The sequence below is a fragment of the Rhizobium sp. SG570 genome (genome assembly GCF_012275345.1).
GTDB classification, from domain to species: domain Bacteria; phylum Pseudomonadota; class Alphaproteobacteria; order Rhizobiales; family Rhizobiaceae; genus Rhizobium; species Rhizobium lusitanum.
On the sequence record NZ_JAAZQI010000004.1, the window covers coordinates 283,502 to 458,809 of the forward strand.

146 protein-coding genes and 4 pseudogenes (1 of these 150 running past the window's edge) are annotated in these 175,308 nt (G+C 60.1%); 75 read left to right on the plus strand and 75 right to left on the minus strand.

Annotated features, from left to right (window positions below; translation table 11 throughout):
• Window positions 1–461: the 3' portion of a phenylalanine 4-monooxygenase gene (locus FHT28_RS11215; RefSeq protein ID WP_047558656.1), read on the plus strand. The gene continues 331 nt to the left of window position 1, outside the view; only the last 461 of its 792 coding nucleotides appear in the window; its start codon lies off the left edge, out of view; the stop codon is at window positions 459–461.
• A 71-nt stretch (window positions 462–532) separates the two neighbouring features.
• Here FHT28_RS11215 and FHT28_RS11220 read toward each other — a convergent pair whose 3' ends face one another.
• The 9 genes from FHT28_RS11220 to FHT28_RS11260 form a co-directional block, all read right to left on the minus strand.
• The gene (locus tag FHT28_RS11220) at window positions 533–1,420 is read right to left on the minus strand and encodes an intradiol ring-cleavage dioxygenase (RefSeq protein WP_037193033.1); all 888 of its coding nucleotides are present in this window, start codon (window positions 1,418–1,420) and stop codon (window positions 533–535) included.
• Between the two features lie 6 nt (window positions 1,421–1,426).
• Window positions 1,427–3,181 carry an FAD-dependent monooxygenase gene (locus FHT28_RS11225; RefSeq protein ID WP_168596283.1) on the minus strand — a complete coding sequence of 585 codons (1,755 nt, stop codon included), beginning with the start codon at window positions 3,179–3,181 and terminating at the stop codon, window positions 1,427–1,429.
• Window positions 3,174–4,289 (minus strand): branched-chain amino acid ABC transporter permease, encoded by a 1,116-nt coding sequence (locus FHT28_RS11230; RefSeq protein WP_168596284.1) that lies wholly within the window; start codon window positions 4,287–4,289, stop codon window positions 3,174–3,176. The genes FHT28_RS11225 and FHT28_RS11230 overlap by 8 nt, the downstream gene beginning before the upstream one ends.
• 7 nt (window positions 4,290–4,296) lie before the next feature.
• Window positions 4,297–5,160, minus strand: coding sequence for a branched-chain amino acid ABC transporter permease (locus FHT28_RS11235; protein WP_037193037.1), 864 nt, complete (start codon window positions 5,158–5,160; stop codon window positions 4,297–4,299).
• On the minus strand, window positions 5,147–5,869 hold the full coding sequence (locus FHT28_RS11240) for an ABC transporter ATP-binding protein (protein WP_037193039.1): 723 nt from the start codon (window positions 5,867–5,869) through the stop codon (window positions 5,147–5,149). Before FHT28_RS11240 ends, FHT28_RS11235 begins: the two co-directional genes overlap by 14 nt.
• A complete protein-coding gene (locus tag FHT28_RS11245) occupies window positions 5,869–6,588 on the minus strand; it encodes an ABC transporter ATP-binding protein (RefSeq protein WP_092573608.1) in 720 nt (239 codons plus the stop codon). Before FHT28_RS11245 ends, FHT28_RS11240 begins: the two co-directional genes overlap by 1 nt.
• Before the next feature lie 70 nt (window positions 6,589–6,658).
• The gene (locus FHT28_RS11250; RefSeq protein WP_047558638.1) at window positions 6,659–7,939 is read right to left on the minus strand and encodes an ABC transporter substrate-binding protein; all 1,281 of its coding nucleotides are present in this window, start codon (window positions 7,937–7,939) and stop codon (window positions 6,659–6,661) included.
• 58 nt (window positions 7,940–7,997) lie between these two features.
• Entirely contained in the window at window positions 7,998–9,056 is a 1,059-nt protein-coding gene (locus tag FHT28_RS11255; RefSeq protein WP_037193047.1) for a maleylacetate reductase, read from the minus strand.
• Entirely contained in the window at window positions 9,053–9,928 is an 876-nt protein-coding gene (locus tag FHT28_RS11260) for a dioxygenase (RefSeq protein ID WP_092573609.1), read from the minus strand. Before FHT28_RS11260 ends, FHT28_RS11255 begins: the two co-directional genes overlap by 4 nt.
• Window positions 9,929–10,026: 98 nt before the next feature.
• Here FHT28_RS11260 and FHT28_RS11265 point away from each other — a divergent pair, with 98 nt between their 5' ends.
• Genes FHT28_RS11265 through FHT28_RS11315 form a run of 11 tightly spaced genes read left to right on the plus strand, consistent with a single transcriptional unit; the run spans window position 10,027 to window position 19,038 of the window.
• Window positions 10,027–10,977: a LysR family transcriptional regulator gene (locus FHT28_RS11265; RefSeq protein WP_037193051.1), complete on the plus strand. Its 951-nt coding sequence runs from the start codon at window positions 10,027–10,029 to the stop codon at window positions 10,975–10,977.
• Between the two features lie 56 nt (window positions 10,978–11,033).
• Entirely contained in the window at window positions 11,034–11,348 is a 315-nt protein-coding gene (locus FHT28_RS11270; protein WP_131512134.1) for a hypothetical protein, read from the plus strand.
• Complete coding sequence (locus FHT28_RS11275; RefSeq protein ID WP_037193052.1) at window positions 11,317–11,799, plus strand: MSMEG_0572/Sll0783 family nitrogen starvation response protein; 483 nt, start codon at window positions 11,317–11,319, stop codon at window positions 11,797–11,799. The genes FHT28_RS11270 and FHT28_RS11275 overlap by 32 nt, the downstream gene beginning before the upstream one ends.
• 56 nt (window positions 11,800–11,855) lie before the next feature.
• The gene (locus FHT28_RS11280; protein ID WP_037193372.1) at window positions 11,856–12,899 is read left to right on the plus strand and encodes a Nit6803 family nitrilase; all 1,044 of its coding nucleotides are present in this window, start codon (window positions 11,856–11,858) and stop codon (window positions 12,897–12,899) included.
• Window positions 12,826–13,944, plus strand: coding sequence for an MSMEG_0568 family radical SAM protein (locus FHT28_RS11285; protein WP_113108932.1), 1,119 nt, complete (start codon window positions 12,826–12,828; stop codon window positions 13,942–13,944). The genes FHT28_RS11280 and FHT28_RS11285 overlap by 74 nt, the downstream gene beginning before the upstream one ends.
• A complete protein-coding gene (locus tag FHT28_RS11290; RefSeq protein ID WP_113102377.1) occupies window positions 13,941–14,483 on the plus strand; it encodes an MSMEG_0567/Sll0786 family nitrogen starvation N-acetyltransferase in 543 nt (180 codons plus the stop codon). The genes FHT28_RS11285 and FHT28_RS11290 overlap by 4 nt, the downstream gene beginning before the upstream one ends.
• Window positions 14,484–14,485: 2 nt before the next feature.
• Window positions 14,486–15,460, plus strand: coding sequence for a sll0787 family AIR synthase-like protein (locus tag FHT28_RS11295; RefSeq protein WP_168596372.1), 975 nt, complete (start codon window positions 14,486–14,488; stop codon window positions 15,458–15,460).
• Entirely contained in the window at window positions 15,457–16,611 is a 1,155-nt protein-coding gene (locus FHT28_RS11300; RefSeq protein WP_168596285.1) for an MSMEG_0565 family glycosyltransferase, read from the plus strand. Before FHT28_RS11295 ends, FHT28_RS11300 begins: the two co-directional genes overlap by 4 nt.
• The gene (locus FHT28_RS11305; protein WP_047558624.1) at window positions 16,604–16,891 is read left to right on the plus strand and encodes an MSMEG_0570 family nitrogen starvation response protein; all 288 of its coding nucleotides are present in this window, start codon (window positions 16,604–16,606) and stop codon (window positions 16,889–16,891) included. Before FHT28_RS11300 ends, FHT28_RS11305 begins: the two co-directional genes overlap by 8 nt.
• A gap of 12 nt (window positions 16,892–16,903) precedes the next feature.
• Window positions 16,904–18,175: an MSMEG_0569 family flavin-dependent oxidoreductase gene (locus tag FHT28_RS11310; protein WP_168596286.1), complete on the plus strand. Its 1,272-nt coding sequence runs from the start codon at window positions 16,904–16,906 to the stop codon at window positions 18,173–18,175.
• 2 nt (window positions 18,176–18,177) lie between these two features.
• A complete protein-coding gene (locus FHT28_RS11315) occupies window positions 18,178–19,038 on the plus strand; it encodes a Pnap_2097 family protein (RefSeq protein WP_047558618.1) in 861 nt (286 codons plus the stop codon).
• Between the two features lie 6 nt (window positions 19,039–19,044).
• Here FHT28_RS11315 and FHT28_RS11320 read toward each other — a convergent pair whose 3' ends face one another.
• The 5 genes from FHT28_RS11320 to FHT28_RS11340 all read right to left on the minus strand — a co-directional run bounded on the left by FHT28_RS11320 (window position 19,045) and on the right by FHT28_RS11340 (window position 22,860).
• On the minus strand, window positions 19,045–19,824 hold the full coding sequence (locus tag FHT28_RS11320) for a class I SAM-dependent methyltransferase (protein ID WP_037193072.1): 780 nt from the start codon (window positions 19,822–19,824) through the stop codon (window positions 19,045–19,047).
• Window positions 19,825–20,190: 366 nt separating this feature from the next.
• Entirely contained in the window at window positions 20,191–21,183 is a 993-nt protein-coding gene (locus tag FHT28_RS11325) for a dienelactone hydrolase (RefSeq protein ID WP_168596287.1), read from the minus strand.
• 41 nt (window positions 21,184–21,224) lie between these two features.
• A complete protein-coding gene (locus tag FHT28_RS11330) occupies window positions 21,225–21,932 on the minus strand; it encodes a DUF2807 domain-containing protein (protein ID WP_168596288.1) in 708 nt (235 codons plus the stop codon).
• Between the two features lie 32 nt (window positions 21,933–21,964).
• A complete protein-coding gene (locus FHT28_RS11335) occupies window positions 21,965–22,537 on the minus strand; it encodes a DUF1700 domain-containing protein (protein ID WP_168596289.1) in 573 nt (190 codons plus the stop codon).
• On the minus strand, window positions 22,534–22,860 hold the full coding sequence (locus FHT28_RS11340; RefSeq protein ID WP_034479266.1) for a PadR family transcriptional regulator: 327 nt from the start codon (window positions 22,858–22,860) through the stop codon (window positions 22,534–22,536). Before FHT28_RS11340 ends, FHT28_RS11335 begins: the two co-directional genes overlap by 4 nt.
• 175 nt (window positions 22,861–23,035) lie before the next feature.
• On the opposite strand from FHT28_RS11340, the gene FHT28_RS11345 reads away from it, so the two are divergent.
• From FHT28_RS11345 to FHT28_RS11375, 7 genes are all read left to right on the plus strand, one after another.
• Entirely contained in the window at window positions 23,036–23,395 is a 360-nt protein-coding gene (locus FHT28_RS11345) for a hypothetical protein (RefSeq protein ID WP_168596290.1), read from the plus strand.
• Between the two features lie 723 nt (window positions 23,396–24,118).
• Complete coding sequence (locus tag FHT28_RS11350; RefSeq protein ID WP_168596291.1) at window positions 24,119–25,600, plus strand: M81 family metallopeptidase; 1,482 nt, start codon at window positions 24,119–24,121, stop codon at window positions 25,598–25,600.
• A gap of 80 nt (window positions 25,601–25,680) precedes the next feature.
• Window positions 25,681–27,201 (plus strand): ABC transporter substrate-binding protein, encoded by a 1,521-nt coding sequence (locus FHT28_RS11355; protein ID WP_168596292.1) that lies wholly within the window; start codon window positions 25,681–25,683, stop codon window positions 27,199–27,201.
• A 21-nt stretch (window positions 27,202–27,222) separates the two neighbouring features.
• Entirely contained in the window at window positions 27,223–28,164 is a 942-nt protein-coding gene (locus FHT28_RS11360) for an ABC transporter permease (protein ID WP_168596373.1), read from the plus strand.
• On the plus strand, window positions 28,161–29,021 hold the full coding sequence (locus FHT28_RS11365) for an ABC transporter permease (protein WP_168596293.1): 861 nt from the start codon (window positions 28,161–28,163) through the stop codon (window positions 29,019–29,021). Before FHT28_RS11360 ends, FHT28_RS11365 begins: the two co-directional genes overlap by 4 nt.
• Before the next feature lie 2 nt (window positions 29,022–29,023).
• Window positions 29,024–30,835 carry an ABC transporter ATP-binding protein gene (locus FHT28_RS11370; RefSeq protein WP_168596294.1) on the plus strand — a complete coding sequence of 604 codons (1,812 nt, stop codon included), beginning with the start codon at window positions 29,024–29,026 and terminating at the stop codon, window positions 30,833–30,835.
• 385 nt (window positions 30,836–31,220) lie between these two features.
• Window positions 31,221–32,318, plus strand: a complete 1,098-nt coding sequence (locus FHT28_RS11375; RefSeq protein ID WP_246704845.1) for a glycoside hydrolase family 5 protein — start codon at window positions 31,221–31,223, stop codon at window positions 32,316–32,318.
• A 59-nt stretch (window positions 32,319–32,377) separates the two neighbouring features.
• On the opposite strand, the pseudogene FHT28_RS36665 reads toward FHT28_RS11375, so the two are convergent.
• Window positions 32,378–32,535, minus strand: a pseudogene (locus FHT28_RS36665) (GntR family transcriptional regulator); the annotation flags it as partial.
• A 421-nt stretch (window positions 32,536–32,956) separates the two neighbouring features.
• Between FHT28_RS36665 and FHT28_RS11385 the strand changes: the two are divergent.
• Window positions 32,957–33,952, plus strand: a complete 996-nt coding sequence (locus tag FHT28_RS11385; protein ID WP_168596296.1) for a hypothetical protein — start codon at window positions 32,957–32,959, stop codon at window positions 33,950–33,952.
• 509 nt (window positions 33,953–34,461) lie between these two features.
• Here FHT28_RS11385 and repC read toward each other — a convergent pair.
• The 4 genes from repC to FHT28_RS11405 all read right to left on the minus strand — a co-directional run bounded on the left by repC (window position 34,462) and on the right by FHT28_RS11405 (window position 39,208).
• Window positions 34,462–35,763, minus strand: coding sequence for a plasmid replication protein RepC (gene repC, locus FHT28_RS11390; RefSeq protein WP_168596297.1), 1,302 nt, complete (start codon window positions 35,761–35,763; stop codon window positions 34,462–34,464).
• A gap of 155 nt (window positions 35,764–35,918) precedes the next feature.
• A complete protein-coding gene (repB, locus tag FHT28_RS11395; protein ID WP_168596298.1) occupies window positions 35,919–36,920 on the minus strand; it encodes a plasmid partitioning protein RepB in 1,002 nt (333 codons plus the stop codon).
• 4 nt (window positions 36,921–36,924) lie between these two features.
• Complete coding sequence (repA, locus tag FHT28_RS11400) at window positions 36,925–38,118, minus strand: plasmid partitioning protein RepA (protein WP_037193099.1); 1,194 nt, start codon at window positions 38,116–38,118, stop codon at window positions 36,925–36,927.
• Window positions 38,119–38,722: 604 nt separating this feature from the next.
• On the minus strand, window positions 38,723–39,208 hold the full coding sequence (locus FHT28_RS11405; RefSeq protein WP_047558589.1) for a ProQ/FINO family protein: 486 nt from the start codon (window positions 39,206–39,208) through the stop codon (window positions 38,723–38,725).
• A 669-nt stretch (window positions 39,209–39,877) separates the two neighbouring features.
• Between FHT28_RS11405 and FHT28_RS11410 the strand changes: the two genes are divergently transcribed.
• The 3 genes from FHT28_RS11410 (at window position 39,878) to FHT28_RS11420 (ending at window position 43,571) form a co-directional block, all read left to right on the plus strand.
• The gene (locus tag FHT28_RS11410; protein ID WP_246704846.1) at window positions 39,878–40,669 is read left to right on the plus strand and encodes a hypothetical protein; all 792 of its coding nucleotides are present in this window, start codon (window positions 39,878–39,880) and stop codon (window positions 40,667–40,669) included.
• A 689-nt stretch (window positions 40,670–41,358) separates the two neighbouring features.
• Window positions 41,359–42,570, plus strand: a complete 1,212-nt coding sequence (locus FHT28_RS11415) for a glycosyltransferase family 4 protein (protein ID WP_037193104.1) — start codon at window positions 41,359–41,361, stop codon at window positions 42,568–42,570.
• 11 nt (window positions 42,571–42,581) lie between these two features.
• Window positions 42,582–43,571: an NAD(P)-dependent oxidoreductase gene (locus FHT28_RS11420; protein ID WP_168596299.1), complete on the plus strand. Its 990-nt coding sequence runs from the start codon at window positions 42,582–42,584 to the stop codon at window positions 43,569–43,571.
• Between the two features lie 8 nt (window positions 43,572–43,579).
• Here the strand turns inward: FHT28_RS11420 and FHT28_RS11425 are convergent, their stop codons facing one another.
• Window positions 43,580–43,831, minus strand: coding sequence for a hypothetical protein (locus FHT28_RS11425; RefSeq protein ID WP_168596300.1), 252 nt, complete (start codon window positions 43,829–43,831; stop codon window positions 43,580–43,582).
• A 243-nt stretch (window positions 43,832–44,074) separates the two neighbouring features.
• Here FHT28_RS11425 and rpsU point away from each other — a divergent pair, with 243 nt between their 5' ends.
• Window positions 44,075–44,314 carry a 30S ribosomal protein S21 gene (rpsU, locus tag FHT28_RS11430; RefSeq protein ID WP_037193112.1) on the plus strand — a complete coding sequence of 80 codons (240 nt, stop codon included), beginning with the start codon at window positions 44,075–44,077 and terminating at the stop codon, window positions 44,312–44,314.
• Window positions 44,315–44,877: 563 nt separating this feature from the next.
• Here rpsU and FHT28_RS11435 read toward each other — a convergent pair.
• From FHT28_RS11435 to FHT28_RS11450, 4 genes are all read right to left on the minus strand, one after another.
• The gene (locus tag FHT28_RS11435; RefSeq protein WP_168596301.1) at window positions 44,878–45,579 is read right to left on the minus strand and encodes an ABC transporter ATP-binding protein; all 702 of its coding nucleotides are present in this window, start codon (window positions 45,577–45,579) and stop codon (window positions 44,878–44,880) included.
• Complete coding sequence (locus FHT28_RS11440) at window positions 45,579–46,361, minus strand: ABC transporter ATP-binding protein (RefSeq protein WP_168596302.1); 783 nt, start codon at window positions 46,359–46,361, stop codon at window positions 45,579–45,581. Before FHT28_RS11440 ends, FHT28_RS11435 begins: the two co-directional genes overlap by 1 nt.
• Complete coding sequence (locus tag FHT28_RS11445; RefSeq protein WP_246704847.1) at window positions 46,358–48,253, minus strand: ABC transporter permease; 1,896 nt, start codon at window positions 48,251–48,253, stop codon at window positions 46,358–46,360. The genes FHT28_RS11440 and FHT28_RS11445 overlap by 4 nt, the downstream gene beginning before the upstream one ends.
• Window positions 48,254–48,391: 138 nt before the next feature.
• Window positions 48,392–49,579 (minus strand): ABC transporter substrate-binding protein, encoded by a 1,188-nt coding sequence (locus FHT28_RS11450; protein ID WP_168596304.1) that lies wholly within the window; start codon window positions 49,577–49,579, stop codon window positions 48,392–48,394.
• Between the two features lie 252 nt (window positions 49,580–49,831).
• On the opposite strand from FHT28_RS11450, the gene FHT28_RS11455 reads away from it, so the two are divergent.
• A complete protein-coding gene (locus FHT28_RS11455) occupies window positions 49,832–50,317 on the plus strand; it encodes a MarR family winged helix-turn-helix transcriptional regulator (protein WP_168596305.1) in 486 nt (161 codons plus the stop codon).
• Between the two features lie 69 nt (window positions 50,318–50,386).
• On the opposite strand, the gene FHT28_RS11460 is transcribed toward FHT28_RS11455, so the two are convergent.
• The 7 genes from FHT28_RS11460 to FHT28_RS11490 all read right to left on the minus strand — a co-directional run bounded on the left by FHT28_RS11460 (window position 50,387) and on the right by FHT28_RS11490 (window position 59,138).
• Complete coding sequence (locus FHT28_RS11460) at window positions 50,387–51,568, minus strand: acyl-CoA dehydrogenase (protein ID WP_168596306.1); 1,182 nt, start codon at window positions 51,566–51,568, stop codon at window positions 50,387–50,389.
• A gap of 42 nt (window positions 51,569–51,610) precedes the next feature.
• The gene (locus FHT28_RS11465; RefSeq protein ID WP_168596307.1) at window positions 51,611–53,356 is read right to left on the minus strand and encodes a hydantoinase B/oxoprolinase family protein; all 1,746 of its coding nucleotides are present in this window, start codon (window positions 53,354–53,356) and stop codon (window positions 51,611–51,613) included.
• Window positions 53,353–55,452, minus strand: coding sequence for a hydantoinase/oxoprolinase family protein (locus tag FHT28_RS11470; protein ID WP_037197104.1), 2,100 nt, complete (start codon window positions 55,450–55,452; stop codon window positions 53,353–53,355). Before FHT28_RS11470 ends, FHT28_RS11465 begins: the two co-directional genes overlap by 4 nt.
• 73 nt (window positions 55,453–55,525) lie before the next feature.
• Window positions 55,526–56,110, minus strand: coding sequence for an amino acid synthesis family protein (locus FHT28_RS11475; RefSeq protein ID WP_168596308.1), 585 nt, complete (start codon window positions 56,108–56,110; stop codon window positions 55,526–55,528).
• Window positions 56,107–56,691: an amino acid synthesis family protein gene (locus tag FHT28_RS11480; protein WP_037197101.1), complete on the minus strand. Its 585-nt coding sequence runs from the start codon at window positions 56,689–56,691 to the stop codon at window positions 56,107–56,109. The genes FHT28_RS11475 and FHT28_RS11480 overlap by 4 nt, the downstream gene beginning before the upstream one ends.
• Window positions 56,684–57,625, minus strand: coding sequence for a UPF0280 family protein (locus FHT28_RS11485; RefSeq protein ID WP_168596309.1), 942 nt, complete (start codon window positions 57,623–57,625; stop codon window positions 56,684–56,686). Before FHT28_RS11485 ends, FHT28_RS11480 begins: the two co-directional genes overlap by 8 nt.
• 19 nt (window positions 57,626–57,644) lie before the next feature.
• Window positions 57,645–59,138, minus strand: coding sequence for a 6-hydroxynicotinate reductase (locus FHT28_RS11490; protein WP_047552748.1), 1,494 nt, complete (start codon window positions 59,136–59,138; stop codon window positions 57,645–57,647).
• A 363-nt stretch (window positions 59,139–59,501) separates the two neighbouring features.
• On the opposite strand from FHT28_RS11490, the gene FHT28_RS11495 reads away from it, so the two are divergent.
• Both FHT28_RS11495 and FHT28_RS11500 read left to right on the plus strand, forming a co-directional pair.
• Complete coding sequence (locus FHT28_RS11495) at window positions 59,502–59,948, plus strand: MarR family winged helix-turn-helix transcriptional regulator (RefSeq protein WP_047552745.1); 447 nt, start codon at window positions 59,502–59,504, stop codon at window positions 59,946–59,948.
• Window positions 59,949–60,088: 140 nt separating this feature from the next.
• Window positions 60,089–60,931: a ferredoxin--NADP reductase gene (locus FHT28_RS11500; protein WP_246704848.1), complete on the plus strand. Its 843-nt coding sequence runs from the start codon at window positions 60,089–60,091 to the stop codon at window positions 60,929–60,931.
• 50 nt (window positions 60,932–60,981) lie between these two features.
• Here FHT28_RS11500 and FHT28_RS11505 read toward each other — a convergent pair whose 3' ends face one another.
• The 9 genes from FHT28_RS11505 to FHT28_RS11545 form a co-directional block, all read right to left on the minus strand.
• A complete protein-coding gene (locus FHT28_RS11505) occupies window positions 60,982–61,578 on the minus strand; it encodes a cysteine hydrolase (RefSeq protein ID WP_168596310.1) in 597 nt (198 codons plus the stop codon).
• Between the two features lie 2 nt (window positions 61,579–61,580).
• Window positions 61,581–62,642 (minus strand): ABC transporter ATP-binding protein, encoded by a 1,062-nt coding sequence (locus FHT28_RS11510; RefSeq protein ID WP_168596311.1) that lies wholly within the window; start codon window positions 62,640–62,642, stop codon window positions 61,581–61,583.
• The gene (locus FHT28_RS11515) at window positions 62,629–63,408 is read right to left on the minus strand and encodes an ABC transporter permease (RefSeq protein ID WP_168596312.1); all 780 of its coding nucleotides are present in this window, start codon (window positions 63,406–63,408) and stop codon (window positions 62,629–62,631) included. The genes FHT28_RS11510 and FHT28_RS11515 overlap by 14 nt, the downstream gene beginning before the upstream one ends.
• Window positions 63,405–64,325: an ABC transporter permease gene (locus tag FHT28_RS11520; protein ID WP_080760437.1), complete on the minus strand. Its 921-nt coding sequence runs from the start codon at window positions 64,323–64,325 to the stop codon at window positions 63,405–63,407. The genes FHT28_RS11515 and FHT28_RS11520 overlap by 4 nt, the downstream gene beginning before the upstream one ends.
• Complete coding sequence (locus FHT28_RS11525) at window positions 64,315–65,388, minus strand: extracellular solute-binding protein (protein ID WP_037197089.1); 1,074 nt, start codon at window positions 65,386–65,388, stop codon at window positions 64,315–64,317. The genes FHT28_RS11520 and FHT28_RS11525 overlap by 11 nt, the downstream gene beginning before the upstream one ends.
• Before the next feature lie 324 nt (window positions 65,389–65,712).
• Window positions 65,713–67,947, minus strand: coding sequence for a trehalase family glycosidase (locus FHT28_RS11530; protein ID WP_168596313.1), 2,235 nt, complete (start codon window positions 67,945–67,947; stop codon window positions 65,713–65,715).
• A gap of 5 nt (window positions 67,948–67,952) precedes the next feature.
• Window positions 67,953–70,619 (minus strand): carbohydrate-binding protein, encoded by a 2,667-nt coding sequence (locus tag FHT28_RS11535; RefSeq protein WP_168596314.1) that lies wholly within the window; start codon window positions 70,617–70,619, stop codon window positions 67,953–67,955.
• Between the two features lie 38 nt (window positions 70,620–70,657).
• Window positions 70,658–74,215: a molybdopterin cofactor-binding domain-containing protein gene (locus FHT28_RS11540; RefSeq protein WP_168596315.1), complete on the minus strand. Its 3,558-nt coding sequence runs from the start codon at window positions 74,213–74,215 to the stop codon at window positions 70,658–70,660.
• A complete protein-coding gene (locus tag FHT28_RS11545; protein WP_168596316.1) occupies window positions 74,212–74,718 on the minus strand; it encodes a (2Fe-2S)-binding protein in 507 nt (168 codons plus the stop codon). Before FHT28_RS11545 ends, FHT28_RS11540 begins: the two co-directional genes overlap by 4 nt.
• A 296-nt stretch (window positions 74,719–75,014) precedes the next feature.
• Between FHT28_RS11545 and FHT28_RS11550 the strand changes: the two genes are divergently transcribed.
• The 4 genes from FHT28_RS11550 (at window position 75,015) to FHT28_RS36670 (ending at window position 76,627) form a co-directional block, all read left to right on the plus strand.
• Window positions 75,015–75,191 (plus strand): hypothetical protein, encoded by a 177-nt coding sequence (locus FHT28_RS11550; protein WP_173412389.1) that lies wholly within the window; start codon window positions 75,015–75,017, stop codon window positions 75,189–75,191.
• A 202-nt stretch (window positions 75,192–75,393) separates the two neighbouring features.
• The gene (locus tag FHT28_RS11555) at window positions 75,394–75,567 is read left to right on the plus strand and encodes an ATP-binding protein (RefSeq protein WP_168596317.1); all 174 of its coding nucleotides are present in this window, start codon (window positions 75,394–75,396) and stop codon (window positions 75,565–75,567) included.
• A gap of 353 nt (window positions 75,568–75,920) precedes the next feature.
• On the plus strand, window positions 75,921–76,481 hold the full coding sequence (locus FHT28_RS11560) for a dual specificity protein phosphatase family protein (RefSeq protein WP_051963516.1): 561 nt from the start codon (window positions 75,921–75,923) through the stop codon (window positions 76,479–76,481).
• An 11-nt stretch (window positions 76,482–76,492) separates the two neighbouring features.
• Entirely contained in the window at window positions 76,493–76,627 is a 135-nt protein-coding gene (locus FHT28_RS36670) for a hypothetical protein (protein ID WP_281408439.1), read from the plus strand.
• A gap of 17 nt (window positions 76,628–76,644) precedes the next feature.
• On the opposite strand, the gene FHT28_RS11565 is transcribed toward FHT28_RS36670, so the two are convergent.
• Window positions 76,645–77,289: a TetR/AcrR family transcriptional regulator gene (locus FHT28_RS11565; RefSeq protein ID WP_168596318.1), complete on the minus strand. Its 645-nt coding sequence runs from the start codon at window positions 77,287–77,289 to the stop codon at window positions 76,645–76,647.
• Between the two features lie 120 nt (window positions 77,290–77,409).
• Here FHT28_RS11565 and FHT28_RS11570 point away from each other — a divergent pair, with 120 nt between their 5' ends.
• The 10 genes from FHT28_RS11570 (at window position 77,410) to FHT28_RS11615 (ending at window position 89,871) form a co-directional block, all read left to right on the plus strand.
• A complete protein-coding gene (locus FHT28_RS11570) occupies window positions 77,410–78,480 on the plus strand; it encodes an efflux RND transporter periplasmic adaptor subunit (RefSeq protein WP_348644983.1) in 1,071 nt (356 codons plus the stop codon).
• The gene (locus FHT28_RS11575) at window positions 78,480–79,562 is read left to right on the plus strand and encodes an efflux RND transporter periplasmic adaptor subunit (RefSeq protein ID WP_168596319.1); all 1,083 of its coding nucleotides are present in this window, start codon (window positions 78,480–78,482) and stop codon (window positions 79,560–79,562) included. Before FHT28_RS11570 ends, FHT28_RS11575 begins: the two co-directional genes overlap by 1 nt.
• Window positions 79,559–82,630: an efflux RND transporter permease subunit gene (locus FHT28_RS11580; RefSeq protein WP_092575483.1), complete on the plus strand. Its 3,072-nt coding sequence runs from the start codon at window positions 79,559–79,561 to the stop codon at window positions 82,628–82,630. Before FHT28_RS11575 ends, FHT28_RS11580 begins: the two co-directional genes overlap by 4 nt.
• 195 nt (window positions 82,631–82,825) lie before the next feature.
• Window positions 82,826–83,965: an alpha/beta fold hydrolase gene (locus FHT28_RS11585; protein WP_052211817.1), complete on the plus strand. Its 1,140-nt coding sequence runs from the start codon at window positions 82,826–82,828 to the stop codon at window positions 83,963–83,965.
• A 198-nt stretch (window positions 83,966–84,163) separates the two neighbouring features.
• Window positions 84,164–85,201, plus strand: a complete 1,038-nt coding sequence (locus tag FHT28_RS11590) for a LacI family DNA-binding transcriptional regulator (RefSeq protein ID WP_047552716.1) — start codon at window positions 84,164–84,166, stop codon at window positions 85,199–85,201.
• 39 nt (window positions 85,202–85,240) lie between these two features.
• On the plus strand, window positions 85,241–86,191 hold the full coding sequence (locus FHT28_RS11595; RefSeq protein WP_112441237.1) for a substrate-binding domain-containing protein: 951 nt from the start codon (window positions 85,241–85,243) through the stop codon (window positions 86,189–86,191).
• Complete coding sequence (locus FHT28_RS11600) at window positions 86,188–86,997, plus strand: ATP-binding cassette domain-containing protein (RefSeq protein ID WP_168596320.1); 810 nt, start codon at window positions 86,188–86,190, stop codon at window positions 86,995–86,997. The genes FHT28_RS11595 and FHT28_RS11600 overlap by 4 nt, the downstream gene beginning before the upstream one ends.
• Complete coding sequence (locus FHT28_RS11605) at window positions 86,994–87,998, plus strand: ABC transporter permease (RefSeq protein WP_037197077.1); 1,005 nt, start codon at window positions 86,994–86,996, stop codon at window positions 87,996–87,998. Before FHT28_RS11600 ends, FHT28_RS11605 begins: the two co-directional genes overlap by 4 nt.
• A gap of 1 nt (window position 87,999) precedes the next feature.
• Window positions 88,000–89,070, plus strand: a complete 1,071-nt coding sequence (locus FHT28_RS11610) for a phosphotriesterase (protein ID WP_210255727.1) — start codon at window positions 88,000–88,002, stop codon at window positions 89,068–89,070.
• Window positions 89,071–89,100: 30 nt separating this feature from the next.
• Entirely contained in the window at window positions 89,101–89,871 is a 771-nt protein-coding gene (locus tag FHT28_RS11615) for a glutamine amidotransferase (protein ID WP_113102471.1), read from the plus strand.
• Between the two features lie 2 nt (window positions 89,872–89,873).
• On the opposite strand, the gene FHT28_RS11620 is transcribed toward FHT28_RS11615, so the two are convergent.
• Complete coding sequence (locus tag FHT28_RS11620) at window positions 89,874–90,776, minus strand: PfkB family carbohydrate kinase (RefSeq protein ID WP_168596321.1); 903 nt, start codon at window positions 90,774–90,776, stop codon at window positions 89,874–89,876.
• 26 nt (window positions 90,777–90,802) lie between these two features.
• Between FHT28_RS11620 and FHT28_RS11625 the strand changes: the two genes are divergently transcribed.
• Entirely contained in the window at window positions 90,803–91,645 is an 843-nt protein-coding gene (locus tag FHT28_RS11625; RefSeq protein ID WP_113108798.1) for a BtpA/SgcQ family protein, read from the plus strand.
• A gap of 4 nt (window positions 91,646–91,649) precedes the next feature.
• Window positions 91,650–92,294, plus strand: coding sequence for a TenA family protein (locus FHT28_RS11630; protein WP_113102468.1), 645 nt, complete (start codon window positions 91,650–91,652; stop codon window positions 92,292–92,294).
• A gap of 212 nt (window positions 92,295–92,506) precedes the next feature.
• Here FHT28_RS11630 and FHT28_RS11635 read toward each other — a convergent pair whose 3' ends face one another.
• From FHT28_RS11635 to FHT28_RS11645, 3 genes are all read right to left on the minus strand, one after another.
• Window positions 92,507–93,673: a glycosyltransferase family 2 protein gene (locus FHT28_RS11635; RefSeq protein WP_113102467.1), complete on the minus strand. Its 1,167-nt coding sequence runs from the start codon at window positions 93,671–93,673 to the stop codon at window positions 92,507–92,509.
• Window positions 93,674–93,931: 258 nt separating this feature from the next.
• On the minus strand, window positions 93,932–95,848 hold the full coding sequence (locus FHT28_RS11640; protein WP_168596322.1) for a glycosyltransferase family 39 protein: 1,917 nt from the start codon (window positions 95,846–95,848) through the stop codon (window positions 93,932–93,934).
• A 244-nt stretch (window positions 95,849–96,092) separates the two neighbouring features.
• Complete coding sequence (locus tag FHT28_RS11645; RefSeq protein ID WP_080760435.1) at window positions 96,093–96,698, minus strand: dual specificity protein phosphatase family protein; 606 nt, start codon at window positions 96,696–96,698, stop codon at window positions 96,093–96,095.
• A gap of 294 nt (window positions 96,699–96,992) precedes the next feature.
• Between FHT28_RS11645 and FHT28_RS11650 the strand changes: the two are divergent.
• Window positions 96,993–97,301: pseudogene (locus FHT28_RS11650) on the plus strand (SDR family oxidoreductase); the annotation flags it as partial.
• Here the strand turns inward: FHT28_RS11650 and FHT28_RS11655 are convergent.
• Window positions 97,271–98,215, minus strand: a complete 945-nt coding sequence (locus FHT28_RS11655; RefSeq protein ID WP_168596323.1) for a LysR family transcriptional regulator — start codon at window positions 98,213–98,215, stop codon at window positions 97,271–97,273. The pseudogene FHT28_RS11650 and the gene FHT28_RS11655 overlap by 31 nt on opposite strands.
• A gap of 130 nt (window positions 98,216–98,345) precedes the next feature.
• Between FHT28_RS11655 and FHT28_RS11660 the strand changes: the two genes are divergently transcribed.
• The 5 genes from FHT28_RS11660 to FHT28_RS11680 all read left to right on the plus strand — a co-directional run bounded on the left by FHT28_RS11660 (window position 98,346) and on the right by FHT28_RS11680 (window position 102,782).
• Window positions 98,346–98,825 (plus strand): carboxymuconolactone decarboxylase family protein, encoded by a 480-nt coding sequence (locus tag FHT28_RS11660; protein WP_037197069.1) that lies wholly within the window; start codon window positions 98,346–98,348, stop codon window positions 98,823–98,825.
• 134 nt (window positions 98,826–98,959) lie between these two features.
• A complete protein-coding gene (locus FHT28_RS11665) occupies window positions 98,960–99,877 on the plus strand; it encodes an MBL fold metallo-hydrolase (RefSeq protein WP_037197068.1) in 918 nt (305 codons plus the stop codon).
• Window positions 99,878–99,978: 101 nt separating this feature from the next.
• Window positions 99,979–100,734: an SDR family oxidoreductase gene (locus tag FHT28_RS11670; RefSeq protein WP_037197066.1), complete on the plus strand. Its 756-nt coding sequence runs from the start codon at window positions 99,979–99,981 to the stop codon at window positions 100,732–100,734.
• A 76-nt stretch (window positions 100,735–100,810) separates the two neighbouring features.
• A complete protein-coding gene (locus tag FHT28_RS11675) occupies window positions 100,811–101,224 on the plus strand; it encodes a cupin domain-containing protein (RefSeq protein ID WP_047552693.1) in 414 nt (137 codons plus the stop codon).
• Between the two features lie 70 nt (window positions 101,225–101,294).
• Complete coding sequence (locus FHT28_RS11680) at window positions 101,295–102,782, plus strand: mechanosensitive ion channel family protein (protein WP_168596324.1); 1,488 nt, start codon at window positions 101,295–101,297, stop codon at window positions 102,780–102,782.
• A 17-nt stretch (window positions 102,783–102,799) separates the two neighbouring features.
• On the opposite strand, the gene FHT28_RS11685 is transcribed toward FHT28_RS11680, so the two are convergent.
• A complete protein-coding gene (locus FHT28_RS11685) occupies window positions 102,800–103,288 on the minus strand; it encodes an Rrf2 family transcriptional regulator (RefSeq protein ID WP_168596325.1) in 489 nt (162 codons plus the stop codon).
• A 154-nt stretch (window positions 103,289–103,442) separates the two neighbouring features.
• On the opposite strand from FHT28_RS11685, the gene FHT28_RS11690 reads away from it, so the two are divergent.
• The 11 genes from FHT28_RS11690 (at window position 103,443) to FHT28_RS11740 (ending at window position 123,533) form a co-directional block, all read left to right on the plus strand.
• Window positions 103,443–103,580 (plus strand): hypothetical protein, encoded by a 138-nt coding sequence (locus FHT28_RS11690; protein WP_168596326.1) that lies wholly within the window; start codon window positions 103,443–103,445, stop codon window positions 103,578–103,580.
• A 712-nt stretch (window positions 103,581–104,292) separates the two neighbouring features.
• Window positions 104,293–105,414, plus strand: a complete 1,122-nt coding sequence (locus tag FHT28_RS11695; protein ID WP_234903964.1) for an efflux RND transporter periplasmic adaptor subunit — start codon at window positions 104,293–104,295, stop codon at window positions 105,412–105,414.
• A 9-nt stretch (window positions 105,415–105,423) separates the two neighbouring features.
• Window positions 105,424–108,498 (plus strand): efflux RND transporter permease subunit, encoded by a 3,075-nt coding sequence (locus FHT28_RS11700; RefSeq protein ID WP_168596327.1) that lies wholly within the window; start codon window positions 105,424–105,426, stop codon window positions 108,496–108,498.
• Between the two features lie 205 nt (window positions 108,499–108,703).
• Window positions 108,704–111,250 (plus strand): patatin-like phospholipase family protein, encoded by a 2,547-nt coding sequence (locus FHT28_RS11705; RefSeq protein WP_168596328.1) that lies wholly within the window; start codon window positions 108,704–108,706, stop codon window positions 111,248–111,250.
• Window positions 111,251–111,598: 348 nt separating this feature from the next.
• Window positions 111,599–113,317, plus strand: a complete 1,719-nt coding sequence (locus tag FHT28_RS11710; RefSeq protein ID WP_168596329.1) for a thiamine pyrophosphate-binding protein — start codon at window positions 111,599–111,601, stop codon at window positions 113,315–113,317.
• A gap of 168 nt (window positions 113,318–113,485) precedes the next feature.
• The gene (locus FHT28_RS11715) at window positions 113,486–116,332 is read left to right on the plus strand and encodes a peroxidase family protein (protein ID WP_168596330.1); all 2,847 of its coding nucleotides are present in this window, start codon (window positions 113,486–113,488) and stop codon (window positions 116,330–116,332) included.
• The gene (locus FHT28_RS11720; protein ID WP_168596331.1) at window positions 116,329–117,750 is read left to right on the plus strand and encodes a hypothetical protein; all 1,422 of its coding nucleotides are present in this window, start codon (window positions 116,329–116,331) and stop codon (window positions 117,748–117,750) included. Before FHT28_RS11715 ends, FHT28_RS11720 begins: the two co-directional genes overlap by 4 nt.
• Window positions 117,751–117,871: 121 nt before the next feature.
• Window positions 117,872–118,390: a hypothetical protein gene (locus FHT28_RS11725; RefSeq protein ID WP_168596332.1), complete on the plus strand. Its 519-nt coding sequence runs from the start codon at window positions 117,872–117,874 to the stop codon at window positions 118,388–118,390.
• A 142-nt stretch (window positions 118,391–118,532) separates the two neighbouring features.
• Window positions 118,533–120,530, plus strand: coding sequence for an SUMF1/EgtB/PvdO family nonheme iron enzyme (locus tag FHT28_RS11730; protein ID WP_168596333.1), 1,998 nt, complete (start codon window positions 118,533–118,535; stop codon window positions 120,528–120,530).
• A gap of 61 nt (window positions 120,531–120,591) precedes the next feature.
• Window positions 120,592–121,017 (plus strand): hypothetical protein, encoded by a 426-nt coding sequence (locus tag FHT28_RS11735; protein ID WP_210255728.1) that lies wholly within the window; start codon window positions 120,592–120,594, stop codon window positions 121,015–121,017.
• Window positions 121,018–121,325: 308 nt separating this feature from the next.
• Window positions 121,326–123,533 carry an adenylate/guanylate cyclase domain-containing protein gene (locus tag FHT28_RS11740; RefSeq protein WP_168596334.1) on the plus strand — a complete coding sequence of 736 codons (2,208 nt, stop codon included), beginning with the start codon at window positions 121,326–121,328 and terminating at the stop codon, window positions 123,531–123,533.
• A gap of 2 nt (window positions 123,534–123,535) precedes the next feature.
• Here FHT28_RS11740 and FHT28_RS11745 read toward each other — a convergent pair whose 3' ends face one another.
• Both FHT28_RS11745 and FHT28_RS11750 read right to left on the minus strand, forming a co-directional pair.
• Window positions 123,536–124,045 (minus strand): YHS domain-containing (seleno)protein, encoded by a 510-nt coding sequence (locus tag FHT28_RS11745; RefSeq protein WP_047552670.1) that lies wholly within the window; start codon window positions 124,043–124,045, stop codon window positions 123,536–123,538.
• 37 nt (window positions 124,046–124,082) lie between these two features.
• Window positions 124,083–124,673 carry an ankyrin repeat domain-containing protein gene (locus FHT28_RS11750; RefSeq protein WP_037197052.1) on the minus strand — a complete coding sequence of 197 codons (591 nt, stop codon included), beginning with the start codon at window positions 124,671–124,673 and terminating at the stop codon, window positions 124,083–124,085.
• Window positions 124,674–125,379: 706 nt separating this feature from the next.
• Here FHT28_RS11750 and ftsZ point away from each other — a divergent pair.
• Entirely contained in the window at window positions 125,380–126,375 is a 996-nt protein-coding gene (gene ftsZ, locus FHT28_RS11755) for a cell division protein FtsZ (RefSeq protein WP_037197124.1), read from the plus strand.
• Here the strand turns inward: ftsZ and FHT28_RS11760 are convergent.
• Window positions 126,369–127,952: a DHA2 family efflux MFS transporter permease subunit gene (locus tag FHT28_RS11760; protein ID WP_168596335.1), complete on the minus strand. Its 1,584-nt coding sequence runs from the start codon at window positions 127,950–127,952 to the stop codon at window positions 126,369–126,371. The two genes, ftsZ and FHT28_RS11760, sit on opposite strands and share 7 nt — an antisense overlap.
• A 27-nt stretch (window positions 127,953–127,979) precedes the next feature.
• Window positions 127,980–129,140: an HlyD family secretion protein gene (locus tag FHT28_RS11765; RefSeq protein WP_210255737.1), complete on the minus strand. Its 1,161-nt coding sequence runs from the start codon at window positions 129,138–129,140 to the stop codon at window positions 127,980–127,982.
• A 160-nt stretch (window positions 129,141–129,300) separates the two neighbouring features.
• Between FHT28_RS11765 and FHT28_RS11770 the strand changes: the two genes are divergently transcribed.
• Together FHT28_RS11770 and FHT28_RS11775 are read left to right on the plus strand one after the other, a co-directional pair.
• Window positions 129,301–129,948 (plus strand): TetR/AcrR family transcriptional regulator, encoded by a 648-nt coding sequence (locus FHT28_RS11770; protein WP_047552662.1) that lies wholly within the window; start codon window positions 129,301–129,303, stop codon window positions 129,946–129,948.
• Between the two features lie 175 nt (window positions 129,949–130,123).
• Window positions 130,124–131,407 carry a cystathionine gamma-synthase family protein gene (locus tag FHT28_RS11775; RefSeq protein ID WP_047639109.1) on the plus strand — a complete coding sequence of 428 codons (1,284 nt, stop codon included), beginning with the start codon at window positions 130,124–130,126 and terminating at the stop codon, window positions 131,405–131,407.
• Between the two features lie 186 nt (window positions 131,408–131,593).
• On the opposite strand, the gene FHT28_RS11780 is transcribed toward FHT28_RS11775, so the two are convergent.
• From FHT28_RS11780 to poxB, 9 genes are all read right to left on the minus strand, one after another.
• On the minus strand, window positions 131,594–133,678 hold the full coding sequence (locus FHT28_RS11780; protein ID WP_092575542.1) for a carboxy terminal-processing peptidase: 2,085 nt from the start codon (window positions 133,676–133,678) through the stop codon (window positions 131,594–131,596).
• Between the two features lie 289 nt (window positions 133,679–133,967).
• On the minus strand, window positions 133,968–134,345 hold the full coding sequence (locus FHT28_RS11785; RefSeq protein ID WP_037197044.1) for a hypothetical protein: 378 nt from the start codon (window positions 134,343–134,345) through the stop codon (window positions 133,968–133,970).
• A 616-nt stretch (window positions 134,346–134,961) separates the two neighbouring features.
• Entirely contained in the window at window positions 134,962–135,972 is a 1,011-nt protein-coding gene (locus FHT28_RS11790; RefSeq protein ID WP_168596336.1) for a polysaccharide pyruvyl transferase family protein, read from the minus strand.
• Between the two features lie 58 nt (window positions 135,973–136,030).
• Complete coding sequence (locus FHT28_RS11795; protein ID WP_168596337.1) at window positions 136,031–137,515, minus strand: lipopolysaccharide biosynthesis protein; 1,485 nt, start codon at window positions 137,513–137,515, stop codon at window positions 136,031–136,033.
• Window positions 137,516–137,731: 216 nt separating this feature from the next.
• A complete protein-coding gene (locus FHT28_RS11800; RefSeq protein WP_168596338.1) occupies window positions 137,732–137,884 on the minus strand; it encodes a hypothetical protein in 153 nt (50 codons plus the stop codon).
• Between the two features lie 18 nt (window positions 137,885–137,902).
• Window positions 137,903–138,832 (minus strand): hypothetical protein, encoded by a 930-nt coding sequence (locus tag FHT28_RS11805; RefSeq protein ID WP_348644982.1) that lies wholly within the window; start codon window positions 138,830–138,832, stop codon window positions 137,903–137,905.
• Between the two features lie 122 nt (window positions 138,833–138,954).
• Window positions 138,955–140,679 carry a penicillin-binding protein 2 gene (locus FHT28_RS11810; protein WP_037197041.1) on the minus strand — a complete coding sequence of 575 codons (1,725 nt, stop codon included), beginning with the start codon at window positions 140,677–140,679 and terminating at the stop codon, window positions 138,955–138,957.
• 318 nt (window positions 140,680–140,997) lie between these two features.
• The gene (locus FHT28_RS11815) at window positions 140,998–141,519 is read right to left on the minus strand and encodes an FUSC family protein (protein ID WP_318284033.1); all 522 of its coding nucleotides are present in this window, start codon (window positions 141,517–141,519) and stop codon (window positions 140,998–141,000) included.
• A gap of 14 nt (window positions 141,520–141,533) precedes the next feature.
• Window positions 141,534–143,258, minus strand: coding sequence for a ubiquinone-dependent pyruvate dehydrogenase (poxB, locus tag FHT28_RS11820; RefSeq protein WP_168596339.1), 1,725 nt, complete (start codon window positions 143,256–143,258; stop codon window positions 141,534–141,536).
• Window positions 143,259–143,686: 428 nt separating this feature from the next.
• On the opposite strand from poxB, the gene FHT28_RS11825 reads away from it, so the two are divergent.
• Both FHT28_RS11825 and FHT28_RS11830 read left to right on the plus strand, forming a co-directional pair.
• Window positions 143,687–143,833 carry a DUF1127 domain-containing protein gene (locus FHT28_RS11825; RefSeq protein ID WP_080739486.1) on the plus strand — a complete coding sequence of 49 codons (147 nt, stop codon included), beginning with the start codon at window positions 143,687–143,689 and terminating at the stop codon, window positions 143,831–143,833.
• Between the two features lie 802 nt (window positions 143,834–144,635).
• Window positions 144,636–145,016: a hypothetical protein gene (locus FHT28_RS11830; RefSeq protein WP_168596340.1), complete on the plus strand. Its 381-nt coding sequence runs from the start codon at window positions 144,636–144,638 to the stop codon at window positions 145,014–145,016.
• Between the two features lie 269 nt (window positions 145,017–145,285).
• Here FHT28_RS11830 and FHT28_RS11835 read toward each other — a convergent pair whose 3' ends face one another.
• Window positions 145,286–145,489 (minus strand): cold-shock protein, encoded by a 204-nt coding sequence (locus tag FHT28_RS11835; protein ID WP_007693942.1) that lies wholly within the window; start codon window positions 145,487–145,489, stop codon window positions 145,286–145,288.
• A 152-nt stretch (window positions 145,490–145,641) separates the two neighbouring features.
• Between FHT28_RS11835 and FHT28_RS36155 the strand changes: the two are divergent.
• Window positions 145,642–145,836: pseudogene (locus FHT28_RS36155) on the plus strand (Fic/DOC family N-terminal domain-containing protein); the annotation flags it as partial.
• A gap of 13 nt (window positions 145,837–145,849) precedes the next feature.
• Here FHT28_RS36155 and FHT28_RS11840 read toward each other — a convergent pair.
• Both FHT28_RS11840 and FHT28_RS11845 read right to left on the minus strand, forming a co-directional pair.
• Entirely contained in the window at window positions 145,850–146,569 is a 720-nt protein-coding gene (locus tag FHT28_RS11840) for an ROK family protein (protein ID WP_168596341.1), read from the minus strand.
• A gap of 40 nt (window positions 146,570–146,609) precedes the next feature.
• Window positions 146,610–149,033: a glucan 1,4-alpha-glucosidase gene (locus FHT28_RS11845; protein WP_168596342.1), complete on the minus strand. Its 2,424-nt coding sequence runs from the start codon at window positions 149,031–149,033 to the stop codon at window positions 146,610–146,612.
• Between the two features lie 785 nt (window positions 149,034–149,818).
• Between FHT28_RS11845 and FHT28_RS11850 the strand changes: the two genes are divergently transcribed.
• Window positions 149,819–151,765, plus strand: a complete 1,947-nt coding sequence (locus tag FHT28_RS11850; RefSeq protein WP_047639099.1) for a methyl-accepting chemotaxis protein — start codon at window positions 149,819–149,821, stop codon at window positions 151,763–151,765.
• 59 nt (window positions 151,766–151,824) lie between these two features.
• On the opposite strand, the pseudogene FHT28_RS11855 reads toward FHT28_RS11850, so the two are convergent.
• Together FHT28_RS11855 and bhcR are read right to left on the minus strand one after the other, a co-directional pair.
• Window positions 151,825–151,962, minus strand: a pseudogene (locus FHT28_RS11855) (cupin); the annotation flags it as partial.
• A 128-nt stretch (window positions 151,963–152,090) separates the two neighbouring features.
• A complete protein-coding gene (gene bhcR / locus FHT28_RS11860) occupies window positions 152,091–152,900 on the minus strand; it encodes an HTH-type transcriptional regulator BhcR (protein ID WP_168596343.1) in 810 nt (269 codons plus the stop codon).
• Between the two features lie 195 nt (window positions 152,901–153,095).
• Between bhcR and bhcA the strand changes: the two genes are divergently transcribed.
• The 5 genes from bhcA to FHT28_RS11885 all read left to right on the plus strand — a co-directional run bounded on the left by bhcA (window position 153,096) and on the right by FHT28_RS11885 (window position 158,561).
• Window positions 153,096–154,286 (plus strand): L-aspartate--glyoxylate aminotransferase BhcA, encoded by a 1,191-nt coding sequence (gene bhcA / locus FHT28_RS11865; protein WP_168596344.1) that lies wholly within the window; start codon window positions 153,096–153,098, stop codon window positions 154,284–154,286.
• 12 nt (window positions 154,287–154,298) lie between these two features.
• Entirely contained in the window at window positions 154,299–155,246 is a 948-nt protein-coding gene (gene bhcB / locus FHT28_RS11870; RefSeq protein ID WP_168596345.1) for a beta-hydroxyaspartate dehydratase BhcB, read from the plus strand.
• Between the two features lie 12 nt (window positions 155,247–155,258).
• A complete protein-coding gene (gene bhcC, locus FHT28_RS11875; RefSeq protein WP_168596346.1) occupies window positions 155,259–156,422 on the plus strand; it encodes a 3-hydroxy-D-aspartate aldolase BhcC in 1,164 nt (387 codons plus the stop codon).
• Window positions 156,423–156,469: 47 nt separating this feature from the next.
• The gene (gene bhcD, locus FHT28_RS11880; RefSeq protein ID WP_168596347.1) at window positions 156,470–157,435 is read left to right on the plus strand and encodes an iminosuccinate reductase BhcD; all 966 of its coding nucleotides are present in this window, start codon (window positions 156,470–156,472) and stop codon (window positions 157,433–157,435) included.
• 142 nt (window positions 157,436–157,577) lie between these two features.
• Window positions 157,578–158,561 (plus strand): glyceraldehyde 3-phosphate dehydrogenase NAD-binding domain-containing protein, encoded by a 984-nt coding sequence (locus tag FHT28_RS11885; protein WP_246704849.1) that lies wholly within the window; start codon window positions 157,578–157,580, stop codon window positions 158,559–158,561.
• Window positions 158,562–158,782: 221 nt separating this feature from the next.
• Here the strand turns inward: FHT28_RS11885 and guaD are convergent, their stop codons facing one another.
• Together guaD and FHT28_RS11895 are read right to left on the minus strand one after the other, a co-directional pair.
• Window positions 158,783–160,126: a guanine deaminase gene (guaD, locus tag FHT28_RS11890; protein ID WP_168596349.1), complete on the minus strand. Its 1,344-nt coding sequence runs from the start codon at window positions 160,124–160,126 to the stop codon at window positions 158,783–158,785.
• The gene (locus FHT28_RS11895) at window positions 160,123–161,364 is read right to left on the minus strand and encodes a urate hydroxylase PuuD (RefSeq protein ID WP_168596350.1); all 1,242 of its coding nucleotides are present in this window, start codon (window positions 161,362–161,364) and stop codon (window positions 160,123–160,125) included. Before FHT28_RS11895 ends, guaD begins: the two co-directional genes overlap by 4 nt.
• 140 nt (window positions 161,365–161,504) lie before the next feature.
• Here FHT28_RS11895 and FHT28_RS11900 point away from each other — a divergent pair, with 140 nt between their 5' ends.
• On the plus strand, window positions 161,505–162,449 hold the full coding sequence (locus tag FHT28_RS11900) for a LysR family transcriptional regulator (protein ID WP_168596351.1): 945 nt from the start codon (window positions 161,505–161,507) through the stop codon (window positions 162,447–162,449).
• Here FHT28_RS11900 and xdhC read toward each other — a convergent pair.
• From xdhC to uraH, 4 genes are read right to left on the minus strand one after another with little or no spacing between them, the layout of a single operon-like run.
• Window positions 162,439–163,287, minus strand: coding sequence for a xanthine dehydrogenase accessory protein XdhC (gene xdhC / locus FHT28_RS11905; RefSeq protein ID WP_168596352.1), 849 nt, complete (start codon window positions 163,285–163,287; stop codon window positions 162,439–162,441). The genes FHT28_RS11900 and xdhC overlap by 11 nt on opposite strands.
• Window positions 163,288–163,291: 4 nt before the next feature.
• On the minus strand, window positions 163,292–165,646 hold the full coding sequence (gene xdhB / locus FHT28_RS11910; RefSeq protein ID WP_047552603.1) for a xanthine dehydrogenase molybdopterin binding subunit: 2,355 nt from the start codon (window positions 165,644–165,646) through the stop codon (window positions 163,292–163,294).
• 3 nt (window positions 165,647–165,649) lie between these two features.
• Complete coding sequence (xdhA, locus tag FHT28_RS11915; RefSeq protein ID WP_168596353.1) at window positions 165,650–167,134, minus strand: xanthine dehydrogenase small subunit; 1,485 nt, start codon at window positions 167,132–167,134, stop codon at window positions 165,650–165,652.
• Between the two features lie 3 nt (window positions 167,135–167,137).
• Window positions 167,138–167,503, minus strand: a complete 366-nt coding sequence (gene uraH / locus FHT28_RS11920; protein WP_168596354.1) for a hydroxyisourate hydrolase — start codon at window positions 167,501–167,503, stop codon at window positions 167,138–167,140.
• A gap of 159 nt (window positions 167,504–167,662) precedes the next feature.
• Between uraH and puuE the strand changes: the two genes are divergently transcribed.
• Together puuE and FHT28_RS11930 are read left to right on the plus strand one after the other, a co-directional pair.
• On the plus strand, window positions 167,663–169,120 hold the full coding sequence (puuE, locus tag FHT28_RS11925) for an allantoinase PuuE (protein WP_168596355.1): 1,458 nt from the start codon (window positions 167,663–167,665) through the stop codon (window positions 169,118–169,120).
• A gap of 44 nt (window positions 169,121–169,164) precedes the next feature.
• Entirely contained in the window at window positions 169,165–169,650 is a 486-nt protein-coding gene (locus FHT28_RS11930) for an ureidoglycolate lyase (RefSeq protein ID WP_168596356.1), read from the plus strand.
• Window positions 169,651–169,923: 273 nt separating this feature from the next.
• Here the strand turns inward: FHT28_RS11930 and FHT28_RS11935 are convergent, their stop codons facing one another.
• The 4 genes from FHT28_RS11935 to FHT28_RS11950 all read right to left on the minus strand — a co-directional run bounded on the left by FHT28_RS11935 (window position 169,924) and on the right by FHT28_RS11950 (window position 174,968).
• Complete coding sequence (locus FHT28_RS11935; protein ID WP_037197015.1) at window positions 169,924–171,216, minus strand: NCS2 family permease; 1,293 nt, start codon at window positions 171,214–171,216, stop codon at window positions 169,924–169,926.
• A 991-nt stretch (window positions 171,217–172,207) separates the two neighbouring features.
• Window positions 172,208–173,269 carry a porin gene (locus FHT28_RS11940; protein ID WP_037197014.1) on the minus strand — a complete coding sequence of 354 codons (1,062 nt, stop codon included), beginning with the start codon at window positions 173,267–173,269 and terminating at the stop codon, window positions 172,208–172,210.
• A gap of 666 nt (window positions 173,270–173,935) precedes the next feature.
• Window positions 173,936–174,397: a hypothetical protein gene (locus tag FHT28_RS11945; protein ID WP_348644984.1), complete on the minus strand. Its 462-nt coding sequence runs from the start codon at window positions 174,395–174,397 to the stop codon at window positions 173,936–173,938.
• Window positions 174,398–174,578: 181 nt separating this feature from the next.
• A complete protein-coding gene (locus FHT28_RS11950; protein ID WP_168596357.1) occupies window positions 174,579–174,968 on the minus strand; it encodes a hypothetical protein in 390 nt (129 codons plus the stop codon).
• Window positions 174,969–175,308: the final 340 nt, after the last annotated feature.

Below are 175,308 nucleotides of genomic sequence, written 5' to 3' on the forward strand. Positions count from 1 at the left end.
ATATCGACTATATCGAGGAACCGGACCTGTTCCACGAAGTCTTCGGCCATTGCCCGCTGCTGACCAATCAGAGCTATGCCAATTTCGTACGGCATTTCGGCGAAACCGCCGTACGCCTCGGCAAGGGCTATTCCTGGCACCTGTTCCGCATCTTCTGGTTCACCGTCGAGTTCGGCCTGATCAATACGCCGGAGGGCCGCCGCTGCTTCGGCGCGGGCATCGTCTCCTCGCCAAGCGAAGCGAAGGCGGCGATGGAAGGCAAGGCGTGCGAGTTTCGGCCGTTCGATCTACTGAGCGTGCTCAGGACGCCCTACCGGATCGATATCGTCCAGCCGATCTACTATGTTATCGATAGCTTCAGCGACCTTGAAGCGATCGTCGATGAGGATATCGAAGGCCTGATCCTCAAGGCAAAGTCGCTGGGCGATTTCCCGCCCGCCTTCGAAGCCAAGGCCTCGTGAGCCGCTGACGACAAGGATCGGCAGCCCACGTTCCGGCTGCCGATTATCCGATACGCATCGTCAACCATGTCCTAGACTTGTCGCTTATAGGCGAGAACGAAGTCGTGGTTAACCTCCCAGAACTTGCCTGAAAACTCGAGCTGCCTTGCCCTCGCCTGATCTTCAGTCAGCCTGAACTTGGCAAGCAGGCTCTCCTTCACGCCGAAGACAGCATCCGAATGGATGTAGGGATCGTCCGGATCGAAGATGTGGGTCGTCAGCGTTTCAAAACCATCGGCCGAGATGATGTAGTGCAGGTGCGCCGGCCGGTACGGGTGGCGGCCGAGCTGGGCCAGCAACTGGCCGACAGGTCCATCATCCGGGATCGGATAGTATTTCGGCTTGACCGCCCGGAACCAGTAGCTTCCGTCTGCCCCAGTGCGGAATATCCCGCGCAGATTAAAATCAGGCTGAAGACCTTTCTGCTGGACGTCGTAGAAGCCCTCGTCATTGGCCTGCCAGACATCGATGACCGCATCCTTGATAGGGTTGCCCTCGATATCAAGGATGCGGCCGGAGATCACCATATCCTCGCCCTTGCTGTCGAGGCAGATGTTGGCGCCCATCGGCAATTCCGGCGCGTCGGCGACATGGAACGGACCCAACACCGTGCTCTCGGATGCGCCTGAAGGCTTGCGGTTGTTGATGGCGTCGACCAGCATCGATACGCCAAGCACATCCGAAAGCAGGATGAATTCCTGACGCCATTCGTTGCACATCCCGCCTGTCCGGGTGAGGAAGAGGATCGCCTCCATCCACTCCTCCTGGGTCGGCTCGATCTGCTTCACCGCCTCATGTAGTTTGAGCGTAATGACCGACATGATCTCCTTCAGCCGTTCGCTCTTGGCGTTGGCGTTGCGGCCGGTCACGACCTCGACCGAGTTTTCCTCTGTGAAATATCCTTTTTCATGCGCTTCCATGATCAGTCACCGATCCAAAATGGTGTTCAACACGCGGCGCAGTTCCCCGACGGGATCGGCGATGGTACCGTCACAGCGCCAGGCGACATGATGGTCCGGGCGAACGAGGATCGCGCCGGAATCCCGGATTTCACGCGCCCGCGCCCAATCGCCGGTGTAGTCCTGCCATTGCTGCCGCGGACCGATCTTGTGCGCAATGAGCTCGATGCCGAATTCCTTAGCAAGCGCCCTTGCCGCCGCAAGCCAGGCATCGCCGCCGATGCCGGTCAGCACGGTAAACCGTCCATGGCCGGTAATGTCGAGCGTCGACACCTTTCCCCCGTCGGGGCCGAAGAGCCAGGTATGCGGCAGGCGTGCGCCGGGCCATGTCGTCGGCTGATAATGCAACTCCGCATCCGTCTCGAAACCGGGCTCCGGTTGCCCGTCGGTGACGATGGCATCCGACCGGTAACGCTGGTTCATTTCAACGCCATGCGCATCGAACTCATAGACCTTGGCCGCAATCGCCTCGCGGATCTCCTTGCGCTGCCGTTCGGCGTCGGGCGTGTCATCACAGCGGGCATCCATGTTCTGCTGCATCTTCACCGGATCGACGGAGTCCAGAAGGCCGCACGCCCTGAAGATCGGCCCGAACTCCTCGATCGACTTGTTGGCGCGGGTAACGATCTGCTTGGCGACCGGCGCCCGCTCCGCCTGATAGCTGTCGAGAAGACCGCGGCCCGCCTGCCCCCTGATCACCATCGCCAGCTTCCAGGCGAGATTGAAACCGTCCTGAATGGACGTGTTGGAGCCAAGGCCGTTCGAGGGGGGATGGCGATGGGCGGCATCGCCCATGCAGAACACCCGGCCGTTGGACATAGTGGTGGCGTACATGTTGTTGACGGTCCAGGTCGACACCGATTTTATCTTCGGCTGCAGGTCGGCAACGCCGGTGAGGTCCCGCACCACCCTGATCGCAAATGCGTCGTCGACGGCCGGAGGCGGTTCGTTGATGTCATAGCCCCAGACGATCAGCCACTCATGCCAGGGCCGCACCATGCGCACGAGGCCCATGCCGATGCCGCCGACATCGGCTCCCGGCTGCAGCACCCAATAGAGCACAGAGGGACGGCGCGAAACATAGGGCGAGAGATCCGCCTCGAAAAGGATGTTCATCGAGCCCGCGACCCCCATCTTTCCCTCGAAGCTGAGACCGGCATGCTCGGCAACTTTGGAATTGCCGCCATCGGCGCCGATCAGAAATTTCGAGCGCACAGTGACTTCCTTGCCAGTCAGCCGATCAAGGCATGTCGTGGTCACGCCGTCCTCGTCCTGCACGTGGCTCAGATATTCCGTCGACATGCGCGCCTGCGCGCCACGCGAACAGGCGGTCTTGAAGAGCAGCGGCTCCATGAACGTCTGGGGCAGATCGTTCATATGGCTCGGCGATGACAGCTGGTGTTCCGCCTGCGAGAGCGGATGCGTGCCCCAGCTCTTCATGCGGCCGATCTCCTCGCCGTTGATCGCCGTGCAGAAGACGTTTTCGCCCATGAGCTCCTGCTCGGTCGCGAACATATAGGCTTCGTCCTCCACATCGCGGCCGAGATCGCGCAGAACCTCCATCGTACGCTGGTTGGTGATGTGCGCCCGCGGTGTGGTGGCCAGCCAGCGATAGCGGTTGATCACCAGAGGCTCCAACCCGTAGCTGGCCAGCAATGCGGCCGTCGCCGAGCCGGCAGGCCCTGTGCCAATGATGAGAACGTCGGTCGTGATGTCAGCCATTTGGCCCTCCCTTTGCTGTTTGTGCGAGCGGTCTGCCCTTCAAGACACGGCGGACCGGAAAGAGTTCGATGCCGGTGCGCTCGCTGACCAAGCCCCAAAGGCCGCGCGGCGCAAACAGCATGGTGGCGATCGCCAGTGCACCGAGCAGCAGCAGGTACCAGGACCCGTAGCTTGCGAGCGCATTCTGCAGGAAAAAGAACAGGATCACACCGACGATCGGCCCTTCGATCGTTCCGATGCCGCCGATGACAACGATGAAAAGCACATAGGCTGTCCAGTCCGTGAGCGAGAAGGCGGCATCCGGGGAGATCCGGCCCTTCTGCAGATAGATCAGGGCACCGACGATGCCTGTCAGAAAGGCCGTGGCGAGATAGACCGTCACCTTCATGCGCCTGGCATCCACACCCAGCGCGCGGGCGGCGGTTTCGTTGTCGCGCACAGCCGCCAGGCCGAGGCCCTGCTTGCTTTTGAGCAGGCGATAGACAAAGCCGATGGTAACCGCGACCATGATCAGCGCCAGCCAGAAGGTGAGAGCATCGGCGGCAAGCGCTGCCTTCATGCCAAACCAATCCTTGAGCAGCGCGATGCCGGCCATGTCCCTGGCCGCCTCACGCGGCAGGGAGGTTCCCGTGCCGCCGCCGAGCATCTTCCACTGGGCAAGCACCAGCCGGCCGACTTCCGCGATCACCCAGGTGCCGATGGCGAAATAGGGTCCGTGCAAGCGAAACACGAAGAAGGCGGTGGGGACCGCGAGAAGTGCCGCAACCACGCCGGCCAGCAGCACCGCGAGGATCGGGTCCATGCCGAGAAGGGTGACCAGTCCGAAGAGAGCATAGGCGCCGCAGCCGACGAAAAGCTGCTGCCCGACGGAGATCAGCCCGGCATAGCCGGCAAGAAGGTTCCAGCTTTGTGCGAGCGCCAGCATGGTCAGAATGAAGAACAGGTCCTGCAGCACACCGCGCGAGACCACGAAAGGCGCGAAAGCCAAGCCCGCCAGCACGAGGAGAGCCACGCCTGCAAAGCCTGTCGAAAGCCGCGTTCCTATTTCGGTGCGCCAAGGGGTTTGCGACCCGTCTTCTGCCATCATTGTTTCGAAACCTGACGTCATGGGACCCTCAATCGATCGCTCGCGGGAAAAGACCACGCGGCTTGCAGACGAGTACGAGGAGGAAGGCGATGTGACCCGCCAGGATCTGCCACTCCGGATTGATGGCGGCGCCGAAGGTCTGCGCAACGCCAAGGATAATACCGCCCGCCAGCGTGCCCCAAAGCGAGCCGAGACCGCCGATGATCACGGCCTCGAAAGCATAGATCAATCGCGACGGTCCGGCGCTCGGATCGAAATTCGCGCGGGTTCCAAGATAAAGGGCGGCGATCGTGACGACGACCATGGCGATCCCGGTCGCCATGGCAAAAATTCGCTCGGGGCGGATGCCCATCAACCCTGCCGTCACGGGATCATCGGAAGTGGCTCGGAACGCGCGGCCGATCGAAGTGCTGTAGATCAGCCTGTTCAGCACGAGGATGACAAGAATTGCCGAGGCGAACGTCAACAGAGGCATGAGGCCGATATTGAGGCCGGCAAGCGGGATGGAGGCCGTCTCCAGTGCGCCAGCCGACACACGGCGGCTGTCGGCACTGAAGCCTTCCATGAGCCCGTTTTGAATGACGATCGAGAGGCCGAAGGTGACGAGCAGCGGCGGCAGGATATCCTTGCCGAGAGTGCGATTGAGAAGAATGAATTGCACCAGCCAGCCGATCGCGAACATCAGCGGTGCGGCAATCGCGGCGGCAAGGAACGGATTGACGCCAAGCGTCGACACCAGCACCAGGATGAGAAAGGCCGCAAAGACTATAAGGTCGCCATGCGCCAGATTGACCAGCCGCATGATGCCGAACACGAGGCTGAGGCCGGCGGCGAACAGGGCGTAGAGCCCGCCGAGCAGAACGCCTTGGAGGATCGTATCAACCCAGTTCATGTTGATCAGCTCCGAAATAGGCGGCGTGGATCTGCGCGCGGTCGAGCTCTCCGGGGCGGCCGGTCAAGGTGATCCGGCCTTCCATCATGCAATAGACACGGTCGGACACGGCAAGCGCCTGGCCGATATCCTGCTCGACGATGATTATGGCGGCGCCCGTGGCGCGGATGCGGGGGAAGGCCGCATAAATATCCTTGATGACGACGGGCGCCAGACCGAGGCTCAGCTCATCGCACAGCAGAACCTGCGGATTGGACATCAGCGCCCGACCGATCGCCACCATCTGCTGCTGGCCGCCGGAAAGTGCCGTGGAAGGATTGTGCCGGCGCTCCTGGAGAATGGGAAAAAGCTCGTAGACGCCGCGCAGCGTCCACGGTCCGTCGACCTTGCGGCCGTATGTTCCGATCAGCAGGTTCTCCTCCACGGTCATGGAGGCAAACAGCTTGCGCCCTTCCGGAACGAGAGCGATGCCGCGAGCCATGACGTCAGGCGCCGAAAGCGCCCCGATCGGCTCGCCTTTGTAGACCACCATCTCAGGCTGGTTGCTGAGAACACCGGCGACCGATCGCATCAACGTCGATTTGCCGGCGCCGTTGGCGCCGATGACCGCGACCGTTTCACCGGCATCGAGGTACAGATCGACGCCGAAGAGAGCCTGGAAATCGCGGTAAAAGGCCTTGAGGCCGGCTATCTGCAGAAGGTTTGCCATCAGACCTCCATGCCGAGATAGATTTCGCGGACGTCGCGCGAGTTCATGATGGCGTCGGGCTTGCCGATGCCGATCACCCGCCCGAAGTTGAGCACGAGCAGGCGCTCGGCCACCGCCGTCAGCGCATGCAGCACGTGCTCGATCCAGATGATCGTCACACCCCGCCGATGAACGCGTTTGATCGTGGCGATCAGTTGCCGGCATTCGCCGTCGGTCAGGCCGCCGGCGATTTCATCGAGCAGGAGAAGCTTGGGCTTGGTCGCCAGGGCCCGCGCCAGCTCCAGTCTCTTTCGTTCCAGCAGCGACAGAGAGCCGGCAAGATTATTGGCCCTGCCGATGAGGCCCGTTTCGACGAGGACATCGGCGCAATAGGCTTCCACCTCGCGCTCGGACGTTCGCGAGCCGAAAGCGCCGGCGACCAGCAGGTTTTCATAGACCGTCAGCCGCTCGAAGGGCTGCGGGATCTGAAACGTGCGCCCCATGCCGGCAAAGCATCGCTGCATGGGAGGATCGCGCGTCACATCGCGACCATTAAATTCGATCGATCCGCGATCGACCGCAAGATTGCCGGTGATCAGATTGAAGAGTGTCGACTTGCCCGCGCCGTTCGGTCCGATGACGCCCAATGCCTCGCCTGCCTCGACCGAAAAGCCGATATTCTCGGCGACCACGAGCGCACCGAAAGACTTGGATACCTCGTTCAGTTCAAGCAGGGGCATGGCGCTCCTCCCGATTGCTGTTGCTCCACCACGTCGAGCGCGGGGCAACGGATTTGATGGCGGCGCGAGATCACGTCAGGGCTTCCAGCTTGCCGCCAAGCGGCACGTTGGGCGCCAGGCGGTTTTCGACCACGACGAGGTCATAGCCGCCATCGGTCTTCAGCCGCCATTGACCGCCGACCAGGGGTGTCTTGGCGACATTCTTCTGAGCGAACGGCGGCAGCTTGTCGCTCCCCCAGGCGATCGGCCCGACGAGCGTGTCCAGCTTAGTCTGGCCGATGGCTTTGGCAACGGCGTCGCCCTCACCCACATCCTCGGCGCGCTTCATCACATCGACAGCAAGTTCGAAGAGCGCATGGGCAAAGCCGATCGGCTGCGTCCAGGGACGGCCGGTCGCCTGCGTGAAGGCTGCAGCCACGTCGGCGGCCGTTTGCCCCGTCAGCGACGATTTGAACGGGTGGCTCGGCGTCCACCAGACCTCGGTCGACAGGTTATGGCCGGCATTGCCCAGCGCCGCCACCGTTTGCGGGAACAGGAGCGCCTTGCCGATCGACGCGATCTTTGGCTTGAGACCCTGCTGCTTGGCCTGGTTCCAGAAGGTGGTCAGGTCGGGCGGAATGAGCACGCCGGTCAGAATATCGGTCTGGCCCTGCTTGAAGGCATTGATCTGCGCGGAAAAATCATCCGTCAGGTTCTGGAAGCGGCCGGTATCGGTGAGACTGTAGCCGAGCTTCTCCAGCACGGGCGGGAAGCCCACGACCTTGTCGCCCCAGGCGTTGCCGTCGCCATCATTGGGGAAGAGGCCGCCGACCTTCTTGTTGGTCTCGATCTGGCTCCACATGCCGGTAAAGACGGCAATGATGTCCTCAAGCCCCCAGAAGAAGTGATAGGCATAGTTGAACGGCTTCCAGCTCGACGGGTCGCCGGGATTGCCCTGCTGGCCGATGAACCAGGGCTGCCAGGGCGCCACCGTGGAAATGCAGGGCATCTCCTCCGCCTCGCAAGTGGTGGACACCGGATTGGTGGTCTCCGGAGTCGACGAGACCAGCACCAGGTTGACCTCGTCGGTGACGATCAGTTCCTTCGCAACGGCAGCCGCCCGGTTGGGATTGGACTGGCTGTCCTTGACCACGACCTCGTAGCTGAGGCCGAGCTTCTTGGTCGTCGCGATAAAGTTGTCGATGACGAACTTGTCGGCCTCGCCGAAGCCGGCAAGCGGCCCGGTTTGCGGGCTGACATAGCCGAGCTTGATCGGTTTCTTCTGGGCAATCGCCGGTGCTGCGAAAGCGGATACCGCAATCGCGGTGCCGCCGGCGGCCGTGGTTTTCAGAAAATCGCGTCTGGTAAACATGTTTCCTCCCATAATCCCCTCTCCTCCCAAAGAGCGCGCCTGCGGCGCGGGTCGTTTCCTACCCCGGGCGTTTGCCTTCCCAGGCTTCCTGCAGCATCTGACGGATCGAGGCACGATCGACCGGCCTCGGATTCCAGTAGGGATTTTCCATTGCGACTGCCGTGGCCCTGTCGAGATCTTCCTCGCTGAGACCGACAGTCTGCAGGCTCAAGGGCGCGCCGATCGATTTGGCGAAGTCCCAGAGGCCGCCGCCGATGGAACCGCCGAAGAGCTCCGCCGCCGGAGCAAGCTCGCTGCGTGCGGCATGCGCATTGAAGGCTGCCGTATGCGGCAGCATGACAGCATGCGTCTCGGCATGCGGCGTATCGAACAGGCCGCCCAGCGTGTGGCAGATCTTATGGTGTAGGGCCATGCCGACAGCCCCGAGAACCGAACCGCACAGCCATGCGGCATAGAGCGCTTCGCTACGCGCAGAAGCATTCCTCGGATCATCAACGATAGCAGGCAGGCTGGATTTGAAAGCCCTCAGCCCCTCGATCGCCATCAGGCTCGAAATCGGATTGCGATCCTGCGCATAGAGTCCCTCGACGGCATGCGCCATGGCGTTCAGCCCGCTCGTCACGCTCATGGTGACCGGCAATCCATGGGTCAGCAGCGGATCGTAAATGACGATCTCCGGCAATATCCTCTCATGCCGTACCGTCGTCTTCACCCCTCGCTCGGTCTGGCCGAGGATGGGGGTGACCTCGGAGCCGGCATAGGTCGTCGGCACCACGATCTGGAGCAGATCCGTGCGATAGGCGATGGCCTTTCCGAGACCGGTCGTCGAGCCGCCGCCGAGCGAGACCACGCAATCCGCCTTGGCTTCGGCAACGGCTTCCATCGCCCTCTCCGTCACATCGATCGGTGTATGCATGACTGCGCCGGCAAACACCCCGGCCGAAAGCTGCCCCAAGCTCTTCGCAAGAGCCTCCGCGTCGGCGCGCTGATGCGGCGTGGACAGGACCAGTGCACGCTGACGGCCGGATTTCTCCACCCATTCGGCCACGCTATTGCTCTTTCCTTCGCCGAAAACGATCCTGGCTGCACTTCCGGCATAGGAAAATTCGCTGATCATCGCGGCCTCCCTGGTTTTGCCCTGACCATGACGAAGGTGAAGTCGAGCGTCTTCGTCGACGCGTTATCCGTACCGGTGACCCGGAAGTCCCGCAGCAATTCGGGCTTCACGCCGAACAGGGCATCCTCGCCCAGATGCGGATCGTTGCGATCGTAGACATGCGTTGTGATCGTATCGAACCCCTCGGCGCGAACGACGAAATGCAGGTGCGCGGGCCGGCGCAAGGGATAGCCGGCATTGGCGAGCAATCTGCCCACCGGCCCGTCATCCGGCACGCCATATCCCTTCGGCACGATGGTTCGATAGCGGATGCGGCCATCAGGATCGGTGCGAAACAGGCCACGCAGATTATACTCAGGCTGCAGGTCGGGCTGCTGGTTCTCGTAGAACCCTTGAGCATTCGCCTGCCAGGTGATGACTTCGGCGCCGGCGACAGGCTGGCCGTCAAGATCCTGCACACGTGCGGACACGGAAAGAGGCTCACCCACACCATCGAGCGAGATCGATGCGCCAAGCGCGCGCTCCGGTGCATCATCGCGGAAGAACGGCCCCCGCACCGTATTCGGGGTCGCGCCCTTCGGCCGCTTCGAGTTGATTTCCTCAACCAGCGCCGAAGCACCCAGGAGATCTGACAGCAGCACCCATTCCTGTCGGCGCTCGTCGCTTGCGTGGCCGACCTCGGTCAGGAAGGCGATCACCTTGCGCCACTCGTCCTGTGTCGGCCGGAATTCCCTGATGAGATCGTGGACATGCTCCACGACAGCCACCATCAGCTGCGCCAGCTGATTGCCTTTTTGTTGAGGAAGGCGCCCGGCGAAGACCTCCGATGAGGTCGCCTCGCTAAAAATCGGCATATCGACACCTGGCGACATGCATCTCCTCCCACATACGCAAGCCTGATCGACAACAAGGTAGCAGCAAGAGGTGGGAGCGTTGATGATTTCTTTCCGCCATAATATAACGGATTGTTATGAAGATCGACGAACGCCATCTTATTCAGCTTGCGGCTGTGGTTAAAACCGGCGGTGTCACCGAAGGTGCGGCCCTTCTGGGCCTTGCCCAACCGGCGGTGTCGCGCACGCTTTCGATGCTGGAGCAACGATTGGGCGAGCCGCTCTTCATCAAGGGCAGGCGGCCGCTGCAGCCGACGGCGCTTGGATCGTCGCTCGCCGAATATGGCCTGGTGATGCTGGCGGCCTCCCGCAAGGCAACGGATCTGGTGGAGAGCTTCCGCGTCGGCAAGAGCGGCGTCGTCCGTGTCGGAGGAACCCCTTTCTTCATGGATGGGCTGATCGCCGGGCTATGCGCCGAATTCCAGGCGACGCATCCGGATGTGCGCATCGAGCAGTCCTACGGCTATTTTTCCGATCTCAGAGCCGCCCTCAAGGCCGACCAGATAGACCTCGCCATCTGCCCCATCGATATTCTTGACGAGGGCTCGGGGCTGGAATTCCAACAGATCTTGCCCGGCCGCAACGTCATCGCCTGCAGGGTGACCCACCCTCTGCTGCTGAAAAGAAAGCTGCAGCCAGCCCAGCTTCTGGACTATCCCTGGGTCGCGCCGCCGCCGGGCAGCCCGCTGCTGGCCGACCTGCGCGCGCTGCTCCTGTCGTTCGGCGCGACCGAGATCAAGATCCGCTATTCCGGCGGGTCGCTGATGGGCGTGATCAACTATCTGAAAGCTGCGGACGCTCTGACAGTCATGCCGCACAGCGTGGTATTCGCCCAACGCAAGGATAAGAGCATCACCGCGCTGCCGATCAACATTCCCCATCCCGAGCGCGCGCTTTCCATCCTGAAACGCATCGATGCGCCACGCTCTCCCGCAGTCGACCAGTTCGCGGACTTTGTCCGCTCGGGTTTCGAGACACTGAGGCATCTCATCAAGCGCCATGAGGAATCCGTCGTCTGGGGGGTGTAGCGCGCAGGCCTTGGCCTGCCTCATGCCGGCCGATCGCTACCCGGAGAGCCAGCATCATGCCGAAATTTCTCCCGAACGGGGATGCGTTTGGCGCATCAAATGAATGTATATTGAATGCATTAATTGGATGCATGATGGCTTTCATTTTTGGCATGATTTTGCCCTATATTTTGTCAAATTCCGTCCAACAGCAGATATATCAAATTATTGATAGCATAATTGACTGCATAATTCATTCCTTTGGTTGTAATTTAGGCAAAATCGATATTGGCACGGTGCTTGCAATTGAATGGCTGTACTCCCCGCGACGGGGCCTGACTTCAAACACAGGAGCCATTCATGCCCACAATTACCGCACCCGCCCATGCTGACGGAGACTTTCTCGTCGACTACGAAGAGAAGGTCTTCGAGGACGTTCAGGCCAAAGAGGGTGAGAAAGCCCTTATCACCTTCCACACCGTTGCCTTCGAAGGTTCGATCGGCCTTGTGAACCTGCTCCAGGCAAAGCGCCTGAAGCGAAAGGGCTTCGAAACATCCGTTCTTCTCTACGGCCCGGGCGTTACGCTTGGCGTGCAGCGCGGCTTTCCCAGGCTCGGAGCCGAGGCCTTCCCGGGTCATCTCAACTTCAACAACCAGATCAAGGGCTTCATGGAGGAAGGCGGCAAGGTCTATGCATGCCGGTTCGCTCTCCAGGCGCTCTACGGCCACGGCGAATCCTCGCTTATTCCAGGAATCAGGCCGATCAGCCCGCTCGATGTTCTCGACCTCATCCTGATCCATCGTCGCGACGGCGCCTTCATCCTCGACACCTGGACGCTCTGACCCGCCGGAGGCGGAGCGCCGCTTCGCCTCCCTCGTCCCAACCGATGGAGCCCGCCATGGAGAAGAAACCGATCGTCCGCGCCGCCGCTGCGCAAATCGCCCCGGACCTGACCTCGCGTGAGAAAACGCTCGCGCGGGTCCTGGAAGCGATCCGGGAGGCTGCATCGAAGGGTGCGGATCTCATCGTCTTTCCGGAGACGTTCGTCCCCTGGTACCCCTATTTCTCATTCGTGCTGCCGCCGGTTCTCTCCGGCAAGGAGCACCTGCGTCTCTATGAAGAGGCGGTCACCGTGCCCAGTGCCGCCACGGATGCGGTCGCCGCTGCGGCCCGCGAGCACGGTATCGTCGTCGCGCTCGGCATCAACGAGCGCGACCATGGCTCGCTCTATAACGGCCAGCTCCTCTTCGATGCCGACGGCACGCTCATCCTGAAGCGCCGCAAGATCACGCCGACCTTCCACGAGCGGATGATCTGGGGCCAGGGCGACGGCTCGGGCCTTGCGGTCGTCGACAGCCGCATCGGGCGGCTCGGCGCGCTTGCCTGCTGGGAGCATTACAATCCGCTCGCCCGCTACGCGCTGATGGCCCAGCACGAGGAAATCCACATCGCCCAGTTTCCGGGCTCGATGGTCGGGCCGATCTTTGCCGAGCAGATGGAAGTGACGATCCGCCATCATGCGCTGGAAAGCGGATGCTTCGTGGTCAATGCGACGGGTTGGCTGACCGACGAGCAGATCGTTTCGATCACACCCGACCAGACCCTGCAAAAGGCGCTGCGCGGCGGCTGCATGACGGCGATCATCTCGCCCGAAGGCAGGCACCTCGCCCCGCCGCTCACCGAGGGCGAAGGCATATTGATCGCCGATCTCGACATGAGCCTGATCGTCAAGCGCAAGCGGATGATGGATTCCGTCGGTCACTACGCACGCCCCGAACTTCTGCATCTCGCCATCGACGGCCGCGCCACGGCGCCGATGATCACCTCCCCCAATTCTTTCGAAATCGCACCCGCAAGGAACAACACCGATGGACACGACGACGCGTCTTCCGACCGAAATCCTGATCAACGAATTGCAGTCGTTCGGAGCCAGGCTGGTTGATCCGAAAGCGGGCCATGAGAGCCGCCGTGGCGGCGCCGGCCCGTCCGATCACAAGCCGATAACGATCGACGGCATGACGGTCATGGTGCCAGTGCATACGGCGCCGGCCTTCGAAAGCCCCTATCTCGTCGAGAGGCCGGACGAGAGCGGCAGGAGCCGCATCAGCCGGGACGGCCGCGTGCTGGGTGAGGTCTCCTTTCCGCTGCGCCCGCGCTTCTACGAGCGAACGACGGCCGGCGGCGTTCCCTATTCGCAGATAGCCGTCCTGCACGGCCGCGACGTGCTGGCGACCACGGTGCTGCAGACCTGCATCCGCTACCAAAGCCGCACGAAGACCTGTCAGTTCTGCGCCATCGGCCAGTCGCTGGCCGCCGGCCGCACGATTGCCCACAAGACCCCGGAACAGCTCGCGGAAGTGGCCAAGGCGGCCGTCGAGCTGGACGGCGTCAAGCACATGGTCATGACGACAGGCACGCCAAAAGGGCCGGATCGCGGCGCGGCAATCCTTGCCGACAGCGCCCGCGCCATCAAGGCCGCCGTCGACCTGCCGATCCAGGCGCAATGCGAACCACCCGAAGACGACGCCTGGTTTGCCCGTATGAAGGAGGCCGGCGTCGATGCGCTCGGCATGCATCTGGAAGTAGTGACGCCCGAAATCCGCGCCCGCATCATGCCGGGCAAGGCGCAGGTGCCGATCAGCAAATACATGACCTCCTTCAAGGCGGCGGTAGAGGTCTTCGGGCGTGGGCAGGTCTCGACCTACATCCTCGCCGGCCTCGGGGATACAAGCCAGGCCATTCTCGATATCTGCGAAAGACTGGTCGCAATCGGCGTCTATCCCTTCGTGGTTCCGTTCGTGCCGATTTCGGGAACGCCGCTCGAAAGCCATCCGGCCCCGAAGCCGGATTTCATGCATTCGATCCTCGGTCCTCTCTCGAAAATGCTGGTCGAAAGCGGGTTGAAGGCGACCGACATCAAGGCCGGCTGCGGCAAATGCGGCGCCTGCTCGGCCCTTTCCACCTATGAAAGGATGCTGACCAGATGATCTTCGAGCCCTTCGCACCCTATCAGGCCGGCGAATTCCAGGTGAAGTTCGCAACATCCGCATGGGAGCGGCGGGAAGCGCATGCGCTGCGCCGCTCCGTCTTCTGCGAGGAGCAGAAAATTTTCGAAGGCGACGATCGCGACGCGATCGACGACCATGCGATTCCGATCGTAGCACTCTCCATGATGGGGCCGGTCGCCGACAGGCTGGTCGGCACGGTGCGCATTCATCAGGCCGAGCCCGGCCTGTGGTGGGGCTCGCGGCTCGCGGTTCATGAGGATTTCCGCAAGATCGGCGCGCTCGGCGCAACGCTCATCCGGCTCGCCGTCTCCTCCGCCAATGCGATGGGCTGCCACACCTTCCTCGCCAATGTGCAGGAGCAGAACGGCCTGCTGTTCCGCCGCCTGCATTGGGACGTGATCGAGGAGTTCGAGATCTACGGCAAGCCGCATCTCAGAATGAAAGCTGACCTTGCCTGGTACCCCCCATGCCCGACGCCGGAAACGGGATTCGTCGCGCTGCCGAAGAAGGCGGCCTGATCATGGTGGCGATCGACATCAAGTCACTCACTGTTCGGCTTGCCGAATCGAACGGCATTGCCGCCAAGGCGGATATCGGCGCGGTCGCCGCCAGTCTCGGGCTTGCCGGCCAGCCTGTCGCCGTCGGTGATGACTGTGCCGCGCTGCAGGATGGCGACGGATATCTGCTGTTCGCCATCGAAGGCTTCATGAACGAATTCGTTGCTGCCGACCCCTGGTTTGCCGGCTGGTGCAGCGTGATGGTCAATATCTCCGATGTCGCCTCGATGGGCGGACGTCCGATCGCGGTCGTCGACGCTGTTTGGGCCGATGGCGAGCGAAGTGTCGCCCCGGTGCTGGAGGGCATGCGCGCCGCGGCCGGAGCCTTCGGCGTGCCGATCGTCGGCGGTCATACGAATATCCGCACCGACCGCAGCCAGCTGTCCGCCGCCATTCTCGGGCGGGCTAAAAAGCTGCTGACAAGCTTCGACGCGAAGGCAGGCGACGTGCTCATCGCCGCCGTCGACCATCGCGGCCGTTACCGCGAACCGTTCAACAACTGGGAAGCGGCGACAGATGCGCCGCCTCAGCGCCTTCGCGGCGACCTGGAAATCCTGCCGCAAATTGCCGAGGCGGGATTGGCGCTCGCCGCCAAGGACATCAGCCAGGGCGGTATCATCGGCACGGCGATCATGCTGGCGGAATGTTCCGGCGTCGGGATCGAGATCGACGTGTCAACCATTCCGCTGCCGGCCGAGGTGACGCTGGAGCGATGGCTCGCGACCTTTCCGAGCTTCGGCTATCTGCTTTCGGTCGCACCCGGAAAGGCTGAGGGCGCGATCCGCCGCTTTACCGAGCGCGGCATCAGCGCCGCCGCCATTGGCAAGGTTCTCGCCGGCAGCGAAGTGGCGATCACCGACGGCACGGAGCGCGCCGTCATTCGCGACCACGCCGAAACGCCGTTGCTGAAGCTTGGACGACGGGAGGACGCCGCATGATACGCCCGCTGCGGATCGCCATGCTGTCACACTCCACCAATCCGCGCGGCGGCGTGGTGCATGCGATGCAGCTTTCCGAAGCGCTGACCGCGCTTGGTCACGAGGTCGTCCTGCATGCGCCGGATGCCAAAGGCACCGGTTTCTTTCGCAAGCCGGCCTGCGGCGCGGCATGCATCCCCGTCGCCCCGGCGCCGGGCGACATGACAAGCATGGTGGAGCAAAGGATCGCCGACTATGTCAGCTATTTCGAAAAGCCGGCGGCCCGCCATTTCGATATATTCCACGCCCATGACGGCATTTCCGGCAATGCGCTGGCGACGTTGAACGAGCGTGGATTGATCCCCGCCTTTGCCCGGACCGTTCACCACATCGACCAGTTCGCCGATCCACGTTTGATGGCGCTGCAGGATCGCTCCATCGACAAGGCCTGCCTCTTCTTCACCGTCAGCGCCACATGGCAGCGCATTCTCAAGGGTCGCGGGATCGAAGCGACTGTTGTCGGCAACGGCGTCGATAGCGAACGCTTCACCCCGGGCTGGAGCGGCGAACAGGCGGCCCTGCGCGATCGCCTGAGCCTGCCGCCCGGTCCGACCTTCCTCAGCATCGGCGGCATCGAGGCGCGCAAGAATGCGATCGGCATCCTCGACGCCTTCCGGCAGCTTCGCGCCGTCCAGCCCGATGCGCGGCTGGTCATCGCAGGAGGCGTCTCGCTGCTCGACCACAGCGGCTATCAGGAGGAGTTCCGCTCCGAGCTCGCCCTGCTGCGCGATCACGCCGCCGCCGTCCATGTGATCGGCCCGGTCACCGACGAGGACATGCCCAATCTCTACAGGCTGGCCGACGCGCTTGTCTTTCCCTCGCTGAAGGAGGGGTTCGGACTGGTCGTGCTGGAGGCGATGGCAAGCGGCGTACCGGTCGTCGTCTCCTCGATCCCCCCATTTACGGAATATCTCTCGGGCGATGACGCGATCTGGTGTGATCCCAAGCATTCGGCGTCGATCGCCGAAGCCATGGCGCTCGCTCTGATCCCCGAGATCCGCAACCGCGTCATCGCGCGCGGCCTGGAAGTCGCCGGTCGCTTCAGCTGGCGGCGCGTTGGAGAAGCGCATCTTGCCGCCTATGCGGCATTGAAGGAGAGCGCCCATGCCTGAGATGCGTTTCGTCATTGCCTGGCCGGACGGCCGCGAAGAGACCTGCTATTCGCCCTCGCTGATCATCCGGGATTTTTTCGCGGAAGGCGAGGCCTATCCGATCCGCGATTTCCTCGACCGCAGCCGCAAGGCGCTGACGATCGCCAGCGATCGGGTCGAGGCGAAATACGGCTATCCATGTTCGCTCGCACGCAACCAGCTTGCCCGCCTCGAGGCGGCCGGAGCGCTTTTTCTCGACGAGGCCGATGCGCGCGTCCGCTGCCAAAACTTCATTCTCTGAAAGGAACCAGCCATGACCTTATCGCTCAAGCCGCATTATAGCGCCGTCGTCATCGGTGGCGGCCAAGCCGGACTTTCGGCCAGCCATTATCTGAAAAAGCACGGCATCGATCACGTCGTTTTCGAGAAGAAGACCGTCGCCCACAAATGGAAGGATGAGCGCTGGGACGCTTTCTGCCTGGTGACGCCAAACTGGCAATGCCAGCTTCCCGACCATCCCTACGACGGCGACGACCCGCACGGCTTCATGATCAAGGACGAGATCATCGCCTATGTCGACCGCTTCATCAAAAAGGTGGATGCGCCGGTGCTTGAAGGCACGACGGTCAGCCTGCTCGAAAAGGTCGATGGCGTCTTCAAGGTGGAAAGCTCTGCCGGCACGGTCACCGCGGATTGCGTCGTGCTCGCGACCAGCCTTTACAGCCGGCCGTCGATTCCCCGAGCCGCCGAACGCCTCCCGGACGATATCCTGCAGATCCATACCGTCGACTATCGCAATCCCCTGCAATTGCCGGCGGGCTCCGTCGTCGTCGTCGGCTCCGGCCAATCCGGTTGCCAGATCGCCGAAGACCTGCATCTGGCCGGCCGGAAGGTGCATATGGTGACGGGCAACGCCCCGCGCTGCGCCCGCTTCTATCGCGGCCGTGACGTGGTGGACTGGCTCGCGGATGTCGGCCAATACGACATTACGGTCGAACATGACGGAATGACCAAGAAGAAGCACGATACCAACCACTACCTGACCGGCCGAGACGGCGGACGGGATATCGATCTGCGGAAATTCGCGCTGGAGGGCATGTCGCTCTACGGCCGGATGGACGGTATTTCCGGCGGGAAAATGCTCTTTGCGCCGAACCTGAAGGCCAATCTGAATAATGCCGACCGGGTCTATAACGGCATCAACGGGCTGATCGATCGGTACATCGCCGAAAAAGGCATCGATGCGCCGCCGGCCAGTGTCTACACGCCGCTCTGGGAGCCGCCGATCGAACCGAGCGAACTGGATCTTGCGGCCGAGGGGGTGACGTCGGTCATCTGGGCGACGGGCTTCGACCCCGATTGGTCCTATGTCGGTCTGCCGATCTTCGACGGCACGGGTTATCCCGTGCAGCGGCGCGGCGTCACCGGCATCGGCGGCGTCTATGTGCTCGGCCTGCCCTGGCTCTGGACCTGGGGCTCCGGGCGCCTTCTTGCCGTCGGCAAGGATGCGGAGCATGTCGTCGATCATCTCGCCGGATACCTCGAGGGCAGCCAGCCGGTCCTCAGACAGGCGGTTGGGCGCTGATCATGACCATTGCCGTCCTCGATGCCCAGCCACAGACGCCCTCAGCACGCGCGCTGATGGAGCGTGCGCTTGATCCATATATCCTTCTCGGCATGCCGCATCTGAGCCCTGTCGGACTGTCCGAGACCTGGCTCATGAAGGAACTCGGCCACCGGCACTGGCTGATGCTGGCGCGGCATCTCGGCATGGACAATGCGGATTTCCGCACCGCTGACGGCCGCGAGGTCTATGCCTCGATCTGCGCGACATCTATGACCGGCACGAAGCTTCAGCTTGCCCGCGCCAACGATGTGCTGGCCATTCGCTCTTCCCTGCATCGGATCTCGCGGACGCAATATTCGAGCCGGCATCATCTGAGCATCGGTGGCACCAGCATCGCCGACGTCGAACTGATCTCCGCCTTCGTCCGGCGCGACATAGAAGGCGACAATCGCTCGCTGGTGCGCGTCGAACATGCTCGCAGCAAGGGCGAAATACTTGCGACAAGCGAGCTCGCCGCCACGGCCGCCGCCCTTCGTCGCGGCACGGCACAGACACATCTCGGCATGACGCCTGCGATCGGGCGGTACCTGAAGAGTTTCAGGTTCAAGCCATCCATGGCAGAGGAGTTCAACGGCGCGGGGCTCTTCTATTTCGCGGAATTCCAGGCGCTCATGACGCGCGCGCTGGAAGCGTGGTTTCCAGAGCAACGCCTTGACGTCGTGCGGCGGGACGTTTTCCTCAAAGGGAATATCGGAGCCCAGGACGCAGTTACCATCGAGTTGAGCGTCGTAAAGCCTGGCGATACCGGCATCGCCTGCCGTCTGCTGCGCCCAGATGGCACCGAGATCGCAATCTTGTTCGCGCTGCTGCGGGACGGCTAGCAGCAGTCAGCCGTGGCGATAGGCCCATTCGGATAGCGCGCTCATGCCCAGTCGCTGCAGGAGCTCGTAGGCAACCCGGCGGTTGAGGGGATTGTGCAACCGGATCACCTTCGAGCCGAGAAAATCCATCTCGGCGTGCTCGAAGGGCCTGAGATGCAGCGCCTCGCTGATTGCGGCCCGGTAGAAATCATGAAAGTCCCGCCGACAGACATAGGTCTTGTACTTCGTCATGCAGAAGGCTGAAAATGTGTCGCTGTTTCTTCGCAGGAAATCCGAGACGCCGATCGTCACCTCCGGCCAGGCGGGGTTGAACGTGTCGTCGAAGGCGATGATGCCGTGATCGGCCAGCACGCTTTCGGCCAGATGGCTGTCGGCAAGCACGTGGCGGAGCAGATGACCGCCGTCGATGCTGAAGAAGCGGACATGGCCAATCTTGTCGATGATGGCTTGCGGATCGAGCCTGGTGCTGTCGCCGGAGATGACGAGTTCCTCGTCGACAGGGATGCCCAGCGACCTGCCATTATCGAGAAAGCGCTGATATTGCGCATCATTCTCTTCGATGTCGAAGAGGTCGATGGCAAGTACGTTGCTGTCAGGCGCACTGATCTTGCGCAGCAGAAAATAGGAGCGCCCATAATAGACGCCGATTTCCGCGAGACCGCCGAGCAGATTCTCTTGCCTTTGCCTTCCGATCAACGACAGGAAGACAAGGGCGTCGGGCGGATCGATATAACCATCGATTCTCTGAAGATCGCGAAACACAAATTTTCGAACACTCGACTCCAAAATCCAAAACCCCGCTGGTTTCTGTCACGCTGCCACTCGCTTGCCGTGCACCCCTTGGCGCCGATCAATCGAGTAAAAAACGCGCATATGTATCCCCAGGTCTCGCTTGAAAGCCGCGTGATCACGGCGCCTCGCGGTAGCTGCGGCCCTCGGAAGCTGGGATGAGATTGCGCCAAAGCGAGCGCCATTACCGAATATTCCGGCTTTTCTGTCGCTTGGCGGATAGCAATGCGCTGATTGGATAGTCCCGTCGGATGCCTTCAACCCGGCGATCGCGGCTCGGCGCCAATGATGCGTAGACGCAGATTGCTGGGTGGGAGGCCCGGAGAAGCCTGGCATAAAAATGCGGAGGGAACGCCAGGCGTTTCATTCAGCCAATTCGGAGCGGAAAAACCGTACCAACTCTTGATTTAAGCTCTCCTGAAAAGAGGCTCGATCAAATCCGGGCTGATCCAAGCAGATCTCCAGATTGAGAGCCCCAGCAGCTTTGCTACAAGGCTTTAGAAATGAGTAGTGCCTGGCGTCCCTGACATCATGAACAGCGATCACACGAGGGAGGTATCGTTGCAGATATCCGACGTTGCTTTCGAAGGGAACGACATGATCCTCACTGCCGCCCCAAAGCTCGACGGGGATTTTGATCTTGCTGAGCGAGCTCGGATCGAAGGAGAACGCCCAGCCGGGCGATACAAGTACCGCCGCCTTGATGCGAGCGTCATGCCGCCATTCCGACGCCATCCGCGCCGCTACCTGCGGTCGCGACAGGACCGCCGCGCTGCCCTGTTGGCACACAGCTTCCATCGGGTCGGCGGCGCAATGAAGCGTGAAAAGCTTCCAATCGGGAATGCCGCCGATTGCCACCAAGCCGGTGAAGCCGCCAGCTGAAAAACCATAAAAACCGATCTCGGATTTCTCCAGATGCTCGCGTCCTGGCCATGTTTGCATCATGTAGTCCAGAACCCGGCTTGTTTGGCGGGGACGATTCAGCAGAATTTGCACGACCTTGTCGCCACTGTCTTTGTAGTTGTCTCCTGGATATGTCAGGGAGACAGCGACAAATCCTGCCTTTGCAAGGACAAGGGCCGATTCCGACCGATCGCTAAAGTGCCCCGCGCTGCCATGGGAAAAGATGACCGTGGGTAGGTGATCACCCGTGATTTCACCGTTGACGGCAACGGTTTGCGCGACATCCCCTAGAGTTGTCGGCGTCGCGACGGAGTTGCTTGGGTACCAGATACCCAATTCGATCGGTCTGCCTATATCGTCCGGAATGGACAGGTATTGAAAGCCAACGGCGCTTGCGGATCCGGCGACGAAAAACGGGAACATGATCGCCAGAAATTTCAACAGCCGTTTCATGAAGAACCTCGCACACTTCCGATGATCACGAACAGCCGAGGCTACGGCACCTGGACGATGCGGCCACTGCCCCTGATTTCCGAGCGCCGCAGGATCGGGCGACCGAACAGCTCGACATTGCCACTTCCGGAAATCGAGATGTCCGCATCCGCCTGCGCGGACAGTTGTGCGTCGCCGCTGCCGCGAATGTCTATCTGCACGGATTTGGCAGCCAGGTCCTTGAGCCGCGCCGCGCCCGAGCCGGAAATGTTCAGCCCCACGGTATCGGCGGCTCCGGTGGCGGCTACGCTGCCGCTTCCCCGAATGCTCAGCCGCAGCTGCGGCTGATTGATCTGCGACAAGGTGAGATCGCCGCTGCCGAGCAGTTTCCAGTTTGATATCGCCGGCCCCGAGAGACTGACATCGAGCCGGGAGTCGAGCCAGCCCGGATCGCAATCCAAGCTCAACTTGCCGCCTTCCATCCGCACATGGTCGATAAGTGCTGGATCGCCGCTGACCACAGCTTCCGCCTTATCCCCCGGCTGATAGCGGACCGAAGCCGGCAGATCGATCGTCAGATTGTCGGTGGCGGTGAAGGGCAGGGTAACCTGCTGGCTGGTAGCTGTGGCTGATCCGCAGCTGGATTGCCTCGCACCCCACAAATGTCTTGCGTCGGCCCAATCCCGCCCGGAAAGCCCGATACCCAGCGCCAGAAGGACGATTGCACTGATCGATCCCGCTGTCGCGACGAATGCCAACTTGCCAGTCATTGTCGTTCCTTCAACGCAGTGTGATGAAATGTTCAAAAGCCGTTTTGGTCCGGTTGAGCCAGACGGAAATGCAGCCGGGCATAATGGCCGAGCATTCGTATGCTCGCGCCCAGTCCCATCATCAGCAAAGCGCCGCCGCCGAGCAGGCAACTCACAAGTCCGGCCCCGATGAGCAAGCGCGCTATTGTTCCAATCACCGGCCCCCCAAGATGGAACAGCAATGTGGTGAAGATGATCTCCACACCGACCGCGCCGATGGCCGCCAAGGCGATCGCCAGCCCGAGCGCAACGAAGATCGCCAATATCAGCAGCGGCAGCAGGAAAAGGACGTCGACGATTGCAAGGCCGGCCAGCGCCATCGCGGCCGCCAGCAGATTCGACACGCTCCAATGGGCCTCGAAACGACGCAGCCCGGCTTCGGCGCGCAGCTCCCTGGCGATCCTAGCCGGATCGCCCAACGCAGCCGCGACGTCCTGCTCGCTGCGGCCCGAAGCATCGGATTCGGCGAAATGGGCGGCATAGTCTGCGATGATGTCCTCGATCTCCTGAGGCGGCATACCGGCAAGCCCCAGTCTCAGCGTGCGCAAGAAGGCGTCCCTGGTCATGGCAAATCCTCAAGAAGTTTGTCGACTGCATCCGCAAAGGAGCGCCAGTCGCGGCGGTGAGCTTCGAAAACCGTCTGGCCCAGCGGCGTGAGCCGGTAATATTTTCGGGGCGGCCCGTTGCTCGACTCGACGATTCGGGTGGCCACCAGGCCGTCATTCTGCATCCGGCGCATCAGCGGATAGATCGTGCCTTCCCCCATGCCGACGGCGGCGACCAGGGTGCTGGCGATTTCATAGCCATAGCTTTCACCCCGCGACAGCACGGCGAGGACGCATAGATCAAGGGCGCCTTTTCGCAATTGAACTTGGATCGAGTCGGTCATGAATGCCTCGGATTTACCGCATGCATATAACAAGCTATCTGTTTATGCAAGGTAGTAGGTGATTTCGCGATATGGCCGCGCGGAATTCGGTGGTGGTCGCTCATGTCAGCCCCCGATTGCCGCGGATGCGATACCGAGGCTCACGACGAGCACTTCTCGCTGACGGAGCAATCATATGATCCGCCTGAGCTTCATCCTTGCCGTCTTCCTATGTTTTACGACCCCGCTGGCGCATGCCGCCGGCTTCCAATTCATCGAGGTTCCGGCCGATGGGCCGCTCACGGCGCTGAAGGCAGGGATCTGGTCTCCGTGCACTCGACCGGCAAGCGAGGTGAAACTCGGCCCCTTCGTCATGTCTGTCGCCAAGGATTGTCCGATCTCGGGCGACAAGCTGCCGCTTGTCGTCATCTCCCATGGCAGAGGCGGTACTTTTGTTGGTCATAGCGGCAGCGAGCGCCGCCGAAAGCTGGAGACGTATTTATATCAGGCAGAACGATTTATCCTGGCCGCCTATTCCGGAGCCATGCCCGGCTGAAGACCCGCCACTGAGATCCGCGGCTCTGTCAGACGTTGAACTTGCAAGAGATTGCTCGGCCATGCCATGGATCCTGCTTCGCTTTGAAGCGAAGCTATGGGCACGTCGCCGATGCCGCGACGCCCATGCAGCCTGCGTTCATCGGTTTACACGAATTTTCAGCCATCGCATCGATGTAAATAGAAGCTGATCCCGGGCATTTATGAACGGATTCCCCGGCCGGATACGATGAGGCGGCGGCTGAAAAAGCGTGCCCGATAAAGGCAACAACAACCGCGCCACACTTGGACCGAAGCGAGCACTCCGATCCCCGCTTCACATTGAAGACGCTCACCAATTCCGGGTGATGATGGCAGGTCCACTATTCAAGGTCATGTCGCTGATGAACGTCGCCAAGCTTCCCGAGGAAAGATTTACATGCTGAAAAGCGTTTTCATAAACATCGGATTGCGAAAATAATTTACATGAATAGGCGTGATTTTACACGCGCCACGTTGACATCGGTGGCAAAAACCGCATCATTAAGAAAATAAATTACACTTTGAATAGCGGACCGGGTGAACAGCACAGCTACAAGCTCCTTACAAAACACAGGCGGACGTCGCGGAGCATGTCAGCCATGACCACACAATCAATCTTGGGGCGTCGCGATATGCCGCATGCGAGATCGGGCCGTTGCCTGCCCTCGCGCCCCAAAACGCAAACGAGTTCGGATCGTCAATAATGCGCATTTTCACGGCCTCGCTTGCCACCGAGACAAACACCTTTTCGCCTGTCCCGACGGACATGCACGCCTTCAAGGCGGCCTTTTATGCCGGGCCGGGCGAGCATCCCGAAACCCCAACCCTGTGTTCCTCCGTCGTTCCGATCCTGCGCCGCCGTGGCCGCGCGGAAGGCTTCACCGTCATCGAAGGCACCTCCTGCTGGGCCGAACCGGCGGGCCTCATCCAGCGACAGACCTATGAGACGCTGCGTGATCAGATTCTTGGCGAACTGAAGGCGGCGCTGCCCGTCGACGCCGTTGTCCTCGGACTACACGGCGCCATGGTCGCGCAAGGCTATGACGACCCGGAAGGTGATTTCCTGTCGCGGGTGCGTGCCATCGTCGGACCGGATGTGCTTGTCGCTGCCGAATTCGATCCGCATAGCCATCTGACCGCGCAGCGCGTCGCCAATCTCGACATCATGGCCACCTTTCTGGAATTCCCGCACACGGATTTCGAGCAACGCGGCGAGCATGTCGTCGAACTGGCCCTGCGGACGCTACGCGGCGAGATCAAGCCGGCAATCTCGACCTTCGACTGCCGCATGATCACCATTTATCCGACCAGCCAGGAGCCGATGCGCTCCTTCGTCGATCGCCTGAAGGCGATGGAAGGCAAGGATGGCATCCTATCCATCTCCGTCATTCACGGCTTCATGGCCGGCGACGTGCCCGATATGGGCACGCGCATTGTCGTCGTCACCGACGATGACAAGGCCAAAGGTAATGCGCTTGCGCAATCGCTCGGTCATGAGCTTTACGGTCTGCGCAAACACGTCGCGATGCCGATGTTCGACACCGAGACCGGGCTCGACCGCAGCGTCGAGCTGCGCGCGGCCCACCCGGAAACGCCCGTCGTTGTCGCCGATGTCTGGGACAATCCCGGCGGCGGTGTTGCCGGCGATGCCACCCACATTCTGCGCCGGATGATCGAGCGCGGCTTCGACAATATCGGTGTCGCGACGATCTGGGATCCGATCGCCGTATCGTTCTGCCATGCGGCCGGCGAAGGGGCGCAGCTCGATCTTCGCGTCGGCGGTAAATCCGGCCCGCAGGGCGGTGAGCCGCTCGACCTCGATGTCACGGTCTTGCGCCTGTTCGACGCCGGCTGGCAGAGCTTTCGCAACAGCCGCGTCACGCTCGGCAGCGCGGCTGTCGTGCGCCCCGTCGGCACCTCGATCGACATTATACTGATTTCCAGCCGGACGCAGACTTATGAGCCGGACATTTTTTCCAATCAGGGCATCGATTTCTCCGGCAAATCTTTCCTGCTTGTGAAATCTACCAATCATTTTCACGCGGGATTCCAGCCGATCGCTTCAGAGATCGTCTACATCGCCGCACCGACCTCTTACCCGACGGATCCAGCAACGACGCCCTACCGCAAGGCGAGCCTCGAGCTTTGGCCACGCGTCGCCGATCCGTTGGGCCTCGAAAGTTGAAATCGAGCCGGACGAGACCGGCCGCAGACATGCCGACTAACGAACATAGGGAACACGCCCGAAGGGCGGCCAAAAAGAGGATGATGATGAAAAGCGCATTTGTTCTGATCACGCTGGCCATGCTTGCCGGCACCAGCAATCTGGCGATCGCCCAGACCTCGGACGGGGTCTTGACCGTCGCCACCATCGGCGAGTTGCCGACCCTCGATGCCATGCAGACGCCGACCGACATCGTGCTCACGGTCGACCAGCATATTTTCGAGACGCTCTATACCTATGACGCCCAGTGGAAGTCCGTTCCGCTGCTGGCGGCCGCCATGCCCAAGATTTCCGACGATGGTCTCACCTACCGCATTCCGCTGCGCGAAGGCGTCAAGTTCCACGATGGCAGCGACTTCGACTCCAAGGATGTCGTTGCCTCGCTGAAGCGCTGGATGAACGTCAATTCCAAGGGCAAGCAGGTTGCCACGATCGTCGACAGTCTGACGGTCGACGGCGATCACGCCGTGATCATCAAGCTCAAGTCGCGCTATGCGCCGCTGCTGGCAACCCTGTCCCAGTCGTCGATCATTCTCCCTTCCGAAAAGGTCGCCGATACCCTTACCGATTTCATCGGTACCGGCCCCTATATGCTCAAGGAGCGCAAGCCCGACCAGTATACGCAGCTCGTGCGCTTCGATGGCTACAGATCGCCCGAAGGCGAGCCGAATAACTACGCCGGCAAGCGCGAGGCCGTCGCCAAGGAAATCCGCTTCGTGCCCGTGCCCGACGCCAATACCCGCGTCGAAGGCCTGATTTCCGGACAGTTCGATTTCGCCGACTCCCTGCCCGTCAGCGCCTATGAGCGCATCGAAAAGAGCGGCAACGCCAAGCCCGTCATCTTCAAGGATGCCGGCTGGGTATCGCTCAACATGAACATGAAGCAAGGTCTGCTGGTGAAGAAGCCGCTGCGCCAGGCGGTGCAGGCAGCGCTGAACTCCTCTGACATGATGCTTGCCGCCTTCAACGACCAGCGCTTCTTCAGCGTCGACGGCGCCTTCTTCCCGAAGGGATCGTTCTGGCACACCGACGCCGGTGTTGTCCGTTATGGTGAAGGCGATCCCGACACGGCGGCAAAGCTGCTGAAGGATGCTGGCTATGACGGCACGCCGCTGCGGCTTTTGACCAGCCGCCAGTATGAATTCCACTATAAGATCGGCGAAGTCGCCAAGGCCTATCTGGAAGCCGCCGGCTTCAAGGTCGACATGCAGGTCGTCGACTGGGCAACGCTGACGACCCGCCGCGCCGACCCGAAGGAATGGGATATCTTCATCACCCATTCCAACTTCCCCGGCGATCCGACGACGATCAACACGATTACCGACAGCTATCCGGGCTGGTATGTCTCCGACCAGAAGACCAAGGCCGTTTCAGCCTATATGGACGCGACGAGCGACGACGCGAAACAAAAGGCATGGGAAGGCATCCAGACCGTGATCTACGACGATGCGCCTCTCTACAAAGTCGGCAACTTCAACGCACTTTCCGGTATTTCCGCGTCGATATCAGGCTATACGCCGACCTATTGGCCGCATTTCTGGAACGTCAGCCCGAAGAAGTAAGGCTTAAAGCACATGGCAAAGATCGCCCAGGCGCTTTTGCGACGTCTTGGAGGCATGGTGATCGTGCTCGCGCTTGTCGTGACTGTTGTCTTCGTCATCGTCCGGGTCACCCCGGGCGATCCGGCGGCCGTCATGCTCGGGGCCGACGCCACGCCGCAGGACATTGCGCAATTGCGGGCAAAGATGGGGCTCGATGCGCCGCTGCTTGTCCAATATGTCCAGTTCATATTGGGCCTGCTGAAGGGCGACCTCGGGCAATCGATCTTTCTCAACCAGCCGGTCACGCAGGCGCTGGCAGCTCGCGCCGAGCCAACCTTTTTCCTGACGCTGTTCTCCATTCTGATCGCCATTGCGATCGCGCTTCCCGTTGGCATCATCTCGGCGGTCAAGCGGGGAACGATTTTCGATCAGGTCGTCGTTGTTCTCACCATGGTCGCTGCAAGCGTTCCTAGCTTCTGGCTTGGCCTGATGCTGATCCAGATCCTGGCCGTCGGACAAGGCTGGTTTCCGGCCTCCGGCTATGGCGGTCCTGACACGGACTTCCTCGAACGGCTGCACCATCTCATCCTGCCGGCGATCACCTTGGGCGTCGTCAATTCGGCGATGATCACGCGCTTCACCCGGGCCGCCATGCTCGACGTGCTCGGCGACGACTACGTGCGCACCGCCCGCGCCAAAGGGGCGAGCGAAAGCCGCGTCATCCTGAAGCATGCGCTCAAAAATGCGATGATCCCGATCATCACCGTCATCGGCCTCTCCGTCGCCATGCTCGTTGCCGGCGCTGTCGTGACCGAAACCGTATTCGGCCTGCCCGGCGTCGGCAATCTCGTCGTCTCCGCCGTTCTGCGGCGCGACTATCCGGTGATCCAGGGCGCGCTTCTGGTCGTGGCGGCTATCTATGTCCTCATCAATTTCGTCGTCGACATGCTCTATATTCTCGTCGATCCGAGGGTCCGACTATGATGGCCGGCTCCTTCACCCTTCCATTCGCCTCGAGCCTGCGGCGCCTTTTCGGCAATCGCGCCATGCTGTTCGGCGCCATCATTCTGCTTGTCGTCATCCTCGCCGCCATCCTGGCGCCCTGGATCGCGCCTTACGCCCCAAACAAGCTTTCCATCGTCAACAAGCTGAAGGGACCGTCCATGGCCCATATCTTCGGCACCGACGAATTCGGCCGTGACATCTTATCCCGCGCGATCTTCGCGGGCCGTATCTCGCTGCTCGTCAGCCTCGGCGTGGTCTGCATCTCCACCGTTATCGGCGTATTTCTCGGCGTTATCGCCGGATATTTTCCCAGGCTCGATGCGCCAATCTCACGCCTGCTCGATGCCATGATGTCCTTTCCCGACATTCTTCTTGCCATCGCGCTCGTCGCGGCGCTGGGACCATCGCTGGTCACGGTCATCCTGGCGCTCGGCATCACCTATGCGCCGCGTCTCGCCCGCATCGTTCGCGGTTCGACGCTCGTTCTGCGCGAACTGCCCTATATCGAAGCGGCGATCTCGATGGGCCTGCCGACCTGGCAGATCCTTGGCCGCCACATCCTGCTCAATCTGGCATCGCCCATTCTGGTGCAGGCGACCTTCGTCTTCGCCTCCGCCATGCTTGCCGAAGCAAGCCTTTCCTTCCTCGGCGTCGGCGTCTCCTCAGACATGCCGACCTGGGGAACCATGCTCGCTTCCGGCCGGGAATTCATGAACAACGCACCCTGGCTCATGGTCTTTCCGGGCCTTGCTATCGTCTTCTCGGTCCTGTCGCTGCAATTGCTGGGTGACGGCCTGCGCGATCTGGTCGATCCGCGCCTTGCAAAGGAGAGCTGACCATGGCGGACACGATCCAACCGGTTCTCTCGATCGAAAACCTGACGACCTCGTTCAAGACGGCCGAAGGCTGGCGCGCCGTCATCCGCAACATCAATCTGCAGGTCTCTGCCGGAGAAACGGTCGCCATCGTCGGCGAATCAGGATCGGGCAAGAGCGTCACAGCGCTGTCGACCATGCGCCTGCTGCCTCCGGGCAAGGCGCGCTGCGAAGGCAAGATCCAGCTTTTGGGCAGAGATCTCCTCGCCGTTTCGGAAGCGGAGATGCGCTCCGTTCGCGGCGGCTCTATCGGCATGATCTTCCAGGAGCCGATGACCTCGCTCAACCCGGTCTTCACCATTGGCAACCAGATCGCCGAGGCGCTGGTACTGCACCAGAAGCTTTCCTGGAAGGCGGCCGAGGCCGAAGCCTTGCAGCTGATGGAGCGCGTGCGCATTCCGGCGGCAAAGTCGCGGCTTAATGAATATCCGCATAAATTTTCCGGCGGCATGCGCCAGCGCGTGATGATCGCCATGGCGCTCGCCTGCCGACCCAAGCTCCTGATCGCGGACGAACCGACGACGGCACTCGACGTCACCATCCAGGCCGAAATCCTCCACCTCATCCGCGAGCTGCAGCGTGAGGAGAACATGGCCGTCCTCTTCATCACGCACGACATGGGCGTGGTGGCGGAAGTGGCCGATCGCACGGTCGTCATGTTCCGCGGCGACATGATCGAGACCGGCGTCACGACGGATATTTTCGCGGCACCGAAGGAAATCTACACGAAGTCGCTGCTTGCCTCGATCCCGCGCCTCGGCACCATGAGCGAGACCGAGTCTCCGCGGCGCTTTCCGGAAGTCGACGCCAAGACCGGCGAGGTCACGGAAGGCCGGGAGATGAAGCCGGTGGCGCAGAGCATTGCGCCGATCCTCAAGGTGGACAATCTCGCCGTCCGTTTCGATCTGCCGAATGGCCGCGTTCATGCTGTCGAGGACGTCTCGTTTGATCTTCGGCCTGGCGAAACACTCTCGCTCGTCGGCGAATCCGGCTGCGGCAAGTCCACGACCGGGCGCACGATCATGCGCCTCATCGAAGCAACGGCAGGTTCTGTCGCCATTGACGGCAAGGACGTGACCAAGGCGGGAACGAAAGAGCTGCGGGCGATGCGCCGCATGGCGCAGATCATCTTCCAGGATCCTTTCGCCTCGCTCAACCCACGCATGACGGTCGGCGCAGCGATCATCGAACCCATGCTGTCGCACCGGTTGATGGACCGACGGGAAGCGAAGGAGCGCGTCGCCGAACTACTCGATCAGGTCGGCCTGTCGGCAGCCGTCGCCAGCCGATACCCGCATGAATTTTCCGGCGGCCAGCGGCAGCGCATCTCCATCGCCAGGGCACTCGCACTCAACCCGCGATTCATCATTGCCGACGAAGCGGTGTCGGCACTCGACGTTTCGGTCAAGGCGCAAGTCTCCAACCTGCTGCTCGACCTGCAGGAGAAGCACGGCCTTGCCTATCTGTTCATCTCGCACGACATGGCCGTCGTCGAACGGATGAGCCATCGCGTCGCCGTGATGTATCTTGGCGAAATCGTCGAGATCGGCCCTCGCGCCGCTATTTTCGACAATCCGCAGCATCCCTATACCCGCCGCCTGATTTCGGCCGTGCCGATCCCGGACCCCACGCGGCGCGGCTTGCAGCCACCGTCGCAACGCGAGGAGATCAGGAGCGCGATCAGGCCCCACGACTATGTGCCGCCGAAGCGGAGCTACCAGGAAATATCGCCCGGACATTTCGTGCAGGATACGGCCGCCAGCTGGACAGAGTGAGATCCGCAGCGCAGCCGGCTAATGTCATATCCGCGGGATATTCACACGGAATATTGACGTGACCCGCTCGACTATCGATGACAGCGCAATGCTTCATGTGCATCCGTTGCTTCGGTGCCTGCCCAAAAGCCGCGCCCGCGTTATGTTGATCATTCACGCCATATCGCGCCCACATAGCGTCAAACTTTTGAGGGACTGGAAGTTCATGAGACATCTTCCACGTTTGCTGACCATCCTGCTTGTCGTTTGCTTGGCCCCGTCTGCATCACCTGCGCGCGCGCAGGGATTTGTTCATGCCGACCATCAACAGATCGTGGACGCTCGGGGCAATCCGTTGATCCTGCGTGGCCTGAACCTAGGTGGCTGGATGGTCCAGGAGGGCTATATGATGGAGCTGTCCAATCTGAAGGCGCAACATGTCATCCGTGGCCGCATTGCGCAGATCATCGGTGAGCGGAAGACCGAGATATTCTATCAGTCCTGGCGCGACAACGCCGTGACGAGAGCAGACATCGACGCGATGGCCAAGTGGGGCTTCAACAGCGTGCGCCTGCCGATGCATTGGAATCTGTTTATCAAAGATACCCCCGGCAAGGCTGCAAAGGGCGGGATCGTCTGGAACGAAGAAGGCTTCCGGCGCGTCGACGCGCTGATCTCCTGGCTGAAGGCCAACGACATGGTGTTGATCCTCGATCTGCATGCAGCTCCCGGCGGGCAGGGCCATGACATCGCGATTTCCGATCGCAACCCGCGCAAGCCCTCGCTCTGGGACAGTCCCGAAGACCAGAGGAAAATGATCGCGCTCTGGAGTGAGATCGCCCGGCGCTATAAGGATGAACCGACTATTGCCGGCTACGACCTGCTCAACGAGCCAAATTGGGGATTTCAGGACAAGACCGATAAAGGCGGCTGCCGCGAAACCGGCAACGAGCCGCTGCGCGACCTCTACGAACGCACCATCCATGCGATCCGGGCGATCGATGCCAATCATATGCTGATCATCGAAGGCAATTGCTGGGGCAACAACTACGCCGGCCTGTTGCCTGTTGCCGATCGCAATACGACACTGAGCTTTCACAAATACTGGACCCCGACGACGCAAGAGTCGATCGAACCTTTCCTGAGGCTGCGTGAACAATACGACATGCCGTTGTGGAACGGCGAATCCGGCGAAAATAACAATGGCTGGTATGCACGCGCCGTCGCGCTACAGGAAAAAAATGGCATCGGCTGGGCCTGGTGGCCGTTGAAAAAGATTGGAGCTGGCAACCCGCTTGAAATCGAGGCTGGGGCGGGCTACCGCCGCTTGTCCGCCTATCTTCGTGGAGAAGGCGAGAAGCCTCCGGCCAAGGCGGCTTTTGCCGCTCTCATGCAACTGGCAGCCGACAGCCGTTTCGACAGAAATGTGCATCATCGAGACGTGGTCGACGTCCTGTTGGGAACCTCGCATCGCGACAAGACGACGCCGCTGCAAGCGCAGTGATAGGAATGCGTCTCTGTAAAGATGCGCCAGCATTTTGCAGACCGTTCTTACGACAGCAATCAGATCGCGCTGGGCATCCGCTCCCAGGCGTTGGCGAGATGACGGCCGAGAACCTCGGAAAGCCGCGCCTCGTCGCCTGCTTCCAACGCGGCTGTCATTTCCTCGTGGTCGGCGACGGCCACCGCCCATTTTCCGGACCTTCATGGCCGATGAAGCGGAAAAAAGCGTCGGCTGTCCCGATGCCGGCGCCGTCTCTTTGGCGACGATAGCAGGCTGCGTCGCTGCAACGCTCGCTAAGGCAAGATGCCCTTCAGCCGTAAGTGGCCTGCCGGATTCAGCTGGTCTTATTTGCGCCTTTTTGGGCAACGAATTGTGGCACGGAAATGCACGGAGCAGATTTGATGACGGGCCTGTGATGACCGCTGATATTTTCGATTCTTGTTAGGTCTCTCTTCAACAAAGCGATGCACAATTGTGAATACCGAATCTTAAGTCATAGCAGCCGGACTTGCGGGAAAGCAGCTGGCGATGGCGCCCTGTGCTCTGCGAGATGGCTGCAATGGTTCGATCGTCGCTGCTGCCTCTGGCCGGCGGCGAGACAAGCAAGTTCAAAAGGTTTTAACAGGAGATCTGATCCAGTGCGGTTGAGAACTGCCCTTCGAAGCGTTGCCAAATCACTCGGCTTCTGCTTGCTCGCCTTCTCGGCATCGACGCCATCAATCGCAGCCCAGCGACAGTCGGACATTCCGGAATGGTTGGGCGCCTATGTGGGCGAAGGTGACGGCCAAATCGCGCAACCGATCCTGCAAAGGGCGCGAGCGCTTTACATGCGAAAGGTGAGCGAAGGCAAGGTCAGGAATCCCTGCTACTTTGCTATGGATGCCACGCGCCCGAACGATGCCGGCGACGGCAAATCGGGAGGCCGCTTCTACATCGTCTGTGAAGCCACCCAAACGTTCCGTGTGGTTTCGTCCGGACACGGCAGCGGCCGTGATTTGAAGGGCGTCGTGGATTTCGGCAACGGGCGGATGTGCGCCAGGAACTTCGGCAATGCGATGGATTCGAACCTGACTGCCGGCGGCTCCTACATGACCGAGGAAACGAAAACGACCTTCAAGGGCTACTATCCAATCTCCCAGACGAAGGATGCTGCATATCTTCGCACCTTCCTCCAGTTCGATGGCGAGGGCGAGACCGCCAATGCGCGGCAACGCGCGATCGGAGGACATGCAGCCGCAAAGGTGGCCGGCATATGCATGAAGAGAGATCCGCAAAGCCCCTATGCCAACCGTGACGGATACGTCCCCCTTGGAAAGCTGGTCGAGTATGCCGGCGGCCGCAGCGATGGCTGCACGAGCTGGGCAGCGTCGGACGCGAACCAGATCATCTCCATGGTAAAGGACAATCCGACGACGCTCTACATCTATCCTGAGTCAGCCGATATAAACGCCGTTGCCAAAGCCGTGGCTGCCGGTCGTTCACCATCGAAGGCTGGATTGTACTGGAACGATTCCTGCCTGAAGGCAATCGGCGCTCCGAAATTTTGGCCAAAGGAAACCCTGGAGCCGATCATCGCTCAGTATAAACAGGATCACCCGGCGCCGCCGTCCCGACCAATACCGATCTGCCAATAGCGCTGACGTTTGTCCCGTGGCAAACCTGGCAATTGGATGCGTCTGCTTCGATGCGCAAGCAGACCTCCCTCTCCTGCTCCTGAACTGCCCGGAACCGACCGTGCGGTGCTTGAGGCATGGATTTTCTCTGCATCCTGACATCCTGGTTGGTTTTGGGGGCGAGTCATAGTTGGCAATGTGCTCGCAGTTGAAAATGTGTGGACATTTGCCGGCAAAAACGGCATAAAAGTGCAGGAATTGGTCAGTGCATGTAGCCTTTCTCGCCCGTAATTGGTCTCCGCTACTGTATTTGGCCCACTTGATAGTCAATTGATTTTATTGAAACAAATCCTCCAAGTAGAAGCTATAACTTCCTTTCTTACCGCCACGTCCGCATAGTCCATACAGGCTTGTCTGCCGGGCTGACCAACTTCGCGGATCAGGTAGACATTTCGCGCGCCCTCTTTGTGTGAAAACGGATCCCCAGATCCGCCGCGGGAGAGACTTGCGGCATTGAAGACGGGGCATGGCTAAGCCACCTTCTGTGTGGCTGAAGCTGCATTTGCGCGTAGAAGGCTCATTAACATAGGACCGATCGCGAACTCTCCTCTTTGCGTTCGCCGCGTCAAATCTCGTAGATAGGCGCCAGCCGACTTTATATGGGAAGCACGTTGGAGGATGCAGGCGATCACGGTGGCGGTGTTTTCAAGCCCCATGACGGCACATGCCTCCTGGTGGGCGGTGGGGCTGATATCAAGCATCGATTTCACGATCACAGAGGCGGCCAGCAAATCGCGCCAGCCGTTGATCTGTCCGGCCGGACTATAGGCGGCAATTTCGGGGCAGGCTCGTAGAACGAGGTCGAGCGGAAATGATTTCAACTCTGTACAAGCGACGCCTACGCTTTCAGAACCATGGCGTGGGGGCATTGGGGGTCTTGTTTGGCGAACGGCAGTGGGGGCGGCAGCCCTGGTGGAGGCTGGTTGCGGCTGTGTATCGGGTTCGTTTGTGCGAGCGGTTTGTGGTGCTTCAGATTCAGTTGAAGATTCGGAGTCTGAATTCTGTATGTGGCGCTCATTTTGATAGGGATTGCCGCTTAGTTCTATGGCTTTTACGTGTTTTTCCAATCGGTTGACGATTTCGCCGTGCAGAGGGCCAAGCTTTTGGAGCAGGGCTTCCAATTCTGCTGCGCTGGGCGAGCGCGGAAGGCTCTCGATGAGGTCGCGAAAGCTGGAATGTGCGGCTTCCCAGTCGCCGTCGACCTGCTCGATGAGCGCCGTCTGGATCAGCTTTGTGATGTCGCGTCTGTAGAGGCTGATGCGTTCGCGTAGACCCTGGGTGTGGAGCCGCTCGGCGACGACTGCGGCAGCAAGATGTTCGATCTCCTCGGAACGATGGAGAAGAGGCGCCAGTGAGAAGCCGTAGGCCTCATTGACGTCCCCTGCCCTGCTTCTGCGGGCATAGCGCTTGCCATTGGGGCTGTCCCTGCGCACGAGGAGGCCGGCATCGATGAGCGCAGCGAGGTGACGTCGGATCGTTTGCTCGGCCATGCCATGGGCGCGCAGAGACAATTGCGCATTCGAAGGGAACACGACCAGACCGGCTTCATCCGAAAGCTCATTCTTCGGGTAGAAGCTCAAGAGCGCATTGAGAACGGCAAGCGCTCTATCCGTTATGCCGAGCAGGGGCTTGGCTTCGCAGAGCGCGCGATAGATTTTCCATTTGTCGACGGACTTGGTGGGCTCGACATTGCAGGCTCTTTTCTGAGCTAACAACATGCCAAGCGTCATCGACCGCCGCCCGAAAGGCGTCGTTACGTATTCAGCTTCCATTTTTCCTTCACCTACGTTGAGGCAAAAGAAATCCGCTCATCAAAACGATGCCAAAGACTCTTGACTGTGATTCGGGGAAATGCGATTCTTGATTTGCTTAAGATCAGAGAAGGGCTTCCACGACGGCGTCGTTTGGGGGCCTTTTTCTTTTGCGGTTACGTTTCCTTTCCTTGCTGAAACTCATTGAAGAGAGCCTGTAGCCTCTCCTGTACGAATTGATCGAAACCGGGTGCTGCCTTGCTGTCGAAGACGAAGGTTGCCCGCGCCGGTGTTCTCTTAAGCGTCACAGGCACGCCGGTTATCTCTGATGGCGCCGCAGGTGGCTTGGCAGACACAGGCTTGCTGATAACCAGCGCCATTGCCTGCTGGAAGCGTTCATCGCTCGATAGCTTTCGGCAGTTGTCCGCGGACAACTCGGCGACGATCGGTTCAGATGCAACGCTTTCGAGACGTTCTCCGAGCTCCAGCCACCGTCGCCGGCCAATCTCGGGAGCTGGTCCGATCGCGCTGATAAGTGCCAAAGGCACCTGCCTGGTAACGATCAGCATCTTGGAAAGCGCGGCCTTGTCCACGCCCAGCGCGGCCATGATGATATCCCTGCCAAAACCGCGCTGCTCGAGCCGCAGCGCAAACAAAGCGCGCTCAACATAGGACAGGTTCGTGCGCGCACTGTTTTCCTGGCCCTGGCTCACGACAAGCTGATCGTCGGTGAGCTGCCGCACGACGGCGCGCACCTTGATGCCGAGCGCCTTCGTTGCCGCCAGCCGGCGATGCCCGTATGCGACCTGATAACGTCCCTTGGCTTCCAGATGCGGGCGCACGAGGATGGGAACCTGTTGGCCGTGTTCGCGGATCTGCTCCACGAGTTGGCCAAGTTCAACAGGATCTATCTCAAGGCGATCGGTGACGAACGATCCGTCGATAAGGTCAGGATCGATATCAATGATCGTTTGACCCTCCGCCAGCTGCCGTTCGAGGTCGCTGGCCCGCTCCATCTTTTCCGTGATGTTTCCGAGCGTCCTGGTGATGCCGCCCACCGGACCGCCGCTTCTCTGCTGCGGCAGGAAGCCGGCGATGGGGCGATTGTCTTTCGCTGCAACGGCATCGGCGCGCCCCGTATTCGGAGCTGAAATCTCAATCAGATTCTTGCGCGCCATCTATCTATTTCCTTCCCCATGTTGAACGGATGTGCGTCTCGATCTCGCCGTTCACGAGATTGAGGGAATCCAGAGCGCGGTCGTAGGTGCCCCTTGTGAACTGGGCTCGTTCGACTTCGTAAAGGGTTTGTTTTGTGACGCCGGCATCGGCGACAGCCGTCGATTTGACCATGGCGTTGTGGAGCATGCGATTGCCGAAGATCGCCTTCATGAAGCCGGTCATCTGGCTTTGCGGCCCGTCATTGGGCTCAAAGCGGGTGACGAGATAGCGCATCCAGTCGTAGCTGGTACGCCCGCCTGCCCTTTCGACGACGGTCATGAGTTCGCTTGTCATGGTCAGGAACTGAGACATGGACATCACATCGAGCATCTGCGGATGAACGGTAATCAATATCGACGTCGCGGCGCAGAGCGCCGACATTGTCAGAAAACCGAGCTGCGGCGGGCAATCAATGACCACGACATCGTAGAAGCTTTCGATTTCGGTTAGAGCCTCGCCGATGCGCGCGAAGAACATCGTCTCGGCTCTGCCAGCCGCCATTGCTCGCGGTGTTTCGTGCTCGAACTCCATGAGTTCGAGATTGCCGGGGATCAGGTGCAGGTTCGGCGTATAGGTCGACCGAACGATGTCGGCAATCGGCCGGGGCTCCTCGTAGCGAATGGCGCCATAAAGCGTCTCGCCTTCGCCGACATCGAGCTCAGGCTGATGTCCGAACAACGCTGAGAGCGAAGCCTGCGGATCGAGATCGATGGCCAGCACTCGATAGCCTCTCAGCGCCAGATATTGCGCGAGATGGGCGGCTGTCGTCGTCTTGCCGGAACCGCCCTTGAAATTCATCACCGAGATGATCTGGAGTTTTTCGGCTCCCCGGCGCCAGGGCACATATTTCGGGGTGCCATTCCGTTCATCGAGAACTTTACGGATTCGATCCATATCCTCGGCGGTATAAAGCCGGCGTCCATTTGCAAGCGGATCCGGTCCATGGCCATCGGCAGCGATCTGGCGAAGATAGCCTTCTCCAATGCCGATAAAGGCGGCAGCTTCAGCCGGCGAAAATGTCCGCATCGTCTTTTGCGACTGAGGCGGAAAGAGTTTTGCCTGGTGTTGCTGGAGCTGGTAAGACAGCTCCAGCGCGTCTGTTGCCAGAAGCGTCGGAAGATGCTCTTGGTCGTCTTGGAGTACGAGACTCGGCTGCATGGCGGTTTTCCCAATTAACTGCGCAATTGTTACAGAAAGCTGCTTAACTACGCAGTTACAATATGCCCCGATTCGTTGCAGTTTTACAATTGCTTAAACAAATAGCGACTTTTGGCGGTTTTTTACTCATTCGGCATACTCAATGCCCGTTCCTTGAGGTGGATTCTATGCCTGGCGGCATCCGGTTTGCTCTGTGTTTCATCAAGCCGGGCTGGCCCATTGGGCAGAGCCCCATCGACCGGGAGTAGTCCGCGGACTACTCCCGGTCGATGGGCGCTTGGCAGGGCGCGAGGATTTGTCGGGTCGGCGAGTGTTCAGATATTTTCAGCTGTGGCGTCCCGGCAGAGCGCAGCCGGTTGTCCGCGGACTACCTGATCCGCGTTTGGAAAAACGACCGCGGCGAAGAGATTTATTGGCTGAGCAGCGCTTCGTTCCTTTGATTCTTCCAAAGGTGGGATCAATCGATTGGTAGGCGAATGAGGTCTCAATCGCTAGCACCTGCATACCAAAGAAACGCAAAACCTCCCTGCGGCTTTCCACTGGGAGGTGCGCGAGAAGGAATTCAGCGTGGGGCTGACGGTGTCAGCGCGGATGGCGATGCGTGCTAGCGCACCAGGCGATCGGAGCGCTTGCCGCCGCGAAGAAGTGCGGCGCGGATCAGTTCCGATTTGCTCAACGCTGGCGGCGGCGGAGCGGGTTGCTCCTGAGGTTCGGCTGTTTTGACGGGCGTCTGTTTCAACGTCGTGAGGCGCTGCCTCGCGGCAAGCCTGTCTTCCGGCGACAGCGGCTCGATCGGGTTGCCGTCGATATCGTGGCGCATCGAGTCGGGTTGGGCGCTTGCAAAGTAATATTGCTTCGAGTGGAGAAATGCACTCGTGGCGCGGCGGAGCGCCATGACCGGGGTGTCGGGCTTCAGAAGCGGGCGTATCTCGTTCCAGAGACCAAGCGCAAAGGGACGAATGATCTCGCCGGGCTTGGAAGGCAAGATATCGATCGGACGGACCAGGAGGGCGTTAATCGCCTTTGCTTTTCTAACGTCGAGTTCCGTTGCAACAATCGGGTCTCGAGTGATCGTCCAGGGTTCTTCCATGAAATCGCTCCTTTGTATCGAAATCCATTACGGATCGATTGTGAAGTGATTTTGACGGGGCGGCGAACAAGCTTGCTCTCGAACATGGCCACCATGCAAAGCCAATGACCATATATGGAAGCGCAAAGCGCGCTGCAAGCTTTTGCGTTAACAGGATTTTTATAGTTTGGCGGATAGCTTGCACCCAGCCGCGAAGGGTATTGTGTACGCGGCGCGTCTTTCTTTCCAAAGTCGCGCGAACTGCCGGAGTTTTACCGCGGATTCCTCGCCTGCCGAGCGCCTCACCGCCCGCCGACGCCAAGCATGTCGACCGGGGCATTTTCGAACCCGCCTTCCGGACTGACGGGCCTCCCCCCCAACTGCCGATATTGATAGCGCGTGCCGAGCCATGGCCACGCGCGCATCTCACGCTTTAAATATCGTGGTCGGTTCATGTGTTGCGAGATGGAGAGCACACATTGTCGCACCGGGATCGAACCGATACAGCGATTTGGATAGGGATGGTGTTTCCGCAGGGTATGCCCGCCGATGTGCTCTTCCTGTGCTAAAGGCTTTTGCGACGATCCAGGCAGGGATAGTCGGTGCCGCCGACGTTGATTCTCGAATGGGAAGCGGGGCAGGGGAGGTGCCATCCTGTGGCTTATCCCGCGCGGGGTCTTTGTCCATGAAATGCTCGACGCGCAAATTCGCGAACTCCGTCGCCGCCGGCCGCTGGGCCAAGGTTGGCCCATCGCATGCTCGCGGATGTCGGTGAGCCGGTTTGCATCGCAAGTGACGACATGTTCCGTCGAAAAATGTGAAGACATCGGCATGGCTAGCTTGCCCTTGCGAAACCCGCCTTGGCTGGTGGCTGCTGTTGCGATACAGATGGCGCCGCAACCCGCAAAGCCAAAGACCGAATGGCTTATCTATCTTCTGGAGAGAAGCATCTTGAGTATGAAAGCGTTCTTGTCGCTGAGTGTCGTTTTCTCGCTCTCGCTTGTTTCGTCTGCCCTGGCGTTCGATAAGTCAGCCTTCTTTGATGCCGCGCTCTGCAAGCCGCCGTACACGACAACCTCGGCAACGGAAATGTACAATGAGGCCGAAAAACTCGCAAAGGCCGATACATCTCTCCTGACGGCTGCCGTTTACAAATTGTCCGCGGACTTCGGCAAGCAGGGCTTCAAGACAAATGAACTTATTTTCGCCGGCTCGAGCATCGGCGTGCTGATCGAAGGCTTGCGGGCGGATGAACTCGCCAAGACCTATCATCTGAAATCGGACAATCTTGGCAGTCTTTTGGGGGCGGCTTCAAAGTCGTATGCGCGTGCATTGGTGAAGGCCGATCAGCCCACCAGGGAAATGGGGGTCGTGTCGATCGTGGCCCGCGAGTCGGCGGCCTTTCCCGGCAAAACACTGCTTGCGTGTGAATTCGTAACGCACGAAGATCTCGAAGCCATGAAGAAACTCCAGGCGAATTGACCCCTTCTATCGTGACGCTTTGGCTGCCTGCTGTGTTCGTTGCAGGGAAGCGGTCAGCAACGCGCGAACTCCATGGATCTCACGATCCGCTCTGCTATCGGAGGCACGGCTAGGGGCTAAGTGCCGACAGCTGGTACTATCGATAGTGATAGGCGCGGTTGGGAGCCGTATGGATGACGGAAGCTAAAGGCGGTTTAATTTCAATATCCGGAAACTCTGCGCTTAATTCATACGGTTGATACGCTGAGTATCTGGAAAACTCGGTGTCGATTTTGGATAAGGGGTGTCGAAGCCGCTTTCACCTCCCGGTTACAATTGAAGCGCTGTGCTGGATAGAAAAAGCGCTATCTTAACCCTACGGCGCCCGATCCGAACCGGCGGGGGACCCCTCAAAGCTCGAATGCGCTGCCGGTGCCTCGCGTCGGATGTCAATCGATGTTGCTATTTTCCGCATCGGCTCAATCAACCTACCCTAGAGTAACGACCATATTATGCACGCGCAAAAAGCGTTCTAGTCCTTTGAATCTATAGGATCCTGTCGATTCAATCTGAAAGCGGGATGCCTTCGTGCGAATGGATGAATTGAAATGCCGCTGCGTTAGACCGCTTTATATGTGTCAGGCGTGTGACAGAAGAGACCAATTTCTTTCGTCCGGCCTGAAGACACAAGGGGGCGAGTTTCTAATCTTATGCGTCTCATACTCGTCAATGATGTTTCAACCGTTCGCGGCGGCGCGACCAAGGTGGCGTTGCAGTGTCTTGAGGCAAGCAGGGATGCGGGTCTGACTTGCGCCATACTGGTCGGCGATGATGGCGAAGGCCTCAAGTCGCGGTTTGCCGGCATCCGGACAGTTGCGCTTGGCGAGCGTCCCCTTCGGGAAGGTCCGACCTTCACCGATGTCTTCGCGAAGAACTATAATTGGCGCGCCTATGAGGCCTTGGAGGGGTTGCTTAAGGAATCGGAGGAGGAGACCGTCGTGCATGTGCATGGCTGGTCGCAGATCCTGTCGCCGTCGATCTTCTACGCGCTTGCCAAGCATGAGGCCAAAGTCATCGTCACGGCGCATGATTTTTTCCTGAATTGCCCCAACGGGGGCCTCATCAATTTCCATAGCGGCGAAGTCTGCCATATCAAGCCGCTGTCCGCCGCATGTCTGACAACCAATTGCGACAAGCGCAATTATTTCCATAAGCTCTGGCGTTTCCGCCGAACCTTAACCCAACGGGGCGTCGGCGAGGAATTCTGGGGTCGCATCGGCATCGTGCTGGCGCATGAAAACATGGAGGCGCATCTCCGCTCCGGTCCTTTACGACATTTCACGACGCTGCGCACGCCCACGGAGCCATTGACGCCCGGGCCGGTAGAAGCATGGCGCAACCACCGCACCGTTTTTCTCGGCCGCATGTGCTGGGAAAAGGGGGTACGGACGCTGGCGGATGCGCTCAACAAAACGGGAAGGACGGCGACGCTCATCGGGCGCGGACCGTTGCTTGAGGAGATGCAGCACGCGTTGCCGCATTGCTTCGTGCCCGGCTGGCTGAGCGATGAGGAGGTAGCGAGGCTCGCGGGCGAAGCGCGCGTTTTCGTCATGCCGTCGCGCATGCCCGAGCCTTACGGTCTGGTCGCGGCCGAAGCGTTGATGTCCGGCATACCGGTCATTGTCAGCAGCAATGCATTGATTGCGACGGAAGTCGAGAACAACGGCGCCGGTCTGGTCTTCGAGAGCGGCAATGCGGATTCGCTGGCCGAGAAATTGGCGGCGACCGATGACGACAACCTGATGCGAAGGCTGAGCGAGGGTGCGTTTGCCCTTGGCCAACGCATCGCGCCGAGCAGAGCGGAATGGGGACGCCGAATGGTGGACATCTATATGGGGCGCAGCGATTTTCTTGCGCATTAGTGGGGGGGACAATGGCACGTGCTTTGGTGACGGGCGGCTGCGGTTTCGTTGGCCGACATCTTATCCGGCGACTCCTTGCCGAAGGGCTGGATGTCGTCTGCGTCGATCCGCTGGTCATGGGGACGGGCGCGCTTCATGCTGATCTGTGGCAGTGTTTTACGCGCTCCCGCTTCACCTTTCTCCAGGAGGATTGTCGCACTTTCTTCGCCCGCCCGCCGGAGCATTTTGACTATGTCTTCCATCTAGCCGCGCTGGTCGGCGGCCGCGTGACGCTGGAGACACGGGCGCTCGATGTCGCCGAGGATCTGGCTGTCGATGCGAAGCTATGGCAGTGGGCCTCACGCGCCAAGCCTGGCACCGTGGTATTCTTCAGCTCCAGCGCGGCCTATCCAGTGTCACTTCAGACGGTTGAAAATCATTGGCTGCTATCGGAGGACATGATCAATTTCGATACCTCTGTCGGCATGCCCGACCTCAGCTATGGCTGGGCGAAACTGACCGGTGAATATCTGATGAAGCTCTATGTCGAGCGCTATGGCCAACGGGCCATCGCCTACAGACCGTTCAGCGGTTACGGCGAGGGTCAGGATTTGGCCTATCCTTTCCCGGCGATCTGTCGCCGGTTGCTTGCGGAAAAAGGTGCGGCAGAGGTTTTCGTTTGGGGCACAGGCCGTCAGTGCCGTGATTTCATCCATATTTCCGATTGCATCGAATTCATCTGGCAGACGAAGGACTTGCTTCCAGATGGCGCCAGCCTCAATCTCTCGACCGGCATCGCCATGTCCTTCATCGAATTGGCGGAGACCATCAGTCGGCAGATCGGTTGGCAGCCGGTCGTCACAGGCCGATCGAACCATCCCGAAGGTGTTTTCTACCGCTGCGGTGATACGGTGCTGCAACGCTCCTACGGACTGAAGCCGCTGGTCAGTCTGGAAGAGGGCATCGCGCGGACACTGGAGAATCTGCGAGCGGAGCAGCCGCCATATGCGCTAGCCATCTGAACGGAGCCTCACGACAATCTCCGTTGGTCCAGAAGGGTGATCGTCCCCACCGACGCGCAGACCCCGGCCGCACCCTGCTTGCATCGATCGGATTGGGGCTGGAAATTCATCGCGGAAACCAAGCTGCCGGAGAGCTTTTCGTTGAGCGGAAAGCAGAGATAAAGGGCAAGCCGATGCTCTTCGATGTCCAACCCACGACTAAAAGCGCAGTGGCTGCCGGTTCGTAAGGCTGCACCTGGTGAATTGTCGGTATTGATCATTGACGTGAGCCAGCCCGTTGCCAATGACAGGAACCATCGTCAGGTGGGTTTTGGGGGCCTTTGCTCTCGGAAGGATATGAACTTCTGACCCACTAATCGCATTCGGAGCTTACCTCTAGCCCCATTCGCGATCATGCGCATGAAATCAGTGGCGACAGAGAATCTAGGCAAACTGTCTTCCAGGCCTTGATCATCAAGGCACATAGATCTAATGAGGCGCGTGAGTGATCCTAGGAGTTTAGAATGCAGGTTTTGGTACGTGACAACAACGTTGAGCAAGCGCTCCGTTTTTTGAAAAAGAAGTTGCAGCGCGAGGGCGTTTTCCGCGAGGCCCGACTTCGGGAGCGTTTTGAAAAGCCCTCCGAAAAGCGTGCTCGCGAAAAGGCTGAGGGTATCAGGCGTGTCCGCAAACTCGCTCGCAAAAAGCTTGAGCGGGAAAGCGGTATTTCGAGCCCCAAGAAGGCAAGAGCTTCCGCTCGCTAGCGGAGATCGAGTGGCGGATGTTTCGGCTGTCGAGAAAATGACTTTCTCGTGCTTGAGATATCCCTTTCCCGCGGGCGGTGTTGTCATCGTGTTTGAATGACAAGCGCGCTAAGTCCGGTGCGGACGGTTTCAGACGATGTGGGCGCGAGCGGCGGAAAACAGCGAAACGAAATGCTGTAAACGTCTATTGAGCGAAAGCCCCGGCGCATTCTCTCCCGTTTTCGAAACGGCAGATGCGCGCGCGGTCGATTGTTCAGGCCTTTGTGGGGCCTGATGCTCAACGCCTGGAATGAGCCGACGCCTTGCCGCCGGTGGGCTTGCCGGGACAATGCGGCGGCCACGATCGGCGTGAGCACGCCACGGGTCGACCTTATGAGATCGATGGATCTTGGCCCGGAAGCAATCGGCACTTTCATATGAATTGAGAGCAGCATTGCAACTCGCTCAGATCTGGATCGCGAACGGCGAGGTCCAAAGAGCCCGTGAGCTCATTCGCGCACGCGAGTTGCTCAACCTTCGTTGAGACGCGCGCCGGATCCTCTCTTTCGACCCGCATTCGCCCATTACATTGCGAGATAGGCCTGCCGGATATCCTCCCGGCTTTCGAGTTCTACAATGGTGCCGGAATATCGGATTGCGCCTTTTTCCAGAATATAGGCGCGGTCGGATATCAGCCGGGCGAAATGCAGGTTCTGTTCCGACAAGAGGATGGACAGCCCCTCGCGCTTCATCGTGAGGATCGCATCGGCCATCTGCTCGACGATCTTGGGCGCCAGCCCTTCGGATGGTTCGTCAAGCAGGATCAGATGGGGATTGCCCATGAGGGTTCGGCCGATTGTCAGCATCTGCTGCTCGCCGCCGCTCATGTTGCCGGCCGGTCTCCTGCGCATGTTGCCGAGGTTCGGGAAGATCTCGTAGATGCGCTCGGGCGTCCACACCGCGCGCCGGTCTCGGCCCGCCTGTCGTCCGACTTCGAGATTTTCCTCCACCGTGAGGGCGGTGAAGATGCGCCGGTCTTCCGGCACATAGCCGAGCCCCCGGCGGGCGATGTCGAACGGAGGAAGCCTGGAAATATCCTCTCCTCGAAACCGGATCTCCCCCTGTTTCGACAGGAGAAGGCTCATGATCGATTTGAAGGTTGTCGATTTGCCGGCGCCGTTGCGGCCAAGCAGGGCGATCACCTCGCCCTCGGCGACCTGCAATTCCACGTCGAACAGGATATGGGCGGGTCCGTACCAGCTATTGAGACGGGATACTTCCAGCATCAGCCCTCCGATCTGTTGGCGTAAAGCAAGCCGGAGCCGAGATAGACGGCTTGGACGTCGGGATTGGCCCGGATCGCCTCTGGGGCTCCTTCCGCGATGATCGTGCCGCGATTGAGCACGAGAATCCGCGACGCATGCTCGAAGACGATATCCATATCATGCTCGGTGAAGAGAACGCCGATCTGTCTTTCCTCGACAATCCTGGCGGTCAGTTTCATCAGTTCGATGCGCTCCCGCGGGGCCATTCCGGCGGCCGGCTCATCCATCAGCAGCAGCTTCGGATCGCCGGCCAGCGCGATGGCAAGCTCGAGGCGCTTGACGTCGCCGTAAGGAAGCTCGCGACAGGCGCGATCGGCCTGGTCGCCAAGACCGATCAGGCCGATCAGCTCTTCGGCCTCGCGGCGAAATTTGCGGTCCAGCCGCCCGAAGAAGCCGGTCCAACCGGAAAGATGTCCGGCATGGGACAGGATCGCCACCTGCACATTCTCGCGAACCGTCATGGACAGGTAGACTTCCGCGATCTGGAATGTACGGCCGACGCCGAGGCGGAAGATCCTGGCAGGCGAGAGGCCCGATGTCTTGACCCCATCGAGGATCACCGATCCGGCATCGGGCCTGATCTGGCCGTTCAGCATGTTGAAGCAAGTGCTTTTCCCGGCGCCGTTCGGTCCGATAAGCGCCATCAGTTCACCACGGGTAAGCGAAAAGGAGACGTCGGTGACCGCTTTGACGCCCTGATAACTCTTGCTTAGATGCGATACCGACAGAAGCGGTGGGGTCATGGCGCATCCCCCATTTTGGCGGCCGGTTGCGAAAGGGTTTGCGGCAGGATCTGGAGCCGTCGCTTGCGAGTCCCCAATATTCGGCCCAGCGTCCCGACGATCCCTTCCGGAAATGCGACGACCAGGAGAATGATGAGGCCGCCGAGGATCATGCGGGAGAGATCGGTATTGCTCATCAGCCAGATCGAGGCGGTCTTGTAGACGATTGCACCGACGATGCCGCCCGATACCGTACCGAAACCGCCGAGCAGGACCATGACGAGCCCGTCGATCGACATCGGAATACCAAGCACCTCAGGAAAGATGCTTCCCTTCTGAAAGGCCAGAAGCGAGCCGGCAAGGCCAGCAAAGAAAGCCGACACGACGAATGCGGTATGCTGGACGGTGCGGCGCGGAATGCCGGTTGCCGCCGCGCGCTGCGGTGAATCCCGAAGCGCCCTCAGGGCATGACCGAACGGCGCGAAGGTCAGATAGCGGATACAGCCGACCGATAGGACGGCCACCGCGAGCGTCAGCCAATAGAAGGCCTTGGGTCCGCTTGCCCATTCGGACGGCCAGACGCCGACGATGCCATTGTCGCCACCTGTCACGTCGACCCACTGGTAGGCGATCGACCAGAAGATCTGCGCGAAGGCCAAGGTGAGCATGGCAAAATAGATGTTGGACAGCCGGACGCAGAACCAACCCGAGACGAGGGATATGGCAGCCGCGACGAGGGGCCCGATGAGGACGGCAAGCTCCATCGGCGCGCCAAACCACTGGACCGATAGCGCAGCCCCATAGGCACCTAAGCCGAGGCTCGCCGCATGGCCGAAGGAGTCCAGCCCGCCCACCGACATCATGAACTGAAGACTGGTGGCGAAGATAACGGCGATCAGGACTTCGCTCGCGACACCGAGGCCGTAATTGCCGAGCACCAGCGGCAGCAGGACAGCGCCAAGGATGAGCACGACGGTGGTAGCACGGCTGCGTGGGCCCAGCGGCCGCCACGTCGTCCTTGCCGCATAGCCGGCGCGGGAGGCGGGCAGGGGCTTGCCGAAGAAGCCCCAGGGACGCAGGACAAGGACGACCGCCATGACCACGAACATCAGCACGAGGGAAATGCCTGGAAACACCAGGATGCCGAAGGCGTTCAGCTCGGAGACGACGATGGCGGCCAGGAAGGCGCCGCCGATGCTGCCCAGCCCGCCGATTACCACCACGACAAATACCTCGGTGATGACGGACAGATCCATGAAGTGCGTGACGGCATCGCGCGGGATTTGCAGGCCGCCGCCGAAGGCTGCCAGGAAGACGCCGAGAGCAAAGACCCCGGTGAAAAGCCATTTCTGGTTCACGCCGAGCGCGCTGACCATGTCGCGGTCCTGGGTAGCAGCGCGCACCAGGATGCCCCAGCGCGAGCGGTGCAGCAGCAGCCACAGCATGCCGAGAACGGCGGGTCCGAGAGCGATGAGCACGAGATCATAGGCTGGAAAGGGTCGGCCGAGAATCTGGACGGCGCCGGACAATCCGGGTGCCCGTGGCCCGACGAGGTCCTCCGGTCCCCAGATCAGCCGCACGCCGTCCTCGACGACGAGCGTAACGCCGAATGTGGCCAGAAGCTGCAACAGTTCGGGAGCACGGTAGATACGGCGCAGCAGCAGAATTTCCAGCAGAGCACCGCAGGCTGCGACGATGGCGGCGGAGACAAGCAGTGCTGCCCAGAAGCCGAAGGCGCTTTCCCAACGGGTCGTCAGGCTGTAGGCCAGATAGGCGCCCAACATGTAAAAGGCGCCATGAGCGAAATTGACGATGCGCGTCACGCCGAAGATCAGCGATAGTCCGGAGGCGACCAGGAACAGCGAGGCGGCATTGGAAAGCCCGGTCAGGAACTGCAGAAGATAAAGGTCCAACGGAGGCTCCCTGCCCATTTAACAAGGGTGGCATTCGATCCACGGAGCGAACGCCGGCGCGATGCGTTATGACGGAATGCGAGCATGTTTGCCGGCGGGAGGGCATGACGCCACAACCGCCGGCCTTTGACGGTTCCGCTAGGGGCGGAGCTTGGCGGCGTCGGCCTCGCTCGGCAGGAAGTCGTTGCCGCTATGGTACTGGAAATCGACCATCACGCCTTTTCCATCCTTGAGGGCGGTCTTGCCGATGAAGGCGCCGAGCGTCGATTGATGATCCGCGGCACGATAGGTGATCGGGCCAAACGGCGTGTCGACCGAAATACCCTTGGCGGCGGCAATCAGCGCGTCCGTGTCGGTCGACTTGGCCTTGGTCAGAATGGCGGCCATGGACTTGACCAGCGAATAGCCGACCACCGAGCCGAGGCGAGGATAGTCGTTGTAGCGCTTCTGGTAAGCGTCGAGAAAGGCCTTGTGCGCTGATGTGTCGACGGAATACCAGGGGTAGCCCGTCACGATCCACCCTTCCGGCGTATCGGTCTTCAGCGGATCGAGATATTCCGGCTCGCCGGTCAGGAAGGAAACGACCGAGCGGCCCTTGAAGAGATCGCGGGTCGAGCCCTCGCGCACCAGCTTCACCAGATCGGCGCCGAACTCGACATTGAGGATCGCATCCGGCTTGGCGGCCTCGATGGCCTGCGCCACGGAGCCGGCATCGATCTTGCCTTGCGGCGGCCATTGCTCGCCGACGAACTCCACGTCGGGTCGGGCCTTCTGGAGCAATTCCTTGAACACAGCCACGGCGCTTTGTCCGTATTCATAGTTTGGCGCGATGGTCGCCCAGCGCTTCGCCGGCAGCTTGGCGGCTTCCTGCGCCAGCATGGCGGCCTGCACGTAGTTTGGCGGGCGCAGCCGGAAAGTATAGTCGTTCCCCTTCGACCAGATCATCGCGTCAGTCAGAGGTTCTCCGGCCAGGTAAAAAACCTTCTTTTGCTTGGCGAAATCGGCAACCGCCATGCCGACATTCGAGAAGAAGGAGCCGGAGATCATCACCACCCCTTCCTTTGCGACCAATTCGTTTGCGGCCGTCAGCGCGTCGCCGGGCTTGCCACCATCATCCTTGGAAATGATTACGAGCTTGTCGCCGTTGATGCCGCCCGCCGCATTGACCTCGTCAAGCGCCAGTTGCCAGCCCTTCTTGTAAGGGTCGGTAAACGCAGGTAGCGCGGAATAGCTGTTGATCTCGCCGACCTTGATCTCACCGGCCATCGCTTGTGTCCCGGCCGCCAGACAAAGGGCCGTACCCATAATCGCAAAAAGTCCTCTCATTTCCGTCCTCTCTGGATTGATCTGTTTTGATTCTTGTTATTACGGCACGTCATCGGCGGCATCGAATTTCGAGCGCGTGCAATCGCGATCCATAGCTTGTCGCCTGAAGGTATGATCTGGTGTGTTCACTATAAATGCAAGATCTTTCTCTGTGCATTTTTTAGGCAAATTGCGCGAAAATCCCGTATTTCCAGCTTGCCAATCGTTCGAAGAATGTGGAAATTCGCGTGTACACACTAATCTTGGCAGCGGATGGCTGATGTGAAGCACGATAGGCCGGATTCGGACGACTATGATGTCACGCAGCAGGTGGGCCACCTGTTGCGCAGAGTGTATCAACGTCATCTCTCCATCTTCCAGGAAAACGCCTCCGATCCCAATCTGACCTCCGTGCAGTTCGTCACCCTCTGCGCGCTGCGCGATCATGGGCCAAGTTCCCAGACCGAACTCGTCAAGGCAACGGCCGTCGATCAGGGCACGATCAGGGGCATCATCGAACGACTGTCCGCACGAGGACTAATCACGACTTCCGGGGATGAGCAGGACGGACGCAAGATCATCATGTCCCTGACGCCGGCCGCCGAGCACCTGTTGGAGGAAATGATACCGGCCGCCCGCCTCATCAGCGAGTTGACGATGGCCGACCTCAATCCCGCCGAACGAGTGGCCCTGCTTTATCTGCTGCGCCGCATCCTGAACTATCATGATGACAAATCATCGAACGCGACGGAGAAATAGACCGGCAGGAAATGCCATCGCTCGACGGCATCGCCTTTTTTCAGGTCAATCGTGACCGCAAAGCAGGCCTCAATTCGCAAAAGCGGCGATGCCTGTGATGGCGCGGCCGAGGATGAGGGCGTGGATGTCGTGGGTTCCCTCGTAGGTGTTGACCACCTCGAGGTTGACGAGATGGCGGGCAATGCCGAACTCGTCGGAAATGCCGTTGCCGCCGAGCATGTCGCGCGCGGCGCGGGCGATATCCAGCGCCTTGCCGCAGCTGTTGCGCTTGAGGATCGACGTCAGTTCGACCGGCGGATGGCCGTCTTCCTTCATGCGGCCGAGACGCAGGCAGCCCTGCAGGCCAAGCGTGATCTCGGTCACCATGTCGGCGAGCTTCTTCTGGATCAGCTGGTTGGCGGCAAGCGGCCGGTCGAACTGCTTGCGGTCGAGCACATATTGCCGCGCCTTGGCATAGCAATCCTCGGCCGCACCCAATGCACCCCAGGCAATGCCGAAGCGGGCGGAGTTGAGGCAGGTGAACGGACCCTTGAGGCCGGAAACATTCGGCAGCAGGTTCTCTTCCGGCACGAAGACATTGTCCATGACCACTTCGCCCGTGATCGAGGCGCGCAGGCCGACCTTGCCGTGGATGGCGGGCGCCGACAGTCCCTTCCAGCCCTTTTCAAGGATGAAGCCGCGGATGATGCCATCCTCGGTCTTCGCCCAGACGACGAAGACATCGGCGATCGGTGCGTTGGAGATCCAGGTCTTGGCGCCGGTCAGGCTATAGCCGCCATCGACCTTCTTTGCCCGCGTCACCATCGAGCCGGGATCGGAGCCATGGTTCGGCTCGGTGAGGCCGAAGCAGCCGATCCATTCGCCAGTGGCAAGCTTCGGCAGATATTTCTGCTTCTGGGCTTCGGAGCCGAAAGCATCGATCGGCACCATGACCAGCGAGGACTGCACGCTCATCATCGAGCGGTAGCCGCTGTCGACGCGCTCGACCTCGCGGGCGATCAGGCCATAAGCGACATAGCCGAGGCCGGCGCCGCCATATTCCGGCGCAATCGTCGGTCCGAGCAGGCCGAGTTCGCCCATCTCGCGAAAGATCGTCGGATCGGTCTTTTCATGGCGGAAGGCTTCGAGCACGCGGGGGGCGAGCTTCTCCTGCGCATAGGCATGCGCGGTGTCCAGCACCATGCGTTCTTCATCGCTCAGCTGCTCCACCAGCCGGAACGGATCGGCCCAGTCGAAAATCTCGCGGCTCATGCTGTCGTCTCCCAGATCTTTCTTTTCTCGATCGCTGTCAGTCTACGCCTTGCGGCTGGCGCGGGCTCGTTCGGTGGCGGTCGTATCCGAATGGCAATCCGCCGTCACGACAACGCCGAAAAGATCGAGCGCTTCTGCCGTCGTATAACGACCGAGCCGCACATCCTCGCTCACCGCTTTCAGATCGCGTGTCAGTGGATCGCCGTAGCCGCCGCCGCCCGGTGTGCCGACGCGAACGCGATCACCGGGTTTCAGCGCAATATCCTGCGCCTTCGACAGATGCTCGGGCGTCATCGCTTCGCCGTCGCGCCAGACCGTGACGCTGTTCGTCCGCCCGTCGCTGCCGCCAAGCGCGCCCTGCGGTCCGAAACGACCGTGATCCATGACGAAGCTTGCGGTGGCAGCACCGCGCCTGAGTTCGATCTCGTAGTCGAGACCGAAGCCGCCGCGATGCTTGCCGGCACCGCCGGACCCCTCGCGAAGGGCATAGCGATGGTAGAGGACGGGGAATTGCTGTTCCATGATCTCGACCGGCGGTGCCTTGGAAATGCCGATGGTCGAACAGCCGTTGGCAAGCCCGTCGTGATCGCTGTTGCCGCCGTAGCCGCCGCCGGAAATCTGGTACATGACGTAGCCGCGCCCGCGCTCCGGATCGTGGCCGCCGAGCGCGAAATTGCCCGAACTTCCGGCGGGCGAGGCCGTCACACGATCGGGCAGTGCCTCGACCAATGCCGCAAAGACCGCCTCGGCGATCCGCTGGCTGACTTCCGCAGCGCAGCCGGAAACCGGGCGCGGATAATGGGCGTCGAGGAAGGTTCCCTCTGGCGTCTTCACCTTCAACGGCTCGAAGGCACCGGCGCTGATCGGGACATCAGGAAAGATATGGCGCATGGCGAGGTAGACGGAGGATAGCGTCGTTGCCAGCACCGAATTCATCGGTCCGGCGCAGGGCTTCGACGATCCCTCGAAATCGAAGGAGAGTTCATCGCCTGTCGCGATGATCGTCAGACGGATTTCGAGTGGCTCGTTGACGACGCCGTCACTGTCGATATAGGCGACGGAACGATAAGTACCTTCCGGGATCAGCCGGATATTGGCGCGCATCTGCTCGGCCGCTCGGCGGCGCAACTCGCCGATCGCTTGGGCGACCGTATCGTCGCCGTAGCGTTCGAGAATGCGCACCAGCCGTTCCTGCCCCACAAGAAGGGCGGCCGCCTGTGCCTTTACGTCACCGATGCGTTGTTCGGAGACACGGATGTTCGAGCAGATGATCGCATAGATCTCGGTGTCGAGCTTGCCTTCCTTGAAAAGCCGGACCGGCGGCAGGCGCAGGCCCTCCTGTTCGACGGAGGTGGCCGACGCCGAGAAACCGCCGGGGACAGCGCCGCCCGTATCCGGCCAGTGACCGGTGTTCGATAACCAGCAAAAGATCTTGCCATCGCGATAAACGGGCATCGCAAAACGCACATCCATCAGATGCGTGCCGCCGAGATAGGGGTCGTTGACGATATAGATGTCACCCGGCTTCGGCGCCGCTGCCTTGCCGGAGGCGATCATCTCGATCAGCGTGCGGGTCGAATATTGCATGGTGCCGACAAAGACCGGCAGGCCGCCGGCCCCCTGGGCGATCAGCGAGCCGTCCTCGGCCGAATAGATGCCGTCCGAACGGTCGTTGGCCTCGGCGATGACGGGCGAGAAGGCGGCTCGGGAGAAGGTCAGGTCCATCTCATCGCAGACCTGCTGCAGGCCGGATTGGATGACGCTCAGCGTGATGGGGTCGATGCTCATTGGCCGGCTCCGATCGTGATGATGATATTGCCGTCGTCGTCCTGTGTGGCGACGTCGCCGGGCTCGAGGATGATGGTCGTGTCCATCTGCTCGATGATCGCCGGTCCGGATATGGTTGCCTTGAGCGGCAGATGATCGCGCCAGTAGATCGGCGTTTCCCGCCAGCCGTCGAACCAGACCGGCCGCATGCCGGTCTGCGCTTCGGCGAGTGTCGCCTTGCGACCGGCAGCATCGATCAGCATGGACAGATCGATCTCGGTGCGCCGGCCGATGACCGAGGTGTTGACGTTGACGAGGCTGGCGCGGATTTCCGGAAGTTCGACATGGAAGCGGTTGAAATAAGCCTCCTCGAACCGTGCCTGCAGTTCGGCCCTGGTCGGCATTGCGCTCGGCAGCGGCACGCGCAGCAGATGCGTCTGGCCGATGAATTGCATATCGACGGAGTAAATCTCACGGATCTCGCGAATGGCGACCGCTTCCTTGCCGATCAGGCGGCGTCCTTCCGCCGACTGCCTTTCGAAGAGTGCGTGCACCGCGTCCATATCGGCGACATCGAGCGGGCGGTTGACCGTATTGACGAAATCGTGCCGAAGATCGGCAACGACGCAGCCGAGCGCGTTGGTGATCCCCGGACGGGACGGTGTCAGCACCCTTGGAATGCCGAGCTCCCGCGCGATCGCGGTCGCGTGCAGGGGGCCTGCTCCGCCGAAGGAGAACAGCGCGAAATCGCGTGGATCCTCGCCGAGGCTGACCGAGACCATGCGCACGGCGTCCGCCATGCGGGCATTGGCGATACGGATGACGGCCGCCGCCGCCGCCGTGGCGTCGAGCCCGAGCGGACGGCCGAGCTTTTCCTCGAACAGGTCACGAATGTCGTCGATGGAAATGCTGCCGGGAACCGAGTTGAGTCTGGAGGGGTTGAGGCGGCCGAGCAGCAGGTTGGCGTCGGAGATGGTCGGCGTCGTGCCGCCGCGGCCGTAGCAGATCGGCCCCGGCATGGCGCCGGCGCTTTCCGGGCCGACCTGGAGCAGGCCCGCGGCGGTGATCTTGGCGATCGAACCGCCGCCGGCGCCGACGGTGCGCACATCGACCATCGGCACATGGATCGGCATGGCATATTCGATCTCGATCTCGTTGGAAACAGCCGGTTCGGCGTTGCGGATGAGGGCAACGTCGGTCGACGTGCCGCCCATATCATAGGTGATGAGGTTGGGGATGCCGGCGCGCCGGCCGGTATAGGCCGCTGCCATGACGCCGGAGGCGGGACCGGACATGACGGTCTTTGCGGCCTCCTTGGCGACGTGGCGCGCAGACACCATGCCGCCATTGCCGTTCATGACGAGAACGTCGTGCCTGTAGCCCTTGGTGGCGAGTTGATCGGCGAGGCGCTCGATGTAGCGCGCCAGGAGCGGCTGCACGGATGCATTGACGGCCGCCGTGACGCCGCGCTCGAACTCACGGCTTTCGGACAGAAGCGCATGGCCGAGCGTGATATTGCCGTTCGGCCAGATCTCGGCGGCGATCTCGCCGGCGCGCAACTCATGCGCCGGATTGGCATAGGCATGCAGGAAGTGGATGACCAACGACTCGCAACCTGTATCCACCAGGGCTTTGAGCGCAATGCGGAGCGCTTCCTCGTCGAGGGGGATCAGCACGTTGCCGGCGGCATCCATGCGTTCGGGAACTTCGAGCCTGAGGTCGCGCGGGATGATCGGGCGAAACTCGCCCTTCATGCCGTAGGGGTTCGGGCGCGTGCGCCGACCGAGCTCCAGCACGTCGCGAAAGCCGCGTGTGGTGATGAGACCTGTGCGGCAGAGGTTGCGCTCCAGAACGGCATTCGTGGTGGTGGTGGTGCCGTGCACGATGAGGTCGAGCGCCGCAACATCGGCCTCAGCCGCATCCAGTGCGTTGAGAACGCCGAAAGCCTGATTGTCGAGCGTGGTCGGCGTCTTGGCGAGACGGACCTTGCCGGAGACCGTGTCGAAGAGCACGAGATCGGTGAACGTGCCGCCGACATCGATGCCCGCGACCTGCGATTGTTCAGGTGTCGGGCCCGATGGTTCATTCGGAAAAGACTGAGTCACGACTGTTCCCATTATTGTTTGTATACAAATGAATTTATGGACGAGATCGAACCGCTGTCAAGCGCCGCGATCTTCGAGCATGCCCCTAGCGCAGACCATCCTTGCCTTCGATATCCGACGCCTTCAGCCCACCGACGCGGGCAAGCGGCCGGCCGCTATCGGTAAGGGCGACGGCCACCATGATTTCCGCCGGACGCGGCGCGTCGGCGAGGCTCACCTCCATCCCGTCGAAATGCGACCGCACATAGGCGGCATCCTTGTGCCCGAGCGGAATATCGAGGGGCCGGCCGGGGCCGCCGCGCTTTTTCGAGGAGGGCACAAGTGCGGCGCCTTTTTCCACCGCCTCGCGCAGCGGCTTGCCGAGCGATGGATGCAGCAGGGCGGCCGCATGTTCCAGCTCGCCATCCTCACCGACCAGCGCCGCCTTGCCATAGCTTTCGACCTGCGCCGGCGAAATTCCGAGCACCTCGACGCATTTGCGGCCAAGCAGGCCGCCGAGTTCCGCGCCGATCTCGATCAGCGGCGTCAGATCCTCGACATAACGGCCGGCGAAGGGATTGGCGATGACGGCGACCGCAGCAGCCTTGCGCGTCGGTGGCGAGATGGTTTGACCCATCTCGGTCAGTGTCTCCTCGACGAAGACGGTGATCTGGCGGATCTCAGCGCTCAACGCAGGCCGTCCTCGCCCTTGATGTCCTCGGCCTTAAGGCCGCCGCTGCGGGCATGGACGCGCGGACCGGTGGTCATGACAAGCACGACCGCCATCTCATTGGCGCGCGGGCCGTCCGGCACGCCGACTTCTATCGAGTCGAAATGGCTTCGCACATAGGAGGCGTTGATATGGGTAACCGGCACGTCGAGCCGCGTGCCGGGGCCGCCGACCTTCTTCGAGGAAGGCACGATCGCCTTGGCGCCGCCCAGCACTTCACGCATGGCGTAGCCGCCCGGCGCGTGCCAGAGGGCGCCGTGCTCCAGCTCGCCGGCCTGACCGACGATGATGCCCTTGCCGTATCCTTCGACGTCAGCAACATTTCCGCCGAGCGCGGCGACCAGCCGTTTTGCCATATCGAGGCCGAGCGGCTCCAGATCCTTCATGAAACCGGTGATTTCCTCATGATAGCTGCCCGCGAAGGGGTTCTCGATGACCGCGACGATCGCCCCCCGCTTCAGCGGCTTTGCGACGGGCTTGCCGCCTTCGTGATAAATCTCCTCTACGATGGTGAGGAACTTGCGGATCTTGACGTCAGGCATTGGAAAACCGCTCCATGGATTGATCGATTGAAAGAGGTGAGGCTGTAAATGGCCGGGCCGCGGTCGGCATGGCGAGCAGGCCCTGGTTCCTGAGAAAGAGGCCGGCGCGATCGATGAGGCCGAGTGCGATGAAGCGCTCTCCTCTGGCAAGGCCACAGGAAAGTGCCATGTCGATTTCCGCATCGGTCAGGGGGCCGCAGCCGGTGACGACCAGGCGCTCACCGAGATCGCTGTCGTCGACGACATCGATGGCGCGTGCCCGGCTGATGGCGGCATGGCCGGGGAGATCGACGGCATTGGCAACAATCGTGACCGCCGCGTCGGCCGCCGCCGCATTCGCTGCCAATACGGTCACCGAGTCGGCAATGCCCATCGACAGGCTGCGTCCGCCGCGTCCGCTGGTGGCGATGCCGCGTGTGGGGCTGGAAGCATGGAGCGCGAAATCGCCGAGCGAAATTCCGTCTTCGCGCGCCATACGGACATGAAACTCCGCGTCACTTTCAAGATGCACGGCAATGTCGCCGCCATTGTTGACATAGGCGCGGGCAGGGCGGTCGTCCTTGTCGAACGCGGCCAACATCGCCGCCAGGATTTCGTCCGCGACGGCACCGGCAACTGCCGCCATCGGCGTGATGAAATGGTCAGCGGCAAACGGCCGGACCGCGGTGACCATGCGTTGGGCAACCGAGCCCTCGGGCATCGGGCCGGCAAGTTCGGCTGCCGTGCGAAGCAGGGGCAGTTCGCTCACCAGTTCGTCAAGGACGGTCTGGAAACGGGCGATGGCAGCAGTGAAGGCACGGGCGCGCCGTTCGGCTTCGTCCCTGCGTTCAGCTCTGCCGTCATCGACGCCAATGACGAGGTCGATCGGCCCGTGCTGCAAATGCAGCCGGCCGTTTGGATCGCCATCGAGATATCGGGCAACAGGCCGCGACATGCTATCGCTCCCTTTGTCGTCAGCCGCCCCACCGGAAATTTCTGCTTTCCGTCGGCCAGGGGCCGCGTCCGATCGGTGTGACCCTACGCTCGGCCATTTCCAGCGCCTGCTCGATCGGGATGACGGCGTCCATATGGCCGCCGAGCGCGCGGTAATCATCGAGCCGCATGGTGAATTCGATCGGCGCGACGAGCGCGGGCGTCGGCACGTAGCCGAAGGCATTGCTCGGCATCTGCGTCACATCGGCCATGACGGTGATACCGCCGCCCGGCCAAACATAGGCCGGAACGCCGCCGCAGGAAACATGGGTCAGCGCTTCCTTGACGGAGCGCGTCAGGCGGACGGGGTTCGTGGTGACACCAGCCCGCAGGCTGCCGCCGGCACCGCCGATGAACAGGACCGAGGTGAGTGCCGGTTCGCAATTTTCGGCGATGATCTCGACCGATTCCTGCAAGGCTGCGGGAAGGATTGTCTGCAGTTCCGGTCGCAGATTGTCGTCGAGAATATAATAGCCGTACTGCTCGCCGGTGGTCGATACCATCAGCATGCGCATGCCCGGCCAGGCCGTCTTGGGGTCGAAATCGCCGAGGATCGTCAGGGGGTCGGAGATGTTGGTGCCGCCCCAGCCGATGCCGGGCTCGGCGACCTGGAAGTAACGGCCGGGCGTCGAGCGCCGGCCCTTGATGCGAATGCCGGTGGCTGGCACGTCGAGCAGGCGTCCGGCCTGGTGTTCAGAGAGCACGCCGGTGATATGGTCGTCGACAACGACCACCTCATCGACATGGCCCATCCACTGCTTGGCGAACATGCCGATGGTCGCCGAGCCGCAGCCGACGCGCATGCGGCTTTCCTCGACGTCGTTGATAACGGGAGCAGCGCCTGCCTTGATGGTCAGGCTGACCCCGCCATCGACCTGCATGTCGACGGCTTCGCCATTACAGAGCTTCAAGAGCGCGTCGCAGGTAACGCGGCCTTCCTTCTTCGAACCGCCGGTCAGGTGGTGCACACCGCCGAGCGACAGCATCTGCGAGCCGTATTCGCCTGTTGTGACGTGACCGATGGCTTCGCCGTCGACCAACACGGTTGCGGCTTCGGGGCCGAGAAAGCGGTCGGTGTCGATCTTCACCTTGGCGCCGCAATAGCTGAAGATGCCTTCGGTGACGACGGTCACCATGTCGACGCCGTTTTCCTGCTGCGACACGATGAAGGGTGCTGGCTTATAATCGGGATAGGTCGTTCCGGCGCCGACGGCGGTGATGAAGCTTCTGGTGGCGTGGACGATGTCGCCGTCCCATTCGCTCTCGCCCGGCTGGGCCAGGAACGGCACGACATTGCCGCCTTCGGAAATGGTGTTCTCGATGATCGTCAGCGGATCGACGCGGATCAGCTCGCCGCCGACATTGGCATAGCGATCGCAGGCGCCGGACCGGCCGTCGGAGATGTAGCACATGACGGGACAGGCATCGCAGCGTATCTTGCCGTTTGCGACGCTTTCCACGCGTTGCTTGACCATGGCACTCTCCTTTTAACACGGCCGCTTGTCCGGTGGTGCTGCCATTAGCCCATGGACGGATATTTGACCGTCATTGTTCCCAATTTTTCATTTGTATGCGAATGAGTATCAGCCGGTCTTTCCGTCCTGTCAAGCGACGGTGGGGAGCCCTGGCAAAAATGCTGCCGTCCGCCTGGATGGACTTTGCCGCCGCCTGCGACCAGCCCTGTTATCGGCCGGGCTATGGCGTTGACAAATATGGTGTTCAAAGTAGAGGCTTGGGACCTCGAGCGTTTACATCAACCGACAATGACGCTCTAATCTTTTGAATCTGGAACAGCTTATCCACATCGCAACCATATGCGCAGATCCGGGGCGGGACAAATGCAGAAATCTCATGAAGACAGACAATCCGCCGCACCCGCATACCATGTCGATCGGCAGGTCGGGTTCTTTCTCCGGCAGGCGAACCAGCGGCATGTCGCGATCTTCGCCAATGCCATCGGCGACAAGTTGACGACGACGCAATGGTCGGCGCTTTCGAAGCTTAAGGAAATCCAACCCTGCTCGCAAAACCAGCTCGGGCGCGAAACGGCGATGGATGTCGCGACCGTCAAAGGGGTCGTAGACCGCCTGGTGAAGCGCGGTTTCGTTGCCACCGCGCCGGACCAAAATGATGGGCGCCGGGTCGTCCTGTCGCTGACCGAAGATGGCCTCGCGGTCATCGCCGCGAATGTCGGCGCGGCGGTCGCGGCGACCGAGGAGACATTGGCGCCGCTCACCTCCGGCGAGCGGATGATGTTCCTCGAACTGCTGCAGAAAATCTGCTGAGCGGCTGCCGTCAAACCGTCGATCTCATCCTTACGTCTTCGATTGTGACAAAACATTGCGTTCTCGGCGGAAGGAATGGATTGCGCGACAAAATTCATTCGTGTACAAATGAAATAAATAAATAAGACGAGGGAAAACGGATGAGCTTGTCAGCGGAAGAAGCAGTCATCACCGACGGTCAGCAGGCGGGTACCGCGCCGGCGTTTCCGGTGCCCGCGAATGTCTTTGTGCAGACGGTGACCGAGGTACGGCATTTCACCGACCGGCTCTTCAAGTTCCGCATCACGCGCCCGGCGGAATTCCGTTTCCGTTCCGGCGAATTCATCATGATCGGCCTGCCGAATGCCGATCGTCCTGTTTTCCGTGCCTACTCGATCGCCAGCCCCTTCTGGGACGAGGAGATCGAATTCTATTCCATCAAGGTTCCGGGCGGCCCGCTGACGGAGCATCTCCAGAAGATCGTGCCCGGCGACACTGTGCTGATGCGCAAGAAGCCGACCGGCACGCTGGTGCTCGACGCGCTGATCCCAGGCAAGCGGCTCTACCTCCTGTCGACCGGTACCGGTGTCGCGCCTTTCGCAAGCCTGATCCGCGATCCGGAGACCTACGAGAAATTCGAGGAGATTGTTCTCGTCCAGACCTGCCGGGACGTAGACGAACTCACTTACATCACGGAGATGGTCGAGGCGCTGAAGGACGATCCGCTGATCGGCGAACTCGTCGGCGATCGCCTTCGCCTGCATACGACAACGACGCGTGAGCCCTTTGCGCGCATGGGCCGCATCACCGACCTTCTGACCAGCGGCGAATTCTTCGAACAGACTGGCCTGCCGCGCATCAATCCGGACGAGGATCGCGGCATGATCTGCGGCTCGGCGGCGATGCTGAAGGATACCAAGGCTGTTCTGGAATCCTTCGGTCTCGTCGAAGGCGCCAACAATGCCCCGGCCACCTTCGTCATCGAGCGCGCCTTCGTCGGCTGAGCGCATCGATCAGGCTCGAAACCGTAGAAGCGGTTTCGAGTATTTCCTATTCAAGCGTGGGATGCGGCAGTGACCAGCTCGACCGTGGTCCGAAATTCGACCTGCTCGGGCATGCGCGACAATATATGTTCGAGGGTTGCCGCATGTGACAGCGGCGTCGAACTGCCGATCGCATCGCTCGCGACGATGACATGAAAGCCGGCATCGATCGCGTGAAACAGGCTCGCCAGAACGCAGACATCCGTCTCCACGCCGCTGAAAATTAGCGTATCGACACCCTCTGCGATCATCCGCTCATGAAAACCCGGCGCGCCGAAAATGGAATAGGTGGTCTTCTCGATCACGTTTCGAGGCTCAGCCAAGGCCGCGAGCGGGGCGACCAGATCCTGCATCGCCGGATCCATCGTTCCCGTCGTCAGCATCGACCAGCGCTCGTAATAGGTTCGCCACCGACCCGTTGCATGGCTTGGTGCGGCAGGCACCATGAATTTGGCAAACAGCGTCCGGTCGGCAAAGGCGTGCGTCAGATCAAGCACGTTCGGTAGGATCTCGGTTACCGCCGGCGTGTGCCAGACCGTTTCTTCGGCAAAAAGCCGCTGCATGTCGATGACGATATGGCGGGAATTGGTGAGCGACGGCGCTGTCATCTTCAATCCTCGACGGCAATGGTGTGGTCCGGCGACCAGGCAAGGGTCACGTCCGTTCCGCTTGCGAGCACGGTGCCATCGCGATTTTGCGCGAAGAGTTTCAGCGAAGTTCCATCCGGCGTTACCAGCACATAGGTGAGCGCCGGGCCGGCATAGATCACAGTCTCGATGCGAGCCACCAAGGCGTTGAGGCCCGCTTCGGGCGATGTACCTGCTGGGAGGATCGACATCTTTTCCGGCCGCACGGCGAGCGTCGCGCTGTTGCCTGTAGACGAAAGCGGGCCATGGCAGCGCACCAGCGTGCCATCCGCAAGCCTGACACCACCATTGGCAATCGTGCCGTTCAGAAAATTGGAATCACCGAGGAACTGCGCTGCAAAGCGCGTTTTCGGGCGCTCATAGACCTCCGCAGGAGCGCCGATCTGGACAATACGACCACGATCGAGGATCGCGACCTTGTCGGAGAGCGTCAGCGCCTCTTCCTGGTCATGGGTGACGAAGATCGTTGTCAGCCCGGTCTCGCGCTGGATGCGAAGCAGTTCGACCTGCATCTCCTGCCGCAGTCGCCGGTCGAGCGCCGAGAGCGGTTCATCCAGCAGCAGGACGCTCGGCTTGATGACCATGGCACGGGCAAGCGCCACGCGTTGCTGCTGCCCGCCGGAGAGCTGCTTCGGTTTGCGATCGCCGAAGCCCGGCAGCCGCACCATTTCCAGGGCGCGATCGACCTGTTGTCTGGCCTCCGCACCGCGAATACCGCGCCGCGCCAGGCCGAAGGCGACGTTTTCGGCGACCGTCATATGCGGGAACAACGCATAGGACTGGAAGACCATGCCGATATTGCGCGCCCAGACCGGTGTCTCTGTCACGTCCTGGCCGCCGATCGCGACCTTGCCGCTATCGGGTGTGATGAAGCCGGCGATGATGCGCAGAAGCGTCGTCTTGCCGGAGCCGGAGGGACCGAGCAGGCTGGTGAAGGATCCTTCCGTGAAATCCGTCGAGATGTCGGCCAGCACCGGTGTCCGGCCGTAGGTCTTGGCGACCGATGATACTTCAACGTTTGTCACTGACGCCTCCGGGCCTGGCAAAGATCGCAAAGACGAGGATGGCGGCCATCGAACCGATCAAGAGGATCGTCGAGATGGCGTTGATCTCTGGCGTGAAGCCCTTGCGGATCGCCGAATAGATTTGCACCGGCAAGGTGGTGAAGCCGGGCGTTGCGAGGAAATAGGAAATGACGAATTGGTCGAGCGAAACGGCGAAAGCAAAGAGGGCCGCGCCAAGGATGCTCGGGGCGAGAAGCGGCAGCGTCACCGAAAAGAATGCATGGATCGGTGTCGAACCCAGGCTCGTGGCCGCCTCTTCAAGATCGGCCCGGATCGTCTGGAAGCCGGTTCCGACGACGAGAACCACGTAGGGAATGGCGAGCGCCACATGGCCGATCAGCAGTGCATGCATGCCGCGTCCGATACCGGTCCAGAAGAAGAAGACGAGCATGGCCGTTCCGGTGATCAGCCAGGGAATGGCGATCGGCGGCAGCAGCATGAGCTGTAACAGCGTTTTCCCTTTGAATGTTCGCCGGGCAAGCGCCACCGAGGCCATCGTTCCGAGGATTGTCGAGACGACAGCGGTGATGACGGCAATGACGATGCTGTTGATCCCGGCTGAAATCAGCTGGTCGTTGCCTGCAAGAGCCACATACCATTTGGTCGAGAAGTGAAACGGCAGCTCATAGAGCGAGGACTCGTTGAAGCCCATAGCCATCATCACCACGATCGGCAGATAGAGGAAGACCAGGATGGCAGCGAGATAGAAGCGCGCAAGACCGATCATGCGACAGCCCCGCTGCCGCGCCGAAGCACGCCCGAAAACGTCGCGAAGATCGCAAGCACGACAGCGAGCATCGTGAAGGATAGTGCTGCACCCAGCGGCCAGTTGAAGGCTTGGGTGAACTGGTCCTCGATGACCGTACCCATGGTGACGCCGACACGGCCGCCGAGAATGCGCGGCTCCATGAAGGAGCCCAGCACCGGCACGAAAGTCAGCACGGCGCCGGAGATCAGGCCGGGTGCCGCCATCGGTATGAGGATGCGGAAGAGGATCGTCCACCAGCGGGCGCCGAGGCTTGCGGCGGCCTCGATGATCGCATCGTCGATCGTGACCAGTGCTATATAGCAGGTCAGGATCATGTAGGGCAGATAACCGTGCACGAGGCCGACCACGATTGCCGATCTGGTGTAGAGAAAGCCGATCGAACCGGCTCCCGGCCAGACCCAGTGCAGCACATCGTCGAGAAAGCCGCCTTCGCGCAGCACCATCGTCCAGGAGAAGATGCGCACGAGACCATTCGTCCAGAACGGCAGCAGGATGAGGATCAGCAGGGTTTCGCGCGTACGGCCGATGGTGGCGCGCGCCAGCGCCAGCGCCGCGAAGAAACCAAGGACAGCACAGGCAAATGTCGTCCAGAAACCCATCAGCAGCGACGTCCAGGCGATGCCCAGGAGATAGGGCTGTGTGGAGAAGACCTGGTATTGCCTGAGCGTGAAGACGATGGGGGCCTTGCCCATCGGTGTCGCATTCATGAAGCTGAACACGAACATCGTGCAAAGCGGCAGGAGAACCGCGATGAAGAGCCATCCATAGGTGGGCAGCAGCAGCACCAGCGTCGCGAGCCAACCGGGGATGCCTGGCCGGGCGCGCGAACCTTCCGGTCCGCGCGTCGTCGATGCAGAAACTGCCTCAGGCTGCATAGAAGGCTTTCACTTCCTGCCAGAGGTTATTGAAAGCTTCGCGGCGATCGTCGGGCAGGGCCGACTGAATCGTCATCGTCTTCAGATATTCCGGCTTGTGGATCACCCGGTTGAGATCGTCGGCCGGCAGTTTTTCCATGGCGGCAGCATTGGCCGAAGCCGGCGCCCCGACCTTGGTTGCCCATTGGAAATAGAAGTCAGGGTCGATCATGTAGTTGATGAAGGCAAGGCCAGCATCCGGATTGGTGCTCGTCGCCGGGACAGACAGGCTGTCCAGCCAGCCGATGCCGCCTTCCTTCGGAACCACGAATTCGACCGGCAGCTTGCTGTTGCGCTTGGAGCGGACGGCCGCACCCGACCAGAAGATCGAAAGGTCGAATTCCTTGGCGGCGAATGCCTTGTTCCATTCGTCTTCGCTCGACCAGAGCAGCTTGATGTTCGGCTTGAATGCCTTCAGCTTCTCGGTGACGACGGCGAGGTCCTTCGGATTGTTCATGTCCTGGCCGGACAACAGTGCGCCGATCGCAACGCCGGTGACGGCATCGTCGAACAGGGCGACTCGGCCCTTATGGGCGGGATCGCCAAGCGCTGCATAGCTGTCCGGCTTGGGCGACCCCTCGGTGATGGCAAGCGAAGTGATGCCCCAGACCCAGGAGACGCCGTTGGTCTTGCCGTCAAGCTGGAGGTTCGCATGGTTCTTCAGTTCGGGCGACAGGCCCGTTGCATTCGGCACCTTGGAGAAGTCGATGGGAGAGATGAGACCTTCGCTCGCCGCTTGCTGCGAACGGGCGCTGTTGATCAGCACCACATCGTAGACGCCGGGATTGGTCCTGAGCTTCGTCAGCATTTCCGGCTCAGAGCTGAAATAGTCGTGAACGACCTCGATGCCGGTCTTTTCGGTGAAGGCTTTGAGAGCCCAGGCTTCGTCGGTGCCGTAGCCCTGCCAGTTGAGAACGGTGATCTTGGTGGCGGCGCGCGCCTGGCGCGGCAACAGGGACGATGTGGCGGCGGCGAGGGCGCCGGTGCCGATCAGGCCCAGAGTTTGACGTCGTGTGGTGTTCATCCTGATGTTCCCCTTTTGTCTGATTTTTGGTCCATTTGCCGATGGTGGTGAAGGCTTCGTCTTGCTTGCAGTCCTAGCGGATATCGAAATGGATACGTATCAGTGAAGTGGAAATCGCCGGCTTTCTCGGAACGCGGCCGATTTCCGTATAGTTTCTTGAGCGAAAGAATACATCCCGGAATTGATCGCCAATTCCAAGGTTTTCGCATCTGGCGCGAAATAAGTTCTTCGGTCGTTCCCTATTCTTTTTTGTTTGTACACAAACGATTAATGCGGAGATATTGTCTTGTCAAGCACGGGCAACGCGTTGATGTGATCTAGGCTTCATTTTACTTGCCGGCGATGCCATAGGTGAAATTCCCGGGTCTTGTCCGCTGTGGGAAGAGCAACGACAATACCGATGTCGGCCGCGCGCCATTGGGCATCCATCTCGCCAAGTTTCACCGCCACGACCTCGCCTGCATCGATCCCGGCGAGATGCAGTTCCGCCGCACTCAGCGATGCGCTTTCGATGCGGCAGGAAATGTAGCCATCCCCGACGACGAGATGGGTGAACCGCCCAAGATTATTTGTCGACAGGAACGGCACACCATCGCGCGTCACCGTCAGCGCGCCGTTTTCCGAGCTGACATGGATACGTCCTGCGGGTGACAACAGCGGACCGAAATTTGCGTCAGCACCGTTGTTGCAAAGGCTCCAGCCGTTCCATGGGTCGAAGCCGCAGAGCTCCTCGACCGCCATCAAGGGAAGCAGCGCCGCCCAGATGTAGAACGGATCGGTATCGCCCTGGTCCATCGCCTCGCCAGTCGTGGCATTGTAGTTCTCGGCGGCGATGCGCCGGTCCCGCCAGCACTGCATGAAGAGATCGTAGCTTTGCTTCGCCAGATGGCTGGCCTCGGCATCGAAGCGATAACGCTTGAGCCCGAGCCATACCATGAAGTTGACATTCGGCCAGATGCGGCCGCGCCAATAGACGTTTTCGGCAAAGGCCGGATCGTTGCGTGTGGCATTCGGCAGCACGAAGGCACCGCCGAAGGTCGCGGGATCTGCAAGATGTGCCAGGAGGTGCGAGGCCTGTTCAGCGTTCGCCGCGCCGCACATCAGGGGATAGAAACTTGTCGGCGACAGCGAGCGGACGAAGCCGCCCTTGCGCTGGCGATTGGCGAAGATGCCGCGATCGGCATCCCAGAGATGCTCTCGGATCAATCGCCGGCTCCGGTCTGCGAGTGCCGCGAACTCATCGGCCTCTTCGGCGCGGCCGAGAAGGGCGGCCATGTGCGACAACATTTCCGCGTCGAGCGCCAGGGCGCAGTTCAATCCGAGATCGTAGGTCGAGAGGGTTCGGGTGACGGGATCGTAGACGGCCTCGTCATGCGTCGCGGAATTGTCCATTCCAGTCTCGTTGCGGGCGCCGAAAATCGTCCCTTTATAGAGCCCTTCACCGACATCGCTGGTGCCGCAGGAGATAAGTCCGAAATCATCGGGATCGCGATGGCTTCGCCACCAGCGCTGATTTCTCGCGAGCGCCTCATAGCTCGCCTCGATCATCGAGCGCTCGCCATTTCTCAGATACAGCAGCCAGGCAACAAGGCTGCCATGCGGCGGCTGGCTGCGGTCGACCCAGGCGTCGTTCGAGGTGACGATGCAGGCGATATTGCCCTGCGGTGTGGCGCCGGCGAGCGCCGCCGCCATGTTCTCGCGGGCGATATCGGTGTCGAAAACACCGGCCAGCAAGGCCGCGAATGTCTGATCATTGTACCAGACGGCGAACTCGCCGAGGTTCCAGATGCGGGTGACGGCGGTGTAGGGACGGTGGTTGACCTTGTCCCAGATCGTGTTCCAGCCGACGACATCGCGCACGGCATCGAGCGCGCCGGCAAATTGTCCGTCATGCGGAGAAGGCGCCGGTCGGGAGGCCGCTTCGAGGCAGGCACGCGCATTCAGGACCGCTAGGTCCTCGCTGTCGGCGACCGCAGCGGCGTAGGCGCCTTCGCGCATCATTTCCATGTTGAAGCGAAGACCGAGTACCGGTGCGCTGTCGCTGCGGGTCGCGGTATAGAAATAGCCGTTGGTCTCGAAGTCGGCGCGCAGGGCATCGATGCTGTCGTGACCTGTCACCTGGATTGCCGGTGCGCGGGTGACGATGGCCGCGAAGCGGCGGTCGATCTTGATGATGGCGGCGCCCTTTTCCGCGTCGTAGCGAACCACTTCGCCGCCATCGGACGATATGGCCAGCGTCAACCAGAACCGCGTCCCCCACTCACCGAGCTGAGGCGCTTCCCATTGTCCCCGGATGGCGAAAGGATCCGACGCACTCGCCTGAAACCGTATCGACGTTCCGCCAAGCTCCGTTTCGAGCTCGATCAGACTATTGTCGATCGTGTGGCGGCCGAAACGGACGGGATCGTGGCGCGGTTCGATGGCGCTCGCCCGTCGCGCGCGGGTCGAATAGAGCACCGGCGTAATGCGAAGGCCAAGCGGAAGAAAGGTCAATTCCGCCGGGCGGGACGACCAGCTGTTCCAGGCGCGGGCAAGTGGGATCGTGACATGGCCGGGCATTACATTCATTCCTTCACACTGAACGGGTCGTAGAAGAGCAGCCTCGGCGCTGCCGTCAAGCCGCTTTCATCGGGCCAGACCGAGCCGGCATAGGGCGTTCCGGCATAATAGCGATTGGCAGCCGTGTTGCTGACCGCAAGTTCAAGATCGTGCGGCCCCGCGGACAGGCAGCCGAGAGCAATCCGAAAGGGCGGAAAGCAGCGCATGTCGGCATCACGCCCATCGATGCGAACCGTGACGGCCGTCGCCACCGAGGGGAGATCCAGGATAATATCGGCGGCGGCGTCGAGATCGAATGTAAGGCGATAGAGGCCGGTGCCGGAGAAATTCGCAAAACCCTGCACCTGCCAGCCTTCATCGACATTGATCGCGAGGGCATCGCCGCCTTCCGATGTCTTGAACGTCCAGCCGCGATCGAGAGCCACCGCACGCGATGGATTCGGTTGTTTGAACAGGGGCGCGATTGCTCCGGATGCTGCCGGATTTTCGCGTAGGCGAAGACACACGAGTTGTTGCGGCTCGAGGGTGATGCCCAAGGATTTCGCCGTTACGATCGGCGTGTGCGTCCCCTTAGCCGCGTCCCAGATTTCGTATTCCACGCCAGCGCCAAGCGATATCAGCAGGTCGTCCGCGTCGTTTCCTTCGTTGAAGAGCACAATGCGCCAAAAATCCTCGCGATCACTCGCGATGTGGCGGTTTATTTTGTCGGAGAAGGATATTGTCGGACCTTGCGCCGGCAATCTGCTCAGCAGTTGGGTGATCATCTGCGCATCCGGTTCGGTGTCGAGATGGGCTGTCGAGCTGATTGACAAGCTTCCGTCACATGCGCATTTCGGAGCGTCGCCCGAAGTCCACAGCTCGCCACCCGCGGCAACAAACTCGCCGAGTATGCGGGTGGTCCGAACGCTCCCGAGAATTCTGACCGCCGGCAGGGCGAGGGCTGCAAAACGGAGACCGTTGACATGCAGCCGCCCGTCACGGATCTCGGCATCTATCAGGCTCTTTTCGTCGATCACCATGTAGTCGCAGCCGTTTTCGGCAAGAGCCTCGCACCATCTGCCGAAATGCCGGGCGTGTGCATGGCGCGGCCCTTCCGCCCATGCCGTGTGGAGCGGGTAGAAGAGTGCGATGGGCGCAAGCGGTGTCGTATCCTCGAGGAAAGCCGAGAGCCGTGCGGTCTCGTCAGCAATGGCGGCATGATGCGGCCACCAGGGTTCGAAATTCAGGCCGGGCGCGAAGTCGAAACGCGGATTGACGAACAGCCTGTCGTCATCATCGTGGCCGTCGGTCTGGTAGAGCGCGTGCATCAGCACCTGGCGGGCGCCAAGCAGATGCAGCCGTATCGATTGCGCGCGCAGCGTTGCCGGCGTCAGCTCCCATTGCCCGGCACCGCGTCGCTCGGTGCGGGTGGCGGTCGTGTAGAGTTCGACGATCGTCCGCGAACGTCCGTGGGCGCGAGCAACGGAATCGCCGAGCTTCGGCGCGAGTTGTGCCGCGAAATTATTGGCATCGACGGCAGTCTCGTCACGCAATGCGTCGAGGCCGAAAAAGTCGACAGCAGGGGTGGCCCGCGGGTCGATCGAGGAGAAGCCGCCATTGAGCGCGAAGCTGCCGACATGCGGCAGAATCTCATGTCCGGTCAGGGACAGGCCATGCCTTCGCGCAAACGCCTTCAGCGGCTGGAAAAAGCCATCATACATTAGCCGGGTATAGGTCTCATAGAAGAGACAGCGCAGCCGTGCGGTCGACGGACCCAGGTCCGTCACCAACGACAGCAACACAGTGCCGAACGCGGTTCCGCTTGCCGTCTCGACCGCGGCTTCCAGCAGCGGCGCATAGAGCGGGCTGTTGCCAAGGTTGCCGGTCTGCTGTCGCCAGCGATAGAAGCCGGGACCCGGCTGGTCGAAGAACAGGAATTCAAGCGGCTTCGGCATCAGTCTGCCGAGCGCATCCGCATAGGGTTGGAGGCCGACGTCCACGAACCGTTGGCCGGCTTCCGGCAGAAGATAGTTGATGAGGCGAGAGGTTAGGCAACGCGCCGAGGCGAACACTGTCAGCCTCCATCCCTTCGGAATTTGGCCATCGTAAGAGAAGCGGCAGCCCTCGTCTGTCCCGACAATGCGAACCCGATCGCTCACGTCCAGGATCAGGTCCGGAGACGGCGCATCGACGGGATGCAGTAAGGCGGCGACGCGCTGCCAGTCACCGAAGCACGGCACACCGCCGTCATATAGCCAATCGGCAATATCCGGACCTAATGCGGCCGCGAATGGCGCCTCGATCCCGTCGATTTCGCCTGTGGGCGTCTCCACGGCTGCCCAGAAGAGATGCCGTTCGCGCAAGTGGTCCGCGCCTTCGACCGTGCGCCCGCCGGCCTGACCGCTCGTCCAGTTGTAGTCATCGTACAGCCCGGCGGTGAGGCCGAGGTCGCCCATAATCGCGACTGCCTGCGCATAGGCCTGCAGAAAGGCAGGCGAGAGGTAGACCGAGCGCGGGAGCGCAAGGCGCGCCTGGATGAGGATCGTGCCGTAACCCTTGTCGCGAAAGTCCGTCAGTTGCGCCCTCATCTCGTCTGGAGACGGCAGACTGTGCCAGAACCAGTAGGCGGCTGGACGGAAACGGGATTGCGGAGCTGCAAACCAGTCCGGCGCTGTCTGCTCAGTCCTTTCCATTTTTCCGGCCTCCTCCATCGTGCGCATTCGCTCCCACCTCAATCCATCGGCTGGGCGGCGCGAGCGCGTTCGATGGCGGCACCAAGCTCCTGCCAGGCGGGTCTATCGGGGGCGAAGCGGGCGCGTAGATAGGTGGCGAGGTCGGTCAGTTGGCGATCACTCAGGCTTTCGCCATAAGCTGGCATGGACATGATCTCGGCGGCATCGGCACCTGCCTTCTGGGCAAGCAGCGCCGGAGCTTCCGCCCCGTGCATCATCGTCAGCAGGACATTGTCGGGTCGGTCAGCGTGCAGGTTGCTATTGAAGGTGAGCGATCCGAGCGGTGAAGTTTCGGTGTGACAGGCTGAACAGGCACCCTCGAATAGCCTTGCTCCCACCGGCGCGATGCGTGCCGCCATCGCCTCGGCCGCCTTTGTGGCAGCGAGCGCGGTCGTTTGCTGCGCGGCCGCACCGTCTTCGGTTTGGCCAGAGAAACTTGCCAGATACGTCGCCATGGCCTGGATATCGCTGTCGGGAAGGGGAGCAAGCGCCTTGACGACCGCGCCCATCGGCCCGCCGGCGCTGCCATGGCCCTTGGCGGTGCCGGTGCGCAGATAGTCGTAGAGAGCGGTTTGGCTCCAGCCGACGGGGGCAAGACCGGCACCGTTCAGCGCCGGTGCATTCCAGCCCTCCGCGACACCGCCCGCAAGATGGAACTCGCCCTTCTTCTCGGCGCCGAGCACGTTGCGCGGCGTATGGCAGGCGCCGCAATGGCCGAGGGTTTCGACGAGATAGGCGCCGCGGCTCCAGGCTTCACCTTTCGTTGCGTCCGCCGGCACCGTCTTTCCGCTCATAAAGAGCATGTTCCAGCCGGCCAGCAATGGCCGGATGTTGAAGGGAAAGCGCAAGGCATTGTCCTTGGTCTTTGTGGCAGAAGGTGCCTGCGTCATCAGGAAGGCATAGAGCGCCTGAAGATCCGCATCGGTGGCACCGGCAAAGGACGGATAGGGATGCACGGGATAGAGATGTTTTCCATCACGGCGCACGCCTTGTCGCATCGCCCGTTCGAAGGCTGGATAGGACCAGGCGCCGATGCCGCTTTTGGCGTCGGGCGTGATGTTCGTGGCATGGACCACGCCAAACGGCGTGTCGAAGGCGCGGCCGCCGGCAAAGGGTGTTCCGTCCGGTCCGGTGTGACAGACATTGCAGGCACCGACCGCCGCCGCCAGCCGTCCGCGTTCGATCGTGGCGGCGCTGTAGGTGCCGGGGTCCGGTCGCGTGATCTCGGGATAGGCCCCGCGCCAAGGCGAGGCGGCGAGAATGCCGCCGGCAAGCACACCTGCGACGATGCCGCCTGCGCCAGCGAGCGTCGATCCGCGCCGCCACCATGGTTTCTTGACCGGTGTCGGCGGAGCGAGTGCAGGATGTGTTTCGCCAAGGGCTGCTAGCACGCGCTCCGGTGTCAGCGGCAGTTCGCGGAATCGAATGCCGGTGGCGTCGAAGACGGCGTTGACGATGGCTGCAGCCGATGGGACCGACGCGGATTCACCGGCGCCACGCGGTTCTTCGTCCTGCCGCAAAAGCATCAGCACGTCGATCTCAGGCACTTCCGGGAAGGTGATGATCGGATAGCCGCCCCACTCCGCGCTCTCGACCGCGGTGCTGGAGAAATCCACCTTCTCCTTCAAGACGCGGCTGGTGGACTGGATGACATTGCCGTGGATCTGGTGACGCACGCCATCCGGATTGATCATCATGCCGGAATCCTGGCCGACCGTCACGCGCGTGACCGCGATTTCGCCGGTCTTGCGGTTGACGGCGACATCGGCGACCCAGGCCGACCAGGCGGCCGGCGTTCCCGGAAACTTGCCGTGGACATAGAGCGCGTAAGCAAAGCCCCGGCCATAGAGCAGGTCGCCTTCGCCGCCCATCGTTCCCGGCTCAGTGCGCGGCGTCCAGCCGGCGCGCGCGCTCACCGCATAGACCAGATCGACCGCTCTTGGATCCTTCAGGTAGCGCAGCCGGTATTCGATTGGATCGACTTTGGCCGCGAAGGCGAGTTCGTCGATATAGCTTTCATGCGCGAAGCTGTTCGGCATGGCTGAGACGCCGCGAAACCACGACGCCCGCGCGATCGGCGGCATGTCCTGCACGGCGATGCGCATATTGCTGAAAGCATAGGGCGGGATCGCCGTGCGGTCGCCCATATCCGATGTTGCCGCGATGTTCGAGGCTTTGCCGGTCAGGATCAGGGCAAGCGTCGGCGACAGGTTCGACGGATAGCGCGTCTCGAAATCATAGGCCGCCGGCCCGCCTTCGAAATCGAGCCCGCCGCGCACATCGATCACCTGCGCGGCGCCCTTCGGTTCCCAGCCATGCTCCTGTTCGCGGGTGAGCTGCACGCGCACCGGCCGGCCGACTGCGCGCGACAAAAGGGCGGCATCGGCGGTCACGTCGTCAGCGCAATTGCGCCCGTAGCAGCCGGCCGCCTCCAGCCGCTCGACGAGAACAGCCTCTTCCGGCATGTCAAGAAGAAGCGCCAGATCACGGCGCATCGGATATGGGTTTTGCGTTCCGGACCAGACGACCAATCGCTCCGGGCGCCAATCGGCAACGGCGCAGGATGGGCCGATAGAGCCGTGCATCTGATAGGGCCAGACGTAGCTGCGATCAAAACGCGGCGAGGCGCCTTCGAGTGCGCGGTCGACATCGCCCTGATCGGCTAGAATGCGCTTCTTGGCCGGATTGTCGCGCAGCGCCTGCTCGGGATTGTTGAGGTCGGGCAGAAGTGGCGGATCGCGCCATACGACCTCGAGCCGGCGTGCGGCCTCGGCGGCGTTTTCCTCGCGCGTGGCGACGATGCCGACGAAATCGCCGATCGCCACTACGCCGACCAAGCCGGGAATATCCGAGATCGAGGCCTCGTTGACGGAGATCAGGCTATGGCCGACATGGGGGCCATGGTCGAAGCCGACATAGGGCGGGCGGACGACGCGGCCATGCAGCATATCCGGCACGCGGACATCATGGACATAGGTCCATTGTCCCGTCGCCTTTGCGGCGATGTCGTTGCGTGGCTGCGGCTTGCCGACGATCCTGTAGTTTTCTACCCGCTTCAATGGCGCGGTAACGTCGATGGCGATCCGCTCATGGCGCCCGGCGATCAGCTCGCCGAAGGTGATCGACCAATTGGCCGGTGCTTCGGGGTGAATGATGCCTTCTTCGACCGTGAGTGTCTGCGGTGCTTCGCCATATCGAAGGGCAGCTTGTTCGAGAAGCCATTGCCGCGCGGTTGCCGCAGCCTGGCGCAGCGGTATCGCTGTCACCTGTATCGTTTCGCTGGCGATCGTCGCACCCTGATCGGGTGCCGCCGTCGTGCTGCCGAGCACCATCCGGACCCGCTCGAAAGGCAGATCGAGCTCTTCCGCGACGATCTGCGCCAGGGCCGTCCGGATGCCTGTGCCAAGATCGACATGGCCGTTGAAGGCGCTTGCGGTCCCATCGGGATGAAGGGCAAGGAAAATGTCGAACTGAAGCGCGCCTCCAGGCTTGACCACCAGCAGGATTTCATCCGCTTCGAGATAGCGGGTGCGGGGCGTCTCTTGGAGTGCGGTCATGGCGCATCCTCCGCGATCACCCACAAGGGGAGGGCAGCCATCAGTTCGCTGGCCCGCCGGGCCGCTGCGAGAATCTCGATATGCGTGCCGCAGCGACAGAGGTGGCGGCTGAGGGCCGCGCGAATGGCACTTTCGTCCGGCTGCGCGTCGCGCAGGAGCAGGGCCGTGGTCGCGATAATCATGCCGTTCAGGCAATAGCCGCATTGCGCGGCCTGTTGCTCGATGAAGGCCTGTTGCACCGGATGCGGCTTGTCCTTTGTGCCAAGACCTTCGAGGGTGACGATGGCGCGTCCCTCGGCGGCGGCAACCGATATCGTGCAGGCCCGCACGGCGCGCTTGCCGATCAGCACCGCACAGGCGCCGCATTCGCCGAGGCCGCATCCGAATTTCGGCCCGTTGAGACCGAGATCGTTGCGCAGGATATAGAGGAGAGGCGTTTCGGGAGGCAGGTCGAGCGTGTGGCAGTGCCCATTGACAGTAAGAGCGATCGGACGAGTCTTCACCGCAGCTCCCTTCCTGACGCGAAAGCAATGGAAGGGCTCGCCGTTCCCTGCCGTCCCGGAACAATCCCGCCAACCGCAGAGGATGGCAGGACGCCACGCGAAATCGGGCGGTCGCAGCCGCGCGTTGTCAGGATTCTCATAGGCTCTGTTCCCAAGGGTCTTGGCCGCCCTTCGTTTGTATACGAATGATTGCCGCGGGGTGGCCGTCTGTCAATGGGCAAAGCTTGAAAACTGTATGACGGTGATGTCGTGTTATTTTTGGCGCGGTGGAGCAGCCGATCGGGGTTGAACGCCAATTGGGTGCTCCAGCGACCGAACAGCCGGGGCGAGATCACGCTGCGCTTGGCGGACCCGATGGAATATCCGCCGATCGATCCAAATATTTCATCGCCGATCCCGGCGGGACAGATCTTGCGACCATGATCGTCGGCGTGCGGGTCAACCGTGATATCCTCGCCCAATCGCCCTGGTGATTGATGGAGACCGGCGGCACGCCTGTTTGCAGGGTGCCCAGCATGCTGAGCGGCACGAGCTTGTCGGCGGTCGACGACTTCGCATACAAATGCGAGAGCGCGCCAGCGGAGAGGGCAAAGCGCGGGTCGAGTTCCAGGACGACGTGCTGTTGGCTGACTTGCGTAAAAAGCGTCGCAACCTGCGCAAGACGGCCAAGGAACTGTGCTTGTTGTCGAAGACACAGGTCCCGGCATCCGGCCGGAGGAATCCGAAGCGGTTCTAAGGCGATTTTATAGAGCAGAACGCAGCAGGCACTCTCCGGGTAACGGGCCGGGCCTTAGCCTGGTTGCGGCAATCGCGCGGCTTCACAACATGGATCTGGCCATCGACCAGTGACCTGCGGGATCGCGCATTCGTCTCATCACGCGTTGACCGAATACGAACCCAAAATCATCGCAAGCGCATATTGCAAGACGCAAACAGCGGCTTTCTTCCTTCCGTCGCCGTTCCCGTGCGGACACCACTGGCTACGATAGCGCTTGAGCTCCAAGCTATACTTACGAAAATGTAAGAATATTACCGCCTTGAGGACATAATGATCTGCGAAGCTTGCGAACTTTCGATGTCCTGCATCTTTCGACGGCAGGAGCCGATGCAAGCAACGAAGATCAAGAAAGAGTACCGGCATCGGTTCGCCTCAGCATCGGGCGGCGTCATATTGGATTTTCCGCAGAAACGAGAATGAGACCATGATCAAACTACTAAAGACATCTATTTGGATCGCCGGTATCTCGATGGTGCTTCTCGGCTCGCATCTGAGTGCGATCCAGCTTACGGATAATTTCGACGAGGTGGTGCCGGGTCAGCTCTATCGTTCCGCGCAGCCTTCCCAGGCCGATATTGACAATTATGTGAAGCACTATGGTATCCGGACCATCATCAACCTTAGAGGCAGGAGCGACGCCCTTTGGTATAAGGACGAGATCGGTGCCTCACAGCATGCCGGTATCTCCCATATTGATTTTGCGTTGCCACCATCTAAGGAAGTAACACCAGCGCAGGCCAACCGGCTAGTCGCCATTCTGCGCGATTCACCAAAGCCGATCCTTGTTCATTGTGAAACCGGTGCCGACCCTACCGGCCTCGTGTCGGCCATTTATCTTCAGCAAATCGCGGGTGTTGACGAGAAAAGGGCGGAAGGGCAGCTATCGATCCTCTATGGTCACTTAGGGATCCCCTATCTTTCGTCCACCTATGCGATGGACGAAAGCTGGGAACAGCTTGAAAAGCGCTTTGGGCTGAAAAGCTAGGAGCAGGTTGCTTGGTGCTGGATATTTCCAACGGACTTTTTTGGCGCTTCTCGTTCCGGTTGGGCTATGGGTTTGTTCAAGAAGCTCCGGAACCGGCCGCGCTTATCCCATTTGCCGACCTTCAGCGCTCGTGGCGGGCGGCGTAATCGGCACCCTGTGAACCCTATTTTATTGTGCGCTCGGCTCGTGTCACCATCCCGTTGAGAAGCAGGTCAACGTGTCCGTCGATGAAGGCTTTTACGTCGCGAGGTTTTCGATCGGCGAACAACATGTACCAAAAGCTCAGCATTATCGCAGGACTGAGGGTAAGTTCGGGGATTTGCAAAGCAGCAGAAGCCCGCAGTTCGCCGGCGGCTACTCCCTCTTCGAAGAGCTCCCTTGCTGCATCGAACATTGGCGCGATGGTTTCCTCATAGTGGCGATCAACCACCTGCGGAAACCGCGACCCTTCTGATATGATGAAGCGCAGCATTTCTCTCGATCTGCGGTCGAGGACGATCCGTTCGTAAAAGAAATAGAAGAATGCCTTGATGCGGTCCGCGTAGGGGCCGGTGAGCGTCTTCAGCTGAGCTCTTAAATCGGCAAACGGAACCGCCATGTGCTTGAACATTGCCTCGAAAAGAACCTCTTTCGTCTCAAAATAGAAATACACTGTTCCTTTGGTCACTCCGACCCGAGCAGCGATATCTTCGACGCGGGTTGCCACATAGCCATGAGCAACGAATTCCTCAAAAGCGGCGTCCAGGATCTCCAACGGCCTGGCAGCCTTTCGCTGCGCACGCACCCCGAGCTTTTTTTTCTCCGCCATTATCCCTCCGACAGGCATTCCAATGCTGACGAGAAACCATCTCATTGACTAATCGGTTAGTCAAGTTTATCTGTCCGAAAACGTAAAGTGGTTCGGTGTTCGATCGGGGCCTTCATGGGAATTTCCAGAAATCTAATGTGGCTGGCGATGTCGGCAGCCATTCTTTCGTCATGTAGCGAAAAGAGCGGTGATCACTCGGCTGTCAGCCGGGAAGTGCGCACCGTGAGCGCCGAGCTCTCCAGCTATGCCTCCAATACGGCGGTGACCGGCGAAGTCAGAGCGCGGATTCAATCGGAATTGTCTTTCCGCGTCAGCGGCCGGATCATTGAGCGATCGGTGGACGTCGGTTCCAAGGTCAAGGCCGGTCAGGTTCTGGCGAAGATCGATCCCCAGGAGCAGCAAGCGGATGTCGATGTCGCAACGGCGAGCCTCCATTCGGCCGAAGCTCAGCTGATGCAGGCCAAACTTGCCTCGGATCGCCAGAAAAGTCTTTTCGCAAATCAAGTGACGACCCGCGCCAGCTATGACGCGGCGCAGGAAGCGCTTCTGACCGCGCAAGGCACGCTCGACGCGGCGCAGGCTCAGCTCGGGACCGCCAGGGACGCGCTTTCGTTCACGGAGTTGCGGGCAGATGCCGATGGTGTGATTACGGCACGCAATGCCGAGGTGGGGCAGGTGGCACAAGCCGCCCAGTCGGTGTTTACGCTTGCCCATGACGGACCGCGCGATGCGGTCTTTAACGTATTCGAATCGCTGTTCCTTCAAAAGTCCAAAGCGGATGTTCAGGTAAGCCTTCTGTCGAGCCCCGAAAAACGGATATCGGTGCCCGTTCGCGAGGTGTCTCCCACAATCGATTCCGCCACGGGCACGATCCGCGTGAAAGTGGGCCTCGATAAAAGCGGCGACAGCATGCCGCTCGGTGCGGTGGTCGTCGGCACGTTCACGGCGCAGCCACGCCAGGCGATCCTGCTGCCATGGAGCGCAATGACCTCGAGCGGCGGCACGCCTGCCGTCTGGGTTGTCGATCCATCCAAGCAGACGGTCTCGATGAAGAAGATCGATGTCGCGGAGTATCAAACGGGCAAGTTCGCCGTCAGCAGCGGTCTTGAGCCGAAGGAGCTGGTCGTCGTTGAAGGAGGCAAGTTCCTCCGGCCCGGGCAGCAGGTATCGGCCACACCGGAGACGAAATAATGAATAAACGCTCGATCATCGCGATCTCCGCAATAGCCGTCGCCCTTGCCTCCTGCGGGCAGAAAACCGATGCTCCACCGGAGAAAATCCGTCCACTGTTGTCGGTCGTGGTACAGCCGCAAGCGGCCGCCACTCTGAAGCTGGCAGGCGTCGTACAGCCCCGCATTCAAACCGATCTCGGCTTCCGGGTACTCGGCCGCCTCATTGCCAGAGAGGTCGGGGTGGGAGACGTCGTCACCAAGGGACAAGTCGTCGCTGCCATCGACCCATTGTCGCTGCAGCTCGCCGTCCGCAGCGCGCAGGCCGATCTTTCGAACAGCCAGGCGCAATTGGCCAACGCCTCCACGACCGCGCAACGGCAGCAGGCGCTTGCGGACGCGAAATCCGGCAGCGAGGCAGCTCTCGAGAGCGCACAGCAGGCCGAAAAAACCGCCAGCGCCGCCGTTGCCAAGGCGCAGGCTAATCTTGCAAAGGCGGAAGAACAGCTTGGATATGCGCAGTTGAAAGCCGAGTTCGATGGTGTCGTCACGGCGACATCGGCGGAAGTCGGACAGGTGGTGTCCGCGGGCGATACCGTTCTGACGGTCGCCCAGCCCGACCTCCGCGACGTGGTCGTCGATATTCCGGAAGCTGACATGCAGGGTCTGAAGATGGGCTCGCCGTTCGAGATCGCCCTTCAGCTCGACACCACCATTCGCGCCAGCGGCACGGTTCGCGAGATCGCTCCGGAAGCCGAGGCGGCAACCCGCACGCAGCGTATCAAGATCGGTCTGAACAATCCGCCGTCGGCCTTCCGGCTCGGCTCGGTCGTCACCGTCACGGCAACGACCGATGCCTCGCCGACGATCTCCGTCCCGCCACCGGCAATTCTGCAGAAAGATGGCAAGGCGAGCGTCTGGGTCGTCGATCCGGAGAAAAAAACCGTTTCGCTGCACTCGGTGGAAATCGCAAAACCGGATGGCGACGAAAGCCCGGTCACCGTTCTGTCGGGGCTGAAGCCCGGCGACCGTATCGCGATAGCCGGTGTCAATCACCTCTCCGAAGGCCAGCAAGTCAGAATTAATCAGGAGACGACCCCTTGAAGACGTTTAACCTCTCAGATTGGGCGCTCGAGCATCGCTCCCTCGTCTGGTATTTCATGATCGTCTTCATCATCGCCGGGGTTTTCTCCTACGTCAGCCTGGGACGCGAGGAAGATCCGAATTTCACGATCAAGACGATGGTCATCCAGGCCCAATGGCCGGGTGCATCCGCCGAGGATGTGACGAAACAGGTCACCGATCGCATCGAAAAGAAGCTCCAGGAACTGCCGTCGCTCGATGTGACGCGCAGTATCACGACCGCCGGACAGACGATTGTCTTTGTCGACCTCCTGGCAACAACGAAAGCGAAGGATGTCGCCGGAACCTGGGTGCGCATCCGCAACATGATCGCCGATATCAAGGGCGACTTCCCGTCCGGCGTCGTCGGCCCGTTCTTCAACGACCGGTTCGGTGATGTCTTCGGCAACATCTTTGCCTTCACCAGCGACGGCCTCTCGCAGCGACAGCTGCGCGACCGGGTCGAGGATGCCCGTTCGAAGATCCTGACTGTGCCCAATGTCGGTAAAGTCGACGTCATCGGCGCTCAGGACGAGGCAATCTACCTGGAATTCTCGACCCGCAAGATCGCAGCTCTCGGCATCGATCGGCAAGCTGTGATTTCGACGTTGCAAGCGCAGAACGCAGTGACGGCGTCGGGCTTTGTGGAAGCTGGCCCCGAGCGCATCGCTTTGCGCGTCGGAGGGCAGTTCACGTCCGAGGAGAGCCTGCGCGCCATCAACCTTCGCGTCAACGATCGCTTCTTCCCGCTGACGGATATCGCGACGATCAAACGCGGCTATGTCGATCCGCCGTCTTCGCTCTTCCGTTTCAACGGCCAGCCGGCAATCGGTCTGGCGATCGGCATGAAGGACGGATCGAACCTGCTGGAATTCGGCAAGGCCCTCGAAAAGGAGATGGGCGTCATCGTCGGCGATTTGCCTATCGGCGTCGACGTCCATCAAGTGTCCGATCAGCCGGCCGTGGTCGATGAGGCGGTGTCGGGCTTCACGCGCGCACTGTTCGAAGCGATCGTCATCGTTCTCGCCATCAGCTTTATCAGCCTCGGGCTTCGCGCCGGTCTCGTGGTGGCGATCTCGATCCCGCTGGTGCTGGCGATTACCTTCCTGGTCATGGCCTATTCGGGAATATCGCTGCAGCGTATCTCCTTGGGCGCGCTTATCATCGCGCTTGGCCTTCTCGTCGACGATGCCATGATCGCGGTGGAAATGATGGTGGCGCGGCTGGAATTGGGAGACGACCTGCGCAAGGCAGCCACTTACGTCTACACCTCCACCGCCTTTCCGATGCTGACCGGCACGCTGGTCACGGTCGCCGGCTTCATTCCGATCGGCCTCAACGACAGCGCCGCCGGTGAATTCACCTTTACGCTATTCGTCGTCATTGCTGTCTCGCTCCTCGTCTCCTGGATCGTGGCGGTCCTGTTCACGCCGTTGCTCGGTGTCAGCATCCTGCCGAAAACGATGAAGCAGCATCACGAGAAGAAGGGCAGGTTCGCGTCGATCTTTGCAGCCGCGCTCGATCTCGCCATGCGCTTCCGCTACGTCACGATCATCATCACGGTTGCCGCTTTTGGGCTTTCCGTCGCCGGAATGGGCTTCGTCCAGCAGCAGTTCTTTCCGTCTTCCGACCGGCCGGAGCTCGTAGTCGACTGGAATCTGCCGCAAAACAGCTCGATCGGCGAGACGAATCGCCAGATGGCGCAGTTCGAAAAGGACATGCTGGTCGGAAATCAGTCGATCGACCATTGGTCCAGTTATGTCGGCCAGGGCGCCCCGCGCTTCCTGTTGTCGTTCGATGTTCAGCCCGCCGACGTCAGCTTCGGTCAGACGGTCATCGTCACCAAGGGACTGGACGTCCGTGACAAGGTTCGGGCCGATCTTCAGGCCTATCTCAACAAGACCTTCCCCGGAACGGACGCGTTCGTAAAGCTTCTCGATATCGGCCCGCCGGTCGGCAAGCCCGTGCAGTACAGAGTGAGTGGCCCGGACATTCAGACCGTCCGCGATCTTGCGCAGAAGCTTGCGGGCATCGTCGGCACGAACCCCTCTCTCGCGGCCCTGACCTTCGATTGGAATGAGCCCGCACGTGTCGTCAAGGTCGATGTTCTTCAGGACAAGGCACGGCAGCTGGGGGTGACGTCAGAGGACATCTCAACGGCGCTCAACGGTATTGTCGAGGGCTCCAGCACCACGCAAGTCCGTGACGACATCTATCTCGTCGATGTGATCGGCCGCGCTCAGGGATCGGAACGCGGATCGATCGACACGTTGCAGAACCTGCAATTGCCTGGCTCCAATGGCAAATCAGTGCCGCTGTCAGCGGTCGCGACATTCCGCTACGAGCTCGAGCAGCCAGTTGTCTGGCGGCGTAACAGGGTGCCCACGATCACGATCAAGGCCGGCGTCGTCGGCGCGATCCAGCCGGCAACGATCGTCACGCAGCTGGAGCCGAAGGTGGCCGAGTTCGAAAAGACCCTCCCTGTCGGATACTCGGTCGCCGTGGGCGGCGCCGTCGAGGAAAGCGGCAAGGCGCAAGGCCCGATCGCAGCGGTGGCGCCGATGATGTTGTTCGCAATGGCGACCATCCTGATGATCCAGCTTCAGAGCTTCCACCGCCTGTTTCTGGTCTTCGCCGTTGCCCCGCTGGCACTGATCGGCGTCGTCATCGCGCTACTGTCGAGCAATGCGCCCATGGGGTTCGTGGCGATCCTCGGCATTCTCGCACTGATCGGCATTCTGATCCGCAACTCAGTCATCCTGATCGTGCAGATCGAGCATCTAAGAGAGAGCGGCGTGCCCCCCTGGCAAGCCGTCGTCGAGGCGACAGAGCATCGAATGCGGCCGATCCTTTTGACCGCAGCGGCCGCCACGCTCGCGCTGATCCCGATATCGAGGGAAGTGTTCTGGGGACCGATGGCCTACGCCATGATGGGCGGCATCGTGGTCGGCACCGTCCTGACGCTGCTCTTCCTGCCGGCGCTCTATGTCGCGTGGTTCAGGATCAAGCGCACGTCACCCCATGGGAGTGAAGGCGTGCCACACACTTGACGAGGCATAGCGCATCGCCGGTCCGGACGGCGGTGCGCTGGAAATTCCATGTCGCTCGGCCCAACTCGGGCTCGTCGGCACGGGATATGATCCAAGCAGAGGGCTGAAGCTAAGCGAGAACGGTGTCGGCAAAGCTGTTGAGCAGCCGACGTCGGTACAATCCACGAAATAGTGATTTTATCGGATTTCAGCACAATGCAGTTTCTCGCCTCCTTCCGCCGTTTCCCACGGTTGCTTTTCCCGCTTGGCATCCTTCTCATCCTCGGTGCATGTGCCGGACGTCCTGGGCCTGAGGTTCTCAAGGTCGTCTCGGCAAAGAGCGCCGGTACACAAGAAGTTACCCTCTACGCAGCGACGACCAGGACAAAGGACGAGGGAAACGACAACGGGTTTTCCGTGGGACGCGCTGATGATCTGAATTACACCAAATATACGATATCGATCCCGCCGGCTCACAAGGCTTCGACGATCGAATGGCCAAAGGGTGCGCCGAATGCAAAAACCGATTTCGTTGTCACCTCTCAAAGCACACTGACGGCACCGGTCTTTGACAAGGATGTGGCCACCCAACAGATGCGGCACCGGCCCGTCGCCATATTTGTCCATGGCTATAACTATACATTTCAGGAATCGCTTTTCCGGTTGGCGCAAATGGCGGCCGACGCAAAGATGGACGTGGTTCCGATTCTATTCGCATGGCCGTCGCAAGGGGCATTGACGGGCTACGTCGCCGATCGCGAATCCGTACTTTATTCCCGAGATTATCTCGCCTCGCTTCTGGTCTCGATCTCGGCTGATCGAAACAGCGGGGATATCATCCTGTTTGGGCACAGCATGGGTGGATTTTTGATCATGGAAACCGTGCGGCAGCTCAAGCTCGAAGGCCGGGACGATGTCCTGTCGAAGCTGCGCATCGTGCTTGCCGCACCTGACATCGATGCCGACGTCTTTCGCCGGCAGATGGATGTGATTGGCAAACTGAAGATACCGCTAAACCTGCTTGTTTCGAAAGACGACCGTGCGCTTGCCGCGTCCAGCTTTCTTGATGCCAACCATCCGAGGGTAGGACGTCTGGATATCGATGATCCGCAAGTCAGGGAAGCGGCAGTTAGGTTCGGGGTTAAGGTCATCGACATCACATCCGTCAAAGGATCCGATGGGCTTGGCCATGATCGTTTTGTGAGCCTTGCCAAACTTTATCCGCAACTGGCATCGCTCGATGAGCCGGCCAACCGCAGATCCGCTGGACAGGTCGGCGCCTTCATTTTCGACGCGGCGGGAGCCACGGTCGCCAGCCCCTTCAAATTGGTGAGCAAGGTGTTCGACCCTCAATAGGTGAGTTCCTTGATGCTTATGCTGCATCCGTCGAGCGGCGTGGAGCGAACACCTAAGTCAATGAATCCATTAGTTGGAATGCTTGGCCGACGGACACGCCGTGTTTGTCAATGAATGAACACGCAGTGCGGCGCTTGACAGATCCGCGATTGTCAAACAGGATTAGTAAAGCGATTTACTAAAGCGGTTTACAAGACAATGGCGCATGAACGAGCTCCCGGTTTGAAAGATGTGGCGAAAGCCGCCGGGGTATCGGTGACAACTGTCTCGCGCATGCTCAATGGGTCACTCGATCTGCCGGCCGCAACCAAGCAACGCATCGACGAAGCGATCTCCGCGCTAAAATATCAGCCCAACCCTCATGCGCGTCGTTTGAGCCGTGGCCGTTCCGATACGATCGGGCTCGTCGTTCCCGACATCGCGAATCCCTTTTTTGCCACCATGGTTGCCGCCGTCGAGGAGGCAGCCAATGATCTGGGCCTTGCGGTCTCGCTATATGCGACCCTCAATCGCACCGGGCGTGAAGTCGCCTATCTTCGGCTGCTTGAGCATAATCATGTCGACGGCCTTGTTTTCGTGACCAACCATCCGGACGACGGCGAACTGGCGGCACTCATCAATCGAACCGGGAAGGTCATCGTTGTCGACGAAGACGTACCGCTCGCGATGGTGCCCAAGCTTTTTTCCGACAACTTGCAGGGTGGTTATCTCGCGGGCCGTCACCTGGCCGAATTCGGTCATCGTAACGTGCTTTTTGTCGGAGGCCCCGACGCGATGATCAGCACGCAGCGCCGCTTCAATGGATTGCGCAGCGGTCTGCAGGAGCGGTTTGGCGAGGCATTTTCGATCCGGCGCTATAGCGGCGAATATACGGTCGCTTGCGGCCGGGAGATGGCACGGCGTTTCCTTGAGGAAGGATCCCCTGCGACGGCCATTTTTGCCAGCTCGGACGAAATCGCGATCGGCATGATCGAAGTACTGCGCGAACACGGCATCTCCATTCCCAATGATCTGTCGATCATCGGTTTCGACGATGTCAGCCCCTTGCATCTCTTTGCACCACCTTTGACGGCGATCCGCCAGCCGGTGCGTGCCATCGGCCGGCGTGCCCTATCCCTTCTTCTAGAAACAAACTGGCAAGAGAGCGAGGTGCTTGCCACCGAGGAACTGGTGCCGGTCGAAATCGTCGTGCGGAACTCCGTTGCACCGCCGTCGACCCATAATAAGCAACGGTAACAATAAGCAAAGATAACGAAACCAGAGGATGAGAACATGATGAAACAGATCAGACGTCGGGCGTTCAATACCGCGCTCGCTTTCACAGCCCTTGCCGGTGTCGCCATGAGCGCATCGCTTGCTCATGCCGCGGGCAAGACCTATGCGCTTGTGCAGATCAACCAGCAGGCCCTCTTTTTCAACCAGATCAACGAAGGTGCGCAGAAGGCGGCCGATGCATCGGGCGACAAGCTGGTCATCTTCAACGCCAACAATGACGCCGCGGCGCAAAACAGCGCCATCGAGACTTATATCCAGCAGAAAGTGGACGGCCTGATCGTTGTCGCCATCGACGTGAACGGCATCATGCCGGCCGTCAAACTGGCCTCCGACGCAGGTATTCCGACCGTCGCGATTGACGCTATCCTGCCGGAAGGCCCACAGAAATCGCAGATCGGCGTCGACAACGGCAAGGCAGGTGCCGACATCGGCGCCCATTTCCTCGACTACGTGAAGAAAAACATGGGCGGCAAGGCAAAGGTCGGAATTGTCGGCGCCTTGAACTCCTATATCCAGAACGTTCGTCAGAAAGGCTTTGAAGACGCCATCAAGGGTGATGGGATCGAGACGGTCGGCGTTGTCGATGGCCAGAATATCCAGGATAACGCGCTGGCTGCCGCCGAAAATCTCATCACCGGCAATCCCGACATGACGGCAATCTACGCGACCGGCGAACCGGCTCTTCTTGGAGCGATCGCCGCCGTCCAAAGCCAAGGCAAGCAAGGTAGCATCAAGGTGTTTGGCTGGGATCTCACCGCACAGGCTATCGCCGGCCTTGATGCGGGCTATGTTGTTGCCGTGGTTCAGCAGGATCCGGCAGGCGAAGGCAAGGCGGCCGTCGAAGCGCTTGCCAAGCTGACGTCCGGCGGCAGCGTCCAAAAAAGCATCTCCGTGCCGATCACGATCGTGACGAAGGAGAATGTCGAGCCGTACCGGGCTGTTTTCAAATGATCACAGAGAATCGGCCTGTTCATGCCGGAGCCGGGGAGGCGAAAGCCTCCCCGCAGCCTCCCGGCCGATCGATGCCGACGCCGGCCGTCTCCTTGCGGGGCATCCGAAAGACTTTCGGCTCGCATCAGGCGCTCCGCGGCGTTGATCTTGATCTTTTTCCCGGCGAGTGCCTCGGCCTTGTGGGCGATAACGCCGCAGGCAAGTCCACGCTTACTAAGATTATCTCCGGCACTTATCTGCCGGATGAGGGGACGATTTCATTGAACGGCGAAGAGGTCCGCCTTTCCGGTCCGGCGGACGCTCGCGACCGCCATATCGAGATGGTTTTCCAGGACTTAAGCCTCTGCGATCATATCGATGTCGTCGGCAATCTCTTCCTCGGGCGCGAGCTGACCAAGGGGCCGTTTCTTGACCGCAAGAGAATGTTGGTCGAGGCTCGCGGGATGTTGGATGCCTTGGAAATCCGCATTCCGCGCCTTTCGGCCAAGGTCGAGAAACTGTCCGGCGGCCAGCGCCAGGCGATCGCGATTGCGCGCGCTGCCTCTTTCAATCCGCAGGTTCTGATCATGGATGAGCCAACATCGGCTCTGGCAGTGGCTGAGGTCGAGGCGGTCCTTTCCCTGATCAATCGAGTCAAGGCCAAGGGCGTTTCCGTCGTCCTCATCACCCATCGCCTGCAGGATCTCTTCAGGGTCTGTGACAGGATCGCGGTCATGTACGAGGGCACCAAGGTCGCCGAGCGCGATATCGGTAAGACCAATCTCGAGGATCTCGTTAAGCTCATCGTCGGGGGAGAAGGACATTGACCCTCTATACCGAACGCGCCAAGGGTTCGCCGCTGGCCGATTTCTTCGGCGAGCATGCCCAGGTTCTATCCATCGCCTTTTTCTTCCTGGCCTGCCTCGTCTTCTTTTCGCTGACGACCACCACCTTCATGACCGCAGGCAATATTCTCAACATCGTGCGTCAGGCCGCCCCCATTCTCATCGTGGCGATCGCGATGACCATGGTTATCGTCACCGGGGGCATCGACCTGTCGGTCGGCTCCATGTTGGCGCTCATAAATGCGGTGGCCGCGATCACGCTCGCCACGGGCCTGCCCTGGCCCATCGTGTCGCTCGGCATGCTTCTGTTCGGCGGTATTATTGGCCTGCTGCAGGGCTGGTTCATTGCCTATCAGGACATTCCGGCCTTCATCGTCACCCTGGCCGGGCTCTCCATCCTGCGCGGCGTGGCACTCTATCTGACGCAGGGCTATTCGATCCCCATCAATGACGTCCCGGGCTTCTTCTACATGGGACGCGGTGAACTGGCGGGCTTTCCCGTGCCGGCGCTGATCGCAATCGTCATTGCGGTCGTCGGCTATGTCGTCATTGCGGCCACGAAATATGGCCGGCAGATCGTGGCAGTCGGTTCCAACATGGAGGCGGCTCGCCGTGTCGGCATGCCCGCCAAATGGATCGTTGCCTCGGTCTATCTGGTATCGGGCCTTGCGTCCGCGCTGGCCGGATTGTTGATCGCGGCGCGTCTCGGTTCCGGCTCGTCGAATGCCGCCGTCGGTTTCGAACTGCAGGTGATTGCGGCGGTCGTCCTCGGGGGCACGTCATTGATGGGCGGGCGTGGGACGATGATCGGCACGGTGCTCGGGACCATGACCATCGCCGTCATCGGCAACGGCCTGATCCTGATGCATATTTCGCCCTTCTTCACCCAGATCGTCACCGGCGCGATCATCCTCGTCGCCATCTGGCTCAACACTCGCATCTTCACCACCAATTTCCGGTTCGCCCGCAAGAGGAAAGCCTGACATGAAGATCGACGAGCTTTCACCAGGTCATGTGCGCTCCGGCATGGTAATGACCGTGGACGGACCAATTCCGGTATCCGACCTCGGCGTCACGCTGATGCACGAGCATATCCTCAACGACTGCCGCTGCTGGTGGCATGCGCCGAAGACGCCCGAACGGCAATACCTTGCCGAAGGCTTCGTCTGCATGGAAATCTTGAGTGAGCTTCGGCAGGATCCCTTCGTCAACAAGCATAATATTACGCTCGATGATGAAAGGCTTGCTGTCACCGAGCTTCAGGATTTCGCGGGGCTTGGCGGCCAGACCGTCGTCGAACCTACCTGCCAGGGCATCGGACGGGATCCGCTGGCGATGCGGCGCATATCCAAGGCTACGGGATTGAACATCGTCATGGGGGCCGGCTTCTATCTCGGCTCCTCGCATCCGGTAAGGGTCGCCGACATGTCGGTCGGTGATATCGCCGACGAAATCGTCCTTGAAGCCACGGTCGGGGCGGACAATACCGATGTCAGGATCGGCCTCATCGGCGAGATCGGCGTCTCTTCCGACTTTACCGCGCAGGAGGAAAAGTCGCTGCGTGGTGCAGCGCAGGCGCACACACGCACCGGCCTGCCCCTCATGGTGCATTTGCCCGGCTGGTTTCGTTTGGGTCACAAGGTCCTCGACATCGTCTCGTCCGAGGGCGCTGATCTCAGGCATACCGTCCTTTGCCACATGAACCCGTCGCATGACGATCTCACCTATCAGTCGGAGCTGGCCGCCCGCGGCGCCTTCCTCGAATACGACATGATCGGCATGGATTTCTTCTATGCCGACCAGCAGGTGCAGTGCCCGAGCGATGAGGAGGTGGCCCGCGCGATCGTCAAATTGGTCGAGATGGGCCATGCCCGCCGGATACTGCTGTCGCACGACGTCTTCTTGAAGATGATGCTCAAGCATTATGGCGGCAACGGCTATGCCTATATCCTGCGCCACTTCCTGCCGCGACTGAAGCGTCACGGCTTGGATGACAAGATGCTCGACATTTTCATGCGCGCCAATCCACGGTCGGTCTTCGAAGCGACGATCTAACCATCAAGAAAAAACAGAAATGGAAACATCATGACGAAGAAGGTTCTTCTGGTCGGCGAAAGCTGGGTCAGTTCGGCGACGCACTACAAAGGGTTCGACCAATTCGGAAGCGTCACTTTTCATCTCGGCGCCGAGCCGCTCGTCAAGGCTCTCGCAGGCAGCGAGTATGAGTTGACCTATATGCCCGCCCACGAAGCGGTCGAAAAGCTGCCCTTCGAGATGGCGGGACTTGACGTCTATGATGCCATCATCCTTTCCGATATCGGTGCGAATTCTCTTCTTCTGCCACCGGACGTCTGGCTGCATTCCAAGACCGTGCCGAACCGCCTGAAGCTGCTCAAGGCCTGGGTCGAGAAGGGCGGCGGCCTGCTGATGGTCGGCGGCTACTTTTCGTTCCAGGGGATCGACGGCAAGGCCCGCTGGCGTCGCACCGCCGTCGAGGATGTGCTGCCGGTCACATGCCTGCCTTATGACGACCGCGTCGAAATCCCGGAAGGGACCACGGCCGTCATCGAAAAACCGGATCATGCGACCGTCACTGGCATGCCGAAGGAATGGCCTCTGCTCCTGGGTGTCAATGAGGTCGAGGTGCGGGAACGGGCCGACATCGAAGTCATTGCCCGCCTGCCGGACGACCAAGGCGGTCATCCGCTGCTCGTCACAGGCAAATTCGGCAAGGGCCGCACGGCTGCGTGGACGTCGGATATCGGGCCGCACTGGTTATCGCCGGCCTTCTGCGAATGGGAGGGTTACGGACGCCTTTGGAAGAACATTCTCGGTTGGCTGACCGAGAGGTCGTAGGCTCAGCCGCCGGCAAGAATGTCGGCAAGCTCCTGGCGGCTGGGGAATGCGGATCGTGTTCCCCGCCGGCTGACGGTAATGGCCGCGGCCGCCGTCGCATGGCCAATGGCCCTGATGTCGAGCGCGGCGTTTCTGAGCGCCGCCGAGGCGAGGGCGACAGCCATGAAAGTGTCACCGGCACCGGTCGTGTCGACGACGTTAGTGGCATGGGCAGGGACCGTTGCAACGATTTGGTTTGCGTGTGCAAGGATCGCACCTTCGCCGCCGAGCGTCAGAACGTTCTGGGCAACACCGGCTTCGGCAAGGTGGCGAATGGCGTTCTCGCCCGAGGATCCGGTCAAGCTTTCCGCCTCGCCTTTGTTGAGGAAGGCGATGTCGATCAGCGGCCAGAGGTCGGTGAAGTAGGGTCGAAGCGGCGAGGGGTTGAAGGCCGTGGTGAGCCCGCGGCGCCTTGCTTCGGTAAGGATGCCTCGAGTGACATCCTGGCTGAGGTTGCCTTGCAACACGACGAGGTCGCCGGCTGCGGCGTCGTCCAGCGGTGCAAGAGCCTCGGAAAGGGACAGCGCTTCGGCGGAAGCCGTGGTGGTTACGATGGCGTTTTCGCCGTCGGGAGTGGTGAAGATGATGGAAAAGTCGCTGGAGCGGGCGGGACTGCCCGACAGCCGGGCATGCAGGGTTTCTCCGGCAAGCTGGTCGCGGATCGTCTGGGCGCGAAAATCCTCGCCAACAGCTGCGACGAGCGTCGTGGAGAGGCCGGTCCGGCTCATCACGACTGCCTGGTTGGCGCCCTTGCCGCCTAGGTCGCGGGTTTCCTCCCGACCAAGGATAGAGGCGCCCGCTTCGGGCATCGATAATACGGATATGGTTTCGTCGATGGCGACGTTACCGATGACATAGGCACGCATGGCACACCTTCGGAAGGGAAAGAGAAATGCAACTGATATCGGACAGAGCTTCAAGCGCCATAAGGGAAATATTCGGGACTGACAAGGCGCTGATCGGCATGATTCATTGCCCGGCCTTTCCGGGCGCGCCGCGTTATCGCAGTGCCGCGATGGACACGATCTATGACGCCTGCATGCGCGATGCGGAAGCGCTTGTCAAAGGTGGCATGCATGGGCTGATCATTGAAAACCACGGTGATATTCCCTTCTCCAAGCCCGAAGACATCGGACACGAGACGGCCGCCTTCATGTCTGTTATCACGGATCGCATTGCCCGTGCCGTCGGTGTGCCGCTTGGCATCAATGTGCTTGCCAATGCGCCTATCCCCGCCTTCGCGATTGCCATGGCCGGAGGCGCGCGCTTCATCCGCGTCAATCAATGGGCCAATGCCTATGTCGCCAATGAGGGCTTTATGGAGGGCCGGGCTGCCGAGGCGATGCGTTATCGGTCGCTGCTGCGCGCCGAGCATATAAGGGTTTTTGCCGACAGCCACGTGAAGCATGGCGCGCATGCCATCACCGCAGACCGGACGATCGATGAATTGACGCGCGATCTTGCCTTCTTCGATGCCGACGTGGTGATTGCCACCGGCCAGCGAACGGGCAATAGCGCGACGATTGAAGAGATCGAGGAAATCGGCGCGGCAACGCATCTGCCGCTGCTCGTCGGATCCGGCGTCACCAAGGACAATATCGTTGAAATCCTCAGGCGTACGAACGGCGTCATTGTCGCCTCCTCGCTCAAAGAGGGGGGTGTCTGGTGGAACCCAGTCGATCCAGCCCGCGTCGCAGCTTTTGTGGCCGCTGCTGCACCCGGCCTGGAGGCGTGAGCAAATGATGCAAAGCCTCTCCGACCAGATGCTCGAAGAAAACCGCGATATATTCGATGCCATGGTTCATCATCGATTTGTCGAGGACATCAAGGCTGATCGACTGCCAGTCGCCGCTTTCGAGCGCTATCTGGTTTTCGAAGGCGCCTTTGTCGATACCGCGATCGCGATCTTCGCCTATGCCACCGCCAAAGCGGAGACGATGGCGCAGAAGCGCTGGCTGATCGGCGTGCTCGACGCTTTAGCCAATCAGCAGATCGCCTATTTCGAAAAGACCTTCGTCATCCGTGGCATTGATCCGGCCAGCTATGACACCAGCCGCGAGGATGTCGCCGCTTTCCGCGACGGGATGCTGGCGATCGCGCGCAATGGCGGCTTCCTCGATACGATTGCGGCGATGTTTGCCGCCGAATGGATGTACTGGACCTGGTCGAAGACCGCCAGCAGATGCACGATCAACGATCCGCTTCTGAAGGAATGGGTTGCGCTCCACGCCGAACCGGCATTCGAGGCGCAGGCGCGATGGTTGAAGACCGTGCTGGACGAAGCCGGCGAGACGCTGGATGCCGCCGAGCGCAAACGCCTGAGCATGATTTTCGGACTGGTGCAACGCTTGGAGATCGATTTCCATGAGGCGGCCTATTCCTAGAACCTCAGAGATGACCCGGGGTTAGCAATCAATGGGCCCGATCGCTCACCTTTTTCATCTGCACCGCAAACACTTGGCGCTTCCGACCATCGTCAATGCCGTACCGCCGCTGTGGCAACCTGGCACGAAATCGTGTTGTCGATTGCCCTCATAGGTAGGTCCACAACTCTGATCATTCTGTGTCCCTGTCCAGATTAAGCCGAAGCCTCCAATCAGCCTGCTCGCCGCCAGGTAATCATGGAGCTGGTAATATAGTTCCAGCCTGCACCAATGACGGCTCCCGCCAGGCCGGCGAGCCACCATTGCGGCTCCCGACTGTAAAAAAGTGACGACACACCGGTCCCTGCGAGAACTCCAATGCTGCAAAATGTCGAGAACAACATCAAGCCTGTCAGGAATCGCACGCCGCGGCGGCGTCGATCTCTATATGTGAGGGCATTGTTGAACGTGTAATTCGAGACGACTGCGGCCAACATGGCGGCAGCCTGGCTGACCGGAAACTCCAGCCCACCCAGCAGCAGCAGCCGCAAGATAGTCAGGTGAACGACAACACCGCTAAGGCCGACCAAGCCGAACAATAGCATTCGCGAGGAGATAATATCGCCCGACCATTTTGCGACGAGGAGCCCAAGATATTCGAATACCACCAATGCATCCAGTTTGCTCTCGCCGTGAATCCGCGGCCGAAACACGTATGAAATCTCCCCAATTTTCAAGGGAACGGGCGATGACGCAATAATATCCAGCAGGATCTTGAAGCCTTGCTGCGAGAGCTTCGGAGCAAGCTCGTCGATCAGCGCGCGTTTGACCATGAAAAACCCGCTCATCGGATCGGACGTCTCGATCCTCAACAGACGCCTTGCAATCCGGATGGCCATCTGACTTCCCACTTGGCGGACGCCAGTGAACCCCTCAGACGACGAGCCTTCCCCGCCATATCTCGTTGCAACCACCAGATCGGTCCGATTGCTGCGCATCATGGCAAGCATGGCTACCAGCCGTGTTTCATCGTGCTGCAGATCAGCATCCATAACGGCAACGATAGGCGCCGATGTCGAGAGAATGCCCTCTAGGCAAGCACCGGCAAGTCCGCGCCGATGGATCCGTCGGATCCCTCGGATACGCCGATCGGTTAGAGACAGGCTTCGCACGACATCCACGGTCTTGTCGCTTGAATCGTCATCAACGAAAATCACCTCCCATGCGATACCGACAAGCGCAGCCCGAAGGCGTTCGATGAGCGGGACGATGTTTTCACGTTCATTGAAGGTCGGTATGACGATGGAGAGCTCAAAGCCCTCCTGCCGTGGGATTTCGCTCTTTAAGATTGCCAAATCCCCAGGCCATGCGCTGATGGGAGCCAAACGAGATGAAGTCATATGGGTCTAATATTCCTTGGAGGGAAGAGCGAGTCCTGTCGACGAATTCGCGGAAGGTTCGAGCCGAACACATGCGACCGCTTCAGCGGCTCATGAAGCCAATTTGCTCCCACGAATCTTCCTCGCCCATTGGCCCGCCATGACGCCGGAGCGACTTCGATATCGCCTATATGCCACGATCACCTGACAATACTCTGAATTCGCGTCGAAATTTGGGACCTATCCACCCATAGCACATGTAGCCGGCACAGGAAATGTTTAGCCTCCCGACGACGAGACGCACTGCATGCCTGCATTCTCGCAACCACCAAGATTATAACCCACGCGATAATAGAAGCTCCCAACGACGACGCCGTTCTTTCGCACGACCTGCTCTTGAATGTCGGTCAGACGCGAGAAGTATCGAGGGATGTCGTCTTGCTCCAACTCGTTTCGTTTCAGGGAAACGAGCACTGCTGTACTTCCTCGCACTGTTTTGGCCGGATGCCAGACGTCATACATCAGACTGCTGCCGCCAATGGCGCTCAGCCCTATTGAATTGTCTCGAATGCGCTGTGCTTGGCGCGCATAGAAGGCCATTTCGCTGGCAAGGAAGTAGTTGTCCGTACCGATCAGCACGACGGGAGCTGCATTCTCCTTGGCTACCGTGGCCTCAATTGCGCCGACCGCCTCGCCGAATTCGCTCCACGCGACCGGTAATGTGCGGATGTTATGAATGTAGCCGACCCCGGGTAAACCCAGAACCACGTAATGAAAAAGCACCGCATAAACAGCCGTTGTGATTCCGATCGTCGGTATCCATGCGCGTCTCAGGCGCCGTCCCAGCCACCGCTCTTCTCCTGCCGCTCGGGCAAGCACGGATGCGATGAAGGGAAGGACCGCGAGCCACAGAGGGCCGGTCCAATTCGGCTTGTTCTCATGGAAAAGGCTGAAGAGAACAAACACACTAAGCGGGATAAGCGTGAAGAGGAGAACGAAAAGCGCTCTGGTCGCGCCTGGTCGTGATCGGAGTGCAGAGACATTTTCCTTCAGGCTGGCGGCCGCGGCGATGAGGCCGGTGGGGGTCAATAGAACAGCGGCGCTGACGATGAGAGATGGCAAAGTGAATTGAAATGCCTCACCCACGCGTCTCGACCCCTGGAATGCGAAGGACATCCATTGGTGCGTTGCATTCCAGTAAACCACTGGCGAAAATAACAGGGCCGAGATTGCAGCGGCAAGATATGGCTCTCTTCGACCAAGCCATCGGCGCGATCTCGGGTCGATCAAAACGAACAGCAACGCTGCCGGCCCCAATAGCAGTATCGTATACTTCGACAGCAGGCCTATACCAAACGACAGGCCAGCCCCGAACCAGGCAAGACGCTTCTCACCAAGGAGAGCTCGCTCCAGAAAATACAGCGTGGCCACCCATGCTGCAGCCAGCGGCGCGTCCGGCATCATCAGAAAGCCGGTTGAAAAATAAAATGGGAGCACGGCAACCAGCAGAGCGCACGCTATTGCCGTCGCCTTATCGAAGAGATTCCGCGCGAGATAGAAGGAAAAACCGGCGGTCAACAGCCAACAAATATATGCGCCGACGCGAACACCGAACTCGTTATCTCCAAAGAGCGTGGTTCCCAGCCAGATCAACCATGCGACCATCGGCGGATGATCAAGATAACCGATGTCCAGATGCTGCGCATAATTCCAATAGTAGGCCTCTTCAGGCAGAAGGTTGGCGAAACCGAGAAATACGAGGCGAAGTGAAAGAAGATAGATGATGAGGCCAACCGCCGCGAACAGCTTTCGCCTTTCAATGGATATGGTCGGCCATAAGAAAAGCGTGTCGCCCAGCAAACCAATGGCAGCACTTGCAAGCACCACGGAGGCGCCGGAAAGAACGACCGGAAGATTGAGGGTTGTCATTGCGACAACGAAGATTCCGCCTCTCAGACTGAGCGTCAAAAGCCTCAGGAAGAGGAAAATTGCCAGCTGCTGCGAACTGGAATTGCTGTCCACAGCGGGATCGATCCGCGCCAAGATCCCGGTCGCAATGCAGACAAAATATAAGAGAACACCACAGACGAAGCTCAGAACGTGAGCTTTCATCGGGTCGATGCCAACTCTGATCAGCACCACGAAAGCCATAAAATCGAGAAGCGCGCATATCATGCCAACGACAAAAAGGCGCATGACAGTGTGCTTGTGTGTGGCCCCAAGAGCCTGAACCTGTCGCACGATATTATCCGATCTCAATTTTCTCTTGTTGCCGATGATCCAGCGTGCCCGAGGGGTATCTCTAGCCAGCGACGTTGCTGGATGGGCAGCGGACAAGACCAGCCTGATGCGTCTCTCGGTCGTGCCGAAGGCCTGCGAGCTACCATCGACGCCCTGCTGGACGCATTCACTTCAAAAAGTCGCCGCTCAGCTTCCGTCGCTATCGCACAGTGGCACCGTTTACAAGCTCGGCCCGCGCCTGCTTTTTGTCCTGAGCCTCGACATCCTCCCAGCTCCTGTCCATTGCGTAGGCCGCTGAAACCACGGGTATGCCCACATGCCCATAATAGAAGGATAGTTGCTCTTCAGCTCTGGCCTCATCCAACCCGGCAATCTTCCTGACATAAAGTGCTGCGGCCAAACCGCTGCGATCAGAACCCGAGAGGCAGTGAATAAGGATGGGTTTCGGGGCCGAGGCCATCAACTCGACAAGCCGCTGCGCCTTTTCAGGCGAGATAATTTTCGAAGCCGACATACCAAAATCGATATGCGTTATGCCAAGGCCACGAGCCGTCGTCACTTCATCGTCATACCACGCAGCACCCGGATGTGTTCCGCGCAGATTGATGACTGTCTTGATTCCGTGTGTCCGTATGTAGGAGATGAGCTCATCGGACGTTGGCTGAGCCGAGCGGTAAAATTGGCCATCAATCACCGAATGAAAGTTACCGGTGGCCTGCAGGAGGCCAGCATAAGCCGCGCAACTCGCGCCCAGAATTCCGATGGCGCCAAGGGCGGCGAGGGCCACCTTGCGAAATACAGTCATTGCTCTTTCAGCCCGTCCTTCTGTGAAGTTTCCATGACATGCCGCAAGAGCCTGACAGACGCCTGAACAATGGCGGCGCAAAAATGCGAAACGCCTGTCAGAACATACGGAAGAGACGTGTGTTGATTTTCGACCAAATCCGCAGCGACTTGCCGCGGCAAATACGGCCGTCTAGGTGGGAGAAAGAAGCATCACGTCATTGGATCTGGCTGGCAGGACAATCGTGGTCTCGGGCGCTGCCGGCGGCGTGGGTCGCGCGGTCGTCAGCAAGCTCTCAGCAACGGGCGCGCGCGTCTGCGCAACGGATCTGTCGCCAACGTTCTGGAGCTCGCGGCGAGTGGTGCAGACGAGGTGGTCTCGATCGCTGGCGATGTCACGAAATCGGACCATGTGAACACCATCTATGATTTCGCAGAGAGCAAGTTAGGGCCTATCGACGGTCTGGTCAGCAATGCAGGCTTCATCATTTCGAAGTCAGTCCACGAAACCTCCGAGGACGAGTGGGACAGCGTCATGAACGCAAACGCCAAGTCCTTCTTTCCGATGGCCAGGCGAGCCCTTTCACGGTGCGGTCATGCCGCCGGCATATGCGGCGTCTCGCAGAGCGTCGTGGTGGTTCGCTCCGACATGGAGGGATCGGCATCGATGAGGGCGGTCAGGAAATCGAGGACGATCTTGACGCGTTGGGGAATGTTCCGGCGCGAGGGGTAGACGAGGTAGATCGGCAGCCTTGCCGGGGGGAAGTCCTCCATCAAGTGGATCAGCCGGCCGGCGTATATATCCGGCACGGCGATGACGTGGGAAAGGATGGCAAGGCCGGCACCCGCAAGGGCGGCGCGGTGGATGGAGAGGGCATTGTCCGCCACCAGCCGCGGCGATATCGGCACCGCGATATCCTCGGATCCATCGGAGAAAAGCCAGGCGCGGCCGTGGCCGCCCCTGGCGTAGCAGATGCAGTCATGGGCTGAGATATCGGCAGGGACCTTCGGCGGCGAGCGCCGAGCGATGTAGGACGGAGCTGCGACGAGGAATGCCGTCGTCCAGCCGATACGGCGGCAGATGAGGCTGCTGTCGGCCACGACGCCGATGCGTACTTCCAGATCGATACCCTCTTCGATGAGAGCGGAGGCCTGCTCCCGGAAGGCGAGTTCGAGCGACAGGTTCGGGTGCGCGCTGAGCAGGTCCACCAGCCGGTCGCTGAGGAGAAGGCCGAGGGGAGCGGGCAGGGCGAGCTTCACCTTCCCTGATGTGCGCGTGCCATCCGGGCATAGGGCGTCGCCAAGATCGTCGACATTGCCCAAGATCCGCAGCGCGATCGGCAGTACGCGCTCGCCTTCCGCCGTCGGAGACAGGCCGCTCGTCGTGCGGTGCAGAAGCCTCGTATTGAAGTGTTTTTCCAGCGCCGCAACCTGCCGCGATACCGCCGGCTGCGTCAGATTGAGATCGGCGGCTGCGGCGGAAAACGAGCCGGTTTCCGCTACCCGCAGAAATGTGCGCAACGCCGAAACGATATCCATTTCGCTGTCCCCCATACTTTTCGACATAAGCCTTATGCACGCAGCATAGGCCGGGAAGGCTTTACAGTCCAGCAATTACGGATATTTTATATCCATAAGGATAGATAATATCCTTAATAGGAGAGAGACGATGACCCAGCGTTTGAACTATGCCCAACAGTCCCCCGAATTGTTCAAGAAATTCATGGAATTCAGCATGGCGCTGAAGAACAGCGTGATCGAGGACAGGATCCACGATCTCGTGCAGATCCGCGCTTCGCAGATCAATGGCTGCGCCTTTTGCCTCGATATGCATGTCAAGGAAGCCAAGATCCACGGTGAGACCGAACTGCGCCTCTACCACATCGCCATCTGGCGCGAATCCAACCTGTTCGTGCCCCGCGAGCGCGCGGCACTTGCATGGACGGAAGCGCTGACGAAGCTGCCGGAAGGCGGCGTGTCGGACGAAATCTATGAGCGTGTGCGCGGCCAGCTTTCGGAAAAGGAGATTTCCGATCTCACTTTCCTCGTGATGGCGATCAACGCCTGGAACCGTGCCAGCATCGCCTTCAAGGCCGTGCCCGGTTCGGCCGACAAGGCCTATGGTCTCGACAAGGCCGGCCTGAACTAAGCCTCTCGCCCGAGGACCCATCAAACGATGCCTGTCCGTATGGGCAGCTGCGACAGAAGACATCTTACGACAACCGTCATTATCGGTGTAACCGGCCTGCCCGGTTCCAAGACCGTGTTCCACAGGAGACAGACATGACCGTAGACACTATCTCCCATCCCGGTAAGCCAGCCAAGGACGAGCTGGTTCCATCACGCTACGCGGTGCGCGTCGGCGAAATCGAGGTGCTGGTGATCAGCGATGGAGTGCTGCCGCTCCCCACCACGATGTTGGCGCACAACGCCGACCCGGCCGTCCGGGCGGCCTGGCTGAACGACATGTTCTTGCCGCCGGACGCTTTCGACTGGTCGCTGAACGTGGTCGTGGTGCACAGCGGCGAGCAGACCATACTCATCGATGCTGGACTGGGATTGGACCCGAACCTGAACTTGCCGCGGGCCGGGCAGTTGATCAAGCGACTGGAGGCCGCCGGTATCGATCTTGCGTCCGTAACCGACGTGGTGCTTACCCACATGCACATGGACCACATTGGCGGGCTGCTCGTCGACGGGGTAAAGGACCGGCTGCGTCCGGACCTGCGGATTCACGTCGCGGCCGCCGAGGTCAAATTCTGGGAGGCGCCCGACTTCACCCATGTCTCCATGCCGCCAGGCTTCCCGGATGCGCTTCGGTTGGCCGCCAAGCGGTTCGCGAAAGAGTACGGCAGCCAACTGCGGTTGTTCGATGATGAGTACGAGGTGGCGCCTGGGGTGGTTGTCCATCGCACCGGCGGCCACACCCCCGGACACAGCGTGGTCCGCCTGGCATCCGGCGGCGATCGGCTGACGTTTGCCGGCGACGCCGTGTTCACGGTCGGGTTCGACCACCCCGACTGGTTTAACGGTTTCGAACACGACCCCGAAGAGGCGGCTCGCGTTCGGATCCGTCTCTTGCAGGAACTGGCGGCGACTGGCGAGCAGCTGGTAGCCACTCACCTGCCATTCCCCTCCGTTGGTCGGGTGGCGGTCGATGGCGACGCCTTTCGCTGGGTACCGGCCTTCTGGGACTACTGACGCTTGTTGGCCGATAAGATCTACGCGGCCTGAATCCACAACCACCATCCAGAAACGAATGGACAATGCGGCGCGCTGAGCGGCCGCGAATGGAGAAGCTTATGAAAATCGTTATCATTGGCGGAACCGGCCTGATCGGTTCAAAGACAGCCGACCGCCTTCGCAAGCAAGGCCATGAAGTCATTGCCGCCGCTCCAAACACCGGCGTCAATACGATCACCGGCGAGGGACTAGCTGAAGCGCTTGCCGGAGCCTCCGTCGTCATCGACCTCGCAAACTCGCCGTCCTTCGAGGACAAGGCCGTGCTCGAATTCTTCGAGACCTCGGGCCGCAACCTGCTTGCCGCCGAGAAGACCGCCGGCGTCAAGCATCACATCGCGCTTTCCATCGTCGGCGTCGATCGCATACCTGACAGCGGCTATATGCGGGCCAAGGTCGCTCAGGAAAAGATCATCCGGGGGGCCGGCATTCCCTATACGATCGTCCACTCGACGCAATTCATGGAATTCCTCAGTGGCATCGCCCAGTCCGGCACGATCGGAGACACCGTGCATCTGTCGCCAGCCTACGTCCAGCCGATCGCCTCGGACGATGTGGCCGACAATATGGCCGCCGTTGCGACAGCCGAGCCGATCAATGGGATTTTGGAGATCTCGGGGCCTGAGCGCGTCCGGCTGAACGAGCTTGTTGCCCGCTATCTGAAAGCAATGGGCGATGCCCGCAAGGTTGAGGCAGATCCGGAGGCTCGCTACTTCGGCGCCAAACTGAACGATGGCTCGCTCGTTTCCGACAACAATCCGCGCCTCGGCCACATCACCTTCGAGCAATGGTTCGCCAAGGCCGGCCAGCCGAAGTGAACTGCAATCTTTGATGTAACCCCGCGTGCCCGGCGGTTTAGCTGCCTGGCATGCTATTCACCAAAAGGAGATCGAGATGTTCAGAACGCAACTTATCGCACTCAGCATGCTGCTCGCCGCCGCAGGCGCTGCGAAGGCAGACGACAACCACGCCGCCAAAGTCAGCCTCGTCTACGAGCACGAACTGCCGAACGTTCCCGGCAAGAGCATCAAGGGCATCCTCGTGGAATACGGGCCGGGCGGCTTTTCCGAGGGTCATACCCATCCGAGCTCGGCCTTCATCTATGCCACGGTTCTTGAAGGAGCGATCAAAAGCCAGGTCAATGACGGCCCGGTGAAAGTCTATAAGGCTGGCGAAAGCTTTTCCGAAATGCCGGGCGACCGCCACGGCGTCAGCGCCAATGACAGCAAGACCGCGCCCGCCAAGCTGCTGGCCGTCTTCGTCGTCGATACCAGTCAGAAAGAGCTCACCTATCCCCTTAAGAAGTGAGTGCTGAAAGCGCGCCGCACTGGCTCTGCGTGGGTGCGGCGTTCTTTCAAGCGCAGGAGAGGAGCTCGCTATGTCGCAATTGCTTCCCGATGTGTTAGCCAATTCACCTCTTACCTCGCTGATCGGCGTGGGCCTTGCGGGAATCCTCGTCTGGCATCTGATCCCGCGCGCTTCGGCCTATACACGGCTCGTGGTGCAGATCGTCTTCTTCGGCGTCATGACTGCCATTCTTCTCAACGGCAACATCGCCCCCAACAGTTTCGAGGGCTATGGCACCGACGATGCCCGTTCGCTCAACGTCATCCTGGCGAAATCCCTCTGGTGGCTGCATCTCTCGTGGGCGCTGATCGGTTTCGTACGCATCTATCTGGTGCTGGAGGGGCGCCCGCGCGAAGCTCGCCTGCTACAGGATATTGTCGTCGGCCTGGTCTATCTCTGCGTCGCCCTTTCCGTTCTCGCCTTCGTCTTCGGTGTGCCGATCGGAACGCTGGTCGCGACCTCGGGCGTGGTAGCGATCGTCCTCGGCCTTGCCCTGCAGAATACGCTCGGCGACGTCTTCTCCGGCATTGCGCTGACAATCGGTCGGCCCTATTCACTCGGCGATTGGATCGCGCTTGGCGACGGAATTGAAGGGCGGGTGATCGCCAGCACATGGCGCTCCACCCACATCCTGACCGGCGCCAACAATATCGCCATCCTTCCGAACAGTCTGCTGGCCAAGCTTGCGCTCACCAATGTCAGCCAGCCCGACGAGACGCATCTCGTCACCATGACGTTCCGCGTCGCCCCGACCAAAATGCCTTCGATCGTCGAGGATGTGATGTGCACGGTTCTTGCCGGCTGCAACACCATCCTCCGCGAGCCGCCGCCCCTCGTGGCGCTGAAGGGCGTGGATGCGACCGCGCTGGAGATCGAGCTGCAGTTTCGCGTGACGAGTTCGTCCGTGCGCATCCGGGCGAGAAACGAGGTCATCGATCTCTTCTATCGTCATTGCAAGTCGGCCGGGTTGCTGCTTGCCATGCCGCCGGCCGTCACCGCCGTGGTGGCGGCACTTCCGAGCGAGGAGGCGGCGAAGCCGCCGGAAGTGGCGCCACTCGATCTCATCCGGGCGATCCCGATCTTTACAAGCCTGACACCGCAGGAACAGGAGAGCCTGGCGGATGCGGCAGTCACGCGCGAATTCCAAAAGGGCGATGTGATCGCGCAGGAGGGGCAGACGCTGCCGTCGCTGATGATGATCCGCGCAGGAATAGTGGTGATGCGCGAGGAGGGGCGGGAGCTGAAACGGCTTTCGCCTGGCGACTACTTCGGCGAAACTGGCCTGTTAGCCGGCATGGAAGAGGCCTTCACGCTGGAGGCGCTGACGCGGGTGACGGTCTACGACATCGGCCAACCAGCCTTCGAACCGCTGTTTGCAGCGCGCCCCGCTCTTGCCGAGGAGATCGCCGCCCATCTTTCGCGGCACACCGGACATCTGCCAGAGCACGCGCTGCCGCATGAGCGGGAGCGACGCGCGCTGAGGATGCTGAAGGCGATGCGAATGATCTTCGGCCGTTGAAACAGGCCATGGATGGCTTACCCGGCGCGCTGCAAAACCCACTCGAAGGTGTTTTTCCAGATGTCGGCCGGGACGTCTTCCGACAGGGTGTCAACGAGGTCTGCGAGGCTAACGCTCTTCAACGTGTTGCGCCAGGCCTCGTCGGCCTGCCACATGACGCGTGCAACCGAGCAGGGCTTGCTGTCGCAAAAATCTTTCGGACGGCAGGGGTTGTTTGCCCGGATATTGGAGCAGGTGAAGGTGCGCGACTTCCCTTCCACCGCCTCGACGATATCGAGAAAATTGATCTCCGAAGTCGGTCTTGCCAGGCGATAACCGCCGCTCGGCCCAAGCGTCGTCTCGACCAGCGATGCCTGGGAGAGGCTCTGCAACGCCTTGGAAAGATATTCCTTCGGCAGGCCATGGAGCTCGGCCAAGGCTTTCGTGGAAAGATACCGCCCTTGCGGCAGACCTGCGAGAATAGCGCAGCAATGCAACGCCCACTCGACCTGGCTTTTGAGGATCATTCTAGCTCACTTGATGCCGGCGGGGCGCCGATGCTCCTTATTAAGGACAATATATATCCGCAAATGAAGCGGCTGTAAATTGAATGTTTGCCACAGGCGTAAAAGCCGCAACGACGCATTCCTGGGACCTCTTCTGATGCAGGCTCCACAGACCATGACTGTGAGCAAGTCGAATGTCGAACAGGTGAGCGTGCTCGGGATCGGCGTTCAGGTAATCGGTGAGCCGTGTTTTCCGCTGCCGCCCTTGCCGCCGGCCGACGACCCGGCGCTGGTCGCCATTCCCGTGGGTTAGAGCCCTGATTTGCCGACTGCTTAACAACAATTGGGGCGGCCTAGCGGTTGCTTTTCTTTTGTTTCCATAGTTTGAACAGCGCGACATCGCTCGAATACCCTTGGGCGCTCGTCCTCTTGCCTGGTATCTGTATTTCCAGCGAAATGTCCTGGAAGACTTTCAAAACGAGCAAATCCGCCGCATGGAGTTCGTGTCGCCGATCATCCATTTTGCCCTGAAATGGACAGCAACCATCGCATTTCGGATGAAGTGACCTGCAACAACTGAGGTCAACAAAGGTTGGCTTCGCTGGAGATAGTTTCGAGGCTCCTCGATATGGTCGCGGCATAATGAATCAGTTATCGTGAATATGACCGAGACAAATCGTGCTCGATCGGAAACGGAGGCCTGCTGATGAGGTTTGACTGGTCCGGTTTGCGTGAGGATGGTCGAGATCGACGGGATCTGCTTCGATCATGGCCGAGTAAACCTCGCCTTCAGCGCGCGGGAGATGTTGGTCTGCGGCGCCTTTCGATGCACACGCCTTTGTCCACTCGACCCCACCGATCCATATCACCATCGGCCGTCGTGCAGGCTCTGAATGCGGCTGGCGGCGCGCTCGCCACCACGCCCACGGAGAGACGTTTTCGGTGAGACGCGCCAGAGCCGATGCCAATCAGATCTTCTTCCCTTCCGTCCCTGAAGAGTAGAGTTTGCAATCATGATAAAACGCATGGTGATCATGTTGATCGTCATAGGCCTGATCCTGGGCGGGATTTTCGGCTTTCAGGCATTCAAGAACCGCATGATCGCGGCGTATCTGGCTAATCTTAAGGCGCCGCCGCAGACCGTCTCGACAATTACGGCTGCAATGAGCCCATGGCAGACGACACTGCAATCCATAGGCAGCTTCAATGCCGTTCAGGGCGCCAATCTCTCGGCTCAGGTCCAGGGCATCGTGCAGAAGATCGGTTTTCAGGATGGCCAGGACGTCAAGAATGGCGATCTCATCGTGCAGTTGCTTGCCGATCAGCAGATTGCCACGCTGCAGCAATACCAGGCGTCGGCGGCGAATGCGCAGATCGCTTATGATCGCGATTCCAAGCTGATCAAGGCGAACACCATCGCGCAAAGCCAGGTCGACAGCGATCTGGCAACCTGGAAGGCCGCGCAGGCGCAGGTCGCCTCCCAGCAGGCGTTGATAGACCAATATTCCATACGTGCCCCCTTCGATGGGCACCTCGGCGTCAGGCTGGTCAGCCTCGGTCAATATCTGGCGGCCGGAACCGCCGTCGTGACCTTGCAGTCGCTCGACCCGATCCAATTTGATTTCTCGATGCCACAGCAGGCTCTGTCACAATTGAAGGTCGGCCAGGCGGTGACTGCAACGATCGACGCCTATGGCAGCCAGACCTTCGACGGCAAGATCACGGCGATCAGCCCGCTGGTGGACAGCCAGAGCCGCAATCTCACCATCCGGGCGACTTTCGCCAATCCCGACCGCAGGCTTTTGCCGGGCATGTTCGGCAACGTGTCTGTCGTCGTCGGAGAGCCGCAAAACTATATCTCCCTGCCGCAGACCGCCGTCACCATCAACCCTTACGGCAACGTCGTCTATATCGTGACCGACAAAGGCAACGGCGCGGACGGAAAGCCGCAGCTCGTCGCCAACCAGAAGTTCGTTTCCACGGGGCAGGCGCGGGGCGATCAGATTGCGGTGACCAAGGGGTTGAACGCAGGTGACGTCGTGGTGACCTCCGGCCAGCTGAAACTGAACAACGGCTCGCCTGTCATTATCAACAATGAGGTGCAGCCGTCGAACGATCCCAATGCCAATCCTGCAAATCCCAACTGAGGCGGGACGATGAATATCACCGACATCTTCATCCGCCGCCCCGTTCTTGCCCTGGTGGTGAGCGCGTTGATTATCGTGATCGGCTACCAGTCGTTCCGCACGCTGACCGTGCGCCAATATCCACGGACCCAGAATGCCGTCGTCACGGTGACGACCACATATCCGGGTGCCGCACCCGACGTGATCGCCGGATTCATCACGACGCCGCTCGAAAACGCCATCGCCCAGTCCAACGGCATCGATTACATGACCTCGACGAGCACCAGCGGTACGTCGACCATCACCGTCAACCTGCGCCTCAACTATGATGCCGATGCGGCAATGACGGAAATCAACGCCAAGGTGTCCTCGGTTCTCAATCAACTGCCGACGGGCACGCAGCAGCCGATCATGTCGGTTTCCATCGGCCAGTCGATCGACGCGATGTATATCGGCTTCCGCAGCGATGTTCTGGCCGGGAACCAGATCACCGACTATCTGTCGCGCGTGGTCCAGCCTAAGTTGCAAACGGTCAACGGTGTTCAGACAGCCGAAATTCTTGGCGGCAGAACGTTCGCGTTGAGGGCCTGGCTGAAACCCGACAAGCTGGCCGCCTATGGGCTGACGGCCGGCGATGTGGGGACCGCACTTGCAGCCAATAACTACATCTCCGGCATCGGCACCACGCGCGGACAGATGACGCAGACAGTGCTCACCGCACGGACCGACCTGCATTCGGTCGACGAATTCAACGAGATGGTAGTCAGGCAGATCGGCAGCGCAACCGTGCGCCTGAAGGATGTCGCTACCGTTGCGCTCGGGTCGCAGAACACCGACGTCCAGGTCGGGTTCGATGCGCAGACCGGTGTCTTTATGGGTATCCAGATCGCACCGACGGCAAACCTGCTCGACGTGATCGCGGGCGTGCGTGCGGTGTTCCCGGGCATTCAGGAGCAACTGCCTCAGGGGCTCGAGGGCTATATCGTCTACGATTCCAGTACCTTCGTCACGACGTCGATCGAGGAGGTCGTGAAAAGCCTGCTCGAAGCCTTGGTTATCGTCATCTTCGTGGTGTTCGCATTTCTCGGTTCGCCGCGTTCGGTTGCCATTCCTATCGTCGCCATACCGTTGTCGCTGGTCGGCACGTTCGCGATGATGCTGGTCTTCGGCTTCTCGATAAACCTTCTGACATTGCTCGCCTTGGTGCTGGCCATCGGCCTTGTGGTCGACGACGCCATCATCGTCGTCGAAAACGTCAACCGTCACATCGAGGAGGGTGCCGCACCGATGCAGGCGGCGCTGGCCGCTGCGCACGAGCTGGTCGGGCCGATCCTGGCCATGACCGTGGTGCTGATCGCCGTCTATGTGCCGATCGGCTTTCAGGGCGGCCTGACCGGTGCTCTGTTCACGGAATTTGCTTTCACGCTGGTCGGCGCCGTGACCGTCTCGATGATCATCGCGCTGACCCTGACGCCGATGATGTGCTCGCGCATCCTGAAGCCGCATCTGACCGACCGCAGTGGCTGGGAGGAGCGTGTCTCGGATTTCATCGACCGCCGCTTTTCGGAGATCCATCGGCCCTATACGCGCATGCTGCACGGCAGCTTGAACACGGTACCGGTGACATTGTTGTTCGCTGCCATCGTTCTGGGCAGCATCTATTTCCTCTATTCCAGCGCCAAGAACGAACTGGCCCCTAACGAGGATCAGGGCTTCCTTGGCGCGCAGGTCACCAACGCTCCCAACGCGACGCTTCAACAGAAACTGCTTAATTCCGATCAGGTCACCAAGATCTTCAAGAGCTTCCCGGAGACCGACAAGACCCTGCAGGTCGAGGCGCCAGGCACGTCGTTCGAGGGTATGGTGCTGAAGCCATGGGATCAACGCACGAGAACGGCGAACGATCTGCAGCCATTGGTGCAGGCCGACATGGCAAAAATTGCCGGCGGCCAGGCAGTGGTCTTCCAGATACCGCCGCTGCCTGGCGCCAGCGGCTTGCCGGTGCAGTTCGCCATCGGTGGCACCAGCGGCTTCGACCAGCTGAATGAGGTATCCAACACCTTCCTGCAGGAGGCGCAGAAATCCGGTCAGTTCATCTTCCTGACAAAGGATCTCTACATCGACAATCCGCAATATTCGATCCAGATCGACCGCAGCAAGGCGTCGGCGCTTGGGCTATCCATGAACACAGTCGGTGCGGCGCTCTCCTCCATGTTGGGCGGCGGCTACGTCAATTATTTCAGCATCGACAACCGCTCCTACCAGGTCATCCCGCAGGTGGAGCAACGCTCACGCCAGACCATCGATCAGATCATGAATTATCCGATCGCAAGCGTGAACGGCGAAAAGATCCCGCTTTCGGCAATCGCTACGGCGAAACTCCAGGCAACCCCGCGCTCGGTCGCGCATTTCCAGCAATTGAACTCTGCCACCATCTCCGGCGTGCCGGCACCGGGCGTCGCCGTCGGCAATGCTCTTGATACCCTCAAGTCGATCGCGGCGCGCACCCTGCCGCAGGGCTATACGGTCGACTATGGCGGCCAGTCGCGCCAGTTCGTGCAGGAATCCAGCGGCATGGCCACCACCTTCGGTCTCGCGCTGATCATCGTTTTTCTGGCGCTGTCGGCTCAGTTCAACAGTTTCCGAGACCCGCTGATCATTCTCGTGTCGGTGCCGATGTCGATAGCAGGCGCACTCGCGTTCATAAGCGTTGGTGTCGGCGGCGCGACCATGAACATCTATACGCAGGTCGGGTTGGTGACGCTCATGGGGTTGATCAGCAAGCACGGCATCCTGATCGTCGAGGTGGCGAACACGTTGCAGGCTTCCGGAAAGTCCAAGCGCGAGGCAATCGAGGGCGCCTGCGGCATCCGGTTGCGTCCGATCCTGATGACGACGGGCGCCATGGTTCTGGGCGTTGTGCCGCTGATCCTGGCCACCGGCGCTGGCGCGGCTTCCCGCTACAATATGGGGTTGGTGATCGCAACGGGGTTGGCTATCGGTACATTGTTCACGCTCTTCGTGGTACCCGCTGTCTACATGCTATTGGCTGCGGACCACCACAAGCAGGAAGCGTCTGAAGCAGAGCCGGCTCCCACGCATTGATGAGTATCGGAGGTGGAGGTCGTCCACGTCATCGCTCCACCGGGAAGTGACGAACATGGATGATCAGTCTCGCACGTCCTGATGGGGCCGTGCATGCGGTGTTTCTGCAAAGGAAAATGCTTCCTGGGCCGCGAAATATTTCTGATACAGTTGCAGCGCGCATTTCTGTTGAGTGGCAACCATTCTTGGCAATTGGGTGGGGCACATGAAGCTGGATTTCGAAGCAATCTTTAGACGCGAACTGGATGTCATCAATTTCCGCCGTCAGTCACTTCAGAATGGCGGTGCGAAAGCTCATCGCACCGAGCGAGCGGCGAGTGAGGATAGCGGACGGTTTCATATCCCTCGTCGTGCGGCAAAACTGTCGCAAGACCACGTCGGCGCGGACAAGCGTGGCACGGTAAGAATGGAGACGGGCAGCAACCTGACGGGGCTTTCGTTTTCCGGCGGCGGTATCCGTTCCGCGGCCTTTTGCCTGGGCGCTTCACAGGCGCTGGACTCGCTCTCGCATGACGGTGAACCGCGCGTTCTCGACGCCTTCGATTATCTCTCCACAGTGTCCGGCGGCGGCTACATCGGCACCTCGATCGTTTCAGGCATGATGCAGGAGCCCTATACGTTTCCCTTCGCCAGCAAACTCGACGCTCAGGAAACGCTGGAAATTCAACATCTGCGAAACTATTCGAACTTCCTCGTCCCGAACGGATTGATCGACTATCTGACCAGCGCCGCGCTTTTGATGCGCGGATTGCTCGTAAACGCGCTGATCGTCCTGCCTGGCCTGCTCTTTCTGGCGGTGTTGACCGTCGCTTGCAACCCGCGGTCAATCGATCTTGGGCAGCCGGATATCTTCGGCTTTCCGCTCGACGGACTTCCGCTCGTCACCGTCAGCGGCATGGAAGCCTTCACCTTGACGGTCAATGTTCTGATCGCCGTCTCGATCCTGATGTTCGCAAGCGCAATCACGACCTCCCTGACCTTTCAGACAAGCCAGTTGGCGGCGCGCGAAAGGCTTGCGCGGATCCTTGGCTGGCTGGTGGCGGCCATCGCCCTTGCGTTTCTCATCGAGCTGCAGCCGCTGATCCTCAGCGGCATGTTCGAAAAGACAGATGCCGGTTCAGCTGCGGTTACCGGCCTGGAGGACGGCAACTTGAAAAGTGTCCTTCTGGCGATCGCGCATGTCGTGCCTGCGTTGACAAGCGCCCTGATCCCAACGGCCATTGTTCTGATCGGCGCGGCGCAGAAGCTGGCAAACATCGCAAAATCGACGCTTGGGGAGGCGACCTGGACGGCGATGCTGCAGAAATATGCGAGCCGCATCGCGCTCTATCTCTCGGCTATCGTCGTGCCGTTGCTGTTGTGGGTTTCCTATCTCTACCTCAGCTTTTGGGCGATAACGCCTGCGATCGGTGCGGCCAGCGCCGATCCGCCTGCGCCAGTCGCTCCCACATGGGTGTCCGACCTGTCTCTCCTTGCCGCACATTGCCTCCCCGTGATCGGCCGCCTGGGAGCAATCGGCTCATTCTACCTCTGGATCGCATTGGGGCTCGCTTTCGCCTGCCTTTTCATCGGCCCTAATTCCAACTCGCTCAACCAGCTCTATCGGGACCGTCTCAGCCGGGCTTTTCTGTTTGAGCGCGCACTCCTTAAGAAGAACAAGCCGTCGGTCGATGTCGACGGTTGGAAGTTTTCATCGCTGAAACCTTTTGATGCCGCAAGCGACGGCTGGTCTGAGGGGGCTGCCTATTCTCCCTATCTTCTCGTCAACACGACGATCAATTTGATCGGATCGAAGAATCTCAACAAGCGCGGCCGCAATGCCGACAGTTTCATCTTCAGTCCACTGCATGTCGGCAGCCAGGCAACGCATTATGTGGCGACCCAGGATATGGAGGATAGCGTGCCGTCGCTCACGCTCGCAACGGCGATGGCCACATCCGGCGCCGCCGCCTCGGCGAATATGGGCAGCCATACCATCCGGATTCTGACCTTCAGCCTTTCCCTGCTCAACGTCCGTCTGGGCTACTGGCTTGCCAATCCGGCAAGACTCGACGCATTCCGTCATTGGTGGAACCGATGGTGGTCGAATTTCGGCACGTGGTACTTTGCCAATGAAACCGCCGGCCGTTTGGACGAGAAGAAGTTGAATGTCTATCTGACCGATGGCGGCCACATCGAAAATCTCGGCATATACGAACTGCTGCGCCGACGCTGCAAGGTCATTGTGGCAGTCGACGCCGACGCCGATCCAAGCATGACCTTCGAATCCTTCGTAAAGCTTCAGATCATGGCGCGTATCGACCTTGGCGTCCGCATCGAGCTTCCGTGGCAGGATATACAGAGGAAAACCCTGGAAGTGGCCGAGGATTTGGCATCGAACGTCGCCGCTTCGGTCGAATCCGCAGGACCCCACATCGCCGTCGGAATCATCGAGTATGGCGAGGACGAAAGAGGCATATTGCTCTACATCAAATCGTCGCTGACCGGCGACGAGAACGACTACATCATGGACTACAAGAGGCGGAACCCGACGTTCCCACACGAGACGACCCTCGACCAGTTTTTTAGCGAGGAGCAGTTCGAGGTTTACAGGGCGCTTGGCTTTCACGCCGTCCAGCATTTCTTCAGTGGCAAGGACAATTTCGCCCGACCTTCGGCTTTCCAGCCCGGCTGGATCGATGAGCTTGTCGCAGCGCTTGCATTGCTCAATATTCCACCGGCGATGCGAGAGGCTTTCACCGCCCGGCTTTAGAAAAGAACAAGGCGCGGCCTTGTCTGCCCGTCGCCATGAGGCCCCGTGGTAATCTGAAGTTGAATTCTGTTACAAAGTGCGCGAATATAACGCGACAAGCCTGGAAAAGGGCGAGATGGGATACATCATCCGCCAGCTGCACTTTTGTTCGATAGCATGTTTCGAATCAGCAGCTTGAACGTCCGCTCGCAGGGCGTTGCAAAGCGACGCAGTGGACCGATTTCAAATCGTAATCTTCTAATATTCATTGGCCTTGAAGCATAGCAATAGCAGTATTCTGCATGCGCAATTCGGTGGGAGACTAAATACGCCCAGTCAATTTGGGTGTCTGTCTGGAGGGCATTCTCGATGAGAGTCTACGAGGCGATCGTGAAGGCGCTGGAGGGAGTGGGGGTCGGCGCCGCCTTTGGTGGAGCGGGCGAAAATGCCGCCGGTCTGATGCTTGCCCTCAAACATTCCTCAATCCGCCCCGTCATTACTCGCCACGAACAAGCGGCCTCATTCATGGCTTGCGGCTATGCCATGCATTCGGACCGGTTGGGCTTCTGCTTCGCGACGGCGGGACCGGGCGCGTTCAATCTGTTTTCCGGATTGGCTGTCGCCATGTCGGATTCTTATCCGGTATTGGCCGTTTCCGGCTATGCTTCCCTCGACTGGAAGGGAAAGGGGGCGTTGAACGAAACCTCCGGCACCAGTCGCACTCCAGATTCCCAGGCGATGTTTGCCGCCACCACGAAGAAGTCATTTCTGCTGACGGATGCGGCCAAGACCTGCGACGTCGTCGAGGAGGCAGTCAACCTGGCCTTCGACGGCCGCCCTGGCCCGGTTCACATCCATGTCCCGGAGAACCTGACGCATCATGGCGTTTCCGTTGACAATTTTCGCGCTATCGATCTCCGGCGACGTCCGGTGACGCCGGAGTCCAAGCGGGTTAGCGAAGTTGCCCAGCTTCTGGCGGACGCCGTTGCCAAAAACAAGAAGATATTGGCGCTGATCGGCTTCGGCGCTGTTCGCAGTGGCGCGGGGCCGGAGCTGAGGGAGCTTCTGGAGCGCTATCAGATTCCGTTCGCGACGACGCTCGATGGAAAAGGCATCATCTCGGAGCGTCATCCTCTCTCGGTTGGCGTGTTCTGCGACAGCGGCCACAGCGCCGCCTGGAAAGCTTTCCTGCAGGCCGATGTCATACTTGCGGTGGGGAACTCCTTCGCGCAGCACGCCACCTTCAATTTTCGCGATGATCTTCTGGCCGGCAAGACGCTCGTCCATATCAACATCGATATCGGCGAGATCGACAAGGTCTACAAGGCCGATGCCGCCATCATCGGCGATGCAAAACTTGCGGTTGCGGCGCTCAACAAGGAGATATGGCCCAAGGCTGCGGCTGTTGCAGCAAGGCCCGCCGAGGGGCGCGATTACGACGCGGAGCGGATCGTCCATCTTCTGGATGAAATCCACCCCGGACAGCTTGCGCAATCCCTGTCCAAGCGTTTGTCAAAGAATGCCATCGTGCTTGCAGATGCCGGCGCGCATCTCGCCTGGCTCGGCTACTATCTGGAGCTGTCACCGGGACAGTTTTTCCGAAAGCCCGGCGGATTCGGACCGATGGCGGGGCATGTCAACGGCGCGCTTGGCGCCAAATGCGCCAATCCCGACCGTCCGGTTATCGTCGGTTGCGGCGATGGATGTTATCTGCTGTCGGGCTTCGAGCTTCTGACCGCCGTTCAGTACGATATTCCTGTCATCTGGATTATTTTCAACGACGGCGAGTTCAAGCTCATCAAGCTTTATCAACTCGAAGCCTATGCGGAATCGGCCCTCGTTGAATTCGGCAATCCCGATTACGTTGCCTATGCCAGGGCTTGCGGCGCGCAGGGATACAGAGTCGAGACAATCGATGAATTCGAAAGCGCCTTCGACGAGGCGCTGGCGCTGGGCAAGCCGGCAATCATCGATGCCCACATCACCAGGCTCGCGCTGCCGCATTACAGCCCTTCGCCGAAAGGGCTTCTTTCCGGCATCGCAGAGATGGTCGAGGATCGGGTCTTGCCGGGTCACAGTGGGCAATAGCCATTTTGGTCGTCGGCGAGACAAGCCGAAATGAGCAGGCGTTTCCTGGTCGCATAGCGGACGGCGACGGGAAACGGGGGAACGTCCGCCTCTTTTGTATCCCATGCAGTCCATCGATGCGATGCGCCGAGGGCCATTGTTCGATGCGTTCACGGAGGGCGAGCGGTAATGGCGTGGAGTGAATCCTATCAAGGAGATGTCGAGGCCGAGCGCCTCCTGTTCGAGCGCCTCGCTCAGGATATGATGCGCGTGCAGTATAAGACGCGCGCCTATGCCAAGGCCGCCGACATTCAGCGTGCCTTTCACAGCAAGGCCGTTTTTGCGGCGATAGATGCTAAACTGACCTTCATAGACGACTTGCCCGATGATCTCAGAGTGGGTTTTGCCGGGCCTGGCAAGAGCTATTCCGCGATACTGCGCCTGTCCAATGCCAGCGGCTACGGTCAACCGGACTATAAGCCCGATCTCCGTGGGCTGGCGGTGCGGATTAATGTCTCGGATCAGGAGCAGCACGATCTGCTGGCGACCAACTTTCCGGTTTCACATGCCCGCGATGCCAAGCAATTTGTTGCGTTCGCCAAGGCGACGGCGGGAGGAGGCTTAAGTCGGCTCCTGGGTGTGATCGGCCTTGCCTTCACCTTCGGACCCTCGGAAACCCTGCGGATGATCCGCAACGTCACGACCGGCCGCAACCGCAAAGTCCGCAGTCTGGCGCTCGAGACCTTCTGGAGCCGCGGCGCGATCTGTTGGGGCGACAAGCTGGCCGTGCGCTATCTATTCCGTCCCGCACCGAATGCGCCACATGCTCCCGATCCGTCCAAGACCGATCCTGGCTATCTCTCCACCGAACTCGCCCGGCGGCTGGAGGTTGGAGACATCCATTACGAACTCTGTCTCCAGCTTTTCGCCGATCCGAAGTCAACGCCAATCGAAGACACGTCCGTCGAATGGACGGAGACCGCCTCGCCTCCGATCAAGGTGGCAGATCTCAAGGTCAGCAAACCGACGACCGGAGACGCCGAAGCCATTGCCAATGCGCGCCTTGTCGACGAACTGGCTTTCAACCCCTGGAACACGACCGGCGCCTTCAGGCCGCTCGGCAATCTCAACCGGGCACGCAAGGTGGTCTACGATGCCAGTGCTGCCTATCGCCACAGTTTCCGCTGGACAAGCCCGGTGCCCTTTCGCAACCGGCTGGCAGGAAGTATAGTGCGCCGTGCTTTTCTGGTCATCAATCGCTACGTCGCCTGGCATCGGCTGTCGCTACGGCTGAGCCTGCTCAATCTCGATGCTTTCCGCTATGTCCTGCGTGAAAAGAACCTGATCGGAACGGATCCCGTCGAAGCGCCGCCCGTCGCGCGCCCGACGCCGCCGCCGGCGATTGCGGAAGGCGAGCGGCAAATGCGGACCTATGACGGCACTTTCAATGATCTGTCGGCGCCGCAGATGGGCGCAGTCGGCTCGACTTTTGGCCGCAACCTAGCACCGGTTTTCGCGCCCGAATTGTTCGACACGCCCAATCCGGTGGTGGTCGCGCAGCAACTGATGCATCGCGATACATTCATTCCGGCGCGTTCGCTCAACATCCTCGCCGCCGCCTGGATCCAGTTTCAGGTCCATGATTGGGTCAACCATGCCCGCCATCCACTCGGGAAAAAAGACGTGGTCGTTGGCCTTCCCGCCGGCATGAAATGGACCAGCCAGGTCGGCGGCCAGCCGGAAGACGTGATGCGAATTGCCGGAAACATGGAGATCGCCGGCTATGCCGGCAAGCCGCCCATCTATTTCGGCAACGCCGCCTCCCATTGGTGGGATGGATCCGAGGTCTACGGCCCTGACAGCGAGAAGGCGAAGCTGTTGCGGGAGGGACCAAAGATCCGTCTCGTCAATGGGCATCTGCCGGTCGACGTTCATGGCTTCGAGGTTACCGGTTTCAACGAGAGCTGGTGGCTCGGCCTAAGTGCGATGCACACCCTGTTTGCGCGCGAACATAATCTGCTGTGTGACGAACTGCGCCGCCAGTATGGCAATTGGGACGATGAGCGCGTTTATCAGACGGCGAGGCTGATCGTCTCGGCACTGATTGCCAAGATCCATACGGTCGAATGGACGCCGGCGATCCTTGCCACCAAGGCGATCGAAGTCGGCCTCTCCAGCAATTGGAACGGTCCGCCCGCCAATGACTGGCTGACAAGGGCAGGCTTGTGGCTGATAGACCAACATGCGTCCACCGGCATTCCGAAGACGATGCCGGATCACCACGGCACGCCCTATTCGCTGACGGAGGATTTTGTCACCGTTTACCGCATGCACCCGCTGCTGCCTGATGATTATTGCTTCTACGACCACAAAACGGGCGGCAAGATCGCTGACAAGAGCTTCATGGATATCCAAGGCCCAGGCGCCGACGAGATCATGCGGCAATACGGCCTTCGCAACACGCTCTATTCCTTTGGCACTGCCCACCCCGGCGCGATCACGCTGCATAACTTCCCTCGTGCATTGCAGGCTTTCACGCGCGACAACGAGATTATCGATCTTTCCGTTGTTGACCTCGTGCGCACACGGCACCGTGGCGTGCCGCGCTACAATGATTTCAGGGCCGGCCTGCACCGGCCACGGATCAAGAACTGGGAGGAATTGTCGACCAATCCGGAAGATGTGCGGCTGATCAAGGAAATCTACGGCGATATCGACCGTGTCGACACGGTGGTCGGCCTATTTGCGGAGCCTCCGCCGACCGGTTTCGGCTTCAGCGACACCGCATTCCGCATCTTCATCCTCATGGCTTCGCGCCGGCTGCAAAGCGACCGTTTCCTGACGGTGGATTTCCGCCCCGAAGTCTATTCGCCCTTCGGGATCGACTGGATCGCGAATAATGGCATGACGAGCCTGATCCTGCGCCACTGTCCTGACCTCGCCTCGATGGTGCCGCGCAATGCCAGTGCCTTTGTGCCCTGGCGGCCGATCCTTCCAGGCGGTGAAAAGCAGGATCTGGAAAGGAAGGCATCATGACCAACATATCCGGAGCAGATGGTTCTTCGCCAGCAAACGCCGCCGCGTCGGAGACTTCGACCGGCAATCGTGGTCTCGACGCGCTTTTCCGCCGGCCGCTCATCGAGGCGATATGGCGCCGTCGCACCCATCGCGTCAGCCAGGGAAGCTCGGTGCTTGCCGGCACCATGAGCTATCAATCGGATCAGCCGCGCGAGCCTCTTTCGGAACTCGAGGAGGCGGTGCTGATCGCCATTACCGGTTCGACCGGGCTTACCATGCCGGACCGGCCCTTCGAGGACCCCGCCACGCATCAGCCGATCATGGCCAAGCCGAACCTCACCATGGAAGGCCGCACCGCCGGCAGCCCCGACAATGCCCAGGGCACGCATTTCTTCATGATCAACGACAGCGGCACCTATTTCATCCGGAAATTGCCGCCACCGCCGGACGGTAAAAAAGCGCTGACGCCGGAGAGATTGATCGCCCGGGCGGCGGAGGCGAAGGTGCGCATTCTCGATCACCGCCTCGATGTGCCGGACGGCAAGCGTGCCTTTCCGGCCTATCTGGATTCCAATCGTTTCCTGTCGAACCAGCCAGGCACGACGATCTTCCTGCCGGTCGTCGACCTTTCCCGGCAATATATCAATGGCATGATGTATCTTCTGACCCAACCGGACGGTGCCCGGCCGGCCATCGTCGACGACCGCAACTTCTATCGGCTCGCGGGTGTGAAGCGCTGGGTGGACAAGGGCTTTCTGAATAAGGATATCAAGATACCGCTCGGCGTCATCGGTTCGTTGCGTACGCAGATCGAAGCTGATCTTCTTCTGCAGAATATATTCCTGACTGCCGACGCCATGGGGCTTGGCGCCTGGATCCATGCTTCCATCAGCCCGCCTGTCCTTGTCGGCGATCCGAAATTCCTGAAAACCTATGGTGCGATGCTGGGCTTCGACGTCGTTACGCCGCGCTGGCGCTTGATGGACATCCTGCGATGGCAGATTCCTTTGCCGCGTTATTCCAATCTGCGTAGCAACCCGATCGGACTGCGCTACAAGGGCGAGCACCTGATCAAGGGCATGTCGCCACCCTATTACGACAGCATGGCCGATGCCGTTGCTTTCGTCATCGAGGAGAAGTTCGGCAAGCGCGGCCTTTTCAACGACCAGGCCTTGTTTGCCGAAATCTACAAGGACGATTATGGCAGGCGTTATCTGGCGGAAGCGGCCGTCTACAACGACGACGTCGTCAACTGCGCACGCGACATCTGCACCTACATTTACGAGACGCATGGGCGGTTTCCGGCGCATTGCGACGCGATCCATGTGCCTGGCGTCTGGCTCCAGGCGCATCATGTCGAACTTGGCTACTACGACCGGTACTTCAAAAACGGGCTGACGGACGCCCATCGCTCTCATCGTCAGGACTGGCACTAGAGAAAGGCGCATTCCTGCGCTTGATTGGAATGTGCTGAATATCCGGCGATGTAAAAAGTGATTCGAAGTACAAGTGATAGTTTTATATAGTGCTGTTTTCACGCAATATGGGGAGGTCGAGATGAACGACTTATGCGTGATATTAACGGGAGCTGCGATGTTAAGCTCCGGTTTCTGTGCAGGCGTCGCCAGCGCTCATGGATTTAGTTCCGAGTATTTTGTTTTCGTTGATCCGATCGTGGAGTCGGGTTCTGGCAGTGACGGTTTAGTCACCCGGCGACTTGCGATTCCCGCGCAGGCGAATGATTGCAAGGTAGAGAACTACGGCGACATTCGTAGCGAATGGTCAACGGGCCGCGCAGTTGCCGATAGTGAATCCGGTCGCAAACCGTTTATGTGGCCCTGGGCATCGTCGCCAGCCCAGGACAGCTCGGCCAAGAAGAAAAAGCCGTGGCACGGAAACCGTAATGACGACACCTATGGTGGGCGATCAGGCAATTCCGGCAGCGGTAGTATGGGTGGTAGCGGCACGAGCAGCGCCGGCAGTATGGGCGGTGGTAGCACCAGTGGAGGCACCAACACAGGCGGTTCCGGTGGCATGGGTGGCAGCGGCACGGGCGGCAGCGGAAATATGAAGTGAGGTAAAGCCGGCGTTTGGCGGAGGCCCGGGTGGCGAAGCGAGAGCGATCGGCAGCCGCACACAGGATGGTTGTCCCGATCGAGAGCACACGGGGAAGCTATCTGCGCTGGTCGACATTGGCCACGGAGCGAGCATTTGGGGCATGAGTGAGAATTGGGCGATCTGCATAGGGATAAATCGCTACGATAATTTGAAACCGCTCGAGTACGCCCAACAGGATGCTCAAGCGATGAGCGATTTTTTTCGCGCTTCAGCCCATTTCAGCCAGGTTTATTATCTGGCTGAGGACGCGCCGCCACTCCCTTCGGATTTCGGAAGCCCGCTGCAATCTCGTCCGACATTCGGCAATCTGATGCGTTTTCTGCGCGTGCGTTTCGAACAGCCATTCCTCCGGCCGAGTGACAATCTCTGGTTTTTCTTTGCAGGCCACGGGCGGCGGGAGCGAGAGCAGGACTATCTGCTGCCGATCGATGCCGATCCCGGCAATGTCGAGGAGACAGGAATCTCGGTGCAACATATAGCCGAGCGATTGAAGCGCTGCGGCGCGGACAATGTCATCCTGCTTCTCGATGCCTGCCGCAATGAGGGCGCACGCGATGGGCAAGGCCTCGGTCTCGACAGGCAGCAGGGCGCCGTTACCGTCTGCTCGTGCAGTCCTTCGGAATTCTCCTACGAGATTGCCGAACTTGGTCACGGTGCCTTCACCTATGGGCTGCTCGAGGGGCTCGGCTTGGAAGGTCCACAAAATTGTGCCACGGTCGAGCGGCTCGACAACTATCTGAAATTCGCTGTCCCCGATTTGTGCCGTAAATACGGCAAGCCTCGCCAGACACCCTCGACCTTTGTCGAGCCGCTTGCCAAGCGTCACTTCATCTTGCTTCCGGCGCGTGCGCTACCCGAAGATCTGGAGCCGCTGAAGCTCGAAGCGCTGGAGGCCGAAGCGAACGGCAATCTCGCCGAGGCTGAACAATTGTGGTGGCGCATCAATGCCGTTGCTCCGGCAGATGCGCAAACCAGAGAGGGGATCAGGCGCATCACTCTGAAGCAGCCCGGTAGACACGTTGGCCCACCCGCATCGATCGTGAACAGATCGACTATGCAGCATTCCGTCACGGTTCCGCGACGGGTACTTCTTTACGGAATTGGTGCGGCCGGTCTTGTTGCCACGATCGGAGCGGGGGCATGGGTTGCCCGGACCCGGGGAAAACTGCGGCCCTCGCCGATCCGCGCCGAAACGGTGCCGGTGACGACCGTCAACGACGAGGGCACGCTGTTTGATACGCGTTGGGAGACGGTCGAAACCTTCAGTCAGCCAGTCGATGCGGAAAACGACATCGAATTCAGCCTGCTGCCGGCCCACAGCTTCAAGATGGGTTCGCCTGATGGCGAGCTGTTGCGCATCGGCCAGTTTGAGCAGCAGGTCGATGTCACCGTCGGCCGCATCGCCGTCAGCCGGACGACGATTACGCAGCGAATATGGCGTGCCGTGATCGCTGCCTATCACGAACAGACCGGCCTTTCGCTACCAATGGCACCATCCTCATTTCCGGGCGACGACCGCCCTGTGGAGACCGTTACCTGGCTGCAGGTGATGGAGTTCTGCGCCAGGCTCTCCAAATTGACCGAGCGCGTCATCCGATTGCCGAGCGAAACCGAGTGGGAGCGCGCCTGCAGGGCAGACACGCTGACGGCCTTCCACTTCGGGTCGACACTGACCCCGGCGCTTGCCAATTACTGCGGTACGGGCGGCGCGGTATGCGGAATGAGTTTCGGCGAGAACGTCTCTCGCGCCAGCTATGCCGACGTTGCCTATCCAGATGGCGCCTATGCCAAAGGCCCTCGAGGCACCTTCTACGGATCAACGAAGCCCGTTCGATCCTACCCACCCAATCGTTATGGGCTCTTCGAGATGCATGGCAATGTCTGGGAGCATTGCCTCGACAATTGGAATCCCGACGTGCGATCGATTCCCCATGACGGTCGGCCGTTCATCGATGCTGATTCCTCTACCCGCGTTCTTCGAGGCGGATCTTTCTCGCATAATCCGGCGATTTGTCGCTCGGCATATCGGGACTGGATGAAGGAGACGACGGCGGGATGGGAGGGGCGTGTCGGTTTCAGGGTGGTTTGCGAGGTCTGAGCCGCGGGGAAATAGGTTTTCTCGAGCGTGTCCGATGACGGATGAACAAGGAGCGCCTGACATGAACAGAGAAATTACTTTTATTACCAACGCAGCTCCAACACCCGGCTTTGCAACCGGACCCATCGTTGGTGACCGGGGTGCGCGGGGTGGCGATGACGTCGGCGGCGGTTTCGGCTCCGTCCTCGGGTCCCCGTTCAAGGCGGTCAGACTTGGCGCCGACGCGCTGAAAGAGCAGATGACCAATCTGCTTGAAGTGGTTCAACATGTCTTCGATCAGTCACCGAGCCGGTTGGGACTGATGCTCGACGAAGTCGAGCTCTCGGTTGAGATCAGCTCGGAGGGCGAGGTTCGTGTGTTTGGCAGCGGCGGAAAGTTGGGTGGCAACGGCGGGATCAAATTAGTCTTCAAGAGAGGAGAGCTCCCCGTCGCTACGCAACATCCGATCGGCGATGCTGGAATTGCGAAGAGCAATCCCCAGTCATAGCGACAATGGGCTTGCCGGGCTTGTCCATCGAAGGGCGCCCGCCTGACAGCCGCGATGTGCAGGCCGCCGGGATCGTCAGCGCGGTCGGTGCCCTCGCACATGCCGATCGAGATCGCATTCGGGATGCCAGGGTTTGAGGCCCAGCGGCCGTTGTCAACAGCGGTCGACCAGATGCCAGTCGCCGGTTCGAATCCTTTCAAAGCCACCATGGACTATCTCGCATGCGAGATAGTCCTCGACGAATGGCTTCGCCAGTCGACCTGCGATAAGATGTGCGGGAGGGGCCATCACGGTCAGCGGGGAGGGGCATGGAGCGCCGTCTTGCAGCAATTCTGATCGCTGACGTCGCAGGTTACAGCCGCCTGAGCCAGATCGACGAGGAAGCGACGCGCCGCAGCTTTAAGACCGACCTGGATGATCTCATCGAGCCCAGAATTGCTGAACATCACGGCCGGCTGGTCAAGACGATGGGCGACGGCCTGCTCGTCGAGTTTCATAGCGTCGTCGACGCCCTGCAATGCGCCATCGCGATCCAGCGGGAGAAGGCGAAGCAGAACCCGGCCTCCGGTGACGCCATACCGCTGCGGTTCCGCATCGGGGTCAATCTCGGCGACATTATCGTCGAGGGCGAGGATATTCACGGCGATGGCGTAAACATCGCCGATCGCATGCAGACGCTAGCCGAACCGGGCGGCATCGCCATCTCCGGTACGACATACGATCAGGTGAAGATGAAGATCGATGCGGGTTTCTTTTCGCTCGGGCGGCAGAAAGTCAGAAGCATTGCCGAGCCAATCCGGGTCTACAGAGTTGTTTTCGATCCGGCTGCGGCCCGCCGGTTTCCGCGATGGTCCCAGCGCGTGCGCCGCGGCGCGATCCTGACCGTCGCACTGTCCCTGATTGCCGGCTGCGGTGCTTACCTGTGGCAGAGACTGGATATAGGTGAGACGCCTGCATTCGTCCGTCGCTTCGCTTATCCTCTGCCAGATAAGCCTTCGGTCGCCGTCCTTCCTTTCATCAACGTCAGCGGCGATTCAGAACAAGATCATCTGGCCGAGGGGCTGACGGACGATCTGATTACCGAACTTTCCAAAGTGTCGGGGCTTTTCGTCATCGCTAGGCATTCGGTCTTTGCGTTGAAGGGCAATGCGGGCAAGACGGAGGACGTGGCAGCGGAGCTCGGCGTGCACTATCTGCTCGAAGGCACGCTGCAGCGAGCGGGGCCACAGTTGCGGATCAACGTCAAACTGATCGACGCGCTGACGGGGCTCTCCATGTGGGGGGAACGTTACGACCGGCAATATGCTGATCTCTTTGCAATTCAAGACGATGTGACCGGCAAGATCATCTCGGCGCTGAAGGTGGAGCTCAGCGAAGGCGAACGCACCCAGATCGAGAAGATCCCAAGCGATAACCTCGAGGCCTACGACTATTACATGCGGGCGGAGCACGAAGGGTTGCTCTACAGCGACGTGGAGACCTATCGCCGGACGCTTTCTTATTACCAGAAGGCGATCGATCTCGATCCGGATTTCGCCGACGCGCATGCCGGGATCGCACGCGTCGCAGTCGATGTCTGGCGCAACGATTACAATTTTCTCTGGTCCGCGGCGGTGGCGCGCAAGATCGCTTATGACGCGGCGGGGCAGGCGCTGAAGCTCGACCCGAACAATGCGCGCGCTCATACCGTGCTCGCCTTGTTGCAACTGGTCGACGGGAGGGAGGCCGAAGCCCGAGAGTCGGCAAACCGGGCTGTGGCGGCCCAGCCGAACAGTGCTGAAGCTGCTGGTAACTTAGCGCTGATCCTATCCCAAACAGGAAACCATGACGAGGCCATTGCCGAAATCGACCGGGCGCTCAGGCTCGATCCGTCGCCATCGCCGAGCTTCCAGCTGTTGGCGGGCATCGTTCTCTACACGGCGCGAGACAATGGCCGTGCCGTCCCTCTGATAGAAGCGGCGCGCGACGCATTGCCGAACGTCGAACCAGCGCGCGAATATCTGACGGCGGCCTATGGCTTTGATGGCGACCGGGTGCGCAGCGCGGCGGAGAAGACCAAGCTTCTGGAACTCTTTCCGGAAAGCAATCTCGCCTATTACGAATATCTCTACGACTACTGGCGTCCCGCCGACCTGGAACACCATCTGACCGGGCTGAAGGCTGCGGGCATTCCGGCATGGCCTTTCGGATTTGTCGGGAACGATGCCGATCAGCTCGGCGAGAAGGCGCTGCGCGATCTCATCGACGGAAAGACCTGGGCCGGAAAACACAAGAACGGAACGGCCTTCGTCCAGTATTTCGACAAGGCAGGCAACACCGCCTACAGGAGCGCCAATACCAATATTACCGGCACGGTTGACGTGAAGGGAAACAGGCTGTGCGAAAGGTTTAGCGGTTACTTCCTGGATCGTATGGTCTGTGGGCAGGTCTACCGGAACAGGGACGCCGGACAGCTCGACGCCCAATATGTCCACGTGACCCCCCAGGCACTGATGTTCTTTTCGCCGGCGCCATGAGGTCAGTCTGCCGGCATGTGCTGCCAGTCCTTTTGCATTTTGTCCGAAATCAGCGTGTTCTGCACTTCCGACCAGTGTTTCTTGGAGTCGACGACCTTTGTCGGCTTTTTCTCGAAGCCGTCGGCGGCGCCCGGATCGTAGCTCAGGTACAGCTTGCCATCGATGATGCGCCAGGCATTCGGGTCGATATTGGTGGTCACCGTGCCGAATGAAACGCCGTCTGCGCAATAACCGCCGTATTGCGGCGCGTATTTGCCGGGATCGGCGATGAACAGGTCACGGTTCTTGGCGCTGGCGAAATGCCACTCTGCACCCAGCCAGCGGTGCGAATAGGCCGCGGATCCCTCCACGGCCTTGTTTTCAACGAAATATGCCACCGGATCGTATCCCTTGATCGCGACGTCACCAAAATAGCCGGTGTTGACCAGCTCCTCGGCGCAGACCGGCGCGGCAAAGGCGATTGCCAGGCCTGCGAGGATCAGCGCGGCGGGTCCTGTCTGTTTGCGAGACATGTTATCAGTCCTCCCTTTTCGGGCAGTGAATATGGCGCTATTGGCGCTTGGTGCATTCGGCAAAAAGCCAGTCGCCGACGAGATCAGCCTTTTGGCAGACCGCTCCGGCTTTCAGCAGAAGTTCGACGGTATCCCAGTGGGACCGCCATCCGGCCTGGGTCAACGGCGTGTAGCCATTACGTTCCTTCGCTTCTAGGTCGGCCTTGTGCGCCACCAGGAAGGCAACCACATCGGCTTGTCCTTCCTCCGCCGCAGCATGCAGCGGCGACATGTGATAGAAGTTCTTATCGTCATTGACTTTAGCACCTTTCGACACGAGCAGCTCGACCACGTCGAGATGTCCGCCGTAGGCCGCGGCGTGCAGAGCGGTAAGGCCGCCTTTGTTGCGGCATTCGATATCGGCGCCGTTTTCCAGCAGAAGTGCGACGATATCCTTCTGCCCGGCGAGCGCAGCAATTAGCAGGGGCGGTTCACCAGACTCGTTCGGTGCGGCGATATCAATGCCGGCCGCGATCAATTGGGCCACGCGTTCCCGGTCGCCGGTCCGGGCCGCGTCATGCAGCGGCCCTGCATAGACGAGCGGCGTCCAGAGTAGAAGGCATGCTATAAATCCGCTGACGACCCTCATCGCGTACCTCGTCCAGCAGGACGGCCTCACCGGCGCGAAAGAACATAACCTATCACAAATACGTCATCATAATCAAGAAATCGCGCAAGCCCGAGCTTAGGCAATCACAGTGTGAGGGCGTTGTGGCCATCACTACTTAACGTGCGGCAAGAAGAGTTGAGATGGAGACATAATCGAGTACGGCTGCATTCCTGAACTACAATAGCGCTACTTTATATTACAATGCTGAAACGGCTGCGCTGAAAAATGTCTGATATTTAGACTGATTCCGAGGGAACCCAGCCACCACCAATCTTTCTTCGGTTCATGGGTTCCATAAATCATTGTTATCCTAGGAATCGAGATGACGGGCAGTCGGTTCGGTCCCCATCAAGGCGAGCGAGGCGCTTGCCTCATAGCCGTGTTTCACGTTCACGAGTCAGCAGGCACGTGGCCTGGCTTCGCAATTACGATCCACAGGCCTCTGATGCAGAGATCGGAGCACGGATTGGGGGCCAAAAGCGACGTCAGCACGCTGGAAATGACTAGGCGTTGAAGTTCGGCCGTTTGCCGGACTCAATATCCTGTGGAGGGCGGCCGGCTCGTGCCGCAATGCGCACACGTTCCTCACTAGGATCTCTATGCTCTCGCGAATCGCTTCAATGTTCCTTCCCGCAAGCGGCAGGCGATTGCGATTGAGAATGCAATTGATCCAATGGAGTCCTTCATGGCCGACATCCGCACACCAGTTTCCGAGGTGATACCGAAGATTTCCGTCGTCGGTGTCGGCGGCGGCGGCGGCAACGCCATCAACAATATGATCGCGGAAGAGCTTCAGGGCGTCGAATTTATCGCGGCAAATACGGATGCGCAGGCGCTCGCGACGTCGAAGGCGAGCAGGCGCATTCAGCTTGGTGCACAGGTGACGGAAGGTCTCGGCGCGGGCTCCTTGCCGGAAATCGGACGCGCCGCCGCTGAGGAATCCATTGATGAGATCATGGATCATCTTCAGGGTACGCACATGTGCTTCATCACGGCGGGAATGGGTGGCGGCACCGGCACGGGCGCTGCCCCGATCATCGCTCAGGTCGCACGGCAGGCGGGGATTCTCACGGTGGGCGTCGTCACCAAGCCCTTTACGTTCGAAGGCAACCGACGCATGCGCACCGCCGACGAGGGTATCGAGCGGCTCCGCGAAAGTGCGGATACCGTCATCGTCATTCCCAATCAGAACCTGTTTCGTATTGCGGATGCCACGACCACCTTCGCCAATGCTTTTGTGACCGCGGACCGGGTCCTGTATGCCGGCGTCAGCTGCATCACGGATCTGATCATCAAGGAAGGTCTCATCAATCTCGACTTCGCCGACGTCAAATCCGTTATGCGTGGAATGGGTCGAGCGATGATGGGAACAGGCGAGGCGACAGGACCAGGCCGTGCACTAAGAGCCGCTGATGCCGCCGTTGCCAACCCGCTTCTGGATGACATGAGCATGAAGGGCGCGCGGGGCGTGCTGATCTCCATTTCCGGCGGGACTGATATGACGTTGTTCGAGGTCGATGAGGCTGCCAGTCGCATACGCGACGAAGTCTTCGATGATGCCGATATCGTTGTTGGAGCGATCTTTGACAGAAACCTCGATGGCGTGTTCAGGGTATCGGTCGTTGCCACCGGGCTGGAAGGTCTCGTGGCGCCCGGTGGTCAGTCCGCAGGGCGTCAGTGAGCCCCTGCTCCACCACCGGGAGAGGGCTTGCGGGCAAAGAGGACGGCGACTGCGGCTGTTGCCAACAGAATGCCGATCACGGCAAACGTATCGCTGAAGCCCATGATCAGTGCCTGCCGTTTGACGATGCTGCCAAGCGCGACCGTCGCCTTCTGTGCGGCAAGGGCATGATCCGAGACGCCATGCGACAGGAAATAATTGGTCACCTGCGTCAGCCGTTCCCGTACCTCGTCGCGTGACAATGTCACCGACTGGCCGATGATGTTGGAGTGGAACTGCTCGCGCTTGGTGAGGACCGTGCCGAGCGTCGCCGTTCCAACGGCGCCGCCGAGATTTCGCAGCATGTTCGTAAGACCCGATGCTGCGGCGGCGTCAGCCGCGGCGATGCCGGCGGTTGTGATCGCGGTGATCGGTGTGATGACCATGGCCTGGCCGATGGCGCGCACGATATTCGGGATCCAGAACTGATCGCCGGCTGTATCGGCCGAAAGCGTCACGTTCATGAAGCAGCTTATCGCGAAGATTGCGATGCCGAGGAAGCCGATATAGCGGACGTCGAAACGCTTCATCATCATCGGCACCAGCGGAATGAGGATGAGCTGCGGCAGACCGGTCCAGGCAAGCACATTACCGATCTGCTCAGCATTGTAACGCTGCACCTGGCCGAGATATTGCGGCAGGATATAGACCGAGCCGAAGAGGGCGAAACCGACCAGGACGTTGACGAGAACGCCGATGCCGAAATTGCGCTGCTTCAAAAGCCGCAGCTTCACCAGCGGGTTCTGGACGGTCAGCTCGATCCAGATGAAGGCGCTGAGCGAGACGACAGCGATGGCGCTGAGCTTCATGATGAAGGGCGAGGAGAACCAGTCGTCCTTGTTGCCTTCCTCAAGCACGGTCTGCAGCGCTGAAAGTCCGATCGCCATCGTCACGATCCCAGCCCAGTCGCCCTGCTTCAGAAGACTGAGCCGCATCGGCCCTTTATCGAGCGTCAGCGCAAGGGCGATCGCCATGATGGCGCTTGGCAGGGCATTGATGAAGAAGATCGTCTGCCAGCCGTAATTTTCCGTCAGATAGCCGCCGATGGTCGGGCCGATGGCCGGGGCGACAGTGACCGAGAGCGCAAAGAGGGCAAGCCCGGTCGGCTGCTGCGCCTTGGGCAGCTTGGTAAGGATCATGGTGAATGCCATCGGGATCAGCACGCCGCCGGCAAAGCCCTGCAAGCCGCGCAGCACGATCATCGTGCCGAGATCATGCGCAAAGGCACAGGCAATCGAGAACAGCGGAAACAGGATCGAGTTCACCAGGATATAGCGGCGAAACGAGAAGACGTTGCTGAAAAAAGCCGTCAATGGAATGACGACGATCTCGCCGATCAGATAGGAGGTCGAAATCCAGGCGCCGTTGTCGACGCCCGTGCCGATGCCGCCTTCAATATCGAGAAGCGAGGCATTGGTGATCTGGATGTTGAGAATGGCCATGAAGGCCCCGATCATGCCGGCGAGTACGGCAATCCATTCTCTGGTGCTGGCCCTCGCACTCGGCTGTGGGACGGCGGTGGCTGCGATGGTGGACATGGTTCAATACTCCTCATCCCTCACCGTTCACGCGCCGTGGCTCTGACCGGCCGTCTTGATGTCGATGCTCGGTTGAACCGACATGCCGGGGCGCAGATCGCCCGATGTGGCGCTGTCGGCATCGAGGACGATCTTGACCGGGATACGCTGCACGACCTTGGTGAAATTGCCCGTGGCGTTGTCTGGCGGCAGCAGCGCGAATTCCTGGCCGCTGGCGGGCGCCAGGCTGTCAACATGGCCGTGATAGGTCCGGCCGGGGAACATATCGACTTCGATGTCGACCGGCTGACCGGCGTGCACGTCAGTCAACTGGGTCTCTTTGTAGTTGGCGATTATATAGGCGGCTGATGTCGGCACCACCGACATCAACTGTGTGCCTGCCTGCACATACTGGCCGACGCGAAGTGTGCGGTTGCCGATTACGCCGTCGAGCGGTGCGGTGATCGCCGTATAGGATAGATTGAGTTCGGCCTGGCTTTGGACGGCCTGGTCATGGGCGAGCGTTGCCTTGGCCTGCGCCAGTTGCGCCTTCAACAGATCGACCTGCTTGGTGGTGGCAGCAAGCGATGCCGTGTCGCGGTCGATCGCAGCGCGGGCGGCGGCGATCTGTGATGCGGCTTGCTGTGCGGTTTGCACCGCAGCGTACCCGCTGACCGAGAGGCTCGCATAACGCTTGTCGTTCTGTTCGGCAAAGGTCTCGTTGGCCTTGTCGACATCGACGGTCGCCTGGGCGGCGGCGATCAACGACTGCTGCATCTCGAGGGACGCCTGCTTGGCCTCGACATCCGCTTGAGCGGCTGAGACGTCGGCCCTGGCCTGATCCAGCGCCGTCTTGAAGTCGCGGTCGTCAATGCGGGCAAGCACCTGCCCTGTCTTGACCGTCTGATTGTCGTTGACGACGACATCGGTGATGTAGCCGGAAATCTTCGGCGCAATCGCGCTGTTGTCGGCCTGCACGTAAGCATCGTCGGTCGATACCTGGAAGCGGCCGACCGTCCAGTAGTTATGACCGTAATAGGCGGCGGCAGCGATGACAGCGAGCGCAGTGGCTCCGAGCAGGAATGACTTGCCACGCTTCGGCGCCGGCTTTTCCTCAGCGGCGATACGCGCCAGTTCGGCCGACACATCCGGCTTGCCGGCGTCCATGGTCGGGGCCTCGGCGACGGGTGCCTGCTTGCTTGCACTCAATACGTGAACCTTGTTTTCCACTGCTGTTTCTCCGGATAGGCCGATCGTCTTGGGAGGGCGGATAGCCCCGCGAAAATTCTCGGACGGATATTTAGGAAACTTGATAATTTCCAAAATATGCGCTATAAAATGGAAGTCAATAGGAATTTGGAAAATCAACATGGTCGAAATTCAATTAATTGAGAAGCGGTCGAGAGGTCGCCCCCAAATCCGCTGCGACGACGATACGAAAAGCGTGATCATCGAGGCCGCTGACGCTCAATTCCGGGAAAACGGCTATGCGGCCGCAAGCATCAGTGCGATCGCGCAAACGGCCGGCGTCTCGACGAAGACGCTCTACAGGCTCTTCCCGACCAAGGCGGATTTGTTTTCCAGCATCATTTCCGATCGCATCAATCGGTTTTTCCTGGCACTCGACCAGTCGACGCTCGCGACGATGGATCTGCGGCAGGGGCTGGAGCGGCTGCTGACGACCTACGGCATGTTGACGATGTCGGACGATACAGTCGACATGACGCGTCTCGTTATCGCGGAATCCGACCGCTTCCCCGAGATCGCCACAAGCTTCTATGAGACCGCTATCGTCGGTTCCAATGCCGTCATGGAGAAATGGCTGACAAGGCAGGCCGAGCGCGGGTTGATCAAGCTCGAGGATCCGCACATGGCCTCGGGCATGCTGCGCGGAATGATGATCATGGAGCCGCAGCGCGCCGCCATCCTGCGTCAACGGAAGCCGGCTGGTATCGAGGAGATCGCCCAGCGCGCGCGAATTTGCGCCGACATCTTCCTGAAAGGATGCGAGGTCTGACCTGTTGGGCTTCGTCTGATCCCGGAAACCGCTTCTCGCTTGTTCGAAGCGATGCGTTGTCGCTGCAAGAAGTTGCCTCAAACATCAAAAGAGCGCGCCAAATAGCAAGAATACACCGCCACGTTTGATATAATCTGCAGCGCAAAGCTTGTGAAACCGATGGAGGAGACGTCTCATGACTGCGCCGCACCCGCCGAGAACCCATATCGGCAATCATGCCCTGCATCCCGAAACACAGATGCTGAACTACGGTTATGATCCCGAGCTCTCCGAAGGTGCCGTCAAGCCGCCGGTCTTTCTGACTTCGACCTTCGTCTTCAAGTCCGCGGAAGACGGCCGCGATTTCTTCGACTACGTCTCAGGCCGTAAGGAGCCGCCAGCGGGAAGGGGGGCCGGACTCGTCTATTCGCGCTTCAACCATCCGAACAGCGAGATCGTCGAAGACCGTCTGGCAGTCTACGAGCGGACGGAAAGCTGTGTGCTGTTCTCGTCGGGCATGTCGGCTATCGCCACCACGCTTCTTGCATTCGCTCGACCGGGTGATGCGGTGCTGCATTCGCAGCCGCTTTACGGCGGCACGGAGACGCTGCTTGCCAAGACGTTCGCCAATCTCGGCGTTTCCGCGGTTGGCTTCGCGGATGGTGTCAACGAAGCATCGGTGCAGGCTGCGGCAGAGGAGGCCATGGCCAAGGGCCGCGTCTCTGTCATCCTGATAGAAACGCCGGCCAATCCGACCAACAGCCTCGTGAATGTCGCGATGATCCGCAGGGTTGCCGACGCAATCGGCGAGAAGCAAGGCCATACGCCGATCATCGCCTGTGACAACACGCTGCTCGGGCCGGTGTTCCAGCGGCCGATCGAGCACGGCGCAGACATCTCGCTCTACTCACTGACGAAATATGTCGGTGGGCACTCGGACCTTATCGCCGGTGCCGCGCTCGGCCGCAAGGCGGTCATGAAGCAGGTGAAGGCGCTGAGAGGCGCGATCGGCACACAGCTCGATCCGCATTCCTGTTGGATGCTCGGGCGCTCGCTCGAAACGCTGCAGATCCGCATGGAGCGCGCGAACAGCAATGCAAAGGCAGTGGCCGATTTCCTGCGGGAGCATCCTAAGGTCGAGAGTATTCACTACCTGTCTTACAGCGACCCGAAATCGCCTGTCGGCCAGACATTCGCTGCCCAGTGCACCGGCGCAGGCTCCACCTTCTCCTTCGACATCAAGGGTGGCCAGCCGGCCTCGTTCAAGTTCCTGAACGCCTTGACGATCTTCAAACTCGCCGTCAGCCTGGGCGGAACGGAGTCCCTGGCCTCCCACCCGGCGACGACGACGCATTCGGGCGTGCCGGTGGACGTGCGCCAACGCATCGGCGTGCTTGAATCGACGATCCGGCTTTCGATCGGCATCGAACATCCCGACGACCTGATTGCCGATTTGGCGCTGGCGCTTGACGAAGCTTGAAGGACAAGGCGGCCAAAGGCGCCGCCTCTGCCACTTGGCGCGTTCTAGTATTGGCGGAGCGAAAAAAAGAGGGCGTCACGACGCGACTGTAGTGCTCCCGGCCGGGCGGGCCTATGAGCTGGAATAGCTCATCCGACCTCCGCGGCTGTGTTCATCGAGAAAATACTAATTTCCGTCAACGCTTCCCTATCGTTGCCCACCTGCCTGCAGATCCGCCTCATCGGCAAGAATGGCGGCGGCCTCGTTCAGCAGGACGTCCTTTGCGTTCTTGCGGGCTTTTTCAATGGCAATATCGGCACTCAGGCTGCGCTCGTTCGCCTGCAGGCCATCGTCTTCGCCTGTATCCACACCATCGTTTATCTGCTCGCGCGACTTCAAACGCTTTGCCTGAGCGGTCATTTCACTGCGGCGTTCGGTTTCATTGAGTGAAATAACCTTTTTCTCGCGCTGCGCCTTCAGTTCGCCGATATCTTCCACAAAGCGCTGGAAATCCGGATCGTTCTTTATCCGAGCATCGTGGCGGCTTTGCAGCTGCGGCAGCAATGCCTTTATATCACCGTCAGGCGCATAGTTCGCCGGCTTGACCTGCGTCCACGGCAGAGCATTGTCATAGCTTGCCTCACCAAAACTCTTAGGATCGGAAAGACCCGGCAAGCTGATGTCAGGCGTCACGCCGCGCAGCTGTGTCGTGCCGCCATTGACACGGAAGAACTGGGCAACCGTCAATTTCAGCTCGCCGAATTTCGGCTTGATGTTGTGAGCCACCTGGTCAAGATTGACTACGGTCTGCACGGTGCCTTTCCCAAAACTGGGTTCTCCGATAATCACGCCTCGACCGTAGTCCTGTATCGCAGCGGCAAAAATCTCGGACGCCGACGCCGAGCCGCGATTGATCAAAACTCCGACCGGACCAGTCCAGGCAGGTACGGGAAGATCATCGCTCTCCACGTTGACCTTGCCGCCTGCATCGCGCTGCTGAACTACCGGGCCTTTGCCGACAAACAGACCTGTCAAATCGATCGCCTCGGATAAGGAACCGCCGCCGTTGTTGCGCAAGTCGACCAGAACGCCGTCGACGTTGTCTTGCTTCAGTTCAACGAGAAGCTTGGCGACATCGCGGCTTGCGCTTCTATAGTCCTTGTCGCCTTTTCGTCGTGCTTCGAAGTCTTCATAAAACGCCGGCAGGGTAATCACTCCGATTTTACGAGTGGCGTCGCCATCCTTTACCGAGAGGATGGTCTTCTGGGCAGCTTGCTTTTCCAGGCTGATCTTGTCGCGCACGAGGCTGATGAGGCGATGTTTGCCGTCCGGTCCGGCATCCGCCGGCAAGATGTCCAGGCGCACGATGGAATCTTTTGCGCCCCGGATCATTTGGACGATTTCATCAAGGCGCGTCCCCACAACTTCCTTTATCGCGCCGTTCTCGCCCTGGCCAACACCGGTAATGCGGTCACCGACCGCAAGCTTGCCGGACAATTGCGCCGGGCCACCAGGCACAAGCTCACGGATCGTCGTGTAGTCATCTCTTTCCTGCAATACCGCGCCGATACCGACCAGCGACAGCTTCATGGAAATATCAAACTCAGCCGAAGCGGTCGCGCCAAAATAGTCGGTATGCGGGTCAACCGACGTTGTATAGGCGTCCATGAATGACTGGAACACATCGTCGCTCTTGTACTTGTAAGCGCGCTCAAGGGAGTTTTCGTAGCGTTTGTCGAGCGTATCGCGAATGGCAGCGTCGGCTTTGCCCGCCAGTTTCAAGCGCAGCCAGTCGCTCTTGACGCGCTTGCGCCACAGTTCATTGCTTTCCGCCTCAGATTGCGGCCAAGGCTCCTTGTCGCGCAGCAAGGAATAGTCTTCCTGTACGCTGAAATCGAAACCCTGCTTGAGCAGGCTGCGCGCGTAGTTCATGCGGTCGACAACGCGCTGCTCATACACATTGAAAATGGTAAACGGGATCTGCAAGTCTTCGCGGTTGATGGCATCGTCAATCTTGGCGCTGTCGGCCATGAACTTGTCGATATCCGCCTTCAGGAAGAGGACACGGTCCGGATCCAGAGACTTGATGAACCGGTTCATGATCCTGGCCGACAAGGCATCATCAAGCGGCACCGGCTTATAGTGGAAACGCGTCAGAAATTGTGCGCTCAAATGAGCTGCTTGCGCCTGCTGCTCTAGCGGCGCCAGAACTGGCGGTGAACCGGTTTCCAGCGCATATGCCGACGGGGCAATTGCCAGGAACATGCAGAGGAAACCATATTGTATACGCATTAAGCTTTGACCCGATTCTCAACGTTGAGTGTTCAATGTATGATGTTCGTGGAGCAATTATGGTTTTTTGGCAACTAGACGGATGCACTCCGTCCGCAAAGATTCCTAAATGCCCCCACAGGCGACGTAGGTTTGAGGATCGATTTGGTTGCAGAGGTCATCGATTATGACTTTTCGGCGTCTGCTTTGAAATGCTTATCATGCGTCGGTTCGGTTTGAAATTTTAGAGGAATGAAAACCGCAAACGCTATGGCTGGAGCGACGGGGACGCCACCTCAAGAGCGTCTTGTCAGACCTCCATCACATCTTCGAAGGCTTCCGGAAAATTTTCCCGCGCCAGCTTTTCGTTGATCACGAGCATCGCATCGTAAGAGATCGGATCGAAATCCTTGTCGGCCGCAACTACCTCACGTCCAAAGAGCAGGTTCAATCGGGCAGCGTCCAAATTGCCACGCGCGAAAGGCTCGGCACCGAAATAGTGCCAGAGCGCATGCAGGAACGCTGCATCGACGCGGTGTTCCGAAGAGCCTGGCCGGGCACGGCGGGGTAGACTCTTGATCGGGGTAACGCCCTTGGAGTTCGCGCGGCGAATGGTGAATTGAATGCCCGTTCCCGGCATGCCGGATGGAAAGCCGCGGTACTTCGTCATCTCTGGAGGCTTGGCCATCGCTCATATTCCTTCTGCGCTATAGAATGCGTCGGTGTCTTGTCCGATGCCCGGGCAAGCCGATGGAGAGGGCTGCAGGGCCGCTCTCCATTGCAATCGCTATCTCCCCCGTCAATCCCCTAGTCACGTTGTTGCGTGTCACCGGAGAAGAAGTCTAGCTCTTGTTCCTATACAAGTCTCGACCGTTCGCTTCCCCGATCCTCTTGATTTCCGCCAGGAGGGAGTGGACCCCTGGAGCTGGCCATGGGAGCCTTCCAAACTAGGCCGCCGCAACTTTTGTATTCTATGAAGCCTGAATGCCTCAATCCTGAAATCCTCGGCCGTCATACGCACCGAAGCCGCTTCTCAGCTTAAATAGCAACTGGCCGGCACCGTTCTCAAATCAGGCGTGAGATGAACCGTCTGAAATCATTGGCGTGCAATTCTCACGGTCAAGCGCGACAGCCGGTTGTCGGGCCAAGCGCGGCGAGTTTTCGCTTGGGCCGACGGTCAGGGCATTGATGAGGTCAATCGTGCGCGATCGACGGGTAGGAGCCCTTGACGCCCTTGTCGGATGACCTGGAACCCATGATGCGGCAACTTGGCGAAGGCAATGATGAGCCCTGGTGCCGGCGCGTTACGCAGCCGGCGCTAGCTGCTGGTCGGCCTGATAACGCGCCCAGGCAATCCCATCGTCGAGCGATGTCGCCCGGTAGGCTAGATCGGTGCCGCCGGAAAATGCAGCCATGAATCGACGAATCTTGCCATAGCTGTTGTCCAGCACCGCGTGCGGTCGTCCAAGCAGCAGAGAGCAGATATGGACATGAAGCCGGTCGGTGACGATCGCGCGACCACGGGAGATTTGGCGGATGCCGCGACGCAGTCGGTTATGTGCCGCCGCGTCGAGTTTGCGCAGCCGTATTTCGGCCGGCTTAAGTGCCAGCAGAGCCGTCGCCGCGCCGACGGCCTTGGAGATGCGCACGCGCCTGGCGGATTCGGTGGTCCAGTCCTCTTTCGGAATGCCGGGATAGGCGGAGAGGTCTGCATCTCCTACCTTTTCGAGATCGGATCTCAGCATGGCAAGCACGGGGAATTCCGGCGCTTCCGGCTCGATTGCTCCGATGCAGAAGGCCATGTCAGGGCAAAGCCGCACCTCGCAATCGAAATGCTTGAGGGCAAACTCCTTCGATTCTTCGTCGCGTACCAGCAATACGAAGTGCTTGTGGCGTCCGATGACGCGGGCACTCTCGTCCAGACGTGCCTGCGACTTGTAGTGGATGGATTGCGGGAACTGAATCACCTGACGATTCGGAAACCTCTCCAGGACCTTTTCGCGGAAATCCTGATGTGCGTCCCAGATATCGCCGAAGTTGCCGCCCCCATGAATGAAGATCGGGCCGGTTGGCATGATACGCTCGAGCTGCTCGGGCGAGAAGTCATCGATCCGCGACACATAGGCCGGCCGCTTACGGTGCCTGTTCTGGAGATAGGCCATTTCGCCCAACCAGATGGCAGAGTCGCCGCAGTTGCGGATGTCCGGAAAGTCGAGGATCGCCAAGGGCTCATCATCACTGATGTAGTCCCTCAGGCAATCGTGGACCGTGCTTTCCAGTTTCGTGATCAGCGTTAGATTGGATTGCAATGTCATTTCCCCATTCCCCCATTCAGACGACAAGGCAGTCCGGCCGACATCGGCCGCACATTCTTCAGGCAAGGCGTAGTTTCGGCAGCACTTTGCCGAGGATGGTCTGAACCTCCGTTTCGGGGCCAGCCGGTCGTTTCATCAACGTCCACAGCAGTAAGGTCGAACCGCAATAGAGCAGGCCGCCAAGCAGGATCAGTATTGCGAGGTGCGTGACGAGCACGACCTTGTCGTCCGTGGGCGCCAGGTGGCTCGAGGCGAGCGAGACACCGGCGGCCATCACCGCGACGCTTGCGAGCGCCCGAAGGTTCACCGACAATTGCTTCAATACGGTAATGCCGGTGAAGCGCCGCACGAGCATCATGTTGACAACGGTGCTGAACAGGCCGGTGAACACGCGGCCCAGGATGACCCCCGGAAGGCCATAGAGCATCAGACCGGCGATCATGATCGGCACCCGGAGGCAGAACATCTGGGTATCGCGAACGAAGAGCACCCGCGTCTCGCCCTTCGCCATGCCGAGCGGCTGCACCAGCGAGCCCAGCGTCTGCAGCGCAAAGACTGAGGCAAGTGACTGGATGATGAAGATGACCGGCGTCCACTTGTCGCCCAGCGCAAGCCTGACCAGTGGCTCGGCGGTCACCGCAACGCCGATGCCGGCGGGAAGCGCAATGGCGGCGACGAGCGCCTGCACACGCTGATAGGCGGCGGCGAGTCTGGCCGGATCGTTGTGAATGCCGGCAAAGGCCGGATATATTGTTTGCGTGAGGGGCGCGGTCGCTTCCCGCGTCGGCATCATGGCGAGGTTGCTTCCTACCGAATAAAAGCCGAGCTGGACCCCGCCGAGCATCTTGCCGACCAACAGATAATCGAAGCGCCAGTTGAGTGTACTGACGATCTGGCCGGCGGTGAGCCAGGCGGAAAAGGAGAAGAACTCCCGCATATGCTGAAAGGTGATCCTGGGCCGGAACGGCAGCACGAGATAGGAGACGATGACATTCGTTGCCTGGCTTATGAGGGTACCGACGACCAGCGCCCAATAGCTTTGATAGATGACCGCTATTGCCACCGAGGCGACGAAGCCGGCGAACTTCTGTGAAACGGCAAGCACGAATTCCTGCCAGAAAATCAGATCGCGCTGGAGCATGATACGGCGCGGATTGGTGAGACCACCCATCAGCATGCTGACGCCAAGTGCCAGCATTACGCCTGTCAGTCTGGGCTCGTCGAACAGGACGGCGGTAGGATAGGCAAAGATCGCGAACAGGATGCAGATCGCCAGCCCACGTGCGGCATTGAGGGTCCAGGCAGCGCTGAAATGGGATTCTTCCGGCGCCGCATGACGGATTAACGCCTCAGAGAGCGAGAGCTCGGTAACTGTCGTGACGATCAACAGTATCGTCATGCCCAGAGCGACCACGCCGAAATCGGAGGGTGCGAGATAGCGTGCCAGAACGAACGTGCTGAGGGTGGCAAGCCCGTTCACGATCGTCCGAGACAGGCTTAACCACATGCTTCCCTTGACGAGCCGTCCGGTGATGTTGGCCATACGATGTTAAAGTTCCCCACTGTGCGATGACGCGACCACACCGTTACCCGCGCGCATATTCGTTGCCGTACCAACCCCTTACGGGCTGGAACAGCTGGGCAGAATTACATGTCGCTGTGAAAGGGCGACCAAAGGGCGACCCCGGCGTCTAAGCAGGAACTAGTTCGAAGAATCCGTATGTCAACATTTCAGGTTCATTTTCGCATCATTTTTAATTCATTTTCGCATCATCTTCGGATCGCGTGTCCATGTCGCCTGGCGGGACGGTGCCTGCGTATCGCCCATGCACTCGTCGACGAGGTGGCGCAGCGTCTTGACACCCCCGAAGCCCGGGATGATCTGCCAGCCAGCCGCCGCCTTGGCTGCCAAGCGGCACGTAGCCGACCGCTATTGTGCCAGCATATCGGCGAGCGCATTCCGCATGGATGTACTCGAGATACCGAAAAGACCGCCATAGGGGAGATCAAGATCCAGGATGACAAACATGACGCTCGCGACTGAAACGATGGCGACAGCGACAATCGAGCCTGCGAGCAGATTTTTCGGAGCTTGAAGGCCGAAGCTTAGAAATACGAGCATAAGCCAGAAGATCAGGACTCCCAGAAACGGCGCGGACAGTGAGCCATGCGCGTCTTCTATGACCGTCCATCGCCCCATCATGAGATTGGTGAAGACCTGATGGCAACGTGTGACGAGCGCCTGATGGAACGGATCGGCGGGCTGCTGGTGGGCAATGCCGAGCCCTATGGTGTTCAGAATTGCCCCCAGAGCCGGCGCTTCGCCGACCAACGGCAGTTTTGACATGTCAGGATACGCCACCCCCGGTGGCTGTGGCTCTTCGGGCCATGTGCTGGCAATGACGGCGGCGGTGTAGCTGTGTAGAAGTTGTCTTTCGTTGTCCAATGCGGAGCCGTAGTTTCTCAGACAAAGGTCCATTTCCGCGAGGCCGGCAGCGTAGTGGTTGCGATCGTGGGAAGCCGTTGTGTATGCATTGAGCTCTGACGCCAGCAGCAGGCTCATCACGAGCGCGGCAAAGGTCACGAGCAAAGCTGTTACAACCCGAAGAAAGTCTATTGTCTCGTTGCCGCGGTGCGGAGCAGGCAATCTGTCGCGCAATACCGAACCAGCCGTGGCGCTAATCATGAGGAGAATAAATAGAGCCAGCGTCCAGACTGCTTCGCGTTGCATAAAATACTGCTCCAGCTGTGTCTGGCCATAGATTATGACATGTATTTCGGCAGAGCGGGAGCACAAAAGCTTGGTGATTTTTCCGCTTCGTCGCGTGACGCTGTTGTAATAGCCGGCGGCCTGTTGCACCGATTGGCTCTACGCTGCAACACGCGCAGCCATGGAGACCCGACTACAGGGCTTCGAAGAGATTTATTCGTAAAGCGACCTGTCGGTGCTCGTATCTCATCGTTGTTGGAACAACGGCGCCCTCAATAGGCGGCAATCACGTTCGTCCCGAAATCCGGCTCGACGCCGAGGATCGGCGCCGCGCGGCTGATGATGTCGTGAACCATCGGCGCGGCCGTTTCGGCGGCGAGGTTCAGGTTGTGTAACCCCGTCAACGGTTGGTCGATGAAGGCTAGTACCACATATTTCGGGTTTGCCATGGGAAAGGCGGCGAGGAAGGAATTGAAGCTGAGCTTATGCGAATAGACGCCGTGGATCACCTTGTTTGCGGTGCCTGTCTTACCGCCGACATGATAGCCGGGGACGTCAGCAGACCTACCGGTGCCCTGCTCGCCGTTCAGCCTGAACAGATATCTGATCGTGTCGCTGGTGCTCTTCTTGACGATCGTCGTTTCGGTCTTTTCCGCCTCTTCCTGCGTGCGCGGAAGGAAGGTGGGCTCGATCAGCTTGCCGCCGTCAATGAGGGCAGCGCCGGCGACGGCGGTCTGCATCGGCGTGGTGGCGACGCCATGACCGAACGCTATGGTTATGGAGTTGAGCTTCTTCCAAACTCTTGGCTGACTCGGCGCTTTCACCTCGGGCAGTTCCGTCTGCATCTTTGACAACAGTCCGAAGCGGGTCAGATAGGCCTTCTGGTCGCTCATGCCCACCTTGTCCATCATCTTGGCGGTGCCGATGTTGGAGGAGTAGCGGAAGATTTCCGGGATCGAAAGAACACGCCGCGGCACGTCGCGGTCATCATGGATGGTGAAGCCGCCGTAATGCAGGGGAGCGCTGGCATCGAAGGTGTCCGTCAGCTTGACCGTACCGGTATCGAGGGCCAACGCGATCGAGAAGGTCTTGAACACCGAGCCCATCTCGTCGGTGCCGTTCGACATTCGGTTCAGCCAACCCTTGTCGCCGTCGGCCTGCGGATCGTTCGGATCGAAATCGGGGGCCGAGGCCATGGCCAGCACTTCGCCGGTGTGGATGTCGAGAATGACGGCGCCGGCCGCCTGACTCTGGTAGCGGCCGATCGCATCCGACACCACGTCGTGGACGATGTTCTGAACGCGCAGGTCCACCGAAAGTCGCACAGGCTGCAGCGAGTCTTGACTCGTCAAGCCCGTGGAATCTAGATCCGAGAGGCCCTGCGTGTCGAGATATTTCTCCATTCCGGCCACGCCATGATTGTCGATATCGACATAGCCGAGGATGTGGGCCGCGGTGCGGCCGCCTGGATAGAAACGTTTGATTTCCGGTCGAAAACCGATCGCCGGAATGCCGAGCGCCAAAATCTCGCTCTGCTGCTTCGGCGTCAATTGGCGGCGCAGCCAAGCGAAGTGCGAGCGACGATCGGCAAGCTTTTTATAGAGGGATTTGCGGTCGATATCGGGAAAGACCTCGGCTATTTTCTCCACCGCCTCGTCCGGATCGACGACACGGTTCGGCTCGGCAAACATCGACACGGTGCGGATGTCAGTCGCGAGCAGCTCGCCGTTTCGATCGACGATATCGGGACGTGCGGCTGTCACATGTTCCGCCGGGATCGATGACGTGTCGTCCCTTGGCCCCATGCCGAAATTGATAAGTCTGGCGAAGATCACGACGTAGATCATGATCAGCCCGCCGCTGAGCATCACGATGCGGGTTTTCGCAAGCTTGGCATGACCTTTGGTTTGCACGGAAGGGCGCCCGCGCGATTCGGGGCCGAAGGTGAGCCTGACGAGGCGGCCGCTGTTTGCGCTTAAAGCATGGATGATCGACATTGCTGATTTATTCGCGAGAACTGGAAAAGCGGATGCGCCTTTCGATCAGAAATTTATAGCGTCAAGATGGTTAACAAGAATCTAATCTTTGATTGTCCGTTTGCCGCCCACACCCATCGTGTCCGCGCTCCGGACCACTGGAAAGCCGTGACCGCCACGCTTGTGTGGCAGTCGGAATCTCGGTAGCCGTCAAGACTGCGGCTCGATCTATCACTTCAAACGCAGCGCGACATTGCCTCGGTTATCACCGCCTTTTCCACGGGCATGTCCACGCTTTTGATTTCAGTTGTTTCTCCAGGCATGCACGGGAGCGCGCCATCACGGCTTTTCCGGCAAATCGGCAGGATCGGGCCCCGTTCTGCCAAACAGGCCCCTAATCACCGCTTCCGAGACGGCATGCAACGCTGCACCGACCAATCCGCCGAGAAAAACCTCGGTACCGCGATAAAGGCCGACCATGTAGAGAGGCATGCCCGGATCTACCGTCAGGAACACGATCGGCCCTGTCCACATGCAGACCCTAACTGCGGGATAGCGGCGCGCGACGATGGCGCAGAGCCCGACGGCAAGCGCGATCTGGATTGCCACATCGGCGCCAAGCGGAGCGGTGAGGCTGCCAACGGCCACGGCGACGACGATGCCGATCACCGTGCCGATCAGCCGCCAGGCCATGGCGCTGCGCGTTTCGGTCAGCTTCTCCTGCGAGACGATGATCCCCGACATCGCCGCCCATACCGGATGCGGCAGGCCGATAGCCGAGGCCAGCATGTAGGAGAATGTCGCTGCAGCCGAGCAGCGCAATACGAAGGCCACATGCCTGGCGAGCTCCAGTCCGGTCACGCGCCGCTCTCCTGTCAGAGCCTGAGATTGGTTTTGGCGAGTTCCACGACCTCGTCGCCCCGACCATTGATGATCGCTTTCAGCATGTAGAGGCTGAAGCCCTTGGCCTGTTCGAGCTTGATCTTTGGCGGCATGACCAGTTCCTGCTTTGCCGTGACGACATCCACGAGCACCGGGCCGCGATGCGCCAATGCCTCGCGCAGCGCGCCCTCGAGATTACCGGAATCCTCGACCCGGTACGCCTTGACGCCCATCGCCTGGGCCATGGCGGCAAAGTTCGGGTTCTTCAGGTCGGTCCCGGTGTCGAGGAAGCCGCCGGCCTTCATTTCCATGGCAACGAAGCCCAGCGAGCCGTTGTTGAAGACGACTATCTTCACCGGCAGTTCGAGCTGGGAAAGGGTGATGAAGTCGCCCATCATCATCGTGAAGCCGCCATCGCCGGAGAGCGACACGACCTGCCGGTCGGGCGCGGCTGCCTGAGCACCAATGGCCTGCAGCATGGCATTGGCCATCGAGCCGTGGTTGAACGAGCCGAGCAGGCGACGCTTGCCGTTCATCGTCAGATAGCGGGCTGCCCATACGGTCGGCGTGCCGACATCGGCGGTGAAGATCGCGTCCTCCGACGCGATTTTGCTTATCAGCCGCGCCAGATACTGGGGGTGGATGGGATTGCCCTTCGCCGACGGCACGGCGAGATCGTCGAGTCCCTTTCGGGCCTCCGCATAATGCTTGCGGGCGGCATCGAGGAAGGCATGGTTCGGTCGATCCTTAAGGTGCGGCAGTAGCGCTGCGATTGTCTCGGACACATCGCCAACGATGCCTTGGGTCAGTTGCGTCCGTTTGCCGAGTGCGCCTGGGTTGCGGTCGATCTGAACGATCCTGGCATCCTTGGGATAGAAGGGACGGTAGGGGAAATCAGTTCCCAGCATCAAGAGCGTGTCGCAGTTCAACATGGCATGATAGCCCGACGAAAAGCCGATCAGTCCGGTCATGCCGACGTCATAGGGATTGTCCCATTCGACATGTTCCTTGCCGCGCAGGGCATGAACGACCGGCGCGCCGAGCTTTTCAGCCAGCGCCACCACAGCATCATGGGCACCGGCGCAGCCGCTGCCGGCCAGGATCGTTATGGCGTCCGATCCGTTGAGCAGCGTCGAGAGCCGGCTGATCTCTGCGTCCGAAGGGAGAATGCGCGGCGGCTGCAGTTGCACCCAGCCTGTTTTCGCGCCCGCTGGTGCATCGGCGAGCGCCACGTCGCCTGGAATGACGAGCACGGCCACGCCATTGCGACCGATGGCCGTGTTGAGCGCCCTGTGCAGGATCTCCGGCATCTGGGCGGGATTGGATACCAGCTCGCAGAAATCGCTGCATTCGCGGAACAGTTCCTGCGGATGGGTTTCCTGGAAATAGCCCAGGCCGATTTCGGAGGACGGGATATGAGCGGCGATCGCCAGGACGGGCACGTGGTTCCGCTGGCAGTCGTAGAGCCCGTTGATCAGATGCAGGTTCCCCGGTCCGCAACTCCCTGCGCAGACAGCAAGCTTGCCGGTGACGGCAGCTTCCGCGCCGGCCGCAAAAGCGGCGGTCTCCTCATGGCGCACATGCATCCAATCGATCCGGCCGAGACGCCGCAGGCTGTCGTTGAGGCCGTTCAGGCTGTCGCCCGTCACTCCCCATATGCGCTCGACGCCGGCTTCCGCCAAGGTTTCAGCCAACAGATCGGCAAGGGTCTGCGTCATGGAGTTGCTCCTTCGGTCGTGAGGCGGGGCGCAGATGGCTTTGTGGGCGCTATCTCGCCGGGTGAATCTCCCTTTGAGAATAGCGCGGATCCACGTCGGAGAAACGGGGCGATGTGGCATTTTTCTTCGAGGCTTCCGCGACCGGGTTGGTCACGATGGCGCAGCTGCCCCAGAAGCTTGTCCTCATCGAGATAGATGCGAGACAACTGCCTGGTGCGCCGAGCAATGTTTGGACCGTCGAACAGATTTTGGCCTAAAAAACGATCATCCCTCATGTAATCCGTGAAACCAATGCATTGAATGCATAGGTGCAGTGCGGGATTATCTCTGTTTTAAACCGATTGAAACGCCTATATTCCAATCATCGAAACGACGCCGGGGCCAAACAAGGTTGCTGACGTCAGAAAGCCTCAGGAAAGGGGATTATCATGAACGTAGCACGCTCTTTCAACAACTGGCGCAAGTTCCGTCAGACTGTTAACGAACTCGGTCGCATGTCCAGCCGCGAACTGCAGGACCTCGGCATCGATCGTGCCGATATCCGCAGCGTTGCCCGCGCATCGATCGCGCGCTAACCTCATAGTCTTTACGACTGCTCGACGCCCGCTGATGACGCGGGCGTTTTTGCGTCAGCCGCTCCTGTTCGAGATCGGTTTTCTCCTCCTTCTGTACTGAGTTTTCCGACTTGTGTTTCTTGCATAGCTGCAGTGCAGCATAAGCTATATGAAATCTCGATGATTGGAGTATTGTTAGCTCCATCGAAGTGATGCACCTCCTCCCGCAGAGCTTCGAGTTTCAGACGGCCCACTCCTCCTCCTCCCAGGGACGTCTGTAGGAACAGCGGCACTCCTCCTCCCAGTCGCTGTTCGGTTCTTTTCGAAAAGCCTGCCGCACCTCCTCCCGCGGCAGGCTTTTTCGTTTTGGACCATGTTTCCTTGCCAGAAAGCATTCAAGATAGCCCCGCTGCGAAGGCGCCTAACGGCTGCAATAGATCGGATATGCCGGGCAAACATTCCAAGCCAATTTAACGTCTGCCATTCCAACCCTTTGTAAGCATAGAACTTTCTGCAAATGGGTTGGCGGTTCGAGCCCCTTCAAACCGCCTGAGGCAAAGTCATATCTGTCGAAATCGCCTTCAGCGCGCTCATTTTACGATGCCCGCCTGCGGGAGAGACGCTCGGCAGCGACGTAGTCCCTCCTGTTGAAACGAACTTGAAAATCCGATCGAGGATCGGCTTGAGCGCGCCGCTCGCGAGGCCCTTGGTGATGTGTCGATGCAGCGCTTCGCAAACTTCCGCTTTCCCATGACGGCTCGGTGCAATGCGCTGTTCTGTTCGAGGAGAAGAAGAAGCTGGTCGTGCCTGCCGATCACAGGGTGTGCGACAGAGCCTGATCGATCCGGAGGAACTCGCGTTCGAGACCTTGCCGACACTACCGGATAATCATCGGTTGGGAGCGTGGGCGGCGATCCATTTCCCTGACCACACGCCCTCTGGGAAGCCCATTGCGCGCGGGCCGGTCATGACGGCAATCGGGGAACGTCTTGCGGTCGTCGAATCACGCGAGGCTGTCGTCATCGTTGGCGAGCACCTTGAGCGCTACTATTCGAATCCCGCCATCAGATATATCGAGATTGGTGTTGCTCCCATGGAAACCGCTCTTGTGAGGCGTCGAGTTGATCGCCGGCGCGCAATACAGGATCTCGAAGAGTGCTCACGCGATGTCGCAGCTGGGTTGGTCGATACCGCAGAGGGTTGAGGGCGCCGCAGTCGGGGCGTGGCGCGCTGACGACTGCGCGGATAGCCTTGCAGCGAAACGGCGCAAAAATCCCGCGGTTATCGGAACAAAGCAGGCATGCTCGGAGAGCAAGCCAAAAGAAAGCGGCGCCATGTCGGGCCGGGTTCTGAAATAGTCGTTGTCTGCACGCCGGAGCGGCTGGTTCGATTCCACTCAAGCAGTGGGGTTGATTTAGCCTGTTCTAATCATGAAGCAGGCTAAATCCGCGGCGGGTCCGCTAGCTCATGCGATCAGAGCACGCTGACGTTTTCAGCCTTCGACTTTCCAGTCTTCCGGTCCTGGCCCAATTCGTAGCTAACCTTCTCACCTTCTCTGAGAGAACCGCCCCGCTGCAGAGCGGAAACGTGAACGAACACATCCGTTCCTCCGTTCTCGGGAGTAATGAAGCCAAATCCCTTGTCTTCATTGAAAAATTTCACAGTACCTGTAGGCATCGTATTTCCTCTTCACTTCCACGGCCATCTAGCTCGCGCACTGACCTTATAGCGCGTGTGCTTTACTATCAACAATCCGAAACTCTTCAAGAGTTTCCCATTTTCCGGAGATTTCAGCCATCAAGGTAGGATTTTGATGAAGTTCTCCCCTTCTTTTGTCGCGGCTTAGCTTGGCGGAGCGTGCCGTCGGATGGCTAGACGATATCACGACGCCGTTCCGCGTCGAGAGCTGTTTCTTTAGATGTATGTCAGGAAGGAAGCCGTTCTATCCTCGCAGATCGCAGGAACACGATCGACGATCCCCGATCTCCTTCGTTTTTGAGACGGAGGCGCAGGCGGGCAAGCCATGCCGGATTCAGCCTAAAATCTCAGGCTTTCGTCCGTCCATAGGCGAAAGCCGCCAAGAAATGCATTCTCGTTGTCGCCGGCGCGGCAGCCGTCGGGCAGCTTCTCGAGCTTGTCGACATTGCCGCCACCAATGACAGTTTCATGCGGCAGCAGGGCCGCTTGCAACTTGCCGACGATCTTCTCGACCGATTTGCGCCATTTCTTCTTGCCATATTTCACGAGGCCGCGCTCGCCGGCGAAGTCCTCGAACGTCTCATTATTTTTGTAGGGCAGATGTGCAAGTTCCATGGGCAAGCAGACGTGATCGACGACCATTGCCGAACCCAGCCCGGTGCCCAGCCCAACAAACAGCATGTTGCCGCCCGCATAGCTGCCGATCGCCTGCAAAACTGCGTCGTTGACGAGCCTGACGGGCTTGCCGAAAGCGGCGGAAAAATCGAAGTCCTTCCAGCCGGCCCCCAGATTGTGCGGCTCCGCCGCTGGTTTATTGTCGGCGACCGGGCCGGGATATCCCATGCCGATGACGTCGTATTGCCAGTCGGCGGTAAGCTCCTTGACTGCTTCGACCATCTTTTGCGCGGACATTGCCGCACCGGAGACGGCTGCCCGCCGGTCGCTGCCGGAACTCAGACGCGTTTTGACATGCGAGCCGCCAAGATCGATTGCCAGGACGACGAGATCCTGCGGCGCGGCCGACGTTGTGTGCTCGAGAGATTCGGGTTTTGCGGTCACGGTGCGTCTCCCCTTCTGGTAGGTTTGTTGTTAGTGACGTTTAGGCGTCGCCGTCGGCCACGACGACTGAGAAATCCTCTCCCTCCCAATGGTCGGTGTCAGACCAATAGAAGGTGAAGGCGATCACCGCGCCCTTTGGCAGCCGTTCAGTCGCAAGCTCCGCAACATCGATGCCGAAGCCGTTTTGGCGGGTTGTGGTATCGCTTGCGCTTTCCCAACCATCCGAACTCCAGCGCACCACAGCCCGCGCCATCACTTCGATCCTCAGGCGCTTGCCGACAGAAACCCGCGATGTCTTGTTGTTAAAGCGCCAGAGCACGAAGGGCGCGGTGGTCTTGTTCTTGATATAGCGCTCGACGCCCTGTGGCGGCATGTCGAAAACGGCATTGTCTCTCAGCGAACGCAGCAGCTTGATGTGTTCGGCATGCGCCCAGACGAGCGGCATCGCACTGCCGGATGGCTCGCCGAAAACAAGGCCTCGCTCGGGTATGTCAGCCTGGTCCCATACTTGCTCGGGCAGTAGCCCGCCCGGCCCTGCAGAGCCTTCAAGAGCGCTGAGCAACGCGATCGCCGCTTTTGGCCTGCCGGCAGCAAGTTCATAGTGGGCTCGTTCGCCAGCGAGCAATGGCCACGGGCGACCGATGCCGATGCCGTCGAATGGGCCGCCATCGGCATGCTCGCCATAGCCGTCCCCAGTATAGCGATACCAGAGCGGACCTTGCGGCAGATCGCATTTGAGATGAGCGTCGATAACCCTGACGGTGTCCAGAATGCGTGGATCGTTGGCGGCACGCAATCCGAACCGAACCAGCGCCAAGGCATCCGGGCTGACGACGCGGGCCGTCGGCAGAAACGATTCCGAGAGCGGGCGGTTCTTGATCGGCACGAAACCATCGGCAGGCGAGGCGCCGTCGGCGATCTCGGGTGGGGCGATGCGCACATAATAGCCCTTGACCCCAAGATCGGCACTAGCGGCATCGGCGCCGACATAGGCCCAGCGCTCGATCTGGTCATTCCAGGCATCGGCGGTCTGTCTGAGATAATCGGCATTGTGGTCCTGTCCGGCAATCTCCAGAATGTCGGCAGCGGCGAGAAGCGCGGCGATCTCGACAGCAAGGGTAAAGGGAGAGAAGCCGCCGTCTTCCTCCCAGCGATCCTCACCCGTTACAGGGCCGTTCACGACCACATAGCGCGCCGCTCGCTCGACCATCGAGACATAGGACAAGAGCGCTTCGCCGGTGAGCGCTCCTTCGCGGCGCAGCGCGTCAGCCAGCAGGATCGGAAAGGCGCATTCATCCATCTGTATGCCGGTCCAATAGGGTACGCCGTCGAGCCAGGCGTTCTGCGGCCAGTGCCCGTCCGCCTCCTGGATCGTCCGAAGATAGGCAAGGATACGGAGCGCATCTTGAGGGGCGCCGGCCGCAAGGAAGCCGCCGGCCGTCTCGACGAGATCGCGTGGCCAGACCAGGTGATAGCCTCCGAGATCCTCATCGCCCTTGGCAAAGCCCCAGGGGATAGACAGCGAGGCGACGGCCGGACCCTCGAAGGACAAAGGCCGGTGCGTGGCGAGAACGGCCGTCGATATCCGGTAGCGATTGAGTTCGGGCGGCGGCGCTCTCGGTTCGTCGAGCGCCAGTAGTGTGTTTTGCCATCTCCGCCAGTCGGCGACGTAGCTGCGCTCGGCATCCTCGTAGCCGGCCTGCAGGCTGGCAAGCGCGTTGTAGCCCGCCTCCTCGGAACGGTTTCCGAAGCCGAGCGAGAGAAGAACGGTGTCGCTGCCGGCCGCAAGATCAATTTCGCCTGTTAGCGCGACGTTGCCGTCTGCGGCACGAGTGATGCGCGGGTCCAATTGGCCGGCCTCCTGCAACTGGCGCCATCCATCGGAAATGCCGACATAGCCGGCGGACGCCGTCCGCCATCCGCCGCTAACGGCAAGCGCCAGTGAGATCCCGCCCTTACCCGTTGCAAAGAGCATCGGCGTGCCCTTGTAATCGCCAACCCAGCCGGTGTTGCCGCTGCCGGCATTGACCAGATGCGGGGCGGCAAGCACATAGAGGCGATAGTCGTGGACCGACCCTTGCAACGCTTCGAATGATATTTGCTGTAGTAAGCTGTTGCGCACCGGATCGACGATGATGCGCTTGACGATCCGGTAGCGCCCATCGAGTGCCGTGTTGACGAGCCGATAGGCCGGAACGCCGTCCTCGATCGTCGTAACAATGCTTTCGGTATCGCGTTTTTCCTCGGAGAAATAGCCGTCCGGACCGGTGACGATCAGGCCAAGATCGCGCGTACAGGCGCAATCGACGCGCGGAAAATAGACTTCGTTGAGGATGCCGTGGCTCAGCGTGAACCATATGCGGCACGCCGATGAGAGCGCCGTGCCAACACCGCTCTTCGCGCTGGATGTCCAGCGAGGGGCGATACCCCCCGCATTAGAGCCCGAAGCATCGTCCTGTGTCATGCGTCCATCTCCGTTATCGGCGCAATCTGCTCCGACAAATCCGCTTCGGCAAGAGCTGCTTGCGACGCGCCGGGAATGGCGCGGCAACGGGGGTACCGATGGAATATTCGGATCGTCGATCAGGCCAGGAATTACCTACCCCTTAGCGATGAGGGGTTCGCATCGACTAACGAGATCACCGGCAGGCTGAACTTTTCTGTTGCAGCGTAGGATTGGGGGGAAGGGCCGAAATCGTGAGCTTTGACACAGCAGGCACGGTGGCCGTCGATATTGTGATCGGCTGCCATCGCCACCAGCCCGGCCACACCATACCGGTGGCATACGGTCCCGAATTCAGGCCAATCGCTGTTCTACATCGCGATGCCGGATGTTCGGTGCTGATTGATGGTCGTTCCAACCGCGCGATATGAGTTGCCGACATAAAATGCCAGGGCTGCTCTATGCCTCCTTGTGGAAGCGGACGAAGGCGAATCGTCTGCTGTCCGGCGCCCAGGCATCATGAAACCCGTCGATAACGACAGTCGGCAATTTGGTTGTTTGGATCAGGTGAATATCGGAAAGGTGGCCGCGCGGCAGCATCAAAGCAGGAGATGATACTTCCACGCCATTTCGTTTGGCTTTTAACTGTGGCCGTTCCTTGCGGGATCTTATTATACTTACAACCTGAAGTAATTTTTGAATATTATAATATAATTTCATATAATCAAAGTAGAAATGTATAGTTGATAAATAATTAAGAATGTTTGGCTAGTTTTGCTATAGAAACAAGCTGGGGGAGTGCGACGATGGCGTCGATACAACATAAGATCATCATTGCAAGTGTCGCAATTTTCGCCCTGGCAGGTGGCGCCACGGGTGTCGGGCTGTGGTCAGCCGCAACTCTTGCAGATAACAACGCCGAGGTTGCCCGTACGGCGGATGTGCTTCGGAACCACATGCAGGCGGACATGATGCACGATGCGCTTCGGGCAGACGTGCTGGCGTCGATGCTGGCGGCAAATCCGGCGGCAGGGATCACCACGGACGCGGTAAAGGCCGATCTAAACGAACACAAGGCCTCTTTCCGGGAAATGATCGAAGCCAACAAAAGGCTCGCAACCGACAAGAGTGTGCAGGAGGTGCTTGCCAAGGTCGAAGCTCCTCTTTTGAAGTATATCGACAGTGCCACGGCGATGGTCGATCTTGCTGCGAAGGATGAGGCTGCAGCCATGAAATCGCTACCCGAATTCATGAATCAGTTTTCCGCTCTTGAAACGGCCATGGAACAGGCCGGGGATCAGATCAGTGCCTTGTCCGCTGCAACGGCAAAACAAAGTGCCCATATGCAAGCCTTCGTGGACAGGCTTTTGAACGGCCTTCTCGGTTTGACAGCTCTATTTTCCATCAGCCTCTACTGGTTGACACGCAAGACGGTTACGAAGCCTATCCTTGCACTTTCCAATGATATGCAGAGGCTGGCCGGGGGCGAGACCGACATCCGTTGCGGCGCGATTGGTCGTTCAGACGAAATCGGCGTCATGGGATCGGCCTTTGAAGTCTTCCGACAAGCTGCGATTGCCAATAAGCAGCTTGAACAGGATGCCGAGGCAGCCAGGAAGCAAGCCGAATCGGATCAGGTCGCTGCTCGACGCGAGGCCGACGAAGAGGCGACGGATCGTCTTCGCGCCGCCACATCAGGCCTTGCGGCCGGATTGAAGCGGCTTGCCGGCGGCGATCTGGCATTCCAGCTTGACGAGCCTTTTTCCGGGGATTTCGAAGCGCTTCGGCAGGATTTCAACAGGTCGGTCAAGCAGCTTGGAGATGCGCTCGGCGGAATCTCCATCGCCATTGCAGCGATCGATGACGGTACGCGCGAGATTTCTTCCGGCGCCAACGATCTCTCCAGGCGCACCGAACAGCAGGCGGCCTCCCTTGAGGAAACAGCCGCGGCGCTTGACCAGATCACCGTCAATGTATCGAATTCGAGCAGGCGCGCCGACGAGGCCCGCACTGCGGCGACCGAAGCCAATCGCAGCGCCGCAAAGTCCGCCGAAGTCGTATCGCACGCCGAGGAAGCCATGCGCCGCATCGAGGCATCCTCGCAACAGATTTCCAGCATCATCGGGGTGATCGACGAGATCGCCTTCCAGACAAATCTTCTGGCGCTGAATGCCGGGGTCGAGGCAGCGCGCGCCGGTGAAGCCGGAAAGGGTTTTGCGGTTGTCGCTCAGGAAGTGCGTGAACTTGCACAGCGATCGGCACAAGCAGCCAAAGAGATCAAGGGGCTGATCCAGAAGTCGTCATCGGAGGTTGAAAGCGGCGTCAAGCTCGTGCTGGATACCGGCATGTCGCTGAAGACGATTGGCGAGCAGATCGCTGACATCAACCAGCACATGAACGCCATTGCGACCTCAGCGAAGGAACAGTCCACCGGATTGGCAGAGGTCAATACGGCCGTCAATTCGATGGATCAGACGACACAGCAGAACGCAGCCATGGTCGAACAATCGACCGCAGCCTCGAATAGCCTGGCAATGGAGGCAGCCAAGCTTCGTGATCTGGTCTCCCAATTCACGCTGCAAGCTTCCGCCTCCGCACAATCTGCAGCGCTGCGCAGGACGGGACGGGCGATGGCTGAACCCGATAGGCAGGCGGCCGTCGTCTCCATGATGCCTCAGCCTAGACGAGCCGCAGCCGCCGGAAACAGGGCATCGGCTTCAGCAGCCTCTCAAAAGGAATGGGAAGAGTTTTGAGGCTTCGTACCGGTCAGGTCGACCGGTACGTCGCAGCTGACGGAGAACTGCGGAAAGACGGAGAGCCGGTTCTCCTGATATTCCGCCACCTTGAAGACGGCGACGAATTGCAGATCCGTCTTGCTGGTGTTCTCGATGATATGGCCTTGGCTTTTCCTCATGTATCCGATGTCGCCCGGCCGGAAGTCGGCAGTCCGGTACATGACGAACCCTCGCATCTTGCCCGGCGCGAACCGAGCGCCTGGCTGGCTGATGTGGGACGCCGCTGAGCAGAATCATACTTAAGTCGAGTTCGGCTGGGTAACGGGCCGGGCCTAAACCTCGATTACGGTGCGCCGAGGCGACGGGACACCATTCTCGCCGCGCTTCTCACCCGCTCGCCGAGCTGGTGGATATCAGCGTCCGGAAGACGATGTATTGGTCCGGAAACGGAAATGCCTGCCACCGCCTCGCCGTGCACGTTCAGGATGGGCGCCGCGACGCATCGCATCCCCTTCGTGCGTTCCTCGTCGTCGAACGAATAGCCTCTCTCCCGCGTCTTCTGCAGTTCCTCGCGCAATTGCTCGAAGGAACGCACGGTGTTTTCCGTAAATCGCTCGAATTCTTTCTTCCGGAAGAGCGCTGAAAGCCGGTCTTCGTCATATGTGCTGAGAAGCGCCTTGCCGATGCCGGAGGCATGCAGTGGCGATAGTGTTCCGGGTGGGAAAAAGGCACGGATCGACTCATGAGTCTCGACCTGGCTGATGAACAGGACGTTGCCGTCCTTCTCGATGCCGAGATTGGATGTCTCTCCGGTTTCGAGCATGAGTTCGCGCATGATGGGGCGGCTCCGCTCGACGACGTTGGAGCGACGGAGGAAAGCTGCGCCAAGCCGATAGGCCTCGGGACCGATGTGCCAAACCTGGCGATCGGGACTGATCTCGACGAACTCGCGGCGCTCCAGCGTCGCCAACACGCGGTGCATGGTTGCTGCCGATTGCCCGAGCTGGCCGGCCAGTTCCGACAATGTCTTGCCTTCCGGCGTCGCGAGAGCATCGAGGACATCCAGTGCCCGATCGAGCGCCTGGATCGTGTTTTGTGTCTGAGGGCCGTTGAAGGCCTTGGGGCGGCCTCTTCGGCGCGGTTCTTGAGGCATCAGCCGTCGTCTCCAATGGCGTTCAGTCGATAAAAAATTCTGACTTGAAAAATGCATTTATACAATGAAAAATACCAATCAATTGATTATATTACATATTATAACAATAAAAACGATTTTGAAAAACCATTTCAAAAAAATTTATCTCCTATTTCCGGTGTGCTATCAATTCTCCCACAACAGGAGGACGCCCAAATGTATATGCAAAATCCCGTCTTCATTCCGGGCCCGACCAACATGCCTGAGATCCTTCGCAAGGCTGCGGACATGCCGACGCTCGACCATCGCTCGCCATTGTTCGGACAAATCCTTCGTCCGGCGCTTGCGGGTGTGAAGAAGATCCTGAAAACTGAAGCCGCGTCCGTCTATGTATTTCCGTCCACGGGAACCGGCGGATGGGAGACGGCGATTACAAATACGCTCAGCCCCGGCGACCGTGTCCTTGCCGCGCGCTATGGCATGTTCAGCCAGCGCTGGATCGATATGTGCCAGCGGCACGGGCTGAAAGTCGATATCATCGAAGCCGCATGGGGTGGCGGCGCTCCCGCCGCCCGCTACGAGGAGATCCTCGCGGCCGATACCGCGCATGAGATCAAGGCGGTTCTCGTCACTCATAACGAGACGGCAACCGGCGTTAAATCCGATATCGCCGCCGTTCGGCGGGCGATCGACGCGGCGCGTCATCCGGCCTTGTTGTTTGTCGATGGCGTCAGTTCCATCGCTTCGATGGATTTCCGCATGGACGAATGGTCGGTCGACATCGCCGTCACGGGCTCGCAGAAGGGCTTCATGCTGCCTGCAGGCCTCGCGATCACGGCCTTTTCGCCGAAGGCGCTGGCGGCGGTCGAAACGGCCAAGCTTCCGCGGACATTCTTCGACATCAGAGACATGGCCAGGAGCTACGCAAACAATGCCTATCCCTACACGCCGGCCGTCGGGCTGCTAAACGGGCTCAAGCTGTCGACGGAACTATTGCTGGCGGAAGGCCTGGAGAATGTCTTTGCCCGCCATCGGCGCATCGCCTCGGGCATTCGTGCGGCCGTCCGGGCATGGGGGCTGGAGCTCTGTGCCATGAGCGAAGACCTCTACTCGGACACGGTCAGCGCAATCCACACGCCTGAGGGCTTCGATGCGACGTCGATCGTGGCGCACGCCGCCAAGACATATGATGTCGCCTTCGGGGTCGGCCTCGGCGAGGTTGCCGGCAAGGTCTTCCGCATCGGCCATCTCGGCAGTCTCACCGATGTCATGGCGCTGTCGGGCATTGCGACGGCTGAAATGGTCATGGTCGATCTCGGCCTCGACATCAAGCTCGGCTCGGGTGTTGCCGCTGCGCAGGACTATTATCGCGACGGCCGCACGTCCAAGGTCCGGGCCGCTGCCTGAGGAGCCGGAACCATGTATATCCCAACACTTGCCGACATGACTGCCGCGGAAGAGCGGATCAGGCCTTACATTCATCGAACCCCGGTTCTGACGTCCAGCTTCATCAACTCGCTGGCCGGAGCCGAACTGTTCTTCAAATGCGAGAATTTCCAGAAAGCGGGGGCCTTCAAGGCACGCGGCGCGTCGAACGCCGTTTTTGGCCTCAGCGACGAACAGGCCGCCAGGGGCGTTGCCACGCATTCGTCCGGCAACCACGGCACATGCCTTTCCTATGCGGCCGGCCGTCGCGGAATTCCGTGCACGGTCGTCATGCCGCGCACCGCGCCGCAGGCAAAGAAGGATGCCGTCCGGGGATATGGCGGCAAGGTCGTCGAGTGCGAACCTTCGACCTCATCGCGCGAGGCCGTTTTCGCCGAAGTCGTGGCTGAAACGGGAGCGGAGTTCGTGCATCCCTACAACGATCCGCGAGTCATCGCGGGACAGGCGACCTGCTCGAAAGAACTGATCGAACAGGTTGACGGGCTCGATGTCGTCATCGCCCCGATCGGCGGCGGCGGAATGGTCTCGGGAACCTGCCTCACTCTCTCCAATCTTGCGTCCCGCATCAAGATCTACGCAGCAGAGCCGGAGCAGGCTGATGATGCTTACCGCAGTTTCAAAGCCGGCCACATCATCGCAGACGACGCGCCGAACACCGTGGCCGATGGTCTCAAGGTGCCGCTGAAGGAGCTGACCTGGCATTTCGTCAGAAACCACGTCACGGATATCCTGACGGCTTCCGAGGAAGATATCGTCGATGCAATGAAGCTTATCTGGAAGCGGATGAAGATCGTCATGGAGCCTTCCAGCGCCGTGCCTCTGGCGACCATCCTGAAGAACACGCACGTCTTTGCCGGAAAACGCGTCGGCATCATCATCACCGGCGGCAACGTCGACCTCGATAAATTGCCTTGGCAATAGGGAGCAGAAGCAATGAATATGGAACCGAAATTTGCCGGCATGGAAGTCGGCTACGACGTACCGGCTCTTCCCGGAATGAGCGCCGATGACATCCAGACACCCTGCCTGATCCTGGATCTCGACGCGCTCGAGCGCAACATCCGCAAGATGGGCGACTATGCCAAGGCCCACAACATGCGCCACCGGGCACATGGCAAGATGCACAAGTCTGTCGATGTTCTGAGGCTCCAGCAGGAATTGGGTGGTGCTGTCGGCGTCTGCTGCCAGAAGGTTTCCGAAGCGGAAGTCTTCGTTCGCGGTGGGATCAAGGATGTGCTGGTCTCGAACCAGGTTCGCGATCCGGCAAAGATCGATCGGCTGGCATTGCTGCCGCAGCATGGCGCGCGGATCATCGTCTGCGTCGACGACCTGGCCAATGTCGATGAGCTCTCCAGGGCAGCGCAGAAATACGGCACGACGCTGGAATGCTTCATCGAGATCGATTGCGGCGCCGGACGGTGCGGCGTCACGACGACTTCGGCCGTCGTCGAGCTTGCCAATGCCATCCATGCGGCAACCGGCCTCAAGTTCACAGGCATCCAGGCCTATCAGGGCGCCATGCAGCACATCGACAAGTATGAAGACCGCAAGGCCAAGCTCGATGCGGCGATAGCCCAGGTCAAGGATGCCGTCGAAGCACTCAAGGCCGAAGGTCTCGACCCGGAATTGGTCAGCGGCGGCGGCACGGGCAGCTATTATTTCGAGAGCAATTCGGGCGTCTACAACGAGCTGCAGTGCGGCAGCTATGCGTTCATGGACGCGGATTACGGCCGCATCCGTGACAAAGACGGCAAGCGGATCGATCAGGGGGAATGGGAAAATGCGCTGTTCATCCTGACCAGCATCATGAGCCACGCAAAGCCCGACAAGGCAATCTGCGATGCGGGTCTCAAGGCACAATCGGTCGACTCCGGATTGCCCTTTATCTATGGCCGCGATGACGTGAAATATATCAAGTGCTCGGACGAGCATGGCGTTATCGAAGACCCGAACGGCGTCCTCAAGATCAACGAAAAGCTGCGTCTGGTCCCCGGTCATTGCGATCCGACCTGCAATGTCCATGATTGGTATGTCGGCGTGCGCAACGGCAAGGTCGAAACGCTCTGGCCCGTGTCCGCCCGCGGCAAGGCCTACTGACGAAACAGGGGGTTCCGGCCCCCATTGAAAAGCTAGCGGAAGCCAGAATGATCATCGTTCCTGAGACTGAAATTGCCGGATTGGTGACGCCTGCCGATTGCTTCAGGGCGGTCGAGGGGGTGTTTGCCTCGATGGCGGATAAATCGGCCTACAATTTCCCTGTCGTCCGCGAGGCGATCGGGCATGCCGATGCCCTCTACGGCTTCAAGTCGGGTTTCGATCGCAAGGGCCTGGCGCTCGGTCTCAAGGCCGGTGGGTTCTGGCCGAACAATGTCCACAAGGGCCTCACCAACCATCAGTCGACCGTGTTCCTGTTCGATCCGGATACCGGCAAATGCCGCGCCGTCGTCGGCGGCAATCTGTTGACTGCGCTGCGGACGGCGGCGGCCTCTGCCATTTCGATAAAATATCTCGCCCGTAAAGACGCGAAGGTCCTTGGCATGATCGGTGCCGGTCACCAGGCGACGTTTCAATTGCGCGCAGCCCTTGCGCAGCGCCCATTCGAAAGGATCGTGGGCTGGAATCTGCATCCGGATATGCTGAGCCGTCTGGAGGAGGTTGCCAAGGAGGAGGGCCTTCCCTTCGAGGCAGTCGATCTTGATCGGCTGGGGGCCGAAGCGGATGTCATCATCTCGATCACCTCGTCTTTCGCGCCGATGCTCAAGGCATCGCAGGTTCGAGCTGGCACACATCTCGCCTGCATGGGGACCGATACGAAGGGTAAGCAGGAGGTCGAAGCCGAAATCCTCGCTGCGGCAGCCGTCTTCACCGATGAAGTCGCACAGGCCGTTACCATCGGAGAATCCCAGCATGCGATCGAAAGGGGACTGATCCGTGAAGAGGCCATCGTCGAGATTGGCGCCGTGATCAACGGAACCCACCCCGGACGCACCTCCGCAGACCAGATCACCCTCTTCGACGGTACGGGGGTTGGCCTTCAGGATCTTGCCGTCGCCTCGGCTGCCGTCGAGCTCGCTCTGGCAAAAGGCGTGGCAATCGAGGTCGACTTCTAGGGCCGGCGCATCTAAAGGGAGGAGGATAGGGAGGACGGTGGCATCGACATCCGCGACGCCACGGCGATAGCCAATGCAACCGCGACACTGCAGGCCTCCGGCATTGTCGATTAAGGGTGTAAGTCGTATGTCGAACCGGCCATTGAAGATTGCAATTAACGGGTTTGGAAGGATCGGGCGTTCGGTCCTGCGTCTCCTCCTGCGCGATCGTCCTGATATGGAAGTCGTGCTGATCAACGACATCGCCGCTTTGGAGACATGTGCCTACCTCTTCGAATATGACAGTATTTATGGTCCCTGGCCGGAGGCCGTCTCGACTGGCGAGCGGACGCTCGTCGTCGGCAAGGTGTCGATACCGTTTCACAATGTTCCTGATATCAGCAAGCTCGACCTTCACGGCGTCGACGTTCTCCTGGAATGCACCGGCCATGCCAATTCCCGAGCGGTGGCTCAACGAGGCATAGATGCCGGCGCAAAGAAGGTGCTGATTTCCGGTCCGTCTGCCGCTGCCGATGCAACATTGGTGCTGGGTGCCAATGAGGAAGCCTTCCGCGGCCAGACCGTGGTTTCAAACGCCTCATGCACCACAAATGCGCTTGCGCCGCTTTTGCGCATTGTCGATCAAGAGTTCGGCATCATCGGCGGCCAGATGACCACCATTCATTGCTACACTGCGAGCCAGCCGACGATAGATCAACCGCGCTCCGATCTAGCCCGAAGCCGTGCCGCCGCACTTTCGATGGTGCCGACGACCACGAGCGCCCATGCGATCGTCGGGGAAGTCCTTCCGCATCTCGCCGGCTTGATCGAGGCGCGCGCCCTTCGGGTGCCGACGGCCAGCGTTTCGGCGATCGATCTCACCGTCGCGGTTCGGCATGTTTCTGACCTCGACACCATGCGTACGAAACTGAAACAAGCAGCCGATGGATCGCCTGTGTTGGGTTGGATCGAGAAGCCGCTGGTCTCCGTGGATCTGCGCGGTCGTCCCGAATCTCTTGTTTTGAGTGGACCGGAGATTTCGCTTGGCGCCGGCGGCCTTCTCAGGGTGTTTGGTTGGTACGACAATGAATGGGGCTTCTCGAACCGGATGCTCGACATGGCGCAACACATTGGGCGCACGAACTAGAGCGGTTACGCGTTTCACGGAATCGCCTGACCGCTCTATGCTATTGTTTTTGCGCAATTCCGGACGGAAAACCGCTACGCACTTTTCCTGGAATTGCTCTAGGGGTGGTGAATTTGTCTTTTGAAGACGATGAGTTTGTCAGTCTCGTTGGACCTTCCGGTTTCGCCGCCGTCCCCTACGCCGGAGATGGCGGCGCGGACGATGTGCGCGCCGTCGGTTGATCAGGCAATTTGCAGTGACTGAGGTGCTGTTGCTTGGCGCTTTCTATCCTTCGTCTTCATCGCCTTGCCGGCAACATAGACTTCGGCGATGCAACGGTCGTCGCCCATGGTCTGAAGAATAAAGAGCTCTTCGGCGAGCGACGTCGCTGTGCGCATGCGGAACTCCATCGCCGATTTGGCGCCGGAATCGAGCACGACGATGTCGGCATCCGCGCCTGCCTGGAGCGAACCGATCTGATGCTCCAATCCGAGCGCCAGGGCATTGCCGCGCGTCATGCGATAGAAGGAGTTGAACGGCGTCAGCCGTTGGCCCTGCAGGTGCAGTACCTTGTAGGCCTCATCCATCGTTTCCAGCATGGAGAAGCTGGTGCCGCCGCCGACATCGGTGGCAACCGACCAGCGCGCACCAAACTTGTCGAACCTGGCGGCGTCGAACAGTCCCGAACCCAGGAAAAGGTTTGACGTCGGGCAGAAGACGCCGACAGCGCCAGTTTCGGCAAATACGGAAACCTCGCGATCGCTCAGATGAATGGAATGACCGAGCAGCATACGCTCATTGAGCAGGTCGTAGCGGGCGTAGATATCCGTGTAGTCCTTCGCCTCGGGATAGAGGGATGTGGCAAAGGCAACCTCGTCGCGATTTTCGGAGAGGTGCGTCTGGACGTAACAGGTCGGGTGTTCGGCGATGAGAGCCTGACTCATTTCCATCTGCTCGGGCGTGGAGGTGATGGCAAAGCGCGGGCTGATCGCATAATGCGCCCGACCGCGGCCATGCCATTTCTCAATGAGTCGGTTGGTTTCATCATATCCTTGCTGTGGCGTGTCGCGCAACGCTTCCGGAGCATTGCGATCCATCATGACCTTGCCGCCGATCATGCGCATGCCGCGCGCCTCGGCCGCGGCGAAATAAGCGTCGACGCTTTCAGGATGCACCGAGCAATAGGCAACCGCGGTCGTCGTGCCGTTCGACAACAGCTCGTCCATGAAGCGATCGGCCACTTGAGCCGCATGGGCGGCGCGTGCGAACTTCTGTTCCTCGACGAAAATATAGGTGTTCAGCCATTCGAGCAGCTGCGCGCCGTAGGAAGCGATCGCCTGCGTCTGCGGGAAATGCAGGTGCGTATCGATAAAGCCGGGGAGGATGAGGTTCGGCCGATGATCGACAACCTCAACATCGGCACCCGCCAGCTTGCGGATATCGCCATAGCTCCCGGTCTCGACGATCTTGCCGTTACGCACGAAAACCGCGCCATCTTCGAGATAGCGATAGGAGGCGGTGTCATCGATGCCTTGCGGCTCGGCGACAAAGGTCAGCACACGGCCGCGGATCAGCAATTCGTTCATTGGGCTTTCTCTCCACTAATGGCGCTTTCATACCAGGAGACGAGCAGGCGGCGCTCCTCGTCGGTTATATGCGAGGCGTTGGCCGGCGGCATGGCGTGGCTGCGGCCGGCCTGCAGATAGATCTCGCGGGCATGGGCGGCGATATCGCGATCCGTCTCGAACACCACGCCCCTGGGAGGGGCGATGATACCTTCCCAGCTGGGTTCCTTGGCATGGCACATCGAGCAGCGTCCCATCACCGTATCGCGTACCTTCGGGAAGGCCTGCGTCGTGATGAAAGGCTGCTGGATAGCCGAGATCTTGGCGTCGGCTGCTTCACCGGTCAGCAGCTTCGGCACCGTCGAAAGCCACATGATGATGATGAAAAGAACGACGGTGACGAGCCAGGTCCAGGTCGGGTTGCCTGCATTGGCATGGCGGGTATTGAAATAATGGCGGATCGTGACGCCCATCAGGAAGACCAGCGAGGCGATGATCCAGTTGAACTGGGTGCCGAAAGCCAGCGGATAGTGGTTCGACAGCATCAGGAACAGCACCGGCAGTGTCAGGTAGTTGTTGTGCGTCGAGCGCTGCTTGGCGATCCTGCCGTATTTCGCATCGGGCGTGCGGCCGGCAAGGAGGTCGGCGACGACGATCTTCTGGTTCGGGATGATGATGAAGAACACGTTGGCCGACATGATCGTCGCCGTGAAGGCGCCGAGATGCAGGAAGGCGGCCCGGCCCGTGAACAGATGCGTATAACCCCAGGCGACCGCGACCAGGATGAAATACAGCGCCACCATCAGCCGGGTATTGTCATTGCCGAAGGGCGACTTGCAGATCAGATCGTACATGATCCAGCCGCCCGCGATCGTACCCAGCGAAATGGCGATCGCCACGGGCTTTGACACATCGAGCACGGCCGGATCGATCATGTAGAGGTCGGCACCGGCGTAGTAGACGAGACAGAGCATGCCGAAGCCGGAGAGCCAGGTGACGTAGCTCTCCCATTTGAACCAGACAAGATGGTCCGGCATGTTGGCCGGCGCCACCAGGTACTTCTGGATATGGTAGAAGCCCCCGCCATGAACCTGCCACTCCTCGCCATACGCCCCTGGAGGCAATGCGGCATGTTTCTTCAAGCCCAGGTCCAGCGCCACGAAATAAAATGACGAGCCGATCCAGGCGATAGCCGTGATCACGTGCAACCAGCGGACGGCAAACGTTATCCAGTCCCAGGCGATAGCGTATTCGTACAAGGGAAAGTCCTCCCGATCTTCACGGGACTGTTTGCCATCCCATGATTTTCTAGGAAATCCCGGTGAATCCGCAACACTTTCAAAAAAATCTATAAGATGACCCCTGCTTTGATCCGCACGCCAATGTGGTAAAAGGAACCATGTCCTATCTCGATAATGTGCGTGTCTTCGTTCGTGTGGTCGAACTCGGAACCCTTTCGGCGGCGGGGCGCGATCAACGCGTCACCCCCGCGGTGGCGAGCAATCGCATCAAGGAACTCGAGCGCCATCTCGGCGTACGGCTCTTCAACCGCACGACCAGGAAACTCTCTCCGACCGAACACGGCCGCGTCTTCTACGACGGCGCTGTGAAGATCATCGAGGCGGTAAACGAGGCCGAAGGGGCGATCGCCGACCTCTCGCGCAACCCGAAAGGCTCGCTCAGGATTACCGCGCCGCTCGGCATCGGCCGCCGGCTGATCGCCTCTGGCATTCCGGAGTTCCACGACAAATATCCGGATATCGAAGTGCGCGTCCGCTTGTCGGACCACAATGTCGATATCCTCGCTGAAGGTGTCGACGTGGCTTTCAAGCTCGGTGTGTTGGAGGACTCGAACCTGCGCATGCGCGGTATTCTTAATTGCGAGCGCGTGCTCTGCGCCTCACCAGACTATCTGGCAGGGCGCGGCGTACCGGCGAACGCGGATGCGCTGATTGCCGATAAGCATGACTGTCTTCTGCTGCGCTATCCGGGATCCAAGGAGTATTTCTGGACGCTGGTAACGGCGGATGGCCCGCGCAAATTCGAGGTCGCCGGCCCCTATGACAGCGACGACGGCGACGTGCTCACCCAATGGGCATTGGAAGGTCGCGGCATCATCAACAAGCCGCTGTTCGAGGTGAAGGCCTATCTTAGGGAAGGCCGGCTGGTGGAGATCTTGAAGGACAGTCCGCCGGCCCCCGTGCAGCTTGCCGCGATCTATCCGCACAAGCGTTTCCAGGATCCGAAGGTTCGGCTGATGATCGACTTCATGGCGGAGCGCTGTCAGCGGCTGATCGGCAAGCTGCTCCAGGACGAGCCTGCGGCCGCCGCCTCTAGCGGCTGACCGCCGAGACGGGCTTGCTCTGGCTTGCCTTCCAGCTGAGCGCCGCCGTCATGATTTCCGCAGCGGCGAGCGTGGCGATGACGGCGGGACGTTTGTCCTTCAGCGCCGTGCCACCGATCGGGCAGACAAGCCGATCGAAAAGATCCGGGCGGCCGGTTTCTCGCGACAGCCAGTTGCGGAACGTGGCGCGCTTCGTCTTGGAACCGATCATACCGACATAGGCAGCATCCCGATGCTTGAGCGCTTCGGCCGCAATGAGGAAATCAAGCGCATGGTCGTGGGTGAGGATCACGAAGCTGCTGCCGGCCGGCGCATCACGCACCACAGCCTCGGGCATGGCCGTCAGGCAGGTCTCGATATGGGGCACGATGCAGGCGGTAAGTTCGTCCTCTCGCGTATCCACCAGCACGACACGCAGCGGTGCCAGCGAAAGCGCCATGACGAGCGCGTCGCCGACATGGCCGGCTCCGAAAACATAGACATGCGGCCGCGCCGCCATTTCCCCGTCGCTGCGGGCAATGAGATGGTCTGCAAGTTCCGCATTGAGCGCGGTGAACGCAAGTCCTACCCGGCCGCCGCAGCACTGGCCGATCTCCGGGCCGAGCGGCACGTTCATCGGCTCCGCCGCAATGCCGGAGCGCAATGCCCGGCGCGCCTGGTCGATCGCCATATATTCGAGCTGTCCGCCGCCGATCGTTGCAAAAATCGCCTGTTCCGACACCAGCATCCAGGCGTCTGTATCGCGCGGCGCGGAGCCTGCGACACCGGTCACCTCGACCAGGATCGACGCCGGTTCGCGGCGCAGGAAATCCCGGATGTCTTCGCACGCGGCAGACATGACCTCACTCCTTCTTTGCCGACCTGAGACGTTCGATCGCCATCAGCACCCGCTCCGGCGTTGCCGGCGCATCGAGGCGCGGGCAGATCTTGTGGTCGGCGACGCTGGCTACAGCATCCGACAAGGCATGCAAAACTGCAAGGCCGAGCGGCAAAGGCGGCTCGCCGACCGCCTTGGAACGATGGATCGTCGGTTCATAGGCTTCGGACCAGTCGGTCAGCGCTACATTGAAAATCTTCGGTCGATCGGATGCAAGCGGGATTTTATAGGTGGAGGGTGCGTGGGTGCGCAGCCGCCCCTTATTGTCCCAGAACAATTCCTCCGTCGTCAGCCAACCCATGCCCTGGATGAAGCCGCCCTCGATTTGTCCGATATCGATGGCCTTGTTCAACGAACGGCCTGTATCGTGCAGAATATCCGTCCGCTCGACCACGTACTCCCCGGTCAGCGTATCGATGGATACCTCCGAGCATGCGGCGCCATAGGCGTAGTAATAGAAGGCGTGGCCGCGGCCCTTGGAGCGGTCCCAATGGATTTTCGGCGTTTTGTAGAAGCCCGCCGCCGAAAGCTGGACGCGTGCCATATAGGCCTTCTTGACGAGATCGTCGAAGGCTATCTCGATATCACCGATGCGCACCCGATTGGGCAGGAAGATCACCTGATCGCGGGCCACCTGATGGCTTTCAGCCGCGAAGGCGATCAACCGGTCCTTGATCTGGCGCGCGGCGTTCTGCGCCGCCATGCCATTGAGGTCCGCGCCGGAAGAGGCGGCCGTCGGCGAGGTATTGGGCACCTTGGCGGTCGTCGTGGCGGTGATCTTCACCCGGTCGAGATCAATCTGGAATTCCTCGGCCACCACCTGCGCCACCTTCAGATGCAGGCCTTGCCCCATCTCGGTGCCGCCATGGTTCATGTGCACGGAACCGTCGCTATAGACATGCACCAGAGCGCCGGCCTGGTTCGACTCGGTCTTGGTGAAGGAGATGCCGAATTTCACCGGCGTCAGCGCAAGGCCGCGCTTGACGATGCGGCTCTTCGCATTGAATTCGCCGATGGCCTTGCGGCGGCCGGCATAATCGGCACTCTCCTCCAGCTCCGCGACGATGCGCTGGATGATGCAGTCCTCCACCTTCTGGTGGTAGGGCGTGAGGTTGCGCTCGCCCTCGACGCCCATGGCGTCATAAAAGTTCAGCTTGCGGATATCGAGCGGATCCTTGCCGACGGCGAAGGCTACCTCGTCGATGACGCGCTCGGCGCCCACCATGCCCTGCGGGCCACCGAAACCGCGAAAGGCTGTGTTGGAGACGGTGTTGGTATAGAGCGGGGCCGATTTCGCATGAACATGCGGGAGGAAATAGGCGTTGTCGCAATGGAACAGCGCGCGGTCGCCGACGGGGCCGGAGAGGTCGGCGGAAAAGCCGGCCCGAAGCGCGAGTGTATAGTCGATGGCAAGGATGCGGCCGTCGTCGTCGAAGCCGACATCGTAGTCGATGGCAAAGTCATGCCGCTTGCCGGTGGCGGTCATGTCCTCATCGCGGTCGAGCCGGACTTTGACGGCGCGGTTCAGCTTCTTGGCGGCGATGGCAGCGATTGCCGCGCACTGGTTCGCCTGCGTTTCCTTGCCGCCGAAGCCGCCACCCATGCGGCGTATCTCGATCGTCACGGCATTGCTCGGCACACCGAGCGCATGGGCGACCATGTGCTGCGTCTCGCTCGGCCCCTGGGTCGAGCAATAGACGATGACCTCGTCGTCCTCGCCGGGTACCGCGAGCGAGACCTGCCCTTCGAGATAGAAATGATCCTGACCGCCGAGCCGCATGCGGCCTTTGACGCGGCGTGGCGCGCGCTCAAGCTCGGCTGCTGCATCGCCCCTCTTCAGCGTCAGCGGCGTGACGACCTGCCGATGGGTGGAGACGTCGAGATCCCATATGTCGATATCGGCTGGCAATTCGTCATATTCGATCTTTGCCAACCGCGCGGCGCGGCGCGCCTGCTCACGCGTTTCGGCAATGACGCAGAAGATCGGCTGGCCATGGAACTCGACCTTGCCGGCAGCAAGCACCGGGTCGTCATGCATGTTGGAAGGCGAGATATCATTGAGGCCGGGAACATCCTCGTGGGTCAGGACAGTGACGACGCCAGGGGCGGTGCGCACGGCAGACAGATCGACCGATTTCAGAATACCGTGCGCTACGGTCGACAGGCCGAGGCCCGCATGCAACGTGCCTGTTGGCTCCGGGATATCGTCGATATAGACGGCCGTGCCGGCGACGTGCTTGTGGGCGGAGTCGTGGCGAGGGCTGGTATGGACGCCGCCGATAATGGTTTCTGCCTTGAGGCCGGACGTGTGCTTGTTCATGGCCTATGCAGCCTCGTATCTGGACACCTGAGCCGGTGTCGCGCCTGTCGCCGTCTCCAGGTAGAACCGGAGAAGAAGGTTCCTTGCCGCGAGCGCGCGGTATTCCGCGGTGGCCCGCATGTCGCTGAGCGGCGTGTAGTCCTCGGCGTATCTTTCCATCGCTCGTTCCACCGTGGATTCGTTCCAGGGCTGGCCAAGCAGCGCCTTTTCGACGGCAAAGGCCCGTTTCGGTGTTCCGGCCATGCCGCCATAGGCGATGCGGATCTCCGTGACTGTGTCGTCGGCGGCAAGTGTCAGGCGGAAGGCGCCGAGCGTTGCGGTGATGTCCTCGTCCCGGCGCTTGGTCACCTTGTAGATGGCAAATTTTTCCGATGCAGCAGGAATAGGCACACGCACGGTTTCCACGAATTCGCCCGGCTGTCGATCCTGCTTGCCATAGGTGATGAAGAAGTCTTCGAGCGCGACGATGCGCCTGACAGCACCCTTGCGCAAGGTGAGCGAAGCCCCGAGCGCGATCAGGGGTGGCGGCGTATCACCGATCGGCGAGCCATTGGCGATGTTGCCGCCGATCGTTCCCATGTTGCGCACCTGCTGGCCGCCGATACGAGTGATCAGTGAGCCGAGTGCCGGGATGTGCCGCGAAAGGGTTGCGATCGCTTCCGAGTAGGTAACGCCGGCACCGATGGAGACGATGCCATCGTTCACGGCGATGGACTTCAACTCGTCGAGCCCGGCAATGAAAACTGCCGGCGAGATGTCGCGCATATGCTTGGTGACCCAGAGGCCGACATCGGTGGAGCCCGCGACCACGGTGGCGGTCGGCGACACCTCGAGAACAGCTGCAAAATCGTCAAGGTTCGCCGGCACGACCAGCCGGCTGCGGTCGTCGCCGATGTCGACCCGCGCGCCATCGTGCAAAGCCCGCAGGCGGGCGGTCATCGCTTCCCGTTCGACGAGCAGAGGATCCTTCGTCGTCCCGCCATAGTTGGAAATGGCGCGCGCGGCGCGCAGGATCGGCTCATAACCGGTGCAGCGACAAAGATTGCCCTGGAGCGCGATTTCGATCTGCTGGTCCGTCGGGTTCGGTGTCTGCATCCAGAGCCCGTAGAGCGACATGACAAAACCTGGTGTGCAGAAGCCGCATTGCGAGCCATGACAGTCGACCATGGCCTGCTGCACCGGATGCAGGTTGCCGTCGCGGTCTGCGAGATGCTCGACGGTCACCACATGGCAGCCATCCAGCGAACCAAGGAAGCGTATGCAGGCATTGACGCCCTCATAGACGAGGTCACCCGCCGGCGTGAGCCGCCCCACAAGCACCGTGCAGGCGCCACAGTCGCCCTCGGCACAGCCTTCCTTGGTGCCCTTGAGCGAACGGGAAAGGCGCAGCCAGTCAAGCAGCGTCTGGTTCGGCGTGACGTCGCGGAGCGTAATATCCTGGCCGTTGAGGATGAAACGCAGTTCGGAGCGGATAGTGACGGGCGCCATCATCTAACTCCCACGGTAGGTGGAATAGCTGTAGGGCGAGAGGAGCAGCGGCACGTGGTAGTGCGCGCTTTCATCCGCAAGGCCGAACCGGATCGGGATGATATCGAGAAACATCGGGCCCTCGGATGTGCGGCCGAAATAGTCACCGGCATGGAAACGCAGTTCGTAGGTGCCTGCCTTCATGGTTTCGCCCGATAGCAGCGGTGCATCACAGCGGCCGTCGCCGTTGGTCCTGGTTGATTTGACGTGGTGATGCGTATCGCCTTCGATCCGGTAGAGATCGATGCGCAGGCCCTGAGCCGGCTTGCCGAGCGCCGTATCCAGCACGTGGGTCGTGAGCCGGCCGGCTCCTCGCGAATGAGATTGCATGTTTTCTCCCGAACGTAGCGCTTCTGTCGCCACTATCCGTCAGGCTTATTCCCCTGAAAAGCGGCGGGATCGTTCGAGACTTTCAAAATTTCCAAGGGGAATAGCGCGCGCGATTTGTGGTTAGAAATTTGCCATCGAAGACATTTGGAGGAGTGTTCCATGCGATATTGCCGTGACATGCACGGATATGGCCAGACGCCGCCGGCGGCTGAGTGGCCTGACGATGCGCGCATCGCCGTGCAATTCGTCCTGAATTACGAAGAGGGCGGCGAGAACTGCGTGCTGCATGGCGATGCCGCATCAGAAGCCTTTCTTTCGGAAATCGTCGGCGCCTCCCAATGGCCGGGCCAGCGTCACTGGAATATGGAATCGGTCTATGAATATGGCGCCCGCGCCGGCTTCTGGCGTCTGCACCGGCTTTTCACCGAGAAGCAGCTGCCCGTCACCGTCTACGGCGTCGCAACCGCGCTGCAGCGCTCGCCGGCGCAAGTCGCCGCCATGGTGGAGGCAGGCTGGGAAATCGCCTCGCACGGTCTGAAATGGGTGGAGCACAAGGACATGGCTCCGGACGAGGAGCGCGCGGCAATCGCCGAGGCGATGCGCCTGCACACATTGGTCACCGGCGAGCGGCCGCGTGGCTGGTACACCGGCCGCTGTTCGGTAAACACGGTCGATCTGGCGACGGAATTCGGCGGTTTCGACTACATCTCCGACACCTATGCCGACGATCTGCCCTATTGGTATGAGCATGGCGATCGCCAGCAGCTCATCATCCCCTACACGCTCGACGCCAACGACATGCGTTTTGCGACGCCGCAGGGCTTCAACAGCGGTGACCAGTTCTTCAGCTACCTGAAGGATTCCTTCGATGCGCTCTATGCGGAAGGCGCCGCCGGCAGCCCGAAGATGATGAGCATCGGCCTGCATTGCCGACTGATCGGCCGGCCCGGCCGCGTCATGGCGCTCGCCCGCTTCATCGACTATGTTCAGAGCCACGAGAAGGTCTGGATCGCGCGGCGCATCGACATCGCCGAACATTGGGCAAAGACCCATCCACCGAAGCCGGCCACGGAGCGGCCCTCGCAGATGCCAGAGGCCGAGTTTGTCGAGCGCTTCGGCGGCATCTTCGAACATTCGCCCTGGATTGCGCAGCGCGCCTTCGCCGGCGAACTCTCGCCAGCCAACGATACCGCAATCGGCCTCCACGCTGCTCTCGCCTTCCAGTTCCGCGCAGCGAGCGACGAGGAGCGGCTTGGCGTGCTCGCCGCCCACCCGGATCTTGCCGGAAAGCTGGCGCAGGCCAAGCGCCTGACGGCGAGTTCGACGGAAGAACAGGCCTCCGCCGGCCTCGATGCGCTGACGACAGAAGAACACGCACGTTTGACCGACCTCAACAATCGCTACGTCACAAAATTCGGTTTCCCATTCATCATCGCCGTGCGCGACCATACGAAATCCGGGATCCTCGCCGCGTTCGAGACCCGGATCGAGAACGACCGTGACGCCGAATTCGCCGCCGCCTGCCGCCAAGTGGAGCGGATCGCGCTTCTGCGACTCACCGCCATGTTCCGAGACGGACAGGCATTGCACCCGCTCGGCCAGCGGACTGCCGCGTGAAACGCTGGCGCTGCCCAGAAAGAACAGAAGTGAGGAGAGCGTGAATGAAAGTGATCGAGATACAGCCGTTGACGAGCGTCGCCTTCTTCCCCTTCGGCGAGGTGATCGAAACGGAAGGGGCATATAGCTATCCCATCAATGCCGGGAAATGCGTCCGATACCATGACCTCGCGAAGATCGAGACAACAGGCGAGAAGGCACGTGCGATGATCAGTCTGCTCCGGGGCGAGCCTTACATGCTGCCGCTGGAACTGCGGATGGTTGAGCGGCACCCCTTCGGTAGTCAGGCCTTCATCCCGTTGACGGATAACCCGTTCCTGGTTGTCGTCGCGCAGGAAACAGCCAATGGGCCGGGTGAGCCGCTCGCTTTCCGGACGAAGCCCGGGCAGGGCGTCAATATCGGGCGCAATGTCTGGCACGGTATCCTCACCCCTCTCGACGGTGTCTCCGACTTCGCCGTCGTCGACCGCGCCGGCGAGGGCGTAAACCTGGAAGAGCATTTCTTCAAGGAACCGTTCCTGATCCGCTGATCAGACAAGGGTGAGTTGGGACAAGAAGAAGGGCCGCCACGGCCGTGGCCCCCCTTCTTTGATTCACAAGCATCTTTAATTTCGCATCCAATGTGCCACGGGATGATCGCGCGTGCTTTGCTCCGCTCCCCGTCCTTCGGGAACTTGCCGCCAATAAAATCCACGGCTTGCCGGCCAGTCGATAATTCCGGATTCAAATAGAAACGGCGTGCAAACAGGCTCAGGAGCCGGGGCGTCCGATCGGATGACCCGGCTCCTTGAAGAGTGCAACTGTTAGTCTGCGAAGAAGGCGAAGCGCACGATGAACAAGGCCGCAACGATCTGTGTCGCCAGATGAAGCGTGTTCCATCGGCCGGTGCAAACCTTCAGGACGACGTAGCTGATGAACCCGAAAGCAAGGCCATTGGCGATCGAGTAGGTAAACGGCATCGCCAGCGCCGTGAGTGCCGCGGGTGCAGCTTCAGTCAGATCATCCCATTCGATTTCCGTCAGCTCACGCATCATCAGGCCGGCGACGTAGAGCAGAGCCGGCGCCGTCGCATAGGCGGGAACAGAGGCGGCGAGCGGGGAAAAGAACAGGGCCGCGACAAAGAGCACGGCAATTGTCACCGCCGTCAAGCCTGTGCGACCTCCCGCCTGAACGCCCGAAGCACTTTCGACATAAGCGGTCGTGCTGCTGGTGCCCATCAATGAGCCGGCGACAATAGCCGCGCTGTCGGCGAGCAGAGCCCGGCTCAAGCGGTTCGGCTTGCCTTCCTCGATCAGTTTCGCCCGCTTGGCGACGCCGATCAGCGTCCCGGTCGCGTCGAAGACCTCAACGAGCACGAAGACGAGGATGATGTGGATCAGGCCTCCATGGAGAGCTCCTACGATGTCGAGCTGCATAAAGGTCGGCATGATCGAGGGAGGCATCGAAACGATGCCGTGGAACTGGCTGACGCCGAAGATCCAGGAGAGGACGGTGACAGCAAGAATGCCGATCAGGATCGAACCCCTTACTTTCATCGCATCGAGAACGGCGATGACGAAGAAGCCGAAGATTGCGAGAAGGGGCCCGGTCTGCTTCAGGTCTCCGAGACCGATGAGCGTCGCCTTGTTGGCGACGACGATGCCGGCACCCTTGAGGGCAATGATAGCCAGAAAAAGGCCGATACCGGCGGCGATAGCGCTTCTGAGCGAGCGCGGGATGCCCGCTATCAGCCAGCTGCGTACGCCGGTGACTGTCAGAAGGACGAAGATCCCGCCTGAGATGAAGACCGCGCCGAGCGCCTGTTGCCAGGTAAAGCCGAGCGCTGCGACGACGGTGAAGGCAAAGAAGGCATTGAGCCCCATGCCCGGCGCCAACCCTATCGGCCAATTGGCGACAAGTCCCATGACGATGGAACCCAATGCCGCGGCAAGACAGGTGGCGACAAAAATGGCATTGCGGTCCATGCCCGTGGTCGACAGGATATCCGGATTGACGAAGATGATGTAGGACATCGTCAAGAACGTCGTCACGCCTGCGATGAGTTCGGTGCGGACGGACGTGCCGTGCTCACTCAATTTGAAAAGTCGTTCAAACATAGTTCCTCCCTAAGCGTTCCCAACGCCAGTGCATGTCATGAAGCTGGCCTGCATCTCCTCCGGATGCCGGCGCGACAAGCGCTTGTAAACGCTTCGTAGCGAGGGGGATTGTGCGCTGTTAAAGGCTCTGCGCGCTAGAGCCGGATTTCCCTGCAATTCGCGAAAGTCATTCTAGTTTTTCGGGCTATTTCCGAGCGAGTGGATTTGCGTTTCGGAGCGATCACAGAATGGAGAAGACCTTCGATGCGGATATTTCCAACGTGTTCTGTTCGCCACCGCCTGGCGCCATCGATCGGGCAACGATGATACGCGCTGTGTTTTACAGGTGCGAAACGACAAAGCCAACCTATTTTGCGCCAGAAGGCGGCGCTGCGGCCACAGCGCTCCATGTGGCGGAGATTTCAGCACGAGCTAGAGGTTGCCGGCAAAGCTGTCGGGGATATGTGACTGGTCCGCGCGCAGGACATTGACGCAAAACACCGCATTCTAGATGGTTGCCCGTGTGGCTGGACTGAGATGACGGATACAGACGAGAAGCGGCGGGTGCTGGCCGTCGGCGGAAACCGACGCCATGGCGGAAACGGTGACGCCGGCTCTGCCTCGCGGGGCGGCGGGCCAGCTGCAAGATCATCACAAATGCATGCTGCGACGATCTGTTTGAAATGCTCGAACAGCGATTGGCTCGCCCAGCATGCCGGGGATCTAACACGGTATTTGTTGCTGGCGTCTACGGCGCAGCACATTCAAAGATTCGCATATCACCTTGAAGAGTATTCGGTTCGCAAAGCCGTTCGCTGCAGAGCGGACGCAGCCTGACGATACTCATCATGGACCGAGTTGCCGACGCGCACCGATCCGTGCACCCATGCTGCTTGCATGGAGATGGATGGCTTCTCTTTGAGCAAGTGCTGTTGATGACCCTTATAAATAGAAAGAAGGCTCGGAGGGAAACCGAACCTTCTCCCTTTTCTGATCGGAGGTCGAAGTCAGATCAGAAGCTGCGCTCGAAGCGGAGGATACCAGCCCACTGGTCTTCGTTGATCGAATCCCAGTTGGTGTAGGTAACTTCCGGCTCGATGAGCAGGTTCTTGACCGGCTTGAACTTGAGGTTCGTGGTTGCCGAGAAGATCTTCGAGTCGGTGTAAGCGACCTGGAAGTTCCACTTCAGCTTTTCGTTGATCGGAACGCTTGCGCCGCCCCAAAGAGCCCAGTCACCCCAGCCGATACCGGAAGCATCGCCAGCACCGTTCGCACCAGCGTACTTGTTCAGCTTGTCGCCGTCGGTGTTCCAGCCACCCATCAAGAAGGCCGAGAAGACACCGAAGTCAGCATCGACACGAGCCTTGATGGCGCCTTCTTCGACGATCGAGTCGTAGCCGCCAACGACCTTGAAGCCCCATGCGCCAGACTTGAAGCCGGCACCGGCAACAACGTCGGGAGCGTAATGGTCGGAGCTGTCTTCGCCGTTAGCGCCAGTAGCGCCCGTACCGGAATTGGTATCTTCGACGGAGATCACAGCCGTGAAGCCGTTGCCTGCATCGTAGTTGTAGGTGATCTGGTTCAGTTCGTACGGACCGTCATAGACCACGTCGTCGTTGATGACGTCGCCGGCATAACCGGTGAAGACGTTGAACTGCGAGTCTTCCTTACCAATGGTGAAGCCACCGAGGCTGATGCTGGCATGCAGCAGGTTGGTGGACGTCGAGCCGCCGTTGGCCCAGTCCCAACGCAGTTCGGTGTTGGTCTTCAGCGGACCATACTCGGTGTCCGTCGCGGTCTGCAGCTGCAGTTCAGCGCGGGTGTGCCAGAGCGTGCCGAAACGGCTGTTCGGGTTGTAGGCATCGTACCACTGACCTTCGGTACGAACCTTGCCGCCGATCTTGAGGCAGGTTTCGGTGCCCGGGATGAAGAAGTAGCCGGCGCCGTAAGCGTCGCAGATACGGACGTACTCAAGCGGCTCCGGTTCAGCAGCGACGACAGCGTCGGCCGCATGAGCACCGGAAACTACTGCCAGTGCAGCAGCGGAGCCGAGAAGAAGGCTCTTGATATTCATTTTGTCTCCAATCGATATGCCTGATCGGAACGACGCCGGCGACCACCCGCTACGTTCATTGATCAGGCTGTTCCCTCTAAGTGGAAGCCAACGGCCCCCCACGCACACGGTAGCGAGATGGATATGGCATCGGAACACAATAGTTTCGCCGCGCCGTGTATTTACAGACATAAAATTGTCATAGATGCAAAAATACATCACTTATACTCTGTAATGGTTGAGTCTATCTAACTATATGCACCGGAAATACTAAATAAACGTACGTAATGTATATATACACTGGAATGTTAGTAGCCAAATTATAAGTTTACGTTACTATTTATACTGATTTTAACTCTCGATGCAGCCGTTTGGAGCGGAAATTGCGCCGATTCGGGTGATGGAATGGGAGCCCTATGGCATGTCTTTGCCGGCAAAGACCGGGCGCGCTCGGTGTCCGAGATCGATCGGAGCGCCACGAGGTACGAAGCACCAAACTCGGCTCTCCGGTCAGTCAGTCTAGGTATTTTCACGATGGGCATCGGGCAGTCGATGATTGCTTTGCATTGCTGGAATTGCCGGCAATCTTGCAGGTGATTGTGCCCGGCTTGCCGTGGGCTGTTAACTTGGCAAGAGGGCTCGTGACGCCGGAAGCAACGTCACCCGCAGGATCGTCACGCCTGCGCTTCAATAGTCGGCCGGGGCGGTCCTTGGGCACAGAGCGCGGAAGATCCCCATATTTGTCGGGTAGCCAGAGGCAGATGAGCCGTCCGCATCGTCATTGGTCTGCAGGTTCACCAGCCGATACTTCGCCATGCTGTCGGGGGCAGGGTTGCGACCGCGGAATTGATATCGGTCGCCAGCGAAATCTGTGAAAATCCCGGTCTTACAATCGGCCTCGATTACATCGCTCAACGGCATCGACAGCTCTTGCCTGATGCAGTCCGGAGTAACTTTCTGAACGTACTCACGACAGAAGGCGATTGCATTTGCGCGCGTATGCTTTGTCCGGATTTCGGCATGAGAAGTATCCAGACCCGACAGGCTGACGATGGTGACTTCCATCCCGGCACGGGAGCCATAGTAAACGGTGCCGGATGCAAGTGATGAACCTGCCATCGAGGTCAGTAGAACCGCCGTCAGCGTCACAAGCTTCAAGGTGCCATCCTCCCCCAAGTTCCCGATGATCGTCTTCGAATCCACAGCGAGAGTCGAGCGCGAGAGGTCGCCCATGGCTTACAAAGGGCAGGCCGATTGTGTGAAGGCCGAAACTCAACGTGGAAATTGGGACAGCCGTTCAAGACAAGGCCATCATTGCTGGCCGGCGTTCTTAAGTATCAATGCCATTGGCTTTGCAGCGATCACGCACTTGCGCCGCCAACTCATCCGTCTGCCCATAGGCCATCAGGTTGAAGATGGTGACGTTCTGGCCACCAAACTGACTTTGCACGAGCGTGCCGATGTATGGGGCATTCGAGCTGTCTTTGCCGAGGTTCGCTGTGCCGCAGGCATATGTCGCTCCGCCAGACGATGTGCGGGCTTTCCCGCTGTTAACCGCCACCTGCTTCAACGAGAGCGATTTTTGAAATCCGTTTTGAACGGCGCTGGTTTCCTCCGGCGTCAATGGACGTACGATGGAGGGAGGCGCTTCGGGGGTAGGTCTAAGTGAATGACACGATGCTAATATGACGCATGCCAGTATCGAGATAGATTTTTTCATACTTTTCTCCCCTCAAAACCCCCTTTTGGATACATCAGAGAGGAGAATTGCTCAACCTGTGTTGAACAGTTCGACCGCGGCGCATCCTATCGGCGACGCTTCTTGCTATTGGGAGATGAAGTGAGCTGGCCGTTTTCGTCGCGCTGATGTCTACCCAAGCTGGCCAAATGGGCGGTCGCGAACCGTCTTTTCCTTGCTCATGTGTTGTCCGTTTACACTGTGCCGGAAAACTCGCCTCGCAGTTCGCGACCAAGCAGGCGCACGCGAGAAAGGTTGCGCAGGAACTGGCGTGGATGGCGAAGCACCGATGAGTTCAGGAAATGGGTCCGGATCAGATTGG

What these genes read in the sequence shown, in the direction of transcription:
- FHT28_RS11220 (WP_037193033.1), bottom strand. Translation starts at nt 1,420, where the DNA reads ATGGAAGCGCATGAAAAAGGATATTTCACAGAGGAAAACTCGGTCGAG.
- FHT28_RS11225 (WP_168596283.1), bottom strand. Translation starts at nt 3,181, where the DNA reads ATGGCTGACATCACGACCGACGTTCTCATCATTGGCACAGGGCCTGCC.
- FHT28_RS11230 (WP_168596284.1), bottom strand. Translation starts at nt 4,289, where the DNA reads ATGACGTCAGGTTTCGAAACAATGATGGCAGAAGACGGGTCGCAAACC.
- FHT28_RS11235 (WP_037193037.1), bottom strand. Translation starts at nt 5,160, where the DNA reads ATGAACTGGGTTGATACGATCCTCCAAGGCGTTCTGCTCGGCGGGCTC.
- FHT28_RS11240 (WP_037193039.1), bottom strand. Translation starts at nt 5,869, where the DNA reads ATGGCAAACCTTCTGCAGATAGCCGGCCTCAAGGCCTTTTACCGCGAT.
- FHT28_RS11245 (WP_092573608.1), bottom strand. Translation starts at nt 6,588, where the DNA reads ATGCCCCTGCTTGAACTGAACGAGGTATCCAAGTCTTTCGGTGCGCTC.
- FHT28_RS11250 (WP_047558638.1), bottom strand. Translation starts at nt 7,939, where the DNA reads ATGTTTACCAGACGCGATTTTCTGAAAACCACGGCCGCCGGCGGCACC.
- FHT28_RS11255 (WP_037193047.1), bottom strand. Translation starts at nt 9,056, where the DNA reads ATGATCAGCGAATTTTCCTATGCCGGAAGTGCAGCCAGGATCGTTTTC.
- FHT28_RS11260 (WP_092573609.1), bottom strand. Translation starts at nt 9,928, where the DNA reads ATGTCGCCAGGTGTCGATATGCCGATTTTTAGCGAGGCGACCTCATCG.
- FHT28_RS11265 (WP_037193051.1), top strand. Translation starts at nt 10,027, where the DNA reads ATGAAGATCGACGAACGCCATCTTATTCAGCTTGCGGCTGTGGTTAAA.
- FHT28_RS11270 (WP_131512134.1), top strand. Translation starts at nt 11,034, where the DNA reads ATGCCGAAATTTCTCCCGAACGGGGATGCGTTTGGCGCATCAAATGAA.
- FHT28_RS11275 (WP_037193052.1), top strand. Translation starts at nt 11,317, where the DNA reads ATGCCCACAATTACCGCACCCGCCCATGCTGACGGAGACTTTCTCGTC.
- FHT28_RS11280 (WP_037193372.1), top strand. Translation starts at nt 11,856, where the DNA reads ATGGAGAAGAAACCGATCGTCCGCGCCGCCGCTGCGCAAATCGCCCCG.
- FHT28_RS11285 (WP_113108932.1), top strand. Translation starts at nt 12,826, where the DNA reads ATGGACACGACGACGCGTCTTCCGACCGAAATCCTGATCAACGAATTG.
- FHT28_RS11290 (WP_113102377.1), top strand. Translation starts at nt 13,941, where the DNA reads ATGATCTTCGAGCCCTTCGCACCCTATCAGGCCGGCGAATTCCAGGTG.
- FHT28_RS11295 (WP_168596372.1), top strand. Translation starts at nt 14,486, where the DNA reads ATGGTGGCGATCGACATCAAGTCACTCACTGTTCGGCTTGCCGAATCG.
- FHT28_RS11300 (WP_168596285.1), top strand. Translation starts at nt 15,457, where the DNA reads ATGATACGCCCGCTGCGGATCGCCATGCTGTCACACTCCACCAATCCG.
- FHT28_RS11305 (WP_047558624.1), top strand. Translation starts at nt 16,604, where the DNA reads ATGCCTGAGATGCGTTTCGTCATTGCCTGGCCGGACGGCCGCGAAGAG.
- FHT28_RS11310 (WP_168596286.1), top strand. Translation starts at nt 16,904, where the DNA reads ATGACCTTATCGCTCAAGCCGCATTATAGCGCCGTCGTCATCGGTGGC.
- FHT28_RS11315 (WP_047558618.1), top strand. Translation starts at nt 18,178, where the DNA reads ATGACCATTGCCGTCCTCGATGCCCAGCCACAGACGCCCTCAGCACGC.
- FHT28_RS11325 (WP_168596287.1), bottom strand. Translation starts at nt 21,183, where the DNA reads ATGAAACGGCTGTTGAAATTTCTGGCGATCATGTTCCCGTTTTTCGTC.
- FHT28_RS11330 (WP_168596288.1), bottom strand. Translation starts at nt 21,932, where the DNA reads ATGACTGGCAAGTTGGCATTCGTCGCGACAGCGGGATCGATCAGTGCA.
- FHT28_RS11335 (WP_168596289.1), bottom strand. Translation starts at nt 22,537, where the DNA reads ATGACCAGGGACGCCTTCTTGCGCACGCTGAGACTGGGGCTTGCCGGT.
- FHT28_RS11340 (WP_034479266.1), bottom strand. Translation starts at nt 22,860, where the DNA reads ATGACCGACTCGATCCAAGTTCAATTGCGAAAAGGCGCCCTTGATCTA.
- FHT28_RS11345 (WP_168596290.1), top strand. Translation starts at nt 23,036, where the DNA reads ATGATCCGCCTGAGCTTCATCCTTGCCGTCTTCCTATGTTTTACGACC.
- FHT28_RS11350 (WP_168596291.1), top strand. Translation starts at nt 24,119, where the DNA reads ATGCGCATTTTCACGGCCTCGCTTGCCACCGAGACAAACACCTTTTCG.
- FHT28_RS11355 (WP_168596292.1), top strand. Translation starts at nt 25,681, where the DNA reads ATGATGATGAAAAGCGCATTTGTTCTGATCACGCTGGCCATGCTTGCC.
- FHT28_RS11365 (WP_168596293.1), top strand. Translation starts at nt 28,161, where the DNA reads ATGATGGCCGGCTCCTTCACCCTTCCATTCGCCTCGAGCCTGCGGCGC.
- FHT28_RS11370 (WP_168596294.1), top strand. Translation starts at nt 29,024, where the DNA reads ATGGCGGACACGATCCAACCGGTTCTCTCGATCGAAAACCTGACGACC.
- FHT28_RS11375 (WP_246704845.1), top strand. Translation starts at nt 31,221, where the DNA reads ATGATGGAGCTGTCCAATCTGAAGGCGCAACATGTCATCCGTGGCCGC.
- repC (WP_168596297.1), bottom strand. Translation starts at nt 35,763, where the DNA reads ATGGAAGCTGAATACGTAACGACGCCTTTCGGGCGGCGGTCGATGACG.
- repB (WP_168596298.1), bottom strand. Translation starts at nt 36,920, where the DNA reads ATGGCGCGCAAGAATCTGATTGAGATTTCAGCTCCGAATACGGGGCGC.
- repA (WP_037193099.1), bottom strand. Translation starts at nt 38,118, where the DNA reads ATGCAGCCGAGTCTCGTACTCCAAGACGACCAAGAGCATCTTCCGACG.
- FHT28_RS11405 (WP_047558589.1), bottom strand. Translation starts at nt 39,208, where the DNA reads ATGGAAGAACCCTGGACGATCACTCGAGACCCGATTGTTGCAACGGAA.
- FHT28_RS11410 (WP_246704846.1), top strand. Translation starts at nt 39,878, where the DNA reads ATGCTCGACGCGCAAATTCGCGAACTCCGTCGCCGCCGGCCGCTGGGC.
- FHT28_RS11415 (WP_037193104.1), top strand. Translation starts at nt 41,359, where the DNA reads ATGCGTCTCATACTCGTCAATGATGTTTCAACCGTTCGCGGCGGCGCG.
- FHT28_RS11420 (WP_168596299.1), top strand. Translation starts at nt 42,582, where the DNA reads ATGGCACGTGCTTTGGTGACGGGCGGCTGCGGTTTCGTTGGCCGACAT.
- FHT28_RS11425 (WP_168596300.1), bottom strand. Translation starts at nt 43,831, where the DNA reads ATGATCAATACCGACAATTCACCAGGTGCAGCCTTACGAACCGGCAGC.
- rpsU (WP_037193112.1), top strand. Translation starts at nt 44,075, where the DNA reads ATGCAGGTTTTGGTACGTGACAACAACGTTGAGCAAGCGCTCCGTTTT.
- FHT28_RS11435 (WP_168596301.1), bottom strand. Translation starts at nt 45,579, where the DNA reads ATGCTGGAAGTATCCCGTCTCAATAGCTGGTACGGACCCGCCCATATC.
- FHT28_RS11440 (WP_168596302.1), bottom strand. Translation starts at nt 46,361, where the DNA reads ATGACCCCACCGCTTCTGTCGGTATCGCATCTAAGCAAGAGTTATCAG.
- FHT28_RS11450 (WP_168596304.1), bottom strand. Translation starts at nt 49,579, where the DNA reads ATGAGAGGACTTTTTGCGATTATGGGTACGGCCCTTTGTCTGGCGGCC.
- FHT28_RS11455 (WP_168596305.1), top strand. Translation starts at nt 49,832, where the DNA reads ATGGCTGATGTGAAGCACGATAGGCCGGATTCGGACGACTATGATGTC.
- FHT28_RS11460 (WP_168596306.1), bottom strand. Translation starts at nt 51,568, where the DNA reads ATGAGCCGCGAGATTTTCGACTGGGCCGATCCGTTCCGGCTGGTGGAG.
- FHT28_RS11465 (WP_168596307.1), bottom strand. Translation starts at nt 53,356, where the DNA reads ATGAGCATCGACCCCATCACGCTGAGCGTCATCCAATCCGGCCTGCAG.
- FHT28_RS11470 (WP_037197104.1), bottom strand. Translation starts at nt 55,452, where the DNA reads ATGGGAACAGTCGTGACTCAGTCTTTTCCGAATGAACCATCGGGCCCG.
- FHT28_RS11480 (WP_037197101.1), bottom strand. Translation starts at nt 56,691, where the DNA reads ATGCCTGACGTCAAGATCCGCAAGTTCCTCACCATCGTAGAGGAGATT.
- FHT28_RS11485 (WP_168596309.1), bottom strand. Translation starts at nt 57,625, where the DNA reads ATGTCGCGGCCTGTTGCCCGATATCTCGATGGCGATCCAAACGGCCGG.
- FHT28_RS11490 (WP_047552748.1), bottom strand. Translation starts at nt 59,138, where the DNA reads ATGGTCAAGCAACGCGTGGAAAGCGTCGCAAACGGCAAGATACGCTGC.
- FHT28_RS11495 (WP_047552745.1), top strand. Translation starts at nt 59,502, where the DNA reads ATGCAGAAATCTCATGAAGACAGACAATCCGCCGCACCCGCATACCAT.
- FHT28_RS11500 (WP_246704848.1), top strand. Translation starts at nt 60,089, where the DNA reads ATGAGCTTGTCAGCGGAAGAAGCAGTCATCACCGACGGTCAGCAGGCG.
- FHT28_RS11505 (WP_168596310.1), bottom strand. Translation starts at nt 61,578, where the DNA reads ATGACAGCGCCGTCGCTCACCAATTCCCGCCATATCGTCATCGACATG.
- FHT28_RS11515 (WP_168596312.1), bottom strand. Translation starts at nt 63,408, where the DNA reads ATGATCGGTCTTGCGCGCTTCTATCTCGCTGCCATCCTGGTCTTCCTC.
- FHT28_RS11520 (WP_080760437.1), bottom strand. Translation starts at nt 64,325, where the DNA reads ATGCAGCCTGAGGCAGTTTCTGCATCGACGACGCGCGGACCGGAAGGT.
- FHT28_RS11525 (WP_037197089.1), bottom strand. Translation starts at nt 65,388, where the DNA reads ATGAACACCACACGACGTCAAACTCTGGGCCTGATCGGCACCGGCGCC.
- FHT28_RS11530 (WP_168596313.1), bottom strand. Translation starts at nt 67,947, where the DNA reads ATGCCCGGCCATGTCACGATCCCACTTGCCCGCGCCTGGAACAGCTGG.
- FHT28_RS11535 (WP_168596314.1), bottom strand. Translation starts at nt 70,619, where the DNA reads ATGGAAAGGACTGAGCAGACAGCGCCGGACTGGTTTGCAGCTCCGCAA.
- FHT28_RS11540 (WP_168596315.1), bottom strand. Translation starts at nt 74,215, where the DNA reads ATGACCGCACTCCAAGAGACGCCCCGCACCCGCTATCTCGAAGCGGAT.
- FHT28_RS11560 (WP_051963516.1), top strand. Translation starts at nt 75,921, where the DNA reads ATGATCAAACTACTAAAGACATCTATTTGGATCGCCGGTATCTCGATG.
- FHT28_RS11565 (WP_168596318.1), bottom strand. Translation starts at nt 77,289, where the DNA reads ATGGCGGAGAAAAAAAAGCTCGGGGTGCGTGCGCAGCGAAAGGCTGCC.
- FHT28_RS11575 (WP_168596319.1), top strand. Translation starts at nt 78,480, where the DNA reads ATGAATAAACGCTCGATCATCGCGATCTCCGCAATAGCCGTCGCCCTT.
- FHT28_RS11585 (WP_052211817.1), top strand. Translation starts at nt 82,826, where the DNA reads ATGCAGTTTCTCGCCTCCTTCCGCCGTTTCCCACGGTTGCTTTTCCCG.
- FHT28_RS11590 (WP_047552716.1), top strand. Translation starts at nt 84,164, where the DNA reads ATGGCGCATGAACGAGCTCCCGGTTTGAAAGATGTGGCGAAAGCCGCC.
- FHT28_RS11595 (WP_112441237.1), top strand. Translation starts at nt 85,241, where the DNA reads ATGAAACAGATCAGACGTCGGGCGTTCAATACCGCGCTCGCTTTCACA.
- FHT28_RS11600 (WP_168596320.1), top strand. Translation starts at nt 86,188, where the DNA reads ATGATCACAGAGAATCGGCCTGTTCATGCCGGAGCCGGGGAGGCGAAA.
- FHT28_RS11610 (WP_210255727.1), top strand. Translation starts at nt 88,000, where the DNA reads ATGAAGATCGACGAGCTTTCACCAGGTCATGTGCGCTCCGGCATGGTA.
- FHT28_RS11615 (WP_113102471.1), top strand. Translation starts at nt 89,101, where the DNA reads ATGACGAAGAAGGTTCTTCTGGTCGGCGAAAGCTGGGTCAGTTCGGCG.
- FHT28_RS11620 (WP_168596321.1), bottom strand. Translation starts at nt 90,776, where the DNA reads ATGCGTGCCTATGTCATCGGTAACGTCGCCATCGACGAAACCATATCC.
- FHT28_RS11625 (WP_113108798.1), top strand. Translation starts at nt 90,803, where the DNA reads ATGCAACTGATATCGGACAGAGCTTCAAGCGCCATAAGGGAAATATTC.
- FHT28_RS11630 (WP_113102468.1), top strand. Translation starts at nt 91,650, where the DNA reads ATGATGCAAAGCCTCTCCGACCAGATGCTCGAAGAAAACCGCGATATA.
- FHT28_RS11635 (WP_113102467.1), bottom strand. Translation starts at nt 93,673, where the DNA reads ATGACTTCATCTCGTTTGGCTCCCATCAGCGCATGGCCTGGGGATTTG.
- FHT28_RS11640 (WP_168596322.1), bottom strand. Translation starts at nt 95,848, where the DNA reads ATGCGCCTTTTTGTCGTTGGCATGATATGCGCGCTTCTCGATTTTATG.
- FHT28_RS11645 (WP_080760435.1), bottom strand. Translation starts at nt 96,698, where the DNA reads ATGACTGTATTTCGCAAGGTGGCCCTCGCCGCCCTTGGCGCCATCGGA.
- FHT28_RS11655 (WP_168596323.1), bottom strand. Translation starts at nt 98,215, where the DNA reads ATGGATATCGTTTCGGCGTTGCGCACATTTCTGCGGGTAGCGGAAACC.
- FHT28_RS11660 (WP_037197069.1), top strand. Translation starts at nt 98,346, where the DNA reads ATGACCCAGCGTTTGAACTATGCCCAACAGTCCCCCGAATTGTTCAAG.
- FHT28_RS11665 (WP_037197068.1), top strand. Translation starts at nt 98,960, where the DNA reads ATGACCGTAGACACTATCTCCCATCCCGGTAAGCCAGCCAAGGACGAG.
- FHT28_RS11670 (WP_037197066.1), top strand. Translation starts at nt 99,979, where the DNA reads ATGAAAATCGTTATCATTGGCGGAACCGGCCTGATCGGTTCAAAGACA.
- FHT28_RS11675 (WP_047552693.1), top strand. Translation starts at nt 100,811, where the DNA reads ATGTTCAGAACGCAACTTATCGCACTCAGCATGCTGCTCGCCGCCGCA.
- FHT28_RS11680 (WP_168596324.1), top strand. Translation starts at nt 101,295, where the DNA reads ATGTCGCAATTGCTTCCCGATGTGTTAGCCAATTCACCTCTTACCTCG.
- FHT28_RS11685 (WP_168596325.1), bottom strand. Translation starts at nt 103,288, where the DNA reads ATGATCCTCAAAAGCCAGGTCGAGTGGGCGTTGCATTGCTGCGCTATT.
- FHT28_RS11690 (WP_168596326.1), top strand. Translation starts at nt 103,443, where the DNA reads ATGACTGTGAGCAAGTCGAATGTCGAACAGGTGAGCGTGCTCGGGATC.
- FHT28_RS11695 (WP_234903964.1), top strand. Translation starts at nt 104,293, where the DNA reads ATGGTGATCATGTTGATCGTCATAGGCCTGATCCTGGGCGGGATTTTC.
- FHT28_RS11700 (WP_168596327.1), top strand. Translation starts at nt 105,424, where the DNA reads ATGAATATCACCGACATCTTCATCCGCCGCCCCGTTCTTGCCCTGGTG.
- FHT28_RS11705 (WP_168596328.1), top strand. Translation starts at nt 108,704, where the DNA reads ATGAAGCTGGATTTCGAAGCAATCTTTAGACGCGAACTGGATGTCATC.
- FHT28_RS11710 (WP_168596329.1), top strand. Translation starts at nt 111,599, where the DNA reads ATGAGAGTCTACGAGGCGATCGTGAAGGCGCTGGAGGGAGTGGGGGTC.
- FHT28_RS11715 (WP_168596330.1), top strand. Translation starts at nt 113,486, where the DNA reads ATGGCGTGGAGTGAATCCTATCAAGGAGATGTCGAGGCCGAGCGCCTC.
- FHT28_RS11720 (WP_168596331.1), top strand. Translation starts at nt 116,329, where the DNA reads ATGACCAACATATCCGGAGCAGATGGTTCTTCGCCAGCAAACGCCGCC.
- FHT28_RS11725 (WP_168596332.1), top strand. Translation starts at nt 117,872, where the DNA reads ATGAACGACTTATGCGTGATATTAACGGGAGCTGCGATGTTAAGCTCC.
- FHT28_RS11730 (WP_168596333.1), top strand. Translation starts at nt 118,533, where the DNA reads ATGAGTGAGAATTGGGCGATCTGCATAGGGATAAATCGCTACGATAAT.
- FHT28_RS11735 (WP_210255728.1), top strand. Translation starts at nt 120,592, where the DNA reads ATGAACAGAGAAATTACTTTTATTACCAACGCAGCTCCAACACCCGGC.
- FHT28_RS11740 (WP_168596334.1), top strand. Translation starts at nt 121,326, where the DNA reads ATGGAGCGCCGTCTTGCAGCAATTCTGATCGCTGACGTCGCAGGTTAC.
- FHT28_RS11745 (WP_047552670.1), bottom strand. Translation starts at nt 124,045, where the DNA reads ATGTCTCGCAAACAGACAGGACCCGCCGCGCTGATCCTCGCAGGCCTG.
- FHT28_RS11750 (WP_037197052.1), bottom strand. Translation starts at nt 124,673, where the DNA reads ATGAGGGTCGTCAGCGGATTTATAGCATGCCTTCTACTCTGGACGCCG.
- ftsZ (WP_037197124.1), top strand. Translation starts at nt 125,380, where the DNA reads ATGGCCGACATCCGCACACCAGTTTCCGAGGTGATACCGAAGATTTCC.
- FHT28_RS11760 (WP_168596335.1), bottom strand. Translation starts at nt 127,952, where the DNA reads ATGTCCACCATCGCAGCCACCGCCGTCCCACAGCCGAGTGCGAGGGCC.
- FHT28_RS11770 (WP_047552662.1), top strand. Translation starts at nt 129,301, where the DNA reads ATGGTCGAAATTCAATTAATTGAGAAGCGGTCGAGAGGTCGCCCCCAA.
- FHT28_RS11775 (WP_047639109.1), top strand. Translation starts at nt 130,124, where the DNA reads ATGACTGCGCCGCACCCGCCGAGAACCCATATCGGCAATCATGCCCTG.
- FHT28_RS11780 (WP_092575542.1), bottom strand. Translation starts at nt 133,678, where the DNA reads ATGCGTATACAATATGGTTTCCTCTGCATGTTCCTGGCAATTGCCCCG.
- FHT28_RS11785 (WP_037197044.1), bottom strand. Translation starts at nt 134,345, where the DNA reads ATGGCCAAGCCTCCAGAGATGACGAAGTACCGCGGCTTTCCATCCGGC.
- FHT28_RS11790 (WP_168596336.1), bottom strand. Translation starts at nt 135,972, where the DNA reads ATGACATTGCAATCCAATCTAACGCTGATCACGAAACTGGAAAGCACG.
- FHT28_RS11795 (WP_168596337.1), bottom strand. Translation starts at nt 137,515, where the DNA reads ATGGCCAACATCACCGGACGGCTCGTCAAGGGAAGCATGTGGTTAAGC.
- FHT28_RS11810 (WP_037197041.1), bottom strand. Translation starts at nt 140,679, where the DNA reads ATGTCGATCATCCATGCTTTAAGCGCAAACAGCGGCCGCCTCGTCAGG.
- poxB (WP_168596339.1), bottom strand. Translation starts at nt 143,258, where the DNA reads ATGACGCAGACCCTTGCCGATCTGTTGGCTGAAACCTTGGCGGAAGCC.
- FHT28_RS11825 (WP_080739486.1), top strand. Translation starts at nt 143,687, where the DNA reads ATGAACGTAGCACGCTCTTTCAACAACTGGCGCAAGTTCCGTCAGACT.
- FHT28_RS11835 (WP_007693942.1), bottom strand. Translation starts at nt 145,489, where the DNA reads ATGCCTACAGGTACTGTGAAATTTTTCAATGAAGACAAGGGATTTGGC.
- FHT28_RS11845 (WP_168596342.1), bottom strand. Translation starts at nt 149,033, where the DNA reads ATGACACAGGACGATGCTTCGGGCTCTAATGCGGGGGGTATCGCCCCT.
- FHT28_RS11850 (WP_047639099.1), top strand. Translation starts at nt 149,819, where the DNA reads ATGGCGTCGATACAACATAAGATCATCATTGCAAGTGTCGCAATTTTC.
- bhcR (WP_168596343.1), bottom strand. Translation starts at nt 152,900, where the DNA reads ATGCCTCAAGAACCGCGCCGAAGAGGCCGCCCCAAGGCCTTCAACGGC.
- bhcA (WP_168596344.1), top strand. Translation starts at nt 153,096, where the DNA reads ATGTATATGCAAAATCCCGTCTTCATTCCGGGCCCGACCAACATGCCT.
- bhcB (WP_168596345.1), top strand. Translation starts at nt 154,299, where the DNA reads ATGTATATCCCAACACTTGCCGACATGACTGCCGCGGAAGAGCGGATC.
- bhcC (WP_168596346.1), top strand. Translation starts at nt 155,259, where the DNA reads ATGAATATGGAACCGAAATTTGCCGGCATGGAAGTCGGCTACGACGTA.
- bhcD (WP_168596347.1), top strand. Translation starts at nt 156,470, where the DNA reads ATGATCATCGTTCCTGAGACTGAAATTGCCGGATTGGTGACGCCTGCC.
- guaD (WP_168596349.1), bottom strand. Translation starts at nt 160,126, where the DNA reads ATGAACGAATTGCTGATCCGCGGCCGTGTGCTGACCTTTGTCGCCGAG.
- FHT28_RS11900 (WP_168596351.1), top strand. Translation starts at nt 161,505, where the DNA reads ATGTCCTATCTCGATAATGTGCGTGTCTTCGTTCGTGTGGTCGAACTC.
- xdhC (WP_168596352.1), bottom strand. Translation starts at nt 163,287, where the DNA reads ATGTCTGCCGCGTGCGAAGACATCCGGGATTTCCTGCGCCGCGAACCG.
- xdhB (WP_047552603.1), bottom strand. Translation starts at nt 165,646, where the DNA reads ATGAACAAGCACACGTCCGGCCTCAAGGCAGAAACCATTATCGGCGGC.
- xdhA (WP_168596353.1), bottom strand. Translation starts at nt 167,134, where the DNA reads ATGGCGCCCGTCACTATCCGCTCCGAACTGCGTTTCATCCTCAACGGC.
- uraH (WP_168596354.1), bottom strand. Translation starts at nt 167,503, where the DNA reads ATGCAATCTCATTCGCGAGGAGCCGGCCGGCTCACGACCCACGTGCTG.
- puuE (WP_168596355.1), top strand. Translation starts at nt 167,663, where the DNA reads ATGCGATATTGCCGTGACATGCACGGATATGGCCAGACGCCGCCGGCG.
- FHT28_RS11930 (WP_168596356.1), top strand. Translation starts at nt 169,165, where the DNA reads ATGAAAGTGATCGAGATACAGCCGTTGACGAGCGTCGCCTTCTTCCCC.
- FHT28_RS11935 (WP_037197015.1), bottom strand. Translation starts at nt 171,216, where the DNA reads ATGTTTGAACGACTTTTCAAATTGAGTGAGCACGGCACGTCCGTCCGC.
- FHT28_RS11940 (WP_037197014.1), bottom strand. Translation starts at nt 173,269, where the DNA reads ATGAATATCAAGAGCCTTCTTCTCGGCTCCGCTGCTGCACTGGCAGTA.
- FHT28_RS11950 (WP_168596357.1), bottom strand. Translation starts at nt 174,968, where the DNA reads ATGAAAAAATCTATCTCGATACTGGCATGCGTCATATTAGCATCGTGT.